Here is a 230,686-nt window from a genome sequence, read left to right on the forward strand (position 1 = left end):
GGTTCGGTTAAGCAGCCCCTTAGTAACAGGAAAATATTTCTTTAAATGATTGACCTCAAGCAGTGCTTCAGGCATGAACAACCGCCTCCTCATACAACCAGCAAGCTACCTTTTGTCTGCTGGCCACCTCTTTAAGCTGGGGCTGCTGGCTGACACATACAGGCATGCAATGCTCACAGCGGTCATGAAAATAACAAGAGGGCACCAGCTCAAGCGGATTTGGCACTTGACCTGGTATGGAATACAGCTCATCCTGTCGCTGATTGATTACCGGCTTCGATTTGAGCAGCCCTTTTGTATAGGGATGTTTGGGGTTGTTGAACAATTCAACAACTTCACCCTCCTCCACAATCTTACCGGAATACATAACAATCACATAATCGGCCATCTCTGCCACTACGCCAAGATCATGGGTGATTAGTAGAATGGACATGCCCGAGCTATCTTTAATTTCACGCAGCATATCCAGAATTTGCGCTTGAATCGTTACATCCAGCGCCGTAGTCGGTTCATCAGCAATCAATAGCTTTGGACTGCAGGCAATGGCAATAGCAATCATAATCCGCTGCAGCATACCTCCACTTAATTCATGCGGGTAACTATCAGCAATTTGCTCTGGTCGTGATATGCCTACCTGCTTAATCAGTTCAATCGCCCGGATGCGCGCCTGTTTCTTGTTCATCTTCAAATGTACAATCAGCGGCTCCATGATTTGCTCACCGATCTTGATTACAGGATTAAGGGAGGACATGGGCTCCTGAAAGATCATCGCGATCTCATTCCCGCGGATGGTCCGCAGTGTGTTTTTGTCCATTTTCAACAAATCTTCACCCTGAAAATCAATTTTCCCTTGGGCTACCTTGCCCCCGGGTTCCTCAACAAGCCCCATGATGGACATCGCGGTCACGCTTTTGCCGCAGCCTGATTCTCCAACAATACATACCGTCTCTCCCTCGCGAACACGGAAGCTTACATCATCAACGGCTTTCACTTTTCCTTCTTCCGTGAAGAAGTATGTACTTAGACCGTCTATATTCATTAAATCACTCATCTGAGGGTCACCTACCTCTTCTGTTTAGGATCAAGCACGTCCCGGAGTCCGTCTCCAAAGATATTGATCGCGATCACTGTCGCAAAAATCGATAACCCTGGTGGAATCCACAGCCACGGCCGATCCTGAAAGTCGATCATATTATTCGCAGCATCAATCATATTGCCCCAGGTTGGAGTTGGCGGCATAACACCTAGTCCAAAAAAGCTAAGAACCGATTCACTCAATATAGCACCACCGATGTTAAGGGTAGCCATAACGATCAGCAACGGAACGATATTCGGCAGCAAATGATTAAATAATTTACGCCGATCACGGAGGCCTAATACTACCGCCGCCTGCATAAACTCACGTTCTCGAAGACTAAGCATTTGACCCCGTACCATACGTGCCATACCCGGCCAGCTCACAATACTAAGCATCAGCATAACGATATACATCCGATAATCCGTTGGAATCTTCCACTCCGATAATAACGCACCAAAAATAAAGAGCAGTGGCAGACTCGGGACCGTCAATAAAAGATCCGCAATCCGCATAATGATTTGATCGGCAATACCGCGGTAATACCCAGCAATAGCCCCCAAAAGGGCACCGATAAACACCGAAAGAACCATTGACGCTAGTCCCACGGTCAGTGAAATGCGCCCCGCCTGCATTACCCGGGTCAGAATATCTCTGCCCAATGCATCAGTGCCCAGCCAATGCTTCATATTGGGTGCCTTGTTCATCATAGCCATATTAATTTTGTTATCCGTATAGGGTGAGAACAGCGGACCAATAAAACAAAGCGCAAACATAAAGATCACCACCACAAATCCGGATACCGCCAGCTTGTTCTTCAGCAACCTCCGCATAGATTGCCGGAATAAAGAGGATTTTCCTTTGGTGGTCTGCGGCTTCGCGATCCCAGCTACATTACTTTGAACTGCCACGTCAGCTTCCTCCTCTCTATAGCCGAACTCTAGGATCGGCAATCCGGTACAAAACATCCGAAAGCAACGTTCCTATGACGGTAAGTATGGCAATAAACATCGTAAAGCCCATCAGTAAAGGATAATCCCTTAGTCCGAAGGACTGCATATACAGTTGGCCAATCCCAGGCCAATTGAATATTTTCTCAATAATAAGTGATCCGCCAAATAGTGCCGGCAGCTCAAAACCAACCAGTGTAATTGCGGGCAGCAAGGCATTACGTAAGGCGTGTGTAAAGAGCACCTTGCGTTCTTTCAGGCCTTTGGCGCGTGCCGTACGGATATAATCCTGTTTTAAGACATCGATCATATTACTGCGAAAATAACGGGTGAGCGAACCTAATCCAAGAAGGGTCATAACCACAACCGGAAGGGTCATATGCATTACGATCTCCTTAAAGTAAGCCAAACCCGTAGCATTACTACCCGTGGTGATTATTCCACCTGGAGGCAGCCACTTGAGATCGACGGCCAGGATTTTGATCAGGAATAAGCCTATAAAAAATGACGGCAGCGACATGGCTGCGAATATAGCGATCATCACGAGTGTATCGAACCATGAATACTGCTTATAGGCCGAGATGACGCCAATAATGACCGCAATCACCCACGTCAGAAACGTAGATACGGCAGCCAGCAGAAAGGAATTCCAAATATAATCATTAAAAAGCTGCAGCACAGGCTTTTGTTGGGCTAAGGAATACCCGAAATCACCATGCAGCGCATTCTTCATCCAGATCCCATACCGTTCAAGCACAGGCTTGTTTAAGCCGTAGATTTCACGCAGCTCAGCTTTGCGTTCAGCGGTCAATTTAATATTTCCGGTTATGAAGTCACCGGGAGTTGAAGCATACAGACAGAAGATCAATAATGATGCCGCAAATAAGATGATGACCATGTACAACAGTCTTTTCGATAAATAAGCGCTCATGACAGACTCCTTATGATTCGTCCCCTGCCCTTGAATCCAGTCAGGGCAGGGGACACTGGTTTATTTATTTCAGGCTCCAAGTTGGCAGACTGCCAGCAAGACCGATGAACGGGCTGACCGATAGATTCTCAATACGTCCGTTATAGGCGTATACTGTCTTTTTATAACTTGTAAAAATAATAGGCAGTTCATCATTGAAAAGCTGATACAGCTCTTTATATACCGCTTTGCGCGCTTCAATATCAGTAGTGGCCAAGGCTTTGTTGTACAGCTCCAGGAATTTCGGATTGTCATAATCCGTGATTTCTCCATCGAAGAATTGCATGAACCCGTCAGACGGATCAGTCAACATGCTTGTGGAGAAGGATACGAGATCGTAGTCCCCACCTTCTACTTTCGATACCAGTGAGTTAAAGTCTGCGAAAACCTCAGGCTGGAATTCGATACCCAGCGCTTCAAAATTCTCTTTAGCTACAGCGATGAAAATATCTGTGTTTTTACTCTTCGAACCGAGGTAATGGATGGACAGCGGTTTGCCATCTTTTTCACGGATACCCCCCGCGCCTACCGTCCAGCCAGCTTCATCGAGTAATTGTTTTGCTTTTTCCGGATCATATTTGTAAGGATTAATACCTTCCTCAGTGTAAGACCAGGAAATCGGCGATGCCGGGATGTTGGCAATAGACCCTGCACCTTGTGCTGCATCCACATAAATACTCTGACGATCCAAACCGTACACAATAGCTTGACGTACAAGCTTATCCTTGAGCTGCTCATGCTTCAGGTTAACTTGCAAGTAACCATAGGTGCTTGGAGTGTAAGGAATTATATTCACAAAACCGAGTGCTTTCAGTTTCTCGATATTCTCGTCTGTCGCACTAAAGGAAGCGTAGTCCACTTCACCAGTTTCTACGAACTGCCATACGTCGCCTTCCGTAGTTTTGTAGATGAAATGCTCCGTCTTTGGTTTACCTTTGAAATAATTCTCATTCGCTACAAAACGCACTTCTTGACCTGGAATAAATTTCTCCAGCTTGTAAGGTCCATCGCCAAGTGGCTTCTCATGCAGCTTTTTAATGTATTCAAGATTTCCAATTTTATAGTCCTTGCCATAGTAAGCTTTCGACAGTACATTCGAGCCGAGCTGTACCAGCGCCGTTGCGTTTGGTTGCTCAAGGGTTGCTGAGATCGTCTGTGGATCAATTACTTTAATGCCCTCAACTGTAGGGGATGTACCTTCCTTATAGGCTTTGCCGCCTTTAACATTTAGCGATGGAAGCTGGGAGCTACCGTCATACGATTTGTCGTATTGGATCGTCCATGTAAATGCCACATCATCCGCTGTTAACGGTGAACCGTCGCTGAATTTCAAATCTTTTCTCAAGTGGAAAGTGTATGTAAGCTGATCATCCGAAACATCCCAGCTCTCCGCAAGCTCCGGCGTTGGAACGCCTTTGTCATCAACAGTTACGAGAGAAGCGTATAGCAGTGAAGAGACATTGCCATCATAACCACTTTGTTGAAAATAAGGAGTGAACGCTCCGCTTGGGTCCGTAAGCCCGACGATAATGGTATCTGTACGTTTCTGGGCCACCGCTGGAAGTTTGGATAAATCCGTGGCAGTAAAAGGTTCGCTTAGAGCACCCGCAGGAACAATCTCTGGTGCAGTGGTTGCTTCCACATTGGTTGAATTGGAGCCTGCAGCCGCATTGTTTGCGGATGAGGATTCGTTATTACTGTTGTTAGCGCAAGCAGAAAGTAACAGTGACCCCGTAAGCAGTAATGAAGTGATTACAATCGCATTTTTTCTCATGTACCTATCTCCCTTTTCTCTCTGAATAGAATAATGACTATAATTCCTACCCGTTAAGTATGAATAACATCTGATGTTCATTATAGAAAGGTTTTCTAGTTCTGTAAAGAGAGAACTTCAAAAAAATTCTCCATAAACAGAATTAGGCGATAATTAAAACAAATAAAAAAAGCCAAAACCCTCTCTGCATAAGAGAAGTCCTGGCTTTCAGGCGGTTATATTTTTTAAAAATCATTATTTCAAATACTCGAATAGCTGCTCATTCATCCGATGAATGCCTTCAAGACGCAGACTGTATCCGGTGACATTCTCCCCTTCAATATAGGCATGAAGTAAACCTGCACAACGAAGATTAAAAATATGATCATGCACAATCCCCTTCGAGATCCCCGCATGCTTAACAATTTCGGTAAACGTCTTACGGCCACCACTAAGGGCTTGGAGGATTTTTAGCCGGCTTTTTTCACTCAGACTACGGATCGCTCTGTACATAAAAGGGGAGATTTCCTCATTCTCCATCGATATCCACGCCGCATAATGGCAGATCGTTAATTCACCGTAGCAATAGATAATATTAGCAGGCTGAAAATGATACTGTGGAATCAGTACGAGCTTCTTAAGCCCATCCGTAGGCATGAAGTAAAATCCGTTGGTCGTCTTGTTCACGAAATCCGCAGTGTCCAGTCCATTAAGCTCCATGTTCTTGGCATCCGCATGCTGCTGCAGTTTGCTCAAAATCGCAGGATTGCATTGGCTAAAGTACTGGCGGTTCCACTCGGAGAGTAAAAATACTACGCGGTTACGGTAATCCTCCATATGGCTTGGAAATACCTTTACATATTTTGATAAGGTCTCATATAACTCGCCAACCGATAACCCTTCAATCCAGTTCAACACACTGTCTACTTCATCTTTAAATGGACAACAGTAAATGAGCAGATTCAACATTTTCCACTCATTGTTTAGTTCGGTTTCTTTCAGACGGGATAACAGCTCTTCACTGAGCGTGCTTTCAATTTCATTAGCCCACGCTACCCCTAAATCAATCTTCTTATAGGATTTTTTGCAGAGATAAGTATGTAAGCTGTTCAACAATTCATAAATCGATCCAAATTCAACCTCAACCTTGTATTCCACAATGATTCCTCCTGCTAGCGGTTCTTTTCAGTAGTGAGATATTCTCTTAATCTTATTGTATTATCCTGAGAATACGCAAGCTACTCTATAAACGGGAGTGCATAAAAATTCATTAGCTGCTATTTCAGTACCGAATTCTCTGCATTGCACGCTGGTTTAGCTGTCATTTCCGCGAGCGTGGGTGCTATCGGACACAACTGAGCTTGTGCTAATGGCGTCTGCTCGATCCGCAGGCTTCAGCGGGAGATCAGGACTCTGCGCTATCGGACTCAGTTGACCTTGTGCTAATAGCGTCTGCTCGATCCGCAGGCTTCAGCGGGAGATCAGAACTCTGCACTATCGGACACAGTTGACCTTATTCGCAGTATTATCCCCTTTTTTGTGTGCTATCGGACTCCATAGGCGCTATTGACACTATAAATGCCTATTTCGTGCCTATTCCAAAGGAATAGCTGCACTGGGGTCCGAAACTTTGCTCAAAAGGCTAAATATGTGCAAATAGCGTCTGCTGGGTCCGAGAGGTTCTACGGAGGTTTAGGATTTTGTTCCATCGGTCAGTTGACCTTGTGCAAATAACGTCTATTGGGACCGTAAGCTTCTGCGGCGGATTAGGATCCTACGCTATCGGACACAGTTGACCTTATTCGCAGTATTATCCCCTTTTTTGTGTGCTATCGGACTCCATAGGCGCTATTGACACTATAAATGCCTATTTCGTGCCTATTCCAAAGGAATAGCTGCACTGGGGTCCGAAACTTTGCTCAAAAGGCTAAATATGTGCAAATAGCGTCTGCTGGGTCCGTAAACATCAGTGGGGAAATCAGGACTCTGGTCCATAAGCATCAGCGGGGGATTAGGACTCTGGACCGTAAGCTTCTGCGACGGATTGGGATCCTACGATATTGGACACCTATCGGACACAGTTGACCTTATTCGCAGTATTATCCTCTTTTTTACGTGCGATCGGACTCCATGGGCGCTATTGACACTATAAATGCCTATTTCGCGCCTATTCCAAAGGAATAGCTGCACTGGGGTCCGAAACTTTGCTCAAATGACTAAAAATGTGCAAATAGCGTCAATTGGGTCCGTTAGATTCCGCAGAGGATTAGGACAAGCGAGAGTTCGGAGTTCGGGGTTCCGGGGGTTCCATCGTTCCCAGCGTTCCCATCATTCCAGACTTCCAGACTTCCAGACTTCCAGCATTCCACCGTTCCCAGCTTACCAAAACAAATACTTGAGGTTAGTTAACTCTCACTTGCTCATATTCTGCTATAGCCAAGTTGCCCACATGAACAAAAATGCAGCACTGCGATTCACAGGTAACAAGGAAAACAACATTCAACCCGAAGAACAATCAATCTGGTTCGCTCCTCGCTTTTTGCAATTCATGGTAGTAAAATATAGGCAATAACTAATTAGGAGTGAAGCCATAAGATGCAAATTCAAAATGAAAACGGACGTTTTTTTGTTGCTAATGACGGTAAGGACCTTGCCGAAATCACATACAGTTTGGATAAAGAAACCGGGGAATTGGTCATTGACCACACCCGTGTCTCCGAAGAACTGCGCGGGCAAGGTACTGGACAAGAGCTTGTACGTGCTGTTGTGGACAAGGCTCGGAATGAGAATTTAAAAATTGTACCCGTGTGCTCCTATGCTGCGCATCAATTCGAGAAGCACCCGGAGTACAAAGACGTGCTGAGCGGGAATACTGGCGGGAGAGCTTAAACCTGCTCCCGTTTCCGCGAAGCTTTTTTAGTAACTATGCGAACTTATAATAGTTCAAATACACTTTAGGGGGAAACGGGTTTGACGACTACCGACACTTTTAAGAATATTGAGGAATTACAACAACGCTGTGAGCAATATGAAGGAATCTCATTAAAACTGAATTGGGATATGCTCCGCCAGCCATCAAGCGCAGGTGATACGGAATGGCTCGTGACTTATGAGGACGAATTACTGGTCGGTTTCTTGGGACTCTATGGTTTTGGAAGCGATATGGAGGTCTGTGGCATGGTTCGGCCAGGCTACCGTCGACGCGGAATCTTCACCTCTCTGTGGAACCGAGCACAAACCATAATCAAGCGCAATAAAGTCTCTACTCTTCTTCTAAATGCACCCGCCGCTTCTTCATCTGGAACTGCTTTCCTGCAAACCTTGCCTCTGCAGTTCAATCACGCTGAATATCAAATGAAATGGGATGGCAATTCCATGGTGTCATCTGATGTCAGCTCAGCAACAGGGACTGTCGTCTTACGGCCAGCTCGTGAAGAAGAGGCACACATTCTGGTCGAACTGGATTGTGGAGGTTTTGATATGAAGACAGAAGATGCTGCAGAGCAGTATGAGTTGCACAAACAGGAAGGTATGCAAGAGAATATTATGATCGAGATGGACGGCAGGCCTGTTGGGAAGATGCGAGTGTGGACTGAAGATAATGAATCCTGGATCTATGGATTTACAGTCGACAAAAAGCTACGTGGGCTTGGCATTGGCCGCAGCGCCCTTCTTCAGACCATCGAACGAGAGCGCAAAAATTATAATGGTGTAAATCTGGAGGTCGCACTGGATAATCCCAATGCACTTAAGCTGTATGAGAGCTGCGGCTTTGTCATTCAGAATAAACAGGATTATTACCGATATATCGGCTAATCCCCAGACCTACTCTTGAGATTTTAATAAAGCAGTCACAATAAGACCTCCTTACTTGCTGGTGTTCTAACCTGCAGATAAGGAGGTCTATTTATTATAGTAAATAATTCGCTTCGCCTCTCTCATTTCTACGATCGCTGCAGCTTAAGGAACCGTCAGCTAACACTTCCCGCTCAAGAAATACGGATAACAGACGCACATAATCCAGTGACTCCATAATCGAGATTGCCTCTCCATCAAAGCAGTATTTACGTCCATCCAGCAGCGAGAAAACTTCCACGGTCTCCGCTGGCTCACCATAAGCATGATGGCAAAAAACATTGGCCATATGCATAAATCCAGTGATGATATCCTCATTGCCATTAACCATAAATTTCTGAATGTTCACGCTTCGGCCACTTTTTGAAGAGTTCCAAGCCAGCTGCGTAATCATCGATAACTCCAATTTCAGCGCTGGAACTGGGACATGCCACTGTTCATATAACATCACTGGAATCTCCTGTAGATGATTGCTTGAAACGATACGCATAAGCTCATCAGCTACACTCGTTTTGATATCCCAATATTGCAAAAGGGAGGGAAAAGCATCTCCCCTAGGAGGCCACCGGCGCTCTAACAGAAATTGTATAGGTGTCTCTCTTCGCACTTCCGGCAACAGACTATAGAAGTCATTAAGTGTATGCCCCACAGCATATTGAACCTGCTGGCGCCAGCGTGGGAGCCCCGTCGCTGGAGCTCCGCTAGCTAAATTCTCAGTCCCGCCCAGCATAATATGCTCCATGCGATAATCGTGCAGCCGTTTATACGGAGGGCTATGTACATCCCTTGGTTTGTTAAACCAACTTCCCACTGGCCCACCCATCTTAGGTTACCGCCATACAGGCTTCGATGAATTGACGTCCGAATTGACGGCAGGCTTCTTTTTCGGCAGCATTAGGGCCATACTCAATCTTTAGGCTATCTTGCAAAATGACTGCTCCACGCTCCTTTAGCTTCTCCTCGATAACATCCACTGCCCCACAATAAATGGCGTAGCCTGTATCTCCACTACCAAAAACTGCTGACTTCATAGCAGTCAAATCAAGTTCATCCATCTCCTCATAGAAATCAAGAGATTCATCCGGCAACTCTCCGTCTCCCCAAGTGTATGCCCCTAGCAGAACGCCTTCATATGATTTTATCTCAATCGCATTACATTCAGTGACTGACTTCAAAACAGCCTCACCGCCTGCTTGGCGTATTCCTTCTACAATCAATTCAGCCATTTCCTCAGTGTTGCCAGTTAAACTAGCATATGCCACAAGCACTTTAGCCATAAACTCCTGTTCCTCCCCTACTAACACCTTAAATTTAAATCATATACGCTTCACCTCATTCTATTTGATAATGATTATCATTGTCAATAAATAAAGTTAAAAAAACGCAAACTCCCCGTTATTACACACGGTTGAGGTTTGCGCTCCGTCTCATTTTTCTTAAAAGATGCTTAATAAGCACCTTCCAGCAAGGTTATGTGATTCCCATCAGGATCACGAAAATTCATTTCTTTACCGCCATATTCCATCGTAACAGGTGGCTGACAATCCAGTCCCTTAGCTTTCAACTGCTCGTATGTCTCATCCAGATTATCACAGCCGAATACTAAATTAACAAAACCTGTCGTAAGATTTTCCCACTTTGCAGCATCCCAAATAATAATTCCCGGCTGTTTCTTGCCAAAGCCAAGCTTTGCCCCGTCGAAATTACCGTAACCTTCGAAAGGCATAGGAATTCCTAGTACCTCCGTATAAAATTTAGCTGACACCGCAGTATCTTTAGTGTAAATGTTAGTCCCTTCAAAAGTCGAAATCATAACTTGTCCCCTCTCATTCTCATAATATGTCTCATTTCTTACTTGGGTTTAGTCTAACAAGGTTGACACGCTTTGTATTGCAAAATTACGACATTCTTCGGTCTGCATAGACCAAGGCTTCAAGTGGGGTTCTTCCTGCATATTTTTTGAAATTATTGATAAAATGGGACTGGTGACTGTAACCATACGCGAAAATAAGATCCTGCATATTCTTTGTCTGCCCAGGTAAATGACACATCTCACGCCATACATTCTGAAACCGCACGAGATCTGCTGTTTTTTTGGGCGATACACCTATATATTCTTGAAAAAGCCGTTCAAGTTGTCGTCTGCTTAAATTAGAACTGGTCTCCAAATCCTCTGCGGTCACAATCCCTTTTTGTTTAACCATAGTATAGACTGCGTTCATCATCCGATCGTTAGTCCGCCCTCTACGCTCTAGACGACGAAGCAGATAGGCTTCAGCGGCTGCAATCCTTTCGTCCATCGAGTTTACTTTCTCCAATAGATGACCAAGCTCTTTTTTAAAAGTGCCAAAATATTGTTCTACATCGACATGTGCATTCAAGACATTCCGCAGATGATCATCTGCAAAAAAATGAACCGCCCAGAAATGAAATCGGATACCAAAGGTTGAACTCCCCCCTGGCTTTCTGTCTGAAGAGACTTCAAATGGAGTGTCATTAATGCCGGAGAAAAAAGTGTTTGTATTGCCTGATTCTCTATCCAAATCCCAAATAATATCCATACAGGTGTCCGGAATTATTGTCTCCGTCTCAGGTTGTTGTATAGACTCCACATCTACAGAACCCCAAAAACAGCGAATAAACGGCTGCAAGGCATGGCTGGGCAGAAACTCACTAGTGTGGTTGGGTTTTGCAGTTATAGGGAAATACAGCGGTGAGAGATTGAACATAGCTTTAGTTCTCCGATCGTAAATAGGGTAAGAACTCTACTATCTGATCATACACAATCAAGTCATGAAGCACCAGTTGAATAGCCGCATAAGCATGGGAATATTATACACTTCATTAGCATTGGACAAAATAATTGGTGAAGCTGGCTGAGGTGTAATTTGTTTGTAGCAATCAGGTGAAATGTTGTACAATAAAGGCTAAATGAATTTTTTTGAAGGATGGATTAAATCATGTATATAGCGAGCGATTGGAAAGACTATGAAGTAATTGATACAGGCGGTGGAGAGAAGCTCGAACGCTGGGGCGATATTATCTTGCGTCGTCCTGATCCACAGATTATTTGGCCTCTAAATAATGAGACCGCTAAATGGCGTGATGTGCACGGACATTATCACCGTTCCTCCGCTGGTGGCGGACAATGGGAAATGAAAAAAACCATTCCGGACGATTGGAAGATTAGCTATGGTAAATTAAAATTCCACTTACGTCCTACAAACTTCAAGCATACAGGACTATTCCCGGAACAAGCAGCCAACTGGAGCTGGATGATGGACAAGATTGCAGCGGCTAACCGTCCAATTTCAGTGCTGAATCTTTTTGCTTACACAGGTGGAGCTACTGTGGCAGCGGCGAGTGCCGGTGCGTCTGTCGTTCACGTGGATGCAGCCAAAGGTATGGTGCAGTGGGCGAAAGAAAACGTTCAGCTGTCTGGTCTTGGAGAACGTCCAGTCCGCTTTATCACGGATGATGTATTCAAGTTCGTACAACGTGAACAACGCCGCGGCAGCAAATATGATGCGATTATTATGGACCCTCCTTCTTACGGAAGAGGACCTGGTGGAGAAATGTGGAAGCTTGAATCAAGCTTGTATCCTTTCCTTGAGAGCTGTATGGAGATTATGAGCGACAACCCTTTGTTCATGCTCATTAATTCCTACACCACAGGAATTTCTCCAACTGTACTGCGCAACATGTTGTCTATGACCATGGGCAAACGTTATGGCGGAAAACTTACCTCCGGCGAAATCGGTCTTCCGATCACCTCCTCCGGCATGAATCTGCCATGTGGTATCCTGGGTCGCTGGGAGGCGTAAGCCATGACACAGCATAGTTCCGGCAACAATGAGGCTGTAAGCGGCGGATCGCAACGCTTTGAAGTGTTGTACGAAGACAACCATCTTCTGGGGATTGTAAAACCCGTGAATATTCCTGTTCAGGAGGATGCAACAGGCGATCCTGACCTGCTGAACCTGCTGAAAGAAGATGTGAAGGAACGTTTCAACAAACCCGGCAACGTCTATATAGGTCTGGTCCACCGTTTGGATCGACCGGTTGGGGGCGCAATGATTTTTGCCAAGACTTCCAAAGCGGCTTCAAGACTATCCGAGAGTGTCCGTACTCACGGCTTTCATAAGGTGTATTTAACAGTCGTGCATGGTAAACCGCCAGCCACTCGTGGCCGTCTTACAGATACGCTGCTTAAAGACGCAAAGAGTAACACCGTCACCGTGGTTCGAAAAGGAACTCCCGGCGGCAAGGAAGCAATTCTGGATTACACAGTGCTTGACAGTGCAGAAGGATACAGCCTGCTTAAGATTGATTTACTTACAGGGCGTTCCCACCAAATTCGGGTGCAGCTGAGTTCGATCGGCTGTCCATTATACGGTGATCAGAAGTACGGGGCTTCAGTGAACAGACCGGGGCAACAAATTGCGTTATGGTCAGCACTTGTAGGATTCCCTCACCCTGTTACTAAAGAAGAAGTGGAACTCATCTCTCTGCCCCCACAAACCCATCCTTGGGATCTGTGGCCGCGTGAAACACTACAAGAAGGGCTGTCCTAAAACAGCCCTTTCTAGGCAATGAAACAAACCCTGTTATTTAAAACAAGGCAGTGATTCTCCGGTTAGTGGAGAATCACTGCCTTGTTTTTGTTTCTGCGTCTGCTACTTGAACAGACTATGGGAAGAGGGGCCACGCTGGAGTGTTCTTCCTAGCTCCGCAGGATATGCTTAGTCCGATTTTTCCAGCCGGGCATTGAATATCCCTTTGAGATTAAACATCCTTTCGAGATTAAACATCCTTTCCACCTTCCAGCCTGAACTTAGCTAACGGTCCACCGCTCTGTTTAGCGATGGATCAGCAGTGGTACAGTAGTGGTACAGTAGTGGTACAGTAGTGGATCCTAGTTGGAATCTGAAATGAAAGTAAGATAACTGCACTCTATACACTTATTCCGAATAAAAAAACAGTAGGTCGGATTTTAAGTGTACTCTTTACAACTAAAAATCAGGGAAACTGTAAAAAGAGAAGTAAATCAAAAAAATAGTTGTATAAAATACAGTTATATTACATCAATCGAGTAAATAGCAAACAATAGCTGTACAAAATACAACTAAATACATCTAGATGCCTCTAATTGCTCTAAAACACTCTAAAAGCTTCTACATACTCTAAATGCACTAGTGATACAGCCAAGCTATTTGCTTCAAGGTGTAGAACCCTCCGGTGTAGTTGTAACAACCATTTTGCCCATTAAGTAGAGCAGTAACTGTTGGTTATGAGAGGAGATCGGATCAAGCGCTTCCGCAAAAAAGTCACTGCGGATCTTTAGACCCCGTGCAGTTTCTTCCATTCCAGTCTCCGTTATGCTCACCCATACAATCCGCCGGTCCGAAGCATCTCTTTCCCGCACAATAAGCTCATGCTTCTCCATCCGATCAAGTAACATCGTAACCGCTGCAGGACTGGTCGCCAAATGTGGAGCCAGATCAGAAGGCTTCATGGCGTCGCGTTCCTGAAGCAGTTCAAGTACAGTAAGTTGGGCATCCGTCAGCGTTGGAGCAAGATTACTGTCCATATGTAATTTATAATCTTTTAAAATCTTATGCCAAATTTTACTGAATTCAGAAGCATGCACACTTATTCCTTCCTTTCCTCGCGGTTCTATCCGGTATATCTACATTTTCGCGAAACAACTTCCATTTCCTGCAAACGAAGAAAAAATAAATCTGCCGGACCTTCAGCATAAAAAAATAAAAAACGACGCTTAGTCAACCCTCCAAAAGAGCGGACTAAACGCCGTTATAAAATCACTTGTTAATCGCTAGTTTTAATGAACTGATGGGAAAAGATTTATGATCTCATCCTTTTTCTCCACAGCTACAATCTGTTTGCCTGTAGAACGACGCTCGCCCAGCGGCGCTGATTCAGAGGAGAACGTATGGTGGGCATTCTCACGGGTAACAGCGTTCAGTTCCAACGGCTCCTTGCAATAGAAAGCCCCTGCTAACCTGCTGCCATTTGGACGTATTCGTTTGCCTTCCTTGAATTCGAAGGTTGGCATTCCTTTGCCACCACGGCTTTGTGATGGATAATCCACAAGTAATGAACGTTTCGCATAACCAATATCAGAAATAGCAAGGATTTCGCCTTCATCTTCGCTGACCCAGAAGCAGGAAATCACCTCGTCGCCCTCGCGCAGCTGAATTCCTCTTACACCGGATGCAACGCGACCCATAGGGTTAACCTCATTCTCATGGAATCGGATACTCATTCCCTCACGGGTGACCAGCACAATGTCCTTGTCATTCGTACTAGAAGCCACTGTAATGATCTCATCACCCTCGGCTACCTTACAGGCCGCTACAGCTCCAGAACGGCTTGTAGAGTATTCCTTGAGCTCTGTACGCTTCACCTGACCCCGGCGGGTGACAAACACAAGGCTCTGCTGCGGATCATCTAGATTATTAACCGGAATCACACTAACGATTCCATCTCCTTTAGACAATCCAATAACATTCACAATCGCTGTACCAGGCTCTTTCCATTTAAACTCCGGAATCTGGTGCACAGGAAGCAAGAAGTATTGCCCCTTGCGGGTAAATACCAGCAGACTGTCACGGGTATTTACATCCAGCAGCCTGACGATATGATCGCCTTCTTTGACGCCTGAGGTATGACGCTCCCCACCAGAACGGGTGAAGGAAAGCATACTAGTCCGCTTAATATAACCATCTGCTGAAAGAGCAACGAGCACATCCTCCGCATTGACCAGCGCTTCAAGGCTAACCTTGAGCTCCTCGACTTCGCCTTGGATCAGAGAACGGCGATCAATGCCGTATTTGTCGCGAATCTCCAGCAGTTCCTTACGAATTACAGCAACTAGCTTTTTGTCGCTATCCAAAATGCCGCGCAGATGTGTAATCTTTGCCATCATTTCATCTAACTCTTTCTGGAGTGAAGTGATCTCCAGATTGGTCAGACGATACAATTGCAAAGTAAGAATCGAATCGGCTTGGCGTTCACTGAAGCCGAACATCCATACGAGATTGTTCTGAGCATCCTGACGATTTTTCGACGCTTTGATCGCAGCGATAACCTCATCCAGAATGTTTAGTGCTTTAACTAAGCCCTCTAAGACATGAGCACGGTCTTCAGCGCGTTCCAGATCGAACTGGGTGCGATGAGTCACAACTTCACGCTGATGCGCGATATAAGCTTCCAGGATGGCTTTTAGACCAAGCTGCTGAGGTGCTTTGTTAACAATAGCAACCATATTGAAGTTATAGGTGATTTGAAGATCGGTTTTTTTGAGCAGATACGCCAACACGCCTTGAGCATCAGCCTCTTTTTTGAGTTCGACTACAATCCGCAGTCCCTCACGGCCGCTCTCATCACGAACCTCGGCAATGCCATCGATCTTTTTCTCCAGCCGAATATTCTCCATGGAAGTAACCAACCGTGATTTTACAATCTGGAATGGAACTTCCGTGATCACGATTTGCTGCTTGCCGCCCCGCATATTCTCAATCTCTGTTTTGGAGCGCAGGTAAATACGGCCTTTACCTGTGCGGTAAGCATCCATGATGCCGTCTCCGCCCATGATTGTGCCGCCTGTAGGGAAATCCGGACCTTTCATGAAGGTCATAATTTCTTCCAGCTCAATATTTGGTTTCTGCATCACTGCGATACAAGCGTCAATTACTTCACGCAGATTATGTGGCGGAATTTCAGTGGCAAAACCAGCAGAAATCCCACTCGTGCCATTTACGAGCAGATTCGGATACCGGGAAGGAACCACAACAGGTTCTTTGGCGGTATTGTCAAAGTTATCTTTAAACAAGACCGTCCGCTTCTCGATATCACGCATCATCTCCATTGCAATGGGAGACAGCCGTGCTTCTGTATAACGCATTGCCGCTGCTGGGTCATCGTCCATAGAGCCCCAGTTACCGTGACCGTCAACTAGCACATGCCCCATCTTCCAAGGCTGTGCCATACGTACCATACCATCGTAAATAGAGGAGTCACCATGTGGATGGTAATTACCCATTACATCTCCGACAGTTTTGGCTGACTTGCGGTATGGCTTGTCAGGGGTGTTGCCGGAGTCGTACATCGCATAAAGAATCCGGCGCTGCACGGGTTTAAGTCCATCACGGACATCGGGGATTGCCCGGTCCTGAATAATATATTTGGAATACCGACCAAAGCGGTCACCGACGACCTCTTCCAGAAATGCCGGCAAAAATTGTTCTGATAAACTACTCACTTTGCTCACCTTCTGTTCCTCAAACTGCCCGTTTTAAAATAGTGTGGTGATTCTCAGGTACTTCAGAGCTTTTTGGAATTCCGGGCATTATCGCTCCTACAGTTCCAAAATTCCCCTAGGTCCCATAAATCACCAAGCTCTTAGAAAATCGGGATTATCGTCACTTGCAGCACTGACATTACTCTACAATTTCGGTGAAATCGACATTTTCAACAATCCAGCGTTTACGTGGATCGACTTTGTCACCCATAAGTGTTGAAACACGGCGCTCCGCCTTAGCGGCATCCTCAATCTGTACCTGAAGCAGCGTACGCGACTCTGGATTCATCGTTGTCTCCCACAGCTGATCGGGGTTCATCTCGCCCAATCCTTTATAACGCTGAAGCTCGAAGTTTTTGCCGAATTCCTTTAAGTAATTTTGCAGCTCTTCATCACTCCAGGCATACCTTACAGTCTCCAGCTTACCCGTTTTGCGGGTCAACTTATAAAGTGGAGGCTGAGCGATAAAGACCTTGCCTGCATCTAATAAAGGCTTCATATAACGATAGAAAAATGTCAGCAGCAGTACCTGAATATGCGCTCCATCGGTATCGGCATCGGTCATAATGATAATTTTAGAATAATTGCTGTCTTCGACGGTGAAATCCGGACCAATTCCAGCACCTATTGTAGAAATAATTGCTTTATACTCGTCGTTCTTCAGGATGTCCAGCAGCTTAGCTTTCTCCGGATTCATCGGTTTACCTTTTAGCGGCAATATCGCTTGAATCTTAGAGTCACGGCCTTGCTTAGCCGAACCACCGGCGGAATCACCTTCCACGATGAACAGCTCCGTACGTGTAACGTCCTTTGATTGTGCAGGAGACAGCTTACCGCCAAGATTCGAGCTTTCGCTGCGTTTCTTGCCTGTGCGGATCTCATCGCGGGCTTTACGTGCCGCTTCCCGGGCTTTCGACGCTTGAATCGATTTCTTCAGCAGGCTCTGCGCAACTTGTGGATTCTCTTCCAAGAAACGCGCCATATTTTCAGAAACGATATAATCTACTGCACTACGGGCGGAAGCACTGCCAAGCTGATCCTTCGTCTGTCCAACAAATTCAACCTCGGACATTTTTACACTGATGACAGCCATCATGCCTTCCCGCAGATCATTACCTTCCAGGTTTTTATCTTTTTCTTTAAGCAATTGCGTGCGGCGGGCATATTCATTTAATACACGAGTGTACGCAGTTTTAAAGCCGGTCTCATGTGTGCCCCCGCTGCGAGTTGGAATGGAGTTTACGAAGGAAGCCAAGGTTTCTGTGTAGCCTCCGTTGTATTGCAGAGCTACTTCTACCTCGATATCATCCTTTTCTGCACTGAAATGAATAACATCATGGAGAACATCCTTACCTTCGTTGAGGAACTGCACAAATTGACTGGCTCCACCTTCATAAAAGAACTCATCCTGACGGTTGCTCCGCTCATCTTGCAGTGTAATACGCAGACCGGAATTCAGAAAAGCAATCTCCTGAACCCGCTCTGCCAGCGTGTCATAATTCAGAGCAATTCCATTTGGGAAGACACGAATATCTGGCTTGAAAGTAATTTTCGAACCCATTTTATTGGTGTTACCCAGAACTTCAAGACCAGTTACAGGTTCGCCAACATGCTCCTTGCCCTTCTTGTCCACCCAGTACTCAAACCGCTGCCGATGGATTTTGCCCTCACGATAAATCTCTACTTCGAGCCATTCAGACAAAGCGTTTGTGACAGAAGCCCCTACGCCATGCAAACCGCCTGATTTTTTATAACCCGATCCACCGAACTTACCGCCCGCATGCAAAATTGTAAATACAACTTGCGGGGTAGGTACCCCTGTCTTATGCATTCCAGTTGGGATCCCCCGTCCATTATCGCTAACGGTTACCGAGCCATCCTTGCGAAGCAGTATGTCAATCTTTGTACAATACTTGGCTAAATGCTCATCTACGGCATTATCTACGATTTCCCATACTAAATGATGTAGTCCTGAAGAACTCGTACTGCCGATATACATGCCAGGTCGTTTGCGTACTGCAACCAGACCTTCGAGCACTTGAATGTCGTCAGCATCGTATCCAGTACGGCCATTCTCGCCGTTATTAGAAACTTCAGCAAACATATCGATCTGTTCGAGCATTCATGCTCCTCCTTCTTTTCTCTATACTAAGAAGAAACGGCTTGGCCGTCCTTTATGTTAAGAACGGTATCCGTTACTGCCAAAAACCTAAGGATAGAATATAACGTGAAATTATACTCTCCTATATTTCTAAGAAATGCAAACAAACGTTTTGGTCACTTTGTTCATTCTAATTCAAAATATCCCTTTTCGTAAAGACGGCGAATGAAATGATCACCGAAGCGGCCCCCCATACAGCCAGCACAGCCATGGAAAATGACAAGGACATCCCTTCAATGGGGGCGGGAGTACCAGACAAATAGCTGGTCAGTCCAAGATTTACCATAAATAAATATTTTGCTGTTGTCCAGGCAGAGGCCATATTGGTCAGTATACTACCTGCAATCAGCGCTGCCATCATAACTACTATACTCGCCGCAGTACTACGAACAAGCACCGAGATCATGAACGCGAGCAGTGCAACCACTACGCTGACGAACCAAATCAAACCACCTTGCATAAGCATATATTTCCACTGGGGCACTGCATGTACAGTAGACATATCTAGCGAATCACCACTGATTTTAAAGCCTGTAAAAACAGGAATGTTAAAACCTTTAAAACCAAAGGCAAGACCAGAGATAAAGTAACTGATTGCAAATGTGGAAAGTACGATAAGCGAGACAAACATTAGCAGTGCTGTCATTTTGCTAAAAAGCACCTTCCAACGCTTGACCGGCCTAGTCAACAGCATTTTGATAGTTCCAGTTGTCCTTTCGGCCGAGACCAAATCTGAGGCGACCGCCATAATGAGCAATGGAATAAATAATGTAACCGAATTATCCATAAATTCTCGGGTAAAGGTAACCCCGCTAGGTTCATTCGGATTAACGTCATGGTGAAGATAATACTGAAGCTGTTGTACAAATATTCGCCGATAAGTCTTCCATTCCTCTGGAATCCGGTCACTGCCCAGTGAATTTTGATTATCGATAATCTGCTGCTGGATCTCAAGCCGCCAATCGGAATTAAATTTCTCCCGACTCCGTTCGGCTGAACGCATCTGTGCATAGGTGAACATAGGCACCAGTACAATCAGAATCAGCAGTATAACATAAAACCGTTTCTTTTTTATAATCTTCAAGCACTCATTACGGATTAGCGGAAGCAAGTTACTCAACATTCTCACCCTCCGTTAGTTTCAAGAATAGCTGTTCCAGTGTCGGATTAATTTTATGCACAGCTCTCACCTCAATTTCAGCAGTAACCATTACGGCCACAATCTCGGGGATCAGATCCTGATCCATGATCGTTATTAAAGAATTGGGGCCCATCCCGGCAATAATTGAGTCATCTAATGTGACGTCTTCCAGTTTCTGAATTTGAATATCTGAACGATCAGCCAGCATTTCCCGGGCCTCAGCAAAAGGCTCCAGCTCCCAAAGTACATACGGCGAATTACGAGCGATCAGCTCATCTACCGCACCTACTGCCAATACACGCCCTTTACTAATAATCGCTACACGGTCGCAAAGAAGCTGAATTTCACTAAGCAGATGGCTCGATACGAACACCGCCAGCCCTTCATCCGCCAGCTTGCGAATGAATTCTCGCAGCTCTTTAATGCCTTTAGGGTCAAGTCCATTCGTCGGCTCGTCCAAAATAAGCAGCCGTGGACGTCCCAACAGCGCCTGCGCAATGCCTAATCGTTGTCTCATCCCAAGCGAGTATGTACTTACCTTATCATGTATCCGCTGATCTAATCGAACAATATCTACCACTTCGCTAATACGTTCATTGTCTACGCCAGGCTGCATCCGGGCAAAATGCTGCAAATTCTCCCACCCGGTCAAATAGGTATATACCTCAGGATTCTCAACGATAGAGCCTACATATTGCAATGCTTTTTCCGGATTTCGGTTCACATTGTACCCACATACTGTAATCTTGCCCTCAGTAGGTCGAATCAAATCCACAAGCATGCGGATCGTGGTCGTCTTCCCAGCCCCATTAGGCCCGAGAAAGCCGAAAATCTCCCCTTTTCTCACATCGAAAGTGACATCATCTATAATCCATTTTCGTCCTATTTTTTTACGTACCCCGTCCACAGACAAGACGACTGTGCCGGAGTCTTCACTATTCGCTTTTGTCATATTTAATTTAGCTCCTTGTGACTGTCATTTTCTCGGTTTGTACTTGCTCAAAGGGCATTTACCTACATGATCTTACTGCAAAATTTAACACTCACCTATATACTACTGCACAGCCTGTATGAACCGTTCTCCGATTCGCTGATAGCCATCACCATTAGGATGAAAATGATCGGTGGATAGATACTTGTCCAAATGTCTGTTAAACAAGTCAAACGTAGGAACCAAGGTCATGTTGCTATGCTCATTAATAATATCCATTGCCGTATTATTCCACTTCGTTACCGCTTGATTGCCTGGTGCCAGTAATTCTGGAATATCGCCAAAGGGATTATACAGCCCCATATAGTAAACTTGCGCATTCGGATTGATCTGTGAGATTTTATCGAGAATCTTCTCCAGTCTAGCTGCTGCTTCTGGCAGAGCGGCTAATAAAGACTCTGGAGTCAGCTCCTGCCCAGAGGTTGATGAAGTTGTGTTGCCCTGTTGCGCCCCATTATTCTCAAGAATATCCGAATCCTTAAACAGATCATTTCCTCCGACGGATAGCAGAACAACATTCGACATGCGCAAGGCATACTCCACACCATCTTCGTTCAGTTTGCTTAACAGCCCCGCAGTAGTCAACCCGTTAATCCCCATATTGCCTAAAAAGTCTACTGTGACACCTTTTGCGGATAAACCAGTAACCGTACGCTTAACAAACCCTTCTCCGGTGTTATCACCGGTCCCCTTGGTAAGCGAATCCCCGAGCGCAACAATTTTGAGGAGCTTGACAGTCTCCGTCACCGGTGCGGCTGTTTGCTGAGGCAAGCTGCTCTCGGTAACCTCTCCGACCGGATAGATAATATCTTTAACCGCATAAACTAAACCAACCATCAAAACTATAGTTGTTACTATGGAAATCAAGCTGACGCTGCGCCATGTCCATTTCGAATCCTTCAAAGCTATCCCTCCGTATGCCGTTCTATTATGTATTGTTCCACAATTTACAAAGATCTTAACTATGTTACATAAACATAATTCTTCCATACAAGTTTTGCAAATGTCTAGCAAAGAAAAAAATCCCGCTGCTACAGTGTTTTTGCCGAGGAACGAGTGTGGACTTTTTTGAAAATAAAAAAATACTGGCTTTTTAATTAATGCCATTATATAATATTCACCGTTGACTCTTTAGACATTACGGGTTATTAGCTTAGCTGGTAGAGCAGCCGACTCTTAATCGGCAGGTCGCAGGTTCGACCCCTGCATAACCCATAGAGCTAGACAGAAGAAGTAAGGACAAGTTCCTTACTTCTTTTTTTGTTGCATTTTTATTCTTCACCACACAAAAAAAACCGCTCCCCGACTTACATCGGAGAACGATTTCTTCCTGAAGCATCTACGCGTATTATTTACCAATAAACTCTTGAACCCAGTAATTATTATCATAACCGACACCGATATAATTGAAGTTAGCATTCAAAATATTAGCGCGGTGACCTGGACTATTCATCCATGCCTTCATTACTTCTTCTGGTGTTTTTTGTCCCATTGCGATGTTCTCACCTGCGGCTTTATAAGTGATGCCAAAGGATTTCATCATATCAAAAGGTGAACCATACGTAGGTGAAGTATGTGAGAAATAGTTATTCGAACGCATATCTGTAGCTTTTGTAGCGGCAACTTTGTGCAGGCTGTCCAATCCAGCTACAGGTGACAAACCAGCTGCTGCACGTTCTTTGTTTACCAGCGTTACGATTTGCTGAACATAGGTTCCTTTATTGCTCACAGCACCTGTTGTAGTTGTATTATCAGTTGGCTTAGTTACAGTAGTTGTGTCTGCTGGCTTTGTAACCGGTTTTGTAGTTGTAGTTGTGGTCGTGTTGTCTTTGTTTGGTACTGTTCCAGTTTGCGGCTTAGTTACCACGATTGTGCTATTCGAAAAAGGGAATCCCTCAAGATTAGCTTGTTTAAAATATTGTAATATTTGCTCATAACTTGTGCCTTTTATTGTTACTGTCGATTCATTCGATGCCGCATTTGCTTCCAATGGAAGAGAAATACTAAGTGCCATAACAGCTGCCACGCTACCACCGATGATTGCTTTTAATGTCTTGTTCTTCAATCTGCCATCTCCTTTTTTCTTGCGTGTAATATATGCTTCTGCCTAGAGTGACCATCTACAAATGTTACAAAGTTGTAATTTGTTCCTCAGTCATTGTAGCATAAATCTCTCAAATGTGCGCTTCTAATTTTTTACATATAATAGTCTTGACTGTAAGATTTCCGATTCCTAGATACATTCGCTTTCTTTCGCTGTTTTCCTGCCTAAAAATACCATTTTACCTGTTATGCGCGAAAAAAAAGCGAAAAAAAGCGAAAAAAGTCGCCCTCCCCGAAAGGACGGCAACTTCAGCAAACCTATGGATACCTGACGATTAATGAAACGATTGCCAGAACTCGCCCTCCGTAGAGATCAATCCCATGATTTCCGCATAAGGAATCCGGAAGGTTGGAAAACCTGCAGAATACGGAGCGATCTCATAAGGTGCGAAATATAGATACAACGCTTCATTATCTACAAAGAAGGGCTGATCCGAGGTAATTCCTTTATACGTATCCGGAAAAACATATGAATATTGTGGATCGTTCTCGATCTGTTTGCCCACAATTTTACTGAGCTTCTCCACATATCTGCTGCCCGGCTTGAACAAGTCCCCCAGCTTATAGAACCTGCCGCTGCGCAAATTAATATGCGGATAGATTTTGGTAGGCATTCCATGTGCTGCTCCAAAAGGAAAACGATACCCGGTCAGCTCCAGCACCAGCAGGTTTTTACGGAAGAAAGAGACTGAAAAATCACCATTATAACTAAAGTCCTGGGAAACCCCTCCACTCCCAACGTCTTCAGCAAGGGATAGCTTGCGCAGCTTATCGTTAACCTCTCGCGAAACTTCCGCACTTGCAATCCCCTCAACGACCGGATAATACACCAGATAATCCCTGTTCGGTTTGTATTTCTTCTCCACTACGGAATAGGGAGGTCTCAGCGGAATGACTCCATTTTGGCGCCAAACCTGCTTTCCCTGCCGATCATAATAAGATGTGCGTTGATCTACATCTGCTCTTATCAAACGTCCGCTAAGGGTGAGTGTTCCTGCCCCTGGAATAACTGGGGGCTGGGCTGCCTTTTTTCCACTTCTATCGATAAAATAAGTATCTTTAGCATCAAATACAGACGCCAATCCCTCCTGGTAATTGTTCACGCCAAGCAGGGTGTGATTGCTCAGGACCGCTCCCGTTTCCGCATCTGCAATTACGTAACGTGATCCGCGATAAGGCTGGCTGGGGAATACAGGCGTTCCTATGGCTACTCTGCCTTCACCTAGCTGCAATACTTCATAATATTTTGCCGGGATGATCATTTTTCCTTGTTTATCAATCAGCCCGTAGGCGTTGCCATAATTTTCAGCGGTATTCACCACCGCACGTCCCTCTGAAAAAGGTAAAGCAGAGGTGAATTGCGGCTGAATAGCTACAGAACCATCCGTATTTAAATAGCCATATTTACCGTTTTCAGTCGCTTGATAGGCTAGCAAACCTTCTCCCGGACTTCCAACGAAAGGATGGTTATACGTATGCAGAATGTTCCCATCCGGATCGATGAGCGCATACTCTCCTTCTTTGATTTTAACCAAAGCCATGCCGTTCATAAAATCATTGGCATCTACATAAATCGCGGGCAGCACCTCTTTGCCTTGCGCGTCCACATATCCATATAGCGATTGGCCGCCGGTCGTATTTTGTTTTGAAAATAGTGCACGCCCCTCATGTAATGAGTTCAAATAATCATACCGGGCGGACGTCACTTCTTTGCCTTTTTCATCAATAAAAGTGTAGCCCTTGGCATCCGACACGACCGCGCGCTCTTCCGAAAAAGGCGCAATAAAAGAATAGATCGGCTTCACTCGTTCTCTTCCAGTGCTGTCAATGAGCCCGCTGTTATTTTTTCGCTGAACTACGGCAAGACCGTTCTTCTGAAAATCCTCAGCATATTCGTACCGGGGTTCAATCTGAACACGGCCCTCGTCATTAATATATCCCCAAAGTGTGCCCTCTTTGAGATTAAACGGCGCCGGATGCAGACCCGTGGTCCGCAGATCGTCCCCCACCCACTCCGGCAATAAGTATGGCGCCTCAAAAGGCTTATTAGAGTAATCTACACGATATAATCCCGCTTCTGCCGGAATCGTGACGAATAACTCCTCTTCCGTGCGTATGAAATCCTCATCCTGCTGAGTAATATATTCGTTCCAGCCAATGCCATCCCATTTCCATACATCCGCCTGTATCAGACCATTGTCATTCCCTTTCCCCAGCTCATTCAACCTAATCCTTAACATCCAGTCGCTCCCCTTTAACAAAGGCATTTGCCTATAGAATATGGGAGAACGTTGGTTTATGTGCTTTTTGATCTTTGGGGTTAGGGGGAGGCGTATTCTAGGATACTTTTGCCTCTCTTTCCACTTCCGTTGCTCGATTTGGCGTATTCTAGGGCATTAATGACTCTCTTTCCTCCTCCGTCGCTCGTTTTGGTGTATTCTAGGGCATTTTTGCCTCTCTTTCCTCCTCCGTCGCTCGTTTCGGCGTATTCTAGGGCATTAATGCCTTTCTTTCCACTTCCGTTGCTCGTTTCGGCGTATTCTAGGGCATTAATGACTCTCTTTCCTCCACTGTAGCTCGTTTTGGCGTACTTTAGAGCATTAATGCCTCTCTTTCCTCCTCCGTAGCTCGTTTCAGCTAATTCTGCGGGATTTATACCGTTCTTTCGCCTCACGTAGCTCGTTTCAGCCAATTCTGCGGGATTTATACCGTTCTTTCGGCCCACGTGGCTCATTTCAGCCAATTCTACGGGATTTATACCGTTCTTTCGCCCCACGTAGCTCGTTTCAGCCAATTCTACGGGATTTATACCGTTCTTTCGCCCCACGTAGCTCGTTTCAGCCAATTCTACGGGATTTATACCGTTCTTTCGCCCCACGTAACTGGTTTCAGCCAATTCTACGGGATTTATACCGTTCTTTGGCCCCACGTAGCTCCTTTCAGCCAATTCTACGGGATTTTTACCGTTCTTTCGGCCCACGTGGCTCATTTCAGCCAATTCTACGGGATTTATACCGTTCTTTCGCCCCACGTAGCTCGTTTCAGCCAATTCTACGGGATTTATACCGTTCTTTCGCCCCACGTAGCTCGTTTCAGCCAATTCTACGGGATTTATACCGTTCTTTCGCCCCACGTAACTCGTTTCAGCCAATTCTACGGGATTTTTACCGTTCTCTCACCTCATGGTGCTTCTGTTCTGTAACTACTATTAGTTTGTTGATATTGTTGGTGAGCAATGATGAATATGATGTGTTTTCGTGGTGCTCCTGATGACGATGGTCGTGTTATTACTGCTGATATTGATTTGTGGCGGTGATTGCCATGTTCATGCTGATAATGTTGAGAGGATTGTGATAACCGTGTTTGTGTTGATGATATTAATTGGTGATGGTAATGATGCTGTAGTAGTACCGTGGCGGTTATGGTGCAACTATTGGGTGGAGTAAATCCTATTGGTGGAATATTAGATTTGATGGAGCAGGGGTGGCAATGTTGATTGAAGTTGGTGGTGGTAAGTAATGTTGATGTTAGTGTTGCTGGCGCTGTTTAGTCGTGGTGGCATTTTAGTGGGTAGTTTTGGTGTTGTGTTTAGTTGTTAGTACTGTAGTTAGTCGTGTTTTGGTTGACAGTGTTGTGGTTGGCAGTACCGTAGTTAGTGGTGCTTTAGTTAGCAGCGCTGTAGTTAGCAGTGCTGACAGTGACATTATTGGTGTAGTTGATATTATTGGCGTAGTTGATATTATTGCTGTACTTGATGCTGGTCCCAATGGTACTAGTGGGAGCGAAATTGGTTTATCCCTAACTAATTAAACTAGTTTTTGTGGGTAGTTTTTCATACATAGTTTTTGTGGTTAGTTTTTGTGGGTAGTTTTCGTGCTCGTGCGTAGTTTTCCTATGCGAGGAGCAAGGGGGCGACGTTCAGTACTTATGAATTTGCAATTGTGAATTTGTACTTTAAATTGGTTCATATGAATTGTATCTTATGAACTGATTCTTACGAGTTGCTTATATCCGCAAGCGAAATGGACAAACCAAAAAGCGTTTGCCATAAATAGCAAACGCTATAATCACCACACATCCCCCACACAACTACTTCTTCGAAGAATATTTCCGCATATCAAATGCGACCGCGGCGATGATGATCAGACCTTTGATAATCAACTGATAGTAAGGGCTGATGCCGATAAAGGTCAGGCCGTAGTTGATTAAGGTAAAGATAATAACACCGACCAGAACACCTGGCACTGTTCCGATACCACCGGTTGTGGACACCCCGCCCACGACGCAAGCAGCAATCGCATCAAGCTCATACATGTTACCATAGTTATTGGTTGCGCCACCTGTTCTGGCAGCCTCCAGCACACCCGCCAAACCATAAAGGGCTCCAGCAATCGCATAGATGTAGATCAAGTTCTTGGAAACATCGATGCCAGATACTTTTGCTGCCTGCATGTTACCGCCGATAGCGTACATGTTCTTGCCCAGCTTAGTTTTATTGAACACCACCCATACGATGGCGGCGACACCCAAGGCTATCAGCACGATATACGGGATTGAATATTGCCCCTTGCCAATAAACCCGGAACCGATTGTAGTGAAATCTGGACGCAGACCGCCAATCGGCTGTGATTGGTTGGGGTCCATGTCAAAGTACAAAGAATTCAAGCCGTAGACGATAACCATCGTACCCAGTGTTGCGATAAACGGCGGAACGTTCAGCTTGGAGACGACAATACCATTGACGAGTCCGCAGAGAAGACCAGCGATGATAGCTATAAGGATCGGAAGCCAAACTTGCACCTGCGGCAGATCAGGAAAAAACCGCCGGGAATAATCCGGAATTTGCAGCATCGAAGCAGAGATTACCGCTGTAAAACCAACCACACGTCCAGCAGACAAGTCCGTCCCAGCTGTGATAAGGATGAAGGCAACACCAAGCGCGATGATAATCCGTGTTGACGACTGAATTAGAATGTCCCGTAAAGTATTTACAGAGATAAAGGCCGGCTCATATAAGGCAATACCCATAATTAGAATTACCAAGACAATATAAATGGCATTTTGAGTAATAAAAGATTGGGCTCTTTTAGCGTTCATTAGTAGTGTTCCTCCTTAAAGTTACGCGAAGAGTACTTCTCTTCGTAAACCAAATCTAGTTTCGCCCAGCAAAACTATCATTGAAATCCTATCCTAATGCTGTGCAGCGAGCCGCATAACTTCGGTTTCCGTAGCTTGCTCGCCTTCTAGTATTCCGGTAAGCCTACCCTCCGACATGACCATCACACGGTCAGACATTCCGAGCAGCTCCGGCATTTCTGAGGAGATCATAATGATGCTTTTCCCTTGCTGCGCCAAGTCGGCAATAATCGAATAAATCTCGAATTTAGCCCCTACGTCGATACCGCGAGTCGGCTCGTCCAGAAGCAGGATTTCGGGCTCGGTTAGAAGCCATCTGGCGAGCAGCACTTTTTGCTGATTACCACCAGAAAGATTCATGATCAGCGTTTTGGTTGTTGGAGTTTTGGTCCGCAATTTTTCAATCATTTTATCGACTTCTTCTTTTTTCTTTTTTCCATCTAGTAGAAGTAGTAGTTTCTGGTATCGATGCAGATTAGCGATTGCGCCATTCTCATGAACAGACAAGACTGGAAAAATACCGGTGACACGCCGTTCCTCCGTAAGCAAAGCCATTCCGTGTTTCTTAGCATCCTTGGGAGATTGGATATGAATGCGCTTACCATCGATAGAAATCGTCCCCGATTTAATAGCCCTCAGGCCGAATAATGCTTCAATAACCTCTGTTCTCTGAGCGCCTACCAGACCACCAATCCCTAAAACCTCACCTCGTCTTAATTCAAAAGAAACATCTTTAAACGATCTTTCTTCAGGGGAGGTTAATCCTTCCACCTTCATATATACTTCGCCAGGCACGTTAAAGCGTTCTGGGAATCGATTGGTCAAGTCACGGCCGACCATTTTGGAAATGATAAGGTCTGTGGTCAATTCCGCCGCTGGCCAGGTTCCGATTTTTTTACCGTCCCGCATAATGGTAACTTCGTCAGAAATCTCGAGAATCTCTTCCATTTTGTGAGATATATAAATAATAGCTACGCCTCTACTCCTAAGGTCCCGTATGATCCGAAATAAATGCTCCACCTCCACACTGGTCAGGGAGGAAGTAGGTTCATCCATTACAATAACTCGGGAGTGAAAAGAGACAGCCTTCGCAATTTCAATGGATTGGATTTTGGATACAGAGAGCTTACCCACTAATGTCTCGGGATTCAGATCGATATCCAGATCTTTAAACAAATTCTCCGTGTCAGTGTACATTTTCTTATGGTCAATAAACTGAAAAGGTCCAATCCCTTTGGTTGGGAAACGTCCTAACCAGATATTCTCCATCACACTTCGGAACGGCACGGGATGCAGCTCCTGGTGAATCATGGAGATCCCATTTTTCAAAGCGTCATTTGAGCTTCCGATAGAGGTCTTCTCACCCTCCAAAAAAATCTCACCGGCATCCGGTGAATAAATACCAAAGAGACATTTCATTAAAGTGGACTTACCCGCACCATTCTCGCCCATAAGGGCATGCACCGAACCTGGTCTGACCTTTAAACTAACTGCATCCAGCGCTTTGACGCCGGGGAATTCTTTAGTAATATCATTCATTTCTAGCAAAAACTCAGCTTTTTCCATGTTGTTACGCCCCCTACGCTTTTTTCTTTTTTCATGAGAGGCACAGCGGTTTCATCCTGTTCCCTGCCTGAAAGAAATCCGAGGAGCGAATATCCGCTCCCCGTTGCTGCCATATGATCATGAATTCCATCTAGATTAGAGCGTTATTATTTGGCGTCATCGATATTGTCTTTGGTGATCTTTTTATAGGAAATCCACACGTATTGGTTGTCTGTGATATCAAAGCCTACGTTATCTTTTGTAGGTGTTTCTCCTTTAGCAAGCAGAGCAGCAACTGTGATCGCAGCTTTACCTTGGTTGTTCGCATCATTCAGCACGGTACCAAGCATCGTTCCATCTTGCAGCGCTTGAATCGCAGGAGCAGTAGCATCTACACCTACTACCGGCATGAATTTATCACCCGTGAAGTAACCTGAAGCTTTCAGAGCTTCGATGGCACCGAGAGCCATATCGTCATTGTTCGCAAGCACAGCTTCAATTTTGTCGCCATGGGAGCCAAGGAACGCTGCCATTTTTTCTTGCCCTTTTACGCGGTCCCACATCGCAGTATCTTCAGCCAGCTTTTCTACCTTGATGCCGGCATCTTCAATTGCTTGGATGGAGTAAGTAGTACGAAGCTCAGCGTCTTGGTGCCCCGGTTCGCCTTTTAGCATTACGTATTGGAGGACACCGTCGCCGTTTTTATCCGCTTCAGGATGTGCCTTCCAGTAGTCCACGATCAGTTGACCGGACATAGTTCCGGATTCTTCCGCTTTAGCGCCTACATAATAAACCTTATCCCATTTCTTCATATCTTCTGGCAGCGGCTCGCGGTTCAGGAAAACCACCGGAATATTTGCCGCTTTTGCTTTTTCGATAATAACGCCAGCCGCAGTACGGTCAACCGGATTGATCAGCATGCCTTTATATTTTTTGGTGATGAACAAGTCAACTTTGTCATTTTGTGTGGGTTGGGAATTTTGGCTATCTACGATATCTACAGTAGCAATGCCTTTGGCAGCAGTGTCGATTGCGTTACGAACACCTGTCATGAAGGTATCGTCAAATTTGTAAATGGCTACCCCTACTTTTGGCGTTTCAGTGGAAGAGCCCGCATTTTCAGTTTTTGGAGCGTTGGTAGCTTTACCACTGTCTGCATTATTGTTGCTATTGCCACAGCCTGCCAGGGCGGCACCCAGTATTGCGCTTGCTAAAAGAACGGAAGTGATTTTTTTCATTATTCATTGACCTCCTGTTTATACTTCTTTTTTTTGGTTTAACCCTGAATTCTCTCGGGCACATCCATATTATGCCTTAGGTGAAAACGGTTTCGAATATAAAATCCTACTCACTTTTATAAAAATTCTACTGAACCCAAAAAACGAATACCTCCCATTTTAAGGATGGCATTCGTCTTTTCAAAAATAAACCGTCCACTATCTGACGAAGGGAAATAACAATTTCTGATTCTCAGGCCACAGCATGTTGTCCAAATCAATGAGTTTAGTGCCCGTATCGACACGTTCAGGAACATCCATTCCTTCGATTACCTCAACGGCATGTTTTACGGCTAAATACCCGTTACTAAAAGGATTTTGGATTACGGTCGCTTGAACCGTACCCTCCTGCAGCAACTCCATCATTGACGGGGAGCTGTCGAACGCAACCATTTTAATATTATGCAGCCCTCGGCTCTGGATAGCTTTTGCCGCCCCCTGTGAAGCTGTCTCATTCAAGCTGGCGATCCCGCGAAGATTTGGATGTTTCAGCAGCATTAACCGTGTCAGCTCTTCAGCATCACTAATACTCGAAGTGGTATATGAAATCTCTACTACCTGTATGTTCGGATATCGGGCAGCGTAATTTAAAAATCCCTTTTCCCGCTCCTCCGCGTCCCTAGCACCATATTCAATGCCGTTTGAAGACTCCTGCTCCGCCCCCAAAGATGAATTTGTGAAGTTAATGATGCCGACCTCCCCGTATCCATTTAGCAGCTGAATGAGTCTTTCTGCAGACTTTTGTCCCGCTTCATAACCGTTTGAACCCACATAGGCTCTTACTCTGGCCGAACCGACTTCTGCATCCACAGACAATACGGGAATCTTGGAATATGCCGCCCGATCAACCACTTGTGCAAGTCCCATGTAGCTGCTGGCAGCTAAAATAATAACGTCCGCTTTTTCTTTAATGGAGTCCTCAACCATTCTGACCTGTTCCGCAATATCACTCTCAGCATTCGGAGCTTTGAACGTTAGTTTCACATTAAATTCCTGTGCCGCGGCTTCTGCACCCAATCTAACTGTATTCCAATAGTCGCCTTTGTTCATTTTCACAATAAGATGAATATTGCGGGTTTTGTTCGTGTTGATATAATTAGGTGCCGAATTGAAACACGACGTGATCGTGGTCCATAACACCACACATACCAGCAGGGTTAGCCAAAAACGAACGATTCTCATACCGATGTCTCATCCTCCTCATGTCCAGGATTGCCCTCGCCTGCTGCGAGTGCCGGGAAGATAAGAGTAACCGTAGTGCCTTCTTCAATTTCACTTTCAAAAGAAAGACCATAATCACGCCCATAATACAGCTCAATACGCTCGTTAACATTTCTAACGCCTACCCCGGAGCCATGCATACTCTTACTGCCGCCTGTTAAAAGAACCTTCATAGTCTCCTCGGACATTCCCAGTCCATTATCACGAATGCGGATGATGACAAGATCATCCTTCAGCTCCGCTTGGATCGAAATAAAACCTTCATCAGGCATCATTTCAATCCCGTGATACAGAGCATTCTCCACAATAGGTTGTAAAATTAGCTTAATCGTCTGACACTGCAGCACTTCATCCTGAGCCTCGATCTCGTAGCGGAACTTATTTTTGAACCGAAAACTCTGAATCACAAGGTAATGACGAACATGATCAAGCTCTTCCTGCACGGTAATCATATTATTCCCTTTACTAAGGCTAATCCGGAAAAACTTCGATAAGGACTGAATCATCGTGACTACCTCCTCAGTCTTGCCGCGTTCAGCGAGCCGGATCACAGAATTCAGGGTATTGTACAGAAAGTGCGGATTGATCTGGGATTGCAGTACTTCAAGCTCACCTTTACGTTTGGTTTCCTGTTCATAAATAATCTGATCCATCAGTTGGCGGATACGTTGCAGCATAAGGTTAAACCGTTTGGACAGCTGTTCCACCTCATACGCCCCACTGACATCTATTCGGGTGTTGAGATCCCCTTCGCCCACCTGCTGAAGCGTCCGTTCCAGCTTGCGGATAGGGCGGGCAATACGTGCAGACAAAAAGACAGATACAATAATTACACATAAAATGACTACCGCTAAAAACCAGGATAAAAAAGTGTTTAGATCACGTTTGGTGGTTACAATCTCATCATAATAAGCCACGCCCACGATCTTCCAGCCTGTCTGTTCCAGTGTTCTTACGGTGATAAACCGTTTTTCACCCGTAGACTCATCCAAATAGCTACGAAAAGCATATTCCAGTACTGGCTCCACATTCTCATATTTTAAGCCAGCGTAAATCAGCTGCTGCTGGGGATGGTACACAATATTTCCTAGCTGATCGAGGATGTAAGCGTATCCTCTTTTGCCAAGCTTAACCTGCTTGCTCAGCTCATCAATGGTTCGAAAGTTAAAATCCATCAGCAGGATGCCGGTTTTTAAGACTCCGTTCTCCTTATATTGAATTAATTTGCTGATAGACACGACCCAGATATATTGACCTTTGAACAAATTCTGAATATGAGGTGCGGAATAGGAGAGCTCTGATGTTCTTTGCGCCGTCGTAAACCAGCTCTGAGTCTCCAGCTGTGTGTTGCTGCGCAGCTTCTGACCGGGTGTACCCACGACATATTTCCCCTGTGGTGTAAAAACAGCCGCCGAGACCAGATCCTCTCTGCTCCCCATTAGCATAGCCATTCTTTCCGTCAATAAAGCGGAATCCACGGAAGGGCTATTCGTAATCTGCTCCTCCGCTGTCTCAAAAATATTGCGCATTCCCTTAACATAAAGACCCAGATTGTAATTCACTTGCTCAATGATCTGCTGCATATTCATATTGGCATTCTCTTCTGCGGTCTTGGCAAACTTGTTGTACAGCATAAGGCTGACAACGACAGCTACCAGCACGGCAACAGATGTAAAAGTGAGTGTAATCGTAACTTGAATGCTTCGGAGCTTGGAGGACAACCGACGTTTTCCGCCTTTGGGATGCTGCGGTCTTAGATGAAAGGAATAAGGTTTATCCTTCAGCATCTTTACCCTCCTCTGGAGCTGTTTTTATACTCTTTAGGAGATTGGCCATATTTTTTGCGGAAACAAAAGCTGAAATAGTTAGGATCGGCAAAACCTATTTTTTCTGCGATTTCAAAAGCCTTCAGCTCCGTGGACCGCAAAAGTTCCTTGGCTGCTTCTAACCTAATTTGCAAAAGATAACTAACGAACGTCATTTTCATTTCCTTCTTAAAAATACTGCTAAAATAGCCGGTACTTATATGTAAATGCTGACAAACCTTGCCGATGGAAATATCAGATTCAACATAGTGGCTGCGTATATATTCTTTAGCTTCATCAATAAGCAGCTTATAGGAGGATTGACGTTCTAATGCAATCGTATCCATTAAACCGCTACAGACTGCAATAATCCATTGCTTGGCTTCGGCCATACTATTAAATTTATTGATGGCAGTTAGCGACGAAATACCAGAACCAATATACTTTGCAGCCTCACTGCCGGATTCTTTAGCCACTCGCAGGATAGATGTAAAAATCTCCAGCAAAAAAATCTGATAATCCTGTGTAGACACCTGCTCTGCGTCAAGACCGGCAAATAACTCCTCAACAACCTCTTTGAGTTCTTGCACCGTACCTAGTTTAATCGTCCGGATTAAGGATTGCTGGGTTAGTTCATCATAGGTTAGCAGTGTGCTGGAACGTGACTCAACGTCCTCAATCCAGATCACCCGGTTATTGCCGAGAATAAGCCGATAATCTAATGCCTGCAAGGCATCCCCAAAAGAATTAAATAACAAAGCAGGCGATGAACAGACCGTTCCGGAGCCTGCCGTTACCGTCAGCTTCAGAAAACGCTGTACGTTCTGGCGGATTTCTTCAAGAAGCTCAAAAGTCTTTCCAGTGATATCAGTTTCTTCCCCTTCTTCATGGATTGTGAGCAATACGACCTCATCACGATGAATAAACACCCTTCCAAAACCATGCTTCGAGCATATTTCTTCAGCAATATTCAGCACAGCGAATAGCTGTAAATTCTTTTCACCAGTGTCTCGTAAAGAAATTTGCCCGCCTGTTGCACCCCCAGCAGATTCCCGCTCAGGACGAATATAATCCACACTAATTACCGAAGCCTGAAACCACCGTCCCGTTAATTTTATACCATATTCAGTGCTTTTCTCAGCAATTTCATCCGTACGCAATCTACGCGAAATAAGGGACGATAAAAATTGCTCCCTTAACACAGGCAGACTTTTCCGGTAATGCTCACTGAGTACAAATACATTTTCTTTTTCTGCAATTTCAGCCTCGATAGTGGCTCTAACCTTAAGCAATACTTCAATTAATTCCTGTGAAGAGAACGGTTTCAAAATATACTCATCAATTTGCAATTTTATCGCCTTCTGAGCATATTCAAATTCATCATACCCAGTCAAAATGATAATCTTAGTGTTAGGATGATGACTACGAATCCATTCAGCCAGCTGAAGTCCATTCATAAAAGGCATTTGGATATCGGTAACTACCACATCCGGCAGCAAACGGTCTATGGCATCCGCAGCTTCCCGTCCATTCTCCGCCTGCTCGACAATCTCAAATCCGTAACGCTCCCAGTCAATCTGCCCGATAACGCCTTCCCTAACGTCTTCTTCATCTTCAGCAAGAACTAGCTTATACATGTCTCATCCCTCTTTGGAAACGTTTTAGATGTCATAAATTTTATTGTATATGATTCAAACCAATCCATCTATGGTTAAGTTATTTAAATAGTTTTAGGTATTAATATATTAAATACATATAAAAAAAGAGTTCCAGAGCAAAAAAAAACCATCCCGCCGTAGCTGGGATGGGGATGATCGGTAACCTATAAGTATTATAGCAACGCTTTGTTAAAGCGATAGCCTGCTGTCTTTTCGAAACCGATATGACGATAAAAAGCATGTGCCGGTGCGCGTTCTACGCGGTTGCCACTTCTAAGGAAAAGCTGACAGCAACCTTGCTCACGTGCCCATTCTTCTGCTGCGGCCACAAGTCTTTTACCGAGTCCGTTTCCTCTGAGTTCTTCTGATACGATAAGTGCAGTAATCTCAGTGATACAATCTGTCTGTTTGTAATACGAGCTTACCTGTCTAAGGCCGATCATACCCACAACTTCATTGTTCAGCTCTGCTACAAGTGTGCATTGGAGATTGCTGTTCTCCATGCTTTCCAGTCTCTCTTTCATCACGCTTAGCGTTGTTGGATAGCCGAATTCCCGCAGAAGCGCTGTAACTCTCTCCAGATCATTCAAGCCGCATTTGCGAATTTCCAGTACAGGTGCCATGGTACTACTGTTCATCCTCATATACCTCCACTTTTAGCATAGACGCCGCCTGCTTGGCTATCGTCCGCGCGATTTCCACATCTTCCGCCGCACTTAACGCTACTGCCATCCGCCGACCAGGACGAACTTCCGGTTTACCAAATACGCGAACCTGAGTCCTAGGCAGTTCCAAAGCTTCACCAATTCCGGTCACAGCAAAGGCTCGTCCCTCTCCATCAGCCTTCAGCGTAGCTGAGGCACCAGGTGTCAGCAATTGTACTGACTGGACAGGAAAACCAAGAATAGCTCTGACATGCACTGCAAATTGAGATAAATCCTGCGTCGCCATCGTGACCATCCCCGTATCATGGGGTCTAGGTGACACTTCACTGAACAATACGCCTCGATCTGTCAAAAAAAGTTCCACTCCAAAAATACCGAAACCTCCGAGCTGATCCGTTACTGCTTTTGCAATAGATTGCGCTTCTTCAAGCAGCTCTGGCTTCATAAAGTGAGGCTGCCAGGATTCCACGTAATCTCCATCCTTCTGAATATGTCCAATAGGTGGACAAAATACCGTACCAGACACAGATCGCACCGTCAAAAGAGTAATCTCGCTCTCAAAAGTAACAAAAGCCTCCACGATAACCCGTGTTCCTTTAGCTCTCGCTCCAACCAAAGCAGTGTTCCAGCAGTTTTCTGCATCCTCAGGGCTTTTGCATACGCTCTGACCCTTGCCAGAAGAACTCATAATCGGCTTAATGACACAAGGAGTACCTAGCTCGGCTATAGCTTGTTGCAGCTCTTCCAGACTATCCGCAAAACGGTAATCAGCAGTTGGCAGTCCAAGGTCTTCAGCCGCAAGACGACGAATCCCTTCTCTGTCCATGGTCAGCCGAGCCGCCCGCGCCGTCGGAACAACGAAAAAGCCTTCTTCTTCAAGCTCTTGAAGAGCATGAGTGGCAATTGCCTCAATCTCCGGAACAATGACATCCGGTTTCTCAGAGCGAATCAGCGCTTTCAGCGCCTCTGCATCCAGCATATCAATTACATGTGAACGATGAGCTACACCCATCGCCGGTGCATCGGTATAACGGTCTACAGCTACGGTCTCTACGCCAAGGCGTTGAGCTTCAATTATGACTTCCTTACCCAGTTCCCCGCTGCCCAGCAGCAACAGCTTGCGGCTTTGAGCTGAAAAAGGAGCTCCCCACATTGTCGATTCCAACCTCTTTCGGCAAATTGACTGTCTCGTTTTTATGAATTTCAGAAAACGTAACAGTTTCATTGTATATTTTCAGGCTTCTTTATTTTCATCCATCATACGCCAGATTGCAAGTGTTCTTCGACATTTTCCTACAAACTTCACAGAACTTTGTCGACTTTATCAACGAAAGTTTGTTCTAGACGTGATAATTGGTGGCTTATTTGGCCCCAATGATCTGCAGTCTCACCCCCTTTAAGGAGATCTAACATCGCTTTCTCTTGCTCCGCAAGCCCTTCTTGCAGGCTTTCGGCAGCAGATTTTAATTCTCTGCTGATATTCTCAACGTAATGAGCGATTAATTTTTCCTTCTGCTCTGCCGCTGCAAGATTAACCGCTTCTTTCAAAAGCGGCTCTGCCGCACCTTTGACCAACTCCCGCCCAGTTCCCTCAAAGAAATAACGCGGGGATTTGAAATGGCCCCATAAAGCGGACCACTGCACAGGCTGAAGCTGGCATTCCAGATCCTTAGGAGATGGCCAAGCCTGCTCCTCATTCTCCATAAGATGAAATTCCTCCGTGGAAAAGAGTAGCTCTGTAGCTGCCGCTTCAGCAGCTTCATGTACAAGCCTGCGTCCCGTGCTCTCTAGCCGCAGCGTTGTTGCCCATAGCTCTTGCTCAAGCTCGCGCTGAGTAGTACGCATTAGTTCGGCACCACAGGCAGAGAAAATGGCTTTTAAATTCCCTGCATCCTCACGCAGTAAGGAGGGATGAAAAGATTCCTGAAAATTTCTGTTGAAGGAGAAGCTAATCCGCTGGCACACATGATAGATCAGTTCTTCACTTTCATGAATAAGATCTCTGCTAGGACGTTCCTCAGTCTCCAAAAGAGATAACCGCTTCATGGCGAACTGCCGCCGTTCCTGCAGTTCTTTTAACCCGGCTTCACGCTCGCTCGCCGCCTTGGAAGCCAGATTCTGCCATTCCTCAGCCCGGCGCCGAACCGATGCGATGCTCTCAGCAGCTGCGTTAAGTGAAAGCTGTGGAAGCTCATCACCAGCAAAGCTGGATAATGCTTGCTCAAATTCATTGAAGCGGGAGGTTTCATAAAGATCGTGATTATGTTGAGTTTTAGCTTCTAGAGCAAGCAAGCTGGACAAAGCATAGATTCTCGGAGACCGCAAACCTCCGGCACGCAGATTTTGAACGACATGTGCTTTAACCTCATCTAGTTCTTCTTCGCTTGAAGCGAGATCGGAGGCATTAATAATAAAGAACATTTTATCGAGAGCAAAGCTATCTTTAATGCGGCCCAGCTGGGCCAAGAGGCCGCGATCCGCCTTCGAAAAGGCGTGGTTATAATAGGTCACAAAACAGATCGCATCCGCATTTTTCATGTAACTAAAGGTTACGCCAGTGTGGCGTGCATGCAGTGAATCTGCTCCTGGTGTATCTACGAGCACAATCCCGCTCTCCGTCAAAGGACAGGCATAATATAGGTCAATCCCTTGCACGAAGCAAGCCCGGGTCTCTTCCGCAACTAGGTTTCGATATTCATCCAAATCAACCGTCCGCACCGTTCCTAATAGCGGCTCTGCTTCAGCCCAACCGGATGCTGCGGCTCTTAGAAATCCTGCATGCGGCAGCGCAGAGGGGTGAATTCCCCGTGTTGGCAGGCTCGCAAGTACTGCTGTCCACGTATCCTGTTGCGGCTCTCCAAGCTGCAGCACGCTGAAGGAATGGCAGATGTCATCCCAGAAATCCGCCATGCTCTTCATCGTTACAACCGCGCTGGCATGGCGGAAGTCTCCTTCCGGAGCCAATATGCGGTTAACTGCGGCCGTGGCAGGGTGTGGCGACACGGGCAGCACTTCTTCGCCGAGCAAAGCGTTGGCGAAGGAAGATTTGCCTGCGCTGAACGCACCGAACAGCGCAAGGGTGAAGCGGCCGCCGGCGAGATCCTCCGCCCGTGCGGCCAGACTGCGCGCCGCCGATGCCATCGCTGGCTCGCGGCGCAGCAGCTCTGCCGCAGCCGCCAGCGCGTCAGCGGCTGCCGAGAGCCGGCGGCGTCCGCCCGCCGGCGAAGCCGTTCCCGCCGCCCAGCTTGCGGCGGCGGCACTTCCAGCCGCGGCGCGTTCGCGCGGCTGGGTCGCCCGCGGTGCGGCGCTCTGCGCAGCCGCACGCGGGGTGACCCTCACCTCCGGCAGGATGCCGGGGGTGAGGGTCCGGCGCGGCGGCAGCAGCGCCGCTAGCTCGTGCGCGCGGGCGTCAGCCGCGCGGTCCAGGGCGGCTAGCGCGCGGGCAGCGCTCGCCTGCCGCGTAAGGGCCTGTTCGCGGCGCTGGAGTTCCGCGCGCTGCTCCTCGATAAGCGATGGCAGCTTCGCCAGCAGCTCATCGCCAACTAACAGCGCAGCGCGGCGGAATTGGCTCTTCAGCTCTGCCGCAAGTGTGCGGCAGAAATTGAGCAGCGCCTCGCCGCTATACCCCGTTCCCGGCTTTACTGCAGCCGCCAGCCATTCTTGGCTCACCGCCGGGAACCCTTGCTTCAGAGTCGTCTCTGCCTCCTCTGCCCACAGTCCGAGATTCTCCGCCCATTGACGTACCAGCTGAATCAGATGCCATTCCAGCTGAGCGGAAACCTCTCGGACCAGTAATCCTTGCCAGGCATCCAGTCGTTTGCCTTGCTCCTTCTCCCGCCGTCCGGCTGTAGAGAACAAACCTAAGCGGAAGCCTGGGCTGACACTCTCCACATAGCTCCCTGCCGCCTCTCTAACATCCGCAGGCATTAAGTTAGCATTATTGAGTAAGGCATCAAGATCACTTCGCAGGCTAGCTCGTGATTGCTGAGGCAGCTCCTCAAGCAGTGCCTTCTCTTCATCCAACGATTTCAGCTCATCCATCACAACTGTAACCTCTGCACCCTCTAGCTCAGCTAAAAGAGTTTCCCGTTCCTCCTGCTGATCTTCACGGAACGCGGTTAGCGAAGAATCTGCTGTATGATGAATGGAACGTGACAAGCTATATTGAAGCAATTGTTCCCTGTGCTCCAACAGCTCTGTTATAAGGTTCAGCAGATTATCCCAATGATTCAGTGGATGCTCTTTCATTTTGAGTGAGGTAAACAGAATCCCCGCACAATGAATCCCCCACTGCTCAAAAGCATTTTCAAGCTGGCGTTTATATTCTTCAATGGAAATTTCTTGTTCTCTGTGCTTGTCTATCTGATTAACAATAAGATAGAGCGGTTTGCCCCAGTCACTGAGATTTTTGGCAAAAGCCAAATTATTCTCTGACTGAACATGGTTATAATCCATAACATAAAAGACGACATCAGCTAAATGCAGCGCGGAACGAGTGGCCGCCTGGTGGCCATCATCCGTCGAATCCACGCCAGGCGTATCCAATAGAACACCATGCTTCCCTAGAAGAGGAATCTCATTCCAGACTTCAATCGCGGAATATTCTCCGCCATTTCGACAATATTCCTGTAATCTTTCTGGTGTTGTCTCTACAGGGGTAGATTCATTTCCACTTCCCTCAACCCTTGGATAGATAAGCACTCGTGGAGCCCCGCTGCGAATAGAAACAATATTGGCACTAGTCGGCACAGGTCCGGAAGGCAACACTGAGCTGCCGCATAAAAGATTAATCATGCTGGATTTCCCTGCCGAGAAATGCCCACAAAAAGCAAGGGTCAGTTCATTCCCACCCTCTTTATTTTGTAAATCTTCATATATTCGTTCAGCACTCTCATCGCCCCAGTGGCGCATTAAATCTTTCAGCCGGGAAAGCTGCGATGCTGTTTCACTTAATGTTTCTCTCTGAATTCTAACCTGTTCCGCTCCCACAGACATTCCACCTCCACAGTTACCTTCTAATCATGCACTGATCTTAATCCATTCATGAATACTGATTTAAGCTCTTTTTTATGCAAAACTTATATAGGTGCAATTTCTGAACTTTAGCGCGGAACATTTTTATAAATAATAATTACAGTTTATCACCAGTTTGACACAAATTAAATACACACTACTTACAAAATAACCTATCATCTCCTACGAAATGATACCAAAAAAGAAGCGAGGTTGTCGTCCTGTAAAGCCAACAGTCGTTTCTCGTAGAAATATAAGGATATTCAATAAAAAAAGGAGCCAGCCCCAAGGGCCGACTCCATTTCAGGTCACTTCTCAATTATGCAGTTTCCAAAACAGGCAACAGAATTTCAAAAACTTTTCCGTGCTGCAGAATAGTCAATCCACGAGATTTGTCTCTCATTACGACAACCTCTGGTTTTACAGACATACGCTCCAGATAGTGCTCAGGCACATCACCGGAATGACTGATCGTAATACCCTCTACTTCTTGCTCTTCATTTTCTTCCAGCGGGCTTTCCACTACGCGGTCAAAAATATCCGAGAATACCTCAAAATTATCTGTGTATACAGAAATGCATTTCATCTCTATCCCATCCTCTTCTTCAACTCTAACTTTTAACTTTTTGGCGTATGATCTTTAGCTTTCCTGACGACAGCCGTTTTCATACGTTTTTTGCCCTCTCGACATACATCAAGGAGCGGACAAACCTGACATTTTGGATTCTGAGCCTTACAGTGATATCGTCCGAAAAAGATTAGCCGGTGATGCGTGAGCGTCCATTCATCACGTGGCACAGCCTTCATCAGCTTTTTCTCCACTTCCAGCACAGAATCTTTCCAGCCTGCCAATGCAAGTCGTTTAGCAACCCGCTCCACATGAGTGTCCACAGCAATGGCAGGAACTCCAAATGCGTTGGATACTACTACGTTAGCGGTTTTACGACCTACTCCTGGCAACGTTACAAGTAAGTCATGTGCCTCAGGCACTTCTCCGCCATACTGTTCTATGAGTATAGAGCACAGGCTTTGGATATGCTTAGCTTTGTTACGATATAAGCCGATGCGCCGGATATCCCCCTCCAATTCCTCCAGCGGCACAGAAATATAATCGATGGGGGCTTTGTACTTTTGGAACAGGTCCTCGGTCACTTTGTTCACCGTTGCATCCGTACATTGGGCTGACAGCAGCACCGCTATTGTCAATTCAAAAGCGTTACTGTGATTCAGCTCGCAATGTGCATCCGGAAACAAATCTCCAATCGTATCCAAAATGTGGCGGACGTCTGCAGCTTTCATAGTGTCCCCTCCACGGAGCAAAAACGCTCAGAAAATTCTATCGAGCGTCTCACCTCAAATGTTAGAAATATAAGCAAAGTATGTATTATAACGTATGGATTCATACATTTCAACACATACGATACTGGCATTATATTTCAAGTATTAACGCCTGGATTGTCCTAATAAGAACAGTAAGCGTTTAAGCGAGAAATATAAGACATACAGTATAGGAGCAATACTTATACTTTCTTATATTTCAAAAAAAACGTCTTGACGCAGGTAAAGCCCCCTGTGTCAAGACGGTGATTCACTCAGAAATCCACCATTGCAACTATTGTTTCACAATTTCAACCAAAATATCATTATTGAAATACATTATAATATTATCATTTTCTTTCAAAGATTGCACGGATAAAGTCGAATCTCCCTGATGAATATAAACATTAGCAGGAACAAAGAATTGATATTTATCGTTCAAATTAGGTCTCTTCGTCACCAATGAGTTTGTTGCACTCTCATAACGTGAGAATGTTCTACTGAGCTGAGACATAATACGAATCGTTGTAGATCCATCCGGATCCTTGCGAATCTCTACTCTGTCCCCTGCCGTCAAGTTGCTAAGAGCAGTCGTTGTCGAGCCGTCACGAATGATTTTGACTCCTCCACTTACCGCTAAGGTCTGTGCAGCTCCAGTATAATCCTTCACGACTACGCTATTCCCAGCGGCATCTACAGAACTTACCTGGCCTGTTGTGAGCTTAACTGCTTGAATAGCCAGCGGTGAGCTACCATCAAAGGTCACATTAAGATAATCTCCCGCTTTTAAATCCGTTAGCTTAATGCTCTCACCAGCTTCATTGGTCAATGGGATTGCCAAAGTATTAATATCACTGGTTCCCCCATTCCATTTGATGCCCAAACGGTTGGTTCCAGAATTCACGGTTGCCGCTTCAACTTGCAGCACAGTCTTCACTTTCAATACCGCTATCAGATCCTGACCTGTAGTCAGTGAAGCCGTTACATTGCTTCCAATAGGAATATCACTTAGGGAAGGACTAGTCTTACCAAAGAGATCAACAAGTTGCGGATAAGGCATCGTTAAACTTTGTCCATCATTAAGCTTCAAAACAAGAGTTTTCGACGTAGAATTAACAGCCGTTAAAGTTCCTTCGTACTTTGTGACAATTTCCAAAGACAAAGCCCGCTGTCCTATTGCCTTCAGATTAACTTTACGGTTCTCAATAAGTTTCGCACCCATATTAGTTAAGTTAGGCAGTGCACCTTCATAAATCAGCTTTGTTTTCTCATCCAACTGAACCACATGGGCTTTTTTGCTGCTGTCCATAACTGTAAGGAGCTGCGTTTTGCTATTATAATCCACAATTGTTGCTCCACTATACTGTTCAATTTGACGGCTTAACACTTCAATTTTGGTGACTTGATCGCTGCTGTTTAAGGTAACCTGAATCTTGTCCCCACCTACTGCATCAGCAATAAGATCATCAGCTACTGCTCCACTCATGTTCGGAATAACAATCGTCGGTTTAGTGCCAAGCAGTTTAACCTCACGATTTCCGTCTGCTTTTTTGTAAACAACTGTGGAACTAGTCAGCTCGGTAAGTACCCCCTCAACTGTCCGTTCAACACCTTCCGTCACTTCTACAGTGCGGATCACATTATCTTGAATCGTATATTTGACCGCATTACCTGTCTTCAAATCTGCAGGTTTCAGCACTGATGCTTGGGAGCTGAATAATGAAGTCCCATCTTCCCATTTAAAAGTTTCTACAGTACCCGCAGTATTTTTGAAAGTAATGCTTTTACCAGTAAGATCTACACTTTGAATAGTGCCTGTTGTTGTTTTGTTAACAACCCCTGAAGTCACTTGAACCTTTACTACTTTATGCGAACCACTATACGTTTCTCGTTGCAGTGAAACTACACTGTCTGTTACCAGCGAAGCAGGTTCAAGTCCAGCTCCATTTACATCCACAAAGGAAGTAGTCTCATCGTAGTAATATTCAGTGAACCCTGTTGGTGACTTTAACCAAAGCTTATTACCTGGAGCTACCATGGCGAAGTTTCCTGACAGAGTCTCTACTTGTTGTGTAGGGTCAGTCACTTCAACATAAGCCGCGTTATATGTCGCGCCAATTACAGTAACCTTAGTGTAGGGTTGGACATCACTTAGATTGATTCTGCTTTCAGAAGCACTTGTGTAATAAGCAGTGCTTGCTCCCAGGGTATATGTAGAAGTCTTTCCGTTGTTATAGACGGATAGTTTCCCATCAGCTAATTGACTGATCGTTCCTGATACCGTGTTGTCATATTCAACCGTATTGTGAGCTTCAGCGCGACTGAAAAAAGTCGCCAATTGCGCACGTGTTACAGCGCCTTGTGGATCAAAACGATTTCCGTCAAGTCCATTGGCTAGACCTAAATTAACGGCAACGTTGATGTAACCACGTTTGTTGGCAGACACTTTGGTATCATCCGCAAAGCCAGTTGGCTCACTAGCAGCCCCTGCTGCATCTGCGCTTTTTCCAAGGGAGCGGATTAGCAGCTCCGCAATCCATTCCCGGGATGCTTTACGCTCTCCCCAAGAAGTCTTCAGATTATCTGGAGCCATTTCGGTTGCTTTATCGAGTAATCCTTGTTGAAAAGCTAACACAACATAATCCTTGTAATAATTCGTAACCTTAAAATCTGTAGGCAATGCTACCGCAGAAGAAGCATCCACTTTATCCTGCAGCTTCATAAACCGCAGGGCCATAAGCACTGCTTCCTGCTGAGTTACAGAATCACCCGGACGGAACAATCCATTATTTCCAACCACAATTCCTTGTGAAGCGAGTTTATAAATATGTTTTTCAGCCCAGAAGCCTGTCTTTACATCGCTAAAAATCCCTACAGATTGTGTAGTGGTTGATGTCGGTGTAGTGGCAGCTGTGTCTGCAAACACTGCACTTGCACCACCAAAAACCATAACGCCAGCCATAACAGCCGACACTGCTTTATTAGAATAAGCCTTCAATGGACGTTTTGACCTTTTTTGCGCGGACAATAGATTATTCCCCTCTCTATGACTCAAATAAATAGTATGTTTAAAAATTCGTCAGCTAGATACCTAATTCCTTTGTTGCATAACCAATTAAGAATTATCTCTAGTCATAGGATGCAATAGATCCACATGGCCCATTAGACTTTCTACCTTTTCACCATCAACTAAAACTTCGATACTCTTTACTTCCGCAAATTGAAAATAAGTTTTGGCAAGTGAAGTAATGGCAAAGGATTCTCCACCCGCACCAAGCTGAGCTTCATCTGGTTTATGAATATCCATTACGATTTGACCCTCTACGAATTTTAATGATTTCAGTTCAATTTTCCCCCACAAAGGTACAAGATCTGTATTCTCACTACTTTGCAGTGCTTTGAACGTCTCTGTATATTTCTCAACATCGTCAGAGTAGTTAATCGTAGTCTTAGCAGGCACTAAATCCATAATTTGCGAATCAGTGTAATAAACTTCAATACTCTGGCTTTGCTTTTGTGTCTCATTTTCTACCGGCTTCGAAGATGGCTGAGTTTCTGCATTAGTATTATCTGCTGTCGGTTGCGGAGTGCTAGCCACTTCGGTTTCCTGATCATCAGATGGAGCTGGGGTACTTTCTCCAGCACCACTTACAACGTTTGTAGTATCTTGCTCCACTCCATTAGCAGGAGCTGCAGTAGGCTTATCTCCACAGCCAGCTATCACTAGTAGAAGTAGCGCAGCAACCCCAACCATAGTCCATTTTTGTTTAAACATTAATAAACGCCTCCTCTAGATGAATACGGGCAGACAGGTACCGCAAAACCACTTCTTGCCTTTTTATTGATAAAAGCAGAAAGCTGACTTTGCGGCGCTCGTCTGCCACTGGTCTGTTATTTTATACCCAAATATTCCTTGATCCCACTCACTATTGAAGCAGCAACTTTATTTTGTAATGCTTCCGTAAAGAGCAATGTCTCATCCTTCTTATTGCTAAGGTATCCTACTTCAAGTAGAACAGCAGGCATTTTCGTTTCACGAATGACATGGAAATTTCCGTATCGTACACCGCGATCACTAAGCCCTGTAGCCTCAACAAGATACTTATGCATTACTTTCGCTAAGGCCTTACTGGCTTCCCGCTGATAATACGTTTCTGTCCCGCTTGCCGCAGAAGATGCGGAACTGTTAGCATGTACAGAAATGAATAGATCTGCTTTTAAATTATTAGCCATAGCCGCTCTATCCTTGAGCTCCAAGAATGTATCGTCACTGCGCGTCAGTACGACATCGATATTACTTTCTTTTTTCAGCAATGCTGCTGTCTTAAGTACTATAGCTAAATTAAAATTCTTTTCGTATTTTCCTGTTACTCCTACTGCACCAGAATCTTTGGCTCCGTGCCCCGCATCCAGTACTACGAGCTTCTTGCCATCATTACCTGGCTGTGTTGAAGTATCATCCGTACTTTCTGCATTCAGGTCAATGATAACCAACTTAGAATCCGTCCCAGATACGCTGATGTTATAATTCTTAGGATAATTCAAATCAATTACAAAACGTACAGTATAAGGATTGGAGCTATAAAGCGAATACCGGACACCTGATACATCAGGATAATCCTTCACTTCCAGTTTACCATTCAGATCAGGATCAAGAACTTGTCCCGTACCAAACAGATCTGAGAAAGTGGCATTAGGAAAATCAATAACTAACCGATCCGGCCCTGTCATTACACTTACTTTTGGCTCGGAATTACCTTCCATCGCAATGCTTAAACGATTCTCACTAAAGCTCAAACCATTTATCATGGTTAAATTTTTAGTAGGATCTACCGGCGGAACAACAACTTCAGATCCACCATTTCCAGAGTTCCCATCAGAACTGCCGTTTTCATTTGAGGATCCTGGGGTAATAAGATACACGATCTTCTTCGCATTATCCCAAGTGACGGTGAGACCAAACTGCTCACTTATGAACCGTATAGGTACAAGTGTCGTATCACTCCGCAGGACAGGCGCAGTGGTAAGCTGTACTGTTTTGTCATCAACCGAAGCTGTCTTTTGATTAACAATAAGTTTGATGACCTTCCCTTGCTGTTCAATCGTCACCGTTTTGCTTTTTTGATCCCAGCCCACGGTATAACCAAGACTCTCGGAGATCAATCTCAACGGTACCATGATAGTATCATTCACATTTTCAACCGGTACTTTTTGCCCTGCAGTAATCTCTTTGCCGTCCAGATAAATCTTGCTATTCGCGGCAGCAGCATGTCCATGCTCAGGCAAAACCAACACAAAGAGCAACAATAACAACATCAAACTGAATTTCTTCATTCTTCACCTCTAAGAATCTAGTATTCGCCTGTGAATGGCGATCGTGGTGCCCCTGTCTCCGTCAACCTCAGACCTCTATTAGACGCTGGTAATCTATAAAGGTTGCGAATATATTCCATAAAAATTGAGAAATCTCACCAACCGCAAGTGTTAAAGCCCCAGATATTCCTTAATTCCGGCAACAATTTCTCTCGCTAATTTCTCTTGAAGCTGCTCACTATACATCGCCGATTCATTTCCTGAATTTGTAAGATATCCTACCTCTAGCAAGACTGCTGGCATTGTGGTTTCCCGTGTAACATGAAGGCTTTTCGTTCGAATCCCGTTGTCTTTAAAACCAGTAGCGGCTAATAAATGCTTATGCATAATCTGAGCAAGAGGCAGACTATCACTGCGAGAATAATAGGTTTCACTGCCATTTATTTTATCTCTATTTGGATATCCAACCTCTAGCGAATTCGCGTGCACTGAAATAAAGAGATTCGCTTTAGCAGCCTCCGCAATTTTCACGCGATCCTGAAGCCCCAATGTAGCATCGTCAGTTCGAGTAAACACCACGTCAACTAATGCTTCCTGCGTTAACAGCGTTTGTACTTTGCGGATGACGGCCAGATTGAAGTCTTTTTCCAGCTTACCTGTGAGACTGACAGCTCCTGATTGAGTTCCGCCATGACCTGCATCTAGAACTACAATTGGCTTACCTAACGTTCCATTAGCCCCTGTGGTGTTGCCTCCGCTGTTAGTTACATTCAAATCAATCGTAACCAGCCCGGTGCTTTCATCCGTACTAAGCTGGTACGGTTGATTTCCAACCGTTTGAATTACGAATCTGACAGTGGACGGACTCACACTGAACAGTGCATAACGGATCTCAGAAACGAGCGGGTAGCCGGCAACGTCCAGCTTACCTTGTGGACCGCCAGTGGTGGTAACACCCGTAAGACTTCCAATGAAATTCGGATCGAACGCAGCACCCGGAAAATCTACGACGATTCGATCAGGGTTGCTCATTTTTGTAACGTTTGGCTTAGTAGCCCCCGACACAGCGATAATAAGTCGGTTCTCAGTGAATACTGCCCCGTTTACTAGAGGGCCTGTTGGAATTCCTGCTGTGCTTCCCGGTGCCGTGGTTGTTTGTGGAACTGGTGTCGGGCTGGGTGAAGTTACTACACTGCCAGCAGTTGTCCCGTTGTCACTTCCCGGCGTAGCACTTGGAGTTGGAGCAGGTGTATTAGTTGCTGTTGGATTGGTAGTATTCCCCTCAGGTGTCATTGCAGGATTGCTAACTTGTCCACCTGTCAAATAGACGGTTTTATCAACATTATCCCAGCCCACCTTTAAGCCGAACTGCTCGCTTACGAAACGAATTGGAACAAGTACTGTGCCGCCACTCTGCTTAGGAGCTGCATTTAAATCAAATGTCACCCCATCTGCATCAGCTGTTTTCCGTCCTACCGCCAGCTCAATGCTTTTACCATCCTGGTGAACGGTTACTTTCCGGGTCTGCTGCTCCCATAACACCTCGAATCCAAGATTCTCTACTACCACTCTGACCGGAATCATAACGCTACCATTTACATTTTCGAGTTTAATTCCTTTTGGCAAAGCAAGTTCCTGATTGTCCATAATAATTCTGCCTGTGCTGCTACCAGCTGCGGCAGCTTCTTGTCCGGTGGATGTTAAAAATAATAAAGGCAGTAACAAAAGCAGCAATACACGAAGCCCAGCTCTTCTCATTCTCATTTTCCGCTCCTTCTGCAAGTAATAGATCCTAGATAAGTATTTAGACGACAGAAATCACCAAATGTTTCCTTAATGACCAATGAATATATCGATTATAGCAAAAAAACTTCTATTTCCGACACCTGGAAATAGAAGTTTTGCGTATTTTTTGTAAAGTTTAAGAATCAGACCAGTTATATCCTCTTTTTAAGAGAATAGCTTTGCAGCATGACGCTCTTCATAAGCAGCAATTTCATCTGCATGTTGAAGGGTCAAACCGATATCATCCAAGCCTTGCAGCAGGAATTGACGACGGTGCTCATCCAGATCAAAGCTGATGCTCAGTCCGAATTCATCTTGTAAAGCATTATTCTCAAGATCAACTGTCAGCTTGTAGTCCTCATGCTCAGCTGTCCGTTTGAACAATTCATCCACTTGCTCTTCCGAAAGCTTAATCGGCAGAATGCCGTTCTTAAAGCAGTTATTGTAGAAGATATCCGCATAAGAAGGTGCAATTACAACTCTGAACCCGTAATCCATAATCGCCCATGGTGCATGCTCCCGAGAGGATCCACAGCCAAAGTTAGCGCGTGAGATCAGAACAGAAGCCCCTTGATAACGTGGTTTATTCATTTCGAAGGCTGGATTATCATTACCTTCTTCATCAAAACGCCATTCATAGAACAAAAACTGTCCAAATCCCGTCCGTTCAATCCGTTTCAAAAACTGTTTTGGAATAATCGCATCCGTATCTACATTTACCCGGTCAACCGGTGCAACAATTCCTGTTAATTTTTTAAAAGCATCCATAGTTTTATCCTCCCGTGTTCTCTCTAGTTCTATGAGCTGACGGCTTCCGTCTTATAATTCCAATCACGTACATCAGTGAAACGACCTTTGATCGCAGCTGCGGCTGCCATAGCTGGAGATACAAGATGTGTACGTCCTCCGCGTCCTTGGCGTCCTTCAAAGTTACGGTTCGAGGTAGATGCACAGCGTTGTCCAGGCTGCAGAACATCCGGGTTCATGGCCAAGCACATGCTGCATCCCGCTTCACGCCATTCAAAGCCAGCGTCAGTAAAGACTTTATCAAGTCCTTCTTTCTCAGCCTGCATCTTAACACGGCCCGAGCCTGGAACAACAATGGCAGTAACCTTTTCAGACACCTTATGACCTTTAGCTACCACTGCTGCAGCTCTCAAATCTTCGATCCGTCCGTTAGTGCAGGAACCGATAAATACATAATCGATCGGAATTTCAGAAATAGGTGTTCCAGGAGTCAAATCCATATATTCAAGCGCTTTTTCAGCAGCTTTACGTTCATTTTCAGTGGTGAAGTCCGCCGGATTCGGAACGCTGGAGTTGATGTCAGTTCCCATGCCCGGGCTAGTCCCCCAGGTCACTTGTGGAATCAATGTTTCCACATCAAATTCAACAACCGTATCGTACTGGGCGCCCTCGTCGCTTACAAGACTCTTCCATGCTTCTACAGCAGCATCATAAGCTTCGCCTTGCGGTACGTATTGACGTCCACGCAGATAATTAAAAGTAGTTTCATCAGGGGCAATCAAGCCAGCTCTTGCTCCGCCTTCGATCGACATATTGCAGACAGTCATACGTTCTTCCATCGACAATTCACGAATAGCTTCGCCTGTATACTCAATTACATAACCTGTGGCAAAATCAGTACCGTATTTAGCAATAACACCCAGGATCATATCTTTTGCTGTTACGCCAGGGTTGCGTTTGCCTGTAAAGCGTACTTCCATAGTCTTAGCTTTGGATTGCTGCAAACATTGGGTAGCCATTACATGTTCAACTTCACTAGTTCCGATACCGAATGCCAGCGCGCCGAATGCACCATGCGTGGAGGTATGGCTGTCGCCGCAAACGATAGTTTTACCAGGATGTGTCAACCCGATTTCAGGACCCATTACGTGTACGACGCCTTGATCAATATCATTCAGATCGAACAGTCTTACACCAAAATCAGCACAGTTTTTAGAAAGGGTATCAATTTGCTGCTTGGAGATTGGATCTTTAATGTTAAAACGATCTTTAGTTGGTACGTTATGATCCATCGTTGCGAAGGTCAGCTCAGGACGGCGAACCTTCCGGTTGCTGAGGCGAAGCCCTTCAAAAGCCTGCGGAGAAGTAACTTCATGAACCAAATGCAGATCAATATAAATAATGCTAGGTTTGCCTTCCTCTTGATGAATAACGTGATTCTCCCAAATCTTCTCAAACATTGTCTTGTTGCTCATAATTTCACCTCATTAATAGAATCGTTCATTGGAAGAGAGCGTGGAGTCTCTCTTGAATGATCTAAATATAACACCCCTGTCTTTATAATTCCAAGATATGATATCTATAAAAGTGATAGTCTGAACCTATAAGCTGAGTTAGAGTATGTTGAGGCACAATATGTAGGAGCGATGCGCAAGCGAGATGTGTAGGAGCAATGCACAAGCGAGATGTGTAGGAGCAATGCGCAACCGGGATGTGTAGGAGCAATGCGCAAGCGGGATGTGTAGGAGCGAGGCGCAAGCGGGATGTGTAGGAGCGAGGCTCAAGCGGGATGTGTAAGTGCAATGCACAAGCGGGATGTGTAGGAGCAATGCGCAACCGGGATGTGTAGGAGCAATGCGCAAGCTTGATGTGTAGGAGCAATGCGCAAGCTTGATGTGTAGGAGCGTTTAGTTGTATTTTGTACAGCTATATTCCTGTGAATCATTCGTTAATGAATATAACTGTATTTTGTGCAGCTATTTTCTTGAATTATCACCCTATAGCTGGGAACTCTGGTTTTTAGTTGTATAGAATACACTTAAAACCAAAAATATCCCTTTTGCATACGAAATAGCTGCACAGAATACAGTTATCTCATAGATACTCTCAAGATCCGGCGCAATAAATATACCGCGAGAGGATATCGGATACTTCGATCAGTGTAGTAGGGATAATTCTTGAAAACAGGCCCGGCAAATTCTGGGGAGTGAAGAAGTGAATGCTCCTTTGGGTTGCCTATACAAAACTATAATCCAATAGGATATACTTATAAGTAAATCATTTCCCTAAGGAGTCCATATATGGAACTGAGACAACTGCAGTATGTGCTGCAAATCGCAGCCGAAAAAAACTTCTCACGTGCAGCGGACAAGCTGCATATTGCCCAGCCCTCGCTCAGCCAGCAGCTTTCCAAACTGGAAAAAGAGCTCGGCGTAATGCTTTTTCAGCGTAATACCAGCTCAGTTGAGCTGACCTACGCAGGTTCTAAATTCGTTGAACAAGCCCAGATTATCATTGACGCAGTGGAGCTGCTGCGACAAGAGATGTCCGACATATCAGAACTGCGCACTGGACGTGTAGTTGTGGGCAGTATGCCGATTACAGGTGCACATCTTCTGCCGCATGTGCTTCCAGTTTTCAAACAAAATTATCCTGAGGTAGAAATTACGCTGCTAGAAGACTCGTCGATGAACCTAGAGAAGCTCACGGCAAGTGGTCAGACCGATTTAAGCCTGCTCTCCTTACCCCTCGAAATTCCTGCTCTAGCTTATGAAGAGCTTGGAGAGGAAAGAATTGATCTTGCCGTCCCTCCTGAACATCCGCTCGCTAAACGAATCTTAGATGGAACACGGACCTCACTTGAAGAGCTTAAGGACGAACCTTTCATCGTACTTAAGGAAGGTCAGGGCTTCCGCAAAATGACTGTGGAGCTGTGCCGGAAAGCCGGATTCGAGCCACGAATCGTTTTCGAGAGCAATAATATGGAAACCGTTCAATCCCTAGTGGCAACAGGTATGGGCGTGACTCTTGTTCCTCGTTTTATCGCTCGTGCACCGCGGAGTGAATTTGTTCCAGTCTACTTACCGCTCGCTGATCCGGTGCCTAGTCGTACGCTAGTTGTAGCATATCGACGCGGACGATATTTATCCAAGGCCGCAAAGGCTTTTGTAGAAACATTCAAATCAACCGTGTCTGAATTAACGGAAGAATAGAATATATACAAATAAAGTGCCCCAGTAACCATTCGCGTGGTTGCCGGGGCACTTTTTCAGGTAAACCTCTTTTAACAGTACTAGATTATTTACGCAAATTACGTTGTGTAATCAGGCGGTTCTGATCATCCGACACACGTGCTTTACTTGAATCAGCCAATCCCTTATCAACTGGAGCCCCGGTGTGCTCTTCCACAAATTCACGAGTCACACTATTCTTAAGCTCTGCTACTTCGTTTGAATCTTGATTCTGTCCCTGCTCGGCATTGTTGTCTTTAGTCAATTTAATCCACCTCCTGGTAACAGATTATAAGTTCTTTACCCCTTCTCTTTGACGTTAAACATAATATATAGAGCTTTCTGCATGAAGAAATATATCCTACGTTTTCCCTTTGCAATGCAACCAGCTCCATGGTATTCTATTGAAAATAAGTGAAACGTGCAGACGGGACCAGTAAGAATGAGTCTAACCGCGCCTAGAGAGTAGATTCCGACAGGCTGAAAGAATTTACCGCGGTTTTCGTTCCGAATCCTACCCCCGAGCGGCCTGTGTCTAACAGGACGGATCCTCCCGTTATGAGAATGAAGTCGGATGATCCCTCATCAATGAAGGTGGTACCGCGGAAGTTTATAAGCTTTCGTCCTTTGCTAAGTCTAAGGATGGGGGCTTTTTGTTGTTTTCAGGACTTAATAAACGAAGAGGATGTGGACAGAAATGACGACGCGAATCGTGGTCAAAATAGGCAGCAGCTCGCTGACCGGACCCGAGGGCGGTTTGAATCGTGAAGCAGTCTCCTTTTTTGCCTCAGAGATTGCCGAGTTGAAGAAAAACGGCTGTGAGGTGTTGTTAGTAACCTCTGGTGCGGTAGCCGCCGGCTTCCGCAGTATCGGTTATCCAGCACGTCCGAAGCTGCTGCATGAGAAGCAGGCCGCTGCGGCTGTGGGTCAGGTACTGCTGATGCAGGCTTATCAGGAAGCTTTTGCCCAGCATGGAATTACTACCGCGCAAATATTGCTGACTCGCACCGATTTCTGCAGCCGCAGAGCCATGAATAACGCTATGATGACTGTAGAAGAGCTACTTCGCCAAGGAGCGGTGCCCGTATTTAACGAGAATGACACTGTCTCCGTAGATGAACTGAAATTTGGCGATAATGATACCCTCTCTGCGCTAGTAGCCAACCTGTTAAAAGCCTCTAGACTGCTTGTCTTAACCGACATGGATGGTTTATACAGTGGAGATCCCCGCAAGCATCCGGATGCTGTCCGTTATCAGTTCGTAGATGACATTACACCAGAGATATATGCTATTGCTGGTGGAGCTGGCTCTAGTGTTGGAACAGGCGGTATGCGATCCAAAATCGATGCGGCCAAGATTGCTACTCGGGGTGGTGTTCCTGTCTTTGTCGGGAGAGCCACCGAACCTGGTGATTTACAGCTTGCTGCAACGGGAGAAGGCAGGGGCACTTATTTTGCAACGAAGCTATCCTCTCTTCCCGTCAAAAAACAATGGCTAGGCTTTATGTCTACCCCTCTCGGCTCCCTATACGTGGACGAAGGGGCTGTAGAAGCTTTGCTACATGGCGGACACAGCCTGTTGCCTGTAGGCGTCAAACAGACAGAAGGTAGTTTTCACGCAGGAGATGTTGTAGAAGTCCTTGGACCCGACTCCAAATTGCTTGGACGTGGGATTGTAAATTACGATGATGCTCAGCTGCGCAGCATTCAAGGTCTGCCAAGCCGTGAAATTGTACCGAAGCTGGGAGAAGTACACCGGCTTGAGGTCATTCACCGTGACGAATGGATTACACTGAGATAAGCATTTTTTTCAATTCAAATATAGGGAGGAAACGTCATGAGTGAAGTTATTAATAAGAGTAAATTAGCCAAGGAGACAACAGGAGTTCTAGCAAGCTTAACAACTGGCCAGAAGAATGAAGCACTGCTGGTCATGGCCGATGCACTTCGCCGCGAAGCTCCCGCCATTATCACCGCCAATGCGGAGGATTTGGAACGAGGAAGACTTAATGGAACTCCGGAATCCATGCTCGACCGGCTGGCATTAGATGTTGACCGGATTAACAGCATTGCCGAAGGCTTGCAACAAATCGCTGTATTACCGGACCCTATCGGTGACACGCTAGAAAGCATTGAACGTCCTAACGGCCTCAACATCCAGAAGCTGCGTGTTCCGATTGGTGTGATCGGCATCATCTACGAAGCACGTCCCAATGTTACTGTTGATGCTGCGGGTCTATGTCTCAAAACCGGCAACGCTGTTGTGCTGCGCGGGGGCTCCTCTGCCCTGTCCTCCAACCGTAAAATTGTCGAGGTTCTGCACAATGCTCTTGCTGAAACCTCAATGCCGCCTAACGCGCTTCAGCTGATTGAAGACCCAAATCGTTCTTCAGTAGATGAAATGCTAAAGCTGAACGGACTTTTAGATGTGATTATCCCGCGCGGAGGCAGCTCTCTTATTCAAAATGTAGTCCTTAACGCAACCGTTCCCGTAATTGAAACTGGAGCAGGCATCTGCCATACTTATCTCGACGCAACTGCCTTGCCAGAAATGGCACAGGACATTAGTTTAAATGCCAAAGCTCAGCGCCCTTCGGTATGTAACTCTATGGAAACACTACTCGTTCATCAGGATTACGCGAGCAAATATCTGTTATCCTTAGCCGAAGCATTCCGTGAGGTTCATGTAGAACTTCGTGGCTGTCAACAAACCATCTCTCTTGTCCCATGGGTATTACCTGCAACCGTAGAAGACTACGCTACAGAATACAATGATTATATCCTTAATATTAGAATCGTCAGTGATTTGGAAGAAGCTATGCAGCATATCGCCCAGTATGGCACGAAACATTCGGAATGTATCGTAACAGAAGATCAGGAGAACGCCACACGCTTTTTACAAGAAGTGGATGCTGCCGCTGTTTATCACAATGCCTCAACCCGCTTCACGGATGGCTTTGAATTTGGATTCGGTGCAGAGATTGGTATTAGTACCCAGAAACTCCACGCTCGTGGCCCGATGGGTCTGCCTGCACTAACTTCAACCAAATATAAGATCTACGGAACGGGACAAATTCGGGGTTAGTATACACGTTTAAGTATTCTATCACACAACTTTTAGGAGGATTTTAGCCATGTGTCAGCAACCTTCAGTTCCACTCATGAATCATAATATTGTTTTTTATGGCGCAGGCTCCATGGCAGAAGCCATCGTTCGCGGGATGATTAGCCGCAATATCGTGAAGTCCGATAATGTCATCATGCTCAATCGCAGCAGCAGTGAACGTCTGGCAGAATTAAAAAGCCGTTATGGTGTAATAGGCACAAATGATCCCGAACAAAAAATAGAATACCTACGTAACGCACCAGTAATAGTACTGGCAATGAAACCTAAAGATGCTGCAGAATCCTTACGCGGACTAGGCCCGCTTCTTTCTCCGGATCAGATTGTAGTTTCTGTCATTGCAGGTCTATCTATTCGAACCATGCAAGGTCTACTTGGCAAAGCACAGCCTATTGTTCGCACAATGCCTAACACCTCCAGTTCCATCGGTCTGGGTGCCACTGGTCTAGCCTTCTCCAAAGAAGTAGACGAAAGAGGCCGTCGCCTTGCTCTTAATATCTTTGAGGCTGTCGGGCTTACAACAGTCATTGATGAGGAACGTATGGAAACCTTGACCGGAATTTCAGGCAGCGGGCCTGCGTATATCTATTACATGATGGAAGCCATGATCGCCGCTGGTATCCGTGGTGGGCTGCCACTTGATCAAAGCACCGAATTAACTGTTCAAACTGTGCTGGGAGCTGCCCGAATGGTACAACAGACGGGAGAAGAACCCGCAGCACTTCGTAAGAAGGTTACTTCCCCTAACGGTTCAACACAAGCAGCTATAGAAGTGCTTGAACGAGGGGAATTCTTTGAAACTGTGATTGCTGCCGTTAACCGATGTGCCGAGCGCTCACGTGAAATGGGTGCTGCCCTAGAGAAAGAGCTTCGTTCTTAACCAAAAAAAGATCGCAGCCCATCCCCTCATCGGGTGGGAAGCGATCTTTTTTTACCTTGTTACAACATTTCCATAATTATCTCTTACGATTACCTTTAGATTTACAGGAGCCGCAACGGTCACGTTCAACGCATTCCTGGAGTTATCGAATACTAGATGTCTAGGTATGTCTCCTAAGATAACGTAAAATGTGTCTCCGACTTGCTTAGTTTGCAACAGCCGCTTCTCTTGCTCTTGCTTGAGTTGCCCTTCTGCCGTGGAATAACTCCCAAATACATTCAACTCATTCCCAGCCGTTCGATCAACCATAATTCCATAAGGTTCGGCAGCCTGGATTATAAGTGTACCTACACCCTGTGGAACATTCCCCTTCCATTCCGGCAAGGAATAATTCTCCTCCGTAGATGAGATCACATGTCGAAGTTCTTGTGTTAATCCTAAAGAGCTGACTCCTGCGAACACTAAACAGCACAATGCCAGAAATCCGACGAACAGAACACTTAGCACATCATAGTACATTTTCCCTTTACCACGGAACCATAAGGTGTAAATTACAATTTCTAAACCAAGTAAAATAAAAATGAGCGGCCACCAAGCAAGTGTTGTCTCGAACACATCCGCTCCTTTCCACTGCGAGACCATTATTAATGCCCCGAGAAATAAAAGGCTCAGTCCCATCGACAACGTACCTACACGCCAACTTCTAGATTTCCCTTCGTTCACTGGAAACTCGCTAGTTACCATGACTCCCGGCTCTACTTCTACTGGATTATTCAAGATTGACCCCCCGCCCTTTTTCTACCTTTATTATTCTTACTTCCAGTCATCAGCTTCACCCCTCCACCAATCAATAACACGGATACGACAATGGTCTTAAAATATTCATTTACGCGATATTCCAGCCGCCATTCTGGAAATCTGATATCAATGGCAGGAACTGCGACATTCACAACAATAAAGTATAATCCGAGACACATCAGGACTGCTCCGAGCCAGCCTTGATGATTTAAGAAACCTTCGATAACCGGCTTATCCTGCAAAGGTTCACGTCCATATCGGCTAACTAACTGTAAGCCATCGAATAAGCTATAGAACCAAATGACCGGGATAAGGAAAAAGAGCAATGTTAACCGCAATAGATCCATGACATAAATACTTCCTAAGAAAAGAAGCATGAGCTGGAGCCCTCTTTTTTGCAGTCCCAGATACATCTGTCCAGCACCAGGAAATGCGGATAGTAATGTCGCTAATACTTTGCTGCGTCGTCCTTCCTCACGTCCAGCCTCCATCTCTTCGAATAATGTGCGGTCAACAAGCATTTCTCCTGCTTGTTTACGATGGATCAACTGAACTGCATCAAACATGCAATACAGCCAAATTACTGGCAATACTCCAAACAGCAGCAAAAATGCATCACTCGAAGTAATTCCAGCCAAGAATAACATAACGGTCATGAATCCGAAAAAAGAAATCAGAAAGGATAGTCCACGCTGCATCAGCCCCATATGAAAATGACCCAATCCAGGAATGAAAGACAATAAGATGACATGCACACGTTCATTATCCTCCGTCTTTACGGGCATAGTAGAACTAAAATCCAGCATTGATCCATCAGGCGCTACAATTGGAGTGGGCATTTGCAGTAATTTAATCACCAGATGAATCATCGAAAAGATCCATAGAAGTAAGAATCCGATCACGCCCAATGCCAGAATTCCCTCATCCCCTTCAGCCATAGCGATTAAGAATGACATAAATAACACACCAAAGCTTAGCAAAAAATAAACAATCCCTTGTGGGCGTCTTCCCATATAATAATGACCTGCTCCAGGAATCATATTAAGAAAAAGACCCTTAATTTTATTACGCTGCTGTTGCATTGTTCATTTCTCCTCTCATTTCTGTCTTCCGTCCATAATCCGGCTCAACCATCCGCTGGTGGCTTGCATGAATTGTTCGCTATAAGATGGCGAATTATCTTTCTTAGGGACAATAAGCTCCATTTCACCCGTGAGTAACTTATCAAACATCCCGGAAGACATAATCAACAGCGTTAACGAAGCAGCAACGGCATAATGAAAGATTGTTTTTTCATACCAGCGATAACGCCGTGATCCTTCTTCTTGCCCCGCTACTTCTTCTATGACTACTGAAGATCTCACCGGAGCCACCCAATCACCCATAACTCTCTCTGTAAAAGCAGACGAATTCTCCAATGAAGGCAGGTCCTCCTTTAGCTCATCCAGCATCTCCATGTATGAAAAAAATATGTCTTCATCCTCGAGCAGCATTTGTTCCCATTCTTCTCGTTCTATACTATCTTTTTGCCCTTCAAGATAAGCTTTTGCCTGCTCGCGGCGAATTAAGTTTTCTCCACTCTTCATCATAGCCATTCGTCCTCCTTCCAATGTTTTCGCATCCATTGTCTCGCCCTATATAGTCTGGACTCCACCGTCTTCAGAGTAATTTCATTTTCAGCAGCAATTTGCTCATATTTTTTATTTTCCAGATAATAAGCCACCATAATTTCCCGATGACCCTCCGGTAAATTGTTGATCTCACCCGACAGACGATTCATCCGGTCACGACGGACAACAGTGGCTAGTACATCCTCCTCATTAGAAGGTGTCTGGCTCAGCACAAGCTCATAGTCAACAGGTAACTCTCGTAGCCGATCACGTTTACGTTTGGCATCAATAGCCTTATTTAAGGCGATCCGCGTAATCCATGATTTTAAGCCTTGATAACGGTAGTCAGGGAGAGATTTATACATCTGAAGAAAAGCTTCCTGAGCAGCGTCTTCAGCCCCTTTGACTTCACGTAATACAGAATAGGTGATTTTGTATATGTGCTGACTGTATGTATTTACAAACTGGCGAAACGCATCTTCGTCTCCTTGGCAAATCCGCTTGATTAATAGCTCTTCCTCAATGACTCTCCCCTCCTTCCCACAGCAATAGACGCTGAGTTCTTCGCCTACCCCTGCACTTATCTAAAAAAATAAAAAAAGAACCGTACAGACTCTAGCAATAGCTAAAGCAATACGGTTCTCTCCTAAACGTTCTATCTTCCACCATTGCGGAATTTTTGTGTATACGTCTTAACATCCTGAGCGTTCTTGACCCGGTTACGGGCCCATTCCAGCAATATCCGGTCGATATAACGAAAATGAACCTTCCCCGCAAATACTGATTCCTTGAGTGCTAACAGAATCAGCTCCTCAGGATATCGGTCTTGATCCACCCAGCTGGAAATCGTCTCACATTCCATTGGAGACAGCGGGCGCCCGAATTCCTTCTCGAAAATACTGAATAGATTCCGGCTCTCCTCTTTATCTCCAAGTGAAGAAGGAGATGTGGGGGGAGTTCCGAATCCTCCACCTGACGCAGCAGCCCGGGGAGCTGATGTTGCATATGCCCTTTTGTCCTTATCTTGCTCATTTTCTTGTACAGCTGTCGCAAGATAAGCACCTAGCTTTCCATATAGCCCTGAGAAATTGTAGCGTTCATAATGGATATCTCTTAGCTCATCGTTGTCTCCATCGATGCTAATGAAACCTTCCTTCATGAGCTTCTGCAATTCTCCGGCGAGAACGGAAATGCTACGACCAGTTACGACCTGAAGCTCCTCCAGAGAAGGGAACTCAATCCCTTCCACTTGCCTGAAGGAGAGCAGATGAATCAGCAGCATCGCTTCACTTCCGCTTAAATTCAGCTTCCGGTAATACTTCAGTAAAGCGTAAGGTATGACGGCCATTCCGTTCTCCAGACCGAAGGAGACGCCTTCGCTCCAGGTACTCCATGTCTTGCCGTCCATGTGCTTCCCCCTTTGTTCAAATCCTAAGAACTTATGGGTAGAGGCGGTACAGTGTACGTGGGAATGGAATAGTCTCACGTACATGGTCAAGACCACAGATCCAAGCTACAGTACGCTCAAGCCCAAGTCCAAAACCGGAGTGAGGTACAGATCCGTAAGTACGCAGATCCATGTACCATTTATAAGAATCCATCGAAAGATTGTGCTCTTTATAACGCTCTTCAAGCAGCGCAGGATCATCGATCCGCTGTGAACCCCCAATAATCTCTCCATAACCTTCAGGAGCGATCATATCAGCACACAGTACGACTTCAGGACGATTTGGATCCGGCTTCATGTAGAACGCTTTGAATGAAGCAGGATAATGAGTAATAAATACAGGTTTATCGTATGCTTCAGCGATTGCTGTTTCATGAGGTGCACCAAAATCATCACCCCAAGCAATATCTTCAAAGCCTTTATCATTCAAGAACTTGATCGCATCGTCATAAGTAATGCGTGGGAATGGTGCTTTGATATTCTCCAACTTGGAAATATCGCGGCCTACCGCTTCCAACTCCGCACGGCAATTCTTCAATACGGATTGTACTACGAAGCTAATAAACTCTTCCTGAACCTTCAAGCTTTCTTCATGATCTGTGAAGGCCATTTCAGGCTCGATCATCCAGAACTCGATCAAGTGGCGACGAGTCTTAGATTTCTCCGCACGGAAGGTGGGTCCAAAGGAATATACACGGCCCAGTGCCATAGCTGCAGCTTCCATGTATAACTGTCCGCTTTGGGTCAGGTAAGCATCCTCATCGAAGTATTTCGTGTGGAACAAGTTAGTAGTTCCCTCTGCTGACGTTGGCGTCAGAATCGGAGGATCCACCTTTGTAAATCCGCTCTCGTTGAAGAACTGTTGGATTGCCCGGAAAATCTCCGCACGAATAACCAGAACAGCCCGCTGCTTCGAGGCACGGAGCCAGAGGTGACGGTGATCCATCAAGAAATCAACGCCATGCTCTTTCGGAGTAATTGGATAATTCTCTGTAAGGTGCAGAACTTCAATTCCGGTAACAGTCATTTCAAAACCGGATTGACTGCGAGGCTCCTCACGAATAATACCGGTCACATACAATGAGCTTTCCTGTGTGAGGCTCTTAGCTGCATCCCATACCTCTTCAGGCACTTCTGATTTCACTACAACTCCCTGAATATAACCTGTACCATCGCGAAGCTGCAGGAACTGAATTTTACCACTGGAGCGCTTGTTGTTTACCCAACAACCGATAACAACACTTTCTCCAACATGTTCATTCACGTTCTTGATTACACTCTTGTTAGCCATGCCTTCAATCTCTCCTCTAATTTAGCCGTTAATTCCTTGCACAATACGGTTTGTATCACGTGCGATGACAAGCTCTTCGTTAGTCGGAACTACAAGCACCTGCACTTTGGAATCTACCGTAGAGATACGACGCGGGTCGCCGGAGCGAACTTTATTAGCTTCAACATCCAACTCAATACCCAGGAACGTAAGGTTATTTAGCAGTTTCTCACGTAGCAATGAAGCATTTTCACCAACACCAGCAGTGAATACGATAGCATCTACACCGTTCATAGCAGCCGCATAAGAACCGATATACTTGCGCAAGCGGTACTCATACATTTCAAAAGCTAGCGTGGAATTAGGCTCACCTTTTTCCATACCCTCAATAATATCACGCATATCACTGCTTACGCCCGAAATTGCTAGGAGTCCACTATGTTTGTTTAACATGGAGTTAACTTCGCCTACGGACAATTCTTCCTTGTTCATCACGTAAGGTACAATTGCTGGATCAAGATCACCACTGCGAGTCCCCATCATCAAACCTTCCAGAGGAGTCATACCCATGGAAGTATCCACAGACACTCCATCTTGAACTGCAGTTACACTACCTCCGTTACCGATATGACAAGTAATGATCTTCAGATCTTCCAACGGACGCTCCAAGTACTCCGCAGCAGCTTTGCTTACGAAGTCGTGTGATGTACCGTGTGCGCCATAACGACGAACTTTATATTTATTGTACAGTACTCTAGGAATCGCGTACATATAAGCTTTTTCAGGCATTGTTTGATGGAATGCAGTATCGAATACAACAACCTGCGGTACACCCGGCATATTTACTTCAGAAGCCGTAATCCCCATCATTGCTGCTGGGTTATGCAGGGGTGCAAGGTCAAACAATTGACGAATTTTAGTCTTGGCATCAGCGTCCACAAGTGCGGAAGCTTTGAAGAATTCACCACCATGTACTACACGGTGACCCACAGCATTGATTTCTTTAATGGATTCAATAACGCCATGCTCTTTATCCGTTAGGCAAGCTAGAACTTTACGAATCGCTGTGTTATGCTCCAAAATTTCACTTACTTCTGTTACTTCAGCTTTACCAGTAGGTTTATGGTTCAGAATGGAGGAATCCATCCCGATACGTTCCACCAAACCTTTAGCCAAAACGGATTCATCAGCCATATTGTACAATTGATATTTTAAAGAAGAACTACCGGAGTTAATTACTAGAATATTCATATACGGTCACCATCCTTGTCGTACTGGAAGAAGCCTTCGCCTGATTTCATACCTAATTGTCCTGCACGCACCATCTTCTTAAGGATCGTGGAAGGACGATATTTCAGCTCACCATATTCACGGAACATATTTTCGAGTGCAGCAAGAACCGAATCCAGACCAAATCTGTCAGCCATTTCAAGCGGTCCATATTGGAATTGATAACCAATACGCATAGCATCGTCAATATCCTGTGCGGAGGCAACGCCCTCTTGCAATACATGCATAGCTTCGTTGATAAACAAGCAAATGAGGCGTGATGTTACAAATCCTGGGGATTCATAGATCATTACACCTTTTTTCTCAACAATTTCATCAACAAAGGATTTTGTATCTTCAAAAGTAGCATCTGAAGTTTTCAGACCGCGTACAATTTCAACAAGATCCACTTTAGCTACAGGGTATATGAAATGCATTCCGATCACGCGTTCCGGATACATTGTAGAACTTGCAAGTTCAGTCAAGCTAAGTGTTGACGTATTGCTGGCAAGAATAATGTGGTTTGGACATACTTGATCCAGTTGATTCAATATTTTTTTCTTTTCTTCTAAATCCTCAACGATTGTTTCGATAACCATGTCACAAGAGCTCAGCTCTGCGAAATGTGTCACTTTTTGAATACGGCTAAGAATCAGCTTCTTCTCAGCTTGAGTGATCGCCCATTTCTCCAGTTGCTTATCTAGACTTGTCTCGATCATTTCGTAGGAGTAGTCCAGTTTCTCAGGGGTTTTCTCCACCAGCAATACATCCAGGCCCTTGGCTGCCAGCATTTCGGCAATCCCTTGTCCCATTGTGCCACCGCCGATGACACCAATTTTCTTGAAATTCATAAAAAAGTCTCCATCCTTTCAGGTATCTATACTTTTGTATTGTACCTTGTCTGTCGCAAAAATTTATAAAGCCCGACATATAATGATATCTTAGCATGCCTGAAAAGTAAAAAAAAATAACCAGCATAAATATTTATGCTGGTAAACGCACGCTGTCACGAAATTGACATCGAAATTGCTCTCCAGAGAGCACTTCTTCCTTCATTAAAATGTCAAGGGAGAAATCAAATACATTTCGTTGCTTTTCAAGGTGGTCGTGAGTACGTACCATCAATTCATCCAATATTTTACTGTTTTCCTTCATAAGCTCTTCAGTGGTAACCATTTCCAGCTTGGCGATACCCAACGAAGTCAATCCGGATTTCATCATGGTTTCGACAATATTCAGGGCCTGATCAAAATCGCCACGCGAACCTGTGCTTCGTCCGCCATAATACATTTCTTCTGCAGCCGCTCCACCAAGTGCGATCATAATCTGATCTTCTAGATAATCTTTAGTGTACAGATACTGCTCTTGTTGAGGATTGTGACGTACATAACCAAGGGCTTGCCCCCGCGGAGTCAGCGTAACCTGACTGACACTTCCCGGACGGAGCAGCTCAGCCATAATGGCATGTCCCAATTCATGGATTGCCACCCGCTTTTTCTCTTCGTGGTTTGTTTCTCTGTCCGTTTTTTCCCCCATCATAACCTTGTCAATCGCCATCGACAGATGCCGCTGCTCAACCTCTGTCAATTCCTCACGCATCATATAAATTGCTGCCTCATTCATAACACTTTCGAGCTGAGCACCGGAGAAACCATAGGCTTCTTCGGAAATTTTATCGAGGTTCACATTGGCATGAAGCGGCTTATTTTTGGCATGTAATTCGAGAATCGATCTGCGGCCTTTTTTATCAGGCATGTCCACTTGAATATGACGGTCAAACCGGCCAGGACGCAGCAATGCTGAATCAAGCATTTCTTTACGGTTAGTGGCTGCTACCAGTAGAATGCGTGGTGTTTCGTTGTTATAGATCCCGTCCATCTCAGTCAACAGCTGATTCAAGGTCTGATCATATTCTCGCTGCTGTCCGCCTTCACGCTTTCCGCCAATTACGTCAATTTCATCTATGAAAATAATAGCGCTTTGCTTGTTTTCCTTAAGGGCGCGGGTACGGGCATCCTTAAACAAATCGCGGATACGGCCGGCACCGACACCTACGTACATTTCTACAAACTCACTGCCTGATGCTGCCACAAATACAGAGTTCGTATAATGTGCTGCTGCTCTAGCCATAAGGGTCTTACCTGTTCCTGGAGGGCCTGTAAGCAGAATCCCTTTCAAAGGCCGAATCCCGAATTTGCTGATTTCCTCATGCCGGATCAAAAAATCCAACGCTTCACGAAGCTCCTGTTTTGCATTGTCTTGCCCGCCAATTTCTTCAAAAGTAAGCTTTGAAGGTCCATCCTTCTTGCGTTTCTTCCCGGCACCTGCATTTACCGCAAGTCCGCCTCTTAAATGAGCAATGATAAGTAAGGCCGTGAGCATCCCAGCAGCAATTACAATCGGGAATATATTAATGCCTAGAAAAGCCATAAAAATAAACAAGACAGGAATAAATCCGATTAGAATTTCTTTAAGGTATTTAGGCATTATTCCATACCCCCAATGTCGCAGGTTTACGCGGCAAAATAATAAATTTGCTTTCTTTTCCATTACTCAAGCTTACATAGACATTATTGTCATCAATTTCTGTTGAGGCTATCACATTTTTATATTGCGGATATTGCGCTTTGAGTCCATCAAGTTCTGTGGGTATAAGTGTATATTTACGGCTCTCCATGGCTTCGGCTACAGAGAACATCGCTTTATCCCAGTATTCATCCAGCAGTTCACTGGAGTTCTGTTCTACATCAAGTTTTAGTGTACGTCCATCAATCATCGATTTTCCTTCTTGGGAGACGTACTGAACCAGTTCACGTAATTTCGTGCCTGGCTGGAGATCAAGTTTCAAAGTGACCTCATTGCGGTTAATACTGATATGAGAATTATTGACGCCCTCATATTGAGATACAATCTTCTGAAGTGGTTCCTGCATTGCAAACTGACGATACAAAAAGAAGCCACCAAACAATAGAGTAGCCGACAGTAGAGACGTTATCAGCACAGGTACAAGACGTAATTTCAAGAAACGTCCTCCTCTCAAAGATGACAAAATATAAAGCTCATTATAATAATTTATAGCTACTTGAGAGCTCATCAGAGAGACTGAAGTCTCTTATTGCTGTTCTAATTACAAGTAGTAGTATATCACAGGTGTATATACTAATTTCAAAATAAATGTGAATATATTTAAAATTTAATTTTTTAAATATTTCCATCAATACCAAATAAATTCCTCACTTTCGACAAAACCGGCCTTGATTTTTAATCAATCGGCCTATTTTCGTATGTGAATATAAGAGAATATTCGGTGATAACCACCCATTCAGTATATCACTTAGTATATCACTTTTGTACATCAAATAAATGTAAACAAGCGAACTTATAATAAGTTCGCTTGTTTACTATGCCACCCTTAATTCCCTTATGTTCAGCTTAACTTTTAGGTAAACTGTAACCTTCGCCCATTCGGGACCCATCCGAAAAGCGATAAAATTGATAATAATACCGACCGCTCTGTTTATAAAAAAGCTGCCAAGCATACTCTCCGTTATATACTCCCGGCAGCAAGCGTTCAATCGTTATGTCCGGAAGATCAGCTTTGATAATGCCGCGTATTTGGGCTTCCGAGGTTCCTTTACTTAGTTCCTCAGCAAACACTGCGTCGTCGCCTTCAGCAAATTTTCCATCTACCGTAAAGCGGACCCAGACCATAAGAGCAGTCCCGGCTTCATTTTTTCCTGTTAAAACCCAGTACACTGCATTTTCATCCCAAACCGATTTTTGTGCTTTAGTTACCTCTGTTAGACCCGCTCTGGTTTTGGCAACATCCTTAGCGATATCACGCTCGTTCCATTGATCTTTCATAATATAGGCATAGAACTGGATAAGTCCAAACCCCAGGAGCAGAATCAGAACTGACCCCAGGAGGATCCATTTTTTCCTTTTCTTCAAGGTACAGCTCCCTTTCTAGTAATATATCTTTTTTGATTATATAACACACCCGCGCGTTTATCCAAAATTTCATAATTTTCTAGCTTTCCCAGCCTTAAAAATACACAAAAGGCCGCAACTTTTGCTAAAAGCAAAAAGTCGCAGCCTATTATTTATTCGTTATTCTCCAGACTTAACGCTTCAATAAACCTTCGAAGGCTTCTTGCGCTTTACGCCGGATAGCTTCCTCATCCAGGGTTAAGCATTGTCCATGCTTGATGACCTGTTTACCATTCACCCACACATGCTCAACATCCTTAGCGCTAGCAGAGTAAACTGCATGAGACAACAGATCTGTGTGTGGCAGCAAATGCGGCTGATCGATATCAATAGCAATGAAATCTGCTTTCATCCCTACAGCAAGTCTGCCTACATTATTTAAAAAGATGGACTGCGCGCCATATTCTGTAGCCATACGCAGAGCCTCTGGAGCTGGAACAGCCGTTGGATCACCGCTGACACCCTTATGAATGAGAGCTGCAAGCCGCATCTCTTCAAACATATCCAAGTTATTGTTGCTTGCCGCGCCATCCGTGCCAAGAGACACCTTCACACCAGCTTTTAGAAGATCAGTAACCCGAGCCACTCCGCTAGCCAGCTTCAAATTACTGCCCGGATTATGAGATACACCCACATTATGGCGAGCCAAGATCTCAATCTCTTCATCATTTAAATGAACACCATGTGCAACTATCGAGGGACGTGTGAACATGCCAAGCTTCTCTAAGTGAGCTACAGGACGCAACCCGTAATCCGCCACATTTTGTTCCACTTCACGTTTCGTTTCGGACATATGCGTATGCATCGGTAAATCCAGATCATGCGCTGCCTGCACGAACTTAACCAGGAAGTCCGGAGGGCAAGTATAAGGGGCGTGCGGCGAGATCATAGTAGTAATTCTACCTTCAGCCTTTCCATGCCAGTTACGGGCAAAAGAAATTGCTTCCGCAAGCTTGTGATTCTGTACATCCTCTGGACATAACCCGATCACACCACGCATCAATACGGAACGGATACCTGATAACTCAGCTACCTCGGCTACTCGGTCCATATGATCATACATATCGAGGAAGGTCGTAGTTCCACCCTTCAGCATTTCCAATACAGATAAGGAGGTTCCCCAGTATACATCATCACCGGTGAACTTTTCCTCCATTGGCCACATCTTCTCCTGAAGCCACACTTGTAGCGCTAAATCATCTCCATATCCACGCAGCAAAGACATCGCCGCATGACCATGTGTGTTTACAAGTCCAGGCATGAACAGCAGACGGCTGCCATCAACCACTTGCACTCCAGCTTCCATCTGAGGCTCTTCTTTTCCTATGTAAGTGATTAAATCATCTTCAATAGTCATATATCCACTCAGAACCGGCTCATCCGTTCCCGGAGTCAGAAAATACCCGCCCTTAATTATCGTTTTATTGTTGTTCATGTTCGCTTTCTTCCTTTCCATCCCGCAAGTAATAAGCAAGACTTTGCAGATCAGTTGTAAAATCAGCTGCATGCACCCGGATATTCGGTGGTGTCTTCAGAATCACAGGGGCAAAGTTCAAAATCGCTTCAATCCCAGAAGAAATGAGAATATCTGCTACATTTTGAGCTTCTGAATCAGGTACGGTAATAATGGCAATGCGAATACCTTGCTCACGAATCGTGCTGCCTAGTTCATCCATCGGTTGCACAGTAAGGGAGTTGATCTTACGTCCAACCTTAGGAGCGTACGAATCAAATATAGCCGTGATTTTCATAGTATCTTTAAGATATGCATTGTAATTAGACAAGGCATGTCCGAGATTACCTGCTCCAACTAAAGCTACATTAAGCTGTTGATCCAGCTTCAGGATATGACGGATTTTCTCAATAAGATACGTTACATCATAGCCGATACCTTTTCTGCCGAAGTCACCAAAATATGCTAAATCCTTACGAATCTGTGCGGGATTAAGATCAAGCTTTTGTCCAAGTTCCTGAGAGGAAACTGTTAATATTTCGCGATTCTGGAGATCATTCAAAAAACGCAAGTACACAGGCAGTCTGCGAACAACGGCTTCTGATATTTTATCCGATTTCATATTTTTCCTCCTAAAAATAGTAATGTTCTTGTGAAAATCCATATTTAAACGTCTACCTCTCCTTATTAAGGACGGTACTGTAACACACCGCCCTTAAGGATAAGGAGGAGCTAAACTGAAGACGAGCGTTTTAAGAAGCGCCGCCATCCTCTAGCCATTCCGCTATGCGAGGGACCATTTGATCAGTAAGCATATGCTCCATTTTGGGACCAGGCAATGAATAAAGGAAATACTTCCCGTAATGAGATTCAATAACCCTTGTATCATAAACAATAACTATTCCGCGATCCTGCGCCGTGCGAACCAGTCTTCCGAATCCCTGCTTAAAACGAATAACCGCTTGAGGAACAGATAATTTCATGAACGGATTCTTCTTCTGGGCCTGCAATAACTCCGACTTCGCTTCCGCCAACGGGTGATTCGGTGGTTGAAACGGAAGTCTCACGATGGCCAGGCAAGTCAGTGCTTCACCTGGAATATCTACACCTTCCCAGAAGCTGCTCGTCCCCAGCAATACGGATGCTGCACTGTCCTGAAAGCGGCGGATCAGCTTGCTCCGGCTGCCACCTTCCACGCCTTGACCAAGCACCGTAATCTCTTGTGAGGCCAAAGCCTCTTTAAGCGGATCATATACCTGACGCAGCATTTTATAAGAAGTAAACAGAACCAGCATCCGCCCACGTGTTGTTTTAGCAGCTTCCGATAATGACTGTACGAGTGTATCGACAAATCGAGCATCGCCCACACTCCCCTTCACACTAGGAAAATCACGCGGTATAACTAGCAGTGCCTGCTCGCGATACTTAAAGGGAGATGGAAGGAGTGAGGTCATTAGACGTCCCTCTTCTACTGCTTCGTTAAGTCCGAGATTATCAATCATAAATTGAAAAGATTTATCTACAGATAGCGTCGCCGAGGTAAGCACGATGCTTTTTTTCTTATCGAAGAACAACTCTTTAAGCTGGCTGCTAACATCCACAGGGACGGCATACAGCTGAAGTGATTTGCTGCGGTAATTTCCATTTGCCTCCAACCAATATACTACATTATCGTCATTCAGCCCCATAAAGAATCTTACTTGCTCACGTATGGAAGCCAAATCTTTAAATAAACCGCTAATATCAGTAACAAGGCTGTCTGCTGAGGATTGGCTTTCCTGGTCACGCATCTCGTTAAGCATTTTATCACCCTTACGGATGATGTCGCTTAACGTCAGATTCATAGTGTTCTCTAGCGCAACCAATTCATCCCAATCCTTCGGCTTACGGGCGGGAATCAACCGCATAACCAGTTGTCCCGCTTCCCCTGCCCCTGCATCACTGCGTTCCGGCAAAAGGCTGAACAGCTTGTCGCTGAGTGCATCCCAGGTTTCTTTGACGGTAAGCAGATCCGGGTAGATCCGATCGATGACTCCGCTCCATTCTGAAGCCTCTTCACTGCCTGACGACTGTAATATCTGACGCAGAGCAGGAAGCTGTCCGTTTCGGCTATCTTTATACAGCCGCGATAATGTGTGTGCCACAGTGAAATGCTTCATATGCATGCCAAGATGTTTACCAGCCACATCTTCTAAATGATGTGCTTCATCAATGACAAGATGCTCGTAAGCCGGAAGCAGCTGGTGCCCAGCCTTAACATCTGCGAATAGCTTGGAGTGGTTCGTAATAACCACGTCAGCAATCCCAGCTTCATGCTTGGCCCTATGATAATAACATTTGCGGAACCAAGGACAAGAACGGCCCAGACAGGAATCGGTATCGCTTGCCACCGTCTCCCAGAAGTCACCGCCCCGGCCGCTTAAATTCAGCTCTTCATCATCCCCTGATTCACTTTGAGTGAGCCATACAATCATCTGAGCGGCAGTAAGCGCATCTTCCCTTGGGCTTATAAAGTCCTTTTTATTAATTTTATGCTCAAACTTACGCAGACACAAATAATGCCCTCTTCCCTTAAAAATAGCAGCTTTAAACGGAAAAGGAACTACCTGCGTTAACAAAGGGATATCCCGCTCGCGCAATTGGTCCTGCAGATTAATGGTATGAGTGCTGACCATGACTTTTTCATTGGTGCGAACGCTTTGATAAATGGCAGGCAACAAATAACCGAGCGATTTACCGGTTCCTGTGCCCGCTTCGATCAGTAGGTGTTTGTCTTCGGCAAGTGCCGTCATCACCTCATTGATCATAATATCCTGAGCTTCCCGGCTTTCATACTGCGGTAATGTGTCTTTAAGTCGTTTGGTTACTTCGTCCATATAATCAGTAAAAGATAAATTCGCTAGCGGATTCTCAGCATGCTCATCTCTAGGTGGCGCTAACTCCGTCCAATCTCCTACTGCAAGCGCTAATTGACGATAGAAAGTCAGATCACCTTCGGGCTGTAGCGTCTCCGCTTCCCGCTCTCGCAGCAGACCATCAAAGTACCAGCCCAGATCACTATCCTCTTCGGTAAACAGCTCACAGAGTCTCTGGATCGTAAGCAGCGGCAGCTCGTAGAGCTCCTCCAGACATTTCAACAGCACTAAAGCAGTCGCAAGTGCATCACTATCTGCCTGATGCGGACGATCATGTGTCACTCCAAAATGAGCACTGACAGAGCCAAGTTGATAAGATGTGAGCGAAGGAAAGCAAATTTTCAGAAAATCAATCGTATCCAAAATCCGCCCTTGAAATGGCAAATAACCACAACGATCTAAAGCATTTTGTAAAAAATGGAAGTCAAAAGCGACATTATGCCCTACGAGCACAACATCATCCAAGAGCGGAACAAGCTCCATCATCATCTCATCCAGCTCAGGCGCATCCTTCACATCATCATCGGTAATCCCCGTCAGACCTGTTATAAAAGGAGGAATCGGCGTTCCGGGCTTGACATAGGAACCATATACCCGGGAGATGGACCGGTCTTCTTCTATAATTGCAAGGCCAACCTGGATAATTTCACCCACGGATTGGGTTCCTGTTGTTTCAAAATCAAGCACGGCAAATTTCATTATAATTCTATTCCCTTTCAATTGAGACTCTTAATCAGCATAACAGAAGTTGCGAAAAAAGGCGATGCACACCACTGGTTCAGGGGATGCATCGCTTGAATGGAAATTTCCAAAACCGTTATTCTTTTACAAAAGGGAAACCAGCTGATTTCCAAAGTGCAGCTTCCCTCCACGACGGCGGCATACCTCTAAGTTAACGTTTGGTTCCGGAAGCGCAGGGTCATGCTGCAAAGCAAGATCAAACAATTCCTGCGCTTCATTGAAACGTTCCTGTGAGGCTCGTATGCACCCTAAAGCATTATAAACCATGGCTTTCAGCTTGGTTTCCCGTATCAAGCCCAGCATATGGTTCAGATGACTCCAAGCGGCCTCACCGTCACCTTCCTGCAGATAAGAGATGGCTAAATATAATCGAGCAGCCAAGCTATCCGGGTATTGCGCAATAACTTCTTTAAACTGATCAATACACTTTCCATACATCAGCAGCTTATAATACCCCTGACCTCTTACAAAGGAATCCATACATAGCTCTGGTGCTTCCTGTTCCGGCACTTCCTCTTCGACCACTGCTGTAAAATCCGCACTTTCGCGAAAGGAACTAAGCTTCTCAGCAAAAGCGAGCCATTCATCCATCACTTTGTCGCTCAGTCTATGCAGCATATTATAATTGCATAAAAGCTCGTTCCGGCGGGCACCCTCCGCTGTAGGGTAATCTGTTACGATCTCCTGAAGCACCTTGTTCATTTCAGCAAACAAATGTTGAAACATGGGCGATCCCCCCTTACTGAAGATGAAATCAGTTCAGCTTGCCTGACTTCATTTTCTGCGAGATCGGGGTCTTTCATCCCTGCCATTCATTACATGGCGTAAGTCCATACATTAAGCGATTGTAGCATGCAATTCATGATCAGCCAGCTTCACTGGTTTGTTATTCTCATCCACGAATACCACCGTTGGCTTATGTGACTCCAGTTCTTCTGAGGACAACATCGCATACGAAATGATAATTACTGTATCGCCCGGCTGAACAAGACGAGCTGCGGCACCATTAAGACAGATCACTCCGCTTCCACGCGGTCCAGGGATTACATAGGTTTCCAGTCGCGAACCATTATTGTTATCCACAATTTGAACTTTTTCATTCTCAAGAATGTCTGCGGCTTCCATCAAGCTCTCATCAATGGTAATACTGCCCACATAGTTTAAATTCGCTTCCGTTACTGTTGCGCGGTGAATTTTGGATTTCATCATATGTCTAAACAAGTGCAGCAACCTCCTTTGGAATAAATACATTATTATCAATTAAGCGTGTTCTGCCAAACTTCACGGCGAGCGCTATTATAATTTCCCCATCCACTTCTGATAAAAGAGCTTCATCCTCTAATCCTTCAAGATCAGGGAATGTTAGGATCTCCGCATAATCAATCACCGCTAGAGGAGAGCTGGAAATAACCGATGTCAACAATTCCCGCACTTCAGCAACGGTTGTTACTTTTCCTTCTTCAATAGACTGACGTGCTTCACGTAAGGAACGAGATAACACCAATGCCTGACTACGCTCCTCTGGAGACAAGAATACGTTACGTGAGCTGAGTGCAAGTCCATCCCCTTCACGAACGATCGGACAAGGAATAATTTCGACATTCATATTAAGATCGGACACCATTCGGCGAAGCACAGCAACTTGTTGAGCATCCTTCAGCCCAAAGAAAGCATAATCCGGCTGTACGATATTGAAGAATTTATTAACCACTGTGGTTACACCATCAAAATGCCCAGGGCGGGAAGCCCCACAAAGACGGGTAGTAAGCTCCGATACCGAGACCGTAGTCCGAGTAGGCTGCGGATACATTTCTTCCACACTGGGGATAAATACAATATCTACTCCCTCACGTTCAGCGAGTTCCAAATCACGACGCTCGTCACGCGGATAGGAATCATAATCCTCGTTTGGCCCGAATTGCAAAGGATTCACAAAAATGCTCATTACCACTGTGTTGCTCATTTCTCCAGCCCGGCGAAGCAGACTGGCATGTCCGTCATGCAAGTATCCCATCGTAGGAACGAACCCAATCGGGGCGTGCCCGCCTTGTCTCATATACTCCAAAGCTTCGCGCAGCTGCTCAATGCTTCTGACGACTCTCATTTATTTCCCTTCCTTTCTTGCAGCGCCATATAAAGATTCCAAAACCGTTTCATCTGCATTAAAAACGTGACTTTCATCTGGGAAGGAACGTCCCTTCACTTCCTTCACATATTGGCTGATGCCCTCACGGATTACATTACCCACATCCGCATAGGTTTTGACAAAACGTTTCTCACGGTAAGGTGAGGCATACCGCAGCAAATCATGGAAAACCAATACCTGTCCATCACAGTAACGGCCTGCACCGATCCCAATGGTTGGGATGCTAAGCGCTTCAGAGATCGCTTGGGCTACTTCTTCCGTTACCAGCTCCAGAACGATTGCAAAAGCACCTGCGGCCTCAAGCGCCTTAGCTTCATCCATCAGGCGCTGCGCATCTTTGGCATCTTTGCCTTGAATCCGGTAGCCACCAATCATATTCACGGATTGCGGAGTAAGCCCGATATGTCCCAGTACAGGGACTCCCGCAGCTACCACCGTAGCTACAGTCTCACAAATCTCGAGTCCACCTTCCATTTTGACGGCATGAGCCCGCCCTTCCTGCATTAATCTGCGCACTCCCCGCAGAGTTTCATCTACACTTCCGTGATAAGTCATAAATGGCATATCCGCCACGATAAAGGTGCTTTGTGCTCCTCGAGTTACCGAGCGGGTATGGTACACCATATCTTCAATCGTTACCGGTAAAGTTGTATCGTATCCAAGGACTACATTCCCAAGAGAGTCACCAACCAAAATAAGGTCGATACCTGCTTCTTCTGCAAGAACTGCAGACGGATAATCATAAGCGGTCAGCATGCTCAGAGGCACACCTTCTGCTTTCATTTTTTTCATTTTTACAATATTTAGCGCTTGTTTGTTTGCCATTTCTCTTTTCGTCCTCCTTTTTTAAGTAACCTGCCCGTAAAAATCGCAACAAAAAAACCTTTTAGCAATCATTTGCTAAAAAGGTCCGAAGGGCAAAAAAGAGTCACTTGCGATCGTCCCTTCTGTCTCGGTCCTTACGGCTCAGAGCAGAATCCAACGTAACCGTCAAACGCAGTTATGAAGGTATTTCCAATAATAAAAATATAAAAAAGTTCTTCAGTTCAAGAGTACAGTTCGTTAAACGATACCGCCTCCGACCCATAGTATAACAAAAAAAGCTCGGAATTACACGAAAAAAATATGACAAGGGATGATACCCTTGTCATATAAAAAATATTATAAAAGTTCAATCTCACCTGAGCATACGTTAGAGATCTCTCCCAAGCTGTTTTTAAGCAGCAGACCACCTATTTCATCCAAACCTACTACCACACCTTCAGAACGCCCCTGAGGGCTATTCAGTGCGATCTGGCGGCCCAAAGTCACTGACATGGACTCCCAGAGCTCTTTGATGGGTTTAAAACCTTGCTTCATGTACAAATTGTAATGCATCTCCAGCTCGTCCAAAACCGCTTTTACCAGCTCAGAACGGTCAACTGGAGCACCGCCCCGCTCAATCCGAAGTGAAGTCGCGACCTCCTGCAGATGATCAGGATAATCTTCCTCTGTCATGTTCGCGGAAATGCCAATTCCAGCAATGCAATAATGAAGCTCCCCTTCTCTTAGAGAAGATTCCAGTAAAATCCCACAAATCTTACGACCGCCTGCGAGCAGATCATTCGGCCATTTGATGCCGGCATCTACACCTGTTACCCGTCGAATTGCCTTACAGACGGCAACCCCAGCCAGCAATGTCAGCTGCGCAGTCTCCGACAAGGGTAATTGGGGCCGTAACACAATACTCATCCAAATGCCCTTGCCACGGGGAGAAAACCACTTTCTTCCCATTCGGCCTCGGGCGCCCGTCTGTTCTTCCGCGATGACAGTTGTCCCTTCCGGCGCGCCGTTCTCCGCTAAAAACTTAGCTTCTTCTTGAGTGGACACCACAGATTCCAGCAACTGAATGACGCCTACCCAATTCGAAGCGGAGGTCTCTCGCTTCAGCTCAGTTAGCGACAGCGCTTTATCATCGCTCATGTCTATCCATCCTTTTTGCTTCAAGCAGTAATAATTGTTTATCGTTAGGTAAATCACCTGAAGCGACCGCTTGCAGGAGTCCATTTAACATTTTGCCTAGCCATGGTCCCGGACGTTTGTCCAAAGCCCCCACCAGCTCATTGCCTGTAATCTCAAGCTCTGAAAGGCTGGTTAGCGGCATTTGAGCGATCCATTCTCTTGCCGCTTGTACATTTACAGCGGCAGGTGTTGTTGAGGCCTCTGTCAATTCCACGACGGAAAAGGCAGAAGAGGCCGCCAGTGAAACCACAGCGGGAAGCGAAGGTGCGGCGGCTGGCAGGATCGCCAGCAGCGAGAGCCACCCTTCGGCGGCTTCCACGCCGAAGGCCAGCACGGCGGCGATCCATTGCCGCCGCAGACCTTCCATGCCGCCCGTACCCGGCGGCATGGCCTCTATCGCAGCGGTCCAAGCTTCGCGGACCCGCAGCACCTGGACGACGCCGCTCCGCGTCGTCCCCGAGAACGTCCATGCCCGCAGCAGCACATCGGCCTCTTGGGCCGATTGCTTCAGGGCATGGAGGAGAAGCGCCCACCGCAGGCGGGCGCTCTCCAGTTCCCCGATCCCGGCCGTTAAGGCGGCAGCAGCCGCCATATCGGTTCCGGTCCAGGGGAACGGGGCTTTGCCGCGCGCCAGCAGCTCGCAGCGCGCTAGCATGCCGAGGCCGCGCAGAGGATGCGGCCCCTCGACGATGCGGTCCAGCTCCGCGCGGACACGCTCCACAGCAATATGCGCCAGCTTATCCCGCTGGCGCATCAGGCCCCTCCACGTGTTCTTCGCGATGGAGAAATCCAGCACCGATGCAAAACGAATGCAGCGAAGCATGCGAAGCGCATCTTCGTCAAACCGCTCCTCCGCATCGCCTACACAGCGAATCACCTGCAGCTGTAGATCCTTCTCACCCTCAAAAGGATCAATAAGTTCCCCATTTAATCCACAGCAAATCGCGTTGATCGTGAAATCACGACGACGAAGATCCTCCTTCACATCGTTGACGAAAAAAACATGCTCTGGACGACGGTGGTCTACATAACCACTTTCTGTCCGGTATGTTGTCACTTCAAACGCACAACCATCCTGTATCACGGTGACCGTACCATGAGCTAATCCTGTTGGCACACTGCGCGCAAAGATAGCTATCACTTCCTCCGGCAGTGCTGAGGTTGTAATATCCATATCATGCACTGGCCTACCCAACAGCTCATCGCGAATACATCCTCCAACCCAATAAGCCTCGTGACCATTTTGGGTTAACTCGGAAATTACAATCTCCGCTGCAATTGCCATCGCAGAAGGTGCCATTGTCCATTCCATATATGACTCCTTACCCCCGAACCGGGTCCAGTCCAAGTACCTTGCGCCCCAGCACCCGGTAATAAATATCTTCATATTGTTTCGTTATCGAATCCTTACAGAAATCTTTGCAGGCTGTTTGTAGACAAGCTTCTCTGAACTGTTGCACCATACGTTCATCCGACAGGAGCTTAACTGCATATTTAGCCATAGCCGTTGTATCGCCAATCGGTGCAAGGAATCCAGTCTTTCCATGCTCTATAAGCTCAGGGATGCCTCCGGTTTGCGAGCCAATCGTCGGTACGCCGCAAGCCATTGCTTCCAGAGCAACCAGACCAAAGCTTTCCTTCTCGGAAGGTAGCAGAAGCAGATCAGCTAAAGAGATCACCTGAGCGATTTCATCCTGCCTTCCCAGAAAACGAACTTTATCTTCCAGACCCATTTCGCTAATTTTGGCTTGAATTTTGGGAAGATCCGGACCTTCACCCACAAGCAGCAGGCGTGAAGGCAGTTCACGATTCACTTTTGCAAAAACGTCAACAACATCGCTGACTCTTTTTACAGGACGGAAATTACTGATATGCATCAGAATCTTCTCATCAGGCGCTGCGAAATCTCCCCGCAGATCCGTTACATCACGCGGATAATAGACCCGATGATCCACGAAGTTATAAGTGAGATCAATGTCGCGGGTAATATCGAGTACGTCCCGTGTTTCTCTAATAAGATCCTGAGAGACCGCTGTAACGGCATCACTTTCATTAATCCCCAGACGAATCAAATCTTTAAGCGATTCATCCTGACCAAGCACCGTTATATCCGTACCATGCAAAGTCGTTACAACCTTCATATCGTTCCCAAGCATTTGCTTTGCAAGGAAAGCACACACTGCGTGTGGCACTGCATAGTGAACATGGAGAAGATCCAGATTTTGCATTTTGGCAACCTGAGCCATCTTCGTAGCAAGCGCTAGATCGTACGGAGGATAGCGGAATACATAATAATCGTTTACTTCTACCTCATGGTAAAAAATATTTTTCTGAAACGTTCCCAACCGGAACGGGATACTATGTGTAATAAAATGAACTTCATGACCCTTCTCGGCCAAGAGTTTACCTAATTCAGTCGCAACTACGCCTGAACCGCCAAGAGACGGATAACAGGTAATTCCTATTTTTAGCATACGATCCATCTTCCTGTCTCCTTCTTCTCCAGTATTGATTCGTGTAATGAATCATCTATTGTTTGTCGGCCGCTTTCAAAAAAGCGAAGCGAACACCGTTTCTTTCAAAATCACACAGGACTTCATTTCTCTAAGCTGTTCAAAAAAAGCTCTCAGGAGCGCAATGGCGTATTCATTCCAAGCGCTCCTGGATCAATCTTAATCAGCTTATTATATTATCATACAAACTTCGTTATATCCGTTCCTTAAGTAAACAATTCCACCGTATGAGGTACCTTGGTTGCAAACCCTTCTGCATAAGGAATCAGCCTGCGCTGGCCAAGCAGCATATCTCTCGAACGGACTCGTTCAATGTAGCCTTCCGTTAACGGTGTGGATACAGTATCCGCACCCGGAGGTTTGGTGAACTGGGAGCGATAGCAGGACAATGCCTGCTCCTTCAAGCCATATTGTTCAGTAACATCAACAATAAGATCGGTACGTCCTAAATCATTGATAAAATAGAAGTACAGCTGTGGAGCAGGAATTGCCGGCTTGTCCGGCATATATTTACGCAGCTTGGCATTAAAAACAGCCTCTTCCACCAGCTTGCTACAGGCGATATGATCGGGATGACGATCCTCCCAATAAGGAGCAAAAACTATCGTAGGAGAAAAGCGGCGAATTTCAGCAGTCACAGCCGCCACATGCTCTGCTGTAATAAAAAGTCCTCTATCTGGCAGACCCAGGTTTGTCCGCACGGATGCTCCGAGAAGGTCTGCAGCTTGCTGCGCTTCTTGCTTGCGAAGTTCTACTGTACCGTTCGATGACATTTCCGCGGCTGTTAAATCGCAAAGTCCCACCTTAAGTCCCGCAGCGGTATGTTTCGCAATTGTTCCTGCCATACCAATCTCCGCATCATCTGCATGCGCACCAAATACAAGAATGTCCAGCTTCATTCATCAACACCCGGTTTGTATTTGTGAACCAGTGCACGCCAAGCAAAATCACCACGATCAATCGCCTTCACAAGAACCTCCGCTGTGGCAATATTCGTAGCTACCGGTATCCCGTATACGTCACACAATCGAAGCAGAGCTGAAATATCAGGTTCATGTGGCTGCGCCATTAATGGATCCCGCATGAAAATAATAAGATCCAGTTCATCCTGTGCTACCATTGCACCGATTTGCTGATCTCCACCTAATGGACCAGACATGTAACGATGAATTTTTAAGTTAGTTACATCCATAATCCGTTGGCCAGTAGTCCCTGTAGAAAATAGTTCATGACCTTCAAATACATGTTCATAAGCTAATACAAAATTTACGATTTCATCTTTTTTACGATCGTGGGCAATAAATGCGATCTTTAACATGGTGTTCTCTCCTGTCTATTCTATAAAGTGCTCGAATCCATAGATCAAGCCTGTATATCCCATTACCTTTTCAATACCCATCTTAACGCCTGGCATATATCCTGCACGCTCATAAGAATCATGGCGAATCTTCAAGGATTGTCCGAATCCACCAAAAATCACTTCTTCTTGAGCAAACACACCAGGAAGACGGACACTATGTATCCGGAATCCGTTATAGTAACCACCACGGGCACCTTCAATGGTTTCTTCCTCTTTAGGATTACCTTGACGAAGTTCCTCACGAACTTCCGAAATCATCTCTGCGGTTTTGACCGCAGTTCCAGATGGAGCATCCAGTTTCTGGTCACCATGATACTCTATAATTTCCAGATGCGGGAAGTACTTTGAAGCTTGTGCCGCAAATTTCATCAATAGAATAGCTCCAATGGAGAAATTCGGAGCAATAAGTCCGCCAATCCCCTGTTCTTGACACTGCTTGTCCAGTTCCACCATCTGCTCCGGTGTGAATCCGGTTGTACCGATAACCGGACGCACTCCGTACTTAATAGCTAGCGCTGTATTCGTATACGCTGACTGCGGTGTAGTGAAATCGACAAGGACATCTCCGTTGCTTCCCGCGAGGGCGGCCTCAAGATCAGAAGTTACAATAACGCCTGAGTCTTCCAGACCTACCAGACGCCCTGCATCAATATCGCCCGAAGAACGATCTACTGCTGCTGCTAACTCCAGCTCTTCGTCCTGCAATACAAGTTTAACAACCTCTTTACCCATTCTTCCGCCTGCGCCGGATACAACGACCCTGATCTTGTTATTCATATTTTTTCCATCCTCGCTCTCACTAGTTATATAGTTATTGCATATACGATTGTATGGATTTCTGAAGGTCTCTCATCAATTCCCGCAAGCCAGAATCATCCGGATGTAACGAAATCACTTCTTTTAAGGCAGTCATAGCTTGTAAATGTTCATTCACTCGGCTATGCGCGATAGCAAGCCATACATAAGCATCCCCATATAATGGATCAAGGGTAATAGCCTCTTTGAGCAGTGTAATCGGATGATAAGGGTTGCGAGTTTTGTTATCTTCATCTTCTATCAACCGTTTGGCTTCTTGTACATGCATCATAGCCTGCAAATGCTGCAGATGCAGACTATACTCAGGTTTGCTGGTGTCCAGCTTTACAGCAGCCTGAGCATGAACTAAAGCTTTATCTAGCATACCACTGCGGGCATACGTTATGGAACAACGATATCTAACCTCGGCATCAGCAGGGCTTGCTGCAATTGCAGACTCGAAGCAAACAATAGCTTCGGCAAAGTCACTGCGCAATATCGAGCGGTAGGCCTCTCTTACATAATCCTTATGATCCATATACACACCATCCTCACGGCTAAATCCCGTTCGTTTGGTACAGCATATGTTATAGAGGCCTAATCGGTGTCTTTCGGCGTCCAACGTCCCGCATCACGGGTATTAAATTTATGCATTACCTTATTATGCGCTTCCGTCAGGTCTATCCCGAGAGAATTTGCAAAACAAACGGTAATAAACAGAATATCTCCCAGTTCAAGTTCAATGGAATTCTCAGCTTCATCAGACTTCTTAGGCTTCTCGCCGAACTCATGATTGACCTCTCTAGCCAGTTCTCCGACTTCCTCGGACATGCGGGCCAGCATAGAGAGTGGACTGAAGTACCCTTCCTTAAACTGCGATATATAAGCGTCTACTTCACGCTGTATGTCACCAAGACTTTTGTCCATAAAATGTAACTTCTCCCCCTCTGTATATCTTGCCTTCTGTTTGCCCCTATGTTATCGTAAAGACGTTTTGAAGACAATCTTTTTTGAATATTTTAACACACGCAAGAAAAGGTATACTTATTATAGGAAAAGAAAAACTGCCTACAAAAGGCCTAACGAGGGATTTCATGAATTCAAAAAAGGTAATTACAATCAGCAAGACAGTCGCTCCCATCTTGCTCGGAGCCGCAGTATATGCCTTCGGGCTACTGTATTTCATCATTCCTAATCAGTTGATGGAAGGCGGCGTAACCGGGATCACACTTCTCCTTAATTATGCCTTTAGTATTCCCATCTTTTTATCCACACTGCTGATCAATCTTCCTTTGTTTCTGCTAGGCTGGAAAGTTCTAGGCGGGCGGCAAATTGTGTATACAGGTGTAGGGATTGGGGCATTGACCTTTTTCCTGTGGGTTTTCGAACGAATGATTACTGCGGGATGGATTATCCCCTTCAGTACCGAACACGACTTTATTCTTGCGGCACTGTATGCAGGAGTAACGCTTGGAACGGGGCTTGGGCTTGTATTCCGTTTTGGGGGTACAACAGGTGGTGTAGATATTGTCGCAAGAATTCTGGGACGGAATTTTGGTTGGAGCATGGGGCAGATTATTTTGGCCATCGACATTATTATTATTGGCTCTTCCATCCTCTACATTCCTAAAGAAAAAATACTTTACACACTCGTCGCAGTTTTTATCTCATCACGAGTTATAGATTTTATCCAAGAAGGCGCCTATGCTGCCAAGGCATTTACAATTATCAGTGATGAAGCACCACAAATTGCCGATCTGATTACAGCCGAAATGGACCGTGGTGTAACCCTCATCCCTGCCATTGGTGCTTATTCCAAGCAAGCCAAATATATGGTGTACTGTGTAGTCTCAAGGCAAGAAATCCGCCGGCTAAGTCTGCTGGTCAAATCCGTTGATCCACGCGCCTTCGTAATTATTAGTGATGTACACGACGTACATGGAGAAGGCTTTCGAGAAACCTAAATAAAAAGGAGTGTAGGCCATTTCAAGCCCACACTCCTTTTTGCTGTTTATAATTTCATCCTACGGAATCGGCTTCCAATTCTGATTCTGACCACGATACTTGCGATAGGCTACATAGGCTAACGCAGCTATAATGAAGCTTGCGGCTAACCCTCCCCAAATCCCAAATTCTTGCGATGCCAGCGGCAAGGACAAAGCAGGTTCATCCTTCTCTTTTCCGAACATTACTCTTACCGCATCCTGACCATAAGATACAATTTCAAGCAGGCGGGCACGTTCAACCTTTTGTGAGGACGAAGGAATGCCGGCCGCATATGAGAGCCAGGAATCAAAAGCATTCACAACTTCAGGCTGGCGGGAGACAATCACTGCCGGCCGGATGTTATCATACCTGCCCTGCAGTCTTTCCAGAGCTGTTTTCCAGCCCGCCATATCATTCGCAACCGCACTTTGCTCCATCGCATTTAGATCCTCACGAATCAGCTTGTAGTACTGAAGCCAAATAGGCTGGCGCGGATGATTAAGACTGTTGGCAGCTAGACGTAGCTTGGCGGCTGCCGCTTCCCATTGCTGTGGATTTATTTTCGCTCCTGCCACGGTAGCCTTCAGGTCCATAATGACCCCTGACAATGCATTAATACCCTCCACAGAGGTCATTCCTTCAAAGGATGAGGACACAAAGATCTTGGAGATCGCTTCGGTCTCCTGTCGGACCTTCATTACATCCCCTTCCAAAACATACCCATACAATGCCTCAGCAGCTTGTTCCAGCTGCTGCGCTCCAGTCTTTCCGCTCATTACTGCCAAACCGTTGCCCGAACTAACGTCGGCGCTTTGCTTCGAAGCTTTGCCAGACCCTTCACCAGCATCCCCTAGCGCTGCTGAAGCCTTTACAACATCCATACTGGACAGCAGCCAGCAGAATACTAGAACAACCACTACATAATATCTCCCGCGGAGCATGAGACATCCCCCTCCTACTTAAGAAGAAACGACGTTGTCGTCTTTTAAAGACGATATTCGTTTCTCGTAAAATTATAAGGATAAAGCATAGTATAAAACTTATACTTCTTATAATTCTAAATGTATGGCAGGGGGACAAGGGATAGAACTGCTTACTAACGTCTATTCTTGAACTGATAGATTGACTCTACCGGTCTTTGTCTTCTACTAAACAACCAAGCAGCTGCAACACTAAGCAGCGTAAGCGCCATTGTAAAGTACTGTACCTGTATAACATAATCGTTCAAAACAGAAGGTAACCACGGATAGATTCCGTAAGAATAATCCAGCATATCGTTGGCGAGTGTCCAAAGCAGGGCTAATGGAATCATTTTGCGGAAAGAAAAAAACCTTGCATAAATCAATGCTTCAACTGCCATCCCCGTATGGGAGATTACCAGCATCCAATCTTTCCAAACCAAAACATCACCGTGATAACCCCCGGCAAAAATAATACTCACTGCCCATATCCCGTACTTCACTGACGTAACGACCGCCAAAGCCTCAATAAGTTCCCTTACATTGTTTCCTGTGTAGCTTTTTGGAGGGAAGAGCATCAGCAACAGAGCCAAGGTAAAAAACAAACTTGCGGTTGGACTATCCGGAACAAATGGAAGCAGCCAGTGTGGATAATTAGCCGCAGTGAACTCCAGTTGATTGCCATACCATATGTAACCATAAATTGTACCCAGGAAATTTACGATAAATAACAACCAAATAATTCCCCGGTTCTTAAACAGTTTGTTAAACCAATGAACTGGCATACAGATTATTAACCTCCCCAAGTAATGGCACTTTGCATTTAGACATACAAAAACCTGACCGCATGCACGATCAGGTTGCGTTATCATTATTTTACTGTTCGCTTTTTTGTTTGGCAAGCCAGCCGGCCAAGGTATCAATATCCGCTTCTGATAGACCTGCTCCCAAGGCGGTATCGTACATTTTCGGCATCTGCCCTTGACCCTCTTTTATAATAGTAAGGATTGCTTCTTTGTCATGAGTGTCTCCAACTCCACGAAGTGAAGGTCCGCCCGCCCCTTTCAAATCCGCTGCGTGACAGGAGATACAAGTGGCTTGCTTGAAGAGCCCCATAGCAGGATCATCCTTGTCCACAATCGCTACTTCTTTTGGCTTAACGGCACTGGAGGTCGGAAGACCCTTTGCCCTGTTCTCCGCCGCCTTTTCTTCCCTTTGAACATCTTCAGGAATCTGATCCGTTTCAGCCATTTCATGTTTGTATTCAGTCCAGGCTGTATTGGTCAAATAAACAATTGCTGCAAGTGACAAGAACATTAAAGATGAAGCAATCGGCCTACGGTAAAAGCGACGCTCTCTACCCGTATCCAGAAAGGGAGCCAACAGAAGTGAACCAAAAGCCACACCAGTAACTCCTAGTGTACCCAGAACGATATAATCGCCTGAAGCATATGGGAGCTTCAAATACTGATAGAGGAACAAGAAATACCAGTCAGGAATCGGGATAACCGTAGCACTAGCATTTGCTGGAAACCCCAGCGGAGCTGGCTCTGAAATAGTAAGGACTAATATTCCTACAAGTACAACGACTCCGACCATCCATTCCTTCAGTAGAAAGTTAGGGATAAAGGCTTCCGATTTGCCGGGGTAAGCCGTGTAGTCCGGAGGTGTGATAAATCCGTTCCCTCTGCGAACTCTGGAATCACCGACATATACAACCTTTTCCTTAGAATTGTTTCCATGCGCCATCCGTATTCCTCCTCTCTCAGATTAACTTACAACGGTCCGGAAATCCCTTGTCTGCGGATCATAATAAAGTGTCCTACGAGCAGACTAAGAAGCACCGCTGGGAGGAAGAATACATGTAGTGCGAAAAAACGAGTTAAGGTTTCGGCACCAACAATCGTTCCACCTTGCATCAGTTCCTTCAGCACCGGCCCCATCACTGGAACAGAATTGGCTATTTCAAGAGTTACCTTTGTTGCGAAATAAGCTTTATTATCCCAAGGCAACAAGTAACCTGTTAAACCAAGTCCCAACATTACGAAGAAAATCAGCATTCCAACTACCCAGTTCATCTCGCGCGGCGCTTTGTAAGAGCCTGTAAAGAAGACGCGCATTGTATGAAGGAACATCATAACAATTACTAGACTTGCGCCCCAGTGATGCATCCCGCGGACAATCTGTCCAAATGCAACACTTGTCTGCAAATACTCAACACTAGCATAAGCATTAATAATGTCCGGAACATAATACATCGTTAAGAACATACCTGATAAAATCTGTATGACTGTAATAAAAAAGGTCAGTCCGCCAAAGCAATACACGAACGCAGAGAAATGATGGGCCGGATTAACATGCTCAGGAACCTCGTGATCGGCCACGTCTCTCCAAATCGGCGTAACATCCAGACGTTCGTCAATCCAGTTATAGACATTTTTAAACATCAGAACTACGCCTCCTCACGAGCTACTGTATTTGGCACAATGTCTCCCAAAAGCACCCACCCGTTATCGAATTTCGTTTTATACTGGTCAAGCGGCTTAGGAGCAACTTCGAGATTTTTGCCAAGCTTTGTATAACGTGCACCATGGCAAGGGCAGTGATATTCGTCCGGATGAGCTTTATCGTTGTTCCACCCGACCGTACATCCCAAATGTTTACAAATCGGTGAAAGCGCATAAATATCACCCTTCGCGTCTTTCCGGATCCACGCAGTGAGTGTCGCTGTACTGTCGTACCATCCGTCCTTCTGTTTCAATTCAAAAGTAAATTCCTGGGGCTCTTCGGTGATTTTGCTTATCTCAGCAACCTTGATAAAATCTCCAGCACCCTTCTTATGTAATATCGGATCCACGACAAAACGGACCATGGGGAGAATCATACCCGCCCCCATAAAAGCAGTGGCGCCACCAAGCGTGTAGGTCAAAAATTGCCTGCGCGACATCTCATTACGGCTGGGTGGTTGTTCAGGCCATGTCTCCTGTTGTTCATTATGGCTGCTCATACTGTTATATAACCCCCTTCTCAAGATATAAGAAAGTATCTGTGGTGTCCGATCAGAGATGTCTCAATATAAATAATCCGTTTTCAAATCTTTTCAATGAAATACATCACATACCATTTGGATTCAACCTAATAATAGCTTAGGCTCCAAAACCCGTCAAGAATATTGTCTAATTTGTGACAGGCTAAAAAACGGTTTCAACCTATAATTGTTGATTTTCTGTCACATTTATAAGGAGTTCATCCCCGCCACATGTCTTGAATTTTCATCCTAATTTCACTGTCATTCTTCCCTTCATGAGAAGCCTCAATGATAGGCAGAGAGAGAACTAAATCGCTTTCATAGATTTGGCCTTCTTGGAGAGGTACATCCGCTGTCAACACCACTACATGCTGGAAACCACTGGATTTGACTTTTTGGCAAATCTCATTAATTAAATTCACATAGCCCTCTCCAGCGTACTGAATGGCTGGGTAAGTCACGATCCGCCCCTTGAACGGTATTTCCACCATATCCATGAAATTACGTAATCTTTCGAGTGCCTGAACGGTCTCAGGAGGACTCTCCAGTCCACTTAATCCTGTAAAAGGTATGAGACATGTATCATAGAATTTTCGATTCTCTTCCCAAGTGTCCACTTCAAAATCGCTGAATTTCATTCCCATTCATCTCCCTATGTATAATTGTTAATTTTTCCGGTCTTTCGCAGATCTTCCTGAAGTTATAGAACCCATTATATTGAAGGAGGAGGAGGAACGTCCAGATTTAGATTTTTTATTTTCGTCCGATTAAGCAAATTGAGTAGATTATAAGCAAAAAAAGAAATGCGCTAAGCGCATTTCTTTATGCCAAACTTTTAAGTTCCTCAGTAAGATTTCGGAAAGCCATCTCATCTCCGGTAGCCAGCGCCGTGTCAATCTCACGGTGCAAGATGTCGGAGCGACGCTTTCGCAGCGCTTCATCCCACACCATTTCTGCCGCAAGTCCTAGCATCACTTCATACGTAGCCTTCATTTTGTCCATTCGATACACCTCCGCTGTTTAAGAGATCCTTTTTTTCTTGTTATTTGATATTTTGATATTCATCAAGATGATTATGTTTTCGGTTTCAAGAGAATCGGCACCTACTAAAGCATATTCATCAATCCTGTCTTCGTTCTACATATTCGCCCATTCCGCTCAACACTTCCTCTATTGTACCCATCAGCAACAATAACGGATTCCTACTTCTGCATATGTAATCCCCATAAGCATTCGCACGCCACCTCTACCGAAGATACTTAGGCACGGCTGTCTCTATCCCCCATGGTGTCATCATCACAGCGAGTCCACCAGAAGTCTCGCCCAGTTTAAGCATGCCTAGGTGCACCATCATCCGTATTATACGTTGCTCTAGAATAGAAGCAGCACTGTCATAATAAAACGGTTTAATTAGCCACCCCACACCATCCACTAAAGAAGGTACTGTCACCCAATTGCCGGCGCTGATGCTTATCCAATACACAAGTGAAGGTAGATTTGGCACAGCCCCTTTATATAGTCTTAACCAAAAAGAGAATATCTGCATCAACGAATCACATTTTCCATCGTTTAACACAGCCTCACCGGTCGCAGTAAGCCTTAGCCGGAAGCCTTCCTCAGAGATCCAACGGCGGTGACGAATATAGTCATACAAAAGCGCAAATCTTGGAGGATAATGCTCACAAGCTCTCCCATAACCAAACCTCCAACCGCCTTTGCTAAGAAGCTCCTCCGGAATATGAAGCGCGTTCATCACACCTTGCTGATAACGCCTATACATTGCCCCTTCCTGATTCAGTTCTGGCTCATTGTCCTTAATATATCTCAGCAGCATTACCAGATCACTGATCATTAATTCTCCTTCACTGCGATACATCACAGGTTCAGGGCTAGTTGCGATGCTCTCTTTGATATGTGCACTCATCGTCTCCCGAAAACGCTCTTTTAAATCTTTGGGTACCTGGTACAAATATCTGGTCTGCTGCGAGGAACCACTAAAGAGCCAGCCTCCACTTTTGAAGCGTGAGACCATCTCCCGGAAACCTCCAGTTTTTCCTTCAGGTGCATCAAAAGATGCTTGCCTTGCCACAGCCAATAAATCCTCAAGACTAAAGTAGGTGCGTTCATCAAAAAGCAATGTATTCAAAAACCGTAAATCCTCCGGAGCGCATTCCCGGATATGAGACTCCATAAAACTTCTGCTTCCAAGCATAATCAAAATACTTTGGATCAAGTCGTGTTTGGAATTCTGTTTGCATTCACACCGGTAGCGGCCCGCTATGGCGGTCAGCTGTCCAATATCTGCATAAGTAAGCATATCCGCCAGATTCATGTTTTATCGCCTCACCGTTTTACTACCATTATGGGGAATACTGCCTATTTTATTCCCTTTATTGCAAAAAAAATAACCCGAAGCCCGGGTTAATGCTGATTTTGCAGGATATGGCGAGTACAATTATATAAAATAGGGTTCCATTCCCGCTCTTTCTTCTCCAGAATCGTCAAGGATAGATTGCCAATTCGTTCAGAATACTTATCCTTGTAAAGAGCAGTATACAGCTGAGCAAGAAATCCTCCATGGGATATGACGAGTATATTCCGATTGGGATGCAGTGCAGAAATATCTTCCATAAAAGCAAGAGCCCGAGCCTGAAGCTGTTCGTCGGTTTCTTGACCGAGGGAGAGCTGGCTCCATTCCTTCCCCCACTTCTCTTCACGTTCTGCGGCAGTAAGCCCTTCTACCTGCCCATAAGCACGTTCCCGGATACGCTGATCAGGTTCTAATAGCGGAATCCCTAACTTGTCAGCAATAATCTTACCGGTCTCAGCAGCGCGGGAAAGATTACTAGTAACGCAGCAGTCCCAGCTGTACGGTTCCTGTAATAAGCGGTCAGCAAGCGTTGCAGCTTGCATCCGTCCTTCATCATTAAGTGGAATATCACTTTGTCCCTGTATTTTCCCTATCGCGTTCCAGTCCGTCAATCCATGGCGTATCAAGCCGATTAGCATGTTGCCTCCCCCTTTTCAGCAAAGTATTTGTCTCTTAATGTAACATGGATGAAATAAAAAGTCTTCTTTTTATGAGTTTTACAATGCAAAAAGCCCCTCATTACATTAAGTAAAGGGACTCATTCAATGTTCTGAATATTATAAACAACGGAAGCAAAGACATACGTCTAATAACCCTCTATGATCGGCGATAACGATTCAGCCTAGTTAATGAAAATACTGCAAAGCCTACACCTAACATTGATAACATCATCCAGTATTGAGGATGAGTGGGTCCCATACTTACTACAAGGGGTTCAATGATCCCACCTTCAGAGCCCAAAATTGGATACGTTGATTGCCATTCCATCGAGGATCCAGCGACACCTGTCTCCACAATTCCACTCTGAGCAACAACTGCATCACCCGGAGTTCTGAACATCGTAAAATAAAGAACGCTGGACAGAAATATTGCCAGAAAGCATGCGATCCATAAGCTAAGCCGATGGCGAACAATAGCAGAGGTCCCAGCAGATTTCCCGTCACCGGGCATCAACCATGGACTCTCTAAATAAATCCGCTCCATGACTTTAACATTTATGGCTTCAGCACGCTCTTCACTGATCTCTTCCCTCAAATCTTGCATAAGCAGGCTGCTCTCTTGCCATAGAGCCCATTCTGCAGCGCAGTAAGGACAAGTTTCAATATGTCTTTCAAGTAAAATCCGCCTAGGATGTGTGGGGGGAGCGTCCCACAAGAGCGGAATACATTCTTGCGCTTCCCTGCAATTCATTCGCCTTACACCCTCTCAACCTGCTCTTCAACTTCAGGCTCATTGAAATAGGATTCGAGTTGAAGCTTCACACTACTCCTGGCACGAAACAATAATGATTTCACTGAGCTTACACTCTGATCTAAAATTTCTGCGATTTCTTGATAGTCCATTTGATCATATTCACGTAGGATAAGTGCAGAGCGTTGTTTTTCGGGAAGATTATTTATCGCCTCACGGACCAAATTCATCCGTTCATTGCGCAATGCAGCCTGCTCAGGTGCAACTTCAAACGGTGCTACTGGTGTATATCCACTCTCTTCCAGAGATACATTACCGGCACGGTTCTTGCGAAGCTCACTTAGAACAGTGTTGCGGGCGATAGTGTACAGCCATGTTGAGAATGAAGCATCTACCTCTCGAAAGGAATGCAAGCTACGAAATGCCTTGTAGAAGGTCTCCGAACAAAGGTCCTCTGCGATAAGCTCCATATGTGAATTTCTAAGCATATGATATACAAATGCTAGTATTTTACGTTGATAACGACGCATTAATTCTGAATATAATTCCGTGTTTCCTTGTTTGATTTGCTGGATCAACTGGGAATCCGTCATGGTGAGATTGGCCCTCCTCGCCCTTGCACGTCTTTTCCCATCCGGTCCGTACTTATTATACCGGTTTGGGCTTTAAAAGTTGCGGTGTTACTGCAAATTTTTAGTTTTTTTATGAAATACACCTATGTATATTCAACTACCCGATAATTAAGGCATGATGTATATGAAGAAGACAAAAAGAAATAAGGCATACTTCTAATTTTACATAAATATAGAAACGAATCTAGAAACATACCTGCTCTATTGTACCACATATTCTCATAGGATGACATTAATAGACTTTAGATAGGTCGACTCGCCAGCAAGACCCGACATTGGATTTCTGACTTAGAATCCGGCTTTAAAAATAACACATTTATCAATTTTTAAAAACTGTTGACAAAATGTAAACGTATACATATAATAAAAGTACAGTATGGTTTCTCTCCACTCCTATCCAATACTTAACGGTTCCAATTTATTGTGAACTGTAGCCGCTTACTTTGTAAGCGGTCTTTTTTTGTCCTGAAAGCGCTCTACCTTTTTTTTAGATGATCTATATTAGATTATTTTTACTATAGCGAGCGAATCAGCTTCCACAAATCCCCACAATCATCTATTACCCCGTCTACGTCCATTTGAAGAGATATCTGCTCATTACGTTTCCCAATGGCTTGCAGCCCTGCGTTACGGCTCGCTTGTACGTCATTCATTGGATGATCACCTACAAATATAGACTCCTCTGCGCTCACCCCATTGGGATCCCTCCTTTTGCAAAAATAAAGGATTAAACCGGGAAAGGTGATAAGCCTACGGGCAGGTTCGTTACATAGACGTCATTTGCATAGCTGCGTGTGTAATCCACCCTCTAATCCTAATCGTATGGAAAAGAGTCAGGATAAACAATATACTAGCTATAAAGTTATTTGTTGAGGTGAATTTGAAATGGATGAAATCGATGAATCAAAACAACTGGTACTACAAATCGGCGGTGCCTTGAAAAAGTACAGAAAAGAAAAAAACATGAGCTTAGACGACTTAGCGGAATTAACGGGCGTAAGTAAACTTACTCTGGGGAATATCGAACGTGGCGAGACAAATCCAACTTTGGCGATAATATGGAAAATTTCAAAAGGCATATCTTTGCCCCTATTAGCTTTGTTCAAATCTGAAGACCCTGTTAGTTTGTATCGAGCAGGCGAAGGTCTTCGGTTTTCTAATGATCAAAAGAATTGGATCATAGAACCCGTCTTTAAAAATGTAAGCAACGATATTGAAATGTGTCGGGCTTACTTACAGCCAAATAGTTCGTATCACCCTGAAGGTCATCATGTGAATACAACTGAAATTGCGACAGTAATGACTGGTTCCATTGAAATACGAGTCGATGGAGAAATGTACACATTGAATCAATATGATACGATCAGTTTTCGTGCAGATCGCCCTCACTCTTATACCAATCATACGAATAGCGAAACAGTGCTCCATATCTCCTTAAAATATGGTTTCTAAAAGTCGAAAATTTCACCTATTACATGCAACTCAGTATTCCATTCTAAATGGAAACTCTGAGTTGTATTTTTTTATCTAATATAAGCATTTCAAGTTATAGAACTATCTCAATAAAGTAAACTTTAAAATACTTATTGTTAAATTTAATATATTATACTATACTTTCATTGTCCGCGCGGATATTAGTACGCATTAATTTTGGGAGGGAAAATGAAGAATGCCGAATAAAAAATTCGTACCATCATCTTTAGGGCTGCTACTACTCGGCATTATTATTATTGCCGCAAATTTACGTGCTCCCTTAACCTCGGTCGGTCCTTTAGTGGATCTCATTAGGGGTGACGTTCATATTTCCAATACTTTAGCAGGCTTGATCACAACGGTACCTTTACTTACCTTTGCTTTATTATCGCCACTAGTACCAAAACTAGGACGTAGGTATGGAGTAGAACTTTTAATTTTGTTTGCTCTGATCTTTTTGACTGTTGGTATTGTAATACGTTCTTTATCTGGGGCTGCAAATCTGTATATTGGAACTGCAATTCTTGGATTTGCAATTGCCGTTTGTAATGTATTAATGCCAAGTTTAATCAAACGTGATTTCCCTAAAAAAATCGGTGCCATGACTGGTGTATTTGCAATTTCAATGAGTTTATCTGGAGCGATCGCCTCGGGAATCAGTGTACCGCTAGCTGCAAACGCAGGTTTAAAATGGCAGGGTGCATTGGGAATTTGGGGGATCCTAAGCTTTGTATCGATCCTCTGCTGGTTGCCTCAATTAAGGAAGCATACGAAGCAAACAGCCTCGACGAGTCAACAGATGGCCGGCAATGATGTGAAGGTTTGGCGTTCCCCTCTTGCCTGGCAAGTAACCTTGTTTATGGGGATGCAGTCCATGATTTTCTATGTGCTAATCGCATGGTTGCCTGAAATTTTAAAACAGCAAGGCATTGACTCAGGCCAATCAGGATGGTACCTCTCAATAATGCAGTTAGCGCTGCTTCCATTTACCTTTATTGTCCCCGTTATTGCAGGGCGAATGTCAAATCAACGTTCGTTAGTGTTCATCACAACCATTTTACTTTTGACGGGAACGCTCGGACTGCTTTACGGAAGCTCCAATATCATTCTGTTGTGGATCATCATACTCGGAATTGGTGGAGGCTGCGCCTTTAGCTTGTCCATGATGTTTTTCGGTTTACGTACTAAAAATGCGCATCAAGCAGCGGAACTGTCTGGTATGGCGCAATCGATCGGATATCTGCTTGCCGCAATTGGTCCTGCCCTTATAGGATATTTGCATGACACGACAAATAGTTGGAACGTGCCACTTTTCATACTGCTTGGAGCTTCGGTCTTACTCTTTATTGTCGGTCTAGGAGCAGCAAGAAATCGTTTTGTAGGTAGTCGAAATAGTTACGACGAAATAAACTCAAGTACCAGAGAATTTCATGGAAGAAATACTGATCAGAATGAAGAAAGCGAGTTTGGGAACAGTTGCAACAAACCAAACCTAAATTAGAGTCCGCGGGTATAAATCCGGAAGCATTTTGCGGCACTCCTTTCTTTTCTTCGTTGATCCAATAAACATTTAGCTTGTACGAAGTCGCTATCGGACACAGTTGACCTTAAATGCAGCATTAATCCGCATTTGGGATGCTAACGGACCGCATAACAGCTATTGGCACGAAAAACACCCAATATAAGCCTCTTTATGTGAAATAGCGTCTGTGGAGTCCGAAAGACTGCTTCAAAGGCAAAAAACGAACAAATAACGTCATTAGGGTCCGTAAGTACTAGGTGGTACTTATGGTGGTACTTATGGTGGTACTTATGGTGGTACTTATGGTGGTACTTATGGTGGTACCGATGCCGATGACGATACTAACGAAGGCACGTTGAAGTAAGCAACCAATAACCCAAAAAACAAAAAAATAGCGATTCTCATGTGAATAGAGAATCGCTATTTTACTGTTTTTTATGATTTGAAAATGAACCCGAGCGAACCTTAATACTACACGTATACCGTATAATCATGATGCTGCAACAGGATCTTCGCCCGCTCCATATCGTTCTCCTGACGGAAAGAGAGACGCATAATCCCCGGAACATCTTCACGGCTTTCGATAATTTGTACGTTGCTAAGGTTAATTCCTTGATCCCCCAGCTCTGTAGCAATACGACCGATAATCCCCGGATGATCCGGTACATCAATATGTAGGTCAAATAAAGGTGCTATCATACCTTTACGCCGTTCAGGCAACTGACTACGGAAGCCATTGGCTTCATGAAATGCCTCTTCAATCCCTACACCATCTTCACTTTCCAGCAAACGAACAAAAGAAGAAACTTCCTCGTTCCAATCCTTCAACAAACGAAGCATCACTGAACGATTGTTTAACAAGATATCACGCCAAATAATTGGATCACTGGACGCAATCCGTGTAATATCCCGAAAGCCCCCTGCAGCTAACGTACTATACAAGGAGTCAGTATCATCATAAGCTTTAATCTGATTTACCAGCGCAACGGCAATAATATGTGGCAAATGACTAATGGCGCCTACAATCTCATCATGACGTTCTGGATTAAGGCGTACAATCTGCGCTCTAGTAAGGTGGAGTAAGGACTCCAACGCATGATAAGCCTCGTCTGGTACTCCCGGTGGAGGTGTTAATACGTAATAGGCATTCTCAAACAACAGCGATGAAGCTGCCTCAACACCTGAACGCTCTGATCCAGCCATAGGGTGACCGCCGATAAAATGTACTCCAGGAATATCCAAAGAAACCGCGCATGCGGCAATACTAGCTTTCGTACTTCCAACATCTGTAATGATGCAGCCGGGCTTGAGCGGCAATTTGCTTAACTGCTGCAAATAATCCTCTAGCATACCCACCGGCACACATAAAAAAATGAAATCGGCATCGATTGCCGCTTCCTCCACAGACAATGTGGCACTATCGACCACACCTCTGCTAATATACTTACTCGCGGATTCAGGACGGTGGGCATGGCCAACGACGGTCAGGCCCTCCTTGCCTTTAAAGCAAAGGGCCAGTGAGCCTCCGATCAGACCGACACCGAATATTGCTATTTTTGTCGTCATGTTCTTTGAACTACCTGCCTTCTTTAGTCTTGACTTGCTGTTATTACTAGGCGCGTACTCCACTCTCTATAAGAGTTTGTTCCAGCGCGGTGATAAAAGCCGTGTTCTGCTCAGCCGAGCCCACAGTAACCCGAATATAAGTCGGATAAACCTGATGACCCGCTCTTACGATGATTCCTTTACGCATCAAAGCATCAAAGACCTCTGTAGCAGGCTTTCGAACATCTACCATGATGAAGTTCCCGTGTGCCGGGAAGGATTCTAGGCCCAGACGTTTGAATTCACCTTGCAATTGGACAATACCCGCGCTATTAAGACGACGACATTCCTGTACGTAATCTTGATCATTCAAAGCAGCAAGAGCTGCAGCTTGAGCAAGCCGTGAGGTATTAAAAGGCTCACGTACCTTGTTGATCAACGAAATGATCTCAGGACTCGCAACACCGTATCCAATACGCAATGCAGCTAAGCCATAAATTTTGGAGAATGTGCGGAGCACAACCAGATTCTTGTAACGAGTCAGCAACTGGATGCCATTGGAGTATGAAAGATCTGTTACATACTCACAATATGCCTCATCAAGGACAACCATTACATTGGAAGGCACAGCATCCAGGAAAGAAACCAAAGCTTCCTCTGGAACAATCGTACCTGTTGGGTTATTCGGATTACAGATCCAGATAACCTTAGTGCGGTCCGTTATACGGGCCAGCATCCCATCCAGATCATGTGTACCTTTTACAAGTGGCACCTCAATAGATACCGCACTTTCGATGTCTGCGTTACTCTTATACACGGAGAAGGTTTGGTCCGCCATGATTGTCTCATCACCCGGTAAGAAAAAGGCACGAGCAATAAGTGCAATAATCTCATCTGAGCCACAGCCAAAAATAATATTGTCGTTATTCACGCCAAGACGGCTGGAAAGTGCTGAAGTCAATTCAACGGCTGAGCCGTCCGGATAAAGATAAAGATTCTCAAGTTCTGCTAGAATTGCTTCTTTTGCACTCGGTGAAGCTCCATACGGGTTCTCATTGGATGCAAGCTTAATAACCTCACTTAAGCCAAGCTCCTTCTTGACTTCGTCTATAGGTTTCCCTGGTTTGTAGACAGGGAGATTAACTATATTCGGTTTTGGATTCATACAATAGTCCTCGCTCTCCATAGTTGATTACTCCACTATACACAGGTCAGAATGACACTGTTATGGTCTTTTTAATTGTGCCACAAATTCTCGAATTTGCAACAGTCCCTCATTCCGCGTAGCAGGATGATCGAGCAACGGAATTACCTCTTCTATTTTGCGGACAATGGCACTCCCTACTACAACACCATCGCAAATCTGAGCAAAACGGGCAACCTGTTCGCCAGTAGAGATCCCAAATCCTACAGCCACTGGCAGATCCGTAGCTTGACGAACGGAATCAATAAAGGCTTCTACATCCGCATGGAAAGAGGATCTTTCTCCAGTCACCCCTAATGAAGATACACAATAGATAAAACCGCTCGCACCGGATACAATCTTTGCAATACGTTCGCTTGAGGTTGGTGCAACTAAAGGAATGAGGTTGACTCCAACTTCATCACTACGGCGCCGCATCTCCGCTGATTCCTCAACGGGAAGATCCGGGATAATAAGTCCGCTAATTTCATGCTTGTTCAGATCAGCAAAAAACGTATCTAGACCCATTTGCAGGATAGGATTGTAATAAGAAAACAAGATAAATGGCAAACTGCTGCCGGCTTCACGAGCCTTTAACGCGGTCTCCATGCAAGTGCGCAGGTGAACTTCACCCCGCAGTGCCCGGGCAGATGCTCGCTGAATTACAGGGCCGTCTGCAAGCGGATCAGAGTATGGTACTCCTAGCTCCAGAATATCTGCCCCCGCTGTCTCCAGTTCAGTGATGATGGCAAGAGTAGTCTCCAAATCCGGATCTCCAACAGTCAGAAAAGGAATCAATGCGGTCCGGTTCTCAGCTTTAAGCTTCCGGAATACCAAATCCATCCGGTTTGTAGTTTGGGTTGTCATTCAGTTCCCTTCCCTTCTGTATACGCCATAATGGATTCTACGTCTTTGTCTCCCCGGCCTGACAGGCAGATGACAACAATATCATCCTTAGTAAGGGTTGGACCCATTTTTACAACATGTGCTATCGCATGCGCCGATTCTAACGCTGGAATAATGCCTTCCGTTACGCATAGCAGCTTCAGTGCATCTAGCGCCTCTGCATCTGTAATCGGGACATATTTTGCGCGTTCGATATCTTTTAGATAGGAGTGTTCAGGACCTACACCAGGATAATCCAGGCCTGCGGAGATGGAATGTGCTTCTGTTACTTGTCCATGCTCATCCTGCAGGAGATAACTCATCGATCCCTGGAATACGCCATGAGTTCCTTTACTCATTGTTGCCGCATGAAAAGGGGTATCAATGCCTTTACCAGCCGCCTCTACACCAATCATACCGACATTTTCATCCTCAACAAATGGATAGAACATACCGATGGCATTACTGCCACCGCCTACAGCAGCTACGAGCACATCCGGCAGCCTTCCTTCAGCCTCCAGAATCTGGCGCCGTGTTTCATCCCCAATAACCCGCTGAAAGTTACGAACCATCATCGGATAAGGATGCGGTCCTACAGCTGAACCCAATATATAGAAGGTATCATCTACATTGCTAACCCAGTAGCGAAGCGCTTCGTTGCCGGCATCTTTTAAAGTACGCGATCCGGAAGTAACGGGAATCACTTCTGCACCAAGCAGCTTCATCCGGAATACGTTAAGGGCCTGGCGACGTGTATCCTCTTCCCCCATAAACACCTTACATTCCATACCTAGCAAAGCTGCAACTGTAGCGGTGGCTACACCATGTTGACCCGCACCCGTCTCAGCGATTACCTTCGTTTTTCCCATCATTTTGGCCAAAATCCCTTGACCAATCGCATTGTTAATCTTATGGGCACCTGTATGATTCAAATCTTCACGCTTCAGATATATTTTAGCTTCTCCCAGATGTTTGCTCAGCCGTTCCGCATAATACAGCGGGGTCTCCCGTCCGGAATACTGCTTTAATAGATAATCTATTTCTTCCTGAAAAGCTGGATCTGCCGAAAACTTACGGTAGGCCTCCTCCAACTCAATCAATGCATTCATCAAAGTCTCGGGCACGAAGCGGCCTCCGAATGAACCGAAACGTCCATGCTGGTCCGGTACTTGTATCATGATTGCTTCACCCTTTCCACAAAAGCTGTCATTTTTTGAATATCCTTAATGCCGTCAGTCTCTACTCCACTCGACACGTCTACCCCATACGGGGCATAGGTATCAAGCAATTCACCAACATTATCTGTATGAAGCCCTCCAGCCACAAACAAGGGCAAGTCATGTTGTACTGCAATTTCTTGGTAAGCAGGTAATTTATTCCAAGCGAACGTTCGGCCGGAGCCGCCACTCTGCAATGGATCATAAGTATCTAATAAAACCGCATCTACTGCAGCTGCGTAATCTTCCAAGCTATATTCATTTTCAGCTTTATCCCGCTCTTGATCCGCAACGGACAGTGCCTTCCATACCTGAACCTGTGGATAAGCTCGGCGAACCTGCTGGCAAAAAGCTGGACTCTCCTGTCCATGAAGCTGAATTACATCTAAATGCACCACAGACAGCAATTCGTTCAACTCATCCAGCTCCGGATTAACAAAAACCCCGGCAGCCTTAGGAATTTCACCAGTCTTCCAATTTGGAAGCTCTGCAATCAGTTCGGCAGCACGCTCTATGGATACCTTCCGGCGGCTAGGTGCAAAAACAAATCCGATATAATCTAGTGGTAAGTGTAACATAGATTTTAGCACTTCAACGTCCTGAAGTCCACAGATTTTTACTAATGTCTCAGCCATGCCGGACACGGTCCTTTCCATTAGGAAGCTCACCGAGCAGACCGTTAACCGCATCCTCTACGTTAGCTTGACGCATTAGATACTCCCCAACGAGCACTCCGTGAGCACCAGTAGTTCTTAGGTAGCCGATGTCTTTTGACCCGGAAATTCCACTTTCGCTGATCACTGGAACACCTTGCGGCACAAGAGCTGCCAGCTCGGCTGTTGTCTCCAAAGAGGTCTCAAAGGTACGTAGATTACGGTTATTAATTCCTAGCAGGACGTTAGGTTGGGTTATCTTTTCTGTGCTCAGTACAACCGCCAGTTCATTCCGGTCATGCACCTCAATCAAGATATCCAATCCAAGCCCTGAAGCTATATCTATAAAATGAGACAGTTGTGCCGGTGTCAAAATAGCGACGATTAACAACACGGCATCCGCTCCGAGAAGACGTGCTTCGTAGATCTGCTTCTCATCGATAATAAAATCTTTGCGAAGCAGCGGCAGATTTACAGCTTCTTTCACTTGCTGCAGATAAGCTGCGCTGCCCTGGAAATATTCTGTGTCCGTCAGAACAGATAAGCAATCTGCACCTCCAGCTTCATACCCTTTTGCAATGGAAACAGGATCAAAATCCTCACGGATCAACCCTTTGGAAGGAGAAGCCTTCTTCACCTCAGCGATCAAGCCCATATCTCTGTTCTTCCCTTGGGTCAGAGCCTTACGAAAGCCTCTTGTTGCCGGAAGAAGCGCAATATCACGCTCTGCTTGTGCCAGCGAAAAGTTTTTACTGAGCAGTTCAACCTCTTTAATCTTAGTCGCGACAATTTTATCAAGATACATAATTAAGTTCCTCCGTCATAGCTACAAGCTGATTAAGCTTGGATAGTGCCTTGCCTGAATCCACTACTTCTTTTGCTCTCTCTACGCCTCCGGCCATGGTATCTGCCAGACCAGCAACATATATACAGGCTCCGGCGTTAGCAAGAACGATATCGCGATAAGGATTCATCTGCCCTTGAAGGACCGAGGTAATAATCGCCGCATTTTCAGCTGCATCTCCACCCAGCACAGCTTCCAATGGATGTCTGTTAAGACCTAATGCCTCTGGCGTTACCTCATACGTGGTTACGATGCCCTCTTTTAGCTCAGACACTAATGTAGGGGCCGAGATGCTGATTTCATCCAGACCATCCAAGCTGCTAACAACCATCGCACGCTTGGACCCCAGCTCCTTCAGTACATTAGCCACCGTCTCTGTCTTATTCCGATCATAAATCCCCAGCAGCTGACGGTCAGCACCAGCGGGATTCGTAAGCGGACCAAGCATATTAAAAATCGTCCGCACTCCAAGCTCTTTACGCGGTGCTGCCGCATGCCGCATCGAAGGATGATAGATTTGTGCGAATAAAAAACAAATGCCGATTCGATCCAAGCATTCCCGAGCCTGATCCGCATTCAGATGAATGTTGACGCCCAAAGCTTCAAGTACATCTGCACTTCCTGCTCTACCGGAAGCTGAGCGGTTGCCATGTTTGGCAACTCGTACCGAAGCCGCTGATGAAATAATCGCTGAGGCGGTAGAAATATTAAACTTATGGATGCCGGAACCGCCCGTACCACATGTATCTAGCAGACGCGCTTTTTCAGTAAGGACAGGTGTGCCGAAACCTCTCATGGCTTCCGCAAACCCCGTAATCTCCTCCACGGTCTCTCCCTTAATCCGTAAAGCGGTCAGCAGTGATCCGATTTGCGCCTGTGAAGCCTCTCCCAGCATGATTGCACCCATTATATCCCGTGCTTCTACACGTGTCAGACTTTTGCCTTCGATTAGTCCAGCAATTCCTGATTGTATCAATTTTGTTGCATCCATAATGTTCATCCTCCCAGCCTTAATGTAATCTTTTTTATTAATCAAACCACCTGTTCAGGGGTATATGCGTACATGTAATCTTGATTGATGACTTGTTTCTCTTTTATCTCGGGTGGGAACATAGCCTCTGCCATACGTATAGCTTTTAGCATGCCCTTCGCTTTATTCACCGTCTCTTCATACTCTTTCTCCGGAACCGAGTCCCAAACGATACCCGCTCCAGCCTGCACATATGCTCTGCCCTTACGGAAGATGATTGTACGGATGGTGATACATGAATCCATATTTCCCGAGAATCCCAAATATCCAATCGCCCCCGCATAAGCACCACGGGCTTCTCGCTCCAATTCAGCAATAATCTCCATTGCCCGTAGCTTAGGTGCTCCTGAGACAGTACCGGCTGGCAGACAGGAGAGAAAGGCATCAAAGAAATCTTTATCCTCGCTAAGCGTGCCTGACACATTCGATACCATATGCATGACATGAGAGTATCTTTCAATTTCCATAAAGGAATCACATTTTACAGAACCGAATTTGGACACTCTTCCTAAATCATTACGACCTAGATCAACTAGCATCAAATGCTCTGCACGTTCTTTTTCATCCTCCAGCAGCTCCGCGGCGTAAGCACGATCCGAAGCTTCACTTTCACCTCTTGGTCTTGTTCCGGCAATCGGCCGTGTCTCCACGCGATTTCCATCTACCTTTACGAGCGCTTCCGGTGAGGTTCCAACAATAATCTCTTCATCCATTTTCAAATAATACATATATGGAGATGGGTTAAGCGTCCTGAGCATCCGGTATACATGCAGTGGAGAAACTTCCGTTTCAATATGCAGGCGCTGCGACAACACCACTTGAAAAATATCGCCAGCCCGAATGTATTCCTTCGCTTGTTCTACGTTGTTGATATATTGTTCTTTAGTCAGGTTGGAATGAATCTCACCCAGCTCAATATCCTGCGGAATGCTGCGGCGGTTCACATTTTCCTTAGGCCCTTCCTTCTGCAGCTCTTCGGCCATATCCTCAAGCTTACGACTTAAGCTTTCGTAATTGGATTTGATATCTGAGTCCGTATCACCGTCTTTAACATGCAGGTTGCCAACTAGGAGAATTTGTTGTTTCACATGATCAAAAACAATGATGCGATCACAGAACATAAACCGGATATCATCCATTTGGAGATCATCTACTGGATGCTCAGGCAGCTTCTCATAATATTGCAGCAGATCATATCCAAAAAATCCGATCGCTCCTCCAGTAAATGGCGGCATCTCATCCAGCTTAGGGCTACGGTATGAACGAAGCAGCGCCTTAAGCTCCTCAATCGGCTTTCCATGCAGCTGTTTTTTCTTACCGTCGATCTCTACGTTAATCGCACCCTTTTTTCCCGATATCATTAAAAAGGGATCGCTGCCGATGAACGAATACCGGGCCCATTGTTTGCCACCCTCTACACTTTCTAGTAAGAACGCGCGGTCACGTTCAGCAAAACGTTGGAATAACCGGATAGGTGTTTCCATATCAGCCAGCAGCCGCTTCACAACAGGAATCAGATTATAATCCTGCGACAGCTTTACCACCTCTTGAACACTCGGATTCGTCATTTTTAGATGCCCCCTTAGTTATATAAATCTTTCCGAAACACAGAAAAACCCTCTACCAAAGTAGAGGGTTTGTGTAAGTAAGTATATGTTTTTGAGCAATGATCAGCATCGTTATGTTGTGCCTACAGACTTATCTCTAAATAAGATACATCACGGATGTGAAATAACACTCCAGTACATATCAAAATAAAGACTCTGCGTACACAAAAACTGCTAATCAGGCATAAACGTCTTCAGCATCCTTATAAGGACGGTAAGCGTATATGCGTGAAATATAAGAATGTATAGAACAAAGCTTATACTTTCTTATATTCGCAAAAATTTCTTGCACTCTGCTCAACTATACTCATCTCAACTCAACTAAACTCTTCTATACTCGGCTAATTACACTATACATGATGACAAGGGTCATTGACAACCCACAACTCAAATTTAAGACTTACTCTGCGACAAATCCGGACGAAGCTTCTGAGCTTCATTCAGATACACATGGCGGATCTCACGCTGTGATTTATCCGTATTAAACTGCACCATTAACCGGATACACATCGGCAGGCTGCCTTTGACCGGGATCTCGGTTGAACACATAAGCGGCACCATTTCCCAGCCCTCAATCTCACGAATGGCTCTTGCCGGAAAAGTAGCATCCAGATCATTGGTCATCGTAATCCATACATTGCTAATATCCTCAGCTATAACATTATTGCGTTCAACGATCTCCCGCAGCAGCACAACGGTTTCACGCAAAATCTCTGTTTCTTCGTTATTAATCACGGTAGTTGCTCCGCGAATCCCTCGATTTACCACGGTTTCCCCTCCTTTTTAAGCTCTGCCAGAACCTCTCGCACAAGCGATTCCTGTACATCGTTTACAATACTAACAGCTCCTATGGCATCAGGCACAATAAAAGTCATTCTGCCTTCTTTGAATTTCTTATCATGCATCATCGCTTCCATTAGCTCCTCTTCATCATATTCAGAAGGAAGCTGTATAGGCAGTGAAAGTGCAGATAACATAGATACTGTATCCTCATAGATGGATCGGTCACGTCCAAGCTTTACAGCCAGCAGCGCCGAACCCGCCATACCAATCGCAATCGCTTCACCGTGCAAAAACACACCGTATCCGCCAACCGCTTCAATAGCATGGCCGATCGTATGGCCTAAATTCAGGATCGCCCGAAGTCCATGCTCACGTTCATCGTTCGCCACGACATGAGCTTTGATCGCACAACCGCGCTCAAGGGCATAGCCGAGAGCTTCAGCATTCAAAGCAAGCAGCTCATCAGCATGTTCACGGCACCAATATGCAAATTCTTTGTCCATAATCAGACCATGCTTCACTACTTCAGCTAAGCCAGAAGAGACTTGGCGCGGCGGAAGCGTGCGAAGGGTATCCAAATCGTAAAGCACCAGCGAAGGTTGATAGAACGCACCAACCATATTTTTGGCTAGTGGATGATTGACAGCCACTTTGCCGCCTACGCTGCTGTCATGGGCTAGAATCGTCGTTGGAATTTGTAGAAATCCTATTCCGCGCATGTAGGTAGCTGCTACAAAACCAGCTAAATCACCAACAACCCCGCCACCTAAAGCCAACACCGCTGAGTTACGATCCAGTCCCGCTTGAATCGCGGTCGTCATAACCTCTTCATACACGGTTAATGATTTGGATGCTTCCCCTGCCGGCATAATATGGCTTACTACGGTATAACCTTGCTGACGTAGAGCTTCTTCAAGCGCCGGTAAATACCGTGGAGCTACTTCACTATCACTCACAACCAGTAGCGGGCTACGAGTGGACAGTCCAGCCTCAGCACAGTACTGGGCAATGTTCTGCAGCAGACCACTACCGATGTGGATTGGATAAGAACGATCTCCCAAATCTACATTGATTGTACGCATGATCAATAACTCTCCAATTGTGCAAGATAGTTTTCATAGTTCGCTTTAATTTCTTCGAGAGAATCCCCGCCGAATTTATCAAGAAATGCTTTGGCAACTTCCCATGCCACTACGCTTTCCAGAACCACACATGCCGCTGGAACCGCACATGCATCCGAACGTTCTACTTGAGCTGTAAAAGGTTCTTTCGTGTCGATATCTACACTTTGAAGTGGCTTATACAAGGTAGGAATAGGCTTCATAACACCACGAACCACTACCGGCATGCCATTCGTCATCCCGCCTTCAAAACCACCTAAACGATTGCTTGCGCGATAGTATCCTTTAGAAGCTTCATACATAATTTCATCATGGACTTGCGATCCACGCAATTTTCCCGCTTCAAATCCAATGCCGATTTCAACGCCTTTGAAGGCATTAATCGACATCACTGCCCCAGCGATCGCCCCGTCCAGCTTCCGGTCTGACTGTACATAGCTGCCAAGTCCAATGGGCAGTCCTTCGACGATACATTCAACGATTCCACCGATGGAGTCGCCCTCTTCCTTGATCTGATCTATGTAAGCCTCCATTTTCTGTTCCGTTTCTTTGTCGACAACTCTGACAGAAGACTGTTCTGTCCGTTCAATCAGCTCATCGATAGGCAGATCATTTGCAGGTGCCTCAATTTCACCAATACGAATGACTTGACCTGCTACTTTCACACCAAAAGCTGCCAGCAGCTGTCTGGCTACAGCGCCACATGCAACTCTGGCTGCGGTTTCGCGGGCACTGGAGCGCTCCAGAACGTTGCGAAGATCCGTATGATTGTACTTCAATCCACCATTCAAATCTGCATGTCCAGGGCGCGGCCGATTTACCCGGCGTTTTTCTTCATCACTGCCTGGAATAGGTTCAATATTCATAATGTTCTTCCAGTGAGTCCAATCCTTGTTCTCTACTACCAAGGCTACCGGAGCACCCGTAGTATAGCCGTGACGTACTCCACCTACAATCTGTGCCGTATCTTTCTCAATCTGCATGCGACGTCCACGTCCGTATCCCTTTTGTCGACGATGCAATTGAAAGTTAAGCTCTTCAAAATCCAAAGTTAAATTACTTGGCAATCCCTCAATAATAGCCGTTAGCTGGGGGCCGTGCGTTTCCCCCGCTGTTAAATAGCGTAAACTCATGATGTCTTCCCCCTTTTATACTTTTAAACTGTAAACCGCTAAAATCCTATGATCTTTGCTCATTATAGTATAGGGAATCCGCTTTGACAAGAAAGGGATCTCCCTAGAAACACTGTATGTATACCGAAATAAAAAGCGCCATCCATACCCTTAAGAGTATGAATGGCGCTCCTCGGCTCGGTCCTCAGCTTGTTAGCTGCCGAGCCGCTGGCTTGGTGAAGGGAATGTAGACTTACGCTCTTCCAGCTGCAGAAGGCGCTCCAATTGCATTTCTTCCACACCGAGAATTTGCCCGCACTCACGAACGGTGATAAAGCCTCGTTTGTACGCGGCAATGACCTTGCTTTTGTCCATCGGTTTAACTTTCCTTTCACTTAGCGTACAGATTCTACTATCCAGTATCACTGAACTTTTGCGAAAGTATACCTTTGAAGTTAATGGCGAAGGAGCAAAAAGTATTTATTTTTTACGATAGAAAAAAGTTTCCGTCGATTCAAAGCCATATTGAGCCGGTGTAAAGATTTGCTCTGTGCTGCCCACAAACAAATAACCACCCGGACGTAAGCTAGCCGAAAACTTATGATAGAGCTTGTTCTTCGCCTCTTCAGTAAAATAGATCATTACATTGCGACAAATAATAAGATCGAAGCCTTCGTCGAACTTGTCCAAGAGCAAATTTTGTTTGCGGAAATCTATGTTTTTCTTAAGTGAATCGCTGACCTTAAAGACAGGGCCTTCCGGTGTAAAATAACGTGCTGCCACGTCTTTCGGCACATCCTTTAAAGAACGTTCCAAATAAAGACCCTGCTTTGCTTTGGATAAAGCGCCATCATCAATGTCAGTGGCAAGAATGCCTGTCTGCGCCAATATATTCTTGTCCGACAAAATCATAGCCAGCGTGTAAGGCTCTTCGCCAGTGGAACATGCCGCGCTCCACAGCTTTAATTTGCGGCCCGACTGCTGGAGGTCAGGGAGGATAATATCCCGCAAAACTTCCCAGCGATTCGGATTCCGCCAGAACTCAGAGACATTGATCGTCATTCGATCTAAAAATTCATAAAATAAGTCCTTATTTTTCATCATCGCTGCAAAAAAATCACTGAAGGTATGATACCCATTCTTCATCCGAAGAGTCGTCAAACGCCGCTTCATCTGCGCTTCTTTATATTGAGCCAGATCAATTCCGGTGCTTTGTTTAACGTTGTGAATAAATCCGCTATAATCTGGATCTGTTGTTAATGCTGCAACATTACGATCAGACATGTTAATCCCCTGCCTCCCACCTGGACCTTACATCCAGACTGCGATGTCTTTGTTATACTGATTCAGTTCATCTGGAGCAAAGAAATTAGCAATTTCCCGTTCTGCACTTTCAGGCGAGTCTGATCCATGAATTAAATTAAGTGGTGTATGGCTGGCAAAGTCGCCACGAATCGTGCCTGGCAGAGCTTCTCCAACTTTTGTTTTGCCTATGAGTGTCCGGGATAAAGTTACGACATCATCGCCTTCCCATACCATTGCAAACACTGGACCTGAAGTGATGAAAGAGACCAGCTCTGAAAAAAAGTCTTTGCCTGCATGCTCAGCATAATGTCTTTTCGCTTGATCCTCACTCACTGTAATCAGTTTAGCAGCGACCAATTTAAACCCCTTATCCTCAAAGCGGGCAACAATACGCCCTATTAATCCACGTTGAACTCCATCAGGCTTGACCATCAGATACGTCTTTTCCATAGAAGCACTCTCCATTTTCCCATTTGAAGGGTTGTTTTGACGCTATCTTAACAGAAACATTGCTTTCTGGAAACGTTTAATTTCAATCTCACCAGAAGATCAATAACTTCTTCCTGTTATAAAATACGCAATATCGCGCAGATTGCGCTTAGTCTTATTGTTAGGCAATTGTTCCAGCGCCGCCAGCGCCTTGTCGATATAACGTGAAGCGAGCTCCTCAGAACGGGCGATTCCGTCTCCGGAAAGAATGAGATCAATCGCATGTCCTACCGTGCTATGGCCCTCACGTATAGACTTCAGTTCCTCAAGCAATGACTCGCGCAGTCGCTCATCCTCAAGACTATAAATCACTGGAAGTGTAATGTTTCCTTGCCGCATATCACTGCCCGGAGGTTTACCGATCTGTTTCTCTGTGCCTGAGAGATCCAGTAAATCATCACGAATCTGGAACGCCATACCCACGTTATATCCATAATTATAAAGCAAACGAGCTACTTCTGGATCTGCTTCAGCAGCAAGAGCGCCGAGTTGGCAGCTAACTGCAATCAGCAGAGCTGTTTTGCGGCGGATACGCCGTAGATAATGACGTACACTTTGCTCACTGTTGAAAAAGTCACGAATCTGCTCCATCTCTCCGATCGACATTTCGATCATCGCCTTAGACAGAATTTGATGAATTCGTGGATTCTTCAGCTCCGTAGTCATAACCAGCGCTTTTGCATATATGTAGTCACCAGTGTACATGGCAATTTTATCGCCCCATTTTGCTTTCACGGTGAGTTCACCACGGCGCAATTCTGCATCGTCGATCACATCATCATGGACCAGTGAAGCGCTATGGATCAACTCTAACGGTATCGCCACCCGTTTCAGTTTTTCCAGATCATACTTACCGAATTTCCCGCCCATTAGGACAAATACGGGACGTAATCTTTTGCCGCCTGCCTTTAATAAATGCAGGGAGGTTTCTGTAAGCAGATCGTCATCCCCCTGTACACTGCGGTACAGCTCTTTTTCAATCTGATCCATATCTCTGTTCAGTAATCCGAATATTTGCAGTCGTTTCATTCTTTCACCCGTGTCAACAGTTTATGGCTCCAAATCTCCATCTTCACTTCCTGCGGCAGCAGGCCCATCTCATAGGCATAGCGGAAATAGAGGTTCAAACCTTGCTGCTGCCTTTCTCCAAAATCATAACATAAATTGCGGAAGTACCCTTCCCAATAAGACTTTGTTCCTCCAATGTTAGAACAAGCTGCTTGTACAATAGGATCTAAATCTCTCAATCCCCGCATTTTACTCTCGGCAAAAGCCTCTGCAATCTCAGAAATAGCTTCCGGTTTGTCCTCCGCAGCCTTTCGATTCACTGCCCAGACCGCAAAGGTCATCCCTAAGCCCGTCCATTCCTTCCAAACCTCAGCCAGATCAGTAACGATATAACCTTGATCCTGCCATGAGGCCTTAATAGCATTATCACCAATTAATAAACAGGCATCCGCTTCATGCATCATGGCATCCAAATCAGGATTAGCGCTAATATACTCCGGTTTATTGCCAAAAGCTTTTTCCATTATAATTTTCAGCAAATTTACCGAGGTTGCAGAAGTATTCGTAACAGCGATCTTACCGCTGCCAATCTGAGCAAATGGCACCCTGGAAAAAAGGAATATTGATCTCACAGGACCGTCCGCGCTAACCGATAAATCAGGTAGAAGTAATAATTTGTCACTGGCCTCAGCATAAGCAAAAGAGGATAAAGCACCTACATGAATAGTTCCACGGCTCATCCCCTGATTAAGAATGGCAGGTACCTCACTCACCATCTCTGCAGGATATTTCAATGCAGAGGGATGAAAATTGTGAAATACCGGCCATGAGTTGGTATAGCTGATTTTGCCGATGATGGTGTGGCTGTTATTGTCCATCCTTTCAATCCCCCCATCTTCGAAATAAATTGTGTTCAATATTAAAGCTGTCAAGCACTTTGCCCACCATGAAATTAATCAGATCATCCATACTTTGCGGCCCAAAATAAAAAGCCGGCATTGCGGGAATCATCCGAACTCCCAGACGGGACAGCTTCAACATATTCTCTAGATGAATAGCATGCAGTGGAGTCTCACGAGGTACAAGCACCAGTGGGCGGCCTTCCTTGAGCATAACGTCAGCAGCACGTGTCATCAGATTATCAGAGGTCCCATTCGCTACCGCGGATAATGTTCCCATAGAGCAAGGCATAATAATCATCCCTTCCACACGAAACGAACCACTTGCAATGGATGCGCCGATATCCGCAACAGGATGATAAAGCAGAGAACCGGGATAGCCTTTGAACCTTTCGTTCAAAAAGCCCTCCCGGTCTGATGCGATATAGCCAAGTTCTTCTTTAAATACGCGCCAGCCCGCATTACTAACTACCAAATGCACGGAGTAGCCTAGTGACAGCAAGGTTTCAGTTAGACGAACACCATATATCGCACCGCTTGCTCCTGTAATTCCAACCACGATGTTTTTCGGTTTAGTAAGCGTCATTAGTAGAACTGCACCACCAAGTCAATCAAAGTGAAAGAGAACACCACGATGCTCAATACGCCGTTCATAGTGAAAAAAGCAGTCTGCAGACGGCTCAGGTCACTCGGAGATACAATGTAGTGCTCATAAAAGAGAATGATATATGCGATGATCATGCCTGCTACATACCACCAGCTTAAATCCGTCATAAACAGCAACGATACGAATCCAATCGCCGTGAGAATGTGAAATACGCGGGCAATAAAGAGTGCACCTTGAACCCCGAACCGAACCGGAATGGACTTCAAGCCCTCTTTTAGATCAAACTCAACATCCTGACAAGAATAAATTACATCAAAACCTGCAGTCCAAAACACAATAGTGAAATAAAATACCATTGAAGTCCAATTCACACTACCAGTTACAGCTACCCAACCGCCTAAAGGTGCAAGCGCAATGGTCAGACCGAGGATAAGATGGCAGGCCCATGTAAAGCGCTTAGTAAATGAATAAATGACAAGAAGGAAAACTGCGATTGGCAAGAGCTTGGCCGACAAAGGATTCAGCTTAAAGGCTGCCCAAAAGAGTAAGAAAAACGAAATGCCGATAAAAATGACGACTTCACCGATCTTCAATAATCCTGCAGGAATAGCTCTTCCCGCTGTGCGTGGATTCTTAGCATCACTTATCCGGTCAATCAGTCGATTCAGCCCCATAGCAGCGCTCCGTGCCCCAAACATAGCCACTACGATCCAACCAATCTGGCTCCAGGTAGGTAGTGTGCCAAACATGACAACGGAACCAAGTAAAGCGCCCATAAAAGCAAAAGGTAAAGCAAATACCGTATGTTCAAACTTGATCATTTGTAAAAAGATACCGATTTTCTTAAACATTCCCGTTCTCCTTGAGCCCAATATGTAATGCCGCGATGCCTCCGGTCAAGGGGAAGGATTCCACTTTTTGCAGTCCGGTTTCACGGAAAATAGCAGCTAATTGCTCCCGGTCAGGGAACAGCGCCAGCGATTCTGGCAGCCATTTGTATTGCTCATACCTTTTAGCGAATAACTTGCCCAGCAATGGAAGAACACGCTGAAAATAAAAGAAATAGATACCTTTAAACGGTTGTTTCATCGGCTTGGAAAGCTCCAGGCAGACCACCATTCCTCCGGGCTTCACCACTCGTTTCATCTCGTTCAGCACTTGAACAAGATCCGGTACGTTGCGGAGTCCAAAACCAATCGTTGCATAATCAAATGCGTTGTCTTCAAAAGGCAACTCCATAGCGTTGCCCTGTACGAGAGAGATCCGGTTCTGAAGCTTGCGCTCCTCCACCTTACGGCGCCCCACTTCAAGCATGCCTGCACTGAAGTCGAGCCCTATCACATTCCCTGTCTGTGAGGCTTCGGCCAAGGCAATGCTCCAATCGCAAGTGCCGCAGCATAAGTCTACAGCTGAATCCCCGCGCTTCATGCCCATCTTCTTCATCGTGAACTTACGCCAAGCCTTATGCCGGCGAAAGCTTAAGATGTCATTCATCAAATCATATTTACCTGCAATACTCTCAAACACCGAGTGCACAAACTGTTCCTTCGGTTTGCTGTTATCACCCACAGCAGTTGTAGTTTTGTCCATAGTCATCCACTAACCCTCCACGGCTGCTTGTCCTGAGACTTTCATCTGCAGGAGAATACGATCCAGCGCTATCTCAAGCTCTCTAAGCAGGCTTTCGTCTTTAACGCTTTGTAATAGTCCCTGAATCGACTGAATCGACTGATGGAGCTTGTCCGTCAGCAGAGAATCACATTTATATTTCATCTTCAGCATCTTCCAGTCCTTCTGATCAAGGTTCTGGTCTTGAAGCTGTTTGCGTTCTTCCTCTGTCGCTGACTCCAGCATCTTCCAGTAGCAATAACCATTGCTAGCATTCTCAAGGTTATCACAACGCTGAAGCTCTATGGCAACAGTTTCGCACTGACTGAACTCTGTCAATAACTTCTCCCACAATTCCACTAAGGAATTCTCGATCATGGGCGTAAAAGAAAGGAACAGCCGCATATTGAGCTGTACCATGTGCCGCAAGTATTGTTCAGCCGAAAGACGGATTCCTCTCATCTTCACATAGAGGTTCGCTTTCAAGACATTGAAATCAGCAATCGCCTTACTCAAGATTCCAACCATCTCAATCTGATCACTCTTTGCAAGCAGATGGTAAAACCAGCTACTAAAATAATCGCCAGCCAATACCTTTAATTGACGGGAACGCATAGGATCTCCACCGCGTCTATCATTCGAGCGGTCAATTACCTCATGTGTATCTAGTCCAAGTTGAATAAGTGCGGTTACGAGCGTATACAACTCACCAGTACTTCCTTTTACAGAAGATCCATGGTTTAGAAAAATATATAACAAATGACCCCGGCCATCAGAAAACGGCGGCAAATCCGTATGCTTCTGAATCATGTCGTAGTCGGTGTAGGGTTTTGCCAGTTGCGGTATGCAGTACGGTTTCATTTCAGCCTCCGAAGCCATTGACATTTATATTAATTCCTTTGTTCACAATCTTGTCTATTATATCACATGTTTTTTTGTCACGCACTGTGATACAACTGAGTTTCTTTTATTCTTCTCAAGGATAAATGAACTGCTTCTTCCAGAGCTCAGTCTCACTAATACGGAAGCCCGTCTTGAGACGCTCGGAAATGGGGAAATTACCCGCAGACTGAAGTTCATTCTGGAGTTCAACGGACCACTCCGCGCGTCTGATATCCCCTGCTAGCAGCAGCCGGCGGCTATCCAGCCATTTATCCATGACCACGATGCGCAGCAGGAGCTGATCCACATTCGAGGTTTCTTGAAAAGCAAAAGAAATAGTCTGTGCCATATTTCGATAAAGCTCCTGGGGTTCATGATCATTTCCGCTCACTTTTAAATCCAGAGACAGAACGTGATCCTCCCAGTCTACGCTATCAATGGATAAGGTCAATGGAAGTGCGCCAAGAACATCAACAAGATTATCGTTGTCTAGCACCGTGTTATGGCCGCCAGTAAAAGTCTCCACTGCACCATTTCGCTGCTGTAAGGTTGAATCCATATCTGCCACTTTGGGCAATATTACAGCAGAGGTTGCAGTCAAGAGTAATACGGCTCCAACCCACCAGGCCTTGTTCATGAACACGCCCCCCCTTATCCATAATTCCCACTCTTAGCGGAATACGATCATTTATCTTTACTATATTTTGAAAAAAAGCAGGCTATGCCTGCTTTTCAGCTTTCACTTTCCAATTGTCCGTGCTTTGTCCATATTTCAGCCTTACCGCGGATCTTCATCGCTGAGGTATGATCAGTAAACTGGGCAATCAATACCTCGCCCTTATCCAGCTTCTCTGTATGATGAAAACGTGTATCTGTACCTCTGGTTAACCCAATGACCTGAACGCCATTATCTTTAGCCTTAACCACAATATAGTCGCTGCCCGTTGGAAGCGGAGTAGTACCCGTATTTTTATCCATCATCACTCATCCTCCTCTAAACCTATTATACAGTTCATAGTATTTCAAAAAACAAATGCCGCCTTGGAGGGCGGCATAGTTGTTCTTAAAAAGACTATGGGATAGGTATGTAGAAATCTTTATTTGATTCCGTCTTTCAGCGCCTTACCGGGTTTGAATGCCGGTACCTTGCTTGCAGGAATTTCGATTTCTTCACCAGTTTGCGGGTTACGGCCTTTACGTGCAGAACGCTCACGCACTTCAAAGTTTCCGAATCCAACCAGTTGTACTTTATCACCGCTTTGCAGTGCTTCTGTAATTGCTTCGAAAACCGCATCTACAGCTTTAGTAGCATCCTTCTTGGGAAGTTCAGTTGCTTCTGTAACTACATTGATCAAATCTGATTTATTCATGTTTTCTCACCTCCCTGAGTAAATTCTCCGGTATCATACACTGTTTCCGTTTCAACGTAAAATATACGTGATAATCCCGTTTAAAACTTAACTTTGGCGCCCTTAGACCTTGAAGCGCAACAAACTTATAGTAATACAGCCCATCCATAAATTCAAGCTGTTACTCAAAAAAGGAGCAGAAATTATCATCTATCCTTGCATATTTATCTAAATTCAATCTAATTTGTTAGACCTATAGGAGCATTTAAGGTCTTTGTTTCATCAGAATAATTGAGTCAGATTCACCGTTATTATAGGAACTAGGAATCAAGTTTTAGGATAGATACAAATAAAAAGAGCAGGATTTCTCCCACTCTTTGAATTTATTTATATTCAGCTTAGAGAATAATTGCAATAAGTCCGCCGGAACCCTCATTTATAATGCGGCCAAGCGTTTCTTGCAGTTTGTAGCGCGCATTATCCGGCATCATAGCTATCTTGCCTTGAATTCCTTCTCTTACAATGGAGTGCAGGGAGCGGCCAAAAATATCGGATTCCCAAATCTTAATAGGATCATTCTCAAAGTCCTGCATCAGATAACGAACCAGCTCTTCGCTTTGCTTTTCCGTTCCGATGATTGGCGAGAATTCAGACTCCACATCCACCCGAATCATATGAATGGATGGTGCCGTAGCCTTTAAGCGAACCCCGAAGCGAGAGCCCTGACGAATCAGTTCTGGCTCGTCGAGTGCCATTTCGGCTAAAGATGGAGCCGCGATACCATAGCCAGTAGTCTTGACCATTTCCAAAGCTTCTGAGAATCGGTCGTATTCTCGTTTCGCATGTGAGAACTCCTGCATAAGCTGGAGCAGATGATCCTTACCGCGGATCTCAACCCCCACCACTTCCATCAGAACTTGATCGTACAGCTCTTCTGGAGCATACAGGTCGATCTCTGCTACACCCTGACCCATGTTCATACCACTTAGGCCAGCTTTATCAATAAAGTCATATTCGGTGAACTGAGATACGAGGCGGTCAACATCCCGCAGGCGGCGAATGTCTTTTACAGTATCGCGAACGGAGTTCTCATAACTACTACGCAGCCAGTGGTTTTCTCCAAGCACCATAACCCAGCTTGGCAGATTTACATTTACTTCATGCACTGGGAATTCATAAAGCACTTCCCGCAGCACACCAGTTACGTCATCTTCGCTCATGTTTGCGGCGCTTAGCGTCATAACTGGGATATCGTATTTGATGGCTAGCTCGTTACGGAGCTGCTGCGCTTCCTCACTGCGTGGCCGGGTGGAGTTAATGACAAGCACAAACGGCTTACCCACTTCCTTCAGCTCTGCAATGACGCGCTCTTCAGAGTCCACGTACGAGTTCCGCGGAATTTCTGCAATCGTACCATCTGTTGTTACCACTACACCTAGCGTTGAATGCTCCTGAATAACCTTACGTGTCCCGATTTCTGCCGCTTCCTGAAAAGGAATAGGCTCTTCAAACCAAGGTGTAGAGATCATTCGTGGTCCATTTTCATCCTCGTAACCTTTTGCACCCTCTACAGCGTAACCCACACAGTCTACCAGACGAACATTAACCTCAAGCCCTTCCGCAACCTTGATTTGGACTGCGTTGTTTGGCACAAACTTCGGTTCTGTCGTCATAATCGTTTTGCCTGCTGCGCTTTGCGGAAGCTCATCCACAGCTCTTACTCGATCAGCCTCATTCGTGATGTTTGGCAGGACAATGGTTTCCATGAAGCGCTTGATAAATGTCGATTTCCCCGTGCGAACCGCGCCGACGACGCCAAGATAAATGTCTCCGCCGGTACGCTCGGCAATGTCCTTGAAAATATCCACTTTTTCCAAAAGAGATCCCCTCCTCATATTACTCCGAAGAAAAAATGCCTGAAGAGCATCGACTTCGCGTTCCGCCGGTAATCTGACCCTTGCAGGACATCAACCGGACTTATCGTATGCCCGCCCGAAGCCTAGCTGCTTTCGACCGGGACGTACTTGCCCCGCGCTAAACTCCGAATGCTCGGACATGCATTTGGACTAGTATCATCATATGTATCCGGAACGAATTTATGACCCGTATTCGCGCATTTCCCAATGTAATTTCAAAAAAAGTTAAGTCTGCGCGCCGCAAGGCGTCTGACGCCCGGAAGCTTACTCATCCATCTTATGAGGTAGGATTCGTTGATAGAACTATTTTTAGTGGATGCTGAGATTAAAAGGTTATTAACAAAAAACGCCTAATGCCCCGGATAAAACCGAAGCTTAGACGCTTTTAAACTATAACTCTAACTTGGAGGCTGTGGGATCGGCTGATTATTAATCCATAGATACGGCAAAGACTTTACGGGAACGTAATATGAAGCTTCCTCCAGATCCAGTCGCAAGTCCTGATTCTTGTCGTGCTCTCCACCCTTCTTATCGACGGCAGCCATGATATCAAAAACATAATCTACGTAGACAGTTCCATCCTTATCCATGATAAAGTCAAGAACTTGACCGGAATAGACGCTAGTTAAGGTTATAGAGCTTGTACCCGCCTGCTTATGATCAATGGTATACAATCCGGGGTATAGCTCATCAAGCACAGGCAGGTTGCCGCCATGAGCTGATTTATAGCGGTTAACCTGTCGTTGCACGTCATTCACCTTTTGAACCGTAACAAGGTCCATCACCTTCACCACAGGATCAATTTCCTCATTCAAAATAAGAAAATAAGCACTTCCACCCTGCTCAAAAGCGGTAGCCGGTATATCATCCAAATATCCCTTATTATTCAACTTCCCCAGGTCAATACGAAACTTCTCATACCTTGGAGTAGTTTCATCCGCATTAAGAATGGGCAGTACCCCTTCCTCCTGTTGATAATCATCAACGGCTGCTTGTATCCGTTTAACACTTTCCCGATAATTAACACTAGCCCGCTTCTCTTCACCTGGGTATAGACAGCCCGAAAGCGTAAGCGCGAGCGATACCATCCCTAGCAAAAGCTTGGCCCCTGCCTTCAGTTTCATTTTATATCCTATAAACTCCAACCGAGTCCCTCCCACGGTGACATTCTTACGCTACCACAGTTCATCTTCTTCCCCACGCCGCGCTGCTTCAAGCTTACGGCGCACCGCAGCCTTCAGTGGATCTTCCGGCACCTGAACGGTTACGTCGCTCCATACGGCAGCCTGACAGGCCAGACGCGTTCCTTCTTCTAAGGCCGATCCAAGCTTACGCCGCTCAATCTCTCCGGGAGGCCTTACTGCAGCAGCCTCTTCCTTCGCGACTGTAACCTTGCACATCAGACAGCCTGCTTTGCCTCCGCATCTAGTTGTTATTGGCACTCCTGCTTTACGAGCGGCCTCTAATAACGAAATGCCACGGTTCACAACAGCTTTACGACCTTCTGGTTGAAATACAACGGTAACTCCTTTTTGTGATTTCATGATGTTACTTCCTTCCTCACCACTATGTAACTGCTTACATAATTGAAACAACTCCGCCCAATAGGCCCACTAACATGATGACAAAAGCAAGTATAGACAGTACAGCCTTAAGCAATCCCTTGGTTTTGCTCCGAGCAAAAGTTATAAGAAATACTGATAATCCCATAATCAGCATCGCAATCAGGGATAACCACATTTTTGTCATCGGATCCATGGTCAAAGCCCCCATTCGCCTGTAATTTATTAGGGACTATTATATCATGACCTTATCCTTTTCTGTAAAAAAACATCATTTTTTATGTATTATTTTAAATAAATTACGCTACGTGCAAATTATCAGGAATATAAAAAAAAGCAAAAGACGACGGAATCGTTCATTGATCCGTTTTCTTTTGCTCACCCAACATAAAGCTATTTTTTAAGCATCATTTTCATTAAAGACTCCATTGTGCTGGAACCTGCGCCGCCTTTTTTAACGGCATTGATAATCTCCTGCACAGTAGCTTCACTGACCGGCACTTTCGCCATTGATGACACCTGCTTAATTAACTGGCGGAGCTGGGCTTCATTCTGCGTAGTTCCTGGCTTTACCGTACTGGCTAGCTTTTTGACGGCACTTTCCGTAATGTTCTTGCCCGCCTTTTTGTTAATGGCGTTCAATGCATCCTTGGAAAAATCTCTGCTCACTTTTCATCCCTCCTCCGTCAATCCCCATTACAACATATGAGAATTTGCGGAAAAAGGTGAACAGGATCAGGAATGCCACTGCTCCCAAGTTTCCTGGGAGATCGACTCAAGCTCAGGCTTACGATCACGACCCATCAAGGCTTCAACCGCACTGCGTGGGCTTCTTCCTTGAAAGAGCACATGATAAATCTGATCCGTAATCGGCATCTGCACACCCAGCTTGAGCGAAATTGCATAAGCTGCTTCGGTAGTACGTATACCTTCGACTACCATCCCCATGGATTCCAGCACCTCGGCCAGCGGCTTGCCTTGACCAAGCATGGACCCAGCGCGCCAGTTACGGCTGTGCTGACTAGTAGCCGTCACAACAAGGTCGCCAATTCCGGCAAGGCCGGCAAAGGTCAAAGGATTGGCTCCAAGCTCAACTCCCACCCGAGATATCTCGGCGAGTCCACGGGTCAAAAGCGCTGCTTTAGCATTGTCCCCATATCCAAGGCCATCGGATAGACCTGCACCAAGGGCAATAATATTCTTAAGAGCTCCGGCAAGCTCTACCCCTACCTGATCACGATTCGTATATACACGGAAATCGTTGTTGATGAACAATTCCTGCGCTTCGGCGCTACGTTTGTCATCAGGTGAAGCAACTACAACGGTTGTAGGACACCGGCGTACAACTTCCTCTGCATGACTTGGACCGGAGAGGACGACGATCTGCCCTTCGTCACAGCCTAGTTCCTCTGCAATTACGATGGACATCCGCTTATTGCTTTCCGACTCAAAGCCCTTCGTAGCATGAACACATAACATGTCATCCTTCCAGAATGGCTTCAGACTGCGAGCAACCTGCCGCATTCCTGAAGACGGAGCTACAATTACAACCGCCTTAGAACCGGACACTGCCGTTTCCATATCCGTAGTTGCAATAATGTTAGCTGGCAGTGCGATGTCAGGCAGATACTTATTATTCGTATGAGAGCCATTGATCTCGGCAGCTTGATCAGAGTTGCGTGTCCACAGATAAACTTCCGAGTGGTTTGCAGCCAGCACGCTAGCCAGCGCAGTTCCCCAGCTCCCCGCTACAAGTACGGTAACTTTATCAGACAACACGATTCCCTCCTTTAACTTTTGAGCCTATCTTGTTCTCACGGCCTTCTACGATCTTTACAATATTCGTCCGGTGCCGCCAGAAGGCGAAGACCGCAATAATAATACTGGTCCAGAGCACAGGTTGTGTAAATCCTGTCAACAATAAAGCCACTGGTGTCAGTGCTACAAAAATTAATGAGCCAAGGGACACGTAACGTGTGATAAAGATAGACAGGATGGCGATGATACCGGCGAGCAGCGCTGGCCATAAACAAAGCGTAGCCATAACACCGATCGTAGTAGCAATGCCTTTCCCCCCACGAAAACGAAAATAGAGCGGCCAATTATGTCCGATGATGGCAGCGATTCCGCAAAGAGCCGGAACCCAGGTTCCCCAACCGCCGACCCAGGTTCCTAACCATACAGCGGCCACCCCTTTCAGCACATCCAGCAACAGCACTAGTATTGCAGGACCTTTACCCAATACACGCAGTGTATTGGTAGCTCCCGCATTTCCGCTTCCGTATTGACGGATATCAATTCCCTTTAGCAACTTTGCAAGCAGTACACTAAAGCTGACAGAACCAAGCAAATAGCTTACAACGATAACCAGAAGTTCAAGCGCCACACTTCTTCTCCCCTAACCTTCGTTTTCGGATTTGCGCCGTGTAAAGAGACGGATTGGTGTTCCTTCGAAATTAAATGCTGCGCGAATTTTATTCTCCAGATAACGTTCATAGGAGAAATGCATCAGCGACGGATCATTCACGAACACCACAATCGTAGGCGGCTTAACCGCAACCTGCGTTACATAGTTAATACGCAAGCGACGGCCTTTGTCAGTTGGTGGAGGGTTAATCGCGATTGCATCAGATACAACGTCGTTCACCAAATGTGTAGTAATGCGCAGTGCGTGCTGTTGAGATACATGCTGTACAACAGGCAGCAGTTTTTGCAAACGCTGTTTGGTTAAAGCCGACAAAAAGACAACCGGTGCGTAACTCATAAACAAGAAATGGTCACGAATCTTCGTCTCGAAGTTCTGCATAGTCTTATCGTCTTTCACAATGGCATCCCATTTGTTGACAACAAAAATAGATGCTTTACCAGCTTCATGTGCATAACCAGCAATATGCTTGTCCTGATCGATGATGCCCTCTTCGCCGTTAATTACAACGAGGACCACATCAGCCCGTTCAATCGCACGCATAGCACGCATAACACTGTATTTTTCAATGTTCTCGTATACCTTGCCTTTTTTACGCATACCTGCCGTATCGATAAGCACATAACGTTGCCCATCACGTTCAAAAGGAGTATCGATAGCATCTCTTGTTGTCCCTGCAATATCGCTGACGATAACACGTTCTTCGCCCAAAATCGCGTTAACCAGAGAGGATTTACCTACATTCGGACGGCCAATCAAAGCTACACGAATGACATCCTCATCGTATTCATCATCTATTTTCTCAGGTAGGCGCTCAACTACAGCATCTAGCAAGTCGCCGAGTCCGGTTCCGTGACTACCAGAAATTCCGATTGGATCGCCAAAACCAAGGCTATAGAACTCATAAATATCATCCGCACGCTTCATATTATCCACTTTGTTGATGGCAAGAACGACTGGTTTACCTGAACGGAACAGAATCTGAGCTACCTCTTCATCTGAATTCGTCACACCACTCTTCGCCTCACACATAAATACAATAACATCCGCTTCTTCAATCGCCAGCTCCGCTTGAACACGGATTGATTTCAGAATTGTATCTTCTCCATCAATTTCAATACCTCCGGTATCAATCACACTGAACGACTTACCGTTCCAATCTGAAATACCATAAATCCGGTCACGTGTAATCCCCGGCTTATCTTCTACAATGGCTAATCTATCGCCAATCAGCCGATTAAATATCGTCGATTTTCCGACGTTAGGCCTCCCAACAATTGCCACAACGGGTCTTGCCATATTCATTCCTCCTGTCATCCTTACGTTACTCATCATAGCAAAAAACATTTAAATTGGCTAACAATCATGTTAACTCTCAATAATCCGACCAGTTCCGAAAAAAAGACAATCGGCGAACCCCCGTATCGAGGGCTCGCCGATTACTTTACCCGTATATTCAAAAGCTCGTTTAGGGATTAGTTATTACCCTTAAATTTGTCCAGCTTGTCACCAAAACGTTCAGCAAGCGTAAAGCTAAGGCCTTCGTTGCTAAGGGAAACGTTAGGGTTGTTCAGAACTTCTTTAGGAGCTCTGTCTCTGCTATTGCTGCGTTCAGGTCTAGCAGATGGAGCTGGAGCTTCTTCAGTTTCTTTGATGCTCAGGCTAACACGTTTCTCGGATGGATTGAAGTCCAGAACTTTCACTTGAACTTCTTGTCCTTCTTTCAATACTTCGTGTGGAGTAGCGATGTGTTTGTGGGAGATTTGTGAGATATGCACAAGACCTTCCACACCCGGAAGCAATTCTACGAATGCTCCGAAGTTCACAAGACGTTTTACAACGCCTGTTACAACATCACCGATGTTGATTTCGCCAGCAGCAGAGTCCCAAGGACCTGGAGCAGCAGCTTTGATGCTCAGGCTGATTTTTCCTTTTTCAGGATCAACCTTCAATACTTTAACACGTACTTTATCACCTTCAGATACTACATCAGAAGGTTTCTCTACGTGACTCCAAGCGATTTCAGATACGTGTACAAGACCGTCAACTCCGCCCACATCAACAAATGCGCCGAATTGAGTCAGACGTTGTACTGTACCTTCGATGATTTGGCCTTCAGATAGTTCAGCCATAATTTTCAGCTTGTTAGCTTCGAATTCTTCTTCAAGAACTTCTTTAGCAGACAAGATTACTTTGCTGTTCTCACGGTCAAGTTCTTTCACTTTAACGCGCAAGGTACGGCCTTTGTAATCGCTGAAATCTTCAACGAAGTGACGCTCTACCATGGAAGCTGGGATAAATCCGCGAGCTCCAACATCAGCTACGAGGCCGCCTTTAACAACGTCAGCCACAGTAACTTCGAAAGCTTCTTGGGAAGCGAAGTATTTCTCAAGATCTTCCCATGATTTTTCACTATCAACAGCACGTTTGGAAAGAACAAGGCTTTCCTTGTTGTCGTTGATGCTGACAACTTTACATTCTACTTCCTGTCCAACTTCTACTGCTGCAGCAGCGTTGTCCAGTTGTACTGCGGACAATTCGCGAATTGGAATCACACCGTCGTATTTATATCCAATGCTTACATAAGCTTGGTTATCTTCGATTTTGACGATTGTTCCTTTCACGGTATCGCCTTTTTTCAGAGAAATGATTTCCAAGTCAGCTTGGTTAGTCACTTCTTCTTCGTTAACGGCAGCAACTTCTTCTACAGCTCCGTTATTTTCTGTCACAGCGGAATCCACCGCTTCTACGGATTCATTCTTTTCCGCAGCTTCCTGATTTTTAATTTCTTCAGACATGTGATTAGCCTCCTCGATTCAAAACCCCATTTATTTAAACCTGCGTATAGCAGAGTTCAAAACAAGCAATGCATAATATTTCACTTACACTTGATGATAGTATGTTCCAAAAAATAGCGGCTATGCCGTTATTTAATCAAAACATTGAGCAAAATTTGTTGTTCTGCTCATCCCTTAACTAGCACTTGGTTTACCTGTCTCTTTCATCTCACGGATGCGATCCATAATGACATCGGTAACAGCCTCGAGAGATTCGCTCCCCGCACCGGCAAATTGACTAAGGTCTACAGGAGCACCGTAGACAACGACCATGCGTCGAAAGGGTTTATACTGGCCGATAATAGCCGCTGGAATAACTGCTGCGCCACTTCGAAGTGCAAAGCTAGCAGCACCCTTCTTGGCCACTCCGGCATCAGAGTTACGCGTACCCTCCGGGAAGATACCCATGACATTACCATTACGAAGTGTGTTAAGGGCCGTTTTTATGGATTCTTTGCTTACGCCGCCACGTTTCACCGGAAAAGCACCCAATTTATTAATGAGCCAGCCAAGCACCGGAACCTCAAACAGTTCAGCCTTAGCCATATACTTTACCTGACGGTCCAGCTTAATTCCAATAGTCATTGGATCAAGCAGACTAATGTGGTTAGCGCAGAGCAGTACCCCGCCCTCCTTTGGCACATTTTCTTTCCCCACAATCTTAAGTGGGAAAAGGATTGCGTAAATCAAGCGAAGCAATCCAACACAAATTGCATAAATCATAAATGATTTCTCTCCCCGTCAACATGAGATCTACAGTGGGATACAATGGCCTCCACAACTTGATCGATATTCATTAAGGTCGTATCCAGAAGAATAGCATCTTCTGCACGGCGCAGCGGTGAAATCTCCCGTCCTTCATCCAGACGGTCCCGCTTTGCAATATCGTGTTCAAGCTGCTGAAGCGTCACCGATTCCGCGTCTCTCAGTTCCTTATAACGACGGAGAGCTCGTTCTTCCACACTTGCCGTCATAAAAATCTTTACCTCGGCATCCGGCAGCACGGTTGTACCGATATCGCGGCCATCCATTACCACGCCTTTGCGAAGCGCCATCTGACGCTGCAATTGACTCAGTCTGGATCTTACATCCTCGATCTTCGCATACTGCGACACAAGGCCGCTAACCTGAAGGCTCCGAATATGTGGGGTCACGTCTTCCCCATTAATCAGCACCTTCTGAATGTCTCGTTCCGGAATAAGTTCAATCACCATGTCGCGAACCTTCTCGTTCACTCGATGCTGATCTTCCGGTTCAATGCCTTCTTGGATCATATACCAGGTGATTGCCCGGTACATTGCACCAGTATCGACATAGATATAAGACAACTTCTGGGCTACCAATCGGGCTACAGTGCTCTTGCCTGCCCCGGCAGGTCCGTCGATGGCGACGTTTATTCTGTCATAAGTATGTGTACCCTGCCTATCCAACGGGGCATTCCTCCTCAAACACTCTTTCATAAAAAAAGCATCTAGCGTTACGAAAACTATTCCTGCAATATCAAGGAGCACACATAAATTGTTATGCTTGATGATATTATCAAGAAAAAAGCAGGCATTGCCTGCGACTTATAAAATTATACCACAGTTTATACTTCAGTGCAAAATCAGACAGCTTAATAGAGCTGTAAAAAATGCTTATCTGTTGCGGAAATCAAACTGACGTTCGAAGCAATAACGGATAATTTTCTGGCGTTCCAAATCTGAAATAGCGACAAATTTCAACATCGCTAAAAGCCGTCCATTCTCTAGCTTTTTAATGCGCACTACTTCACCTTCAAAATTGACATGCTCCGTGCTTCCGTTTCGATAAGGCACCAGTACCCAGCAGGACAATTTATTACCAACCTCCAGCTTAACCTGGTTATCCACTAAAAAGGAGATTCCTCCACCACCAATATCATCTGTACGAACTAGGAACCGTTTGCCAAGGCTATCCTTCACAGCAAGCTCTAGATCTGCATTCACTCGGAAAAAGCTTCTTCTCTGGATCTTAAAAATCGAATCTGTCTCCGGCTTTTGAATCCGGACCATACGAATTACATCTTCTTTAAAGCCCAGTACATAAGTATTAAAGTAATTTTTGATGCCACCCTCAGTTAAAAAATAAACCGAAAGCTCGTCCCCCATAAAGAGCCTTTTTAGACGACCATTGCTCTCCTGCATAGGAATTTCAATCAGGAATGCGTCTTCTTCCGTCTCTGCAATTCTTGATCTATATTCAACTTCTGCTTCAGCAGCGTCACTGGAAGCAACCTGTATGTATAGATATTCGTTAATTTTAGGATACAAAGATGTCACCGCCACATCAGTTTAGTAATTATCACTACCCCTGATTATAGCATGGGAATATCAGCCAGTCAGATATATTTTATAGATATTGCAAAAAAAAGGGACGCACCCAACTGCTGGATGCGCCCTCCCTTTATTTTGCCTCAGACCCCGAAGAAGGTCTGATTTCTTCCACAGACTCTTCAATGCCATCCTCGGCGTTAATGTAAATACGATACTTTGAGCCATTAACTCCTCCACCGAACTCGTAAGTCAAGACCTCGACGGAATCATCATTTTTAATCCAGGACAAGCGATTGTATTGCTCCTTGAAATCAGAATTCAGAAATTTTCTCGCCTCTGCAAGGGTAAGCTTTGGTTTTGGAAGCTTCCGGTTGTCCTTGTGCTCATTGACGTATTCGCTGGCCTCAAAACCGATGGTATCACCTGTATCCAGCCCCATACGAATGGTCATCTTTTCAGGATAAATCAATACATCATTCTGTTTGGTTACAAAGGTCAAATTCCCGATATTATCGTAACGATCAGCGCTGACTGCAGTCATATGGGGATATCCTTTTTTCTCAAGAAACTGCTCTGCTTTGGTAACTGCTTCTTTAATAGAAACTTTGGCAGGGCCAACCTCACGGTTGTCATAATAAGAGATCAGCAACCCGCCATTTTTGGTGAAATCCATACTAATGGCGTGCTTCTTATTCGAAGCGCTAACAGTTGCTGTATAGGATGGCCATTCGGTGTTCTTCCCATTTTCTTTAACATCCACTTTAGCATTGGAGCCCGCATCCGCGAACTTCAACGCCTTACGTTTGATGTCTTCGGCAGTCACGGGGGTACCTCCGAGCATTTTGACGGAACGTTTATCGTAGATGCTTGCTACTGAAGGACCCCAGTCTAGCTCAGGATATGCCCCTACACGTTTATCCACCGTTTTGAAGCCGTCAATAATCGTGTTGTCCTCCGCTTTATTTTCTGTCGCCAACGCCGTTTCAACATCCATCCAGCGCAGCCGATTGCCAATGACTTTATTTTGTACCTCTTGCAAATCCTTAGAGATTTCTCCTGAGTTCTTGTACAATGCTTTTAGATTGCTCAGCTCTCCATCTGTCAGAGGTTTTTTAGTGAAGTCACGAATCCCGGCTTTATAAGAAAAGTTGGAGATTTTGGACAGAAACTCCTCTGTTTTGCTAAATGGCAGCAAGGTCAGCGGCAGCTGGTTAATCTCATTTTGGGCCTCACTAGTCATCCGCCACACATTCACAAGTCCTTTACGGTGCATCCCATTAGAAGCAGAGTTAACCGCAAGCGTATTTCCAAGCTCACCATGAAGACGGTCCACATGATAGGACAAATCATGAAAGGCGCGTTGATATTGGTTCTCCGCCTTAATTAGTATTGAATTCTTCTCCTGATTCTCCTGATAACCCCACACAAGCGCACCAATCAGCAGCAGCGCGGTCAGCGGGAACATTACAGCACTTAATCTTTTGTACATAGGGCTACAAGACTCCTTTCGATAGCTTATTGGCGTTAGTTTGACAATAAACTAGGAGTCTTATGCACTGAAGTTGCTACACAATGTGACTATAACGTCCGCTCATGCTCTCTCTTCAATCTCAAAGCCACTGCTATTACTGCAAAGGCATTGTTTAAAGCCGGTTTGAATGACACCATGCTCTTTAATCCCTCTTAATATGTAGGTCTCACCACACTGTTTGCAAACGATACGTACTTTTATACGCAAAAAAAGACACCTCTCTCCTCTCTGGAATTCCTTACTAGGAACTGCCCTTCGAATATAAGTGTGTCCATCTCGATTATAGGTTAACCTCTTCTTCACGTTTCAGAAAGCGGAAAGGAGAACGGCTGTTGGCCCTAGCAACCTTTCCCATACCTCCATACCATAGGATAGCCATCAGAGGCACAATAAACCATATCCAATAGTTGGCTGTCGTACTCAAAATAAAGTCATATATCCCATGCCACATCCATGGCAACAGGAGAGAAAACACCAGAATTCTGCGGGTATGAACTCCTTTTGAGAACTTCGCCCTTCCCATATGGTAGCCCATGATCACACCAAACATAGCGTGTCCAGAAACCGGAAGAAGTGCTCTTAGAAACATTGATCCGATTGAAGCGTTGCTATACCAAGCGTACATTACATTTTCTATTGTTGCGAAGCCGAGCGAAATCGCCACAGCGTATAGTATCCCATCATATGGCTCGTCAAATTCGGTATGATTGTAAATCATATGGTACAGCACAAACCACTTTAGACATTCTTCCACGCCAGCGGATATGAGAAACGACTCCACGTAGGGACCACCATTTAGTCCCAGCATCAGCCCTCTCTGAATGATCATTACTGGAAACACAATCAGAAGGCCGAGCAAGAATACTTTAATGACTACATGAAGCGGTTCTTGATCATACTTGTCTTTCAGATAAAAAAAGGTCAACAGAGCAAGTCCCGGCGCTACTGCCGACGTAATGACCGATAACACGAGCACCGAATAACCTCCCTACACCCCTAAACCCTATTACTGCCGTTACACAGCAAGGTAGATGATAACTTTGATACAAGAATGACCGACATATCACCAACAACAAGACTAGGGCTGATCGGCCTAAACAATGGTCATCAGCCCCTAGTCTTGCCTAATTACTCCTGACGCTTAAAATGAGTGCACAATAACTGGACCGCATTCTCCGGCATCACTGTTTTCCCGTATTCATCGAGAACAGCTTCTGTGACCGGTGAGGAATCTCCAAACTCAGCAAGTACGCCAACAAGACCTGACAACGCCGTTTCTTCAAATTCCTTTGGATCGAAATACAGATACCATTTATTGTTATAAGAATACAGTTTCCCCTGGGAAGTAATATTACCGATGAGCACATGAGCCGCTTCAACCAGAACCTCGAAATCGCGGAATGCATATACAATGGAGTCGCTTTGTTCAAGAGTAACTTCCATTTCATAAATCTCTTCTGGCAATTCTTCTTCCCCGGACGCACCGTACTGATGGTGATCATATTTTCCTCGGGTCACTATAACGACCATGCCTTGCGCGGGCAATGCGAAAACTTCTACGGCAAGCGGACCCGTGGCATCAAAACCTAGTTCACTATATGCTTGATCCATCATCTCCGTAAACAGGTCATGAACCTTAGGAACTTCCTGCCACATGTCTTCCTTCTGGATGCCCCGCTCGCTCAGGTCGTCAAAAGTGAGGAAAATCCGTATCTTATCTTGACTTAATCGCTCTATTCTCATGACAGGATCCTCCTTTTGCAAGCTCATTTATTATAATGTATGATGAGTCCCGAGTAATGAGCCAAAAATGGTTACTATGTAAGTATGTTATCATTTTGCCGAGATAAATGCACGTAAATAAATATATAAAATCCTCTCTATTGAATAAACCATTTTCAAGGCCCTGAATAATAAAAAAGAATCATTCTGCGGAATATTTCATCCCCAAAATGATTCTGATGGAGTCCTTTACGGTTACAATCCCGGTATGGTTGTATGCGTTTCTTTAAGAATCTGCTCTACTTCGCTCTTTACTTCAGGATTGCTGCGAATGAATTCCTTTAACAATTTAAGATTGGATTCCTTCGACTTCACTGGTGATTCAGTCTTATGCTCAGAGGTTGCGCTGCTTGAACCGTTACTTTGAGCATTACTACTTGAAACAGCAGTGTTACCAAAACCAGTCGTGGCCATACCGATTATTTTTTCTTTTGCTTTATCTGCAGCCCCACTCATGGAACCACCCGATTGCCCTAGCGAAGACATTAAAGAATTCCGCTTTTTGGACATAATCATACTGGCTGCGGCGCCCATCAGCACCCCGCATAAAAATGACGAAGTATTCATATTTCCAGCCTCCTTGTATGGTAAAATCATGTTTAGTGTTCGCGGAAAGATTCCGGCTCATACAACCTAATAACAAGAAAGCGAGTTGAAAAAAGTGGGTAAAATGACATCAGTGCTCCTATTGGCTACCTTGCTGCTTACAGCCTGTGGCAACAGCGGTGCAAATGGAAATACAGCCAAGGAAACAAACACCACAAACAATCCGCCCACGGCGGCAGCTACACAAAGCGCAGAAACTACGGCGCCAGCACCTGAAGCAACAGCCAGTCCTACCCCTGAAGCAACAGCAGATGGAGGTACTACAGGAAATAGTACAGCCAGTAAGGGTGAAGCATCCGCTGAAATTCCACTGCTGTACCATATGAACAAAAATTACGACATCGTCCCTAATGAGGAAGCTACAAATAAAAAAGTGGTTCTGCTCACTTTTGACGACGGTCCTAAAGATGCTGCAATGATTAACCCTTTGATGGATGTTCTGGACAAACATCAAGCTAAAGCCATCTTTTTCGTAAATGGTTATCGTGTTAAGGAGCATCCTGAGCTTCTGGAGTTAATACATAACCGCGGTGGAATTATCGGCAACCACAGCTGGGATCATATTGTATTGAAAGACAAGTCCTATACTGAGGTTAAAAAGCAAATCGAAGATGTTCAAAATATTGTCAAAGAAACATTGGGAGAAGCTCCTCACTTTTTCCGTCCGCCACATGGTGCCGGTGGGGATGTTGGCAAGAAGGTCGCGGCTGAGAATGGAATGTTATACATGACCTGGTCTGTAGGCTCACTTGACTGGGAAATGAAAGAAAAGGAAACGGGTAAGACAGAAAAATTGATCAGTAATGTTACCGATCAGCTGCATTCCGGCAGTAATATCCTGATGCATGAGCTACCATGGACCGTTGAGGGACTGGATACCTTGCTCACTACACTTGAGGGTAAAGGCTACAGCTTTGTTGATCCGCGCAGCATTGAGCTAAAAATGCGTTGATCTTCTCATCTTTACATGTCCGATAGTTGCTTCGTCAGTGCAATTGTTTTCGAATCAAACAAAAATAGAAGGGGGTTCCAAAAGCCATTTGCATGGCTTTGGAACCCCCTTTTTACGCTACCAGTTTTCCTTACTGGAAAGAGTATGCACTATTGGGTTGATTTACGCAGTGTCAGCACATGCATTTCAGCAGGACTGCCCCAGCGAAGTGGCAGATGTGCTGTTCCAAACCCTCTGCTGATCAGCAGCAGGGCATTTTTTGCGGAACCGTCCCCTCTTGGCCAACTAAACTTTCCAGCGTCATATTTATGATAGAAATGCTCTACATGTCTTTGACCCACAAATGGAAGGATCACCTGCCCCCCATGCGTATGACCTGCCAGAATCAGGTCCGCTGGCACACTCTGGCGCTTCGATAACCAAAGCGGATCATGTACAAGAATAATACGACAGGTATCTTCAGCAGAAGTGTTTGTGGTTAATGGCGGAAAAGGACCGTATGGAGTTTTGCCCCCATTTTTCGGAAAATCAATTCCGGTTAACCAAAGTTTAGCTCCCTCACGTTCAAAAGCCACATTTTCATCCATTAACAGTTTTGCACCACTGTCCTGAATAATCTCATCTACCCTTGAAATATTAGCCCGATAATCATGATTTCCATGCACAACATAGGTAGATGCAATAGAAGTAACTAGAGTCATATTATCGACAAGACGATTTAAAGGACTATCTTTTTCCGTTAGATCTCCTCCCAGAAAAACAACATCTACCCCACCCTTTAATGGTGTCAGAAGCGCGGAAGGAAGGCGGCGGCGATGGATATCTGTTATAAACAAGATACGAAATCCATCGAACTCTTCAGGTAGCGAATCTAGCATTATTTCCTCGGTAATAATTCTGTTTCTAAAAGCATTAATCACCATGATTATGACAACGACCGCAGCTATCAATAAAATGACCAAAGCCATTCCCCATGCCCATATGCTCACCATAATGTACTCAGCGGAGGCGCTCCTTCAATTCCCCACCAAAGCAGCCCGATTAGCAAAATAACAAAGGTAAAAATCAAAGAATTTACAAACATCTTGCTTAAACGAACTTTTTCTGAAGAATAAGTATCTGAACGAGAAGGAACAGATTCTTCGTCCTTCTCTTTACTTCCTGTGGAAGAGCGCTTTGCAGAACCTGCTGGGCGGCGAGCTTTTCTTGATAAAGTTGCCGTAGAAACCCGAGCGGTAGCATTTTTCTTTATAGGAGTAGACTTCTTTTCAGGAGTAGCCTTTTTTACAGCCTCCGAAGTCCGCTTCTCTTTTTTACTTTTGCCAGGATGTTTGCTTTCACTTTTGTGTTGTTTTTGTCGAGACTTTACCCGGCTTAATTCCTCACTCATGATTCCCTCCTATAGCGGATCACCAGACCTGAGATCAGGTCGATGAAGAAGTGACATAGTATAGGGGCCCAGAGGCTGCCCGATTGAATGTAAATATATCCAAGACCATAACTGCTTAAGAATACCCAGCCGGTAGGTACAAAGTGACGTAAATAACGGACATGAATAAGAGCAAATACTATACTCGTCCAATAAGGGCCAATGGAATATTGGATGGCTCCGCGGAATAAGAGCTCCTCACATACCGATACAATTGCTGCTATGACGATAATATGCCACACAGGGCGATTTCGAAATAAAAGGTCGTTTATTCCACCATCATCCATGCTTTCCTCAGGGACAATATGTGTCAATAAATAGTCAACAATTAGCATTGCAGCAGCAAGACCAAGGCCCCATGCCACAAAATGTACTTTTTCTGGAATAATTAATAGCTGAAAAGGATTTCTTTTCTGAAATAATATCCATATCAAACCGATAATTAATGTGAGCCCCTGAGTGATATAGAGATTGAGCAGCAGAAGACGGTCTGTCAACTGGCCTGGTTCTACCTTTTTAACCTTAATCTCGCCAAATTTGAATTTTTTCATCGTGACCTGCCTGTTCTTTATTTTTTTCGGGCCGCTCCGAGAGAGAAACCGTCCATAGTGTTGCTATCAATACATAATACATAGGATAATCCCCCCAGAAAAAGGAGCATTTATTATGAGCAAACGTAAGTCCCGCAATCAAATGTTATACACGCTAGTTTTTTTGTTTTTCTTAGTTTGCGCCTTCGCCGCATTTTTTACTGGCGTCAAGGTTGGCGCAGACAAAACTGAAGCCAAATATGACAATCAATCAAGCATGAATGGATTAGTAGAATTCACGGGCTCGTATCAACAGCAGGATCTTGTTACTTTCTATCATAACGTATTTTTGCCCTATCGGGAATTCAAGCGGAATTGGAACATTCAAGTAGATAAGTTAGCGCGCAGCACAGATGCTCGTATGAATGCGGCAGTAATGAAGAATCTAAGTATTCTAGCAGATCAGCAATATGAAAGAGTTAATCAAGATTCAATTTTTACTAACTCTCCTCTATTACATCAGTCACAGGTCAATGTTCTCAAAAGCTTAACTTTATTTTCTAAGGCCTCCGGCAAAGTCTCTACCAGTGCCTCTGGTGCAGAGACAGCCAAGTTATTGAAAAATGATGAATTTACAACCGGCGCCGTGAAGTACGGTCTGTTAGCACAAAAGAACTTCTATGATTCTATGCTAAAATGGGGCTCTAAGACAAACCAGAAAATACCTTCTGCACCTGGCGAACTAAAATCGATGTCTTTCATCCAGTGGAAAAAAATGCCGCTTCTTTTGAAGAATGCTTCTATCGCTGATATGATGCTGAATCGCGGAATTTTTGCAGGTTATGATCCTCAGGACATCACTGCTAAAATAGACGATATGATTTACTCAGGCACTGCAAGCTCATTAAATCTTTCGGATATCCAGTCCTCAGTAACCTTGTTGATTTCTACAGGTGCTGTGCAGGAACAGAATTTTGTAAAATGGCGGGAACAGTATTATAACAGGGAGACACTTCCACAGCTTCCGTTCTTTTTTGAATAGAACCAGTTATTGAATCATAACGAAAAATGAAGTTCACTTCAAGAAACGCTGCTTGCAAAGCCTATTGACACAACTTGCATACCGTGTTACATTATGAAAAAATTAATCATTCAAAACCGATGATGGAACAAAGATCCTGGAAGTCTTCAGAGAGCCGGTGGTTGGTGCAAACCGGTGACGAACAGCTATCTTTAGCGCTCCTGAGATATTGTATCGAACCTTAAAGTAGGTACAATCGGATCAACTCCGTTAACAGTGTGGCCTATGCAGGCCAATGAGGCTGCTTCTTCCAAGTTGCAGTGAATTAGGGTGGTACCACGAAGATAACTCTCGTCCCTTACTACGGCAGTAGTATGGGGTTGGGAGTTTTTTTTAATTCCCTAATCCCCCATAAATACTACCTTATGCCCAAAGTTACCGATTTCGCGGTACTCTTGCACGCTGTTTCTTTTGTGCGACACCGCGTTGATCTACTATTATTACATGTTTTTCTCTACTAGTTCGTGAACCTTCTGGTATTGTGGACTGCCCATCAGGGCGTCCTCGACATATAAAGCTTTTCAACTTTAAGGGGGATAAGAAACCATGTTTAAAGTATTAGTATCGGATCCAATCAGTGATTTGGGCATTCAGCAATTGATGGACGCAACAGATGTAGTTGTAGACAAAAAAACAGGTCTCAGTGAAGATGAGCTCGTTGCAATCATCGGTGAATATGATGGTCTACTCGTCCGCAGTCAAACTACAGTAACTGAAAAAATTATCGAAGCTGGAAAAAACTTAAAGGTCATTGGTCGTGCAGGTGTGGGTGTAGATAATATCAAGCTGGAAGCTGCTACTCAACGTGGGGTTGTTGTTATCAACGCTCCTGATGGAAATACCATTACAACTTGTGAGCATGCTTTTGCAATGATGATGGCTTTGGCCCGTCACATTCCACAAGCTTATGCAAAAACAATTGGTGGAACCTGGGATAGAAAAACCTTCGTGGGTGTAGAACTTCGCGGCAAAACTTTAGGTGTACTGGGAATGGGCAGAATCGGTAGCGAAGTGGCAAAACGTGCCAAAGCTTTCGGCATGGAAATCCTTGCTTTTGATCCTTTCTTAACTGCTGAGCGTGCGGAGAAACTGGAAGTAAAATTAGCTTCCGTTGACGATGTAGTCCGCGGAGCAGACTTCATTACTGTGCACACTCCACTTACTCCGGAAACACGCCATATGATTTCCCGCCCGCAATTTGAAGTGATGAAAAAGGGAATGCGCATCATCAACTGTGCCCGTGGTGGTGTAATTGATGAAATGGCGTTAGTAGAAGCTATTGATAGCGGTATTGTTGCTGGCGCTGCATTTGACGTATTCGAAAAAGAACCGCCACAAGCAGATCACCCATTCTTGTCGCATCCAAAAATTATCGTGACTCCTCACTTGGGCGCTTCTACAATTGAAGCTCAGGAGAATGTAGCGATCGATGTATCGGAACAAGTACTGCATATTCTGCGTAATGAACCGTTCATCAATGCTGTAAATATTCCTCCAGTTGCTCCAAGCGTAATGAACAAACTCCAGCCTTACTTCACACTTGGTGAGAAGCTGGGCAGCTTTGTTACCCAAATTACAGATAGTGCTATTCGTGAAATCCATGTTGAGTATGCGGGTGATCTGTCAGATGTCGATACCCAACCACTTACCCGCTATATTGTGAAAGGCGTGCTCTCCCGTCACTTCGCTGAGGATGTTAACATCGTTAACTCCATGCATTTGGCAAAAACACGCGACGTTAATGTAGTAATAACTAAAGCTTCCAAAACTAAAGGCTTCACTAATCTGATTACCGTGACCCTTAAAACAGATCACGACCAAGAGCGTCTCGTAGCCGGAACATTGCTGCAAGGTTATGGAGAAAGAATTGTTCAAGTGAACAAGTTCCCGGTTGATATCGCTCCTGAAGGACATCAAATTGTAGTATCCCATAACGACAAACCAGGGATTATCGGACTTGTGGGCACATTGCTGGGCGAAAATGATGTCAATATCGCCTCCATGCAAGTGGGACGTAAAATCGTTGGTGGCGAAGCAATCATGCTGCTGACCGTTGATAAAGCTGTACCTACTCATGTGCTTGTGAAGCTTGCTGGCCTGCCAGAAATCAACACTGCCGAAGAAATCATTCTTCTGTAAGCAATACGATAGAAATCAAACAACAGAGCAGCGATCCTCCCTTTATAGGAGTTTCGCTGCTTTTGTTGTTGATCGTCGACCCATTTCGGCTTCATTTACAACACCGAATCGAGTTCCCTCGTGGAGGCTTACGGACACCCTTGAGGTTACGGACCCAGATGACCCTATATGCAATAATTCCGCCTTTGAAGCAGGGTTTCGGACTCCAGTGCCACTATTCCTCAAAAAGAGAGCTAAATCAGGTGTTTTGCCTATCAATAGCGTCTATGGGGACCGATAGCGTTCTTAATATACGAAAATGCTGCATTTAAGATCAGCTGTGTCCTATACTGCTTCGTACGCACAAATGGGATCAAACAGATCAAGTTTGCTGTTTAGACTAAGAATGCGGGAACAGTCCGACCATCGATGTCTGTAAATCCATACTTTTCAGCCAGCGTAGCAACCTGCTGCGGTTGTCCGGTCATAGACATGACCTTAGGATCGGCTGCTAGAGCAGCGGCTGCTCTACCGATATAGGTTGTGGATTCAGTCATCTGCAATTCTTCAACCTCATGCCAATGCTCCTCATCCGTGTTCATGCTCTCCAACACCGCCTCTGTCCTCATCCAGCCCGGAGTAAGCGGAATAACTGCAATGTTGTCCTCTTTAAGCTCATTCGATAACCCGTAGGCCATGCGGACAAGTGAGTTTTTAGAAAGATCATAATAGAAGTTTCCAAGATATTTGTAATGATCCCAAAAGGTTGTGTGGATGATTAGACCGCCAGCTTTTGCCTCACGCATTAATGGTATTGCATAATAATTTGTTATCAACTGTGCCCTCACACCCGCATTAAACATATTGTCCCAATGCGCTGTAGGAAGCTCCCAGAAAGACTTCTGCTCAATAGGTAAATCGTTGCCGCCCCATACATTATTGACTAAAATATCAAGCTTTCCTTGCTCTGAAGCAATCTGGCGAATGACCGCCTCTGTCTCCTGATCTTTTGTATGATCACATCGTATGGCGCTGCCGGACCCTCCCTCCGCTTTTATTTCCCTAAGTACGTTATCAATGCTCCGCTTGCTATGCTCTATGCCAGAAGCCTCTGTCGTTCTGCCCGTAATATAAACGAATGCACCTTTCCTTGCCAGCTCCAATGCAATTCCTCTACCAGCACCTCTGCTGCCTCCGGTGACCAATGCTACTTTTCCTTTTAAAGTCATGTTCTCAATCCTTTCTACACTTGTTTTTCTCTAAATGTTCTGTATTTAATCCTTACCTTATATAAGTATAATTCTTTAATATGACATCAACTGACATATATAATATAATAATTAATTAAGAACTAACTAACATTTATTAGGAGGAGGAATGTTCCCTTAATGAGAGCCGATCGTTTGTTATCCATCTTACTTTTGCTGCAAAATCGTGGAAAGATGACGTCCCGTGAGCTAGCCCAGACCTTAGAAGTGTCTGAACGAACTGTGTTTAGAGATATGGAAGCCTTATGTACAGCGGGAATACCGATTCTTGCCGAACGGGGACGCGAAGGGGGTTGGATGCTCACAGAAGGATACCGGACCTCCTTAACGGGTATGAAGCCCTCAGAAATTGCTACTCTGCTGCTGTCCGCAGACTCCTCAATCTTAAAAGATCTGGGTATACAAAACGACTTCTCTTCTGCCGTGCTTAAGCTGGAGGCTGCTTCCCCATCCAGGCCGAATAATCCAGCCAGTTACCTGAGCCAGCGCATTCATATAGATGGTGCCAGCTGGCACCCTTCCGACGAGACATATCCGTTCCTATCTGTCCTGCAGGAAGCTGTTTGGGAAGACCGTAAAGTAAAGATCACTTACCCACGGAATGACGAGATGAAGGAGCGTTTCATTGAACCTCTCGGGTTAGTCGCAAAACGTGGAGTTTGGTATGTAGTGGCACGAACCGAGGGTGAAATGCGGACTTTTCGCGTGTCGAGATTAATACAAGCTGACGCAACTTATGAATCATTTGTCAGACCTGAGGCTTTTGATTTAAAAAGCTACTGGGAACAATCGACTTTAGCTTTTAAAGCAGCACTGCCAAAATATGTAGTGAACTTAAAGGTGAATGAGTCTATTCTTAAAGAATTACAACGTGAAAGATATGTAACTATAACTTTAGTAGAACCCTCTGCTAATACTGGGTGGATGAACGTGGAGGCCGAGTTTAATGCTATAGAATCTGCCTGTCGTATCGTACTCTCTTTCTCTCCTTCAGTTATTGTTTTAGCTCCTATCGAACTAGTAGGAATGGTAAAGTCTGCTATTAAAACAATTTCCACAATATATGAGGAATTTTGACATGAATTCTAAATATCTACTACTTAAAGAAGATTTATGACACTTCTCTATAGACCAATGACCTATAAATCCCCTATAATAACACCATTACATAAAATTTAATAAGGGGGACATTTTACCAATGAGCTGGATGCACAAACTTCCGTTAAAACAAAGAATTGTTGCCGGATGTTACCTCGTTGCCGCACTGTTTGCTATTCCTGTCTTAGTTACGTTAATGATTCTAGGTCAATTTCTCGTAGGAATTATACTAGTAGTTGTTCTTGCAGGTCTGACTTTACCTGTTGCTCGCTTCGTGGAGAGAACGCTTACATCATCTTTTGATGATATTGCTAATGTATCTCACAGTATTTCGAAGGGCGATTTCACTAGCAGAGCGGACGAAAATGGCTCAATGGGTGACGTAAGCCGCTCCTTTAACACAATGATTGATAAGCTCAAGAAGATTCTGACCGATGCATCGCAGATCACCCGTCAAGTTATGGATGCAAGCCGCGGAATCGAAGATAAGAACCAGAACCTGAAAATTGTCATGGCACAAGTAGCCTCTTCTTCTACTGAGCTCGCTCTTGGTGCAAATGAAATATCTACGGATATCGCTGATATGACAGAATCCATTAAAGACATTGAGACCAAAGTATCCAATTATACGAACTCCACCAAAGAAATGAACAGACGTTCAATACATACCTTAGAACTTGTTGAGCAAGGGCGCCAATCCGTAGATACACAGGCTGAAGGCATGCGTAAAAACATAGAGGCTACACAAAAAGTGGCTGATACTATTGAAGCTCTCTCACAAAATGCCCGCGGGATTACGATGATCACCAAGACCATCACAGAGATCGCTGAGCAGACCAACCTGCTGTCACTGAATGCCTCCATCGAAGCTGCTCGTGCCGGAGAGCATGGTCGGGGTTTTGCCGTTGTAGCTCAAGAGGTCCGCAAGCTTGCTGAAGAATCTACGGCATCCACAAAAGAAGTATTCGGCTTGGTCCGCAGCATTGAGTCAGATATTAAACAAGCCATCGATAATATTGCCATCAATGAAGAGGTTGTGCAGGTTCAGAATGAAATGATCACTCAATCTGCCCATATTTTCGCACAAATTGTACAAAGCGTGCAGTACATTACCGAGCAAATCTCTTCATTCTCTGCGGAGAGTGATCTTATGCTAGAAAGTGCCTTGAAAATTTCCAGTGCAATTGAGAATATCTCAGCAATCACCGAAGAAACTGCTGCTGGCACGGAAGAGGTATCGGCGGCTATGAATGAACAGATTAATGCCCTGCAGTCTGTTGCAGAAGAAACGGAAAAAATGACCCAGGCCGTATTTAATCTGCAAAAAACCATTCATATCTTTAAATTCTAGTTCAAAACTATCAACTGCCACCTAAGCTGAGTCTTAGGTGGCAGTTTTTTTCGCGAGGCAAAACTTCATCTCTTGGACAAGACTTTCGTCAAATTTCGAGTTTTTTTAGCGGATTATGTTGACAAAAATTAATGAGGAATATATTGTAAAGGAAAATTATTCTTATCAACTATAAATTAATATTGGCAAAATCCTCGAAAGAGGATGACGCAAAACCATGGATCTACAGCCTCATTTTTTCGTTTGAGGCCATGATTGCCAGGTTGCAGAGGAACCAGGACGGCTGAACTATTGTTCAGTCTTAGCGGCGCCTTATGCCACCAACCTGTGCTTACTATAGAGCACAGGTTTTTACTTTTTGAGTATATTGATCTATCGTATCTATCCGGTAGATTAATAACTAATATATATCAAAAAACTTGTGAGGTGTTTCTTTTGAAGACAGTCGCAGATTACATGGCGGAAGCACTACGTAACCTTGGAGTCACCCATTCTTTTGGGATCATTGGCAAATCCATTTGTCCAATAGTTCTAAAGATGGTGGATTACGGTATTGAATTTATTCCCGGCAGACATGAAGCAAGCTCCGGATTCGAAGCAGCAGGGTATGCGCTGAAAACGGGTAACCTAGGCGTAGCATTTGGTACTTCGGGTCCTGGGGGAACTAACCTGCTTACAGCAGCAGCACATGCGAAAGCTAACAACCTACCTGTCCTATTTATTACCGGCCACCAATCCATTACAGAGCTTGGAATTCCTCAATGTCAGGACTCCACCTCTTTTCTGGCTGATTTAGCTGATATGTTCAGACCTGCCACCTTGTTCAGTAAATTGGTTGAACGTGGGGATCACTTTGGTACTATTTTTAATCATGCGATTTCTGTGGCCCTGACCAAACGGGGTCCTGTTCATCTTTGTATTCCTTTTGATGTACAAACTGAAGTATTGGAAGAATGCAATATAGTAATCCCAGAAAGAGAGTCTCTAATTAGTCAAGCTAATATCGATAGAGTCATCGATGCTATTCAAGCTGCTAAGAATCCTTTGATTATTGCGGGTAAAGGAATTAACCGCTCCGGAGCACATAAAGAGCTTGTTCAACTCGCAGAAACTTTTAATATTCCTGTAGTAACATCTCCTGGTGGAAAAGGGGCTATAGTCTGGGATCACCCACTCTATCATGGTCCTATTGGCGTTGGCGGTTCGACCCACGGGGACGATTTATTGAATAAAAGCGATTTATTTATAGTGCTTGGATCACGTTTAAGTGATATGACCATCTGTAATCTTAAACGGGAGAATCATCCAGCAACTTTAATTCAATTTGATATTGATCCAACCTTTGTCGGAAAAATACTATTGTCCAAAACGATACCGGTCACTGGGGACCTGCGCGATAATTTGGTGCACTGCCTAAATCATATTGACCCAAACACAATCACCAAACGTGAGGCTTTGGCCGATGCGGATTATTCAGAAGAGCTTCCAACCCTCAAGAATCTTTCCCTTGCTTCGGTAATGAGCACTTTAAGTGATTTGATCCCTTATAATAATTCAATTTTCGTTGATGATGGAAGTCATGGATTCCACGCTGCAAAATGGTACAAGGTTAAGAAACCGGGCAGCTTTGTTTTTGATGCGTATTTTGCTTGCATGGGTAATTCGATCGGCATGGCTATTGGTGCAAAAGTTGCTGCTCCTGAAGAAACTGTCCTCTGCATTACAGGTGATGGTTGTTTCATGATGCTCGGCGCTGAGATTAACACCGCTGTCTGCAAAGATATCCCTGTCATCTTTATCGTGGTCAATAATAAGCAACTAGATATGGCTCTTAAGGGTATGGAGAAAACCACAGGTCGTATCGATGGAACTCTATATGAAGTACCAATGGACGCCGTAAAATTCGCTGAATCTCTAGGTGCTAAAGGCTACAAATGTGAGACTGTGGATGAATTCACAGCTGCAATTAAAGATGCGGTAGCTCTAAACCATGTTGCCGTTATTGAACTACTAACAGACCGTGATGAAGTCCCTCCGACTGCACACCGTACTTTGAACCTAAACTAGGAGGCTAACCATGAAGGAAAATATCAACAGTGGTCTCAACCACTTCACGAATCTATCAGGAGACTATGGCGCAAAAGCACTAGCTCCAATTAAAGACCACTTCCCTGACTTGGCTGAATTTATTATGGGGAATGCCTATGGCGATATTTTTCAACGTAATACTATAGCCCCTGACTGGAAGGAAATCGCAGTCATTTCATCTTTAATTTCAATGGGTCAATTCGAACAGTTGGGCGTTCATTATGTCATGGCCCTTCGTGTTGGAGTTACCGTAGAACAGCTTAAAGGTATTCTATTACACTTAGTACCCGTTATAGGGGCACCTAGAATCATCACAGCTTTTAATATCCTGCTTGCAACCATAGAAGAAATCCAATAACCCAACAGTTCGACAACAATATACAAAATTCGACTTTATTATTGCATACACTTGAAAAATATGCCTATAATAGAGTCGGAATATCCCATTACTTGCTGTATAGTGTCGAATTTTGACTTTTATAAAACAGCTAAATGGATATACATGGCTGGATATTGCAGTCGAACTGTTTTGGACAAATTCAATCTATGGGAGAGATTTAGGCATGGGAAGTTTCGTTTTGAAGACAGACACTACAAACAAGGTTATTAACATTGAGTTAGATGGAACATTTTCTGAAGAAGATGGTCTAAAATCTATTCAAGCTTATCAACAAACTATCAATCCAATTACTCCAGCTGACTATGAACTAAAAATCGACTGCAGAAAGCTAAATGTAACTGCACCAGATGTTGTACCTCTTTTAGAAAGCTGCTTTGTAATGTTTAAGAATGATGGATTTGTAAAAGTAAATCTAACGCTTGAAAATAACCCGATCCTCAAAATGCAGCTTTCCCGTCTTGGCCGTAAAGCTGGACTCGATAACATCGAGATCATTTCTGCGGTTACAGTCTAGATCTTTTAATCTTAATATGTAGGCCACATTTTACTGCTTTCCTGGAGGCGTATTATGACCGGAATTCGTATTAAAGGCATTGATATCTATCATCCCAGCAATATAGTTGGTAACGACTTTTTCATTAAGCATTTTGACGAAAAAGGCATTGATATTCGAGGTCTATTATCCGCATTAGGTCGTATTACACGGTATAGTATTAAGGATGCGGATGAGAATTCCCTTACGATGGCTTTTGAGGCTGCCAGGAATGTTCTGGAGAAAAGTGGTCTCACAGGTGCCGATATCGACCTTATTGCCTATGCAAGTCAAACTCCTGAGTATATCTTTCCTACCAACTCATTAATGATTCACCGTTTGATCAAAGGCGCATCCCATACGATCTGCATTGACAGTAATGCTAATTGTGCGGGTATGACGGCTTCTGTGGAACAGGTTAGCCGTCAGATGCAAGCGAATCCTAGGATTAAACGAGCGTTGGTCATCGGCTCCGATTATGTAACCCCTCATACCGATAAGAATGATCCAGTCTATTACGCTAACTTCGGTGATGCAGCGGCGGCAGTCATTCTTGAACAAGCTGAGGATGTGGTCGGTTTCATTGACTCTATCTACCAAACGGATCCTTGTGTTTGCGATAATTCCAAGTTCCCGTGCGCAGGCCTGGCTAAACTGGGTAAACAAGGTGTAGCGGCTGGAGAGTTTAATGTGAAGTTTATTCCTTTTGATAATTCCATTTGTATAGATGCTGCTTCTGAGTCTATTCGTACTCTACTGTCTAACAACAATATCGCGCCTGAAGCCATTAAAGCAGCCTGCTTCTCACAGTTTTCATTGCCTAATATCTTAGAGATGTGTAAGAAAGTCGGCATTGATCGCAATGTAGCGGTATACATAGGGGATGAATTCGGATATACCTCTACCAGCAGCCCATTTATTGCTCTACATAAAGCTGTAACTACTGGAAAGATCGAACGTGGTGATAAAGTCCTGTTCTGGACAGTGGGCGCCGGTTGGCAAAATGTAGCATTTGTTATTGAATATTAGGAGCTGTATAACAAAAAGCGGCAAGCTAGGGATTCACCTAAGCTTGCCGTTTTTTAATATAAATATGAACGCAACATCAGGACTTACTTGCAAAGGTGAGCCCCTTTTCCGCGAGAGCACTCCGTAATAGGACGATCGCCTTTGGCCCCAATCCATGTAGCTGCAGAAGCTCTGCTTCAGTAAGCTTGCTGAATTGTTGAAGCTGAACATATCCAGCCCCATGCAGGGCTCGAAGCGCCGGCTTAGATAGTCCACCCGGCAGATCAGATTCGGTGCCGTTGACCATAGATATATACAGCCCCTTTATCACTGATATCCTTCATGCTTCTCCCAACCCATGGTACGCGCTACAGCGTCCTTCCAGGCGTTGTAACGACCTTCCCGCTCAGTTATACCCATCTCAGGCGAGAGGACCCTCTCAGCCTTGTTGAAGCTCTCTAGCTGAGCACGTGTCCAGACTCCGGACGTTAACCCGGCCAGAAGCGCCGCACCCAAAGCTGTTGTCTCCGCATAGGTTGTTCTAGTAACCTCACTGCCCAGGATATCAGACTGGAATTGCATCAGCAAATCGTTACGCACAGCTCCGCCATCCACACGAAGGCCGGTCAATGGCATGCCTGCGTCTTTTTCCATAGCTCCTATTACATCTCTAGATTGAAAGGCTAAGGACTCCAATGTAGCTCGTACCAGATGTCCTGAGGTAGTGCCTCTAGTAAGGCCAAATATGGCTCCACGGGCATACATATCCCAATAGGGTGCCCCGAGTCCGGTAAACGCAGGCACAACGATAACCCCTTCACTGTCCTCTACTTCCCGTGCTTTATCTTCTGAGCCTGCTGGCTCCTCTATAAGACCAAGACCCTCCTGCAGCCACTGAACAGCCGCTCCGGCCACGAACACACTGCCCTCTAGGGCATAATAGAGTTCATCTCCCATACCCCAAGCTACAGTGGTCAACAAGCCATGACTGGAGGCTACAGCTTCTGTGCCTGTGTTCATTAGAATAAAACAGCCTGTACCATAGGTGTTTTTGGCACTGCCGGGTTCTAGACAAGTATGTCCAAACAATGCGGCCTGTTGATCTCCAAGTACAGAGCGAATTGGAATGTCCGCCCCGAACCACTGTTTGTCTGCTACTCCAAATTCGCCGCCAGACATTCTTACTTCTGGCAGGATGACACGCGGAATACGAAGCTCTTCCATTAGCTCTTCATCCCAGCACCGTTCATGAAGATTAAACAGCATCGTACGTGAGGCATTGGTAACATCCGTGACATGTACGGCTCCGCAAGTAAGTCTCCAAATTAACCAGCTGTCGATCGTCCCCGCTAGAAGTTCCCCTCGATTCGCCCGCTCTCGGGCGCCATCCACATGATCCAGTATCCAGGAGATTTTGGTAGCTGAGAAATAAGCATCTACAACAAGGCCCGTCTTGCTCGCAATAACTTGCTCCAGCCCTTTACTTTTAAGTTCTTCACATTGCTCTGCAGTACGCCTGTCCTGCCACACAATCGCAGGGTATATCGGTTTGCCCGTTATTTTATCCCAGATTAAAGCTGTTTCTCTCTGATTGGTTATTCCGATGGCAGAGATCTCCTCAACTGCTATGCCACCCCGCGCAATAGCATCTCTTGCCGCTGCGAGCTGTGACGCCCAGATTTGCTCAGGGTCATGCTCTACCCAGCCTGGATGGGGGAAGGATTGTTTAACTTCATATTGACCTTGTGAGACCCATTTAGCCTCCGTATCGAACAATATGGCTCGTGAGCTGGTAGTACCTTGGTCTAAAGATAAAATCATTCTATGCCCTCCCAAGCAAAACCTACAAGATATGTTCCACGATGAACAAGATTAATGTGTTTGTTTCAACAAAAAGCACCTCTGCTGTCAGAGGCGCTATCACACATTGTGTTTGGAATTACTGTTTTTCGACAGGAAGTCTTAGCGTAAAGGTTGTACTTTCGCCTAGTTTGCTTGAAGCTGAGATGGTCCCGTGATGCGACTCTACAATATTTTTAACAATCGCAAGCCCAAGTCCCGTTCCACCTGATTCTCCCCGTACACGCGCCTTATCAGCTTTGTAGAAGCGGTCGAATATATACGGCAGATCCTCTGGTGGAATTCCAACCCCTTCATCCTGAATTTTAATCTCAAGATAACGACGGCCTTCTAATACACAAGTTCCTGTATGAACCGTGATTTTTTTGCCACCCTGTGTGTGGCGAAAAGCATTATCGAGTAAATTGGTTAAGACTTGTTCCAGTTTATCCTCATCCGCCGCCTTCAGAACAGCAATATCACTCTCTTGCTGTAAGTGAAGATGGATATCGCGCTCTTTCGCACGTACAGAAAATTTACGGTAGACTCGTTCCAGCAGTTCGTTCATGTCCACCTGAGCTTTCATCATATCCGTATGTCCGGCTTCCATTCGGGCAAGATCAAGCAAATCCTTAACCAGACGCCCCATACGCAGTGATTCGTCATGAATGACCTGGATCAGCTCACTGCTTTCTTCGGGGGATGAAGCCATCCCGTCCAATAAAGCCTCACTGTACCCTTGCATCATCGACAATGGCGTGCGGATTTCATGGGAGACATTAGCTACGAAGTCTCTGCGCATCTTTTCCAGACGCACCTCTTCCGTCACATCCCGCAGTACAGCAACTACTCCCCGGATGCTGCCTTCAGAATATAACGGTGCCATATGAACAGACCAGACGCCCTGCCGTACATGTACATTGGAGCGGTCATCGCCACCTTGCTTCAAGGTGCTTAAAAATAAAGGACGCAGGGGAGGAGGAACACTGCTCTCAGCCGTTTCGGGATGGAGCTCAGCATCACTCGCATGTTCCCACTGCAAATCGCTCCAGCTCTCTAGCAGAGCTTGGCCATGCGGATTGGTCAAAATAATCTGCCCTTCAATGTCAAAGGTGATCACAGCATCGCTCATACTGCGCAGTACGCTAGACAGATGCCCCTTCTCATGATGCAGACTGCGAATGTTCTCTTCAAGCTCCTCAGCCATGTGGTTAAAGGAAGTAGCCAACTGGCCAATTTCATCACTTGTGACAAGCGTAAGCCTTGTTCCGTATTCACCCCGGCGAATGTTATTCGCAGCTTCAATGACACGCTGCATCGGCTGAGTAATTTTGGTAAACAAAAACAATGCAAAAAATGTCGTCAAAGAAAATCCGATCATACAAGTATACATAAATAAACGTTTGATATCTCCGGAATTGGCAAAGTTACTGTCTATGTAGGGAAGCAAAAATAACCCCAAGGTAATAAGCACGACAGCGACCAGGCAGATGATCGTAACCCACAGTTTGCCGACAAGACTTCTCCAGAAGTTCACTTATTTAGGTACCTCTAGTTTGTAGCCTACGCCCCATACGGTCGTAATCATCGCTGCAGATTCCGGTGATACTTTATTCAGTTTTTCACGAAGACGTTTTACGTGAGTATCTACAGTACGCAAATCTCCGAAAAATTCATAATTCCAGACATCCTTAAGCAGTTCTTCACGAGAAAATACTTTATCAGGCGAAATAGCCAAATAATGCAGAAGTTCATATTCTTTAGGTGTCAAACTTACTTCTTCACCACCAGCAGTCACACGGTGAGCATCATGCTCAATAATAAGATGAGTAAATACAATGTTATTGCTGGAATTGCTCTCCTTGGACAAGAAAGCAGTCGCCGAAGAACGGCGCATAATAGCCTTCACCCGGTAAATGACTTCACGTGGACTGAAGGGCTTCACAACATAATCGTCTGCGCCCATCTCAAAGCCTTGGACACGGTTGATCTCTTCGCCTTTAGCTGTAAGCATTAAGACCGGTGTTGACTTCACTCCTCTGAGTCTTGTCAGCACTTCCATCCCATCGATGCCAGGCAGCATAACATCCAGCAAAATCAGACCGTAGTCATTTGCTGTTGCTTTACGAAGAGCGATTTCTCCGTCTTCCGCTTCATCGATTTCATAACCTTCTTTTTCAAGATACATCTTTAGCAGGCGGCGAATGCGTTCCTCATCATCCACTACCAGAATTCTGTTTAAATGATCTGCCATTTCACTACAACCCCTTCATCAATACAGTAGAACGTAACCTTTAAACCATTGTGCAACGTTAACAGGTAAACTATGCTCAGTCCGTCCCCGCGTAAGAATGAAGTCCGGCGATGACTAAATTAACGCCAACCAGAGTAAACATTACGACCAGGAAGCCAAGCACAGCCAGCCAGGCAGATTTTCTTCCTTGCCATCCACGAGCCAAACGTAAATGAAGATAAGCGCTATAGAAGAGCCAAGTGACAAGCGCCCAGACTTCCTTAGGATCCCATCCCCAGAATCTTCCCCAAGCGATTTGCGCCCATATCATTGCAAAGATCAAAGCGCCTAATGTGAAAATAGGAAAGCCAATGGCTATCGCCCTATACGTAATCTCATCTAGATCGCCCTCATCAATTCCGTCCATCACTGGGTGTAAAGCAGTGCCCAGCGGTTTACGTACGATCAAGCGAAGAACTCCGTAGAGGATTAATCCGGAAAGGAGTGACCAAATTACAGTATTAAACTTCCGTCCAGCATTTACACCATTCATCCAAGATGGTGCCTCAAAGAGTGGTTCTTTTATGCCAAGAAACGACTGGAAGCTCTCAATTTCGCTATTGTGAGGTGCCACAATCGGCGGCATTCGATAACTCACTTTCTCTATTGTACTATTTTCCTGCCCGGGGCTGTCAATCGTAACGTTCGGACGGACAAAAACAGTTTCATAGCCTGCTCCGCGGAATGCAAAAACAGAACCCAGAAACCCAATTATAACAATGATTGAAAAGAGAGTAAATTCGACCAGCCTCTGTTGCTTGCGATCCGCCTTCTCTTTACTGGAAAAATTGACTGTTCGCAGCAGATACATCAGTCCCGCCGCAAACCCTACTGCGAAGAAGGATTCACCTAGTGCAGCCAGTGTTACGTGGATCTTTAAGTAGTTCGATTGAAGAGATGGAATCAGCGGCTGTACTTCCTGTGGAAATACTGCGGCATAAGCCATCACAATAATACTGATTGGAACTGCAAAAAGACCCAAGATTACCTTACGATAAATAGCGTACATCACAGTAAAGGCAACCATCACCATCATCGATAAAAAAGTCATGAACTCATACATGTTGCTGACCGGAATATGCCCTGAGCCCGCCCAGCGTGTAAAGAAATAAATAAGATGAAAGATAAGACCCATTGAAGAGAAAATAAAAGCAATTTTGCCCCAACGTGCGGTATGTTCCTCCGGCTTGCGGCCTGACCACTTGCGACCCATGATGGCGATAGTGAATAACATAAACGAACCGCTGTATAATAAAAATGCGGCAATAAAGACAGCGCTGCTGATGTCGAGCAAGCTCATGAAAGGCCTCCTCCATTATCTAATGATTTTTCATCGACTACCAGATCTACTTTTTCTAAAATAGAAACGATCTCACGGCGGAACCCGAACCAGTTCTTGTTCGTATGTCCTCCGAGGATAAGCTCCCCGTTAGCAACGGTAAGCCAGATACGTCTATGCTGCCAGTAGAAGCCAAGCACTAAACCCAGCATCACGATTGCTGCACCTAGCCATACAAACGGCATTGCACGATCAATACGTATATTCAAGTAAGTAGTCGATTCCGAAAAATCAACGTCGCTCATGTTGTCCACTTCAAGCTCAAGAAATCTATTGCTCCCGCCAAGCTTATCGTTAATGGCAGCCTGTTGAAACTGCGCCTTATCCACCTGTTTAGGAAAATAGAAATACTGCTGCCCTTCCGCCGGGAGATCCGGACCTTGTATCAGGAACAAAAAAGCAGGTGCATTCGGATAAGGTGATTTGGAAATCGGCTGACCCTCCTCATTTAGACCAAAATCCATATACTTTTCTTTCAAAGTTAAAGTATAAGGACCCGCCTGAATTGCCCGCTGAGGGTTCTTCATGTCCAGCTTAAATTTGCCGTACGCCTCGCCAGTGGTGGAATTCTTAAGCTCAGGCTGTACCGAACGCAGCACAGGGGTCAGATCATAATCAAACTGATACGCTTTCAATCCTTTATAATCCAAAGGTGAATTTACTTGGATATCATGTTTCGTCACCTCGGATAGCTGCGGTTCCTTCGAAGGGTCTCCACAATCCGCGGTGCATTCATAAAGCACAGCTTGGGTCTGGAATAGCTTTGGAAGTATTTTTTTGCCGCGAAATTCCTCAGGCATCTCTTCCTCCGTATAAAACTCCACGGTAAATTTCTCATTTTTCAAATAATAGGTGGTGTCCGGAATCTGTGTGATCTCCCCTTGCGGGAAAGCAAGATGCTGATCCATGTTCAGTCCCGGCAATCCTCTTGCTAATACAGCAAGTAAAAAAATAATTAAGCCAATATGTATTACATAAGGTCCCCAGCGGCTGAAGCGATGTTTCTCTGCCAGCAGAGCCCCTCCATCCGTCTTCACGCGATAGCCCTTTTTACGCATAGGCTGAATTACCCGGGCTACCCAAGCTTCTGGTTCCTCTTGTACTTCAGTCACTAACACAGCTTTTTGCCGAGTTAAGAACTGACGATGTTTCCGAATCTTCTGTCTGGTTAAGGCCTTATAGAGCGGAAGTACTCGATCCAAGCTACAGATCACAAGTGAAGCGCCGATCATTACGAGTAGAGTTACAAACCACCAGGATTCGTATGTATGTGAAAGTCCAAGTTTGTGATAAATATATCCGGCTGTTCCGTACTCTTGCTTGTAATAAACTGAGGCATCAATATTAAGAAAAGTACTCTCCTGCGGGAAAATCGTCCCCAGCATAGAGCCTATAAGTGTCAACACGATCAGGTAGATCGCTATTTTGACGGAAGAGAAAAAGTTCCACACCCGATCAATAATCCCCGGGTTAACGCGCTGAGATCGGCGAGCTACGCCATCGTAACGCATTTCCAAATTCTCGCCCCAGTCTGATTCCTTCCCCAACGGCTTCCCGCATGCTTCGCATAAAACAGTACCTACAGGGTTCTGGTGACCACATTCACATTTGGTATTGGTTATAAATGCCTCGCGTTCACTCATCAATCCACCAGCTTCCCAATTTGATCATCAAGTGAATTCAAATCAAGCTGGCCGATATGAATGTTGTCAATTTTACCCTTGGAATTAATGAATAAGGTAGTTGGCAGCGGAGAAATACCATAACTTCGTACAGCATCACGTCCAGTGTCCATCAAAATCGGAAAATCGATGTTTACCTGCTTCACAAAATTCTCGACAGTCATCCGGTCTTCGCCCACATTAATGCCTAAGACCACTACGTCTTTGTCCTTCCATTTCTCCCATTGCGCTTGGAGAGCCGGCATTTCTTTGACACAAGGTGCACACCAAGAGCCCCAGAAATTAAGCACAATAGTCTTGCCCTTATATTCGTCTAGGGTATGAGCCAGACCGTCAAGCCCAAGCAAATCAAAGGAAGGTGCTTTGCTCCCTTCCTCTGGTTTGCCGCTTCCCCCAAATACAGAGGAACCGATGGCATAACCGCCCACTATAACAATTAGAAACAGAATCACGATTTGAATTGGTTTTCTTGCTTTACCCACACGTAAAGCCCCCTTCTGTGACGCAACTCATACTTATGTTGTAAGGTGTGAACATCCTATGAACATTATAGCGAATTTCGTCACAGCTTTAGGGGGTTTAATTGTGAATATTCTGTGTCTTTATGACTCTTTACGTGGAGTTCTTTCTTTAAGCAATCCTGCTTTGGCAATTTGCTGCAGATGGTTAATTTCATCCTTGGTCAAATGACGGTAAGAGCCACGTTTGAGATTTTGCAGCATAATATCCCCGAATGAAATCCGTTTCAGACGGAGTACGGGGTGTGAAATCGCATCAAACATGCGTCGTACCTGACGGTTACGTCCCTCGTGAATCGTGATGCTGATAACCGCTTCCTTATTTGCCTCATCAATATCCTTGTACTCTACTTCCGCAGGCGCTGTCATGCCATCTTCCAGCTTGATGCCAGCTTTCAGCTTGTCCAATGCAGTGCCATGCGGTATACCCTTGACCGTAGCATGATACGTCTTAGGTACATGATGCTTCGGATGAGTCAGCAAGTTAGCAAAGTCCCCATCATTCGTCAGCAGCAGCAAACCTTCCGTATCGTAATCGAGCCGGCCTACAGGGTAAACCCGTTCAGTAATTCCTTTTAGGTAGTCAGTTACAACCTTACGACCTTTTGGATCGGAAGCGCTTGTGATTACTCCCTTAGGTTTGTTGAACATAATATAGATTTTGTTCTCGCCCCGGATCAGTCTACCGGAAACTTTAATAATATCTGTTGCGGGGTCCACCTTCGTGCCAAGCGTAGTTACGAGTTCCCCGTTGACTTCCACTTTACCGGCCAAAATCATTTCTTCACACTTGCGTCTGGACGCCACACCGGCCTGCGCCAAAATTTTCTGTAATCTTTCCATATTCGACTAGTCACCTCAGATCAATGATAACCATCAGAGGGATAAATCACAAGTTCATTCCAAGGAAAAAATGCTCCTGGGCAGGAATTATTGTGGGGTTCGATGATTAAAGGGGAGATTTGGTAGCGTTCTACTAATTCTAAAACGAGTTTAGCCGTTGCAAAAAGCTGCTCCTGCCTTCCGGATATTGGAGGATCGCCCACTTTCTTACCAAAATCACCTTCCAAACAAATATGAATATACTCCGGATCTGTCAGTAGCGGTGCTGCATAAATTGCGCCATCCACTCCTACCCAGAAGTCAAAACCTTTACCGTTAATGGATGTGCAGCTAGAATGATGCAGAATAAATCCTTTATAGTTCATTGCGGAATGCCCCCCTCCACATTGCTGCAATAGCATATGTTCAGGGGGGCAATGGGGTGACTATCCAAATAATAGCAAACACACAGCGATCGCGGCGACAAAGCCGACAACATCGGAGAACAGGCCAACCTTAAGCGCATAACGGCCATTCCGTACGCCTACAGCTCCAAAGTAAACGGTCAAAACATAAAGCGTAGTATCTGTGCTCCCCTGTATGGTGGAAGCAATCATACCAATTAAAGAATCCGGGCCATGCACACGGATTAGATCCGTAGTGTAAGCAAGCGACCCAGTCCCCGTAAGCGGCCGCAGAAGACCAAGCGGCAATACTTCTGCCGGAACACCAAGCCCCCGCAGGGCTGGGGATATGAAGCCCATAAAAAAATCCAGCGCACCGGAAGCGCGAAAAACGCTGATCGCAACCAGCATCCCCACAAGATGGGGAATAATCGCAATGGCCGTGCCAAACCCATCTTTCGCACCTTCAACAAAGGATTCGTAGACTGGCACTTTGCGCGTAAAAGCATAGAGCGGGATGAACGTGATCATGACCGGAATCGCCCATGCCGATATGAGACTGATAAACTGGTACAAATCACGTTCACCCTTTCAATGAGGAATTAGGGAGTGTTGTCTTCGCCAAAGGAGGAACCCCGGACTTTGCTGAAGGGGGCTTCGGCGGTTTGCGCAATAAAGTCAACCTTCGGAAAAACCGGTCTGCCGCAATCGCTGCAAGTGTAGCCACGGCCGTTGCTGCAAGTGTTGTACCTACTATGCCTGCGGGATCGGCTGAACCATAGTTTAACCGGATGGCAATCATTGTGGCCGGGATAAGCGTAATGCTTGCTGTGTTAAGCGCTAGAAGAGTACACATGGCTGGTGTCGCGGTCTCTTTATCAGGGTTGAGCTTTTGCAGCTCCTGCATCGCCTTGATGCCCATTGGCGTTGCGGCATTGCCTAGTCCGAGCAGATTAGCACTCATATTGGAGAGAATATATCCTATGGCAGGATGCCCTTTCGGCACATCAGGGAATAAAAAAGCTACGACAGGGCCAAGCACCTTGGCAATCTTTTTAAGCAAACCTGCATCTTCTGCTATCTTCATAATCCCAAGCCAGAACACAAGCACACTGATTAAGCCAAAACTTACCGTTACCCCACTCTTGGCTCCGTCGAATACGGCGGCTGTAAACTCATCCATTCTGCCGTTAACGGCGGCGAACAGAAAACCGATGATGATCATTCCTAGCCAAATCCCGTTAATCATGGATACGCCTCCTTCTTCATTCATCAGCCCATTTTCTTATTTCGAACTCGCTCCCATTTCAAATAGAGCCTTCAGTGCACTGCCCAGCGCCTGGAACCAATTATTTGCCGGGTAAGCCTGTGCTAGTGTGGGACTGTACTTTTTCATATAAGCAGATTGCTCAGGAGGCAGGTTCTCAGGAGTATACACCGGCACGCGACCTATTTCTTTTCCGCCCAGCTCCAGCACAAGCGCTCCTTGCAATCCAAAATTCGCTCGTGTAGCTTCGGCTGAAGCACTTTCCTTCTGATTTAAAACAAGTTTCGTGATCACTCTATTTTGTTCACCTTGTCCAAGTGGATAAGCAAAGGTTTTGGAGGTTACAAAGTTATAGCCCGACACGGCATCACCACGTTCGATCAGTGTTTTGAGCGGATAGTGATTAAACCCGAAGTTTAGCAGGGAAGCATGATCATTCCAGTCATCGCCGTCATTTATAGTAACTGCGACAAGCTGCTGGCCGTTTCTGGTGGCAGAGCTGACAAGGCAGCGCAGTGCTTTTTTGGTATAACCTGTCTTTACACCGTCCGCTCCCTCGTATAAATACAGCATCTTATTTTTGTTTCTCCATTTGTAATCCCATTTCTCATTTGGATTGTCTGCAGTTTTCTCCTGCGTCTTCACAATTTCTTTAAATACAGGATTATGAAGAGCATAAGCGGTCAGAACAGCCAAGTCGTTAGCACTAGAATAATGCCCTTCAGCGTCAAGACCATGGGGATTAGCAAAATGAGTATGGGTTAGCCCTAGCTCCTCAGCCTTAGCGTTCATAAGGTATACAAAACCTTCCTCAGAACCACCGATATGCTCAGCGATCGCCGTTGCTGCATCATTCCCTGAGCGCAGCATCAGGCCATACAGCATATTTTCCAGCGTCATCTCTTCTCCCTGCTGCAAGTAAATAGAAGAGCCTTCTTTCGCATAGGCATTTTTTCCTACTTTGACTTTAGAGGCTAAATCACCATTCTCAATGGCGACGAGGGCGGTCATAATTTTGGTCAAGCTGGCAATAAGCATAGGCTCATCCCCACGGCTGCTGTACAAAATACGCCCAGATTCCACATCAATCAGTGCCGCTGCTCTTGCATGTGTAGAGATAGAGCTGTTCTCGGCCTGAATTGAAGATAGCGGCGCCAGAAGCAGCAGCGAAAGGCACAATATTAAGGCGAATGGCCATTTACGGGTTATTGTCTTCATGTTCATCCTCCGGCTTCTTATCGGATCTTAAGTAAAAGTGTTTATGTTGTACAAGTGTATGCGGACCAGCCTTAGGGTATGTCCACTCCTTGGGATGTTCCACACAAAATATCCCCACAACGTGAGGCTTTGCTTCGATACATTCTCAGGTAATTTGGGGATCAAAATATACTTTCTGACACGTCAAAAAAGGGACACCGCCTGTGTATGGCGATATCCCCGAGGCTATTTGTAGAATTATGTGTACCTAATGAGTTGAAGATTGAGATGTACTTGGATCGGTTTTAACAGGTGCTGCTGCCGGTGTGGCAGGTGTTGGCGGCGTTTGAGCTGCAGCATTACCGGTTTGGAACATCGTTTGAATTTTGTCGATGAGCCCTGGTGTTGCATCGATGATTTTTTCGAATAGGTGAGTTTGATTGTCCAGAGGGACAATATTCACTCCATCCTTACCTACCACTAAAAAAGCGATCGGTCGAATGGAGACGCCTCCCCCGCTACCTCCACCAAATGGAAGCATTTTGACTCCACCTTGGGAGCTTGAACCACTTATAGAATCTTCTACTCGATAATCACTACCACCAGCAGCAAATCCAAAGGCAACTTTACTGATAGGCAGGATAATGCTGCCGTCAGGGGTTTGTACTGGATCACCGACAATGGTATTCACATCTACCATACCCTTGATATTTTCCATCGCTGTTTGCATTAGGCCTTGAATAGGATGGTCGCTCATATTGTTTCCTCCTTTAATTGAGTACGATTTCTCTTTCTTCTACAGCGTATATCATCCCCACATCCGCCCATTTGTATGTAACTTTCATTTTAAACTTTCCCGTGTGGCTCCTGACGCATCTGTTTCAGCAGATTTCTCCAATGGCCGATCCCGCCTTTTTCACGCAAGACACGCCGAGATAGTCGCATTAAGGCATACAAAGTATAGCCGACTGACATTTTCCCCTTACAGACAAACTCCATTGCAAAACAAAGCTCATCTTCAAAAACAGGCTTAACAAAAATTCGAGGATGCTGCTGCAATTTTACCCACTGCGAAATAAAACCAACAATACTCCACTTCAGGCCCCAAACCGCTCCCGATGCGGTCGCAGTGTCTGCTGCATCACCAAGAGAGAAATCGGTGGACCAATCGAGCTTTGATATTTTGACATGAGCTACAGTCTCTTTTAACCATTCCTTCAAGCCGCGTGTAGATTTCACAGCTTGGTTAACATTGGCGCGCCAGTGCATTACTCTTTCTTTATCAAATATCTCTTCTTTTACGGTATCTACACCTGTCGTCGCAGTCCCTGTCTCTTTAAACTTTCCCCACACACCCTGCTCCAATCCCTTAAAGACCAATTGGGGAAGTTCATAGTGAAGCTTTATCAAACCAAAAAGAGAGGTAACATCTAATTCGAGCAGGTCATTTTTTCCATGTTTATAACACCGTATGCGGAAATCGATAGATGAAGACAGGACCAGGATCAGTGCCAGTACAAGCAAAACAAGGGGAATTGCAAGCCATAACGTCACGTATTTACCTCCAAGAAACCTTAATAATGGGAACCTTTGGTTTAGTATGGCAATTTAAGCTGGAAAAAATTCGGGGTTTGCATAAAAAATATGAGCTTAAATAAAATAGGGACTGTCCCAAACCACATAAATGGTTTAAAGGCAGTCCCTTCAATACAATTATTAGCGTTCTCGTACGAACTAAGGCAGCTCGACATCCTCAAAAGTCATTTGAGTATCCAGCTTATTGAACAATAGCTGTGTCTCTTCTTCCAAATTATCCGTGGACTCAAAATTTGTCGGTTCCGGCAGATCCTTTAGACTGGCAAGACCAAAGCTCTCCAAGAAGGATTTAGTCGTCCCGTACAAAATTGGCCGGCCTACCGCTTCCGCACGACCAACCTCATGAATCAAATCCTTGTTATTCAGCGTATGAATTGCGCGTTCCGACTTCACACCCCGGATCTCTTCAATCTCCACCCGCGTAATCGGTTGGCGATAAGCCACGATTGCGAGAGTCTCTAAGGCAGCCTGAGACAAGGTTGATCTGGATGGTGAATAGGCCAGACGCTCAAAATAGTGGGCATGATCAGGCAATGTAGCCAGCCGATAATTCCCGGCAATTTGCACTACCTGTAAGCCCCGCTCCTGTGCTACATAATCTTCTTTTAGTTCCTCTAATGCTCCGGCTGCAAGCTCTGGGCGCTGTTCCGTAATTTCAGCCACTTGGCGTACGGAGATTCCTTCATCCCCTGATAGAAACAGCAGGCCTTCAATAATCGATTTCAGCGTTTTGTAATCCATTGAAGTGTTCTCCTCCTCTCCACTCCATTACGATGTCATCAAACAATTTCTCTTGGTAGCAAAAAATCGCCTTCATTTTCATCAGTTCCAGAATCGCAAGAAAAGTAACTACGATTTCGTGCCGTGCCATTTCATCGTGAAGCAGTGCCGAGAAATGCAGCTTACCGCCTGTTCCTCTGCGCTGCAGCGCATCTGATACATCACGTATACGATCTTTTACCGATATTTCATCCCGGGTGATCCGCTGGTAAGAAGACCTTCTGGCAGCCTTACTTAGCGCTTTACGAAAAGCGGCTATTAAGTCTGAGGTATGTAGTCCTTTTAGCGTTTGATCAATCTCTTCTGGCACGAATGGACCCAAATCCTCAGGCTCCTTCGTAAAAATCAAGCTCCGCTCGCTCTCCATATCCATTAAATGTACAGCAATACTCTTGAACTTACGATACTCAATCAGTCGCTGAACAAGTTCAGCTCGTGGATCAAATTCATCCTCTTCGTAATATTCAAAATCATCGATCTCAATGACCGGTGGTTTGGGCAGCAATAGCTTGCTCTTTATAGATAAAAGGGTAGCGGCCATCACGAGAAATTCACTCGTAATATCCAATTCAAGCTCCTGCATGCTACGCAGGTATTCCATATACTGTTCGGTGATCTCGGCGACCGGAATGTCCTGGATGTCGATTTCCGCCTTATCAATTAAATGCAAGAGCAGATCCAGCGGACCTTCAAACGTCTCCAGCTTGTACAATACAGTCACGAAGCATCCTCCCGCCAAAAAAAGTAAAGTGCAGCGCCCGTCTGGACGCTACACAAGTAGAAAGGGCTCTTATAATCCATGCTTTCTTCTTATACTATAAATAAGCACGAATTCGACTGATTCGTCAATAGCTGACTTACTTAAACAGCTTGTTAAGATTCGCCATTTCAATCGCAGCAGTCGCAGCATCCCAGCCTTTATTGCCTGCTTTGGTTCCTGAACGCTCGATGGCCTGTTCAATATTTTCAGTAGTAACTACGCCAAAAATGGTCGGCACGCCGGTCTTAAGATTGATAGCGGCTACTCCTTTGGCAACTTCATTACATACATAATCATAGTGTGTAGTGGAACCACGGATAACCGTTCCTAAGGTGATTACAGCGTCGTATTTGCCGCTTTCAGCCATTTTTTGCGCGATCAACGGAATTTCAAATACCCCTGGAACCCAAGCAACATCCACTTCATCATCACCAACACCATGGCGTTTAAAGGCATCAAGTGCACCTGACAAAAGCTTGCTGGTAATAAATTCATTAAAGCGTCCTACAACAACTCCGTATTTTAACCCCTCAGAAACTAAGTGACCTTCTAAATATTTTGGCATATCCATCATCTACCCTTCGTTTTTTATAATGTATGGTTAAGCTTTCGAATCCTCATTTTGTTCAATATCGTCAAAAGACAGCATATGTCCAAGCTTCGCTTGCTTCGTGTGGAGATAATTGGTGTTGTCCTTGTTCTCCGGCATTTGTATCGGCACTCGCTCAACGACTTCCAACCCATAACCCTCCAGCCCTTTGATCTTACGCGGGTTGTTCGTGAGCAGACGGATTTGGCGCACACCCAGATCCTTCAGAATCTGTGCTCCAATTCCATAGTCACGCAAATCTGCTGGAAAACCAAGCTTTAGATTCGCATCTACAGTGTCAAGACCTTCCTCTTGCAGCTTGTAAGCCCGAAGCTTATTGATAAGGCCAATGCCTCTGCCTTCTTGGCGCATATAGAGTAACACTCCCCTACCGGCAGTTTCGATCTGCCGCAGTGCAGCTTCAAATTGCGGGCCGCAATCACAGCGATGGGAGTGGAATACATCACCAGTCAAGCATTCGGAATGTACACGTACAAGCACTGGCTCATCGCCGGAAATATCGCCTTTTACCAAAGCTACATGCTCTTTATCATCCACTTCATTTGTATAAGCAATGGTCTGGAAATCTCCAAAATCGGTAGGAAGTCGTACAGACACTTCGCGTGTGACGAGTTGTTCTTTTTCGTTGCGATAATGAATAAGATCCTTGATACTGATCAGCTTAAGATCATGCTTGCGGGCAATTTCGATTAGATCAGGTAAGCGGGCCATTGAGCCATCTTCCTTGATAATCTCGCAAATGACACTGGCTGGATAAGCGCCACACATCCGCGCTAGATCAACAGCAGCCTCCGTATGTCCGGAGCGGCGCAGAACGCCACCTTTTTTCGCAATCAGCGGGAACATATGCCCCGGTCTGCGGAAATCAGCAGGTTTCGCTTTTGGATCGATCATGGCTTTAACGGTCAAAGATCTTTCCCCCGCAGAGATCCCAGTGGTTGTATCTTTATGGTCAACAGATACGGTAAAAGCCGTACCGTGATTATCGGTATTGTGGGTTACCATGGCTTGCAGTTCAAGTTCTGCCGCACGCTCCTGGGTAATAGGCATACACACCAATCCACGTCCCTCAGTAATCATAAAATTGATGACCTCTGGTGTCGCACGTTCAGCAAGGGCTATAAAATCCCCTTCATTCTCACGATCTTCATCATCCACTACAATGATGACTTTACCGCGCATTAAGTCATATATTGCTTCTTCAATCGGATCCAAGACACTTTCCTTTTTCGATTGCTCGCTCATGATCCTATCCTCCTAAAAGCTTTACGAAAGATTATTCCCTTCTTCGTAAGCAAACTCTTTATTTAAACAAACCCGTTCGCCGCCAAAAAATCATGACTAATCCCGGAGCGGCTCTCGCCTTCCTCATCTTGGGCGGCTGAGCCATAATGCAATAAATGATCTACATATTTGCCAAGTACGTCACACTCGATATTTACACTATCCCCGGCCCGTTTGTGCGTCAGAACTGTTTCCCCTAACGTATGCGGAATAATGGACACTGCAAGCGATGTGGCTGTAGTCTTCACTACAGTTAAACTAATGCCGTCGATCGTGATCGATCCCTTGGGGATAATATATTTAAATAGTGATTTACGATCCGGTGCAATCTCGAATACAACAGCATTCTGATCACGTTTTACACTTTTAATAATGGCAGTGCCATCAACATGTCCTTGAACAATATGCCCTCCAAAACGCCCGCCGGCTGCCATCGCTCGTTCCAGATTCATCCGGCTGCCGGGCTTCAGCTCCTTCAGATTGCTATTCCGGTAGGTCTGCGGCATTACATCCACTGTAAAGGAATGATCGCCCAAAGTTGTCGCCGTGAGACAAACCCCATTGACGGACACACTGTCACCGATTTTTAGATCATCCATGATGACCGAAGCGGCAATATTCAGCACCATCATTTCCCCACCGGCGGAGACACTGCGCAAAACACCAACCTCTTCAATTAATCCGGTGAACATGATATCCCTCCTAAAAAGCATTACTTCCTAAATTCACTTCTTGCATAGCTTTTGTTAGCGTACCGGAGTACCGCTGATACATACATTATCTCCTAGCACTTTTACTTCCAATCCTTCAAGTGAGATCGCATCCTTCATCAGCTCTACACCCGGAAATACGAAAGTCCCTTTCGCTTCTGCACCACCGCCGACAATTTTTGGAGCGAAGAAAAGAATCACACGATCCACTAGCCCGCTCTCCAGCATCGCGCCATTCAGCGTCCCCCCGCCTTCCAGTAAAATAGAGCCTATCTCCATTTCGCCAAGAGATATCATGGCCGCCTTCAGCTCCACTCTTGGACCTGCTCCGCACACAACGATTTGAATGCCTGCTTCCAGCAGTGCAGCCTTTTTAGCAGGATCTGCAGCATCGGTTGTTACAATAAGTGTAGGCGCTTGACCATCACATACAACTGCCGAATCCAGAGGAATACGTAGCCCGGAATCAATGATGATCCGCGTCGGGTTAATGCCAGGCACTTCTGTTCTTGTTGTCAGAGAGGGATTATCAGCAATCACTGTATTCACACCGACCATGATACCCTGATGCCGATGCCGCAGCGTATGTACGATCTCCCGCGCTTCCCCATTCGAAATCCATTTACTGTCACCAGATTTGGTAGCTAGATTGCCATCAAGTGTACTTGCACTCTTCAGCGTAACAAAAGGTTGTTTTGTCAAAATATATTTGATAAAACGCTCATTCAATCGAAGCGCGCGATCACGCAACAAACCGACTTCGACCTCAATCCCTTGGTCACGCAGCATTTGGATTCCTCTTCCTGCCACCTGGGGGTTGGGGTCTTCACAAGCAACTACAACCCTAGCTACCCCTTCATCGATCAGCCTTTGGCTGCAAGGTGGAGTTTTTCCATAATGGCTGCACGGTTCTAGTGTGACATATGCCGTACTGCCCTGTGCCTGCCCAGCTGCCATATTCAAAGCGTGCACCTCGGCATGCCCCGTACCTCGCTGTAAATGAGTTCCGAGTCCAATCATTGCTCCATTCTTCACCACAACGCAGCCAACAACAGGGTTAATTCCCGTCTGTCCTTGGGCACGTTCGGCCATGTCCAGTGCTAGCGACATATAAAACTCATCATTCATGTTGTCCATCTCTTCCTCCTATCCACTGCTGTCAATTCTTAAGCTAAAAAAACAGAAAAACCCATCTCATTCTCCAGGAGGAGTTCAAGATGGGTTATGCGAGAGTTCATCGGCAGTCCAAATAAAAGTGTGCTTAAATAGCCGTCAATTGACGGGTATTGTGAAATATCGCACATGATTATATGAAAACACTGCGATCCGCCAGTCCATTGCAGACAAGCGGTTAACCTCTCCTTCTTCCATCCAGACTATACTGTCGGTCCCGGAATTTCACCAGGTCCACCGTTCGCGTCAACAACGCGAGCCGGGTAGCGGACTGAGCACTGTAGATGAACTGAATAAGTTACTTCTACAACAGCATCACCGCCGGTAGGGAATTACACCCTGCCCTGAAGGATTGATCCTTTATTTAATTGAGGTTCAAGTTTTCCTTACTAACAAAATTATCACTTACACCAGCGAAATGCAAGTGCGTTTATTATATTTACTTAAAATTTGTAACTAGATTATAGATTGTACTGAGTTTATAAAAGGAAACCAAAAAGCGCTAGGACAAGGACTCCTGGCGCTTCTTGGTTATATTTCAGGATTACAAACCACGTTCTTGTTGTTTCAAAAGATCACGAATTTCCGTAAGCAGCACGATATCCTCTGCAGGTGCTGGAGTCTCTACCACTTCAACTTTAACGGCTTCTTTGCGCTGAAATTTATTGGCGAGCTTGATCACCAGAAAGATGGAGAAGGAAATAATAAAGAAATCCACAACCGATTGTAAAAATAGTCCGTAAGGTATTTTCAGGTCCGTAGTGACTTCAAGCACCCTGTCCTTTAAATCTATACCACCCGTAAGCAAACCTGCAATTGGCATAATAATGTCATTTACTAATGAAGTTACAATCTTTCCGAATGCAGCTCCAATAATGACCGCAACCGCTAAATCAAGAACATTTCCTTTTAAGGCAAAAGCTTTAAATTCTTTCCACATATACCAAATAACCCCCAACATATAATTTGAAATTATTATAGCATAGTAGCTTCCTATTTCTTAAGACTTGTTAAGAAACTATTAAGTTTCTCTTTACTTTTATCTGCCACCGCTGTTAAGAAGTTTCCTGTTAAATAAAGTTTAAGAATTATTTCTTACATGATAGAGCCATGGCTGAGAATGTATTATCTACAGATCAACACATGGATTGAGGTACAGCGATCAGAGCAAACTAAAAGGAAAAACCAAACTGGCATAATGCTGTGGCGGATTTGGTCTTTTATTCCACTAATTTATTAGCTGCTATACAGTACCTTTGCCTTCACTGGTCTTCAAATGAGGCTTCCAAACAAGAAAATGTTGTATACTTCTTATAGCAAGAATTGCGCTTTACAAGCAAGAAAGGACGCTGAGAAATGCACAACGCAACGCTGCTATTGGTGGACGACGAGGCCGAGATTATTAAACTAATGCAGATCTATCTGGAGAACGAGGGTTACCGGCTGTTAACTGCCAAAGACGGGCTGGAAGCACTCGAAATTATCAATAGAGAGATTATAGACCTCATGGTTCTTGATATCATGATGCCTAATATGGACGGCATTGAGGCTTGTATTAAAATTCGAGAAACGCAAAAATTTCCGATCATCATGTTATCTGCTAAAGGGCAGGAACTTGATAAAATCACCGGACTTAGCGTAGGTGCAGATGATTATGTTACGAAACCTTTTAGTCCGCTGGAGTTAGTTGCCCGTGTTAAATCCCAGCTGCGCAGAACTCGAAATTACATGGCAGATCTAAACGCCAAACAGGATGAAATCATCATTGATGGCCTGGTTATTAATTCGGTTACGCATGAAGTAAGTGTGGATGATCACCCAGTTAAGCTTACCCCGCGAGAATTTGCGATTCTAGAGCTGCTCGCCCGTAATAAGGGACAAGTCCTAAGCATGGAGCAGATCTACGCCAAAGTATGGAAAGAACAATTCCTGGAAAGCAACAATACACTTATGGTGCATATTCGTAAAATCAGAGAAAAAATAGAAGAAAATCCGCGTAAACCACAATACTTAAAAACGGTATGGGGCGTTGGCTACAAACTGGAAAAAGGAGGTCCTTCTAGTTGAACCTTAAACGATTCGATACCCTATCCTGGAAAATAGTTGGCTTCAGCTTAACGAGCCTAGCACTCACCGCTTTAATCTTAATGGGCGGCTATTATGGCACTTCACTATTGCTGTGGTTAAATCCTTCACGCTCCTTTTGGGGAGTCAGACTCATTCTCTGGGTGATCAATACCATTGGATCAACGCCAGTTGTGATTCTTATAGGGATTCCTTTATTTATTTTTTTCATCCTAAAACTGTCCAGAAATACAACTAAGAATCTTCATAACATTACTAGCGGAGTTCAGGCCATTGCGGATGGCAATTTGTCTTTCAAGGTGCCGGTAACAGGTACGGATGAACTCGGAAAGCTCGCTGAAAATATGAACACTATGGCTAGCAAGCTAAAATCTGCTATAGAGGAAGAACGAGCCGCTGCAAAAGCCAAAAACGACCTAATCACAGGTGTGTCCCATGACCTCCGAACCCCACTAACCTCTGTTCTCGGATTCCTTGAATATGTGGAGAAGGATCGTTATAAAAACGAGGTTGAGCTGCGTTATTATGTGAATATTGCCTATGAGAAATCTTTGACTCTTAAAAAGCTAATCGACGATTTATTTGAATACACTCGCGTCAGCAGCAGCGGATTACCGCTAAATATTGAGCCTGTAGATCTCGGCAAGCTGCTCGAACAGCTGATTGAAGAATTTGCACCCGTACTGGAACAAGCAGATATGACCTACCGCATTCATACGGATACAGCTCCTCTGATTATCAACGGAGATGCGGACGAGCTGGTGCGATTGTATGAGAACCTATTTACCAATGCCGTAAGATACGGAAAGGAAGGAAAAATTCTAGACATTTCTGTTGTTAGAAAAGACGATAGAATAGTTGCTCTATGTACGAATTACGGTACTCCTATCCCTGCATCCGACCTCCCCCACTTATTTAAACGCTTTTATCGTGTCGATAAATCCCGCTCCCGAGAGACAGGCGGAAGTGGCTTAGGGCTCGCCATAGCCAAGAGTATTGCAGAGCTTCACGGCGGAACCATTACAGCCAAAAGCACACGCAAACAAACTGAATTTGAAACCTCTTTCCCTGTGAGCGAATGATGCTTGCAGGGATTTTTTTGTACAATCTCATCCATTAAGAAAATGATAAGATTTCATAACATAAAGCCTTAAGATCTCTGGCTTATAGTGATTTCATACCAAATCTGCTATAAGTGAGGATTGTTGTTATGCTATTTAATTCGTATCCCTTTATGTTTGGTTTTCTGCCTATCGTGCTGGCCGGATATTTTATTCTGAATCGTCTTCGTCTCACACTCTGTGCTAAGGTATGGCTTACCCTCGCCTCTTTAGTTTTTTACGGGTATTGGAACATAAAATATGTCCCTCTAATCTTGTTATCCATCTTATTTAACTATGTTATGGGCCATTTCATTCATTCCACAACAGCTAAGCTTCGCCGGCCGCTGCTAATCTTTAGCTTAAGCACAAATATTCTATTACTCAGCTATTACAAATACACGGATTTTTTTATAGAAAATTGGAATGAGGTAACCGCAAGCAACCTTTCTCTGCACCATCTTATATTGCCTTTAGGCATAAGTTTCTTTACCTTTACACAAATCGCCTACCTCGTTGATGTTTACCGGAACCAAGCGCGTGAGTACAATCTTTTGAATTACACACTATTTGTGACTTTTTTCCCGCATCTGATCTCCGGTCCTATCCTTCATCACAAGGATATGATGCCCCAATTCGATAAACTGCGAAATAAGGTTTGGAATTGGAACAACATACAGAAGGGGACCCTCTTCTTCAGCATCGGATTAGGAAAAAAAGTCATCCTAGCGGATACCCTAGCTGGTTATGCTGATAACGGTTTTGCAGCTGCAACATATTTTGTAGATTCATGGGTGGCTATCCTTTCCTATACCTTACAAATCTACTATGATTTCAGCGGCTATACCGATATGGCGATTGGAATAGCACTGCTGTTCAACATCCATCTGCCGCAAAATTTCAATGAACCCTACCGAGCCGTAAGCATCCGCGATTTCTGGAGACGCTGGCATATTACGCTCAGCCATTTTCTTAGAGATTATATCTACATTCCACTTGGCGGCAACCGGAAAAGCTTCTGGATTTCGATCCGAAATGTCATTATTACTTTTCTGCTCGGTGGTTTCTGGCACGGTGCGGGTTGGCTGTTCATCCTGTGGGGGCTCTTGCATGGAGTAGGACAAGCTGTAGAGAAATGTTGGGGACGCTGGGGCTTTTCCCTTCCCAAGTGGTTATCATGGTTGCTGACTTTCATATTTGTGAACATCACATGGGTATTTTTCCGTGCAGAACATATATCGCAGGCATTTCGTTTGTTGAAAGGGATGAGTGGACTTAACGGGGTATCTTTGCAATCTATTGGATCGCTTAAATGGGCAATCATCCTGATTCTCATCTTAATGACGATCATTCTCTGGAATCCCCTTCATCTATTGAACAAACGTAATTTTCAGTATAGCTGGAAAACAGCATTTGTGATGGCATTTATCATTATGTTCTCGCTGTTATTCTTCAACCGAATTACAACCTTTTTATACTTTAACTTCTAGAACTGTAAGGAGGAATGATGATGCTTGCATCACGGCTTCAAAATAATAACAACCCACGTAAATCCCCGGGGAATCATACTAAATCGAAACGTTTCATAGGTTATTTCCTGCTTTTTTTCAGCTTGTTAGCGCTTCTAACAGCACTGATTACTGCTTTTATCGACCCATTACAATTCTATCACCGTCCATCGTGGTATACCCCACTCTTGTCAGAAGAAGAACGTTATCAGAATCCGGGTTTAGCTAAAAATTACGACTACGACAATATTATCATCGGCACGTCTATGACAGAGAACTTTCTTCCCTCTCAAGTAGATGCCAGCTTAGGTGGGACAACCTTAAAGTTATCTATGGAAGGATCCACAGTCGATGAGCATTATAAAATTGCCAAACTTGCCTTGGAGACAGGCAAAGTAAAACAAGTGCTCTGGGGTTTGGATTATTTCTCTTTGAAACTCGCCACAGCCGAAGATGAGGAAGATTTCCCTGACTATCTGTATGACGGCAAACTATGGACCGACTACAAATACTGGTTCAATTCATCTGTATTTAAACAATTAATAAGCAGCATCAAAAATAACCTGAGTGGTGAAGCTAAACAAGATTTGGAATATTTATACAACTGGAATAACAAAGTAGTGTTTGGCAAGCAATACGTTGCAGAATCTTACCTAATGGCTTGTGACAAGGAGCTGGATTACGGTACTAACGAGGAAAGCATTGAGCAAATAAAGGGCTATTTTAATACGTATATCCGTCCTCTGCTGGAGGAATATCCCGATGTCCAGTTTTCTTTCTACTACCCACCCTACAGCGTTATGCGTCAGGTCGCTTGGTTCGCCAGTAATCCCGTTCGCTTTAACAATCAGCTTGTCATGCGGCAATGGATATTCGAGCAATTTGAACAGTTTCCAAATGTGAAGCTATACGATTTCCAAGCCGAAGCGGATTGGACATTCAATCTAGACCTCTATAAGGATTTAAGTCATCATAATGGTGAGGTTAACACGTGGATAGCAGAAGCTATCGGACAGGACAATTCCAAATATCGTGTAACTTCCAGCAACATAAAGGCGCTGAATAGCTCGCTGGAATCACAGGCGGAAAGCGCCGTTATGGATAATAACGGAAAAGTTTATCGCAGCAGTGTACAAGTAAATGGATTACCACTAGCACTTAACATCCGTTTAGTGCAAGGAAATAAAGAATTATGGCTGCCCGCCAAAGATATCGGGACAGCCCTGGGTGCATCCATAACGTGGGATGCGGCCACTAAAACTGTATCGCTTACTTCCGCCGAGAACACCGTTACTATGACTGTGGGCAGTGTCAAAGCACTCGTGAACGGGAAAGCTCTCACCATTGATGCTGCGCCGCTACTGGCAGGAGGAAAAGTTTTAGTCCCGCTAGCCTTTGTTGCCGAACAGCTCGGCTGGAATGTCTCAAGTGAAAAGGAAGGCGAATGGCTGCGCTATAACCTAAGCACCTCAGATAACGCCGGTACACTTAAGAATCAGCCATAAAATTTTCAAAAAAAAAGCACAAAAGCACCCGGCATTTATCATGCTGGGTGCTTTTGCAAAAAAATCTTAAATCACACTAATCTCCGATCACTCTGTCTTACCTCTACGTCTAAATACTCGGTTCATAACAAATCCTATGGTTATCAACCCTATTCCCGACAGATACAGAGGCAAAGGACTGTTCTCACCTGTCTTCGGCAGCTGAGGAGCACCCGAAGTGCTATTGTTCACCGTACCTTTTGGTACTTCTTCATCGTCGATATCAACTTCTCCTAATGGAATTTCTTCTTCGGTAATCTCTTGCTCAGGAGTTCCCTCATCGGTTGATGTCAGGGATCCTGGATCGGCCGCATTTCCAGGACCAGCAGGAACAGCTGGATCATTAATAATTACTTCGGGTACGGGCGAGCTTGTAGACGTGGGTACCACCGAACCTCCAGATGTGCTGCTTGTAGGGATTGGTGTAGGTGCAGCAGTCGCTTCTGGTGATGGAGAAACCGTCGGTGCTGGCGTTGTTGATGGTGCAGGTGTTACGGTTGGTTCTGGTGTTGTTGTTGGAGCACCGGTTGGTTCTGGCGTTACCGTAGGCGTGGGCTCCACTGCTTTTTGATTCGTAATCACCAGTTGAATCGCTGACGAGGAACGAATCTCCACTGGATGCTCGGATGTATCGAGCACGTAACCATTTGGAGCTGCTGTCTCCACCAATACATAGTTACCCAGCCATATTTTATTAAATGTAGCTGTACCCTCTGCATCTGTAGTTAGACTGTTAATCAGTACACGTTCCGTGCCATTTAGTCGATACAATGCAAAAGTCGCATCACCAAGCGCCTTTAAATTATCATCAGCATCTAACTTCTTAATATTGAGAGTGCCTCTTCCCCCGCTGCCTGTGCCAGAACCGCTGGAGACCCCGACAATAATTTCTCTAGAGGTTTCTTTACTTATTTCGCTGCCGTTAAAACCACTGAAATGTACAGTATTTATTACTTTGTCTCCAGTGTTAGCCACAATCAGGGATTGATATTCGAGAATGTAAGCCCTGCTGATTTCATAGGCAAAGCTTAACTCAAAGGATTGTTTTCCATCGGCATCCGTTGTGATAACAACGCTATAATCAATACCCTGAATCAATTCAGGGCCGCTTTTCGTGATATCTCCGTTCACAGCTACAGCCGTAGGATACAGATGGAATGAATTCTGCAGCAAAATTTGATTAGCACTAGGAGTATCTTTGATTAGAGCATCCTTTACAGTAGACTGCCCCCGGTTAATTTGCAGGCTCCAGTCGATTTTATCCCCGTTTTGTGTACCGTCCTTCAGCACATAATCCTCTCCAAAAGGAATTTTTACGGAGGCGGTCAAATCTTTGGAAACCACTTTTGCTCCATCATAGAGATTAGCTTTATTATCAACAGTAGTGCCTATTATTTGCCCTTCAAGACTTGTGTTAAATTCAATGTAGAAAGCGGAGTTAATCTTATCTGTAAAAATAACCTTTAATTCATTATCGCTATTTACGCTATTTACGCTATAGGTATATTTATTAGGATTCACTTCTGTACCCTTGGTAGGGTCACCATTCTTTGCAATATTCATAGTGTAAACTTTTAGTGAACCAGGAACCAAGGTCTGGCCTGATTTTAAAATATCAACAAGCGCCGGAGCTTCGAGGGTTTTGCCGTTATAATTGGCGCCTATCGTCCAAGTAATTTTTTTAGTTGAAGCATCGTAGGCTCCCGCTTTAAATCCATTGCTTTTCGCCTCAGGTCTAGGAATGAATAACCCTTCTGCTTCTATCGTGCGTAAGGCTTCAGTAGTGTCCATCCAGTCTAACCGAACTTTGTTATTGAAATTTTCAGTTTTAGCCCAAATCCAATCCTTGTTAAATTCTGTAGTATAGCTAATCGTATAAAGACCAGATATCGGTGAATTAAACACTACCTTGAAGCCTTTATTAGGCTCGACAGGTGAGTTGTACACTAGATCATAGTTATTTGGATTTAAAACATTCCCATTCAGATTTCTAATCACCAGTGATTCTGGAATAAACTTTAGGCCGCCAAATGGGAAGGATTCGGTAACTGTAACATGGCTCATCGGGTAATTATCACTATTCAATGTGACCTTCCAGCCTAATGTTTTATTCTGATAATCTACGGTTGATAAAGTCTTATAAAGAATGGAAGACCGGATTAATCGGGTAGCCTGATCACTATACGTACTATCAGATACTGTATTAGTTATGGTGGCATCCTCAAACACGCGTTTTATCGCTTTTGTCTTATATTCGATTCGATATGGTGAAGTAACATCGTGTGCAAATTGCAATACAAACCCAGACTTATGAACGTCTGACGTGGAAACAACCGTGTAGTCAACATCCTTTGTCAAAACCTTGCCTAACGTTGCACCACCGGAAGAATCCAGCTGCACAGCATATACTTTTAGCGAATCGGCTACCAGTTCTTGAGAATCATCGAACAAATCTGTTAACACAGCGTTTCCTTGCGGGATGTTCTTTTCATTGTAGTTATATTCAATTGCCCAGGAAATGATCTGCTTGCCCCCATCATAGCTTGTGGAATACTTTTTCAAGCTTCCTCCACGTTCTACATTCACTGTGGCAGAGGAGCTGGCAGGCTCTTGCCCATCTCCTGAAAAAGTTGCAGTATTGGTGAAGCTTAGCTGATGGTCATTAGTAATCCCTGTGGAATATACAATACGGTAAGCCTCTTTAATCACAGGCTCCGTAAAACGGACAATCAATGACCCTCCGGAGAGCTCTGCAGAGTATTTGCTTGTGTCGAGCAATGCTCCTTCCGTTACTGAACCATCCAATTGAATGCTCAGTTGATACACGCTCACTGTGACTGGAGTATTTAATGATAAGCCTGAAGGGATGGGGTCCGTCACAATGGCATTCCCCACGGCTTCCAAAGACTTATTGACATCAACAGTCCATAATATTTGGTTCGCATTGAAGCCTTCGGGAATACCTCTCTTCTCTATAGTCGATCCAACACTGGGTTTAAAATTAACTGTCACTGTCTGAATACCGCCGCTCACGGGAAATAAAATATTCTGAATAGTACTGCCCGAGATTTTCTGTTTATCGAATTTAGTATTTAACCGCAGCGTTCCCTGCACGTCATCATGTGTTTCTATGTAGTCATTAAAAGTCATTATCACTTCATGTGAAATTTGCCTCACTTCAAAGCTCCCTACATCTCCATCTTCAGAGACCAAGGGTCCGTTAAAATCATTAAATAGCTGGAACTGTTCTGGAAGCTGAAAAGTAAAAGTGTCACCTTGCTTGTAATTATGATTTTTAGGAAGAGACCAATTATAATCCAAGGTAACATTAGCATCTCGTTCGTATACGCTGTTCGTGACCGTGATTCCATCTGGCCCGTAAACAGCCATTGAAACACTGGTGATGATATTTCTTTCGTCATCAATCGCAGCCGCTTTTACTTGCGGAGCAAATCCGATGCCATAGGCATATTGGGCCACAAGCATCAAAATAATGACCATTACACTTATTTTTTTCTTAAACATGTTCCTGTTGCCTCCATTTTCTTGTTCTAATTGTTTTCCACCCCTGCATGTTCAAAAGCTTCATATGTAATTCCGCGCCCTACGCCCCATCTTATGTTAATATAATGAAAAGTCTTCCTTATGCGGTGGAGTTGACAGAACATATACATATATACCCATTTTATGGATATCTAGAATCAAGATTATTAAAATTCTCAAACTTTATTTTTGATGGATGTTTTCACGTTCAAAGGAGGTTCGTCTATGCAGCTTTCATCTTTTTTTGATCGCCAGCACGCGGAGGATTTCATCATGTTCTCATCTTCGCATTGGGTTGCGCTGTCTATCATTACGTTAAGTTGTCTACTGCTCTATGGCTTACGGTTTGAAATTCGTACAGATTCAAGACTTCGGCAAAGCGTGCGTTTGCTGCTAATCATACTACTTGTAGTCTCAGAAGCCGGGCTGCAAATGTGGTACATCTCTCAGAACATCTGGCGCTCCAGCTCCTCATTACCGTTCGAGCTCTGTGGAATCACTCTACTGCTGTCTATTATCATGTTAATTTCACGCAGTCGAACCCTTTATTCCTTTCTCTACTTTGCCGGGATCGGCGGAGCATTTATTGCGTTGCTCACCCCTAACCTAGTTTATCCGTTCCCTCATTTCCGCTTTCTCCTGTTTTTTATAGCTCATGGTTCTATTATTCTGGCGTCTCTTTACATGACCTGGATTGAGGGCTACAAGCCGACTTGGAGATCTTTACTCATCACCATGCTCGGCCTCAATATTGTGGCTGCCTGCATCTGGACTGCTAATTACTTCCTAGGCTCAAACTACATGTTCCTATCCCAGAAACCTAGTACCTATTCCGTATTGGATTATTTTGGACCTTATCCTTATTACCTGCTTGTTGAAGAGCTGTTTGCCTTCACTGTGTTTCTAGCTATGTATTTGATATTCTTCTGGCTGCCAGAGCGGCGCAATTCACGGCGTAGACAGGTTAGGCGGATTCTTTAACAACACAAAAAAGCCAGCCCCGATATTCGGAGACTGGCTTTTAACTATTAAATCTTAAGCTTCGATGATTTCTACCGAAGTCATTTTGTCGCGTCCTTTGAAAGCATCAACAAGATCCATACCTTCTACTACTTTACCAAACACAGTGTGTACTCCATCCAAGTGTGGTTGTGGAGCGTAGCAGATGTAGAACTGGCTTCCGCCTGTGTTCTTACCTGCATGTGCCATAGCAAGTGTTCCGCGTTCATGTTTGTTTGGGTTAATTTCGCAGTTGATTGTGTAACCTGGGCCGCCAGAGCCAGTTCCGTTAGGACATCCGCCTTGAGCAACGAAACCAGGGATAACACGGTGGAATGTCAATCCGTTGTAGAAACCTTCTTTTGCCAGCTTTTCAAAGTTGGCTACAGTGTTAGGTGCATCTTGATCGAACAAGTCCAGCAGCACTACGCCGCCATTTTCTAGAGTGATTTTCGCTTGCTTTGCCATATGTAAATGACCCCTTTCAAAATTAACAAATTTAGAATACCTCAATTATATTACTATGAAACCACGCACAAAGCAAAGCAAGCAGGAGACTTTCCTGCTTGCTCTATATGCTGCTCAACTTTACCCACCTTACAGCAGCAGGCTATTACTTAGCAACAACTGTCTGTTTGGCGATACGCTCTGGTACAATATCGTTGGCAATAAGATCCGTATAGCTTTCACGACGCACTACAAGATCGCTTTGTCCGTTCTGTACGAATACTAAAGCCGGACGGCGAAGACGGTTATAGTTGCTGGCCATGGAGTAATTGTACGCGCCTGTGCAGGCTACAGCCAACAAATCGCCGCTTTCAGCCTTCGGCAGCTCTACATCCCAGATCAACATATCTCCGCTCTCGCAGCATTTACCAGCGATGGAGACAGTCTCAGTTGCGTCTTCGTTAGCACGGTTAGCAAGCAATGCCTCGTATTTAGACTGATACAAAGCAGGGCGTGGATTGTCGGTCATTCCACCATCAACAGCAACGTACTTACGCACGCCAGGAATGTCCTTGTTAGATCCTACAGTGTACAATGTAGTACCTGCATCTCCAACAATACTACGGCCCGGCTCCACCCAAATTTCCGGCAAAGCACTATAAATTCCAGCAAAATGAGTCTTCACTGCATCCGTAATCGCTGCAACATATTCAGAAACATGTAATGGGGTATCTCCCTCGACATAACGAATCCCGAAACCTCCGCCAAGATTGACTACACGGAAGTCCACTTCCAAGCCTTCTTTAACACTGCGGGCAAAAGTTGCCACACGCTCAACAGCTAGCTGGAAACCATCGGTTTCAAAGATCTGCGAACCAATATGGGAATGCACACCAAGCAGCGTGATATTCTTTTTGCTGACTGCTGCTTTCACTGCTTCATAGGCCGATCCATTACCGATATCAAAGCCGAATTTGGAATCTGTCTGGCCCGTTGCGGTATATTCATGAGTATGCGCTTCTACACCTGGTGTCACCCGCAATAAGATGTTTACATTAACTTCTTTACGTGCAGCAATGGACTGCAAAAGGTTAAGCTCTACCAGATTATCGACTACAAAGCAGCCGATTTTGGCATCAATCGCCATTTCGATCTCTTCAGATGTCTTATTGTTGCCATGAAAATGGATGCGTTCTGCCGGGAAGCCAGCTTGCAAAGCTGTATATAGTTCGCCGTCGGATACAACATCCAGTGACAAACCTTCTTCATCAGCCAAACGAACCATTGCCATTACTGAAAACGCCTTGCTTGCGTAAGCTACTTGGAAACCAAGGCCGGAGGCTTTAAAAGCATCCATATATTCCCGGCAACGTTGTCTAACCAATTGCTCGTCCAATATATATAGCGGGGTTCCATATTCCGCTTTCAATTCAGTTACATCACATCCGCCGATCTCCAAATGCCCAGCATCGTTAATGCGGCTAGTACCGTGTAGAAACATTCTTTAGTCCTCCAATTTCTGTGGAATATCAAGGTTCCACCCTGTCTTAGTGTATTCAGTATAACAGACAGTGGGAACTCCATTGAATGGACTAATTTGCAGTAGTTTTGTATTTTCCTACGATTGTTACTCATTCTCTTGAGATGGCGGCATTCTGGTATTGTCTCTGGTTTTGTTAAAAGACGGCCTTTCCTTCGAACTTAAGACCGGTTTACGCAATAGAATTTCACTCATTGCCTTTGCATTAAAGGGTATAAACGGCCACATATATGAGGAGTTATAGGACCGATGAGTGGTTAAGAAGATAGTCAGTAACGTCGTGCCAATCATAAAGCCTGGTACCTGGAACGCCGCTACGGCAATTAATAACACAAGCCTGACTATACGGTTCGCCAGACCCAGCTCATAACTCGGAGTCGCGAACATACCGATTGAGGCTACCGCCATATACAGTACTACTTCGTTTACAAACAGACCACTCTGCACCGCTATATCACCAATCAATATGGCTGCAATCAGACCCATCGCTGAGCCTAAAGGTGTTGGGGTATGCACGGCGGCCATCCGCAGTAAATCAACCCCAAGCTCTACAATCAGAAACTGAGCGAGAATAGGAATTCTCGCTGTCTTTTGCGGCCCGATAAAATCCAGCATAGCAGGCTTTAACTCAGGATGGATAACAAGCAGCATCCATAACGGGAGCAGGAACATGGAAGCGAAGATGCCGATGAAACGGACCCACCGCAGATATGTCCCCATAAAAGGAGTCTGGCGATTCTCCTCCGCATGCTGGCAAAGATCAAAAAAGGTAGTCGGAAGAACAATTACAATGGGCGAGGTATCCACGAATAATATGACCCGTCCCTCTAATAAATTGGAGGCTACAACGTCAGGGCGTTCAGAATAACGCACCATAGGATAAGGGTTCCACCCTCCGCCGATAATCGCTTCCTCCAATTGCTTATCCGCCAGTGGAATACCATCGATATCGATGCTGTTGATTTTATCGATGACTGACGTTACTTGCGTTTTATCAACGATATCATCGATGTAAGCCACGCAGACATCTGTCCGTGTCCGCCGTCCCACTTGAAACATTTCAAGCTTCAGCCCCGGATCACGTATCCGTCTTCTTACAAGTGAAATATTACTAAGCAGGGTTTCTGTAAAACCATCGCGCGCACCACGCACCACCCGATCAATCGAGGGTTCATCAGGACTTCGCATGGGGTAAGATCGAGTATCCATTAGGATAACTTTGTTCTCACCCTCAATAAATAGTGCGCTCATTCCTTTTAATACTTTATCGAAACATTCGCTTAATACACTACCCTCTTCAACTTGAATATGAGGGATGTATTCGTTCATAAAGCTACCTAATACACCTGCGGACAAATTTTCTGAAGAAAGGTAGGTTAGTCGTTTCAGAATTTCATCCGTCACATCTTCGTTGGTGAATCCGCTTAAGCAGAGTAAAGCTGTCTTATGTCCCCCAAAGGACATTTCTCTAAACGTCACATCAAAACTTGTTCCCAGCCCCATCACTTCGGTCAGCGTGTTTTTTGTTTCTTGTAGAGAACCTGGGATATGATCATTGCCTTGCCAATAAATAACGGATTCCTTTAATGAGTTAGAATGCTCACTATCGCGTTTGTTTTGTAGCTTATCTTTACTTTTGTTCTGAGACTGCTGCTGCGCCTGCTTCTTTGAAGGCTTCGGTTGAGCTTGAGACTCCTCCCCAGTACCAGCATCGTTACCTGTTCCTCCTGCTGCCTGAGCATTCTGATCCTGTGCCTCATCATCTGATTCTGAATCCTCTGAATCCATACCAAATAACCTGGCAAAAAAACCTTTACTCGGCTCATTTGGCTCCTGATTGCCGAGCTCATCCGATGCTTCTGCATCCTGCTGCCCTGTTCCCTGCTCCGCAGTCACTTCCCCATCCTGCTGCCCTGTTCCCTGCTCCGCAGTCGCTTCTGCATCCTGCTGCTCTGTTCCCTGCTCCGCAGTCACTTCTGCATCCTGCTGCTCCGTTCCCTGCTCCGCAATGGCATCTGCATCCTGCTGCTCTGTTCCCTGCTTCGCAGTCGCATCCACATCTTGCTGCCCTGTTCCCTGCTCTGCAGTCGCTTCTGCATCCTGCTGCTCTGTTCCCTGCTCCGCAGTCACTTCTGCATCCTGCTGCTCCGTTCCCTGCTCCGCAATGGCATCTGCATCCTGCTGCTCTGTTCCCTGCTTCGCAGTCGCATCCACATCTTGCTGCTCTGTTCCCTGCTTCGCAGTCGCATCCACATCTTGCTGCCCTGTTCCCTGCTCTGCAGTCGCTTCTGCATCCTGTTGCTCTGTTCCCTGCTCCGCAGTCACTTCTGCATCCTGTTGCTCTGTTCCCTGCTCCGCAGTGGCATCCACATCCTGCTGCTCAGTGCCTAATTCGGCTGATGCCTCTGCATCCTGCTGGTCCTGGCTAGTTTCAGATGTTGTAGAATTTTCCGCTGAATCTTCACTTTCACCGATAGCTGAAGCGCCCTTAGGATCTGTGTGATCTGCAACTAGATCCGCTGCAGTTGTCTTCATTGCTGCAGCAGCTGCAGCATTATCTTCCAGATGGTCATCTTCCGGTGCAGAATCACCGCTGTGAATAAACTTGCTCATTTCCTAACCCCCTGTTTACTGTCGGTATACAAACCAGTCGAACAAAGAACCCGCGACCTTCCCACTCACCATCGCCATTAACAGACCGAATAGATAATGTGTCATATTTAAGCGTTTAGCGAGTATCGGCAGCACATTTAATACCTCGGTCAATGCTGCAGCGAGCATCCCGACAAAAATTCCATCAAACAGTCCTACACCAAGTTCAACTAGAGGACCTGAGGTAATTTTCCAATTCCAAAAATCACTAACAGTACCTACTAAAGATCCACCTACCATCGCGCCTTCATACCAATGAACTTTATCGTAAGAAGAGGTTAATTGCGCCAGACGCGGCACCATATCCAGCACAACAAATAGAGCGATCACTCCACCGCCTACAGCAATACCACCCGCAATGCCCAGCAGCAAATTTAGTCCCAGTGCTATGGGTGCCGTCATCTTCAGTCCTCCGTATTCTCTGATTGGTTTTCACTGCGGCGCCTCATCTTGCTGTATTCCTCATTGATGACATATTGGTCGATGTTCTTCTGATACAGATACATTTCCACTTCCAGCGGAGTAGGCTCCTCATTCCACTTCTTTTTAAATAAATGGTTGAAAAAAATGACCATCCCAAACCCGATGCCCAGAGAATAAGCAATCTGAAATATATAGGGATGCTCATCCCGATGACCCGTTAGCATCTCCACAATTCGAATTTGTACCTCCAGCATATTTACATCAGCATGAAAGTTCATAATTGTCAGAGCAGACCCAAAGAAAAGCAGCAGCCACACTAAAACAAACATCGCCACCGAAGGTTTCCGTCTCTCCACCTGACTCTCAATCTGCACAATCGTCCTCCCTTCACCGATCGGTTCAATGTCCGCATTCGGTATAAGTTCATATATCCGGGGGATAACCATCAACAGATCAATCAAAATCAGATTGCCGTCACTTTGTTCCGGCTTCATTAAGAGAATTGTCTCCAACGACTCTTTCAGCTCAGGCTCCGCTATCAAAAAAGCAATATCACCCAACGTGACACCTTTACCCTTGGGAACCATCACCCGATTTTTAAGCTGTATATAGATGGTGGGAGCAGAATGTTGTTTCATCCGCATTCCTCCTAAAGGTTATGGTGAAGCTCAGGTCCAAGATAACGGTAGTATGGGAGTAAAGCCTTATTTTTACTCTTGCTGCTCTGAATCAATTTCTTGAAATACTGAAATGTTGCTTGTTTATAGGTATCAGGAAAGGCTAACCCTTCTTCTGGAAATTAAAAAGAAGACAGCTCAAGGTAATTAACCTTAAGCTGTCTTCTTGTTTCAATCCTAAATACGTCAGAATTCGAGCGAATCCAATTTCCCTCCCGCAAAATCAAACAGGGTCAGATTGGACCAACCATTCTCATGTCCCACGGACCATTCCTTTTGCGAAGGAACCCAGGCTGGCTCCCAATAATAAAACCCGATACCTTTACCGTTAGGTATATTCTCAATAACACTAATAAAATCTTTCATATACTTAGTCTGTCCCTCTACTGTAGCCGGATAACCTTCATGCAGCTGCTTTTCCTCACTTACTATTAAGGGGAAACCTTCAGGTGCATTCAGCGTCCAAGGATAAGCTGTTTCAACAACAATAATATCCTTATTGTACCGCACCGCCAATTCATTCAGGTTAGATCGCAAGTCATCCAGCGTGCCGTGCCACCAAGAATAAAAAGATAATCCGATCACATCAAAATTTACGCCATGCTCGAAAAACCGATCATAAAAGTTACGGCTGGCTGGATAATCAGCACCACGGTCAATATGGATCATGATGGACAAATCAGAAGCAACAGCTTTTGCGCCCGCTATTCCTGCTTGAACCAGTGTAATGAACTGTTCCCATTGCTCCGTAGTATCCCACTCTCCATCCACCTTGCCTTCATTCCATAACATGCCTGGAGTAATCTCATTACCGATCTGCACCATGTCGGGCATAGTGCCTTGAGATTGCAAAAGCTCAAGAACCTCACGAGTATACTCATACACGGCTGATGTTAAACCCGTAAAATCAAGGTTCTCCCAAGCTTTTGGCTTCGATTGATTAGCAGGATCTGCCCATTTATCCGAATAATGAAAATCCAGCAGAAAGTTAAGTCCTGCTTCTTTAATTCGCTTAGCCATAATCAGCGTACGTTCTAGATTGCAGAAGCCGCCCGGAGGATCATTCCAAATCCGCAGCCGGATGGCATTCACGCCATTGTCTTTCAGAATGTAGAGCAAATCCTCAGCGTTCTCAACGGACTCTTCAGCACCGCTGTAATACGCTCTTCCACCCTGCTCAATTTCATCCAGAAACGAGATATCCATTCCATTGATAAATGTGGTTGTCATCATTGCTACTCCTTTACAGAACCAAGTGTCATCCCTTTAACAAAATATTTTTGCAGGAAAGGATATACGATCAAAATTGGAGCAGCTCCAATAAATATTTGCGCGGCTCTCACCGTCGTCTGCGAGATCAGCTCCATTTCCTTTGGATTGATGCTCATGGAGCTCATATCCCGTTGAATGATAACCGTCTGCAGGAATGTCGCCAGTGGAAATTGCTTGGAATTATTCAAATACAATAGTCCATCGAACCAGGAGTTCCAATGGAATACCATGCTGAACAAGGCAATCGTAGCGATCGACGGCAGAGAAATCGGCAAGTAAATACTGAACAAAGTACGGAAATGTCCGGCTCCGTCTATTAGCGAGGCCTCCTCCAGATCTTTTGGAATACCACGGAAGAAGTTCAGCATCAGAATCACCAAGAACGTATTTACCGCACCTGGCAGAACAAGTACCCAGAAGGAATCCATCAAACCAATCTTTTGAATCACAATGTAAAATGGAATCAAGCCGCCGTTGAACACCATACTGAAAACGAACAACCAAGAGTAGACATTACGGCCCTTGAAGGCTGAGTTTTCTTTGGATAACGGATAGGCTGCCAAAAAAGTAATTAAAAGTGTAAGTCCAGTCCCGAGTATGGTTCTTTGAACAGATACCCAGATGGAGTGTAGAAAGATCGGATTGTTTATTGTCTTTTTATAAGCTTCCAGAGAGAACTGCTTTGGCCATAACCCTACCAAATTGGCATCCGCTGCCGACTTCGCGCTAAAGGATACAGCCAGCACGTGAATCAAAGGTACAATACACATCAGTGCGAGCAGGATTAGAAAGCAAGTATTAAACACGTTGAATATACGATAACCTCTTGTTTTGTAATACATAAGTTGTCTCCCTCTTCCTTTGGTAGATTAGAAAATGCGATATCCTGCCCACTTCTTAGCCAAACTGTACGAGACGAGAATTAGGATCATACTAATGGCCGACTTAAACAGTCCGATTGCCGTACCAAAGCCCATCTCACCATTCAGAATAGCCGTGCGGTACACGAAGGTATCAATAATATCGCCTTTCTGATAGACCAGTGGATTGTAGAGGTTAAAAATCTGGTCAAACCCTGCGTTCAATACATTTCCGAGAGCCAAGGTACCTACCACCACAACCATTGGCAATAGAGATGGCATTGTGATAAAACGTGTCTGCTTCCAGCGGTTAGCGCCGTCTATTTCAGCAGCTTCATATAATGATGGATTGATTCCTGCTAGAGCAGCTAAGAAAACGATCGTATTATAACCAAATTCCTTCCACACATCTGTGAGAATAACTGTGAACCGGAACCAGTTGTTATCCCCTAAGAAAAAGATTGGTTTGAAGCCCATGCTGCCTAAGATCTGATTGACAAAACCATCTGTAGCAAGCAAATCCAGCAAGATCCCGCCGAGAATAACCCAAGATAAAAAGTGAGGCAAGTATACCAGTGTCTGAATAGTACGCTGTATGTATACCTTGCGAATCTCATTTAACAAAATGGCGAATACAAACGGTACAGCCAGATTGAAAATCATTTTTAGAACAGCAATAATCAATGTATTCCAAATGACCTGCATACTGTCATTACGTTCAAATAGATAACGGAAATTGTCCAATCCAACCCATGCCGAGCCTGAAATTTTCAGCCATGGCTTATAATCCTGAAATGCCATCACAATTCCGCCCATTGGAATAAAGCTGAAGATGATCAGGAATATCATCGCCGGCAATAACATCAAGTGAAAAGGCCATGTTTTTTTTAGTGTTCTCATCCTTGGTCCCCCATATCGTGTCAAGTTCTTCTGTAACCATACTCAAATTATAGCAACGCCCGAATTCCTCAAATAGCGGGCAAAACCAATATATATGGTACAAAAGCAATCTCTTTATCACATTGAAAAAAGAGGACTTCAAACGCAAACAGGGACCCTCCCTAAAGCCTAATGCTACGGCTGAAGAGACGGTCCCGTTTACTCCTTTTTACCTAGTCAAACTAAATCCAAACCTTATTTTACGCTGTCATACCATTCGTTAACTTCTTTAGTGATTTGATCGCCACCACCTGATTTCCAGGTTGCTACAAAGGAATCAAATGCATCCAGCGGTTTGTTGCCATAGATAATTTCATTAAACGTTTGGTTCTCAATTTTGTTCAGATAGTCCATCTTCGATTTCATAGTTTCGGTCGTAGGACCTGTGAACATATTCTTAAAGGATTTATCCTCTTGCGCCAGCAGAACTTTGGCAGCCGCAGGGGTATCTTTACCATAATTCACAGCTACGTCCTTCTCCAGACGGGTTGTTGGCTCTGCGCCATCTGCCAGGTTAAGGAGTGCTTTCATTTGGGCATCCGGGATCCGGGCACCGTCACGAACCAGCATATAACGAACACTATTCACATAACCGCCAGCAATTTTATCATTTTCGATCATCTTGCCGTTCGCGTCCAGCTCATAGTCATATCCTGCAAAAAGACCGTTATCCAGTTCACTGCCTGGCGTTGGATTAGCAAAGTTATCGAACAGATAGTTTTGATAAGTAAAGAAGGCTTCTGGATTTTTCATTTTCGTGCTGATCAAAGTTACACCGTTAGTGAATTGTGTGCCATGACGCATAACCTTTCCATCTGGACCCGCTGGAATTTCAATTGGAGCCCATACTGCATCTGGAGAGTTCTTCACGGTATCCTGAAGCGGCCAGCCGCTCATCCAGTAAGGACCCGGGAGAATCCCTGCTGTACCTGCAACTGCTGGTTCGGCAGTTTTGTTCTCATCCCAAAGAGCTGCTTCCTGAGGAATATAACCTTTCGCCAACCATTCCTTCAGTTTTTCAAGCCCTTGCTTCATGCCAGCATTTACTGAGCCGTATTCTAGTTTACCATCAGCATCTAGATTCCATTGCTGTGGCAAGGTTCCGTAAGCACCAAAGATCCAAGATGGATCGCCCATCCAAGTGTTCATTGTTGTTTTGAAGCCGATACTAAGTGGAGTTACCTTGTCTGGTGCCAAACCATCAGGGTTCTGATTCTTGAACGCATCCATCACTTTTTCCAGCTCATCGATCGTCTTAGGGGCTTGCATATTCAGCTTATCCAGCCAATCTTGGCGGATCCACAGAATGTAATCATGGTTATATGCATAATCGAGAACAGGCAGGCCCATTCTTTTGCCATCACGGCTGTATTGGTTCCAAACGTTAGGATCCTGTGCCATCGCTTCTTTCCAAGTATCTGAAGCATATTTATCAAACAAAGTTCCTACATCTGCATACATGCCGGAATCGATCAAATCCTGTGCAATCGTGTTGTCGGCTGTACCGATGGTTACCACATCAGGCATGTCCTGACCTGAAGACATGGATAAACGCAGCTTCGTACCAAATGCGCCGTTCGTATCTGTGATGGACCAAAGGGACTTAATGTTGATGCCGAATTTTTCTTTAGCCCATTTTGTAGCCACGTTATTCTCAATGCTTTCACCGTTTTTGAATTTAAGCTCAGGGTCCACGCCCCATGCGGTTGTAAATGTCACCTCAGGATCGTATTTATCCTTGTAGGCGTTTTCAGAATTGGAAGCTGTATTTGCAGTCGCTTCACCAGCTGTTTTATCTCCAGCAGTGTCTTTACTATTAGCAGCGTTATTGCCAGAACAGCCCGCAAGGCTACCCGCCAAAAGCATGCTCATGCATAGGAGCGGCAGCCATCTTTTTCTCTTCATCGCGCTCATTTTGTTCCCCCTTGGATTCCATAAGTGTTGGTTACATTTTAATTATAGGGAACGACGCTGAGCCCGAATACGTCATTTAAACAAGGTTTCTGCACCTTTCTCAACTTCTATCCGTCCCGGAATTCATTTGGTGTCATATTGTAGTGTTTTTTGAACATCTTACTGAAATATTGCGGATTCTGATATCCAAGCTCAGAGGTAATTTCATAGATTTTTTTATTCGTATTTTTAAGCAGATAAAGTGCCCGTTCCATCCGCATCCGAATAATATAGTCCCCTAGTCCTTCCCCAGTCTCAGCTTTATAAATCTTGGACAAGTAGACTGGATGCAAATATACATGATCGGCAATGGTTTTGACGGACAGCTCATGCCCCGAATGGTTTCCTACCAGCTCATGCACCTGCTTGATAATATAACTTTTCGTATTCTGATCGCTTTCGGATAGCTCCTTCTGAAGCTTATCGAGCATATCAAACGCCCAATCTTTAAGCTTATCAAAAGAAACAATAATACTCTGCGTCAACAACGGATCTAAAGCGTATTGGTCGATCTTGGAGATGAACTGACCACTCTTATGCGCTATATACATAAATGCATTCGTTATCGATAGAAAGACCTCGTACAGATGTTCACTGGAAAACCGTGCATTCTCCATATCCCGGAACACGTCAGCAATTTTTTGCCTTGCTGAATCCCATTGTTTGGATTCCAGCAGATGAATGAGTGTAGGTGGACGATAAAGACATTCGAGCGATTTGATGCTGATCGTCTCCTGATGCTGGCGGTCATCCAAAAACAGCACGGAGCTGGATTCATCATGTGCTGCCAAATACATCGAGCTAAGACCGCTTCTATAGGCAGCCGTCATCCCCTCCGGAAAGGTGAACCACTCTGTTACAATCAGTGAAATCTCACCCTTGAGGTAATTGCTTACACTAATTCGGAAATTCGCGATCACCGCTTTTAGGATTTGCTGCCTTGCAGCTTCATAGTTAGCCATTTGCTCCAATTCCTGCTGTACTGCCGGCTTTAATTCAACAAGCAGAATCAAGCAATCATGCGGCGCTTTGCAGAACCAGACATGGAACTGTTCCTTAAAAAGCTCCTCGGCAATGTTGCCGATCGCATATTCCATGAGAGAGACCGAATGGTGATCCATTGCGGCATAATGTTTACCCAGCTGAATCAGCAGCATCGCCGCTTCAGCATCCGGCTGGAAGGAGATTTCATATTCCTTCAGCTTAATGGCTAGTGTCCGCTCAGACAGCACCCTGCCGAGAAGCAATTCATGCATCAGATTAGCCCGCAAAACACTGTAATCGGCTTTGCGATTATACAGCAGCAAATGATATCTATCATGAGCTTCCCATTCGTCTTTCAAAGATTCAATCGCACTGGATACGCTTTTGATAAACTCATCATCACTTACCGGCTTCAAAATATAATCAAATGCCTGCAGTTGAATAGCTTTTTTCGCATATTGAAAATCGGAATAACCTGTCAATAAAATGGACCGAATATTTGGCCATTTCTCGCTCACGGCTTCAATTAATTGCAGGCCAGTCATTCCTGGCATTGAAATATCCGTAACCATAATATCTATAGCCTGCTGTTCCATAATTTGCAGAGCTTCAGCACCCGATGCCGCTTGATGCACCTGCTTTACCCCGATTTCAGCCCATGGAATAGTACGAGCTAAACTTTCCGTAACATAGGGCTCATCATCAACTAACAACAGCTCTATCATTCTTTCCCCTCCTAGATGTCATTCCATTTCATTGTCTGTGTAGGGCAGCAACCACTGCAGTGTCACCTGTAATCCTCCAAGCGGAGAAGGCGAGATGCGCAAGCCAGACGTCTCCCCAAAACGCAGCCGCATTCTCTGATGCACATTCCATAAACCGCAGCCCATTTCTTCATCCATCGCCCTGCTTAGTTTATTTTCCAGTTCTATAATTCCCTCTGGCGTCATGCCCTGACCATCATCCTCAACCGTAAGCGTCATTTCTCTGCCTGCACATGAACCCGTAATCCGCACCAGTCCCTCTTTGGCGACGGGCTCAATTCCATGTATAACCGCATTCTCCACCAAAGGCTGCAGTACGAGCGGCGGTAGCTCTCTTTTGCGCATTTGCGGTGGGATATTGATCTCATAACGAAGTCTGCTCATCCTCATCTTCTGGATCTCCAGATAATGATTCACAAATTCCACCTCTTCAGACAGCGCAACCAAATCACGTTCCTGACGAGTGGTGTATCTGTAATATCGGGACAAATTATGCGACATCCCAACGACTGCCCCCATATTATCGAGCTTCGCCATACTTGTAATAAAGGAGAAGCAATTATAGAAAAAATGTGGATTTATCTGTGATTGAAGCTGCTTTAAGCGGGCTTCGCGAACATGGATTTTCTCCATCAGCACATTCTCGATCAGCATCTGAATCTGTTCTACCATACTGTTAAACCGGCCGGACAGGAAGCTGAATTCATTCTTCCCTTTAATCTCCACTCGCGCAGAATAATCCCCTTGCTTCAACCGTTGAAAGCCTCCAACCAATAACCTTATAGGCACCTGCACTTGAACATATAATAGATAGGCTACGAGACAGCTCATTAACAACAAAGCACTGATCGCAAAATAAAATAAACGATTAGAGGTCAGGATCGGATGTAGGATTTCAGTCAGCGGCATATAGTCGATCAAATACCAGCCCATTTTGTCCGAATAGACGATATTTACACTGTAGGATTCACCTTCTATTTTGACCGTGCGATTCTCACTAGGCTTCAGCTGGGTCTCTTCCAGCCTGTCTACCAATTCTTTAGCTAACACCTTGTTGGCACTGCGGTTAAAAATAAGTCCTGTTCCCTGCTTATAATAAAAAGGATCTCTTCTGCCATCACTTTTGAATTTATCCAGCATATCCTCTATGTTCCGGCTGTCGAACTCTACCTTCATAACCGTTTTGACTTTTTCCGGAGCGAATTCTGACATAAAAGGTGTAAAAGAAAACCATGAGAATACGAAGCGGTCACCCTCCTGCCCTTCAATCTTCTCCACATGCCAGCCCGACTTCACTTCCCGCTTCAGATCCTCATCTTCGTATAACTTCGCATCATTTTCAGACACCATACGATGAATGGACGGGGAGTATAAATACAGCTTACTCTTCCAATTGGAGGAGCTTTCTTGAATGCTGATTTTGGTCTGAATCCGTTTGATCAGGTTTATCGTATCCAGATTCAAACGCCCTTTTTCCAGATAAGTATCCTTAAGGCTGAGGATATCAGGATCATGGATCAGCAGAATCGGCCACGAAGACAATAACTCCATATTACTTTCTACCTGATTCTGAAAAAAACTAAGCTGATTATTATTCGAAGTATTTAACTCCGTACGCAGCACATCCGTGGTCGTTTTATTGGAATAGAAGTAAAGGATGGTTATCGGGATCAGCATAATGACCATGATACTCACGATTTTGGTAAATAAATTATATCTATACACGTTCCTTCACTCTCCGGCTCAAATGTCATAGCCCCTATTGTACAAACAATCCCTACTTGCGAAAAGATAAATATCTAAAAAATGTGGTAAAGACAGGCCCTAACTGCCTTTTCGAGCACAGTTATTGCCTGTCTGCCTATTATTGCTGCAAAAGATTGAGTATGATGTAAGCCGCTTCAGCGCGTGTTGTATGGGCTTGCGGGCGGAAATTGCCATCTTCGAATCCATTGATAATCCCAGCCTGCGCAAGCGCTGTTATCCCTTCACTGGCATACAACGAGATCAGGTCTTTATCTTTAAAAGAAATAACGTTCACATCCGTCTGACCGTTCACTTTCTCCGCCAACTTAAGCGCACGGTATGAAATAGCTGCCATTTCTTCACGGGACAATTTATCATTCGGGCCAAAAGTGCCATCCGCATGTCCTTGTACAACACCCAATTTCCCAGCAGTATTCACAGCAAAGCTATACCACGCATCAAGGTTCACATCTTTAAAACTGCCTGTTCCTCTTTCTGCATTTAACTCCAGCGCGGACAGCAGCATGCTGACAAATTCAGCGCGTGTAACCTCCCCTTGCGGATTAAAGATCCCGTTTCCTATTCCTTGCACGATCCCTTTAGCCGTCAAGGATTCAATCGCTAACGTGGCCCAATCTGCTGCTTTTAAATCTGTGTACCCCACCTCTGCGTACCCCGCAGCATAAATGCTGAAATGACTTGGATTAAACACAATCTGTTCCGCGGTTGGGTTGTACCGCACAGCTTTGATAACTTCGAGTTTTCCATCAGCAAGTATCGAATAAACAGCAATCCGCTGGCTCTGCTCCCCGAGCTTCAGCTTGTAGTGGAAGGCTACCGATATTGCTCCTTTTTTGAAAACATCGATAGAAGTCCCGTCTACTGACACATGGATGTTATAGGCCGGGTAGTCTTTTGCTCCAGTTGCCAATGGTGAAGGCAAGGTTGGCGTAGCTACCTGAACCAGTGAGAGCGTTAGTTCCTTAGCTCCCGTCTTAATAATTCCTGCACTAGCTTCCGTAGAAACCGTAACAGAGGCCGTCCCATATACAATTACTATTTGAGGATGTTTGCCCTGCTCTAGTATAGAACTCAACGGAAGATGAACGACTGCTCCCTTAAGCTCTCCCGTCGATGGCAGAACAGAAATAACCAGTTTTCCATCCGCCGGAAGCGTCGACAGCGCCTTATTGATATCCTCTATACTTAGCGTGATCTCAGCTATGCCGGAAATTCCTGCTTGTGCCTTCACCTGAAGTTGTCCTGCCGCTGTATGTTCGACCACTGCTTTATTTGCTGAATTTACAACGCTTGAATCTCTGACGGTGATGACAGGATCAGGATTAACCCCTGTTCCGGGTTCTTCACCAGTGCCAGGATTCCCTCCTGTTCCGGGTTCCTCACCAGTGCCGGGATTTCCTCCCGTTCCGGGTTCTTCACCAGTGCCGGGATTTCCTCCCGTTCCGGGTTCCTCGCCAGTGCCGGGATTCCCTCCCGTTCCGGGTTCCTCGCCAGTGCCAGGATTCCCTCCCGTTCCGGGTTCCCCGCCAGTGCCAGGATTTCCTCCCGTTCCGGGTTCCTCTTCGCCCCCCTCACCGGCCACCGGGGTTTTGAAGACATTTAATGAAGAGAGTGCATTCCCTGCAAAATCGAACATTGCCTGATTCTCCCAAGCATTTCCTTCGCCTACCTTCCAGCCTACACCTTGCACTGGAATCCAAGCTGGTTCCCAATAGAACAAGCCTGTTCCTTTACCATCGGGTACTTTGGACAATACATTCATTACTGTTTTGACCTCAGCCATTTGACCTGCAACCGTAGCTGGGAAGCCACTGCCGTCTAGCTGATCTTGGCGGGCGATGTTATTCTCAAAATTGTCGCCGTCCTCCAGCGTGTAAGGATACGCGGTTTCCGTCACAATCACTTCTTTACCATATCGTTTAGAGATATCGTCCAAGTTAAACTGCAGGCTATCCATCGTTCCGCTCCAATACGGATAAAAGGACGCGCCGATCACATCATAATCAAGATTCCGCTGCGTTAATTCGTCAAAGAACCAACGAAACATATCATTTTTGCCACCTTCAGCAAGATGGATCATAATTTTGATATCCTGACCTGCACCCTGGCTGTCTCTAACTCCCTTCACTCCGCTCTCCAGAAGCGGAACAACCTTCTCAAAAGCATTCTCTTGATCATAGGATTTGCCGTCAGGCCATAACAAGCCCCCATTAATCTCATTTCCGATTTGGACCATATCGGGTGAAGCTCCCTTTTCCTTTAGCTCATCCATAACATCTTTGGTATAGTCATATACCGCTTGCTTCAATTCATCATAGGAGTAATCCGCCCATGCTCCTGGCTTGTTTTGCTTTCCGGGATCAGCCCAGAAATCAGAGTAGTGGAAATCAAGCAACAGCTTAAAGCCTTTGGCTTTGACACGCTGCGCCATTTCCACAACATGCTCACGGTCATTATAGCCGCCAGCTTCCTGAGGATCATTCCATAAACGCAGCCGAATGTAATTTACACCCCGGCTTTTAAGAATATCCAGCAAATCCTTTTCTACCCCATTGTCGTAATACTTTCCACCGGCATCCTCAATCGCTTCCAGTGTAGAAATGTCCGCACCTTTTATGAACCCGGATTGCAGCACAAGCGGAGTAACCTGAATATCAGCTGTGGGTTGTAGGTCTGACCCTGCAACTTCCCCCATTACGCTGTAAGTTCCTTCAACCGCATACTCCGCTTCAGTAAGGTCATCCCAGGTTACAGGCACCTGTTTGCTTGACCCATCTTCGTATATAGCCGTTACCGCTGATGGCAATAAAGCAGGCACATCCGTAATTGTGCTGACATTTATGCTCTCAAATCCGACAATAGGCGTGCTGCTGTCACCTACTACTGTTACCTTCGCGACTGGCTTCTGCACAGTACCAGAAATAGAACCGCTTACTGTAAAGGTTCCGGGACGGGAATACTCTGCTGGTGGGATCACATCCCAAGCAACCTGAGCATCCTCCGTGTCAGAATTGCTATATACCACAGTTACAACACTTGGAAGCTCAGGGGCTTGCCCAATTTCCGTGTCCAACCGTACTGGCAGTACAGTTTGTATTTCACCCTGTGCCGGCTCATGCGGCGCGCTGGCTGCGGGAACACCCCAGACCTTCAGATCATTAATGGCTGCCCATTTTCCGCCGTTGATGCCGGTCAGGTTGACCCTTACATATGAAACATTCCGCAGCTTAAAAGCATTGTACTGAGTTTGCTCTACACTGCTGCTCTGACTTTTGTCCACAACTGTTGTCCATACCTTATGATCACGTGATACTTCAATCGTATATTGATTAATGTAACTCCATGCATTCCAGATGACGGTTGCGCCTGACAAATCATATGCACCTTGCAAATCTACTTCCAGCCAATGAGGAAAACTCCCGTCATTCGCCGTCCAATGTGTGTTCCATTCATCGGAATCTACTGCGTTACCCGCTTCATACCCTGCAAGCTCACTATCGGATATAGCAGGCTTTCCTAGGGCAATATTCTCATCTCCTGCCGCTTGAGCAGACTGCCCAAACGTAAAAGGGGAAATAAGAAAGGTCAGAATCATAAATAATACAAATGATTTCTTCAATGTCTGCTTCCTCCTAAATAATTTAATCATGGATTATGTACTCAGCAGCACAGTCATTTTGTGCGCTCCCTAATTGTAAACGCTTTATTAACTCTGCTATATGTTACGTTAGAAACATTTCAGCAGTTTTTGCAGTCGATTTGATCTAAGCAAGGAGTAAAATCACATACAAAAAAAGATGATCCGAAAGCCATACGGCTTCGAATCATCTTTAAATAGGTAGAACCATTCCACTTCAATCTGCTCAGAGCGTTTGTGGTTTGGACTGTTGATTAGATAAAAAGAATAAAGCGACCCAGATCAAGGCAAATCCGAGAATCTGCGGGATAGTGACCAGCTGTTGGAACACAATCCAGTTGATGATTACTCCCGTCATAGGAAAGCTGAGTTCAGCCAATGTGGCGAAGGAAGCTTTGGTCGTGCTAAGTCCTTTGTAATACAACAACATACTAAGAAGTCCTGGCAGCAAAGCTTGCAGCAATAGATTAACCGCAATAGCTGCCGATGCACCAAACCCGCCATGAATCTGCCACGGGGCACCTTCTAGCGTAGTGATAACGAAAAGTAAAGGAAGCGCAAGGATAAACCGCAGCGAAGTCACTGTCTCATATTTCATAGAACCGAGCAGATAACGTCCCATGACTGTCGATCCCCCCCACAGTGCAGCTGCTCCCAAGGCCATCAGACTGCTAACCCCAATAAAGTTATTCACATGTCCGAAAGGGATACTCCAGCCAAAGGTCAGCAGATAGGTTCCTACCAGCGCCAACACAATGAGTGGTCCGAAATTTTTTGGCAAACGTTCTTTAAGAATTAATGCAGCGAGACCGATAGCGAATATTGGCTGAAGCTTTTGCAGTAACAGCACTGCATTCAAATCCCCACTGGAAAGTGCCATCGTAAATAGGATCGTCGCCCCGGCAGAGCCTCCCCATGAAACAATCAATAAAGCACCAATCTGGCGAAATCCAATTCCTTTAAGCTCCGCCCGGTGACGCCAAAGAACAGGTGAAGCAGCCAAGAAAAGCACCACATGCTCCAGAAGAACAATTTGCGATGAGGTTAAGGATTTTAACAGGATGATACGAAAGAGCGGATCAACGCCCCATAATGCTGCACCAATCACAACGAGCCAAAATCCACTGCGTAGCGCTGATGTACTGCCAACCTTAGTTGATGATGAAGCTGTAACATTACTCATAATTTCCTTCTCCTTGTCGATACAAACCCTCGATAAGAGACCAAAAACCCCCGAATTACCAAAAAGGTAAACTCGGGGGCATTATCAATAAAGACGTACAAGGATAGACTCCTAGCGTCTTTATCTTATGATCCTCTCCCATCCGGACTTTACCGTCGGCTCTGGATTTACACCAGATCAGTCACTTCTCTGCAAGCAGAACAAGTGAGTCGCGGGCTCAGTTCGCTTTGAACATTACCGCCGGTCGGGAATTTCACCCTACCCCGAGAATCTTGTATTCCGTTGTTTTTTTCACAATCTCAGAATAAACCTCTTCTTGCCATTCGTCCAGTACTTTATGAAAATGTACACATTACTTTCATGTTTCGCAGCATTTTATTACATGTTTATTCGTAATTGTTCTACTGCTTCATCCAAAAAACTTCTGTATAATGAAATTATGTTGATTTTTCCATAGTTTAGTAATCATGTCGAGGAGGTTGTTATGAAAGAAGCATTCTGGACGAAATTATTGTTCTCCATTTTTGCCGTTGGAGGAATAGCTTTTTTAGGATTCATAGGTGCTATAATTACTGCGCTTTACGGAGGACTGCTGTTTTATACCCCACTTGTGGCGATCTTAGCGATCGTATTAGCCATCTATGTTGTACTCATCATATTTAATGTATTGTCCCGAAGAACAAGCAATATTGTATTGTTATCTATCCTCGGACTTAGTCTGCTCGCGACCGCAGGATATGAGATCAAGCAAACGTACGTCAACAGAATTGCCATGGTCGATGATCGGGAGGTTAATCTGCTACAGTATGAACCCTTTGCTGAGAAGACCAAAGCAGTGAATCTGGACGAACCTTCTTCCTATCATATCGATAGCGATCTTCCAAGATTGGACGGCGCAACCGCACTTTATCCACTCTATTCAGCTTTCGTTCAATCTACTTATCCTGAGGGTTATTATAATCCGTATGATTTTCAAACAAGTCAAGTAATTTGCAGCAGCACGCCTGAAGCTTACAAGAGATTAATTGAAGGAGAAACCGATATTATATTTGTAGCGGCTCCGTCAATTGCACAACAAAAAGAAGCTAAAAGAAAAGGTGTCGAACTGAAGCTTACGCCGATCGGCCGCGAGGCCTTCGTATTTTTTGTAAACAAACGAAACGACGTAACCGGACTTTCCACCGCTCAACTTAAAGATATTTACGCAGGCAAGGTCACAAATTGGAAAGATGTAGGCGGAGCTAATAACCGAATCCGTGCTTTTCAACGACCTGAAGATAGCGGAAGCCAGACGATGTTGCAAAAGTTTATGAAGGACACTCCACTCATGAAGCCGCCTCAAGAAGACGTAGCGGATATTATGAGCGGTATCATTCAACAAACCTCCAGCTATCGCAACTATAAAAATGCACTGGGCTACAGCTTCTTATTTTACGCCTCAGAAATGAATCGAAACGGGGAAATAGCCCTGCTGGCCATCGATGGTATCCAACCAGACAAGGAAAGTATTCGTAGTGGACAGTACCCTTTGGCAACAGAATTTTATGCAGTGACCGCGGGAAGCGACAACCCTAATATTCAGTCCTTTCTGGATTGGATTCAATCTGCTCAAGGTCAGAAATTGGTAGAGAAAACAGGTTATACATCGTTAAAATAAAATCTCTCTAGCAAATGAGAGCTATCCCAAATGTTTGGGAAGGCTCTTTTTCTATTTTTATACCGAAAATTTTCCTTTTTATCTGTTGTAGAGCGCAACTTTTGGAAACTATTGTCGTTTATACTTTATACGAGCCTTAAACGGCATCAAAGGAAGAAAAAGTAAGAATTGCTAGAGACCAATAAACGGGGATGGTAGGGATTGCAGATGAAAAAGTTTGGTTTTTTGGCGTTACTGCTGCTTTTGTTGGTGCTGGTTCATCCAGGAACTGGTTATGCCGGCTCTGCGGAAACACACATCAACCTAGACGGCAACGATCTTAAGATTTCAAAAGAAGCACAGGTACAAATTGTAAATGGCAGTGTAATGGTTCCTCTTCGTGTTGTTGCGGAACAGCTTGGTTATACCGTGAAATGGGATAATGTGACCAAGACGGCGATCATTGAGCAAAAGGGAACTACTTTAAAGCTGATCGTGGATAATACGATGGCAGAAGCTTCAGGGAAACAAGTCAAACTGGACAACCCTCCGTTTCTCAGTGGCAGCACAACCCTTGTTCCTTTAAGATTTGTTGGGGAACAGACAGGAACTACTGTCGGTTGGGACAATGTAACCAAAACCGTATATTTAACCTCTCCAGTACCTGAGATTGGGGGAAGCGATCCGGAAATTACGGTTCCACAACCCACTCCAACAGCACCTTCAGACAACGGATCAAACGGGAATACAGCAACTGAAGGGAATAGCTCAGTAGCTACAGTCACCAATCTTAGCTTCATCGATAACCAGCTGGTTATTGCAGTGAACGGCAGTATAAAACCTACCGTGTTCACTATGACAGACAAAGACCGAATTGTCGTGGATTTACCGAATACTGGCTTTGGAACCGACTTCCATCAGAATCTGTCCGTAGGAAAGAACCAAAGCGGACAGTTAACGGTTACTGACTATCCTAATGTCTCTGCCGTTCGCTATTCATTGTTCAGCAGTTCCCCATCTACCATTCGGATCGTCATTGATCTAAACAGCGCTAATAGCTACAGTCTGATAAATGCTAATGATGGACTTATTATTGTGGATCTTAATGGGACTAGCGTTACGCTTCCTGAAACCACCTTACCAGAAGTACCGGTTACAACTCCTCCACCTTCTACCGGCAACACAGACAAGAAGATAATCGTCATCGATGCAGGACATGGCGGGAAAGATCCAGGGAGTTCAAGTGTTAACAAGCTTAAAGAGAAAGATTTCACCTTGCCGACAGCACTGAAAATTGCAGAATTACTAAAGAAAGAACCAAATATCGAGGTTATACTCACGCGCAGTGGCGATACATACCCAACTCTACAGGACAGATCTAACCTCGCCAACAATGTAAAAGCCGATCTATTTATCTCTGTTCATGCCAATAGTATTCCGGCGGGCAGTAAAAGTAACCCTAGTGGAACAGAGACCTATTACACACGCAATGATAGCTTATTATTCGCTCAAACCGTTCACAAATACCTCGCAGTTGCTACAGGACTGCAGGACCGAGGGGTTCGTCAAGCTAACTATCATGTAACAAGAGAAACTAAAATGCCTGCAATATTATTAGAATGTGGTTACTTAAGCAATACCAAGGATGAAGCATTACTCTTTACCCCGGACATCCAGAATAAAATAGCCGAAGCAGTAGTTTTAGGAATCAAAGAATATTTAGGTCGTTAAAAAAATGGGTGTCCCATTAGCCGTTTAGGCTGATAGGACACCCATTTTTTATTCGGTAGCGGTGTTCCAAACACTCATTCGTTCCCGCAGATTCGAGGTATGCAGCTCTAGCTGTATACCATCTGGATCTAGAAAATTGACCGTCCAGCCTATTCCCCGTTTGATTGGCCCTCTAATTATGGGCACATTCTGGGTTTGCAATCCTTGGACGGCTTCCTCAAAATGTTCCTCTGCAATACTAAAAGCGATGTGATCTACCCCAACCACATTATTTGCAATCGCCATATAATCAGGCTTTTCAAGAAGACATATCCAGGCACTTCCCCATTCCAGATAAGCATCAGTTTTACCTCTATGAACTAGCTGAAGGCCCAGAATTCCTGTGTAGAAATTCAGGGAATTTGCTAAATTACTGACATTTACGGTCACATGGTTAAAACCTTCTACCTGCATCTTTATTCAGCCTCTCAATCTTCTTAAGCCAGCATAGTGACAATTCTTTTGCGTTTCTCTGACTCAGGATCATAAGCTACATGCGTATCTTCATCAAAGATCAAGGTAGCCCGTTCCTCCAGATTGTATTTCGGCCATACCCTCTCTGCTGTAGCCGGATTTCCTTGATGAGCGAAAGCAATCCAAGCGTCATGCATAACTTCAGCCAACTTCTGCATCGTTGGATTAATTTCTGCCCTAAGATGGGTTAGATGAGATAGATTATTAAAGGCATAAACGATTTCTGCACTATGCACAGCTTTATTTAACAAAGGATGACCTGGGATCGTGCCGTCAAAACGGTACATCCAGACAGGTGCATAATTCAATTGGTTTTCCGCCAGAGACACCGAGGTTGCCCAGAAGTAAAGATCCGTTAGAATTTCGGCTTGTCCCTCCCAGGTGGAAGAATAATGGTTAGCAATCTCTTTCAGACTCCCAGTACCCATCATCTGCTCCAGCGCCTTGAGTGATTCGTCAAAGTCTGCCTCAGGTGATTCTTCTCTGAAGAACAAGTTGCCCTCATCACGATTGGTTCCGATCAATAGCGGAATACCATGTGCCGATCCTTCTGCCACAGCCTGTGCAGGTTCTACAGGAAGTATATCCCCATCAATGACAGGCTGAAATAACATGCCAATTGAGCCACCCGTTAACTTTTTAGTCATTCTTGCGGCTGCATCGATAATTTGTTCAGAAGAAAATGTTTGCAGAAGACTGGCATCTCCATCTGGGGCAATCCCTAATTCAGCTAGCAGTGCAGCTGCAATGTACTTTCCTTGCTCGTTAGGCAGCGTCTGAGCAGCCCCACTTTGCATAATCGCGCCAGCGAACAACCCCTTCGCTGCTGGCATAGCCAAAAGGGCTGCGATACTCATACTCCCTGCTGACTCTCCGAATACAGTTACCCGCTGCGGGTCCCCGCCAAAAGCAGCAATATTCAGTTTTACCCATTCCAGCGCAGCAATTTGATCCAATAATCCTTGATTAGAAGCAAGCCCATGGCCAAATGGAGACAAATTCATGAATCCAAATGGACCCAGCCGATAGTTAATGGTCACTAAAATTACTTTGCCTCGCTCAGCGAAGCTTGTGCCGTCAAACTGCGGCTGACTTCCAGCCCCGGTCACAAACGTCCCCCCGTGAATCCAGAACATAACAGGCAGGGGCTCATCATGAACTGCTGGCGCCCAAATATTTAAATACAGACAATCCTCGGAATGAAGCGGCGTCTTGCCACCGAACCGAGTACCTCTCGTATCCGCTGGCTGATGACTAACTGGACCAAATTCAGAAGCATCTCTAATCCCATCCCAGGCCTCTGGTGGCTGTGGTGCACGAAACCGAAGTTCTCCAACAGGTGGGGCTGCAAAAGGGATCCCGCGCCAAATGTTCACGTCCCCCTCCTGTATTCCTTGAAGCTTACCGTAAGAGGTTACTGCTATTGGTCCTCCCATTACATTTCACCCTTCCACATTATTCCTTATTCTCTTCAATCTGTTTATATAAGCCGGATCGAAACCGGAACCATTCAAAAAGATGTGTAAATACCACCTTAAGTACCGCATAACCCGGAACTGCAAGGATAATCCCCAGAATCCCAAACATTTTACCTGCGAATATAATTACAAAAATAATGGTTATCGGATGAATCTTCAACGTCTTGCCCATGATCTGTGGTGAGATGAATTTTCCTTCAATCAGCTGAACAGCTGTCCACACGATAATCATCTTCAGCAGCATAAATGGAGAAGTGACCATCGCCACAATTAGGGCAGGTGTAATCGCGATTGCCGGGCCCAGATAAGGAACAACTGCTGTACAAGCAGCAGCAATAGCCAGAACGAGAGAGTACTCCAAACCAATGATTAAATAACCAATATAGAGCAGCAGACCAATACAGCAGCTGACTATAATTTGCCCGCGTATGTAAGAGGATACCTGACTGTTCATCTCCGACATGACCATACGAGTCTGCGGCTGCAGAGAAGTAGGTACAAACTTCAGAATATAATCCGGCAATTTTTTTCCATCGCGAAGCAAGTAGAACAAAATAAATGGCGTCGTTACAACCGCCAAGACAATCTCTGTAAGGGCTCCTACAAAGCTGCCAACACCCGTCAAGGCATTATTCAGAAAAGAACTGCCCCACGCTGTTATCTTAGATGTTATCTCACTAAGGTTCGTTCCGATACTGTCTTGAACTTGCCCAAAGAACTCCGTTCCGGTCAGATCCATAAACCGTTCTTGAATTAATTCACTATACCTTGGAAAATTGTCGATCAATCCTGATAGCTGAGTCCGTATAATTGGAATGACCATAAACAAAACCAGCGTGATGATACCAGCAATCAACAAATATAGGATGATTATTGCATATACACGTTTTATTCGGGATCTTTTCTCCATCCGATCTACCAACGGATTCAGCAAATAATAAGCTATACCTGCCAGTAATAATGGTGCGGCCACGGTGTGCAGCAATACTGATATCGGCTTAAAAATAAACGGTATTTTGGAGAATACCAGAATATTAATTCCAACCAGCAGCATAATGAGCAGCACTACTACAAATTTATTATTCAGAAAAAATTTTTTGAACTTCTCTGGCCACACCTGCAGCCTCTCCATCGTACCCTCTCCCCTATAAACCATCATATATACTGTGTTATTTCATTCACTTTTTAATAGCATAGTCAACGTTAGCCCTGCAAGTCAAATTTGATGTCCTTAATTAAGCACACAGTCCTATTACGAGTCTGGTCATGATCCGATTCAATCATAATCCTCCCCTGTTTATAAATAAATAACCCTGCACGAGATATTCCTCTGTACAGGGTTAGAACCGCAACTAAAAGGTACTCCCAAGCCTTGCTATTTTTTCTTTTTCCCTTTAGCGTCCTTTTCATTTGAAGCAATCAATTGTCCATCATAGGTGTATAACACGTGACCTTCAAGCTTCTCCCCCTGCAAATGTTTCCGCACTAATGATTTCGCCAGCTTAGGTGTAATCTCTTTGTACCACACACCTTCGGGATAAGCGATCACCACACAAGCATCTGAACATCTTCCATTACAACGGGTCACAGTCGTATGTATAAGATTTTGTGCGCCCTGCTTCTCAATCTCATCTTCTATCGCTTCAGCTACCTCTTCACCTTTATGTTTCTTGCAGCTGCTACCGTTACATATTAATAAGTGACTTACAGTTCCTTGTAAATTCCAGGTCGTCATGGATGACTTCAACCCCTTCCTATCAGCTAACCCTATTCCGTTCGTGGATTATTTTAAACACTATCATAAGCATCATTATAGTCAATAGTAAGAAAGACTGTTATACTATAAATGAGAATGATTATCAATGAAAAGAAGGGGATTACTACATGCAGATCCAATCCGACGGGATGCCTTATTCATCCCATCCTTTTTATATGCCCCTTCGGGTCATCAGCTTATCGGGAATAACCAACTACACAGCCTCAAACATTTCTTCTACTAATTCCAGCCTTATGATAATCTGGGATGGGAAAGGTTTTCTTGAAATAGACGGTAAGCTACACAAGGTCATGGCCGGAAGCTTAATAGCCCTTAGTAGTTCTTCTTTATTGAAGATGGAACCTGAATTACAGTTAAAGGGGATATGGATTGAGTATTCCTGTATACCCCAGAGTAAAGATGAGGACATTTTTATAAATGACAACTCCCCTGTCCACCATGCCTCCACACGTTTGACAGCCTTGGCAGGTGAGCTTTACAGTGCTTGGATAGACGCTGATAAGCAAAAGCCGTTTAGGGTCCAGCAGCTATTCACCCAGTTCCTAGTGGAGCTTCATAGTGAACTGACATCCCGTAAAGAAAGATCAAGCAGTTGGATGGAGCAAGTGACGGAGTATATAGAAGCTCATTACAATGAAGATATCACACGGGATCAAATGGCTGCTTTAGCTGAAGTGAGCCCTGAGCACTTTTCGCGAGCCTTCCGCAAATCAATAGGTCTATCCTTCAGTGCTTATATTACACTATTAAGAATCCGAAAAGCCCAGCAACGAATTCTCACCAGTTCCCCCAATCTGACTACTTTGGCGCATGAGGTTGGTTACGAAGAGGGAAATTATTTGAGCCGAAAATTCAAGCAGCTTGTTGGCGTTTCACCTACAGCCTACCAGAATAAGAATAAACGGGTCGTTGCCCTGAACTATAATCACACCGCTAGCCTGCGAGTACTGGAAATCATGCCTCAACTCGGGGTTTATTCCGAATGGCAGCATAGCTTGGAACAAGTTCCCGCTTCCAAACAGCTTCAAATGAGCGAGGGCAAATTTTCATTACTCTATGACTCAGTAGCTGCGGTAAAGCCAGATGTCATTATCGGCTACAGTCTACCCGACAATAAGATTCTGACTCCTGTTGCTCCGGTTATTGAGCTGCCCTTTATGCAAATGAGTTGGCGAGAGCAATTTGCTCTGATTGCCGAGGTTGTGAATCGACGACAGCGTGCTGAACAGTGGCTAAGTCATTATGACAGTCTTTGTCTTACTGCCAACGGGTTATTAAACCATGCAATAGGAATGGAGAGAGGTACAGCTATCGTGTGGGAGGTTAGCTCCCGATCCGCCTACTGTTTCAGTAGCAGCTTCGGCAGAGGTTGCCAAATTCTATACGGTGATCTTGGCTTCAAGCCCCCCTCCGTAATTATTGAAAAAGGGATCACCGATTCCGGCTATTTAGAGGCATCTATTGAGGATATCGTATCGTTTCCTGCTGACCATATTATTATCACCAGCATCCCTTCATCTTCTGAGGGAAGACAACGTTTTACTCGCCTACTACATTCTAAAGCTTGGAAGCAATTAGATGCAGTACGTAACGGACGGGTATATATTCTGAACCAAGGTGATATGTTCTACGGATTTGACCCACTGTCCTCACAGGCACAGCTTCAAGAATTGCTACGGGTAATGACATCATAAATTTGCATAAGCTGAGATCATATCCGTCCATAGTAAATACCCGGTGAAGCTTGTAAAGTTCTTATTGAGAATGATAATCAATATACATAGGAGGAACAACAAATTGCATAATCCAGGAAAAAATAGCACCAAACAATCCCATTGGCTTCTTTTTCCCCTCATGCTGGCATTAATTCTAGTCATATCAGCTTGCGGGAATTCCAATAATTCTGTGGGGAATACAGGCAGTAACACCAGCAACACATCATCGGCTACTACAGCACCTACCGAAACTAGTCAACCAACAGAAACAACGGAAACGGCTGCTCTTAAAAAGGTCACTACTATAAATGGTGATATTGAAATCCCTGTTCAACCTAAAAGGATTGTCGCTGAGGAATATCTGGGCAGTCTGATTGCGCTAGATACCATCCCTGTTGGTGCTCCCGGATTAACACTGGAGAATATGTATTTTAAGGAGGCACTTACTGGAGTTGCAGACACTGGAACTTACGGCAAAATGTCACCTGAAAAAATCATCGCACTTAATCCTGATTTGATTATTTCTGGACAAGCTGAAAGCTATGAAGCACTAAGCAAAATTGCTCCAACCATCGTTGTGCCATATGGTGATCTGAAAGATGCTCATGCCGAATTAACCTATTTCGGAGAACTCCTTGGTAAAGAAGAGGAAGCCAAAAGCTGGCTTGCAGATTACGACAAACGGATAGCTGAAGCTAAAGCCAAAGTAGACAAAGTACTCCCTGCAGATGCAACGTTTTCCATCATGGAAGACGGCGGCAAATCCATTTGGGCCTATGGCGATAACTTTGGCCGAGGCGGACAGCCTGTCTATCAGGCGCTGGGTCGCAAGCCCCCTACAGCTGTGGCCGCAGAAATTATGGAGAAGCAATGGGCGGAAATCTCTACAGAGGCACTCGCTAAATACGCAGGAGACTATATTATCTTAACTTCCAATAACCGTACAGAAGCTGAATACAAAGCTGATCCAATCTGGAGTAGCCTACCCGCTGTAAAAAATGGCCATCTCTATGTATGGAAAGAAGAACGTTCCTGGTACTATGATCCAATTGCCGTGTTATCCCAGACCGAAGAGCTGGCTGCTTGGCTTACACAATAAAATGCGCTTAAATTAGAATCCCCTACTGCTTCCAACAACGTTGGAGCAGTAGGGGATTTGTTATGTCTTTTGACTACAAAAACACTCAAGAGGTAATAATACATTTAGCCTAAGGTTAATCTAGCAAATGGAGTTGATCATTATGAAATTACTATCACTATATTTCATGCTTGCTTTTATGGGGTTGCTGATGGCAGTAATCATCGACCTTTTATCAGGAGAAACCCTCACCGCTTCAATGCGGACGATCTATGACTCCTTTGCAGCTACAAGCATACAGGAATCAATAACTATGCTCGTTTTTATCTCCTTACCTTTTGTTAATACAATTACATCCTCTATCCGAAATAGAAGCAATAAATCCATCAAATAAAATAAACTAACCTATGCTTCCTAATTTTCTGCGGATGTAATGAACGATAAACAAGAGAATAGGTACAGCGGCACAGAAATACGGCAAAATATATTTCAGAAATATCCTTCCTTCGTCCATATGTATCGGATAATTCGCTGAACTAATAAAAGCCCCGAACAAAACAACAATACCAACGGGAACAGCGAGCTTCCTGCTGTCTTGCACCTTGAATAGATCTGCAGTGACTACCATTGCAGCATAGCAATATACTGACATTTTAAAAAATACTCCAATGATTAAGGTTAAGAGCACAAGCGCGTCCAAACGTTGAATGAAATTGGCCAGGTTTACTAACGTTATCGTAGTGAACATCGGAAAATTGGCTCTACTGTAGATTTCTGTTCCTAGAACGGATATTTCGATTGCATGGGTAAAACTGAGTAATAATCCGCATAAAGTCATTGCGATGATTCCGGTTCTTTTTGCTACCTTGGTTTTTTTGATATGAGGTAAAATCGTAGTGAAACATACCATCTCCCCGAACGGAAATAGCCATATATTCAGATAGGCTGATTTTAATGCATTCTTCCAATCCGAGGCCTGTAACGGAAACAAGTTATCTAGTTTTACAAGTCCGGCGGCAATAACCAAAAAGCAACTGGTCAAGCCCAACAATATTATAATCAGCATATAAATCTCAGCCGCCCGCGCAAACACCTCAATCCCCTTATTTAAGATGTAAATTACCGCAACAACCATCATTGCATAAATGATGAACACGGGTGTTCTGTCGTAAGAAGCAGCTATTAACAACTCACCTGATTCATGCAGATTTCGGGAGCCATTGAAGAGAAGGATTGGAATGTATGTTAAGCTTAACGGCCAGCCTATAACATTGCCCAGTATCTTTCTTGTATACCCGCTAATAATCATGCCCGGATATTGCCGGTATAAATAAACATAAATTAAATACAAAAGAAGTCCACCGGGCAAAGCTAACAGAATAGCAATCCAGACAGCATGGCCACTTTCAAGTCCAATCGGTACCACAAGGGCCGTTCCCAATTCAAACAAAAAAATCAAAGCAAATAATTGACTCGCGCTGATGGTTTCTTTTTTCATAAAGTGGCCTTCTCCCACCTTTCTCACTGAACCCTGTCATTTTTCCTTTAACAATTTTGGCTCTAACCTCATTCCTACACTGCGAATATATGCTTCCACAGAAACGTCTACTTCCGCTTCGGCGAACACTGACTCCCAATTGTCCTTAACGGTCTCCCACGCTTTTGGGTTTATACGCTTCAGTTCATTCCCGAAATTAAAAATATCGCATTTCATAGTTTGAGCAGCCTGTAAGGCTTGGGTTATTTCCTGTTTAGTTTTAAGAGCCACTTGTTGTTCCAATTGAACAATTACCTCTCTATTACTTAGCTCAATATAACTCTGAGCCTCACTAAGTGTCCCCTCTTCCACAACATTTACATGAATGACGGGTACTTTATTGCGGAGTTCAATCTTAATTTTTGTTTTTGAATGATTAATATTCACGGCTATCGAATCCTTAACCTCATCTGAATCTACATTAATACTGGTTTCATTAATCTTGTTCTGTACCCACAGTGCCCCCCGGGCAAGAGGTCCATCCAGCCATCCCTGAAGAACCCCTTTTTTCAATACGCTAAGCCCGCTCATTGTGACAAGTGCTTTTACTTTAGTTTGCTCCATCCCGGATTTTTTAGCTCCTTCTTCAGCGTCTCCAAGAATTCTGGCTCCGGATATCACTACTGACCCTTCTCCACTGAGACCATTAATTAGCTCAAAAACATTGATATCCCGGCTTTCTCCATATATTCTAGCGGTATTTTTACTCTTTTTAATAATCCCTATTGCAGGCAGGCTTTCTACTGGAAGTAATAGTTTCAGAATAGAGGATGCTTCCGTATCTCTGGCTACAATAACATTCGTGTTGAGCCGCAGCTCATGGGACCTTTCAAAGATGTCAAAAATCCCATCAATACCGCTCTTCACTGTAGATTCGCCTAAAACTAATAGCTGCGTGTGTGCAAAAAACATCTGTCTTGCCGCCTTTTTTGAAGTCTTGCGAAAAGCGCCAAAGATCGTACGGTCCGTAGAAGAATAAATAGTGACCGTGGGTTGTCCGGTGCTAGCTCCTGCACTTGTAGCTGTTGAGGATGGATTCACAATCTGAAAAGTAACATGATATTCCTCTTTATTCGGTACTTTATCCACGCCTATACCAGTCACAATGCCTAAATTGTTTAATTCCCTACTGTTCCAGCAGCTTGTCAGCAACATTAAGCAGCATATACAAATAAATGAACGCATCATCCATCCGATCTTCATTTGCCACTACCCGGCTTTCCATCATTCACCTTAAGTCGAGTATTATTCTTTTGGCTAACAAGACGCGGCCGAGTTCTCATATATTTCAAAGGCACGCGCAGGATGGAATCCTTCTGATTCTCAGCGATAAAAGGGCCAAACGGAGACATATAGGGAAATCCCAGCGATTTCAAGCTACACATATGAGCAACCATAATAAAAGTAAAGATCGTTATTCCATAAAGCCCCATAAAGGCTGCAATAAACATAATGATGAAACGCAAGATGCGTATGGAAAGAGCCATATTAAAAGCAGGAGTAGCAAAGCTGGATATTCCTGTAAGTGAAACTACAATAACCATTGCAGGTGAGACAATACCCGCTTGCACCGCTGCCTGACCCAACACTAAGCCGCCGATAATCGATACAGTTTGACCTATAGGGGATGGCATACGAATTCCTGCTTCACGTATAATCTCAAAGGTAAATTCCATCAGCATAGCCTCAATAAAGGCCGGAAATGGAACCCCCTCCCTTTGCGAAGCGAAATTAATAAGTAGGGCTGTTGGGATCATTTCTTGATGAAAATTCAGAATCGCAATAAAGAGTGCTGGGCCAAATAACGAAATAATAAGGCAAATAAATCTCAATACTCGAATCAAAGTCGTAATATCATAACGCTGGTAGTAATCTTCAACTGCATGTAAAAACATAAAAAAGGTAGTGGGTGCAATCAGCACAAACGGGGTTCCATCCACAAAAATAGCAACTCGTCCTTCTAAAAGATTTCCAGCCACACTGTCAGGACGTTCAGTATTGTATAGTGTTGGGAATGGGGAAAAGGGAGTGTCTTCTAAAAATTGCTCAATGTATCCAGATTCCAGAATCCCGTCTATATCAATACTTTGCAGCTTAGTTCTAAGCTCATGTAAGGTATTATCATTGACGATCCCATGGATATACATAATAGATACATTCGTTTGGGTTACGTCACCTATCTTCATCGACTCCACCCAGAGATTAGGGCTTTTTATTTTCCTGCGTACCAGAGAGATATTCGTCCCAATAGATTCCGTGAAGCCTTCCTTGGAGCCACGAATGGCTACTTGAGTTGTAGCGTCCGATACCGTTCTAACCTCACCGCCGCTTGTATTCCCTCTGATTGCTTCCCTTATCCCGTCTATCCAAAGAATGGTATCTCCAGAGAATAAAGCCTCAAAAAGCACATCCCAATCTCCAACTGTCTGTTCTTCTCCGATCCCTCTCGCCAATTCTTTCATATACAAAAAGATGTCCTCAGCCGATGTGATCACTGGGTTTTCTTCACTTAGCTTATCGAACGACATCGCATGCTCCACGAACTCATTGACCATCAATTTTTCTATTAACCCCTCAATATATACAGCAGCTACCTCAACCTGTGTGGTGGTGGATTTAATTCTACGAATAACAATATCAGGGCTATGGCCAAGTCTTTCTTGAAGCTCTTTAAGATTATCGTCCAAAATAGTAGAGTTCAAGGGTTCCATAATCAACACCTCCTGCCCATACTATTTGTTCTTGATTGCTTTTTTATGCAACTAATGGAATTTGTAATCTGCCTTAGATTGAAAAATGAATACGCAAAAGGGATGTCCCTGAGCTACTATAGCTCCGCGAACATCCCCTTTTACTCTTTTGAAATTAACTTATTGAAGAGACTTCAGCAACGTAACTATCTCATCCAGCTGCTTGTCCAGCGCATAAGCATCGGAGAGATAATAAGTTTTAAGATCGTAGGTGAATACATGACCCGCCTTAACAGCAGGTAGGCTTTGCCAGAAGACACTGTCCAGAATGTCCAGCTTATCCTGCTCCACACCACGGCTGAAGCCTTGGAAGATATAATCAGCTTCTCCTAAGTACTCGGGCAACGCTTCGAGTGAGAGGGAAGCCCAGCCTTCTTTAAAGGCTGCCTCTTGGACAAGATCAGGTGCATGCAGCCCCAATCCGTTATATATAATCTCTCCACCACGCCCATATGACGAACCATATAAATACAGCTCTTTACCGGCAATTTCAAAGATCGCCACTTTTTTATCAGCTGCGATCAGATCAGACAATTCCGCTTTCTTCGCTTCCAGCTTCTGATTGAAATCCGCCACCCACTTTACAGCCTGCTGCTCCTTGTTCAAGATTTTCCCGATCTCGATCAATCGTTCTTTATAGTCATATTTGCCCCAAGGAATAAAGACCGTTGGAGCAATCTTAGAGATTTGCTCATAGGTATCTTCCTGATAGGTGATAATCAAGTCCGGTTCGAGGCTCGTTATTTTCTCCAGGGACACCGTCATGTCATCGCCTACTACTTCAACACCGGTCAGTGCCTCTTTGAAATATGGATGGTTCAAGATGTCATTCCCGGCAACGGCAATGGGCGTCACGCCAAGCGTCAGAAGATCACCAATAAAGTCTTGTACCGGGATCACAACTCTTTGTGGATTGCGTGGAATCTGCACCGGGCCTTTATCGCTTTCGTATGTCCAGTACTCTGCATCAGCAGCCGGCTCCGAGCTGGCAACTACAGAATCATTAGTGCTTTTAGCCACTTCAGCCGACGTGCTAGCTGGAGCATTCCCCTGATTAGCTGCTTGTCCGCATGCGCTCAACAGCAGCACCAGCGTAAGCATAATGGCTATCAAGCTTGTTTTTCCTAACGATATTATTTTGTACAATGTAAATCCCCCTTGAGACTTTATATTATTATGATATTGATAATCAATATCATTTAGATCTTTGTTTAATATACCGTCTCCGCGGGAAAACATATATACACGCTAATACATCAATTTTGCTATGGACGATTGTCAGCTTAAATTATGGCCGGTTAACAAATCTGTCTGTATCTCCAATTGGCGTTCGAGCGCAAGCCCTTCGCTGCCCCAAAATTCCTCAAGCTTCAGGTAATATATGCGTTCATTCCTGAATGCTGGAAGATTGCGCCAAACCGCACTTTTACTAATCCGTTTACGTGTCCTCGACATCCAGTCCTCTTGTCCTGATACAACCACAAACATATGGTCAGCCGCGTATATTGGTAATTCCGACAGTGAGATGCATAAATGATCATTCCGCTCCAGAACATCTGACCTTACCTTGTCCGGTGGAGTTAACCCCAGCATTGGATACAGATTGTACACCCCGCGGGCTGTATGATTCCAGATATAGATACTGTTATCTTGCCTGATCTCATACACCGCTACCGTTTCACCAGATTCAATTAGTGAGGACAAGCGCTGCTTGGCCAAATCTATTTTCAAATGATAGTGCCTTATCCATGCCTCTGCCCGCTCCTCTTCTCCCAGCAGTCTGCCGAATAAACGAATCTGTTCCAAGCGGTCCATTTTATCACACTCTACCGTAACTAGTGGACCCAACTTCTCCATGCATTTAAGCTGACGGGGGCTCAGATAGGTTGGTGCAATAACTAAATCGGCTTCCAGCCCAGGCCATTCTGCTTCCTCCGGACATCCCTGCAACTCAAATGATCGTACACCCGCCAGTTCCGGCAGCAAAAGCAAGGAGTAATTCATCACATCTTCTTCAACCGCGACAGGCTTCACACCCAGCGCAAGTAAATCCCCTAAAAATTGCAACGCTACTATCCGCTTTGGTTTGGGACGCAAACGGAACTCTGTTGGGGTCATCCCGGTGACTTGCTTGAATTTCCGGCTCAGATATAGTCCATCTGTATAGCCTACTTTTTGCGAAATTTCCTGTATGGTTGCTTTGCTGGACATCAAGTGTTTTTTCGCTTTATTTACTCTTAAATGCGCTACATATTCGGTGAAGCTCCAACCCGTCTGCTTGCGGAACCATACTGAGAAATAACGAGGATTGAAGCCCATCATTCGAGACATCATCTCCCGCGTAATCTCCCTTTGCAAATTCTGGTGGATAAAAGAGAGCATTCTGAAATATGAACTATCCGTAATGTCTGCTTCAGCATCAGCCTCTACGACCAATTGATGTAGCTGATGCAGCAAGGATTGAATTCTATCTGCCTGTGTTTCTAAATTATTGGCAGCAACGTCTTCCAATTCGCTGAATAAGCGGGTTATTTTATTCGTCGTACGTATAGGTAAAATCCCATTGACCGGAAAAATTTCACGGCAAAGTCCATAGACCAATTCTTGCTCCGTGCTATTACTTAGCCCATATACCTCATAGGAGATTGCTAGAACAGAGATAACGGTCTCTAATGGAGCATTAATTTGATAAGTCGCACCTGCGCTTAGAAAAAGAATTTCACCATTTTTAAGAGCTACTGTCTCTCCTTCTATGGTTATTTGAACGATAGCTTCTATTGGTGTCAGGAAGAGTGGGGACTGGGCAATCTGGGGTTTACTAATGTGACCGCCGCCGCATTGGCGTTTTCCTGCCTCTTTTAACAGATAAATTCTATGAACCGGGTTATTATTAGATAGCTTCATTCCTGCTCCCTTCCAGACTTCTAGACTTAATAACTCATAAAATATAAAGCAAGCGTATAAGGTTCCTCTCCGCTCGAAATGGATAAGATCCCCTATACGCCTTATATAAAACTTCAGATTTTATGGTTTGAAAAGCCTCTATCCTTAGTGGTCGTCAACGACTCCAAGCGCTTTATTCTTCTCTTTGAACCGTTCATTGTGAGAAGATACGTAAGCGACTTTGGCCGCGGTTGGGTCTATGTACAGCTTAGCGCTATTAAGCGCCAGAGCCGCATCAGTGAAAGTACCTGCGATCAAACGAACCTTGCTTGCATAATCCACAAAGTCACCTGCTGCGAATATACCCGGAAGATTAGTCTCTAGCTTATCAGTTACATTCGCACACCATTCGCCCATATCAAGGCCCCATTCTTTTAACGGACCAAAATCGCTTTTCAGACCATGATTCACAATGACAGCATCCACTTCAAACTGCTCTGTTTCACCTGTCTCTATATGACTGATCGTAACCTGATCTATCGTTTCACCATTACTGCTGTGTAATTGGCTTACTGCATATGGCGCACGGACATTGACTGAGGATTCCTTCATCCGTACAATGTTTTTCTCATGCCCGCCAAACTGTTCACGACGATGTGCAATCGTCACACTTGCAGCGATAGGCTCCAATTCATTCGCCCAATCTACTGCGGAGTTGCCTCCACCGGAGATTAACACTCTTTTACCGCGGAACGGCTCCAGCTCTTGAACGGTATAATGAAGATTTGTCACCTCATAACGATCTGCACCTTCAATTTCAAGCTTTGCCATCTGCAGAATTCCGTAACCAATGGCCAAAATAACTGTGCGGGTCCAATGTTGTTCCCCAGTAGAAGAGGTCAGGATGTACGTTCCATCCTCTTGTCTCTCTTGATTCATAATTTGCTGACCCAGCACAATAGTCGGATCGAAGGTTTGAGCCTGCTCCTTGAGCTGACCGATTAGTTGATGACAAAGAGTTGGGGTTACGCCTCCTACATCCCAGATCATTTTTTCGGGATAGATAAGCATTCTTCCTCCGAGCTCATCCTTCGCTTCAATTAGCTTTGTCTTCAAGTCTCTCATTCCGCTATAAAAAGCTGTATACATCCCAGCAGGTCCGCCACCAATAATGGTTACATCGTATAATTCCAGTTGTTTATTCATTGTGTCCCTCCAAAATTATATTCTAGTGATCCCTTCAGCTACTTAAGCTCCAAACTGCGCTTCATGCAATCGGCTGTAAATTCCGGCAGTCTGCAGCAGTTCCTCATGCTTACCTTGTTCTGCGATGCCACCTTCCGCAACGACAACAATCCGGTCCGCATTTCTGATCGTTGCAAGGCGATGAGCAATAACAAGTGTTGTGCGTCCCTCAGACAACTCTGCGAGCGCCTCTTGTATAGCGGACTCCGTTTCAGTATCCAGTGCTGATGTAGCTTCGTCCAGAATGAGAATTGTCGGATTCTTCAAGAACATCCGGGCGATGGACAACCTCTGCTTCTGGCCGCCAGAAAGCTTGACGCCTCTCTCTCCGATCATTGTATCCAGCCCGGCGGGCTGAGATTTAATCAGTTCTTCCAGCTGAGCGCGCCCTGCAGCCTCCCAGATTTCTTCATCGGAAGCTCCCAATCTGCCGTAAGCAATGTTCTCACGGATAGTTCCGTCAAACAGGAATACATCTTGTTGTACAATCCCGATATGGGAACGAAGTGATTCTAACGTCATGGAGCGAATATCTATTCCATCAATAGAGATGTTGCCTTCGCTTACATCGTAAAAGCGTGGCAGCAAGCTGCAAAGTGTTGTCTTACCAGCACCGGATGGACCCACAAGCGCAACGGTCTCTCCTGCTGAAATCGATAAGTTCACATTGGTTAGCACCTTTTCTTTATCACTATAAGCAAAAGCTACATCCTGGAAGGTTATATTCCCTGACAGATGAGACACTGGCTTAGCGTCTTTTGCGTCATCAACATCTGGCTCCGTCTCCAGCAGTTCAAGATAACGTTTGAAACCAGCGATCCCTTTAGGATAGGTCTCAATGACCGAGTTAATCTGTTGCAAAGGTCCTAAGAAGACATTAGACAACATCACAAAGGCAATAAATTCACCGTAGGTCATCTGCTTCTGGATTACAAAATAGGTTCCGCACACAAGAACGAATAACGAGACCAGCTTCATGAGCACAAAGCTAAAGGATGAATTCCAAGCCATAATTCGGTAGGTCATTAGCTTCGTAATACGGAAGCGTTCGTTATTAACTGCAAAGCGGGAAATTTCATGATTCTCATTAGCAAAAGCTTGCACAACACGAATCCCGCTTACATTGTTCTCTACGCGTGCGTTATAGTCAGCAATGTCCGCGAACATGATGTGGAACGCTTTTGACATTTTGCGACTGAAGTACATGGATAAATAAATCATCAGCGGGACAATTACAAAGGTCAGAATCGCTAATTGCCAATTAATGCTAAGCATGATACCGAATACACCCAGCAGCGTCATCACTGCTATGAATAAATCTTCAGGACCATGGTGGGCAATCTCACCGATGTCCATCAGATCATTTGTCATCCGTGAGACCAAATGGCCTGTTTTATTATTATCGAAGAAGTTGAAAGAGAGCTTCTGTACACGATCAAACAGCTTTTTTCTCATATCCGACTCGATATTAATCCCCAGCTTATGCCCCCAATAAGTGACCACAAAATGCATAAAGGCGCTGACGATATAGATCCCCAGCAAACCGAGGCAAGAATAGAGAATCCATTTCCAATTCCCACTTGGCAGCATATCATCCACTACCCGGTTAACGGCCAGCGGGAAGACTAGTTCCAGCAGTGCAGCAGCAATAGCACAGGAGAAGTCAAGAATAAACAATCCCTTATAGGGTCTATAGTAAGCAAAAAAACGACGCAACATTGTAAAAATTCGCTCCTTCCGGTGAGTGACCATCTTCTTTCATCAAGATTTAGTACGGGCTAGCAAATACAAAAAGTATGGCGCTCCAATTACAGCAACAACGATTCCAGTGGGGATCTCGGATGGCTGTAAGATCCAGCGTCCAATGGTATCCGCTATAATGACTAGCAGTGAGCCGAGCAGCGCTGAGGTTGGCAGCATGAGCTGATGTTTGGGTCCAACTAGCCGTCTCGCCAAATGGGGGCCGACAAGTCCGACAAAGCCAATCCCGCCACTCACAGCAACACTTGCCGCAGCTAGACCAACCGCAGCCGCAAGAAGCCGGAATTGTTCTTTGGTTACAGCAGCCCCAAGTCCTACGGCTGTCTGTTCACCCAAATTAAGGACGTTCATTACCCTTGCTTTATAGATGACATACGGCACGAGAATTACGATCCATGGTAGTAATGAAAGTACAAACTTCCAGCTTGTGCCCCAAATACTCCCGGCAAGCCAAGTAGCCACAAACTGATACTTCTCCGGATCCAGCCGAAGAGTCAGCACGATCATCGCTGCACTCATTCCAGCTGCAACCGCTACACCGGTCAGCAACAGGCGCATGGGTTTTATTCCTTCATGCCGTTTATAAGCTAAGACATAAATCAAGGCAGCAGTAATTGCCGCACCAACAAACGCTACCATAGGCAGCAGATACACCGGAGCCGCGGTTGCCGTTGGATAAAAAGAAATTAACAGCATAACCATAATTCCTGCGCCAGCGTTAATCCCTAAGATGCCGGGGTCGGCCAAAGCATTACGAAAGACGCCCTGCATCACAGCTCCGGATACAGCCAAACCTGCGCCTATCAGAACGGAGATCACAATACGCGGTAACCGAAATTGAAACAAGATTAACTCTTGCTTATCCGTCCCTTTACCGAATAACGTATTAAGCAGCTCCATAGGTGTCAAACGTATGTATCCTGTATTCATACTAATAATAAAAGCAATAACAATCAGTACAGCTAAAATAATCATTATAACTAAGCCACGTTTATTTTTGGCGGCTTGGAAGGAATCGAATGAAGTTTTCTCTATCATTACAGTTCCCTCCTTTCTTTACGTGCAAGATAAAGGAAGAAAGGTACACCGATCAGTGCAATAATGGCTCCAAGCGGCGTTTCATTAGGGGGATTAATCATCCGCGCTGTTAAATCTGCAAATACTGCAAGCAGACTGCCGAGAATAGCTGAACATGGAATGATCCATCTGTAATCCACACCTACAAAAAAACGGGTCAAATGGGGAATGATTAGTCCAATGAACCCAACAGCTCCTACTACGGCAACTGATGATCCAGCCAGAATCAATACAATTAAAGTCCCTGCCAGCTTAACAAGCCCTGTGCGCTGGCCTAGCCCTTTAGCAACATCGTCACCTAGGCTGAGCATTGTAATCGACCGGGATAATACCATAGCCCCAATTAACGCCGCTCCTATCCAAGGGAACATGACTTTAAGCTGAATCCATTTCGTCCCAGCCACGCCTCCCGCATACCAGAAAGCCAAATCTTGCCCAATATGAAAATATAAAGCTACCCCTTCACTCAGCGCTGACAGCAGTGCACTAAAAGCAGCACCCGCCAGCACCAGACGAGCAGGAGTCAGCCCTCCCTTGGCCAATGATCCGACCCCATACACAACCCCAGCCCCTACTCCGGCACCAACAAAGGAATATAGGATCAAATACATAAACGATAGGTTCGGGAAAAATGCAAAACAAAGCGCCAGCGCAAATCCTGCGCCTGAGTTAATGCCCATCAAACCTGAATCTGCGAGTGGATTTCGGGTCATCCCCTGCATAATGGCACCCGCAACTGCAAAGCTGGCCCCTATCATGGCCCCGCCAAGTACACGGGGTAATCGTAATTCTCTAATAATCTGATGATCCATGATCTCCGGATTAAAGTGAAACACGGCTGCCCACACCACAGAAAGTTTAATATCAGCCGCTCCGAAGGAGACTGAAACAGCGATACCTAGTGCTAATAGTACCAGACCGCCAACCAAGATTAACGTGGCAGCCCAAGGACGTGAACGGAACTCTTGTATGGCTGACCCTTTATTAGGTCTAATCTTGGAAGATATCTGTTGATTCATGAATGCCACCTTATTTCTATGAAATTGATTCTCATTATCACTATGCTATTGTAAATGAGCCTTCCTAGGTTTGGCAATAGATAGATTTAATAGGAGGCATTTATTTTATTGCATTGACAGGAAATCTAGGATTTGATAAAGTTCAAATTGAAAATAATAATGATAATGATTCTCATTATTATTTATTGGTACATATATATAGGGAGGTTTATCATGCTAAAAAGAAAGACCCTCTTCCCCATCCTGGCACTCATAATGTTATTGTCTGTATTTGTGACAGCTTGCGGGGGAACGAACAATGCTTCATCTAATAAACCAACAGCAACAACAGAAGCAACTACAGCACCAAGCACTGAGCCAACGGCTGCTCCTGAGGCTTCAGCTGCTGAAATGCGTAGCTATGAAACCACTAAAGGTACTGTACAGATACCTGTAAAACCACAACGGATTATTACAGATTATTATGGTGGGGAGTTGCTCTCCGTAGGAGCAAATGTAGTAGGTGTCGAACCTAGTACCTTTGATAATCCCTTCTTGAAAGACCTGCTCACAAATACACAAGATGTCGGTGCTCCAGTTAACGCCGAGAAAGCTCTGGAACTTACACCTGACCTGATCGTCGTTATGTACGATGATAACTACGATGCTTTATCCAAAATTGCTCCAACCATTCATATTCCATACGGAACCGCTACAAATATCTATGAAACTGTTAAACTGTTCGGTGACATTGTAGGTGTGCCTGACAAAGCTGAACAATTTATTGCTGACTTTGAGAAAAAGGCTGCTGAAGGCCGCGAGAAGCTTAAAGGTGTCGTAAATGAAAATGATACTTTTGGAATCTATGAGCTGACTGATAAAGGGGAGCTATGGACCTTCGGAAATAATGCTGGCCGGGGTGGACAAGCCCTTTATAACGCACTTAAGCTAAAAATGCCTACTAAGAACAGCAACGACAACCAAACGTTGCAGCTGTCCATGGAGCTATTGCCAGAATATGCAGCTGACTACATGTTCCTCACCACTTATGATCCTGACAAAAAAGGGGATAAGCTGAAAGAACTGAAGGAATCTCCAGTTTGGAACGGACTTGATGCTGCGAAGAACGATCATCTATTTTACAATGATTTTGATACCTACTACCGCTATGATCCGATTGCGATTACCGCACAGATTGATCTGTTCGTAGATATGATTCTTGAACGCAACGGTAAGAAATAAACATAGGCACATACAAAAACACCCCTCTTTAGGCACTGTCTAAAGTGGGGTGTTTGGCTATTCATAAGAAGTTTCTGTTAAATTTATATCATCTAGTATATTCATTATACTCATCGGTGTTATTTAGTTTTTTGTACATATACTCATCATTTTTAAGCTTATAGAGCTGCCCCATCCCCGCAAATACGAAAAACAGCACCAAAATTAATCCATACGCATAGGTGAATTCACCAATATAAAAGCAAGTGACTATCGCAACAAGGGTCAAGATCATTAATGCGACTGCAATTCTGGAAAAAATCTTTTTCAAATGGAATCCCCCCACGTTTTGTGCACCAATATTATCATATTTGGGATTAAATTGAAATCTCTTTTTGGTCTATTAAGGGAATATCGAGTAGCTGAATATGTGCCAGCATATTGTGAGTGTATATTTTGGTGTATATACGATAAAAGAGGACTTGAAATAAAAGGTACGCTCCGCCTACTAACAAACAAAACCACATCGGCTCCAGAGCTGTAGACATTTCAACCCTGGAAGAACTAACAACATAAAAAGAAGACAATGCAATACCTAATGCATACGGGAGAAAAAACAGCACTTTTAAAGGGCCGCCTATAATGCGGGCCACGTCCTTAGAAGTAATTCCAATCTTGTTCAGCTTCCTGAATTTGATCCGCTCACGCTCTAAATCGGTCTGAATACTGAAATGCAGCACTATCCCGGAGGCGCCGAAAAATATTAAACCAACAAATGAAATTACGAAGATTCCAAATCGGCCAGACTCCTGTAACTGTAGATAGTCACTTATTCTAGACTTCGTAGAGAATACGAGGGCCTCTTGCCGCTCATTGCCATACCAGGACTCTGTATTGTCTTTATTATATTTGGCTAAAGCGGCATTTAACTTAGCATCTATATCCGCAGTTTTTTTCCAATCCTTAAAATTCAGGAGCTGAAGATTACCGATCGCTTTTTTATTTTCCGCTTTCAGCGCCATATAATCCTCTTCGTTTACAATGATATGAAGACCATTCATTAGATTCGGCACAGGGTTAAATACCATGTCAAATAGGATACCTTGTGAATACAGCGTATGCTTCCCGGAAGCAAGCATCAAATCAAAGGTGGGCATTTCCGGTCTTTGATTCTTCCACTCTTCTCCTTGTGCAACTATGGCCAGATTTAGAAAGTGATCTTTCTCCACATGATAATCAGTGCCGATTAATGCGTTTATATTCTGGTCCAGAAATATTTTGAAATTAAACAAGTCGATATACTCCAGCTTTTGGTGTGAAAGCAGCGGCGTGGCGCCATGATCCGTGATCTCGCTTAGTATTTTTGGTGAGATGCTATTTTTTCCGAATACTTCTGAATAGGCAATATCATATGGATTGTTTGCAATCGGAATATCCTCAGCATTCCAGGTCAAATAAAAAATAATCCCGCTTAGAGAAATCGTGATGAAGACGAGGAAGGTGATAAGAGAAAGCACTATTTTGGAGCGACCAAGGGTATAGATCAAATTGGAACTAAACAGCAGGTGCTTGTGATATGCTTTGCTTGATCGCGATATAAAAAGTTTCAACCAGTCCCCAAGTCCTGACAGCAGCAAATAAACGCCTAACATACTAATTCCCAGATTTATTAACATCATGCGAGCATCGGAAGGGTTGTAATGAGTGAGCATATTATAAACGGAGATTCCCAAGAGTAAAACTCCGATGACCCCGGTGATTTTCCCATGAATCAGGTTGCGTTCTGCGGTTCTGGACTCTTTTAAAAGACGTAAAATACTGTATCGCAAAGTTAGTAGCAAATTGACTGCAATCACCACTATGTAAATCACCGCGAAGAATTTAATGGTATACAGATAACTATCCGGCGTCAGTATAAAAGCACTGTCCCCAATATTTACAAACAGCGAAACAATAAAGAAAAAAATACCGGAGAAAACTGTCCCTGCACCTAAACCAGTGAGAATCGAGGCTAAAGCGATCATGCTATTCTCGAACAAAATGATTTTGCGGATATTGTGGCTTGTCATTCCAAGTACCATTAATAGCCCAAAGTCGCTTTTTCTGAATTTTAAAAAGGCCATTTGAGCATATACAATAAACAGAACAGCAAACACCCTTATCACCAAAAAAGGAGCATATAAATTACCTGACACCATCCCATTCACTTGATAAGGGTCATTAAAATCAGGATTACTGTACAGCGAATAAAATGTAAAAACGTTCATGACCGTAAAGCTGCTGCATAGGAAAAATAACAAATATCTTCTAAGATTCGCCTTAAATATCTGAAATGCCATTCTCCTTAAGGTCATCTTCTCCCCCTCCAATAAAGGCCAGGTTCTCCAGAATCAGATCCAAAAATGCTCTGCGCTCTTTATTCTCTCTAGCAATCTCTAGTAGAGCCTTCCCATCTTTGATAAAAAGCACCCGATTACAATAGCTGGCCGCAAAAGGATCATGTGTGACCATCACTATCGTTGCTCCTTTTAGAGTGTTGAGCTTGGCGAAGGTCTTCATCACCGTATTCGAGGATTTGGAATCCAAATTCCCCGTCGGCTCGTCCGCAAAAATCACATCTGGATGATTTATAATCGCCCTGCTGATCGCCGCCCGCTGCTGTTGCCCCCCTGAAACCATATAAGGATATTTGTCCTTCACCTCATCCAGATCGAATAGCGATAACATCTCATCTGTCTTGGCATTGATATCTTCTACCTCTTGATCATCCAGCACCATGGGCACCATGATATTTTCCCGTAGGGTCAGACTATCCAGCAGATTGTAATCCTGAAAAACGAATCCCATACGCTGCCGGCGAAAAATCGCAAGCTCGTTCTTGGACATCTCACTTATACTAGTATCTGCAATTCTTACAACCCCACTATACTCCGTGTCGATTCCGCTTAGTATATTTAAAAGTGTTGTTTTCCCGCTCCCCGAGGGTCCCATAATCGCCACAAACTCGCCACTATCCACACTAAGACTAATCCCGTTCAGCGCTCGAAACCGATTCGTTTTACCTTTGCCTTTATATTCTTTCGAGAGATTCTCTACTTGCAGTATGGACATCCTGGCACCTTCTCATTGATAAGTTTGGAGTTAGTTACATTAAATGGAATTCAATCACTCGGTATTACTATAAAGCTAAGAAGAGCGTTCGTTTGTTAGATTGCTCACAGCGTAAAAAAGCAGGATACCTCCTCTATAATTTCCGCTCCCGCAAAAAACAAAGGCAAAGAAAACCAGTAAAAGCAAGTCCTCCGATTGCTGCTAATGAGAAGGAAAACGCCCTTACATAATCCGCTAGATCTGCTTCCAAAAGAGAATGCTTTAGCGAAGCGGAGAATAAAATACCGATTAACGCCACTCCTAACGAATTTGCAAAATACATAAAGGTAGTGATCAAGCCTGAACCCGTGCCCGTGATCTTTGTGGGTACTGAACTAAGCGTAACGTTGACTAGAGGTGTAGTAGCCATTCCGAGACCGAAACCATATATCATTAATATTAGGATATTACGAGGGTCTAGCAGCTGCGTAACGTCCACATTTAGCTCTAATATAAGCAGCAGACTACAGCTCCCCATCATCAGCGCTCCTATCTTAAGTACACTCATCCCCCATCTTTTGACCATTCGAGAAGAGATTAGGGAAGTCAGAAAAAAGCCTATCCCTATAGGCAAGAAAACCATACTGGTATCTTGAACACTATAGTGCAAACCAAATTGCATATAATAGCTCAAAATAAAAAAGAAAGAGAACATACTTAGATAAAGGACAAGAACGGTTGCCAGACCAGCGCTAAATGTTCGATCTCTGAAAATAGACAGATCGACTAACGGTAACGTCCCCTGCTTTCCCTTTCGATTTTCAACCCAGATAAAAGTAAACAACACGAAAAGAGCTAACATTAGACAGCCAAAAATCCACAACGGCCACCCTTGTTTTTGTCCCTCTGACAACGGATAGATCAACAGGAACAAACCGATCAGCAGAAGGAAGCTTCCAGTCCAATCAATACTGTGCGCCTGCTCAGCCCGTGTTTCAGGTACAATCGGCATTAACAGCAGGACGAGAAGTCCAAATGGCACATTGAAAAAAAACACTGTCCGCCAACCGAGATCGAACGGATTCCAATTCACAATAGTGCCTCCGAGGATGAATCCGAATGCAAATCCAATGCCAATCATTGCGCCGTAAATGCCGAAAACAAACCCTTTTTCCTTTGGCAGAAAGCTGACCTGCAGCGTAGATAGAACCTGAGGTTGAATAAGCGCCGCAGCCAATCCCTGCACAATCCGAATAACAATCAGAAGTGCCGGATCTGAGGTCAGTCCGCCTAACACTGCCATGACCGTAAACCCGCTCACCCCGATCATCAACATCCGTTTTCTGCCGTATATATCCCCAAGCTTTCCGCTAATAATCAACGCCACAGCTAATCCTAGCGAAAATCCGGTAACGATAAGCTGTGCTTCCGAAAAGCTTGCGTTCAAGCTATATTGCATAGATGGAAGCGCAACTTGAATCATATAAGTATTTAATGAAATAAGTAATGTTGGCAGTAAAATAACCCCCAGCGCATACCACCTGCGTGAATCTACTTGTTGTTGTCCCATTGTATGACCACCTTTTTATCTGCAATCTATGAAATTATTATCATTTAGAGTGGTCTTTTTCTCTACCTGTTAAGGGAGGTTCACTCCTTGATAAGGGAGCAAACACAAAAAAACCTCAAGCATGCAGAAGATAACGTTCGATTCCGAACCCTATGTTCTAACACTTGAAGCTTTAAGCTTTCTGCATTTACAAATCTTCCTACAGCCTGTTTCGTTCCAAACTCTGTTGTTCGATACGTTTTAAGTATTCGCTTGGATTGCAGCCATAATGCTTACGGAAGGTCGTCGTGAAATTGCTGACATTGCTATATCCGACCGAAACAGCTGTTTTCCCTATATTCAAACCTTCAACCTCCATATACCAGAGCGCTTTCTCCATCCTTTTTATACGTACAAGCTCGAAGATCGTCATGCCAAATAATTCGCGGAAGCCTTTTTTCAGCTTGAATTCGTTGATACCTACCCGCTTAGCCAACTCACGTATAGATAACGGTTGTTCGAAATGGATTTGCACCAATTCATGTACCCGCTTAAGATTAGTAATATCATCATGCCGCAGCGTCATACTATCGCTAATAGAACCGTAACCATCAGACTCACCAAACAAAGCAATAAATTCAAGGGCTTTGCTCTCCATATATAAACGTCTCAATGTTCCATGATAGGTACAGTGGATCATTTCGGAGACACATTTTCGGATTGCCGCAGTATCTGGATAACGATCAATATTTCCACGATGATGTCTAAGCCAGGTTTCCATTTGCTGTGTCTCCGATAAATCTCCGGCGTAATTCAGCAGTTCACTAGGAGCAAACCGTATTTCCAGCAATTGATTGGGGACACCTGCTTTTTTCTCTTCATACACCTGAACATCCTCTAGAAAAAGGACATTGCCCATTTGTTTATCCGTGTAACTTTCCTTGCCGTTCCATTCGCAATAGATTTCTCCGCTTAGATTATAGCTTAGTTCAAACAACGGACAAGCTTCTTGAATGTGGAGCTTCATATCCTGTTCGTAAGTTATGTCCGTATACATAATCTCCATACCTGGACGAATCCGTGTACGGGTGACGCTTCCCTTACCAATATGTGAAGGAATAGTAAGCCGCTGTTCCCATTGGTTATGTTCAACATGCCCCTCTATCCGTTCTGTAAATTGATCAAAAAGATCATGAATTTCCATATTCAATATACTTAAAGTCATCGCAAACCTCTCCTTCTTCGCTCCTTGTATACGATGAGTTACATGATCTCTACTCTTGCTTCGTAAATGATAATTGTTATCACTTGAAAGTGTCAACCTGAAACACAAAAAAGCATTGGCGGATTTTATCCTGCCAACGCTTTTTTAGTAGTAAAATAAGACCGTTCAAACCGATGGAAATGCATCCCTCCGGTATCTCAGCTCCCCCGTAACCTCCATAATCTTCGAGGCTAACAAATGCGAGGGCAGCTCGTAATCCACACAACCCAGCTTCGCGGCTGCTTCAGGCATTTCACTTTCAATAGAAGTTTCTTGCGATTCTACTAGCGTTGATTGGGCGCCAGCGTGTTTGGCAGCCAGCATCCCTTTGGCGCCATCACTTCCCATTCCGGTCATTAGGATTAAATGCTGCTGTAGACCAGTTAGTGCAGATATAGACTCAAACAAGATATCGACCGAAGGACAGTGTCCATTCACTGCAGGCTTTTTCATAAGTTTTATTCTGAGATCCTGCCCCTCCTGAATAATGGTCATATGAGAATTACCTGGAGCGATATAGACGGTTCCCCCGAGCACCGATTGCTTGTCCTTGGCTTCCACCACCCGTACACTTGAGAACCGATTCAGTCGTTCCGCCAATGCTTTTGTGTACTTAGGTGGCATATGTTGAACAACCAGAAGGGGATACGGGAAGCTCGCCGGGAGCGAGGAAATTAAGATTTCTAATGCCTTCGGCCCCCCTACTCCGCATCCAATTCCCACGATCTGCTCAATAACTTCTGTACATCCACTCTTAACGTTGTTTTGTTTCTCTTGTCGAGCTTTCACTTTGGAGATGTTTATATTGTTAAGAATAAGAGTTCTTAAAGGAATTTCAGCGGCTTTCTTAATTTTGAATAATAACTCATCTTTTATGCTGTATAGACCAGGTCCATAAGATTGAGCCGGCTTGGATATGAAATCCACTGCACCATTTTGTAAAGCAGTAATGGTTGCTGTTATTCCATCCTTTGTAGCGGAGCTCAAGATAAGTATAGGTGTTGGCCGCTGAGACATTATGCTTGTGAGTGCTACCAAACCGTTCAATTCCGGCATTTCTATATCTATAGCCACGACATCGGGCCTGAGTTTTTGAACCATGCTGATCGCTTCGGATGCATTTCGAGCTACTCCAATGACCTCGAGGCTTGAATCCTCCGAAATTAGGTTCGAGATCTGTTTACGCATGGTTACTGAAGCAGCTACAACGAGCACCTTTATTTTTTGCACTACTTCTCCTCTCCTATCAATGATAATACCCCTGACACTGTTTATTTAACTTTAAAAATAGATACCAGACTATTTAACTCTTCTGCTAGCTGAGCCAAAGCATTGGCGGTCGTTGCCGTTTCACTGCTGCTTGCCGCCATTTCTTCAGTTGCGGCGGATATGCTCTCAATTGAGAACATCACCTCAGACGATTGTGCGGCCTGTTCTTCACTGGCAGCTGCAATTTCTGTTACTTTATGAGCGGTATCGTTCACCATCGTAAGGATATGTTCAAAGGCTTCTCCATTTTTTTGTGAAAAAGCTACTCCTTCTACTACAGCATTTACACTGTGCTGCGTATTCTTCTGCATTTCTTTGATAATGCCCGTGATTTGTTTCGTAGCCCCACTGCTCCGCTCAGCTAACTTTCTTACTTCATTCGCAACAACGGCAAAACCTCGACCTTGTTCACCTGCGCGGGCCGCTTCAATCGCTGCGTTTAGGGCAAGCAGATTTGTCTGTTGGGCAATATCTTCAATCACCGCGATAATCTCACCAATCTTATCGGAGTCTTCCGCAAGTCTAGACATTTGTGTATCCAGTACTGCCATTCCTTGTACGGAGTTCTTAACCACGATCCCTCCATCTTGAGCGATACGCATCGTTTGATCTGAAAGCTCAGAAGCCTGTTCAGCACTCTGGGCTACTGAATTAATCGCCGCAGATAATTCTCGGAACAACTCATTCATCGTTTGTGCTGCACTAGCTTGACTCATACTTCCACTGGCTACTTCCTCTGTACTAGCTGAGATTTGCTGTGCAGCAGCTGAGACACTTTCCGCAGAAGACGAAATGCCGCTAACAGTGCGTCTTAGGTTCAGAACCATTTCATTAACAGAATAAGCTAGCATTCCAATCTCGTCCTTAGATTCCAGATTCGACGTTTCGCTTAAATCACCATTAGCCACTTTACCTAGCAGGCGCATTACTTGATTTAGAGGCCGTGCTATGATCTGCGATATTAGAAGACCCAGACCAATACTGATGAGCAGCGCAACAATAGTAACGCTAAACGTAATCAAACGAGAGGACTGATAAAGGTCATTGGCATTAACAATCGAACCTTGAGCCTGCTTCATATTGATGTCTATTAATTTTTGCAGAAAGTTAGTCAGCTCTGTTGTGGCTGTTTGCAAATCACTTTCGCGCAAATAATTTGTATATTTTTCATTACTAATATTTGTTTTATCAATTTCAATAGTATCATCAAGACTTGTGATATAACGTTGCCAGATCTCAGGATAATCTTTCATTATCGCCAATTCTTCTTCCCTCAACGCAGTCTTGCTATATTTACCCATGATCTCTTCAATACTTTGAACGTTTTTATGTATTTTATCTTCGTATTCTTTCTTTTCTGCCGCTGTTTTAGCCATCGTGTTTATATCACGGATATTGATTCTATTTGTTAAAAATAGTTCATTCGCTTCTCCCAGATAAGCTATAGGTGTTAAGCGATTTTCGTACATGTCCACGATAGAGCGGTCCATCTTACTCAAATTCGTAATTCCATAGAATCCTACAAAGCACAATATTGCGGATACTAACAGAAATGCGGAGATTAACTTCACTGCTGTCCTTAAATTATAAAACCACTTCATTTTCCTCAGCCCCTCATTGGCGTTAGTCATTTTTTAGTAATTCTTAGGAACTATTTCATCATATACGGTAAGCAGATTAAGGTAACCGAAAAAAAATAGCGCGACCACGCAAAAATATTGCGTTATCCCGCAAAAAAAGCGCAGACCAAAAAATCCCGCCTCACAGAACCGTGAACGGGATTTTGATCTATTTGTTTGTAACGAATTTTCATAGTGAATTGTTGAAATCGGACTCCTTCAATATGCCCAGTCGTTTAGCTTTTATTGCCGCTTCAATTCTTGATTTCACATTTAGCTTCTGGAACAGACTCGTTAAACTGTATTCCAGCGATCGTTGACTCATAAGTACAATCTCTGCTATTTCCTTGTTGCTTTTTCCTTTTGCAATCTCTGTCAGCATTTCATGCTCTTTTTTGCTTATCTTCGGGTTTGCTTGGTCAATATTAATCTCCATTCCTTTGGGTGATACTTTTCTTAACTGTTTAACTAGGGTATGAGGCAATATGACATCTCCCCTTAAAGCACAACGCACTGCTGCAACCAACTGCTCTCTATTGGTCGTTTTTGAAATAAACCCAAACAAACCCGATTCGATCATCAAGTTGAATTTGTTTGTAATTTCGTATCCGGTGTAGATTAAGATAATTGCGTCTGCGTTTATTTTTAAGACTTCCTTCGCCAAATCAATCCCATTCCCATCAGCGATATGAAGATCAAACAGCATCACGTCAAACGTATGGCTACCCACCATGTTAAGCGCCTCATGGGCTGAATTGGCTAGGGTAACCTCCATATCTCCCTCTTGTTCCAGTATCATCTTAGTCCCTTCCATGACAGAGGGATGGTCGTCCACTAACAAAATTCGAATCATGCCTAATACACCCCTATCCCCTTATTATGCCCCATGATTAATCTGCAGGTATGGATATAAAGACAGCTAATCCCTTATTCTCTGGCGAAAGAAATCGTATGGTCCCATCCATACTGCGAACCCTTTCTTTCATCCCATAAATCCCCATGCTCTTAAGAGAATCCTCTCCTAAAAGGCTCATTCCAATTCCGTTATCTTCATAATCCAAAAGCACCTGTTGCCCTTCACTAGCTAAGGAGATACGTACTTCTGTGGCACAGGAATGTTTAGCTGCATTAGCCAAAAGTTCCTGCACAATACGGTACAGACCTATTAGAATCTCGTCTTTTAACTTATGCCTGAAAGCGTTTGACTCAAAATAAATCTGATAGTCGTTCCGCAGCTGAGCAAATTCAAACAACGTCTCAAGTGAGGAAGCAAGCCCCTCATTGATTAATGCTGGTGGCCTAAGCTCATTGCAGATCATCCGCAGTTCATAGATAACATCGAGTAAACCTTCTGTGATCTGTTCTAGCTGTTCCTTTAGTTCCCCCGTAACGGATTTATCACTTAAAAAATTATCAAGCTTACGATACCAGATGATCTGTTCTTGAAGTGCTGAATCATGTAGATCTTGAGCCAGCCGTTTGCGTTCATTCTCGGATAAATTAAACATAAAGCGCAGCAACCATGTCGGAGCTTGCTCGGAAGCCGCTAACTCAAGGTCCTTAGTTAGATCTTCTATGAGCAAAAAATTATCAAATAACACACTAACATAACGAGTAATCGTCTTCAGCCACACTCGAACAGAACTTATTTCTAATAAAATAGACTTCTCATTAATGGATAGAATATAGCTTTTTCTTCGGAACTCTCCGATCTTCAGTGAATAGCCCCGCTCGGTCTCAATAATCTCGCATATTTTATCATGGTTATCTTCAACTTCAACCATACAAATATTGGTAACCCGCAAGACCTCTCTAACTTCTTTCAGTAATCGTTGTTCCATGTGACTGATCTTCATCGCACCAAACAAATCTTGCGAGAATTGATCAAGACTCATCTGTAAGTTGAAATACCTTTCCTCGCTGTTCCGAATGATCTGCTCTGTAAGCTGTCTTTCCACCTCAATTTTTTTCCGATCACTGATATCCCTAAAGATAGAGATACATGCAACCTTACCCTTGTATAGAATTGAGCTAGCTGTTACTTCTACATCGATAATAGATCCATCTGACCGCACGACCTTTTGTTCAACAGGAGCTAATATCCGATTGGGTCCATAATAGATTTCACGCATCCGATCTCTAGCCAGCGTTATATAGTCTGGGTGGGCCCAATTAAAAATAGAGGTGCCAATCAATTGATCCTCACTACAAACTCCAAACAATCCTAAACAGGAAAAATTCACATAAAGGAATTTATATTCACTATGGAGTACTACCGCTTCAGGTGACATATCAATAAGCAGCCGATTGAGTTCCTCGCTTTCTCTAAGTTCACTCTCCATCTGGACCCTTTTTGTAATGTCTCTCGCTACGATCACAATACTAACTACTTCTCCATCCTCACCAAGAACAGGTGTACCCAAGCATTCCAGGTCAATAATGTGACCTTTGATGTGAATAAACCGATTGTAAAACATCTTACATACTTTTGTCCGAAAAATATCCAAGATCTGTTCCCGCAACACTTCTTGTTCATCAGGATGAATATACTCCAAAATAGTTGTGTTCTTTATTGAACCTACAGGAAGCCCAATAATTTTCTCACAAGAGGACGAAGCAATAATGAAGTTCCCTTGCTGATCCAGAACCCCAATCATATCCTCCATATTCTCTGTAATAAGCCTGTACTCCGCCTCCCGCTGAGCCAGCCGCTTTTCTACCTCCACAGATGCAGTGGTATCTCTTGCGATAACAAAGGTACCCACAATTTGATTGTTTTCATGTACAGGGATGTTTTTCATCGACCAATGGTTAACTAATCCATTCTCGCGGACAGAAGTAACCGTATAATGCTGCAGAACTCCGCCAACCGTTTTATCAAAATAATCAGACATCATATGCGAATTCTCTGCGCCAAATAAATTCACAATGGATAAGTTCTCTCCGAATCTATTAAAAGCTTCTCCAGTAATTTGCTCTGCCGCTGGATTGATAGCCACAATGCTGCCCTGCATATCCAATTCACACACGATATCTGGATTATGGTCAAACAGGGATTTGTAGCGCTGCTCACTTTTTAATAGAACCTCTTGCATCTGCTTTTTTTCCGTATGATCGATTAAGATCCCATTGAGCCGTACCACTGCCCCTGTCTCATCCATACTGGGAATGATCCTGACTTGGACCCATCGGAGTTCACCGCTGGCATGGATGATCCGATATTCACTGAGATTGCTTACTCCTTGCCCCACTGTAGTTATAATCTCTTGAATTAAAGGCCGCTCTTCTTTAGGAGCAATTCTTAGCCAAAAGTCATCTTCCTTCGCCTGTTCTGCTGAATATCCCGTGATATTGAGAATGGCATCCGATATGAATAACATTTTCCGTGATACGTAATCGTAAGACCAAATCGCCACATCGATCGTAGCAAACATCTGCTGATACAGAGAAAAGCTACTCTCTAACTGGGCTTGAGCATTTTTTTGTTCCGTGATATCTATGATGACGCCATCTATTCGACAAACCTTATGCTCTTGATTAAAAACGGGCGTGCCTATACTTTGAACCCACTTCAGCGCTTTTGCAGGTAACTGCATACGATACTCAAGATTACATAGGTGACCAGAGTATAATTTATCTATATACGCATCAAACCGTTCAAGATCCTCACCGTACACATATTCACGTAAAAAATTGGGGTTATGCGTTAAAGCATGATCTGAACAGTCCACCCATTTCTCCAAAACATTCGACATTGTCAGCAAATTCGCTTCCATGTCAATAGACCATGAGGTCATATCCTTGTCGCCAAGTGAATGCATATTGAGATTCCCTCCACATAAAAAGCCCCCCCTTTTCGGGGCGGCTTTTTCTTCCTATTCGCTATTTCGCAAGCGTCTTTACATTTTAGCCATTATCTACTGAGCAATCTGCTCGCGGATATTCTGCAATATTTTCTTCTCCAGCCGGGATACCTGCACTTGAGAAATCCCAAGGCGACTGGCAACCTCTGACTGCGTTTGGTCACGGTAATATCGAAGATAAACAATCAGCCGTTCACGCTCGCTGAGACCTCCGATAGCCTCATTCAGTGCCAGCTTATCAAACCAGCGTTCCTGTGATTCGTCAGCGATTTGATCAATCAGTGTGATCGGGTCGCCATCATTCTCGAACACAGTCTCATGAATCGAGGTCGGTGGCTTGTTAGCTTCCTGAGCAAATACCACTTCTTCAGGGGTAACCCCCAGTGCCTCAGCAACTTCACCGATGGTAGGCAGACGGTCCAGCGTCTTAGACATTTCATCCTTCATCTTGCGGACCTTATTAGCCATCTCCTTAAGAGAACGGCTAACTTTCAAGGTTCCATCGTCGCGAAGGAAACGCTGAATCTCGCCAATGATCATCGGCACGGCATAAGTGGAGAATTTGACCTCATAGCTGAGGTCGAACTTATCAACGGACTTCAAGAGCCCGATGCAACCGATCTGGAACAAATCGTCAGGTTCATACCCGCGGTTCATAAACCGCTGCACTACCGACCAGACCAACCGGATATTGCAGCTAACTAGTGTGTCTCGGGCAAGATTATCTCCGGCCTGACTGAGCGCGATAAGACGTTTGACCTCCGCATCGTCCAAATAGGTCGGCGGAGCTTTTTTTGACTCTGCATCCATGGCTCCAACCCCTAATTGTATAAAGCTTTTTTCGAAACGATGGTTTTCTTCATTGAGATCGAAGTGCCGTGTCCCGGTTCACTAGTGACTTCAAATTCATCCATGAAATTCTCCATAATGGTAAAGCCCATGCCCGACCGCTCCAGCTCTGGCTTTGAGGTATATAGCGGCTGTTGTGCCAGCTCCAAATCCTCAATGCCCCGTCCCTGATCCTCAATGGTTAAATGTACCGTTTCGTTGTCCAGCGAAGCTGAAATAGTCACAATACCTTCCGGATCACTATCATACCCATGAATAATACAATTGGTGACCGCCTCCGACACGACTGTCTTCAGATCATTCAGCTCGTCCATTGTAGGATCAAGCCTAGAAACGAACGCCGCTACAACTACACGCGCGAATGATTCGTTCTCCGAGAGTGCAGCGAACTGCACGTTCATGAAGTTACCAGCCTTACCATTTGTCATAACGCAACCTCCAAATCCGAGAGTGCAGTGCTCTCGTCGTCATATAGGGGCATGATCTTGAACAGGCCTGACATTTCCAGAAGTCGCTTCACAGGTGCCGTTGCATCACACACCACCATTTTGCCGCCTTTACTATGGATCAGTTTATACCTTCCCAGAATTACGCCGAGACCCGAACTGTCCATAAACTGCAGATGCTTAAGACTAAGGATCAAATGCGATACCTGACCCCGCATAATCGCTTCATCCATATCCATTCTTACAAAATCGGCGGCATGATGATCGAGTTCCCCAGATAAACGGACAATCAGCACACCCCTGTGATGCTCCATTTCCACATTAGAATTCATGCTTGCCACTCTCCTCTTCGTTGCTTTGAAAACTTGGCCTTAAGAGACAGTACCCATTCTCTTCAAGGACAAGGTTTCTACGTGGCAAATCAGGAATCCTGCCTCACGACAAAACTAGAAGAAAACCCCTATGAATCTACAAAGCACATGGGCGCAATCTACAAAAAAGCTCTTTTTAATCCATGCCGAACA

At 44.8% G+C, this 230,686-nt stretch carries 211 protein-coding genes, 1 tRNA gene, 3 riboswitches and 1 other annotated feature (2 of these 216 only partly in view); of the genes, 33 read left to right on the forward strand and 179 right to left on the reverse strand.

The window, feature by feature from the left end; genetic code table 11:
- The 6 genes from NSQ91_RS21080 to NSQ91_RS21105 form a co-directional block, all read right to left on the reverse strand.
- Positions 1-75, reverse strand: partial view of an ABC transporter ATP-binding protein gene (locus NSQ91_RS21080; protein ID WP_036685744.1) — the beginning only. 891 nt of this gene lie to the left of the window's left edge; the window shows 75 of its 966 coding nt (coding positions 1-75); the start codon lies at positions 73-75; the stop codon falls past the left edge of the window.
- Positions 68-1,051 carry an ABC transporter ATP-binding protein gene (locus NSQ91_RS21085; RefSeq protein ID WP_076130798.1) on the reverse strand — a complete coding sequence of 328 codons (984 nt, stop codon included), beginning with the start codon at positions 1,049-1,051 and terminating at the stop codon, positions 68-70. Before NSQ91_RS21085 ends, NSQ91_RS21080 begins: the two co-directional genes overlap by 8 nt.
- Positions 1,052-1,062: 11 nt before the next feature.
- The gene (gene opp4C, locus NSQ91_RS21090; RefSeq protein WP_036685740.1) at positions 1,063-1,986 is read right to left on the reverse strand and encodes an oligopeptide ABC transporter permease; all 924 of its coding nucleotides are present in this window, start codon (positions 1,984-1,986) and stop codon (positions 1,063-1,065) included.
- Between the two features lie 16 nt (positions 1,987-2,002).
- Entirely contained in the window at positions 2,003-2,956 is a 954-nt protein-coding gene (locus NSQ91_RS21095) for an ABC transporter permease (protein ID WP_036685739.1), read from the reverse strand.
- A gap of 64 nt (positions 2,957-3,020) precedes the next feature.
- Complete coding sequence (locus NSQ91_RS21100) at positions 3,021-4,769, reverse strand: ABC transporter substrate-binding protein (protein ID WP_036685737.1); 1,749 nt, start codon at positions 4,767-4,769, stop codon at positions 3,021-3,023.
- Between the two features lie 234 nt (positions 4,770-5,003).
- Entirely contained in the window at positions 5,004-5,906 is a 903-nt protein-coding gene (locus NSQ91_RS21105; RefSeq protein WP_076278772.1) for an ArsR/SmtB family transcription factor, read from the reverse strand.
- A 1,437-nt stretch (positions 5,907-7,343) separates the two neighbouring features.
- Here NSQ91_RS21105 and NSQ91_RS21110 point away from each other — a divergent pair.
- Both NSQ91_RS21110 and NSQ91_RS21115 read left to right on the forward strand, forming a co-directional pair.
- Positions 7,344-7,637, forward strand: a complete 294-nt coding sequence (locus NSQ91_RS21110) for a GNAT family N-acetyltransferase (RefSeq protein WP_036685732.1) — start codon at positions 7,344-7,346, stop codon at positions 7,635-7,637.
- An 81-nt stretch (positions 7,638-7,718) separates the two neighbouring features.
- A complete protein-coding gene (locus NSQ91_RS21115; protein ID WP_076304051.1) occupies positions 7,719-8,564 on the forward strand; it encodes a GNAT family N-acetyltransferase in 846 nt (281 codons plus the stop codon).
- 94 nt (positions 8,565-8,658) lie between these two features.
- Here NSQ91_RS21115 and NSQ91_RS21120 read toward each other — a convergent pair whose 3' ends face one another.
- From NSQ91_RS21120 to NSQ91_RS21135, 4 genes are all read right to left on the reverse strand, one after another.
- Positions 8,659-9,426, reverse strand: coding sequence for a hypothetical protein (locus NSQ91_RS21120; RefSeq protein ID WP_076304050.1), 768 nt, complete (start codon positions 9,424-9,426; stop codon positions 8,659-8,661).
- 1 nt (position 9,427) lies between these two features.
- Positions 9,428-9,880, reverse strand: a complete 453-nt coding sequence (locus tag NSQ91_RS21125; protein WP_076127609.1) for a flavodoxin — start codon at positions 9,878-9,880, stop codon at positions 9,428-9,430.
- Positions 9,881-10,050: 170 nt separating this feature from the next.
- Positions 10,051-10,416: a VOC family protein gene (locus NSQ91_RS21130; RefSeq protein ID WP_076304049.1), complete on the reverse strand. Its 366-nt coding sequence runs from the start codon at positions 10,414-10,416 to the stop codon at positions 10,051-10,053.
- A gap of 85 nt (positions 10,417-10,501) precedes the next feature.
- Positions 10,502-11,332 carry an AraC family transcriptional regulator gene (locus tag NSQ91_RS21135; RefSeq protein WP_076304048.1) on the reverse strand — a complete coding sequence of 277 codons (831 nt, stop codon included), beginning with the start codon at positions 11,330-11,332 and terminating at the stop codon, positions 10,502-10,504.
- Positions 11,333-11,563: 231 nt separating this feature from the next.
- Here NSQ91_RS21135 and NSQ91_RS21140 point away from each other — a divergent pair, with 231 nt between their 5' ends.
- Positions 11,564-12,427, forward strand: coding sequence for a class I SAM-dependent methyltransferase (locus tag NSQ91_RS21140; RefSeq protein WP_036685718.1), 864 nt, complete (start codon positions 11,564-11,566; stop codon positions 12,425-12,427).
- 3 nt (positions 12,428-12,430) lie between these two features.
- A complete protein-coding gene (locus tag NSQ91_RS21145; RefSeq protein ID WP_076219226.1) occupies positions 12,431-13,177 on the forward strand; it encodes an RluA family pseudouridine synthase in 747 nt (248 codons plus the stop codon).
- Positions 13,178-13,821: 644 nt separating this feature from the next.
- On the opposite strand, the gene NSQ91_RS21150 is transcribed toward NSQ91_RS21145, so the two are convergent.
- From NSQ91_RS21150 to NSQ91_RS21175, 6 genes are all read right to left on the reverse strand, one after another.
- The gene (locus NSQ91_RS21150) at positions 13,822-14,253 is read right to left on the reverse strand and encodes a MarR family winged helix-turn-helix transcriptional regulator (protein ID WP_076127601.1); all 432 of its coding nucleotides are present in this window, start codon (positions 14,251-14,253) and stop codon (positions 13,822-13,824) included.
- Positions 14,254-14,445: 192 nt separating this feature from the next.
- A complete protein-coding gene (gyrA, locus tag NSQ91_RS21155; RefSeq protein WP_076127599.1) occupies positions 14,446-16,887 on the reverse strand; it encodes a DNA gyrase subunit A in 2,442 nt (813 codons plus the stop codon).
- Positions 16,888-17,065: 178 nt separating this feature from the next.
- A complete protein-coding gene (gene parE / locus NSQ91_RS21160; RefSeq protein WP_340919713.1) occupies positions 17,066-19,048 on the reverse strand; it encodes a DNA topoisomerase IV subunit B in 1,983 nt (660 codons plus the stop codon).
- A 169-nt stretch (positions 19,049-19,217) separates the two neighbouring features.
- Complete coding sequence (locus tag NSQ91_RS21165; protein WP_036685819.1) at positions 19,218-20,207, reverse strand: ABC transporter permease; 990 nt, start codon at positions 20,205-20,207, stop codon at positions 19,218-19,220.
- Positions 20,200-21,180, reverse strand: a complete 981-nt coding sequence (locus NSQ91_RS21170; RefSeq protein ID WP_036685707.1) for an ABC transporter ATP-binding protein — start codon at positions 21,178-21,180, stop codon at positions 20,200-20,202. Before NSQ91_RS21170 ends, NSQ91_RS21165 begins: the two co-directional genes overlap by 8 nt.
- Before the next feature lie 102 nt (positions 21,181-21,282).
- On the reverse strand, positions 21,283-22,122 hold the full coding sequence (locus NSQ91_RS21175) for a GDSL-type esterase/lipase family protein (RefSeq protein ID WP_076127595.1): 840 nt from the start codon (positions 22,120-22,122) through the stop codon (positions 21,283-21,285).
- 239 nt (positions 22,123-22,361) lie between these two features.
- On the opposite strand from NSQ91_RS21175, the gene NSQ91_RS21180 reads away from it, so the two are divergent.
- Positions 22,362-22,434, forward strand: a tRNA-Lys gene (locus NSQ91_RS21180).
- A gap of 133 nt (positions 22,435-22,567) precedes the next feature.
- Here NSQ91_RS21180 and NSQ91_RS21185 read toward each other — a convergent pair.
- The 3 genes from NSQ91_RS21185 to NSQ91_RS21195 all read right to left on the reverse strand — a co-directional run bounded on the left by NSQ91_RS21185 (position 22,568) and on the right by NSQ91_RS21195 (position 26,473).
- Positions 22,568-23,284: a CAP domain-containing protein gene (locus NSQ91_RS21185; RefSeq protein ID WP_036685704.1), complete on the reverse strand. Its 717-nt coding sequence runs from the start codon at positions 23,282-23,284 to the stop codon at positions 22,568-22,570.
- 313 nt (positions 23,285-23,597) lie between these two features.
- Complete coding sequence (locus NSQ91_RS21190) at positions 23,598-25,562, reverse strand: WG repeat-containing protein (protein ID WP_076304047.1); 1,965 nt, start codon at positions 25,560-25,562, stop codon at positions 23,598-23,600.
- An 80-nt stretch (positions 25,563-25,642) separates the two neighbouring features.
- Positions 25,643-26,473, reverse strand: a complete 831-nt coding sequence (locus NSQ91_RS21195) for a hypothetical protein (RefSeq protein ID WP_340919717.1) — start codon at positions 26,471-26,473, stop codon at positions 25,643-25,645.
- 428 nt (positions 26,474-26,901) lie between these two features.
- Between NSQ91_RS21195 and NSQ91_RS21200 the strand changes: the two genes are divergently transcribed.
- Complete coding sequence (locus tag NSQ91_RS21200) at positions 26,902-27,132, forward strand: hypothetical protein (protein ID WP_076304045.1); 231 nt, start codon at positions 26,902-26,904, stop codon at positions 27,130-27,132.
- Between the two features lie 279 nt (positions 27,133-27,411).
- Here the strand turns inward: NSQ91_RS21200 and mglC are convergent, their stop codons facing one another.
- From mglC to leuC, 17 genes are all read right to left on the reverse strand, one after another.
- Entirely contained in the window at positions 27,412-28,419 is a 1,008-nt protein-coding gene (mglC, locus tag NSQ91_RS21205) for a galactose/methyl galactoside ABC transporter permease MglC (protein ID WP_076127586.1), read from the reverse strand.
- Positions 28,420-28,512: 93 nt separating this feature from the next.
- Complete coding sequence (locus tag NSQ91_RS21210) at positions 28,513-30,024, reverse strand: sugar ABC transporter ATP-binding protein (RefSeq protein ID WP_076101437.1); 1,512 nt, start codon at positions 30,022-30,024, stop codon at positions 28,513-28,515.
- 146 nt (positions 30,025-30,170) lie between these two features.
- Entirely contained in the window at positions 30,171-31,241 is a 1,071-nt protein-coding gene (locus tag NSQ91_RS21215; RefSeq protein ID WP_094903385.1) for a galactose ABC transporter substrate-binding protein, read from the reverse strand.
- Positions 31,242-31,439: 198 nt separating this feature from the next.
- Positions 31,440-32,462: a substrate-binding domain-containing protein gene (locus NSQ91_RS21220; protein WP_036685687.1), complete on the reverse strand. Its 1,023-nt coding sequence runs from the start codon at positions 32,460-32,462 to the stop codon at positions 31,440-31,442.
- A complete protein-coding gene (locus NSQ91_RS21225) occupies positions 32,459-34,288 on the reverse strand; it encodes a sensor histidine kinase (RefSeq protein WP_080742537.1) in 1,830 nt (609 codons plus the stop codon). Before NSQ91_RS21225 ends, NSQ91_RS21220 begins: the two co-directional genes overlap by 4 nt.
- Before the next feature lie 2 nt (positions 34,289-34,290).
- Positions 34,291-35,943: a response regulator gene (locus NSQ91_RS21230; RefSeq protein ID WP_076302736.1), complete on the reverse strand. Its 1,653-nt coding sequence runs from the start codon at positions 35,941-35,943 to the stop codon at positions 34,291-34,293.
- A 194-nt stretch (positions 35,944-36,137) separates the two neighbouring features.
- Positions 36,138-36,602 (reverse strand): GNAT family N-acetyltransferase, encoded by a 465-nt coding sequence (locus NSQ91_RS21235; RefSeq protein ID WP_232061416.1) that lies wholly within the window; start codon positions 36,600-36,602, stop codon positions 36,138-36,140.
- Positions 36,592-37,782 (reverse strand): formate-dependent phosphoribosylglycinamide formyltransferase, encoded by a 1,191-nt coding sequence (purT, locus tag NSQ91_RS21240; protein WP_076183965.1) that lies wholly within the window; start codon positions 37,780-37,782, stop codon positions 36,592-36,594. Before purT ends, NSQ91_RS21235 begins: the two co-directional genes overlap by 11 nt.
- Before the next feature lie 149 nt (positions 37,783-37,931).
- On the reverse strand, positions 37,932-41,618 hold the full coding sequence (locus NSQ91_RS21245; RefSeq protein WP_256716479.1) for a dynamin family protein: 3,687 nt from the start codon (positions 41,616-41,618) through the stop codon (positions 37,932-37,934).
- Positions 41,619-41,961: 343 nt separating this feature from the next.
- A complete protein-coding gene (locus NSQ91_RS21250; protein WP_036676334.1) occupies positions 41,962-42,228 on the reverse strand; it encodes a hypothetical protein in 267 nt (88 codons plus the stop codon).
- A gap of 32 nt (positions 42,229-42,260) precedes the next feature.
- Positions 42,261-42,941 (reverse strand): endonuclease III, encoded by a 681-nt coding sequence (gene nth, locus NSQ91_RS21255; protein WP_036676333.1) that lies wholly within the window; start codon positions 42,939-42,941, stop codon positions 42,261-42,263.
- Positions 42,942-43,254: 313 nt separating this feature from the next.
- A complete protein-coding gene (locus tag NSQ91_RS21260) occupies positions 43,255-45,987 on the reverse strand; it encodes an S-layer homology domain-containing protein (protein ID WP_081391821.1) in 2,733 nt (910 codons plus the stop codon).
- Positions 45,988-46,074: 87 nt separating this feature from the next.
- The gene (locus NSQ91_RS21265; protein ID WP_076281440.1) at positions 46,075-46,734 is read right to left on the reverse strand and encodes a GerMN domain-containing protein; all 660 of its coding nucleotides are present in this window, start codon (positions 46,732-46,734) and stop codon (positions 46,075-46,077) included.
- 116 nt (positions 46,735-46,850) lie between these two features.
- On the reverse strand, positions 46,851-48,293 hold the full coding sequence (locus NSQ91_RS21270) for an N-acetylmuramoyl-L-alanine amidase family protein (RefSeq protein WP_076127574.1): 1,443 nt from the start codon (positions 48,291-48,293) through the stop codon (positions 46,851-46,853).
- A 150-nt stretch (positions 48,294-48,443) separates the two neighbouring features.
- Entirely contained in the window at positions 48,444-50,036 is a 1,593-nt protein-coding gene (locus tag NSQ91_RS21275; protein WP_081391820.1) for an N-acetylmuramoyl-L-alanine amidase family protein, read from the reverse strand.
- A gap of 186 nt (positions 50,037-50,222) precedes the next feature.
- Positions 50,223-50,825 carry a 3-isopropylmalate dehydratase small subunit gene (leuD, locus tag NSQ91_RS21280; protein WP_076127570.1) on the reverse strand — a complete coding sequence of 201 codons (603 nt, stop codon included), beginning with the start codon at positions 50,823-50,825 and terminating at the stop codon, positions 50,223-50,225.
- A 29-nt stretch (positions 50,826-50,854) separates the two neighbouring features.
- On the reverse strand, positions 50,855-52,279 hold the full coding sequence (gene leuC, locus NSQ91_RS21285) for a 3-isopropylmalate dehydratase large subunit (protein ID WP_076127568.1): 1,425 nt from the start codon (positions 52,277-52,279) through the stop codon (positions 50,855-50,857).
- An 825-nt stretch (positions 52,280-53,104) separates the two neighbouring features.
- Between leuC and NSQ91_RS21290 the strand changes: the two genes are divergently transcribed.
- The gene (locus NSQ91_RS21290) at positions 53,105-54,016 is read left to right on the forward strand and encodes a LysR family transcriptional regulator (protein ID WP_076101451.1); all 912 of its coding nucleotides are present in this window, start codon (positions 53,105-53,107) and stop codon (positions 54,014-54,016) included.
- Positions 54,017-54,101: 85 nt separating this feature from the next.
- Here the strand turns inward: NSQ91_RS21290 and NSQ91_RS21295 are convergent, their stop codons facing one another.
- A complete protein-coding gene (locus tag NSQ91_RS21295) occupies positions 54,102-54,299 on the reverse strand; it encodes a hypothetical protein (RefSeq protein ID WP_076183972.1) in 198 nt (65 codons plus the stop codon).
- Positions 54,300-54,731: 432 nt separating this feature from the next.
- Here NSQ91_RS21295 and proB point away from each other — a divergent pair, with 432 nt between their 5' ends.
- From proB to proC, 3 genes are read left to right on the forward strand one after another with little or no spacing between them, the layout of a single operon-like run.
- Complete coding sequence (proB, locus tag NSQ91_RS21300; RefSeq protein ID WP_076101454.1) at positions 54,732-55,835, forward strand: glutamate 5-kinase; 1,104 nt, start codon at positions 54,732-54,734, stop codon at positions 55,833-55,835.
- 36 nt (positions 55,836-55,871) lie between these two features.
- Positions 55,872-57,119: a glutamate-5-semialdehyde dehydrogenase gene (locus tag NSQ91_RS21305; protein ID WP_076183974.1), complete on the forward strand. Its 1,248-nt coding sequence runs from the start codon at positions 55,872-55,874 to the stop codon at positions 57,117-57,119.
- 49 nt (positions 57,120-57,168) lie between these two features.
- Positions 57,169-58,038: a pyrroline-5-carboxylate reductase gene (gene proC / locus NSQ91_RS21310; protein WP_076134661.1), complete on the forward strand. Its 870-nt coding sequence runs from the start codon at positions 57,169-57,171 to the stop codon at positions 58,036-58,038.
- 51 nt (positions 58,039-58,089) lie between these two features.
- Here proC and NSQ91_RS21315 read toward each other — a convergent pair whose 3' ends face one another.
- The 26 genes from NSQ91_RS21315 to NSQ91_RS21440 all read right to left on the reverse strand — a co-directional run bounded on the left by NSQ91_RS21315 (position 58,090) and on the right by NSQ91_RS21440 (position 83,273).
- Positions 58,090-58,815, reverse strand: coding sequence for a hypothetical protein (locus tag NSQ91_RS21315; protein WP_081391819.1), 726 nt, complete (start codon positions 58,813-58,815; stop codon positions 58,090-58,092).
- Entirely contained in the window at positions 58,812-59,918 is a 1,107-nt protein-coding gene (locus NSQ91_RS21320) for a hypothetical protein (protein ID WP_076304042.1), read from the reverse strand. Before NSQ91_RS21320 ends, NSQ91_RS21315 begins: the two co-directional genes overlap by 4 nt.
- 15 nt (positions 59,919-59,933) lie before the next feature.
- The gene (locus NSQ91_RS21325; RefSeq protein WP_143763862.1) at positions 59,934-60,431 is read right to left on the reverse strand and encodes a hypothetical protein; all 498 of its coding nucleotides are present in this window, start codon (positions 60,429-60,431) and stop codon (positions 59,934-59,936) included.
- A complete protein-coding gene (locus NSQ91_RS21330) occupies positions 60,422-61,030 on the reverse strand; it encodes an RNA polymerase sigma factor (protein ID WP_176462568.1) in 609 nt (202 codons plus the stop codon). The genes NSQ91_RS21325 and NSQ91_RS21330 overlap by 10 nt, the downstream gene beginning before the upstream one ends.
- Before the next feature lie 71 nt (positions 61,031-61,101).
- The gene (locus NSQ91_RS21335) at positions 61,102-61,854 is read right to left on the reverse strand and encodes a DnaD domain-containing protein (RefSeq protein WP_076127552.1); all 753 of its coding nucleotides are present in this window, start codon (positions 61,852-61,854) and stop codon (positions 61,102-61,104) included.
- Positions 61,855-61,885: 31 nt separating this feature from the next.
- A complete protein-coding gene (gene asnS, locus NSQ91_RS21340; protein ID WP_340919743.1) occupies positions 61,886-63,184 on the reverse strand; it encodes an asparagine--tRNA ligase in 1,299 nt (432 codons plus the stop codon).
- Between the two features lie 21 nt (positions 63,185-63,205).
- Positions 63,206-64,414 carry an acetate/propionate family kinase gene (locus NSQ91_RS21345; RefSeq protein ID WP_036676305.1) on the reverse strand — a complete coding sequence of 403 codons (1,209 nt, stop codon included), beginning with the start codon at positions 64,412-64,414 and terminating at the stop codon, positions 63,206-63,208.
- The gene (locus tag NSQ91_RS21350) at positions 64,411-65,283 is read right to left on the reverse strand and encodes a 3-hydroxyacyl-CoA dehydrogenase family protein (RefSeq protein WP_036676304.1); all 873 of its coding nucleotides are present in this window, start codon (positions 65,281-65,283) and stop codon (positions 64,411-64,413) included. The genes NSQ91_RS21345 and NSQ91_RS21350 overlap by 4 nt, the downstream gene beginning before the upstream one ends.
- A 133-nt stretch (positions 65,284-65,416) precedes the next feature.
- Positions 65,417-66,919 carry an AAA family ATPase gene (locus NSQ91_RS21355; protein WP_076304041.1) on the reverse strand — a complete coding sequence of 501 codons (1,503 nt, stop codon included), beginning with the start codon at positions 66,917-66,919 and terminating at the stop codon, positions 65,417-65,419.
- The gene (locus NSQ91_RS21360) at positions 66,912-67,454 is read right to left on the reverse strand and encodes a hypothetical protein (protein WP_076127549.1); all 543 of its coding nucleotides are present in this window, start codon (positions 67,452-67,454) and stop codon (positions 66,912-66,914) included. The genes NSQ91_RS21355 and NSQ91_RS21360 overlap by 8 nt, the downstream gene beginning before the upstream one ends.
- A 410-nt stretch (positions 67,455-67,864) precedes the next feature.
- On the reverse strand, positions 67,865-68,383 hold the full coding sequence (locus tag NSQ91_RS21365) for a cell wall elongation regulator TseB-like domain-containing protein (RefSeq protein ID WP_036676299.1): 519 nt from the start codon (positions 68,381-68,383) through the stop codon (positions 67,865-67,867).
- Between the two features lie 172 nt (positions 68,384-68,555).
- A complete protein-coding gene (locus NSQ91_RS21370) occupies positions 68,556-69,857 on the reverse strand; it encodes an amidohydrolase (RefSeq protein ID WP_076183988.1) in 1,302 nt (433 codons plus the stop codon).
- Complete coding sequence (locus tag NSQ91_RS21375) at positions 69,844-70,497, reverse strand: redox-sensing transcriptional repressor Rex (protein WP_036676294.1); 654 nt, start codon at positions 70,495-70,497, stop codon at positions 69,844-69,846. The genes NSQ91_RS21370 and NSQ91_RS21375 overlap by 14 nt, the downstream gene beginning before the upstream one ends.
- A gap of 130 nt (positions 70,498-70,627) precedes the next feature.
- Positions 70,628-73,489, reverse strand: a complete 2,862-nt coding sequence (gene dinG / locus NSQ91_RS21380) for an ATP-dependent DNA helicase DinG (RefSeq protein ID WP_076304040.1) — start codon at positions 73,487-73,489, stop codon at positions 70,628-70,630.
- A 126-nt stretch (positions 73,490-73,615) separates the two neighbouring features.
- Complete coding sequence (locus NSQ91_RS21385; RefSeq protein ID WP_076127543.1) at positions 73,616-74,257, reverse strand: tetratricopeptide repeat protein; 642 nt, start codon at positions 74,255-74,257, stop codon at positions 73,616-73,618.
- 111 nt (positions 74,258-74,368) lie between these two features.
- The gene (panD, locus tag NSQ91_RS21390; RefSeq protein ID WP_036676288.1) at positions 74,369-74,752 is read right to left on the reverse strand and encodes an aspartate 1-decarboxylase; all 384 of its coding nucleotides are present in this window, start codon (positions 74,750-74,752) and stop codon (positions 74,369-74,371) included.
- Complete coding sequence (gene panC / locus NSQ91_RS21395; protein WP_036676286.1) at positions 74,745-75,635, reverse strand: pantoate--beta-alanine ligase; 891 nt, start codon at positions 75,633-75,635, stop codon at positions 74,745-74,747. Before panC ends, panD begins: the two co-directional genes overlap by 8 nt.
- A complete protein-coding gene (panB, locus tag NSQ91_RS21400; protein WP_076304039.1) occupies positions 75,636-76,502 on the reverse strand; it encodes a 3-methyl-2-oxobutanoate hydroxymethyltransferase in 867 nt (288 codons plus the stop codon).
- Positions 76,503-76,838: 336 nt separating this feature from the next.
- Positions 76,839-77,639, reverse strand: coding sequence for a biotin--[acetyl-CoA-carboxylase] ligase (locus NSQ91_RS21405; protein ID WP_076304038.1), 801 nt, complete (start codon positions 77,637-77,639; stop codon positions 76,839-76,841).
- Positions 77,629-79,026, reverse strand: a complete 1,398-nt coding sequence (locus NSQ91_RS21410; protein ID WP_256716478.1) for a CCA tRNA nucleotidyltransferase — start codon at positions 79,024-79,026, stop codon at positions 77,629-77,631. Before NSQ91_RS21410 ends, NSQ91_RS21405 begins: the two co-directional genes overlap by 11 nt.
- On the reverse strand, positions 79,001-80,161 hold the full coding sequence (gene bshA, locus NSQ91_RS21415; protein WP_036676278.1) for an N-acetyl-alpha-D-glucosaminyl L-malate synthase BshA: 1,161 nt from the start codon (positions 80,159-80,161) through the stop codon (positions 79,001-79,003). Before bshA ends, NSQ91_RS21410 begins: the two co-directional genes overlap by 26 nt.
- A 236-nt stretch (positions 80,162-80,397) precedes the next feature.
- Positions 80,398-81,090 (reverse strand): bacillithiol biosynthesis deacetylase BshB1, encoded by a 693-nt coding sequence (gene bshB1 / locus NSQ91_RS21420; RefSeq protein ID WP_076127533.1) that lies wholly within the window; start codon positions 81,088-81,090, stop codon positions 80,398-80,400.
- Positions 81,087-81,509, reverse strand: a complete 423-nt coding sequence (mgsA, locus tag NSQ91_RS21425) for a methylglyoxal synthase (RefSeq protein ID WP_036676275.1) — start codon at positions 81,507-81,509, stop codon at positions 81,087-81,089. Before mgsA ends, bshB1 begins: the two co-directional genes overlap by 4 nt.
- Positions 81,510-81,524: 15 nt before the next feature.
- Positions 81,525-82,328 carry a 4-hydroxy-tetrahydrodipicolinate reductase gene (dapB, locus tag NSQ91_RS21430; protein ID WP_036676273.1) on the reverse strand — a complete coding sequence of 268 codons (804 nt, stop codon included), beginning with the start codon at positions 82,326-82,328 and terminating at the stop codon, positions 81,525-81,527.
- A gap of 34 nt (positions 82,329-82,362) precedes the next feature.
- Positions 82,363-82,884 carry a tetratricopeptide repeat protein gene (locus NSQ91_RS21435; protein ID WP_036676272.1) on the reverse strand — a complete coding sequence of 174 codons (522 nt, stop codon included), beginning with the start codon at positions 82,882-82,884 and terminating at the stop codon, positions 82,363-82,365.
- 59 nt (positions 82,885-82,943) lie between these two features.
- On the reverse strand, positions 82,944-83,273 hold the full coding sequence (locus NSQ91_RS21440; RefSeq protein WP_036676271.1) for a nucleotide pyrophosphohydrolase: 330 nt from the start codon (positions 83,271-83,273) through the stop codon (positions 82,944-82,946).
- 167 nt (positions 83,274-83,440) lie between these two features.
- Here NSQ91_RS21440 and NSQ91_RS21445 point away from each other — a divergent pair, with 167 nt between their 5' ends.
- Positions 83,441-84,310, forward strand: a complete 870-nt coding sequence (locus NSQ91_RS21445) for a YitT family protein (protein ID WP_076127532.1) — start codon at positions 83,441-83,443, stop codon at positions 84,308-84,310.
- 60 nt (positions 84,311-84,370) lie between these two features.
- Here NSQ91_RS21445 and NSQ91_RS21450 read toward each other — a convergent pair whose 3' ends face one another.
- From NSQ91_RS21450 to NSQ91_RS21505, 12 genes are all read right to left on the reverse strand, one after another.
- On the reverse strand, positions 84,371-85,273 hold the full coding sequence (locus tag NSQ91_RS21450) for a sporulation protein YpjB (protein WP_076183998.1): 903 nt from the start codon (positions 85,271-85,273) through the stop codon (positions 84,371-84,373).
- Positions 85,274-85,428: 155 nt separating this feature from the next.
- Positions 85,429-86,076, reverse strand: a complete 648-nt coding sequence (locus NSQ91_RS21455; protein WP_051490910.1) for a DUF1405 domain-containing protein — start codon at positions 86,074-86,076, stop codon at positions 85,429-85,431.
- A gap of 91 nt (positions 86,077-86,167) precedes the next feature.
- Positions 86,168-87,040 (reverse strand): menaquinol-cytochrome c reductase cytochrome b/c subunit, encoded by an 873-nt coding sequence (locus tag NSQ91_RS21460; protein ID WP_076127526.1) that lies wholly within the window; start codon positions 87,038-87,040, stop codon positions 86,168-86,170.
- 26 nt (positions 87,041-87,066) lie between these two features.
- Positions 87,067-87,738, reverse strand: coding sequence for a menaquinol-cytochrome c reductase cytochrome b subunit (qcrB, locus tag NSQ91_RS21465; RefSeq protein ID WP_036676266.1), 672 nt, complete (start codon positions 87,736-87,738; stop codon positions 87,067-87,069).
- A 5-nt stretch (positions 87,739-87,743) separates the two neighbouring features.
- Complete coding sequence (locus tag NSQ91_RS21470; RefSeq protein ID WP_076134675.1) at positions 87,744-88,298, reverse strand: QcrA and Rieske domain-containing protein; 555 nt, start codon at positions 88,296-88,298, stop codon at positions 87,744-87,746.
- A gap of 239 nt (positions 88,299-88,537) precedes the next feature.
- The gene (locus NSQ91_RS21475) at positions 88,538-88,957 is read right to left on the reverse strand and encodes a DUF2487 family protein (RefSeq protein ID WP_076304036.1); all 420 of its coding nucleotides are present in this window, start codon (positions 88,955-88,957) and stop codon (positions 88,538-88,540) included.
- A gap of 184 nt (positions 88,958-89,141) precedes the next feature.
- Complete coding sequence (locus tag NSQ91_RS21480) at positions 89,142-89,321, reverse strand: IDEAL domain-containing protein (RefSeq protein WP_036676261.1); 180 nt, start codon at positions 89,319-89,321, stop codon at positions 89,142-89,144.
- Between the two features lie 244 nt (positions 89,322-89,565).
- A complete protein-coding gene (locus tag NSQ91_RS21485; protein WP_076101463.1) occupies positions 89,566-90,651 on the reverse strand; it encodes a hypothetical protein in 1,086 nt (361 codons plus the stop codon).
- A gap of 89 nt (positions 90,652-90,740) precedes the next feature.
- Complete coding sequence (locus NSQ91_RS21490; RefSeq protein WP_076304035.1) at positions 90,741-91,328, reverse strand: histidine phosphatase family protein; 588 nt, start codon at positions 91,326-91,328, stop codon at positions 90,741-90,743.
- 178 nt (positions 91,329-91,506) lie between these two features.
- Positions 91,507-91,953, reverse strand: a complete 447-nt coding sequence (locus NSQ91_RS21495) for a hypothetical protein (RefSeq protein ID WP_051490909.1) — start codon at positions 91,951-91,953, stop codon at positions 91,507-91,509.
- Between the two features lie 152 nt (positions 91,954-92,105).
- Complete coding sequence (locus NSQ91_RS21500) at positions 92,106-92,693, reverse strand: RNA polymerase sigma factor (protein ID WP_036676255.1); 588 nt, start codon at positions 92,691-92,693, stop codon at positions 92,106-92,108.
- Between the two features lie 554 nt (positions 92,694-93,247).
- A complete protein-coding gene (locus NSQ91_RS21505) occupies positions 93,248-93,424 on the reverse strand; it encodes a hypothetical protein (RefSeq protein ID WP_175618937.1) in 177 nt (58 codons plus the stop codon).
- A gap of 193 nt (positions 93,425-93,617) precedes the next feature.
- Here NSQ91_RS21505 and NSQ91_RS21510 point away from each other — a divergent pair, with 193 nt between their 5' ends.
- Positions 93,618-94,184, forward strand: coding sequence for a helix-turn-helix domain-containing protein (locus tag NSQ91_RS21510; protein ID WP_038572428.1), 567 nt, complete (start codon positions 93,618-93,620; stop codon positions 94,182-94,184).
- A gap of 217 nt (positions 94,185-94,401) precedes the next feature.
- On the forward strand, positions 94,402-95,706 hold the full coding sequence (locus NSQ91_RS21515) for a CynX/NimT family MFS transporter (RefSeq protein ID WP_081391817.1): 1,305 nt from the start codon (positions 94,402-94,404) through the stop codon (positions 95,704-95,706).
- A gap of 492 nt (positions 95,707-96,198) precedes the next feature.
- Here NSQ91_RS21515 and NSQ91_RS21520 read toward each other — a convergent pair whose 3' ends face one another.
- The 39 genes from NSQ91_RS21520 to NSQ91_RS21710 all read right to left on the reverse strand — a co-directional run bounded on the left by NSQ91_RS21520 (position 96,199) and on the right by NSQ91_RS21710 (position 130,768).
- On the reverse strand, positions 96,199-97,293 hold the full coding sequence (locus NSQ91_RS21520; protein ID WP_036676253.1) for a prephenate dehydrogenase: 1,095 nt from the start codon (positions 97,291-97,293) through the stop codon (positions 96,199-96,201).
- A gap of 46 nt (positions 97,294-97,339) precedes the next feature.
- Positions 97,340-98,437, reverse strand: coding sequence for a histidinol-phosphate transaminase (hisC, locus tag NSQ91_RS21525; protein WP_076127634.1), 1,098 nt, complete (start codon positions 98,435-98,437; stop codon positions 97,340-97,342).
- A gap of 60 nt (positions 98,438-98,497) precedes the next feature.
- Positions 98,498-99,322 (reverse strand): tryptophan synthase subunit alpha, encoded by an 825-nt coding sequence (gene trpA, locus NSQ91_RS21530; RefSeq protein WP_076127517.1) that lies wholly within the window; start codon positions 99,320-99,322, stop codon positions 98,498-98,500.
- Positions 99,319-100,518: a tryptophan synthase subunit beta gene (gene trpB, locus NSQ91_RS21535; RefSeq protein WP_076127515.1), complete on the reverse strand. Its 1,200-nt coding sequence runs from the start codon at positions 100,516-100,518 to the stop codon at positions 99,319-99,321. Before trpB ends, trpA begins: the two co-directional genes overlap by 4 nt.
- On the reverse strand, positions 100,515-101,192 hold the full coding sequence (locus NSQ91_RS21540; RefSeq protein ID WP_076304034.1) for a phosphoribosylanthranilate isomerase: 678 nt from the start codon (positions 101,190-101,192) through the stop codon (positions 100,515-100,517). The genes trpB and NSQ91_RS21540 overlap by 4 nt, the downstream gene beginning before the upstream one ends.
- The gene (trpC, locus tag NSQ91_RS21545) at positions 101,185-102,015 is read right to left on the reverse strand and encodes an indole-3-glycerol phosphate synthase TrpC (protein ID WP_036676246.1); all 831 of its coding nucleotides are present in this window, start codon (positions 102,013-102,015) and stop codon (positions 101,185-101,187) included. Before trpC ends, NSQ91_RS21540 begins: the two co-directional genes overlap by 8 nt.
- Positions 102,005-103,045, reverse strand: a complete 1,041-nt coding sequence (gene trpD, locus NSQ91_RS21550) for an anthranilate phosphoribosyltransferase (protein WP_175618936.1) — start codon at positions 103,043-103,045, stop codon at positions 102,005-102,007. The genes trpC and trpD overlap by 11 nt, the downstream gene beginning before the upstream one ends.
- A gap of 41 nt (positions 103,046-103,086) precedes the next feature.
- Entirely contained in the window at positions 103,087-104,652 is a 1,566-nt protein-coding gene (gene trpE, locus NSQ91_RS21555) for an anthranilate synthase component I (RefSeq protein ID WP_076127509.1), read from the reverse strand.
- Between the two features lie 432 nt (positions 104,653-105,084).
- Positions 105,085-105,459 (reverse strand): chorismate mutase, encoded by a 375-nt coding sequence (gene aroH / locus NSQ91_RS21560; protein WP_076127508.1) that lies wholly within the window; start codon positions 105,457-105,459, stop codon positions 105,085-105,087.
- Positions 105,453-106,556 (reverse strand): 3-dehydroquinate synthase, encoded by a 1,104-nt coding sequence (gene aroB / locus NSQ91_RS21565; protein ID WP_076184012.1) that lies wholly within the window; start codon positions 106,554-106,556, stop codon positions 105,453-105,455. Before aroB ends, aroH begins: the two co-directional genes overlap by 7 nt.
- Before the next feature lie 2 nt (positions 106,557-106,558).
- Positions 106,559-107,728: a chorismate synthase gene (gene aroC / locus NSQ91_RS21570; RefSeq protein ID WP_076134686.1), complete on the reverse strand. Its 1,170-nt coding sequence runs from the start codon at positions 107,726-107,728 to the stop codon at positions 106,559-106,561.
- Positions 107,729-107,920: 192 nt separating this feature from the next.
- The gene (locus NSQ91_RS21575; protein ID WP_179088774.1) at positions 107,921-108,082 is read right to left on the reverse strand and encodes a hypothetical protein; all 162 of its coding nucleotides are present in this window, start codon (positions 108,080-108,082) and stop codon (positions 107,921-107,923) included.
- Positions 108,083-108,187: 105 nt separating this feature from the next.
- On the reverse strand, positions 108,188-108,991 hold the full coding sequence (locus NSQ91_RS21580; RefSeq protein WP_036676236.1) for a CheR family methyltransferase: 804 nt from the start codon (positions 108,989-108,991) through the stop codon (positions 108,188-108,190).
- 27 nt (positions 108,992-109,018) lie between these two features.
- Positions 109,019-109,462 carry a nucleoside-diphosphate kinase gene (gene ndk, locus NSQ91_RS21585; protein WP_076127503.1) on the reverse strand — a complete coding sequence of 148 codons (444 nt, stop codon included), beginning with the start codon at positions 109,460-109,462 and terminating at the stop codon, positions 109,019-109,021.
- Between the two features lie 99 nt (positions 109,463-109,561).
- Positions 109,562-110,530 carry a polyprenyl synthetase family protein gene (locus tag NSQ91_RS21590; protein ID WP_076127501.1) on the reverse strand — a complete coding sequence of 323 codons (969 nt, stop codon included), beginning with the start codon at positions 110,528-110,530 and terminating at the stop codon, positions 109,562-109,564.
- Positions 110,527-111,387, reverse strand: coding sequence for a menaquinone biosynthetic enzyme MqnA/MqnD family protein (locus NSQ91_RS21595; RefSeq protein ID WP_076304033.1), 861 nt, complete (start codon positions 111,385-111,387; stop codon positions 110,527-110,529). The genes NSQ91_RS21590 and NSQ91_RS21595 overlap by 4 nt, the downstream gene beginning before the upstream one ends.
- 4 nt (positions 111,388-111,391) lie before the next feature.
- Positions 111,392-111,994, reverse strand: coding sequence for a UbiX family flavin prenyltransferase (locus NSQ91_RS21600; RefSeq protein ID WP_036676229.1), 603 nt, complete (start codon positions 111,992-111,994; stop codon positions 111,392-111,394).
- Positions 111,994-112,866 (reverse strand): UbiA-like polyprenyltransferase, encoded by an 873-nt coding sequence (locus tag NSQ91_RS21605; RefSeq protein ID WP_076127498.1) that lies wholly within the window; start codon positions 112,864-112,866, stop codon positions 111,994-111,996. Before NSQ91_RS21605 ends, NSQ91_RS21600 begins: the two co-directional genes overlap by 1 nt.
- Complete coding sequence (locus NSQ91_RS21610; protein ID WP_076304053.1) at positions 112,859-113,605, reverse strand: demethylmenaquinone methyltransferase; 747 nt, start codon at positions 113,603-113,605, stop codon at positions 112,859-112,861. The genes NSQ91_RS21605 and NSQ91_RS21610 overlap by 8 nt, the downstream gene beginning before the upstream one ends.
- Positions 113,606-113,614: 9 nt before the next feature.
- Positions 113,615-114,484 carry a heptaprenyl diphosphate synthase component 1 gene (locus tag NSQ91_RS21615; protein WP_076127631.1) on the reverse strand — a complete coding sequence of 290 codons (870 nt, stop codon included), beginning with the start codon at positions 114,482-114,484 and terminating at the stop codon, positions 113,615-113,617.
- Between the two features lie 115 nt (positions 114,485-114,599).
- Complete coding sequence (locus NSQ91_RS21620; protein WP_076184017.1) at positions 114,600-115,142, reverse strand: hypothetical protein; 543 nt, start codon at positions 115,140-115,142, stop codon at positions 114,600-114,602.
- 95 nt (positions 115,143-115,237) lie between these two features.
- Positions 115,238-115,486 carry a trp RNA-binding attenuation protein MtrB gene (mtrB, locus tag NSQ91_RS21625; RefSeq protein WP_051490908.1) on the reverse strand — a complete coding sequence of 83 codons (249 nt, stop codon included), beginning with the start codon at positions 115,484-115,486 and terminating at the stop codon, positions 115,238-115,240.
- A gap of 116 nt (positions 115,487-115,602) precedes the next feature.
- A complete protein-coding gene (locus NSQ91_RS21630) occupies positions 115,603-115,875 on the reverse strand; it encodes an HU family DNA-binding protein (protein ID WP_036676223.1) in 273 nt (90 codons plus the stop codon).
- A 377-nt stretch (positions 115,876-116,252) separates the two neighbouring features.
- Positions 116,253-117,731: a stage IV sporulation protein A gene (gene spoIVA / locus NSQ91_RS21635; protein WP_036676222.1), complete on the reverse strand. Its 1,479-nt coding sequence runs from the start codon at positions 117,729-117,731 to the stop codon at positions 116,253-116,255.
- Positions 117,732-118,168: 437 nt separating this feature from the next.
- Entirely contained in the window at positions 118,169-118,915 is a 747-nt protein-coding gene (locus tag NSQ91_RS21640) for a DUF3939 domain-containing protein (protein ID WP_254847661.1), read from the reverse strand.
- 30 nt (positions 118,916-118,945) lie between these two features.
- Positions 118,946-119,314, reverse strand: coding sequence for a 2Fe-2S iron-sulfur cluster-binding protein (locus tag NSQ91_RS21645; protein ID WP_076127495.1), 369 nt, complete (start codon positions 119,312-119,314; stop codon positions 118,946-118,948).
- 34 nt (positions 119,315-119,348) lie between these two features.
- The gene (locus NSQ91_RS21650) at positions 119,349-119,528 is read right to left on the reverse strand and encodes a DUF2768 family protein (protein WP_036676218.1); all 180 of its coding nucleotides are present in this window, start codon (positions 119,526-119,528) and stop codon (positions 119,349-119,351) included.
- Positions 119,529-119,725: 197 nt separating this feature from the next.
- Complete coding sequence (locus tag NSQ91_RS21655) at positions 119,726-120,001, reverse strand: stage VI sporulation protein F (protein ID WP_038572437.1); 276 nt, start codon at positions 119,999-120,001, stop codon at positions 119,726-119,728.
- A 66-nt stretch (positions 120,002-120,067) separates the two neighbouring features.
- On the reverse strand, positions 120,068-121,108 hold the full coding sequence (locus tag NSQ91_RS21660) for an NAD(P)H-dependent glycerol-3-phosphate dehydrogenase (protein ID WP_076218702.1): 1,041 nt from the start codon (positions 121,106-121,108) through the stop codon (positions 120,068-120,070).
- Entirely contained in the window at positions 121,101-121,718 is a 618-nt protein-coding gene (gene plsY / locus NSQ91_RS21665; RefSeq protein WP_036676213.1) for a glycerol-3-phosphate 1-O-acyltransferase PlsY, read from the reverse strand. The genes NSQ91_RS21660 and plsY overlap by 8 nt, the downstream gene beginning before the upstream one ends.
- Before the next feature lie 12 nt (positions 121,719-121,730).
- Positions 121,731-123,056: a ribosome biogenesis GTPase Der gene (gene der / locus NSQ91_RS21670; protein ID WP_036676212.1), complete on the reverse strand. Its 1,326-nt coding sequence runs from the start codon at positions 123,054-123,056 to the stop codon at positions 121,731-121,733.
- 176 nt (positions 123,057-123,232) lie between these two features.
- Positions 123,233-124,555 carry a 30S ribosomal protein S1 gene (rpsA, locus tag NSQ91_RS21675; protein WP_170914203.1) on the reverse strand — a complete coding sequence of 441 codons (1,323 nt, stop codon included), beginning with the start codon at positions 124,553-124,555 and terminating at the stop codon, positions 123,233-123,235.
- 174 nt (positions 124,556-124,729) lie between these two features.
- Positions 124,730-125,317, reverse strand: coding sequence for a lysophospholipid acyltransferase family protein (locus tag NSQ91_RS21680; RefSeq protein ID WP_036676211.1), 588 nt, complete (start codon positions 125,315-125,317; stop codon positions 124,730-124,732).
- Entirely contained in the window at positions 125,314-126,024 is a 711-nt protein-coding gene (gene cmk, locus NSQ91_RS21685; protein WP_254848699.1) for a (d)CMP kinase, read from the reverse strand. Before cmk ends, NSQ91_RS21680 begins: the two co-directional genes overlap by 4 nt.
- A 207-nt stretch (positions 126,025-126,231) precedes the next feature.
- On the reverse strand, positions 126,232-126,885 hold the full coding sequence (locus NSQ91_RS21690) for a flagellar brake protein (protein WP_036676209.1): 654 nt from the start codon (positions 126,883-126,885) through the stop codon (positions 126,232-126,234).
- Positions 126,886-127,018: 133 nt separating this feature from the next.
- Positions 127,019-128,377 carry a germination protein YpeB gene (ypeB, locus tag NSQ91_RS21695; RefSeq protein WP_076192213.1) on the reverse strand — a complete coding sequence of 453 codons (1,359 nt, stop codon included), beginning with the start codon at positions 128,375-128,377 and terminating at the stop codon, positions 127,019-127,021.
- Between the two features lie 322 nt (positions 128,378-128,699).
- On the reverse strand, positions 128,700-129,395 hold the full coding sequence (gene prsW / locus NSQ91_RS21700; RefSeq protein ID WP_076134692.1) for a glutamic-type intramembrane protease PrsW: 696 nt from the start codon (positions 129,393-129,395) through the stop codon (positions 128,700-128,702).
- Positions 129,396-129,547: 152 nt separating this feature from the next.
- Positions 129,548-130,162, reverse strand: a complete 615-nt coding sequence (locus NSQ91_RS21705; RefSeq protein ID WP_036676203.1) for a genetic competence negative regulator — start codon at positions 130,160-130,162, stop codon at positions 129,548-129,550.
- A 234-nt stretch (positions 130,163-130,396) separates the two neighbouring features.
- Positions 130,397-130,768 carry a hypothetical protein gene (locus NSQ91_RS21710; RefSeq protein WP_076141316.1) on the reverse strand — a complete coding sequence of 124 codons (372 nt, stop codon included), beginning with the start codon at positions 130,766-130,768 and terminating at the stop codon, positions 130,397-130,399.
- Positions 130,769-130,871: 103 nt separating this feature from the next.
- Between NSQ91_RS21710 and NSQ91_RS21715 the strand changes: the two genes are divergently transcribed.
- Positions 130,872-131,759, forward strand: a complete 888-nt coding sequence (locus NSQ91_RS21715) for a polysaccharide deacetylase family protein (RefSeq protein WP_282579788.1) — start codon at positions 130,872-130,874, stop codon at positions 131,757-131,759.
- A 149-nt stretch (positions 131,760-131,908) separates the two neighbouring features.
- Here NSQ91_RS21715 and NSQ91_RS21720 read toward each other — a convergent pair whose 3' ends face one another.
- The 3 genes from NSQ91_RS21720 to NSQ91_RS21730 are packed head-to-tail and all read right to left on the reverse strand — an operon-like array spanning position 131,909 to position 133,739.
- Positions 131,909-132,727, reverse strand: coding sequence for a metallophosphoesterase (locus NSQ91_RS21720; RefSeq protein ID WP_179086292.1), 819 nt, complete (start codon positions 132,725-132,727; stop codon positions 131,909-131,911).
- Positions 132,728-132,744: 17 nt separating this feature from the next.
- Complete coding sequence (locus tag NSQ91_RS21725; RefSeq protein WP_076184021.1) at positions 132,745-133,149, reverse strand: hypothetical protein; 405 nt, start codon at positions 133,147-133,149, stop codon at positions 132,745-132,747.
- The gene (locus NSQ91_RS21730; RefSeq protein ID WP_036676197.1) at positions 133,146-133,739 is read right to left on the reverse strand and encodes a CPBP family intramembrane glutamic endopeptidase; all 594 of its coding nucleotides are present in this window, start codon (positions 133,737-133,739) and stop codon (positions 133,146-133,148) included. The genes NSQ91_RS21725 and NSQ91_RS21730 overlap by 4 nt, the downstream gene beginning before the upstream one ends.
- 115 nt (positions 133,740-133,854) lie before the next feature.
- Here NSQ91_RS21730 and NSQ91_RS21735 point away from each other — a divergent pair, with 115 nt between their 5' ends.
- Complete coding sequence (locus NSQ91_RS21735; RefSeq protein WP_340919787.1) at positions 133,855-134,760, forward strand: hypothetical protein; 906 nt, start codon at positions 133,855-133,857, stop codon at positions 134,758-134,760.
- 110 nt (positions 134,761-134,870) lie between these two features.
- Positions 134,871-135,101, forward strand: a binding site (T-box leader).
- 244 nt (positions 135,102-135,345) lie between these two features.
- On the forward strand, positions 135,346-136,938 hold the full coding sequence (gene serA, locus NSQ91_RS21740; protein ID WP_036676193.1) for a phosphoglycerate dehydrogenase: 1,593 nt from the start codon (positions 135,346-135,348) through the stop codon (positions 136,936-136,938).
- Positions 136,939-137,312: 374 nt separating this feature from the next.
- Here the strand turns inward: serA and NSQ91_RS21745 are convergent, their stop codons facing one another.
- Entirely contained in the window at positions 137,313-138,146 is an 834-nt protein-coding gene (locus NSQ91_RS21745; RefSeq protein ID WP_076304031.1) for an SDR family NAD(P)-dependent oxidoreductase, read from the reverse strand.
- A 159-nt stretch (positions 138,147-138,305) separates the two neighbouring features.
- Here NSQ91_RS21745 and NSQ91_RS21750 point away from each other — a divergent pair, with 159 nt between their 5' ends.
- The 6 genes from NSQ91_RS21750 (at position 138,306) to NSQ91_RS21775 (ending at position 144,683) form a co-directional block, all read left to right on the forward strand.
- Positions 138,306-139,262, forward strand: coding sequence for a helix-turn-helix transcriptional regulator (locus NSQ91_RS21750; RefSeq protein WP_076127480.1), 957 nt, complete (start codon positions 138,306-138,308; stop codon positions 139,260-139,262).
- Positions 139,263-139,383: 121 nt separating this feature from the next.
- Positions 139,384-140,634 carry a methyl-accepting chemotaxis protein gene (locus tag NSQ91_RS21755; RefSeq protein ID WP_036676188.1) on the forward strand — a complete coding sequence of 417 codons (1,251 nt, stop codon included), beginning with the start codon at positions 139,384-139,386 and terminating at the stop codon, positions 140,632-140,634.
- A 174-nt stretch (positions 140,635-140,808) separates the two neighbouring features.
- Positions 140,809-140,905, forward strand: a riboswitch (cyclic di-GMP riboswitch).
- A 155-nt stretch (positions 140,906-141,060) separates the two neighbouring features.
- Complete coding sequence (locus NSQ91_RS21760; protein ID WP_143763863.1) at positions 141,061-142,701, forward strand: thiamine pyrophosphate-binding protein; 1,641 nt, start codon at positions 141,061-141,063, stop codon at positions 142,699-142,701.
- A gap of 10 nt (positions 142,702-142,711) precedes the next feature.
- Positions 142,712-143,080, forward strand: coding sequence for a carboxymuconolactone decarboxylase family protein (locus NSQ91_RS21765; RefSeq protein WP_036676184.1), 369 nt, complete (start codon positions 142,712-142,714; stop codon positions 143,078-143,080).
- A gap of 205 nt (positions 143,081-143,285) precedes the next feature.
- Entirely contained in the window at positions 143,286-143,636 is a 351-nt protein-coding gene (locus NSQ91_RS21770) for a hypothetical protein (RefSeq protein WP_076127478.1), read from the forward strand.
- Between the two features lie 54 nt (positions 143,637-143,690).
- Positions 143,691-144,683 carry a ketoacyl-ACP synthase III gene (locus tag NSQ91_RS21775; RefSeq protein ID WP_076278351.1) on the forward strand — a complete coding sequence of 331 codons (993 nt, stop codon included), beginning with the start codon at positions 143,691-143,693 and terminating at the stop codon, positions 144,681-144,683.
- 76 nt (positions 144,684-144,759) lie between these two features.
- Here NSQ91_RS21775 and NSQ91_RS21780 read toward each other — a convergent pair whose 3' ends face one another.
- From NSQ91_RS21780 to mscL, 21 genes are all read right to left on the reverse strand, one after another.
- The gene (locus NSQ91_RS21780; protein ID WP_076127474.1) at positions 144,760-144,969 is read right to left on the reverse strand and encodes a DNA-binding protein; all 210 of its coding nucleotides are present in this window, start codon (positions 144,967-144,969) and stop codon (positions 144,760-144,762) included.
- 20 nt (positions 144,970-144,989) lie between these two features.
- Positions 144,990-146,483: a glycerol kinase GlpK gene (glpK, locus tag NSQ91_RS21785; protein WP_076304029.1), complete on the reverse strand. Its 1,494-nt coding sequence runs from the start codon at positions 146,481-146,483 to the stop codon at positions 144,990-144,992.
- 118 nt (positions 146,484-146,601) lie between these two features.
- Positions 146,602-148,038, reverse strand: a complete 1,437-nt coding sequence (locus NSQ91_RS21790) for an ATP-binding protein (RefSeq protein WP_076127471.1) — start codon at positions 148,036-148,038, stop codon at positions 146,602-146,604.
- Positions 148,039-148,755, reverse strand: a complete 717-nt coding sequence (locus NSQ91_RS21795; protein WP_036676174.1) for a response regulator transcription factor — start codon at positions 148,753-148,755, stop codon at positions 148,039-148,041.
- A 76-nt stretch (positions 148,756-148,831) separates the two neighbouring features.
- Positions 148,832-150,094, reverse strand: coding sequence for a cytochrome c biogenesis protein CcsA (ccsA, locus tag NSQ91_RS21800; RefSeq protein WP_076304028.1), 1,263 nt, complete (start codon positions 150,092-150,094; stop codon positions 148,832-148,834).
- Positions 150,091-151,776, reverse strand: coding sequence for a cytochrome c biogenesis protein ResB (gene resB, locus NSQ91_RS21805; protein WP_076127467.1), 1,686 nt, complete (start codon positions 151,774-151,776; stop codon positions 150,091-150,093). Before resB ends, ccsA begins: the two co-directional genes overlap by 4 nt.
- Positions 151,776-152,297: a redoxin domain-containing protein gene (locus tag NSQ91_RS21810; RefSeq protein WP_038572444.1), complete on the reverse strand. Its 522-nt coding sequence runs from the start codon at positions 152,295-152,297 to the stop codon at positions 151,776-151,778. The genes resB and NSQ91_RS21810 overlap by 1 nt, the downstream gene beginning before the upstream one ends.
- A 120-nt stretch (positions 152,298-152,417) precedes the next feature.
- Entirely contained in the window at positions 152,418-153,176 is a 759-nt protein-coding gene (locus NSQ91_RS21815; protein ID WP_036676166.1) for a pseudouridine synthase, read from the reverse strand.
- Positions 153,177-153,196: 20 nt separating this feature from the next.
- A complete protein-coding gene (locus tag NSQ91_RS21820; RefSeq protein WP_076127466.1) occupies positions 153,197-153,541 on the reverse strand; it encodes an N-acetylmuramoyl-L-alanine amidase in 345 nt (114 codons plus the stop codon).
- A 60-nt stretch (positions 153,542-153,601) separates the two neighbouring features.
- The gene (locus tag NSQ91_RS21825) at positions 153,602-154,135 is read right to left on the reverse strand and encodes a spore maturation protein (protein ID WP_036676158.1); all 534 of its coding nucleotides are present in this window, start codon (positions 154,133-154,135) and stop codon (positions 153,602-153,604) included.
- Between the two features lie 7 nt (positions 154,136-154,142).
- Positions 154,143-154,808 (reverse strand): nucleoside recognition domain-containing protein, encoded by a 666-nt coding sequence (locus tag NSQ91_RS21830; protein ID WP_340919795.1) that lies wholly within the window; start codon positions 154,806-154,808, stop codon positions 154,143-154,145.
- A gap of 36 nt (positions 154,809-154,844) precedes the next feature.
- Positions 154,845-156,050: a D-alanyl-D-alanine carboxypeptidase family protein gene (locus tag NSQ91_RS21835; protein WP_076302770.1), complete on the reverse strand. Its 1,206-nt coding sequence runs from the start codon at positions 156,048-156,050 to the stop codon at positions 154,845-154,847.
- Positions 156,051-156,291: 241 nt separating this feature from the next.
- A complete protein-coding gene (gene ytfJ / locus NSQ91_RS21840; RefSeq protein WP_076127461.1) occupies positions 156,292-156,780 on the reverse strand; it encodes a GerW family sporulation protein in 489 nt (162 codons plus the stop codon).
- An 89-nt stretch (positions 156,781-156,869) separates the two neighbouring features.
- Positions 156,870-157,577: a DUF2953 domain-containing protein gene (locus NSQ91_RS21845; protein WP_076127459.1), complete on the reverse strand. Its 708-nt coding sequence runs from the start codon at positions 157,575-157,577 to the stop codon at positions 156,870-156,872.
- 180 nt (positions 157,578-157,757) lie between these two features.
- Positions 157,758-158,360, reverse strand: coding sequence for an SMC-Scp complex subunit ScpB (scpB, locus tag NSQ91_RS21850; protein ID WP_036676149.1), 603 nt, complete (start codon positions 158,358-158,360; stop codon positions 157,758-157,760).
- Positions 158,329-159,120, reverse strand: a complete 792-nt coding sequence (locus NSQ91_RS21855) for a segregation and condensation protein A (protein WP_036676147.1) — start codon at positions 159,118-159,120, stop codon at positions 158,329-158,331. Before NSQ91_RS21855 ends, scpB begins: the two co-directional genes overlap by 32 nt.
- Before the next feature lie 136 nt (positions 159,121-159,256).
- Positions 159,257-159,724 carry a 6,7-dimethyl-8-ribityllumazine synthase gene (ribH, locus tag NSQ91_RS21860; RefSeq protein ID WP_036676377.1) on the reverse strand — a complete coding sequence of 156 codons (468 nt, stop codon included), beginning with the start codon at positions 159,722-159,724 and terminating at the stop codon, positions 159,257-159,259.
- Between the two features lie 36 nt (positions 159,725-159,760).
- Positions 159,761-161,014 carry a bifunctional 3,4-dihydroxy-2-butanone-4-phosphate synthase/GTP cyclohydrolase II gene (locus NSQ91_RS21865; RefSeq protein WP_076127453.1) on the reverse strand — a complete coding sequence of 418 codons (1,254 nt, stop codon included), beginning with the start codon at positions 161,012-161,014 and terminating at the stop codon, positions 159,761-159,763.
- 62 nt (positions 161,015-161,076) lie between these two features.
- Positions 161,077-161,745, reverse strand: a complete 669-nt coding sequence (ribE, locus tag NSQ91_RS21870; protein WP_076127451.1) for a riboflavin synthase — start codon at positions 161,743-161,745, stop codon at positions 161,077-161,079.
- 54 nt (positions 161,746-161,799) lie between these two features.
- Positions 161,800-162,900, reverse strand: a complete 1,101-nt coding sequence (gene ribD, locus NSQ91_RS21875) for a bifunctional diaminohydroxyphosphoribosylaminopyrimidine deaminase/5-amino-6-(5-phosphoribosylamino)uracil reductase RibD (RefSeq protein ID WP_076304027.1) — start codon at positions 162,898-162,900, stop codon at positions 161,800-161,802.
- A 218-nt stretch (positions 162,901-163,118) separates the two neighbouring features.
- Positions 163,119-163,292: riboswitch (FMN riboswitch) on the reverse strand.
- 188 nt (positions 163,293-163,480) lie between these two features.
- Positions 163,481-163,876, reverse strand: coding sequence for a large-conductance mechanosensitive channel protein MscL (gene mscL / locus NSQ91_RS21880; protein WP_076127447.1), 396 nt, complete (start codon positions 163,874-163,876; stop codon positions 163,481-163,483).
- Positions 163,877-164,292: 416 nt separating this feature from the next.
- Between mscL and NSQ91_RS21885 the strand changes: the two genes are divergently transcribed.
- The 4 genes from NSQ91_RS21885 to NSQ91_RS21900 all read left to right on the forward strand — a co-directional run bounded on the left by NSQ91_RS21885 (position 164,293) and on the right by NSQ91_RS21900 (position 169,134).
- Positions 164,293-165,003: a response regulator transcription factor gene (locus NSQ91_RS21885; RefSeq protein ID WP_076219853.1), complete on the forward strand. Its 711-nt coding sequence runs from the start codon at positions 164,293-164,295 to the stop codon at positions 165,001-165,003.
- Positions 165,000-166,103, forward strand: coding sequence for a sensor histidine kinase (locus NSQ91_RS21890; protein ID WP_340919805.1), 1,104 nt, complete (start codon positions 165,000-165,002; stop codon positions 166,101-166,103). Before NSQ91_RS21885 ends, NSQ91_RS21890 begins: the two co-directional genes overlap by 4 nt.
- A gap of 128 nt (positions 166,104-166,231) precedes the next feature.
- A complete protein-coding gene (locus NSQ91_RS21895; RefSeq protein ID WP_340919808.1) occupies positions 166,232-167,611 on the forward strand; it encodes an MBOAT family O-acyltransferase in 1,380 nt (459 codons plus the stop codon).
- Positions 167,612-167,625: 14 nt separating this feature from the next.
- Complete coding sequence (locus tag NSQ91_RS21900; RefSeq protein ID WP_340919811.1) at positions 167,626-169,134, forward strand: stalk domain-containing protein; 1,509 nt, start codon at positions 167,626-167,628, stop codon at positions 169,132-169,134.
- Positions 169,135-169,221: 87 nt separating this feature from the next.
- On the opposite strand, the gene NSQ91_RS21905 is transcribed toward NSQ91_RS21900, so the two are convergent.
- Positions 169,222-172,698, reverse strand: a complete 3,477-nt coding sequence (locus tag NSQ91_RS21905) for a collagen binding domain-containing protein (RefSeq protein WP_339168902.1) — start codon at positions 172,696-172,698, stop codon at positions 169,222-169,224.
- Between the two features lie 243 nt (positions 172,699-172,941).
- Here NSQ91_RS21905 and NSQ91_RS21910 point away from each other — a divergent pair, with 243 nt between their 5' ends.
- Complete coding sequence (locus tag NSQ91_RS21910) at positions 172,942-173,697, forward strand: YwaF family protein (RefSeq protein ID WP_076127434.1); 756 nt, start codon at positions 172,942-172,944, stop codon at positions 173,695-173,697.
- A gap of 54 nt (positions 173,698-173,751) precedes the next feature.
- Here NSQ91_RS21910 and NSQ91_RS21915 read toward each other — a convergent pair whose 3' ends face one another.
- The 13 genes from NSQ91_RS21915 to NSQ91_RS21975 form a co-directional block, all read right to left on the reverse strand.
- On the reverse strand, positions 173,752-174,183 hold the full coding sequence (locus tag NSQ91_RS21915; protein WP_036676135.1) for a peptidylprolyl isomerase: 432 nt from the start codon (positions 174,181-174,183) through the stop codon (positions 173,752-173,754).
- A 145-nt stretch (positions 174,184-174,328) separates the two neighbouring features.
- Entirely contained in the window at positions 174,329-175,663 is a 1,335-nt protein-coding gene (lysA, locus tag NSQ91_RS21920) for a diaminopimelate decarboxylase (protein ID WP_036676133.1), read from the reverse strand.
- Between the two features lie 126 nt (positions 175,664-175,789).
- On the reverse strand, positions 175,790-177,490 hold the full coding sequence (locus NSQ91_RS21925) for a spore germination protein (protein ID WP_076127621.1): 1,701 nt from the start codon (positions 177,488-177,490) through the stop codon (positions 175,790-175,792).
- Positions 177,491-178,330: 840 nt separating this feature from the next.
- A complete protein-coding gene (locus NSQ91_RS21930; RefSeq protein WP_036676132.1) occupies positions 178,331-178,756 on the reverse strand; it encodes a stage V sporulation protein AB in 426 nt (141 codons plus the stop codon).
- Positions 178,757-178,758: 2 nt separating this feature from the next.
- A complete protein-coding gene (locus NSQ91_RS21935; protein ID WP_036676129.1) occupies positions 178,759-179,415 on the reverse strand; it encodes a stage V sporulation protein AA in 657 nt (218 codons plus the stop codon).
- Positions 179,416-179,640: 225 nt separating this feature from the next.
- Positions 179,641-180,687, reverse strand: coding sequence for a glycoside hydrolase family 53 protein (locus NSQ91_RS21940; RefSeq protein WP_305953687.1), 1,047 nt, complete (start codon positions 180,685-180,687; stop codon positions 179,641-179,643).
- 2 nt (positions 180,688-180,689) lie between these two features.
- A complete protein-coding gene (locus tag NSQ91_RS21945) occupies positions 180,690-181,568 on the reverse strand; it encodes a carbohydrate ABC transporter permease (RefSeq protein WP_036676128.1) in 879 nt (292 codons plus the stop codon).
- A gap of 27 nt (positions 181,569-181,595) precedes the next feature.
- Entirely contained in the window at positions 181,596-182,486 is an 891-nt protein-coding gene (locus NSQ91_RS21950; protein WP_036676126.1) for an ABC transporter permease, read from the reverse strand.
- 234 nt (positions 182,487-182,720) lie between these two features.
- Positions 182,721-184,439: an extracellular solute-binding protein gene (locus NSQ91_RS21955; protein ID WP_038572454.1), complete on the reverse strand. Its 1,719-nt coding sequence runs from the start codon at positions 184,437-184,439 to the stop codon at positions 182,721-182,723.
- Between the two features lie 107 nt (positions 184,440-184,546).
- Positions 184,547-186,187, reverse strand: a complete 1,641-nt coding sequence (locus NSQ91_RS21960) for a response regulator (protein ID WP_076192254.1) — start codon at positions 186,185-186,187, stop codon at positions 184,547-184,549.
- 18 nt (positions 186,188-186,205) lie between these two features.
- Positions 186,206-187,951: a sensor histidine kinase gene (locus NSQ91_RS21965; RefSeq protein WP_340919818.1), complete on the reverse strand. Its 1,746-nt coding sequence runs from the start codon at positions 187,949-187,951 to the stop codon at positions 186,206-186,208.
- A 139-nt stretch (positions 187,952-188,090) separates the two neighbouring features.
- Positions 188,091-191,612 (reverse strand): glycosyl hydrolase 53 family protein, encoded by a 3,522-nt coding sequence (locus NSQ91_RS21970; protein WP_340919819.1) that lies wholly within the window; start codon positions 191,610-191,612, stop codon positions 188,091-188,093.
- Positions 191,613-191,856: 244 nt separating this feature from the next.
- Positions 191,857-192,813, reverse strand: coding sequence for a DMT family transporter (locus NSQ91_RS21975; protein WP_076104422.1), 957 nt, complete (start codon positions 192,811-192,813; stop codon positions 191,857-191,859).
- 126 nt (positions 192,814-192,939) lie between these two features.
- A riboswitch (FMN riboswitch) is annotated at positions 192,940-193,088 on the reverse strand.
- 209 nt (positions 193,089-193,297) lie between these two features.
- Between NSQ91_RS21975 and NSQ91_RS21980 the strand changes: the two genes are divergently transcribed.
- On the forward strand, positions 193,298-194,470 hold the full coding sequence (locus NSQ91_RS21980; protein ID WP_340919822.1) for a PstS family phosphate ABC transporter substrate-binding protein: 1,173 nt from the start codon (positions 193,298-193,300) through the stop codon (positions 194,468-194,470).
- 207 nt (positions 194,471-194,677) lie between these two features.
- A complete protein-coding gene (locus tag NSQ91_RS21985; protein ID WP_076308428.1) occupies positions 194,678-196,180 on the forward strand; it encodes an N-acetylmuramoyl-L-alanine amidase family protein in 1,503 nt (500 codons plus the stop codon).
- A gap of 48 nt (positions 196,181-196,228) precedes the next feature.
- Here NSQ91_RS21985 and NSQ91_RS21990 read toward each other — a convergent pair whose 3' ends face one another.
- From NSQ91_RS21990 to NSQ91_RS22005, 4 genes are all read right to left on the reverse strand, one after another.
- Positions 196,229-196,633, reverse strand: a complete 405-nt coding sequence (locus NSQ91_RS21990) for a VOC family protein (RefSeq protein WP_076184069.1) — start codon at positions 196,631-196,633, stop codon at positions 196,229-196,231.
- Positions 196,634-196,656: 23 nt separating this feature from the next.
- A complete protein-coding gene (locus NSQ91_RS21995; protein ID WP_076192267.1) occupies positions 196,657-198,129 on the reverse strand; it encodes a carboxylesterase/lipase family protein in 1,473 nt (490 codons plus the stop codon).
- A 19-nt stretch (positions 198,130-198,148) separates the two neighbouring features.
- Complete coding sequence (locus NSQ91_RS22000) at positions 198,149-199,303, reverse strand: AI-2E family transporter (protein WP_076127413.1); 1,155 nt, start codon at positions 199,301-199,303, stop codon at positions 198,149-198,151.
- 243 nt (positions 199,304-199,546) lie between these two features.
- Positions 199,547-199,906 (reverse strand): (2Fe-2S) ferredoxin domain-containing protein, encoded by a 360-nt coding sequence (locus NSQ91_RS22005; protein WP_076304013.1) that lies wholly within the window; start codon positions 199,904-199,906, stop codon positions 199,547-199,549.
- 149 nt (positions 199,907-200,055) lie between these two features.
- On the opposite strand from NSQ91_RS22005, the gene NSQ91_RS22010 reads away from it, so the two are divergent.
- From NSQ91_RS22010 to NSQ91_RS22020, 3 genes are all read left to right on the forward strand, one after another.
- Positions 200,056-201,642, forward strand: a complete 1,587-nt coding sequence (locus NSQ91_RS22010; RefSeq protein WP_076304012.1) for an AraC family transcriptional regulator — start codon at positions 200,056-200,058, stop codon at positions 201,640-201,642.
- Positions 201,643-201,802: 160 nt separating this feature from the next.
- Positions 201,803-202,762: an ABC transporter substrate-binding protein gene (locus NSQ91_RS22015; RefSeq protein ID WP_254848703.1), complete on the forward strand. Its 960-nt coding sequence runs from the start codon at positions 201,803-201,805 to the stop codon at positions 202,760-202,762.
- A gap of 142 nt (positions 202,763-202,904) precedes the next feature.
- Positions 202,905-203,135: a hypothetical protein gene (locus NSQ91_RS22020; RefSeq protein ID WP_076127617.1), complete on the forward strand. Its 231-nt coding sequence runs from the start codon at positions 202,905-202,907 to the stop codon at positions 203,133-203,135.
- A gap of 6 nt (positions 203,136-203,141) precedes the next feature.
- Here NSQ91_RS22020 and NSQ91_RS22025 read toward each other — a convergent pair whose 3' ends face one another.
- From NSQ91_RS22025 to NSQ91_RS22065, 9 genes are all read right to left on the reverse strand, one after another.
- Positions 203,142-204,239, reverse strand: a complete 1,098-nt coding sequence (locus NSQ91_RS22025; RefSeq protein WP_076127405.1) for a GerAB/ArcD/ProY family transporter — start codon at positions 204,237-204,239, stop codon at positions 203,142-203,144.
- 36 nt (positions 204,240-204,275) lie between these two features.
- Entirely contained in the window at positions 204,276-205,481 is a 1,206-nt protein-coding gene (locus tag NSQ91_RS22030; RefSeq protein WP_076278365.1) for a Ger(x)C family spore germination protein, read from the reverse strand.
- Positions 205,478-206,989: a spore germination protein gene (locus NSQ91_RS22035; protein WP_076304011.1), complete on the reverse strand. Its 1,512-nt coding sequence runs from the start codon at positions 206,987-206,989 to the stop codon at positions 205,478-205,480. The genes NSQ91_RS22030 and NSQ91_RS22035 overlap by 4 nt, the downstream gene beginning before the upstream one ends.
- 159 nt (positions 206,990-207,148) lie before the next feature.
- Positions 207,149-208,174 (reverse strand): iron-hydroxamate ABC transporter substrate-binding protein, encoded by a 1,026-nt coding sequence (locus tag NSQ91_RS22040; RefSeq protein WP_254848702.1) that lies wholly within the window; start codon positions 208,172-208,174, stop codon positions 207,149-207,151.
- Positions 208,175-208,306: 132 nt separating this feature from the next.
- Complete coding sequence (locus NSQ91_RS22045; RefSeq protein WP_076129509.1) at positions 208,307-209,932, reverse strand: helix-turn-helix domain-containing protein; 1,626 nt, start codon at positions 209,930-209,932, stop codon at positions 208,307-208,309.
- Between the two features lie 144 nt (positions 209,933-210,076).
- Positions 210,077-211,117, reverse strand: coding sequence for an NAD(P)/FAD-dependent oxidoreductase (locus NSQ91_RS22050; RefSeq protein WP_076129508.1), 1,041 nt, complete (start codon positions 211,115-211,117; stop codon positions 210,077-210,079).
- 42 nt (positions 211,118-211,159) lie between these two features.
- A complete protein-coding gene (locus NSQ91_RS22055) occupies positions 211,160-212,875 on the reverse strand; it encodes an ABC transporter ATP-binding protein (RefSeq protein WP_076104415.1) in 1,716 nt (571 codons plus the stop codon).
- A 42-nt stretch (positions 212,876-212,917) separates the two neighbouring features.
- Complete coding sequence (locus NSQ91_RS22060; protein ID WP_370510750.1) at positions 212,918-213,892, reverse strand: FecCD family ABC transporter permease; 975 nt, start codon at positions 213,890-213,892, stop codon at positions 212,918-212,920.
- A 62-nt stretch (positions 213,893-213,954) separates the two neighbouring features.
- Positions 213,955-215,013, reverse strand: a complete 1,059-nt coding sequence (locus NSQ91_RS22065) for a FecCD family ABC transporter permease (RefSeq protein WP_076129506.1) — start codon at positions 215,011-215,013, stop codon at positions 213,955-213,957.
- Positions 215,014-215,226: 213 nt separating this feature from the next.
- Between NSQ91_RS22065 and NSQ91_RS22070 the strand changes: the two genes are divergently transcribed.
- Positions 215,227-216,234, forward strand: a complete 1,008-nt coding sequence (locus tag NSQ91_RS22070) for an ABC transporter substrate-binding protein (RefSeq protein ID WP_076129505.1) — start codon at positions 215,227-215,229, stop codon at positions 216,232-216,234.
- Positions 216,235-216,322: 88 nt separating this feature from the next.
- Here NSQ91_RS22070 and NSQ91_RS22075 read toward each other — a convergent pair whose 3' ends face one another.
- From NSQ91_RS22075 to NSQ91_RS22135, 13 genes are all read right to left on the reverse strand, one after another.
- The gene (locus tag NSQ91_RS22075; protein WP_042190339.1) at positions 216,323-216,544 is read right to left on the reverse strand and encodes a hypothetical protein; all 222 of its coding nucleotides are present in this window, start codon (positions 216,542-216,544) and stop codon (positions 216,323-216,325) included.
- A gap of 46 nt (positions 216,545-216,590) precedes the next feature.
- Positions 216,591-218,567, reverse strand: a complete 1,977-nt coding sequence (locus tag NSQ91_RS22080; RefSeq protein ID WP_076304010.1) for an FtsX-like permease family protein — start codon at positions 218,565-218,567, stop codon at positions 216,591-216,593.
- Positions 218,533-219,324, reverse strand: coding sequence for an ABC transporter ATP-binding protein (locus NSQ91_RS22085; protein WP_076304009.1), 792 nt, complete (start codon positions 219,322-219,324; stop codon positions 218,533-218,535). Before NSQ91_RS22085 ends, NSQ91_RS22080 begins: the two co-directional genes overlap by 35 nt.
- A gap of 133 nt (positions 219,325-219,457) precedes the next feature.
- Positions 219,458-220,873 (reverse strand): MFS transporter, encoded by a 1,416-nt coding sequence (locus NSQ91_RS22090; RefSeq protein ID WP_076304008.1) that lies wholly within the window; start codon positions 220,871-220,873, stop codon positions 219,458-219,460.
- Positions 220,874-221,072: 199 nt separating this feature from the next.
- The gene (locus NSQ91_RS22095; protein ID WP_076304007.1) at positions 221,073-222,077 is read right to left on the reverse strand and encodes an AraC family transcriptional regulator; all 1,005 of its coding nucleotides are present in this window, start codon (positions 222,075-222,077) and stop codon (positions 221,073-221,075) included.
- A 165-nt stretch (positions 222,078-222,242) separates the two neighbouring features.
- Positions 222,243-223,346 (reverse strand): chemotaxis-specific protein-glutamate methyltransferase CheB, encoded by a 1,104-nt coding sequence (cheB, locus tag NSQ91_RS22100; RefSeq protein ID WP_076129499.1) that lies wholly within the window; start codon positions 223,344-223,346, stop codon positions 222,243-222,245.
- 41 nt (positions 223,347-223,387) lie between these two features.
- Positions 223,388-224,986: a methyl-accepting chemotaxis protein gene (locus NSQ91_RS22105; RefSeq protein ID WP_076129498.1), complete on the reverse strand. Its 1,599-nt coding sequence runs from the start codon at positions 224,984-224,986 to the stop codon at positions 223,388-223,390.
- Positions 224,987-225,194: 208 nt separating this feature from the next.
- On the reverse strand, positions 225,195-225,857 hold the full coding sequence (locus tag NSQ91_RS22110; protein WP_076219667.1) for a response regulator transcription factor: 663 nt from the start codon (positions 225,855-225,857) through the stop codon (positions 225,195-225,197).
- Between the two features lie 37 nt (positions 225,858-225,894).
- Entirely contained in the window at positions 225,895-228,825 is a 2,931-nt protein-coding gene (locus NSQ91_RS22115; RefSeq protein WP_076304006.1) for a sensor histidine kinase, read from the reverse strand.
- 96 nt (positions 228,826-228,921) lie between these two features.
- Positions 228,922-229,677, reverse strand: coding sequence for an RNA polymerase sporulation sigma factor SigF (gene sigF / locus NSQ91_RS22120; RefSeq protein WP_036676059.1), 756 nt, complete (start codon positions 229,675-229,677; stop codon positions 228,922-228,924).
- 11 nt (positions 229,678-229,688) lie between these two features.
- A complete protein-coding gene (gene spoIIAB, locus NSQ91_RS22125; RefSeq protein ID WP_036676058.1) occupies positions 229,689-230,144 on the reverse strand; it encodes an anti-sigma F factor in 456 nt (151 codons plus the stop codon).
- Positions 230,141-230,494, reverse strand: coding sequence for an anti-sigma F factor antagonist (spoIIAA, locus tag NSQ91_RS22130; protein WP_036676057.1), 354 nt, complete (start codon positions 230,492-230,494; stop codon positions 230,141-230,143). The genes spoIIAB and spoIIAA overlap by 4 nt, the downstream gene beginning before the upstream one ends.
- Positions 230,495-230,669: 175 nt before the next feature.
- Positions 230,670-230,686, reverse strand: the final stretch of a protein-coding gene (locus NSQ91_RS22135; RefSeq protein WP_235219379.1) for a D-alanyl-D-alanine carboxypeptidase family protein. Its footprint extends 1,120 nt past the window's final position; 17 of the gene's 1,137 nt are visible here — the last part of the coding sequence; the start codon falls outside the window, past its right edge; it ends in the stop codon at positions 230,670-230,672.

Source organism: Paenibacillus sp. FSL R7-0048, assembly GCF_038004505.1.
Lineage (GTDB): Bacteria > Bacillota > Bacilli > Paenibacillales > Paenibacillaceae > Paenibacillus_AQ > Paenibacillus_AQ odorifer.

Excerpts from the sequence above, each read along its gene's own strand:
- dapB (WP_036676273.1), bottom strand. The coding sequence starts at position 82,328 with ATGAATAACAAGATCAGGGTCGTTGTATCCGGCGCAGGCGGAAGAATG.
- mscL (WP_076127447.1), bottom strand. The coding sequence starts at position 163,876 with ATGTGGAAAGAATTTAAAGCTTTTGCCTTAAAAGGAAATGTTCTTGAT.
- sigF (WP_036676059.1), bottom strand. The coding sequence starts at position 229,677 with ATGGATGCAGAGTCAAAAAAAGCTCCGCCGACCTATTTGGACGATGCG.
- NSQ91_RS22085 (WP_076304009.1), bottom strand. The coding sequence starts at position 219,324 with ATGTCCATACTGCAAGTAGAGAATCTCTCGAAAGAATATAAAGGCAAA.
- NSQ91_RS21290 (WP_076101451.1), top strand. The coding sequence starts at position 53,105 with ATGGAACTGAGACAACTGCAGTATGTGCTGCAAATCGCAGCCGAAAAA.
- NSQ91_RS21510 (WP_038572428.1), top strand. The coding sequence starts at position 93,618 with ATGGATGAAATCGATGAATCAAAACAACTGGTACTACAAATCGGCGGT.
- NSQ91_RS21680 (WP_036676211.1), bottom strand. The coding sequence starts at position 125,317 with ATGATTTATGCAATTTGTGTTGGATTGCTTCGCTTGATTTACGCAATC.
- NSQ91_RS21455 (WP_051490910.1), bottom strand. The coding sequence starts at position 86,076 with ATGCCAGTTCATTGGTTTAACAAACTGTTTAAGAACCGGGGAATTATT.
- NSQ91_RS22020 (WP_076127617.1), top strand. The coding sequence starts at position 202,905 with ATGAAATTACTATCACTATATTTCATGCTTGCTTTTATGGGGTTGCTG.
- NSQ91_RS21490 (WP_076304035.1), bottom strand. The coding sequence starts at position 91,328 with ATGCTAATCGGCTTGATACGCCATGGATTGACGGACTGGAACGCGATA.
- ypeB (WP_076192213.1), bottom strand. The coding sequence starts at position 128,377 with ATGTACAAAAGATTAAGTGCTGTAATGTTCCCGCTGACCGCGCTGCTG.
- NSQ91_RS21235 (WP_232061416.1), bottom strand. The coding sequence starts at position 36,602 with ATGAACAGTAGTACCATGGCACCTGTACTGGAAATTCGCAAATGCGGC.
- NSQ91_RS21325 (WP_143763862.1), bottom strand. The coding sequence starts at position 60,431 with ATGGCTATGATGAAGAGTGGAGAAAACTTAATTCGCCGCGAGCAGGCA.
- NSQ91_RS21745 (WP_076304031.1), bottom strand. The coding sequence starts at position 138,146 with ATGACTTTAAAAGGAAAAGTAGCATTGGTCACCGGAGGCAGCAGAGGT.
- ytfJ (WP_076127461.1), bottom strand. The coding sequence starts at position 156,780 with ATGAGCGACCATCCTATTCAAGGCCTAATGCAAACAGCGATGGAAAAT.
- NSQ91_RS22065 (WP_076129506.1), bottom strand. The coding sequence starts at position 215,013 with ATGAATCAACAGATATCTTCCAAGATTAGACCTAATAAAGGGTCAGCC.
- NSQ91_RS22005 (WP_076304013.1), bottom strand. The coding sequence starts at position 199,906 with ATGACGACCTGGAATTTACAAGGAACTGTAAGTCACTTATTAATATGT.
- NSQ91_RS21270 (WP_076127574.1), bottom strand. The coding sequence starts at position 48,293 with ATGAAGAAATTCAGTTTGATGTTGTTATTGTTGCTCTTTGTGTTGGTT.
- NSQ91_RS21125 (WP_076127609.1), bottom strand. The coding sequence starts at position 9,880 with ATGGCTAAAGTGCTTGTGGCATATGCTAGTTTAACTGGCAACACTGAG.
- proB (WP_076101454.1), top strand. The coding sequence starts at position 54,732 with ATGACGACGCGAATCGTGGTCAAAATAGGCAGCAGCTCGCTGACCGGA.
- NSQ91_RS22025 (WP_076127405.1), bottom strand. The coding sequence starts at position 204,239 with ATGAAAAAAGAAACCATCAGCGCGAGTCAATTATTTGCTTTGATTTTT.
- NSQ91_RS22110 (WP_076219667.1), bottom strand. The coding sequence starts at position 225,857 with ATGATTCGAATTTTGTTAGTGGACGACCATCCCTCTGTCATGGAAGGG.
- purT (WP_076183965.1), bottom strand. The coding sequence starts at position 37,782 with ATGTGGGGAGCTCCTTTTTCAGCTCAAAGCCGCAAGCTGTTGCTGCTG.
- NSQ91_RS21820 (WP_076127466.1), bottom strand. The coding sequence starts at position 153,541 with ATGAACTATAAAGGATTTATTCTGCATCATTCTAGCTGCACATCCATT.
- bshB1 (WP_076127533.1), bottom strand. The coding sequence starts at position 81,090 with ATGAAGCTGGACATTCTTGTATTTGGTGCGCATGCAGATGATGCGGAG.
- NSQ91_RS22055 (WP_076104415.1), bottom strand. The coding sequence starts at position 212,875 with ATGTTGCGTCGTTTTTTTGCTTACTATAGACCCTATAAGGGATTGTTT.
- NSQ91_RS21765 (WP_036676184.1), top strand. The coding sequence starts at position 142,712 with ATGAAGGAAAATATCAACAGTGGTCTCAACCACTTCACGAATCTATCA.
- NSQ91_RS21575 (WP_179088774.1), bottom strand. The coding sequence starts at position 108,082 with ATGGACAAAAGCAAGGTCATTGCCGCGTACAAACGAGGCTTTATCACC.
- NSQ91_RS21335 (WP_076127552.1), bottom strand. The coding sequence starts at position 61,854 with ATGGACGGCAAGACATGGAGTACCTGGAGCGAAGGCGTCTCCTTCGGT.
- NSQ91_RS21110 (WP_036685732.1), top strand. The coding sequence starts at position 7,344 with ATGCAAATTCAAAATGAAAACGGACGTTTTTTTGTTGCTAATGACGGT.
- ndk (WP_076127503.1), bottom strand. The coding sequence starts at position 109,462 with ATGGAAAAGACGTATCTGATGGTCAAGCCTGATGGAGTTCAACGTGGA.
- aroC (WP_076134686.1), bottom strand. The coding sequence starts at position 107,728 with ATGAGTTTACGCTATTTAACAGCGGGGGAAACGCACGGCCCCCAGCTA.
- NSQ91_RS21305 (WP_076183974.1), top strand. The coding sequence starts at position 55,872 with ATGAGTGAAGTTATTAATAAGAGTAAATTAGCCAAGGAGACAACAGGA.
- NSQ91_RS21905 (WP_339168902.1), bottom strand. The coding sequence starts at position 172,698 with ATGTTTAAGAAAAAAATAAGTGTAATGGTCATTATTTTGATGCTTGTG.
- NSQ91_RS21930 (WP_036676132.1), bottom strand. The coding sequence starts at position 178,756 with ATGACGGCACCCATAGCACTGGGACTAAATTTGCTGCTGGGCATTGCG.
- NSQ91_RS21230 (WP_076302736.1), bottom strand. The coding sequence starts at position 35,943 with ATGTATAAGCTAGTTCTTGCTGAAGATGAAGAAGACGTTAGGGAAGGC.
- leuD (WP_076127570.1), bottom strand. The coding sequence starts at position 50,825 with ATGGATGCTTTTAAAAAATTAACAGGAATTGTTGCACCGGTTGACCGG.
- NSQ91_RS21945 (WP_036676128.1), bottom strand. The coding sequence starts at position 181,568 with ATGTATTACAAAACAAGAGGTTATCGTATATTCAACGTGTTTAATACT.
- NSQ91_RS21540 (WP_076304034.1), bottom strand. The coding sequence starts at position 101,192 with ATGGCTGAGACATTAGTAAAAATCTGTGGACTTCAGGACGTTGAAGTG.
- NSQ91_RS21925 (WP_076127621.1), bottom strand. The coding sequence starts at position 177,490 with ATGGATTCAGAGGATTCAGAATCAGATGATGAGGCACAGGATCAGAAT.
- glpK (WP_076304029.1), bottom strand. The coding sequence starts at position 146,483 with ATGATTTTATCTTTAGACCAAGGTACTACCAGCTCACGAGCCATATTG.
- NSQ91_RS21345 (WP_036676305.1), bottom strand. The coding sequence starts at position 64,414 with ATGAATATTCTAGTAATTAACTCCGGTAGTTCTTCTTTAAAATATCAA.
- NSQ91_RS21705 (WP_036676203.1), bottom strand. The coding sequence starts at position 130,162 with ATGAGAATAGAGCGATTAAGTCAAGATAAGATACGGATTTTCCTCACT.
- NSQ91_RS22090 (WP_076304008.1), bottom strand. The coding sequence starts at position 220,873 with ATGGGACAACAACAAGTAGATTCACGCAGGTGGTATGCGCTGGGGGTT.
- NSQ91_RS21835 (WP_076302770.1), bottom strand. The coding sequence starts at position 156,050 with ATGAACATGAAGACAATAACCCGTAAATGGCCATTCGCCTTAATATTG.
- NSQ91_RS22015 (WP_254848703.1), top strand. The coding sequence starts at position 201,803 with ATGCTGGCATTAATTCTAGTCATATCAGCTTGCGGGAATTCCAATAAT.
- NSQ91_RS21135 (WP_076304048.1), bottom strand. The coding sequence starts at position 11,332 with ATGTTCAATCTCTCACCGCTGTATTTCCCTATAACTGCAAAACCCAAC.
- NSQ91_RS21445 (WP_076127532.1), top strand. The coding sequence starts at position 83,441 with ATGAATTCAAAAAAGGTAATTACAATCAGCAAGACAGTCGCTCCCATC.
- NSQ91_RS21830 (WP_340919795.1), bottom strand. The coding sequence starts at position 154,808 with ATGATTAACGGGATTTGGCTAGGAATGATCATCATCGGTTTTCTGTTC.
- NSQ91_RS21170 (WP_036685707.1), bottom strand. The coding sequence starts at position 21,180 with ATGACAAAAGCGAATAGTGAAGACTCCGGCACAGTCGTCTTGTCTGTG.
- NSQ91_RS21375 (WP_036676294.1), bottom strand. The coding sequence starts at position 70,497 with ATGAAATCGGATAAAATATCAGAAGCCGTTGTTCGCAGACTGCCTGTG.
- spoIIAA (WP_036676057.1), bottom strand. The coding sequence starts at position 230,494 with ATGAATTCTAATGTGGAAATGGAGCATCACAGGGGTGTGCTGATTGTC.
- NSQ91_RS21265 (WP_076281440.1), bottom strand. The coding sequence starts at position 46,734 with ATGTTTAAACAAAAATGGACTATGGTTGGGGTTGCTGCGCTACTTCTA.
- NSQ91_RS21895 (WP_340919808.1), top strand. The coding sequence starts at position 166,232 with ATGCTATTTAATTCGTATCCCTTTATGTTTGGTTTTCTGCCTATCGTG.
- NSQ91_RS21815 (WP_036676166.1), bottom strand. The coding sequence starts at position 153,176 with ATGGAAAGATTACAGAAAATTTTGGCGCAGGCCGGTGTGGCGTCCAGA.
- ribH (WP_036676377.1), bottom strand. The coding sequence starts at position 159,724 with ATGCCAAAATATTTAGAAGGTCACTTAGTTTCTGAGGGGTTAAAATAC.
- NSQ91_RS21650 (WP_036676218.1), bottom strand. The coding sequence starts at position 119,528 with ATGGATCCGATGACAAAAATGTGGTTATCCCTGATTGCGATGCTGATT.
- aroB (WP_076184012.1), bottom strand. The coding sequence starts at position 106,556 with ATGCGTACAATCAATGTAGATTTGGGAGATCGTTCTTATCCAATCCAC.
- NSQ91_RS21450 (WP_076183998.1), bottom strand. The coding sequence starts at position 85,273 with ATGCTCCGCGGGAGATATTATGTAGTGGTTGTTCTAGTATTCTGCTGG.
- mtrB (WP_051490908.1), bottom strand. The coding sequence starts at position 115,486 with ATGATGGATAAAAATACGGGTACTACTCCGCTTCCAACGGGCAGCGAC.
- NSQ91_RS21085 (WP_076130798.1), bottom strand. The coding sequence starts at position 1,051 with ATGAGTGATTTAATGAATATAGACGGTCTAAGTACATACTTCTTCACG.
- NSQ91_RS21615 (WP_076127631.1), bottom strand. The coding sequence starts at position 114,484 with ATGAAACCGTACTGCATACCGCAACTGGCAAAACCCTACACCGACTAC.
- NSQ91_RS21725 (WP_076184021.1), bottom strand. The coding sequence starts at position 133,149 with ATGAGTGAGGAATTAAGCCGGGTAAAGTCTCGACAAAAACAACACAAA.
- NSQ91_RS21210 (WP_076101437.1), bottom strand. The coding sequence starts at position 30,024 with ATGGAAAAAGCTGAGTTTTTGCTAGAAATGAATGATATTACTAAAGAA.
- NSQ91_RS21470 (WP_076134675.1), bottom strand. The coding sequence starts at position 88,298 with ATGAGCAGCCATAATGAACAACAGGAGACATGGCCTGAACAACCACCC.
- NSQ91_RS21960 (WP_076192254.1), bottom strand. The coding sequence starts at position 186,187 with ATGATAGAGCTGTTGTTAGTTGATGATGAGCCCTATGTTACGGAAAGT.
- ribD (WP_076304027.1), bottom strand. The coding sequence starts at position 162,900 with ATGGACAACATGAATGATGAGTTTTATATGTCGCTAGCACTGGACATG.
- NSQ91_RS21990 (WP_076184069.1), bottom strand. The coding sequence starts at position 196,633 with ATGCAGGTAGAAGGTTTTAACCATGTGACCGTAAATGTCAGTAATTTA.
- dinG (WP_076304040.1), bottom strand. The coding sequence starts at position 73,489 with ATGAAATTTGCCGTGCTTGATTTTGAAACAACAGGAACCCAATCCGTG.
- NSQ91_RS22030 (WP_076278365.1), bottom strand. The coding sequence starts at position 205,481 with ATGAAGATCGGATGGATGATGCGTTCATTTATTTGTATATGCTGCTTA.
- NSQ91_RS22035 (WP_076304011.1), bottom strand. The coding sequence starts at position 206,989 with ATGGAACCCTTGAACTCTACTATTTTGGACGATAATCTTAAAGAGCTT.
- lysA (WP_036676133.1), bottom strand. The coding sequence starts at position 175,663 with ATGTTTCTACACGGTACTAGCCGCATTAACGATGCTGGGCATTTGGAG.
- NSQ91_RS21475 (WP_076304036.1), bottom strand. The coding sequence starts at position 88,957 with ATGAAATTCAGCGATTTTGAAGTGGACACTTGGGAAGAGAATCGAAAA.
- scpB (WP_036676149.1), bottom strand. The coding sequence starts at position 158,360 with ATGGATTACAAAACGCTGAAATCGATTATTGAAGGCCTGCTGTTTCTA.
- NSQ91_RS22000 (WP_076127413.1), bottom strand. The coding sequence starts at position 199,303 with ATGGAGAGGCTGCAGGTGTGGCCAGAGAAGTTCAAAAAATTTTTTCTG.
- trpE (WP_076127509.1), bottom strand. The coding sequence starts at position 104,652 with ATGACGAATCCGAGTGTTCAAGAGGTGGTAAAGCTGTCGCAGGATTAT.
- NSQ91_RS21915 (WP_036676135.1), bottom strand. The coding sequence starts at position 174,183 with ATGGCAAAGCAAGCGAAAATCACTCTAGAAAATGGCGGCGTAGTGCTG.
- NSQ91_RS21770 (WP_076127478.1), top strand. The coding sequence starts at position 143,286 with ATGGGAAGTTTCGTTTTGAAGACAGACACTACAAACAAGGTTATTAAC.
- ribE (WP_076127451.1), bottom strand. The coding sequence starts at position 161,745 with ATGTTCACCGGATTAATTGAAGAGGTTGGTGTTTTGCGCAGTGTCTCC.
- parE (WP_340919713.1), bottom strand. The coding sequence starts at position 19,048 with ATGCTCGAACAGATCGATATGTTTGCTGAAGTTTCTAATAACGGCGAG.
- NSQ91_RS21750 (WP_076127480.1), top strand. The coding sequence starts at position 138,306 with ATGAGAGCCGATCGTTTGTTATCCATCTTACTTTTGCTGCAAAATCGT.
- NSQ91_RS21795 (WP_036676174.1), bottom strand. The coding sequence starts at position 148,755 with ATGGCAGATCATTTAAACAGAATTCTGGTAGTGGATGATGAGGAACGC.
- NSQ91_RS21145 (WP_076219226.1), top strand. The coding sequence starts at position 12,431 with ATGACACAGCATAGTTCCGGCAACAATGAGGCTGTAAGCGGCGGATCG.
- NSQ91_RS21900 (WP_340919811.1), top strand. The coding sequence starts at position 167,626 with ATGATGATGCTTGCATCACGGCTTCAAAATAATAACAACCCACGTAAA.
- NSQ91_RS21580 (WP_036676236.1), bottom strand. The coding sequence starts at position 108,991 with ATGTCTGATCGTAATGTTGCAGCATTAACAACAGATCCAGATTATAGC.
- NSQ91_RS21720 (WP_179086292.1), bottom strand. The coding sequence starts at position 132,727 with ATGGCTTTGGTCATTTTATTGATAGCTGCGGTCGTTGTCATAATCATG.
- resB (WP_076127467.1), bottom strand. The coding sequence starts at position 151,776 with ATGAGTGAACGCGAGGCATTTATAACCAATACCAAATGTGAATGTGGT.
- panC (WP_036676286.1), bottom strand. The coding sequence starts at position 75,635 with ATGAGAGTCGTCAGAAGCATTGAGCAGCTGCGCGAAGCTTTGGAGTAT.
- NSQ91_RS21780 (WP_076127474.1), bottom strand. The coding sequence starts at position 144,969 with ATGGTCAACGGCACCGAATCTGATCTGCCGGGTGGACTATCTAAGCCG.
- NSQ91_RS21355 (WP_076304041.1), bottom strand. The coding sequence starts at position 66,919 with ATGCCTAAATACCTTAAAGAAATTCTAATCGGATTTATTCCTGTCTTG.
- trpC (WP_036676246.1), bottom strand. The coding sequence starts at position 102,015 with ATGTATCTTGATAAAATTGTCGCGACTAAGATTAAAGAGGTTGAACTG.
- NSQ91_RS21140 (WP_036685718.1), top strand. The coding sequence starts at position 11,564 with ATGTATATAGCGAGCGATTGGAAAGACTATGAAGTAATTGATACAGGC.
- leuC (WP_076127568.1), bottom strand. The coding sequence starts at position 52,279 with ATGAGCAACAAGACAATGTTTGAGAAGATTTGGGAGAATCACGTTATT.
- NSQ91_RS21955 (WP_038572454.1), bottom strand. The coding sequence starts at position 184,439 with ATGAGCGCGATGAAGAGAAAAAGATGGCTGCCGCTCCTATGCATGAGC.
- NSQ91_RS22105 (WP_076129498.1), bottom strand. The coding sequence starts at position 224,986 with ATGAAGTGGTTTTATAATTTAAGGACAGCAGTGAAGTTAATCTCCGCA.
- NSQ91_RS21645 (WP_076127495.1), bottom strand. The coding sequence starts at position 119,314 with ATGAAATCACAAAAAGGAGTTACCGTTGTATTTCAACCAGAAGGTCGT.
- NSQ91_RS21250 (WP_036676334.1), bottom strand. The coding sequence starts at position 42,228 with ATGAAATGCATTTCTGTATACACAGATAATTTTGAGGTATTCTCGGAT.
- NSQ91_RS21500 (WP_036676255.1), bottom strand. The coding sequence starts at position 92,693 with ATGACGGATTCCCAGTTGATCCAGCAAATCAAACAAGGAAACACGGAA.
- NSQ91_RS22045 (WP_076129509.1), bottom strand. The coding sequence starts at position 209,932 with ATGAAGCTATCTAATAATAACCCGGTTCATAGAATTTATCTGTTAAAA.
- NSQ91_RS21100 (WP_036685737.1), bottom strand. The coding sequence starts at position 4,769 with ATGAGAAAAAATGCGATTGTAATCACTTCATTACTGCTTACGGGGTCA.
- bshA (WP_036676278.1), bottom strand. The coding sequence starts at position 80,161 with ATGGATCGTATGCTAAAAATAGGAATTACCTGTTATCCGTCTCTTGGC.
- NSQ91_RS21520 (WP_036676253.1), bottom strand. The coding sequence starts at position 97,293 with ATGACGACAAAAATAGCAATATTCGGTGTCGGTCTGATCGGAGGCTCA.
- NSQ91_RS21130 (WP_076304049.1), bottom strand. The coding sequence starts at position 10,416 with ATGATTTCGACTTTTGAAGGGACTAACATTTACACTAAAGATACTGCG.
- NSQ91_RS21440 (WP_036676271.1), bottom strand. The coding sequence starts at position 83,273 with ATGGACAAAAGTCTTGGTGACATACAGCGTGAAGTAGACGCTTATATA.
- NSQ91_RS21595 (WP_076304033.1), bottom strand. The coding sequence starts at position 111,387 with ATGGACAATAACAGCCACACCATCATCGGCAAAATCAGCTATACCAAC.
- NSQ91_RS21755 (WP_036676188.1), top strand. The coding sequence starts at position 139,384 with ATGAGCTGGATGCACAAACTTCCGTTAAAACAAAGAATTGTTGCCGGA.
- NSQ91_RS21910 (WP_076127434.1), top strand. The coding sequence starts at position 172,942 with ATGCAGCTTTCATCTTTTTTTGATCGCCAGCACGCGGAGGATTTCATC.
- NSQ91_RS21865 (WP_076127453.1), bottom strand. The coding sequence starts at position 161,014 with ATGAGCGAGCAATCGAAAAAGGAAAGTGTCTTGGATCCGATTGAAGAA.
- NSQ91_RS21320 (WP_076304042.1), bottom strand. The coding sequence starts at position 59,918 with ATGCAACAGCAGCGTAATAAAATTAAGGGTCTTTTTCTTAATATGATT.
- NSQ91_RS22060 (WP_370510750.1), bottom strand. The coding sequence starts at position 213,892 with ATGATTATTTTAGCTGTACTGATTGTTATTGCTTTTATTATTAGTATG.
- NSQ91_RS21435 (WP_036676272.1), bottom strand. The coding sequence starts at position 82,884 with ATGGATCATAAGGATTATGTAAGAGAGGCCTACCGCTCGATATTGCGC.
- NSQ91_RS21605 (WP_076127498.1), bottom strand. The coding sequence starts at position 112,866 with ATGTTTAAGAAAATCGGTATCTTTTTACAAATGATCAAGTTTGAACAT.
- NSQ91_RS21735 (WP_340919787.1), top strand. The coding sequence starts at position 133,855 with ATGAGCAAACGTAAGTCCCGCAATCAAATGTTATACACGCTAGTTTTT.
- NSQ91_RS21385 (WP_076127543.1), bottom strand. The coding sequence starts at position 74,257 with ATGTTTCAACATTTGTTTGCTGAAATGAACAAGGTGCTTCAGGAGATC.
- NSQ91_RS21120 (WP_076304050.1), bottom strand. The coding sequence starts at position 9,426 with ATGGGTGGGCCAGTGGGAAGTTGGTTTAACAAACCAAGGGATGTACAT.
- trpD (WP_175618936.1), bottom strand. The coding sequence starts at position 103,045 with ATGGATGCAACAAAATTGATACAATCAGGAATTGCTGGACTAATCGAA.
- trpB (WP_076127515.1), bottom strand. The coding sequence starts at position 100,518 with ATGATACAAGTACCGGACCAGCATGGACGTTTCGGTTCATTCGGAGGC.
- NSQ91_RS21485 (WP_076101463.1), bottom strand. The coding sequence starts at position 90,651 with ATGAATCTGGCGGATATGCTTACTTATGCAGATATTGGACAGCTGACC.
- NSQ91_RS21985 (WP_076308428.1), top strand. The coding sequence starts at position 194,678 with ATGAAAAAGTTTGGTTTTTTGGCGTTACTGCTGCTTTTGTTGGTGCTG.
- NSQ91_RS22050 (WP_076129508.1), bottom strand. The coding sequence starts at position 211,117 with ATGAATAAACAACTGGAATTATACGATGTAACCATTATTGGTGGCGGA.
- NSQ91_RS21600 (WP_036676229.1), bottom strand. The coding sequence starts at position 111,994 with ATGACGCTTACTAAACCGAAAAACATCGTGGTTGGAATTACAGGAGCA.
- NSQ91_RS22095 (WP_076304007.1), bottom strand. The coding sequence starts at position 222,077 with ATGACTTTAAGTATATTGAATATGGAAATTCATGATCTTTTTGATCAA.
- NSQ91_RS21405 (WP_076304038.1), bottom strand. The coding sequence starts at position 77,639 with ATGAGCGATGATAAAGCGCTGTCGCTAACTGAGCTGAAGCGAGAGACC.
- proC (WP_076134661.1), top strand. The coding sequence starts at position 57,169 with ATGTGTCAGCAACCTTCAGTTCCACTCATGAATCATAATATTGTTTTT.
- NSQ91_RS21775 (WP_076278351.1), top strand. The coding sequence starts at position 143,691 with ATGACCGGAATTCGTATTAAAGGCATTGATATCTATCATCCCAGCAAT.
- hisC (WP_076127634.1), bottom strand. The coding sequence starts at position 98,437 with ATGAATCCAAAACCGAATATAGTTAATCTCCCTGTCTACAAACCAGGG.
- NSQ91_RS21480 (WP_036676261.1), bottom strand. The coding sequence starts at position 89,321 with ATGGACAAAATGAAGGCTACGTATGAAGTGATGCTAGGACTTGCGGCA.
- mgsA (WP_036676275.1), bottom strand. The coding sequence starts at position 81,509 with ATGTTAAAGATCGCATTTATTGCCCACGATCGTAAAAAAGATGAAATC.
- NSQ91_RS22010 (WP_076304012.1), top strand. The coding sequence starts at position 200,056 with ATGCAGATCCAATCCGACGGGATGCCTTATTCATCCCATCCTTTTTAT.
- NSQ91_RS21275 (WP_081391820.1), bottom strand. The coding sequence starts at position 50,036 with ATGAGAATGAGAAGAGCTGGGCTTCGTGTATTGCTGCTTTTGTTACTG.
- NSQ91_RS21190 (WP_076304047.1), bottom strand. The coding sequence starts at position 25,562 with ATGTTAAGGATTAGGTTGAATGAGCTGGGGAAAGGGAATGACAATGGT.
- NSQ91_RS21980 (WP_340919822.1), top strand. The coding sequence starts at position 193,298 with ATGAAAGAAGCATTCTGGACGAAATTATTGTTCTCCATTTTTGCCGTT.
- NSQ91_RS21935 (WP_036676129.1), bottom strand. The coding sequence starts at position 179,415 with ATGAAACAACATTCTGCTCCCACCATCTATATACAGCTTAAAAATCGG.
- NSQ91_RS21715 (WP_282579788.1), top strand. The coding sequence starts at position 130,872 with ATGACATCAGTGCTCCTATTGGCTACCTTGCTGCTTACAGCCTGTGGC.
- NSQ91_RS21610 (WP_076304053.1), bottom strand. The coding sequence starts at position 113,605 with ATGGACAAAACTACAACTGCTGTGGGTGATAACAGCAAACCGAAGGAA.
- NSQ91_RS21220 (WP_036685687.1), bottom strand. The coding sequence starts at position 32,462 with ATGAGAATCGTTCGTTTTTGGCTAACCCTGCTGGTATGTGTGGTGTTA.
- asnS (WP_340919743.1), bottom strand. The coding sequence starts at position 63,184 with ATGGCTAACAAGAGTGTAATCAAGAACGTGAATGAACATGTTGGAGAA.
- nth (WP_036676333.1), bottom strand. The coding sequence starts at position 42,941 with ATGAAAGCTGCAGACGTCCGCCACATTTTGGATACGATTGGAGATTTG.
- NSQ91_RS21995 (WP_076192267.1), bottom strand. The coding sequence starts at position 198,129 with ATGGGAGGACCAATAGCAGTAACCTCTTACGGTAAGCTTCAAGGAATA.
- NSQ91_RS21710 (WP_076141316.1), bottom strand. The coding sequence starts at position 130,768 with ATGAATACTTCGTCATTTTTATGCGGGGTGCTGATGGGCGCCGCAGCC.
- NSQ91_RS21620 (WP_076184017.1), bottom strand. The coding sequence starts at position 115,142 with ATGAACAAGGCCTGGTGGGTTGGAGCCGTATTACTCTTGACTGCAACC.
- NSQ91_RS22115 (WP_076304006.1), bottom strand. The coding sequence starts at position 228,825 with ATGCATTCACTTGGCGACAAGGATATGACCTCATGGTCTATTGACATG.
- panB (WP_076304039.1), bottom strand. The coding sequence starts at position 76,502 with ATGGCAAACAAACAAGCGCTAAATATTGTAAAAATGAAAAAAATGAAA.
- NSQ91_RS21515 (WP_081391817.1), top strand. The coding sequence starts at position 94,402 with ATGCCGAATAAAAAATTCGTACCATCATCTTTAGGGCTGCTACTACTC.
- trpA (WP_076127517.1), bottom strand. The coding sequence starts at position 99,322 with ATGACAACCCAAACTACAAACCGGATGGATTTGGTATTCCGGAAGCTT.
- NSQ91_RS21095 (WP_036685739.1), bottom strand. The coding sequence starts at position 2,956 with ATGAGCGCTTATTTATCGAAAAGACTGTTGTACATGGTCATCATCTTA.
- mglC (WP_076127586.1), bottom strand. The coding sequence starts at position 28,419 with ATGAACGCTAAAAGAGCCCAATCTTTTATTACTCAAAATGCCATTTAT.
- serA (WP_036676193.1), top strand. The coding sequence starts at position 135,346 with ATGTTTAAAGTATTAGTATCGGATCCAATCAGTGATTTGGGCATTCAG.
- rpsA (WP_170914203.1), bottom strand. The coding sequence starts at position 124,555 with ATGTCTGAAGAAATTAAAAATCAGGAAGCTGCGGAAAAGAATGAATCC.
- NSQ91_RS21215 (WP_094903385.1), bottom strand. The coding sequence starts at position 31,241 with ATGAAAAAAATCACTTCCGTTCTTTTAGCAAGCGCAATACTGGGTGCC.
- NSQ91_RS22080 (WP_076304010.1), bottom strand. The coding sequence starts at position 218,567 with ATGACCTTAAGGAGAATGGCATTTCAGATATTTAAGGCGAATCTTAGA.
- NSQ91_RS21495 (WP_051490909.1), bottom strand. The coding sequence starts at position 91,953 with ATGCAAGATTTGAGGGAAGAGATCAGTGAAGAGCGTGCTGAAGCCATA.
- NSQ91_RS21940 (WP_305953687.1), bottom strand. The coding sequence starts at position 180,687 with ATGATGACAACCACATTTATCAATGGAATGGATATCTCGTTTCTGGAT.
- qcrB (WP_036676266.1), bottom strand. The coding sequence starts at position 87,738 with ATGTTTAAAAATGTCTATAACTGGATTGACGAACGTCTGGATGTTACG.
- NSQ91_RS21460 (WP_076127526.1), bottom strand. The coding sequence starts at position 87,040 with ATGGCGCATGGAAACAATTCTAAGGAAAAGGTTGTATATGTCGGTGAT.
- NSQ91_RS21630 (WP_036676223.1), bottom strand. The coding sequence starts at position 115,875 with ATGAATAAATCAGATTTGATCAATGTAGTTACAGAAGCAACTGAACTT.
- spoIIAB (WP_036676058.1), bottom strand. The coding sequence starts at position 230,144 with ATGACAAATGGTAAGGCTGGTAACTTCATGAACGTGCAGTTCGCTGCA.
- NSQ91_RS21370 (WP_076183988.1), bottom strand. The coding sequence starts at position 69,857 with ATGAACAACAATAAAACGATAATTAAGGGCGGGTATTTTCTGACTCCG.
- NSQ91_RS22070 (WP_076129505.1), top strand. The coding sequence starts at position 215,227 with ATGCTAAAAAGAAAGACCCTCTTCCCCATCCTGGCACTCATAATGTTA.
- ccsA (WP_076304028.1), bottom strand. The coding sequence starts at position 150,094 with ATGAGCTTGCTCGACATCAGCAGCGCTGTCTTTATTGCCGCATTTTTA.
- NSQ91_RS21975 (WP_076104422.1), bottom strand. The coding sequence starts at position 192,813 with ATGAGTAATGTTACAGCTTCATCATCAACTAAGGTTGGCAGTACATCA.
- NSQ91_RS21730 (WP_036676197.1), bottom strand. The coding sequence starts at position 133,739 with ATGAAAAAATTCAAATTTGGCGAGATTAAGGTTAAAAAGGTAGAACCA.
- NSQ91_RS21950 (WP_036676126.1), bottom strand. The coding sequence starts at position 182,486 with ATGAGAACACTAAAAAAAACATGGCCTTTTCACTTGATGTTATTGCCG.
- NSQ91_RS21590 (WP_076127501.1), bottom strand. The coding sequence starts at position 110,530 with ATGAAACGACTGCAAATATTCGGATTACTGAACAGAGATATGGATCAG.
- der (WP_036676212.1), bottom strand. The coding sequence starts at position 123,056 with ATGGCAAGACCCGTTGTGGCAATTGTTGGGAGGCCTAACGTCGGAAAA.
- NSQ91_RS21225 (WP_080742537.1), bottom strand. The coding sequence starts at position 34,288 with ATGCTGAAGGATAAACCTTATTCCTTTCATCTAAGACCGCAGCATCCC.
- NSQ91_RS21350 (WP_036676304.1), bottom strand. The coding sequence starts at position 65,283 with ATGAATTTCAAGAAAATTGGTGTCATCGGCGGTGGCACAATGGGACAA.
- NSQ91_RS21885 (WP_076219853.1), top strand. The coding sequence starts at position 164,293 with ATGCACAACGCAACGCTGCTATTGGTGGACGACGAGGCCGAGATTATT.